This window comes from Halomonas sp. TG39a, assembly GCF_000744395.1.
Lineage (GTDB): Bacteria > Pseudomonadota > Gammaproteobacteria > Pseudomonadales > Halomonadaceae > Vreelandella > Vreelandella ventosae_B.
This window is the reverse complement of the sequence record NZ_JQLV01000001.1, coordinates 3,682,973-3,913,658: the sequence shown is the minus strand read 5'-3', so window position 1 is coordinate 3,913,658 and position 230,686 is coordinate 3,682,973. Positions and strand designations below refer to the sequence as shown.

Here is a 230,686-nt window from a genome sequence, read left to right as displayed (position 1 = left end):
GCGGGGTCTTCAACCGGCGTGTAGGCAAACACCAAGGTATCCGGGTCAACCCACTGTGACTCGTCGCTGGGGACATCGGCGACCATATCGCCATCGTTATCCACATAGCGCGATGAAAGGTCCGCAGAGGCGCTCACCGCGGCTAAGGCGAAGGCACTGGCAACGGCGGCGCTAATTAACGTGCGGGAAAAAGATAATGTCTGCATGGGTCACCTGTAGCGTTCTGTAGAGTTATTAAAAGATGACAACATCCTGACGACCCCAGATGACAAAAATGGGACACTTATATGACCGCTTCGTGACGTTTTGGCGAAGGACAGTTAATCTGCAGTTTGAAAAGCCTCGTGGCCGCGGCGCTCTACAAACAGGCTGTTACCGGGCATTTTTTTGGCCTGGTGCTTCAGCTCAGAAAGCTCGCCTGCGATATCCAGCGATTGGCAGGTAGTCGTATCGTGGATGGGTTTTACCGCAATCGAGACGCTCACAAAGGGAAAAAACGTCATTCTATTTTGACGGTTTTCGATGTGAATCCCGCCCTGAAGGCGATCAGCCTCTTCATAGAAGCCCGGCGCCATCACCTCGAATGAGTGCAGAATTTGCTGACAAACACTTTCCCAGTGCTCAAGCGGCAGCAACATCATAAAATCATCGCCGCCAATATGGCCAATAAAGCCCCCGGCATTCTCTACCTGTGCTTGCAGCAGCCGCGATAGCGAAATGATGATGTGGTCACCTCGGGCGTAGCCATAGGCATCGTTAAAGGCTTTAAAGTTATCCAAGTCAACATAGGCCGCGGCAAACCCATGCCCGGAGGCCAAATAAGCCGCCAGGGTTTCATTGATCAGGATATTACCCGGCAGGCCGGTGAGCGGGTTGGCATGCCGCGCTTGGCGCACCTGAATCGCGGTAATCTCACGCAAAAGGTCAACGATATTGCCCATCCCCAGGTAGTCACCGTTAGCGTTAACGATGACAAAGTCCTCTTGCTCAATATCCCGGCTGTCGGTCAACTTCTGACTCAAAATCTCAAGCGGAGTATCCGCTTCGGCCACCAGCATGCGTGCATCAGCAACGTCCAGCACGCGGCGCTTGGCATAAAGGGAATGGCTATAGGGGTTGGTAAATAGAGTTAAAAACGAGTTGCGTCGCACCACCGCCACGGGCTTACCATTCTCCAGCACGGCCACGCAGCGCAAGCTGGGTTGTTGGCGAAATCGCTCGGAGATATACGGCACTGCGCAATCCGTCGTTATGGCATCGGTAGCCCGTAAAATCGAGCGCGTGGTACGACCCGCAGGGCTTTTTAATTGGGTGCTCGCCGGCAGCACCATATTGAGTTCTAAAGGCGGCTGCTGGTTGGGTCGGGCGAAATAGAAGCCTTGTAGTAGTGCGAGCCCACGGTCGAGTTCCCACAAGCAAAGATGCTCAGCAGCGGTCTCCACCCCTTCGGCGATCACTTGGCAGTCCAGGCTACGGGCCACGTCGAGAATCGAGCGCAGGAATTCTCGCTTGGCAGGATCCTGATCGATGCCGGAGATAAAGTGACGGTCGAGCTTAACGAAATCCGGGCGCAGCTCAGACCAGTGGCGTAGGCTTGAGTGCCCTGCACCTAGATCATCCAGCGCGACTTGAAAGCCCATAGTGCGGTAGTGATCCACCGCTTGGCGCATTAGCTCGTAGTCGTGGATTGGCACGTGTTCAGTGAGCTCGATCACCACCCGCTCTGGGGGCAAGCCGCTGTCACGAATAAAGCCAAGCGTTAAGCCTTCGCGAAAATCACGCTCTACGATCGTCAACGGCATAACGTTAAGAAACAGCAGGCCCGGCAGATCAAGCTCTGCAAAGCGGTAGATGGCTAACCGTCGGCAGAGTATATCTAATTCCACCAGCTTTCCGGCCTGAGTGGCTACTTCAAACAGTCGTAACGGCGAGTGAAGCGGCGATGTTTTAGGCCCACGAATCAGTGCTTCGTAGCCATAAATCGCCTGCTGGCTGGCATCCACAATGGGCTGAAAGAGCACGTGCAACTCTTCTGTTGCAATAATCTTTTGCAACCACTGCGATTCTTGTGCGGTCATTTGCCTGCTGCCCTATTCTGCCACCCTAATAACCAGCGGTGGTTCCTATGATGTGTCACCTTCCCTGGAGTTGGTTGATAAGCTGCAAGCAAGCGTGCGTCATTTTTGTGACGCTATAATGACAATCATCAAGGACATCAGTCAGTTGACGCTACACTGACGTTAAATGAGCGGTTTTTCCCGCGCCGGAAAGACCACCTCGCTACCGTCGGCGTCGAGCTGTCGGATATCGATAGGGTGGCCCTTCTCATCCAGCGTTACTAAGCCAATGCCGCTGGCGTTCCACAGCCGTTCACCAGCGCTGGCGCGGTCAGGATCGCGGGGGTGAACGCTTAGCTTGCGGCGCTTGGTGAACCAATTAAGCGGCGACCACGGCGCGTAGAGCCAGCGATTGAGCCGGTCAAAGGTATTGAGCAGGTTTTTGGGAAAGGTGTTTTTGATCCCGCTTGAGGTGATCTGCCACAGATGGGGAGAACGGCGCTGATGGCGCACCACAATGTCGTAGACAAACGAGTAGTGCACGTCGCCAGATAGAATCACGTAGTTGCCTGGGGTTTTGGAGTGCTGCCAAATTTGCAGCAGCGTATTGGCCGCTCCGCGGTGAGCCATCCAGTTTTCGGCATCCACCACCAGCGGCTTACCGGCAAGGGTAAACAGCTTTTGGATTCCCTCTATCAACTTGACGCCGAACATTGGTGCGGGAGAAACAATCACCGCACTTTTGGCCCCCATTAGCGCCTGCTGCATTTCCATTAGCGCCTCCCAGTCCATCAAGCCCGAAGGGCGGTGCGGGCTGCGCTCGCTGCGCCAGCGGCGGGTGCGGGTATCGAGCACAATCAGCGCGGGAGTGCCGGGCACCTGAAACTCCCAGCCCTGAAAACGCAGCAGCCGCTCAATCAACCCATCCTGCTCGGCGCATACTAGCGGCTGGTCGCCATCGCCCAGCAGGGTCGAGGCGTGATGGACTAACGGGTTCATTTTATCCGGGTCGTTACCCCAGGCTTGGCAAAGCAGATAGGCCACCAGGGCGTTACCGATAATACGCTTAGAGAACGGATGACCGTAGGCGGCGCGCTCCCAATCGGCGGTCAGGTTCCAGTCGTCGGTGACGTCGTGATCGTCGAAAATCATCAGGCTGGGCAAATGCGCCATCAGCCGCGCGCACTGGGGCAAACCCGCAACAAAGTCATCGATCACCGCCTGCTCCTGACGATACAGCTCGGCATCTTTGTCATCTAACTCAGGCGGCGTTGGCGCAATCACCTGCCAGGGCGTCGGCGACCACACCAGGCAGTACATGGAGAGCATTTCGGCCAGCGTCATCAAATGGTTATGGGCATTCGCCGAGGTAAACACGGGCTTTTTGACACCGCCGAAGAAGCGCTCGCGCAGCGCCACGTTGCTAGTCACATCGGGCAGTAGCTCTGCACGGCGATAGTAGCTATCCGGCGAGCGGTAGAGCGCCTGGCTATCATCGACCGTCGCCCCTTCCAACCACTCATCCACCAGCCCTAGCCGTTCAATCAGCGCATGCACGGCACGTAGCATCGGCCCGGCCACATCGTCGGCGTACACCTGATCACCGGTCATCAAGAGCCAGGCGGGCCATTCGGTGGGCGCTGACTGCTGTTCGGCAAGCCAGCTGTCGGCACGCACCAAGCCATCCGCACTGTCGTGATGGGGCTTACGGCAGGAGCCGTGCATTAAGCGGTGATGCCGCGAGGCAATCACAAAAGCAGGGTAAGCGGCACCGTCATAGCACAGCCACGGCGCCCATTCGGGCAGCGAGCGCCACTCGCCCTGCTGGGTTTCCACCTGCAGGTCGTACTCGATGCGCTCGTCGCAGGGCAGTGCTGACTCAAGCTCACAATCGATTAGGTAGATAAAAGCGCGCTCACCGATAGCGATGCACTGCTGATGGTGCGCTAAACCAATCGACTGGCTATCGGTGCGCCCTGGGCGCAGTACCAAGGTCATGTTCAGCGGCCGGATAGCAACAAGCCAAAGTACCAGACGGGTAGTGCTGATGCGTCTTAACAGGGGGCCGGCGACTATATCGGGCAGCGTATCTGTGCGATTCATTCGGTGCGGTCTCCATTAGTTACGCGCGGCGATTACGCGCGATGACGGGTAGTTCCACCACCACTTTCAATCCGCTAGTGCTAGGACGGCTCAGCTGCATATGGCCGCTGTAGAGAGCAACAAGGTCGGTCACAATGGCCAAACCCAGACCGCTACCCGAGCGTTGTTCGTCCAACCGTTTACCGCGCTGTACCGCCTGCTGACACTCGGCTTCGGACATACCAGGGCCATCATCGCTAACGGTTAAGGTTAACTGCTGCTCGTCGATCGCTACCTGTAGCTGCACATCGCTGTGTGCCCAGCGCAGCGCGTTATCCATCAAGTTGCCCACCAGCTCTTGGATATCCTGCTCATCCATATGCACCTTAACGTCACGCGGCCAGATTTGGCGTAGCGCAATGCCGCGCCGCTGGGCAAGCCTGGCTAGCCCGTTGAGCAGCGGCGCTAGGGTGGCGTGCAAATCAATCGGCGCAAAGCGTACGCCCTCGCCCGCTGCCGATGCCCGCGCCAGATGGTGACGTACCGCGCTATCCACGCGTTCTAGCTCAACTTCCCAGGCGGCACGGTTCGTTTCTGGTAGTTGGCGTAGCTGCAGGCGCATCACACTCAGCGGGGTTTTCAGCGCATGGGCCAGGTTGCCAGCGGTATGGCGGCCGCGCTCGATCAAGCGCTGGTCGCGGGCCAGTACCGCATTCATCGAGGCCGCTAGCGTCGCTAGCTCGTCAGGCAAGCGGGTATCCAGCTGTTCGGCGCGCCCCTGTTCCACATCGTGTAGATTGGCATGCATACGCCGAAGCGGTGCTAGCCCCCAGCGTACTTGCAGCGCCAATACGCCGAGCAACAGCACGCCCAAGCCTACTAAACCGCCCCATAGCAGGCGTTGAAATTCGCCAATATCGCGGGCTAACACATCGTCCCGAGCGGCCACGCTAATGTGCAGCGGCGCTTCTAACGGCGCCAGATAGATATCGCGCTCCACCACGCGCAGCGACTGGCCCCGGGGACCAGGTATCGAGCGGGCGCTAAGGGTGTCATTGTCGATGACCGGTAGGCGCTGATCCCACAGCGAACGCGAGGCCAGGGTGTTTTCCTCGCCATCGGTAATTTGCCAGTACCAGCCGGAATAGACAGTCTCAAAACGTGGGTCACCCAGCGCCCGGTCGTGGACGAGCTGCTGCTCAATGGGGTCATAGGTAACGCCCGCGATAATGACGTTGAGGGTGGCCCCCAGGCGCTCGTCAAAGGCCTGCGTGGCGGAGGTCCGGTAATGATGAGACAGCAGCGTACCCGCGATGGGCAGCGCCAGCCCGACCATCACCAATACGGCCAGCAGTAGCCGCACGCTGATAGAGCGTTTTGCCCAGCGGTCTTTCCATGCGGTGGTGTCTTGACTCATTCGCTAGCAGGCTCTTCAGCTAATAGCCGATAGCCCTGGCCACGCAGGGTAGCAATCCGCCAGCTGCCCAATTTGCGGCGCAGACGGCTAACCTGAACATCGATCACGTTGGAGTCTGGCTCGTGGTCGCGGTCGTAAACGTGCTCTGAAAGCTCGGTACGGCTGACAACCCGTGGTGCGGCGTGCATCAAATAACCCAGCAGACGGGTCTCCTGGGCGGTTAATCCCACCGGGCGACCGGCAAGCGAAACGTGCTGGGTGTGGGTATCCAAACTCAGCTCGCCCACTTTCAGCACCGGGTGGGCATGGCCATGGCTGCGGCGCACCAGCGCACGTAGGCGAAAGAGGACTTCCGCCGATTCGAACGGCTTGGTGACGTAGTCATCCGCGCCGGCGGTAAATCCTGCGGCCTTATCGGCCCAGCGCTCACGGGCGGTAAGGATCAGCACCGGCAGGTCGATACCATCTTCCCGCCATGCTGCCAACCAGCGGGTGCCATCGCCATCGGGTAGCCCGACATCCAAAATCAGCGTGTCGTAGGCTTCCGTGCGCACCAGAAAATCGGCGTCCTGACCAGTGGCCGCATGCTCGACTAGCCAATCTCCGTCGCGCAGCGCCTGGCTTAGCTCACGAGCCAGCGCCTGGTCATCTTCTACCAACAAACACTTCATTGGCTAACTACCCTTCTTTTTGTATGGCAAATGATAGCAACAGGCTAGTGGCTCCTAGCGGCGCATATCGTTGATACGTACGCCTTCTATCGACATCAACTGGCCGTTATGGCCATCAAATTCAAACTCGACGACTTGCCCTTGCGGGCCAAGCAGCTTGATTTCATACTCGACATACCCTCCTTCACGTTCCACCTCAACCTCGAGCACTTCGCCTATATAGTGGTCTTCCAACCAATCCAAAATAGAGTCAAGAGGCACAACCTCACCGCGGCGTACCTCGCCGTGCAGCGATTCCCAGTGCTGGTCACCCACAGCACTGCCCACCAGCAGTAGCATGAGAGCTAAGCCAGTGACGTTGCGACGAGTGCCTCGTTGGAAGCTGCGCAGCGGTTTCATAGGGTGGCGGAGGAATTTACGCATGATGCAAGCATGCCAAAAGCAACATGAACGCTAGATGAACAGTTTTGTCAGCTTAAGGAAAGTATCGCGGTGGTATAAATTCCCTGTCGCATTCGCTGAATGCCGTTTATTCACTGTCGTATAGACATTCACGTTTAAATACGTAAAGAAGGAATTTGCCATGAACACCATGAAAAAAATGCTGCTGATCCCGACCTCTGCTCTGCTACTTGCCGCAGCTGCCGGTAGTGCCCAGGCCGACGATTCACTGCCGATGGATCGCATTGATGACGTATTGACCCACGCCAATGACTACGGTTTCAGCCACTACGAAGAAATTAGCATTGAAAGCCGTGGCCGCGCAGAAGTAGAAGGCTGGTTGGACGATGAGTGGTACGCTGACGTGGAATTTTCACTCGATAACGGTGAAACACTGCAAGAGCAACGTGAGCGCCTGATTACCGGTGCTTGGGGCATGAGCGAAGATGATATCCGCCAAGCGTTAGACGTAGCCAGCCAGGAAGGTATGGTCGAATTTGAATCTCTCGATATTGGTAAAAGCGGCATCATCGATATCGAAGGCCGTGGCGAAAATGGCCGCGAACTAGAAATCAGCGTGCGTCAGGGCTCTTCCGAAGTTACCCAAATTGACCACGATTAATATTTTTAGCTAATCGCTTTGCGGGCTCCCTACGGGGAGCCCGCTGCGTTTATGGTAGGCTGCCAAATCATGTAGCTAATTTTCTAGTGCCAACCTTACCAAGGTGCTGAGGAGACATCCGTGCTGAACGAAAGCCTTCATGGCGTGCTGGAGGATGGAGCACTCGGCAACACGGTGTCAGCACTGAGAGACTTAGCTTGGCTGGTCGCCACGCCTGACCTGGTGGAGCTGCCGCCCCCCATCCCCTGCGCTGGGCGCCCTACACTGCAAGAACTAGGCTTGGAGCATACCCTGCTGCCCTGGCTGCGCCAGTTACAGCCATTAGCCGCTTTAAACGGCAGCCGCGCGACGCGCATGGGCCATTATCACGAACGCCTGTGGCACACGCTGTTAGACCACGCACCCAATACACGGCTGCTCGCCAGCAACGTACGCATCACGCGAAAGCGCAATACCCTGGGCGAGCTGGATATGCTCTATCGCACCCGCGAGAAGCCGGCGCCGGTGCATTTGGAAGTAGCGATTAAGTTCTATCTGGGACTGCCCGAAGGCCCTGGCGCGCCCACCAGCCAAAGCCGCTGGATTGGCCCCGGTGGGCTGGATAGCCTGGCGCTCAAGTGCACTCATCTACAGCGTCATCAACTGCCACTCTCCAACACACTACCCGCGCTGGAAACGCTCGCCCATTGGTTAACGCCACGAGATCTGGGTGTATCGAGCGTCAGTTTAAGCGAACAGTTAACCCAGCGGCTGGCAATACCGGGCGTGTTGTATTACCCCTGGCACGCTGAGATGCCAGCCCCGGAGGGTGCAACGGCTGATCACCGCCGGGGGACTTGGTGCTATTTGCGCGATTGGCCTGAGATGGCCGCCAGCCTTCCCGCCATTCCAAGGATGGTATGGCTGGAAAAACCCCACTGGCTGGCACCACCGCCGCGCAGCGCTTTTCGCCCTGCGGCGGAGGTACTGCCCAGCATTATCGATAGAGTGACAACGTGGCGTTCACCGCAGCAGGTTATGCTCTGGTATTCAGAGAGTGAGCACGATGATCAGCGCTATGAGCGGCTATTTTTGGTACCCGATGACTGGCCGCGGCAAGTACCCCTACCGCCCCGCGCTAGGGGTTAAATAACCACCAGGTTATCGCGGTGAATCAGCTCATGGGCTTCCACGTAGCCGAGGATCGCTTCAATCTGGTGGCTGGGCTGGCCCGCCAGCAGACGCGCTTCCTCCACGCCGTAATTGACCAAGCCTTTAGCCACAGACGCGCCCTGCTCATCCACGCAGACCACCATATCGCCGCGCTTAAAGCTGCCCTGCACATCGCGCACACCGACTGCCAACAGGCTAGAGCCTTTATCGCGCAGCACTTTGACCGCTCCGGCATCCAGCACCAGCGTGCCACGTACCTGCAGTTGCCCCGCCAGCCAGCGCTTGCGCGCCGCCATGGGTACTTGGTCAGGCCGCAGCAGCGTGCCCAGCGCTTCGCCCGCCATGATCCGGTTGATAACGTCAGGCTGGCGGCCGCTGGCGATGACCGTCACCGCGCCGGAGCGCGCCGCTAATTGCGCCGCGCGCACTTTGGTGCTCATACCACCGCGCCCCAGTGCCCCGCCGCTACCTGCGACGGCGGCTAAGCGCGGGTCGTCGGCGCGCCCTTCGGCAATCATCTGGGCATTGGGATTGTGGCGTGGATCGGCGTCAAACAAGCCTTCCTGGTCGGTCAGCAACAGCAGCGCGTCCGCTTCCAGTAGATTGGCGACCAGCGCGCCGAGGGTGTCGTTATCGCCAAAGCGAATCTCATCGGTGACCACGGTGTCGTTTTCATTAATCACCGGCACCACGCGCATTTCTACCAGGGTGCGTAGTGCTGAAAGGGCATTCAGGTAGCGCTTGCGGTTGGAAAGGTCGTCATGGGTAAGCAGAATCTGCGCGGTGAGCATTCCGTGACGAGCGAAGTGCTGCTCGTAGCACTGGGTTAGGCCATTTTGACCTACCGCCGCCGCCGCCTGGAGCTCATGCACGGCACTGGGGCGCACCTGCCAGCCAAGCCGTACCATGCCCGCCGCCACAGCGCCGGAAGAGACCAGCACCACCTCAACCCCCTGCTGGTGCAAGGCGGCGATCTGATCTACCCAGCCGCCAATGGCGGGTTCGTCCAGGCCGCGGCCATCGTTGGTGAGCAGCGCACTGCCGATTTTGACCACCACCCGCCGCGCACGGCTGAGCGCGCTACGCCCTAGGATTTGCTCGTTACTATCCATGCCATTCCGCCTCAATCAGACACTTACAAAAGGGGCCGCGCGAACGCAGCCCCCTTTTAGCTTATAACCTTAAGCTTACTACCGAATGCGCCCTCTCAATACCACTAAGGGGCGTATTCGACTTCAACATCGTAATCATCGTCGTCAAAGTCTTCGTCGTCTTCATCGTCACGCTTACGCCGACGACCCAAACGATCTTCGGTACGCGCAACCGACTCTTCTTCCATGCGGCGGCGCATCTCTTCTTCACGGGCCAGCGCCTCTTCATCTTCGTTCTCAAGGCGACGCTGCTCGGTCAACCAGCGGTAAGCAGCCTGCACCAGCTTATCGGTGCCGTCGCTGCTAATCGCCGAAATGCGGAACACCGGGCCTTCCCAGTTGAGCGCCTGGATAATCTTCTGGGCGCGCTCTTCACGCTCATCTTCCGGCAGCAGGTCAAACTTATTCAGCACCAACCAGCGCGGCCGCTCAGAAAGCGCCGGAGAGAACTGCCCCAACTCATGGACAATCGCCTTGGCCGCTTCCACCGGATCAGACTCATCAAACGGTGCCACGTCGACCACATGGAACAGCAGCCGGGTGCGGGTTAGGTGCTTCAAAAAACGTAGCCCTAAACCGGCACCTTCAGAGGCCCCTTCGATCAAGCCCGGTACGTCGGCCATGACGAAGTGCTCGTGCATACCCAGTTTTACCACGCCTAAGTTGGGCACTAAGGTCGTAAACGGGTAGTTGGCAACCTTGGGTTTGGCAGCCGACACCGAGCGAATCAACGTCGATTTGCCCGCGTTGGGCATACCCAGCAGGCCTACATCGGCCATCACCTTCATTTCCAAACGCAGGTTGCGGCGGTCGCCGTCGGTGCCTGGCGTGGTACGGCGCGGCGCGCGGTTGGTCGAGGACTTAAAGTGGATATTACCCAACCCACGCCGACCACCTTCGCCTACCAGTACCACCTGACCGATTTCGGTGACATCGGCGATGACTTCCAGGGTGTCTTCATCGATCACCGTGGTGCCCACCGGCACTTTGACGTGCAGGTCTTCACCGGCCTTACCGCTCATTTGACGGCCCATACCGCCCTGGCCGTTCTGAGCTTTATAGAAGCGCTGGAATTTGAAATCGATCAGGGTGTTAAGGGCATCGTCACCAATCAGGTAAACGCTACCACCATGACCGCCATCACCCCCATCGGGGCCGCCCCTGGGCACATATTTTTCGCGGCGAAAGCTCAGACAGCCATTGCCGCCTTTGCCCGCCTCAACAATAATCGAGGCTTCATCGACGAACTGCATTGGATTCTCCCGGCCGCTTCCGCCGCCCTAATATGCACTACTGTTTTCCCAAACCCGTTCCCAGCCCTTTATTGCCACCAGCATACTGATAAAGGCATGGTGGTAAAAACATCGTGGTAACCGTATTGGAAAAGAGATTTAACCGACAAAAAAGCCCCGCCATAGCGGGGCCTTTTTTCTCGCAACCGCGAGCATAGCACTAGCCGTTTAGGCAGAAACGATGCTTACGAACTTGCGGTTTTTCGGACCTTTGGTCTCAAACTTCACAAAACCGTCGCTCAGTGCGAACAGCGTGTGGTCACGACCAAGGCCTACGCCTGTGCCCGCGTGGAAACGCGTGCCGCGCTGACGCACGATGATGTTACCCGCAGTCGCCGCTTGGCCACCGAAGAGTTTCACACCTAAGCGTTTGGACTCGGAATCGCGACCGTTGCGCGTGGAGCCAGCTGCCTTTTTATGTGCCATTGCAAAATCCTCCTAAGGGAATTGACCGCTTACGCAGAAATTCCGGTAATTTTGACTTCAGTGAACCACTGGCGGTGGCCCTGACGCTTCATGTGGTGCTTACGACGACGGAACTTGATGATGGTGACTTTATCGCCACGTCCGTGGGAAACCACTTCGGCAGAGACTTTAGCACCACTGAGCATCGGCGCACCGATGTTGAAGTCATCGCCGTCTGCGACCATCAGCACTTCGTCAAACTCAATCGTTTCGCCGGTAGCGACTTCGATTTTCTCAAGCTTGAGGGTTTGACCTTCTTGAACGCGGTACTGCTTACCACCGCTTTTGATAACTGCGTACATGTCGCTCTCCGGACTGTCGTTAGTGCCGTTTGTTCAACCGTTAAACAGCGCTCATCGGGAATCGCTCTTATCGACCTGCTGCGAGTGGCGCCCCTTTTGGAGCCATCTGACAGGGAGCATGATGAGTGGGTCGCGGATTATAACGACTATCTTCTCTTATCACAAGACTATCGACAAATGTCAATTGCCAATGATGACGAATGCGATACCGTAACCGCTGTGCGTATCTTGACGCCCAACAGGCAGCCCCATAGCATGGCCCCAACCTATGACCACAACTACGTGGCCACAATTACGGGCGACACTTACCGCCTCCATCTGCCGCGATGAACGAATCCCATGACCGCTAACGTCTCCTCAGCCCAGCCCGTCAGCCCAACGCCTTCACCGCTGCACGCCGTGGTGGCCGATGATTTCGCAGCCGTCAACCGGACGATTGTCGAACAGCTTAACTCCAAAGTACCGCTGGTCGAAACCATCGGCCAGTACATCACCGAAAGCGGTGGCAAGCGTTTGCGCCCTTTATTGGCGCTACTCGCCGCCCGTTCCCTCAATTACACCGGCGACAAGCATATCCCGCTGGCCACGCTGATTGAGTTTATGCACACCTCCACCCTGCTCCACGATGATGTGGTGGATGAATCACATATGCGCCGGGGCAAGAAAACCGCCAACGACGCCTGGGGCAATGCGCCTTCGGTACTGGTCGGTGACTTCCTTTATGCCCGCTCGTTTCAGATGATGGTCGATGTAGGCTCCATGCGCATTATGGCGATTCTCTCCGGCGCCACCTGCATCATCGCGGAAGGGGAAGTGCTGCAGTTGACCAACATCGGCAATCCCAGCATCTCCGAAGAGGACTACTTCGAGACCATTTTGGGTAAAACCGCCAAATTATTTGAAGCGGCCTCCCACAGTGGTGCCGTGTTGGCGGAAGCAACACCGGAACAGGAGCAGGCGCTCCAGTATTACGGCCGCTACCTGGGTCTCGCCTTCCAGCTGATTGACGACCTGTTGGATTACCAGGGCGACGCCGATGCCATGGGCAAAAACGTCGGCGACGACCTGGCCGAAGGCAAACCCACGCTCCCGCTGATCTACGCTATGGAGCAAGGCACGCCGGAGCAGGCCAAGTTGATTCGCCAGGTAATTCGCGATGGCGGGCTTGAGCAACTCGACGCCGTACTGGAAATCATCCACGCCACTGGCGCACTCGACTACACCCGCCAGCGGGCCGAAGAGATGGCCGATAAAGCCCTGCAGCAGTTGGATGCCCTGCCGCCCAGCGCCTACCGAGACAGCATGGCCCAGCTAGCCCGCTTAGCGGTTGATCGCCAAGCATAAAAATTGCGGCCTGACGACACCGAGGACTTGAAAAAATACCTCTGGCTAAGTATTATCCACCTCCGTTGTTGAGAGCGAACACTTAAGCCTCAGCAACCTATTCGGAATATAGCTCAGCTTGGTAGAGCGCTGCCTTCGGGAGGCAGAGGTCGTAGGTTCGAATCCTGCTATTCCGACCAAAAATTTCAGAAAAAACGGCCACTTAGCTAACTCAGCAAGTGGCCGTTTTTTGTTGGCAGCACACTAGGTTCCATATAGGTAGCACGCGCCAAAACGAACGACTGCTAACATAGCTCAGCTATGCTGACTCAGGTAGTCAATAAAGTATTATTCGTCGTCACCAGCCGCTATCCACCCATCAATCAAGTCACGATTCTCATCGATCCAAGTCTGGGCACCTTCTACTGGGTCACCGGCTTGCTCGATTTCGGCCATCAGGCCGCCCAATGTATCGTCGTCCATGTACCAATCATTGAGCACGGACGTTAGCCAGGGATCATCGTCACCGAAACCTTTGCGCGAGAACCAGTGAATATCGTCACTTTCGCCATAAACGCCCTCAGTATCCTCCAGATATTTGAGGTCGTACTCAGCAAAAGCCCAATGCGGGCTCCACAGTGTCACGACGATCGGCTCTTCGCGCTGATAAGCATCATCTAGCGCCGCCATCATCGCCGGCCCAGAGCTATTGATTTGCTTAAGTGGCAATTCATACACGTCTATCGCATCGTCGGTAGAGCCTGCAATTGCCGAACCTGAGTCAATACCAAGAATAGTCGGGCTACCCTGGTACTCATAAGCCTCGGCGTTTTCGCCAAGCTCAGGGATGGTGTCGATATCCACGTAGCTCGGCACCACCAGGCCCAGCCCAGTGCCTTCGTACCAAACATCGTGCACGTCAATCGCATCCTTGTGAGGCTCAAGGAAAGAGGCATCAGTGGTAGGTAACCAGATTTCCAGGGAAAGGTCGAAATCCTCGTTGGCTAACCCACTGTAAAGCACACTCTTGCCGACATCGGAAAGTTCAATGTCGTAGCCATGCTCTTCTTCAAGGATGATCTTCCACATGTTGGCAACTGCAATGTTTTCGGCCCAATTATTGGTACCGATCACCAATGACTTGTGATTGTCCGCCTGAACGGCAGTTGTCGTTGCGAGCAGCCCTACCACCAAGAACGATGATGAGATTTTATTCATATTAAGCTCCCTTCTAATAATTCAGCCATGCTAAAAAGTCAATCGTAGCAGGTTATTACCGAATAACGATCGACATTACTGAATAGCTATCATGAGAAAAAAGAATGTAGCACCCTTTCACTAGGTATATCCCAGCAACCTGGAATCGAAGGGATAATCGGACAGTAACTCCACTTTTCCGTCGTCGCGTACGTAGAGTTGCTCCTCCAACTTGACGCCCTCTCCACCCTTTTCGTGGCCGATAAAGCTCTCCACGCAAAGCGTCATTCCCGGCTCAATAATTCCGTCGTAGCCCTTGTCGTCGATATCCTCACGATGAACGATGTAGGGATACTCGCCATTCATGCCAACGCCATGCGCCAAAGCGAAGTAACGGCGCGCCTTGTAGGCTTCTGGCAGTTGCCAGGCACGCTCGGCGTATTCCTTAAAACTGATGCCGGGCCGGATGTTTTGCATATTGGTACGTATCTGTTCGTAGGCCATGGCGTAGAGATCCTTCTGTGCCTGGCTTGCCTGGCCATCACCACACAGGAAAGTGCGGGAGAAGTCGGCATAATACCCGTAGCGCCCTACCACGTCGGTATCCAGCGCCACCAGTTCGCCATCTTGGATGATTCGGTCTGAACACTCCTGGAACCATGGATTGGTGCGCGGCCCCGAGTTCATCAAGCGTGTCTCAACAAAGTCAGCGTCAGTTTCGATGATGTGCTGGTGCAGCCGTGACCACACAGCGTTCTCGCTCATGCCCGGCTTGATCGCCATTTCGAGCTTATGTACACCCTCTTCCACCGCACGCAGAGACGAACGGATCATTTTGATCTCATTGGGTACCTTGATGGCGCGTGCCAACTCTAGTGGCGCCTGTGCATCCAATACCTCTAAGCCGCTCCTCTGCAGCATGAATGCCGCTTCCGGCGTGGCGCTTTCGATGCCGATACGCTTGCCGCCGCCACATTGACGAACAAGGTCGATGATCTCGTCCGCCCAGGCGCGGGTCACCGCCTCGGTGTTCTTCTCATTGAAGTAATAGGAAATTGCCTTCGCCGGGCGAATCTCATCCACCGTAGGTAGGTGCTTGGCCAAGTGCTCGCAGCCGGAAAACTCGAACAACACCACTGGCCCTTCAGCGGGGACGAACGCATAGCGCGCCGGGTTTCGCGAGCTATAGACCTGCATGTTGCGCGAGCCTGTGGCATAACGTACGTGTGCCGGGTCAAAGAGCACGACCGCGGCCAGGTCATGTTTGACGAGTTCATGCCGAACACGGCCAAGACGGTCGAGCAGTACCTGTTCAATCTCGGCGTGCGTCGGCTCGCAATCGCTAGGCTCATGAGTCGGCGGAAGTATACCGAGGGTATCGAGATCCATCTTCATGGTCTCTCCTCTTCAGTAAAGCTACAGGGATGGGTGCTCAGTCGATCAGGCCGTCATTACGCTCGGCATCGCTGGCTTCAGCCTGGATATGCTGTTCGGCGACACGCCCGTACAGTTGGCGTGTGCGTTCGAGCTTGCCGACCACGCCGGGCTGCTGCGAATAGGCGAAAATGGCCGTCAGTCTTGGCGTATCACCTTGCACCTCTGAGACGCGGTGCAGACTGAAGCGCCCTTTGAAAATCTGTAAATCACCTGGACGCAGATCCAGACGCTTTATCGGTGCTGAATCATCCTCACGAATCACTGCGCTGACACCGGCATAGTTTTCGTCCTGCGGTGTACGAATACCCGGGCAATACTCGAAAACGCCGCCCGCTTCGGGCTGCTGCGTCATCATGGTGACGATGAATTCGTTGGTGTCGTAGTGCCACGGCTGCTGAGTACCATCGGGCAGTACGTTGAGCACGAGGCCAGCGAAAGGGTCGGCATACTCATAAATTTGCTCTTCGCCAAGACAGCGTGCCACCAGCGACTTCATTGCCCTGGAGACATAGAGTCTATGAATCAGGCTATCCGCCGTGATCATGTCCCGAGTGACGAAACCGCTGGTGCGTGTCATGAATATCCGACGTGGGTCATCATCCGGTAGCGAGGGGTCATCAGCCGTAAAATAGGCGTTGACCTGGCGCGTGTTGAAGAAACTTTTCTCGGCCATGCGCGCGCTCTCTGTCCGTGCTTGCTCAAGCACAGTCGGGTGCAGAAAGCCTCGCAGCACCGCACAGCCCTCACGGTCAAGATCACGCCGTGCAGACTCAATGACCTCAATAAGCGGCGGGCTATCTGGGTCATCGAGCGGATAGCGCTGGGTATCGACAAAGGCAGACAAATCTAGGCGCTCAGCATCCGCCAACTGATCAGCGTTCAGCATTGGATTATCCTCCAGAAAGAAATATGAACCGGGCTTGGCACCTCGGCGTATCTGGAGGCATAGTGGATAAACCAGCTCTATTGAGGAAACAATTCCTTGTGATCGATTCCATCGGCTATACCGATAGTTCGCCTCGCACGCCGTCGCTCGACAATGAACTGCTGAGTGCTTTCGTTGCCGTGGTGGACAACAATGGGTTTACCGCTGCCGCCAACCAGCTGCATAAGACGCAGTCGACCATTAGTCTGCGCATACGCACCCTGGAAGAACGGCTCGGCACGCGTCTCTTGCAGCGCACGAGCCGTCAACTGACACTCACTCAAGATGGAGAAACGTTTCTGGTCTATGCCCGCCGCCTGTTGCAATTGCAGCGCGAGGCGTTGAGCGTGCTTGGTCACGGCGACCACGACGGCATCATTCGTTTCAGCCTACCAGAAAATTATGCCGAAGCCTGGCTACCGGCACTATTGGCGCGCCTTGCCGAGCTACATCCTCGCATTCGGCCGCATATTCATTGCCGCATGTCGAGTGAGCTCATCGAGTCTTTGGAAGCGGGAGAGCTTGATCTCGTACTGACCATTCAACACAAGAGCCAACGGCATGGGGTATCAATGGGTCATGAGGAAGTGGTTTGGGCAGCGCATCAAGATTATTGTGTCGCCCCCAATGCGCCGCTTGCACTGGCGCTTTTCCCTGACCACTGCCCTTATCGAGAGCGCGCCCTGGAAGCCCTTACGCGCCTAGGCAGACAATGGTCGCTGGAGTATACGACCCAAAGCCCCACCGGGCTGCGCGTTGCCGTTAATCAGGGCAAGGCCGTCACGGTCACTGATCGACGCGCCATGCCCGAGAACTGGCGCATCCTTGATGAAGCAGACGGGTTCCCAGCGTTGCCCCCTGCCGAGCTGGCGGTTCGAAAATCGCCGAGTTTCCAGCATCCCGCGGGTGATACGCTCGTCGACCTACTGCGTGAACAACTTCTCTCCGATAACAGCCTCCACGACGCCTCATAGCCCTGCGGTCACCTGCCCGTAACTGCTTATAAACCGACAGGCGGATCTTCGATCTCCTGCGCCAGCCATTGGCGGAAAAGCTTGAGGTTGGCCGACTCCACTTGATGCGGCCGGGTTGCCAACCAGTAAGAGCGATGCCCAGTGACCTCGACATCAAGCCATGATACGAGCTCCCCTCTATCCAGCTCACGAGTAACCATGTGCCGGTCAGCGATGGTCACCCCTACCGCGTTGACGGCAGCATGAATCGCCAATTCCAGTAGATCAAACGCGATACCACCGCTGGTCTTCACGCCTTCGATCCCGGCCGCTGACAGCCAATGATCCCAGGTATGAAAGCGATCTTCGCCCCAAAGAACATGAAGCAGCACCTGGTGATTGAGGTCGAGCGCATCACGACGCATAGACCCTCTGAGCTTGGGTGCGCAGACGGCGATATGACTTTCTTGCATCAAGTGCACAAGCTCGGCATCCGACCATTCACCGGTTCCAAAACGAATCGCTGCATCCAGGTTTTCGTCTCCTACAAGGTCATCATCGGCACGCGTTGTCAGGGACAGCTCCAGATCAGGGTGCAATGATTTCAAGCGCCCCAGTCGCGGGATTAACCATCGATTGGCAAAGGTAGGCGGCGCATTCAGACGCAGGTGGGGGACAGCATCTGGCTCTTGCAGCCCTCTTACGGTCCAGGCAATGCGATCAAAGGACTGGCGCAGCACTGGCTGCAACCGCCGCCCCGCGTCGGTCAATCGCAGGTGGCCCGAACCACGTTGAAATAGCGGCACCCCCAACTGCTCCTCCAGTAACTTTACCTGACGGCTAACCGCGCTCTGGGTCACACAGAGCCGCTGCGCCGCCAGGGTAAAACTCGCACACTCGGCGGCTGCCTCGAAGGCCTTGAGAGAATTGAGTGGAGGTAAAGTGCGTGACATGCGCCAGGGCCTCATTGGGTGATTTTTTCGCAGAAACTAAGCAGATAATGTCAGTAATTGCCTGCCTAATACCAGCCTTGCATGAGTTATTAGAATACCCGGAGTTCACTTTCCTCGTTTGTGGGGCCACACCTGAGCGCCTAATATCACGACGACATGCCAACTCACCGCCGAGGTTATTTGATGACGGACCGTTCCCACGCCGACTGGCAGAAACGTGCGAGCACGCTCCCGCTGCCCCAACTGGCCTATATCGACGGACAATTCGTCCCGGCTCGCAGCGGCGCTACCTTTTCTGCAGAGAATCCTGCCACTGGTCAAGTGCTCACCGATGTGGCGGCTTGCGACGCTGCCGACGTCGACCTCGCTGTCACCAGTGCTCGCCGCAGTTTCGAGAGTGGTGAATGGCGAGACTTGGCGCCCACCGAGCGCAAATCGCGCATGCTTGCCTGGGCGGATGCCATTGAGGCACAGCTGGACGATATTGCGTTACTTGAGACCTTGGAAACCGGCAAGCCGATTGGCCAGACCACAACCGTGGATGTGCCCGGCCTGGTCGGAGGGCTGCGCTGGTATGCCGAGTCACTCGACAAGCTTTACGGCGAGACGGCACCTAACGGGGCAAGCAGCGTCTGCATGGTTGACCGTGAGCCGATGGGCGTGGTCGCCGCCGTGGTGCCCTGGAACTACCCGTTGATTATCGCGAGTTGGAAGATCGGCCCGGCACTGGGCGCTGGCAACTCGGTGATACTCAAGCCCGCGGAGCAGTCCAGCCTGGCAACGCTCAAGGTGGCCGAGCTTGCCCAAGGGGCTGGCATTCCCGCGGGCGCCTTTCAGGTGGTCACAGGCCTGGGCCACATAGCGGGTAAGGCATTGGGCCTGCATGACGGCGTCGATGCTGTCGGTTTTACCGGCTCCACTGAGGTCGGAAAAGCCTTTCTTGAGTATTCCGCGCACTCCAATATGAAGCGCATCGGTCTGGAGTGCGGTGGCAAGAGCCCCCACATCGTCACACGCGATGTGGAAGACCTGGACACCATCGCCATGTCGGTCGCCTATGGTGTCTGGTACAACCAGGGCGAGACCTGCCACGCGGGAACCCGCTTGATCGTCGATCGAGCGGTCAAGGAAGCGCTGCTTACCAAACTTCGCGATTGGGCCGAGGCACTACAGCCCGGTGACCCACTCGACCCAGCCGTCCAGATGGGGGCGATGATTGAACAGGCACATATGGAAAAGGTGCAAGGATATCTCGAGCAGGGCCAGCGCGAAGGGGCACGACTCCTGTTCGGCGGCGAGCAGGTACGCAGCGAGAGCGGCGGGTACTACCTGACCCCGGCAGTACTCGACGATGTCACCAACGATATGCGGGTGGCGCGCGAGGAAATATTCGGGCCCGTTCTGGTGGTGATTACCGTAGACGATCTGGATGAGGCGCTGACCATCGCCAATGACACTGACTATGGCCTAGGCGCGGCGATCTGGACTGATCGACTCCGCGACGGCCACCGCGCCGCCCGCGCGCTTCGAGCAGGCACCGTTTGGGTCAACTGTTACGACCACACATCGATCAATGCGCCGTTTGGTGGCTATAAGCAATCCGGCCAGGGCCGCGACAAATCGCTCCACGCCTTTGATAAGTACACAGAACTCAAGACCACCTGGATCGAGATTTGAGCCCTATGCCCCTGAACCATTTTCACACCGGACGTCAGACACAGATCATAGCGGGGCCTGACAGTCTTAAGCAGCTACCCGAGCTTCGCTGCCGCCTGGGCGCCAGCCGTTATATGGTCATCAGTGATCAAGGTCTTGCCGCGACTGGCCTAGTCGATGCACTGGTCGACGATCTGGCGGTTGATGCCGAGGTAGATACCTTCCTGGCACCGGCGGGCGAACCCAGCGTGGCTAGCACCGATGCGGCCGCAGCGGCGGTACGTGCCCTGACCGGCCGCCCCTTGGTAATAGGGCTGGGCGGCGGCACCGCGTTAGACATCGCCAAGCTAGTCGCAGCCCTAGCAGAAAGCCCTGGTGACATGGAGAACTACCTGCTGGCCGTGACCCCTTGGGCAGGGCGTGTACCCGCCGTGATGGTGCCAACTACCTCGGGCACCGGCTCCGAAGTTACGCGCACGTCGATCCTCACCGATACGCAGGGGCGCAAGCTTTGGGCCTGGGGCGACGAGCTGTTACCCGACGCCGTCCTCCTCGACCCGGCATTAACGCGTGAACTGCCCTCTCCACTCACCGCCACCACCGGCCTAGATGCCTTCGTCCACGCGCTGGAGGCCACTACCGGCCAGGGGCGACACGCGTTTATTGAGGCCCCGGCGCTGCAGGCCATCCGCCAGGTAGGCGAGGCGCTGCCCATTGCAGTGGCTACCCCGCATGATCTGGAGGCCCGCCAGCGCATGCAGGAGGCTGCTTGCCTAGCGGGCCAGGCCATCGATAATGGTGGCACCGGCATCGCACACAACATCGGCCATGCCCTGGGTAGCTGTTACCACTTACCGCACGGTGTTGCCGTAACGCTGGCTCTGGAAGCGTCATTGGCTTGGTCAGTGACAGGTAATGAAGCACGCTTCACGCCAGCAGCCCATGCCCTGAAAGCCGGCAGCAAAGCCCAAGACTTGCCCAGGCTATTCCGTGAGCTCGCTGATCAGGCCGATTTTAATCAAGCCCTTGCCCCCTTCGCTGAGCTGACGCTAAACGCTGAGGCGCTAGCCTTGACCATGCAAAAAGAAGAGAACGCGCCCATGGCCCGCAACGCTGCTCGCCGTCCCACTGGCGATGACTGGCAATGGCTCGCTGAAGCCACTGTGACCGTGTTCGTTCGTCGCGTCGCCGAGCTTGCCACCCAGAACAGGGAGGTCAGCGCATGAACGTGATCGAGCGCATCGAGATCAGCCAGCACCAGTGCGAACTCGACCCACCTTTCCCAGCAGCCTGGGATAGCCAACCCAGGCGCAAGTTTCCGGCTGCCATCGTTCGCGTGATCGACAGCGAAGGCCGTGAGGGCATCGGCTCGGGTGATGCCATGTATGGCTTCAACGACTTCCGGTCGCTTTTTATTGGTCAGGACCCCTTAGCCATCGAGCGTCACAGCGCAGTCATTGACAACATCGGTTTTCATGCCGGGCGCTGCTGGCCATTGGAAGTTGCCCTCTGGGACTTGATCGGCAAGATCAAGGCCCAACCATTATGGCAATTGTTGGGCGGCACCTCGTCACGCCTAAAGGCTTACGCCTCCAGCGGCACCCATCGCCCTACCGAGCAGGTCGTCGCCCTCGCCGAGCAGGTTCGCGACGCGGGCATCCCCGCCCTGAAACTACGCTTTGGTCGCCAGCGGCTCGACGATGATCTGGCCGTACTCACCGCTGTGCGTGATGCCGTGGGACAAGAATTGGATCTGATGGTCGACTGCAACCAGGGCTGGCGGATGCCGTGGGATACCCAGGCACCCTGGGATTTGGCCAAGGCAAGCGAGGTGGCTGAGGAGTTGATTCGCCATAATGTGCTTTGGATGGAGGAGCCGCTCTATCGCGGGGACTACCCCGGCATGCGCGCCCTCAACGACCTGACCGGCGAGCGACTGAAAATCGCCGGTGGCGAGATGACCCGCGAACCCTATGAATTCCGCGAAATGCTGCGACAGCAGTGTCTCGACGTCTATCAACCGGACGCAGTGTGCTCAATAGGCCTTCTCGGCCTATCGCGTCTGGCGAAAGAGGTCACCACAGCGGGCAAATGGTTCACGCCGCATACTTGGGGCAATGGCATTGGTCTTGCCGCCAATCTGCATCTCACCGCTGGAGCGGTTGGCCCAACAGGCTGTCCTTATCTGGAGTACCCCTTCGATCCGCCGGAATGGACACCTGAGGTGCGCGACTTTCCGCTGACGACCGCTATCAAGCCCGACGCAGAGGGCTGGCTGGCACTCTCTGATGAGCCTGGCCTGGGCATCACACTTGATGAAGCACGCCTGGCGGCCACCCGCGCTGACCAAGCAACTTGGCAATAGCCATCATTGAGCCATTAAATTCTGCATAGAACAGCAAGGATTGACCCTGCGTGATTTAGAGCCTTACATCAGCAGTAGTGGCCGTGTGTCGGAGGTGCTCAATCGCCGCCGCAACGTGATTTATTGATGGCTCACTTGCCTTTTACCTGCCAGCATCTATCTCATTATGCCGCGACTAACGCGGCATAACCGTTTGTGACTGTGCAAAGCTAGTCAAAAATGGCTCAGTGAAAGAGTGCAAAACAAACTAGCATGCTAACAAACATGCTACGATATGTGTTTATGCTTTTCACTCTCCCTCCTTCTCTTGATATGGACAAGACCATTAGCCAATTAACACATATTAAGGCCGTACTGCTGTTTGCCAGCACCATGACCGTGATGTCGGGGGCAATTATCGCGCCTGCACTGCCGGGTATCAGCCGCCATTTTCCCGACCAGCCCCAGGTAGTGATCCAGCTGATTCTGACCCTGCCTGCGCTGATGATTACGCTGTTCAGTCCACTGATGGGCTATCTTGCTGACCGGTTTGGACGCAAGAAATTGCTGCTGATGATGCTGGGCATCTACGGTTTTGCGGGGGTCGCGGGCTTTTTCATTGATCGCGTGGATCTGCTATTAAGCTCCCGCGCACTGATGGGTATTGCGGTAGCCGGTATTCTGAGTATCAGCACCACGTTGGTAGGGGATTATTTCGATAGCGCCGAACGCGCCCGCTTTTTAGGGCTACAAAGTAGCTGTATGGCTTTGGGCGGGGTTATTTTTATTAATCTTGGCGGAATACTTTCTGACTGGAGCTGGCGGGGGCCGTTTTTACTCTACCTGACTGGCGTGCTGCTACTGCCCTATGCCTGGGCGATTCTTCAAGAGCCCAAAGCCAGCGATAGCGCTAGCCATGATACCCACGATGCGCCGGTGAAGGTGGATATCGGACGCACGGGCCTTGCTTACCTCATCGCCATGCTCAGCATGACCATGTTTTATATGTTCCCCGCCCAACTGCCCTTTTTGCTTTCTCAGCAGGGCCAAGTCAGCGGCATGGCGATTGGCATTGCGCTTTCCATGGCAGCCCTAACGGCCAGTATCGTGGCGTTTTGCTACGGCTACTACAAACCGTTTCTATCGGTAATGACCATCTACGTTTTAGGCTTCCTGCTGGCGGCCGCAGGCTTTTTGATCGTTGGGTTTACCCAGAGCTATGCCATGGCCATAGTGGGCGCGGCAATCTCGGGCTTGGGCCTTGGCGCCTTTATGCCCAACACCACCACATGGCTGATGCGCATCACACCACAGAGGGTACGTGGCCGGGTATTTGGCGGATTTACCTCAACCTTCTTTTTCGGCCAATTTATATCTCCAGTGGTGGTCGCCTCTGGGATGATTTGGCTTGATTCACTGCGCAGCGTCTTTATTGCCATGGCAGTGCTCTGCTGCCTGTTCGCCATCACGCTGACTATTTTAAGTAAAACGACGCTACAGGCCGACAGCCAGCTATAGACGGCGGCGGCAACTGGCTACCCGGGTGGGTGGATCAACCCCACCACGCTGACCACAATCAACACCGCGCCCAGCACACGAAAGAACAGCCCGGTATCCGCTTTTAACATATAGCGGTGGGCTCTCTCGCCGACTAAATGACCAATGAAAGCGCAGGGCAGCAGCCAAAGCTGGTGAATCAGTTGAAGGTCGACGCCCGCAATCAAGAACGACACCATTTTGATCACCACCAGGATAAACCACAGCACAAACATGGTATCCCGCAGCTGCTCTTTGGCGACGTGCGTGGCAAACACCGCCACAATCAGCGGCGCGCCAATCAGTGAGGTACCGCTGACATAGCCGCCTAGCGCCAGCAGCACGTAGTCCACGTATTTGTTTTTACTTTTGAACGGTTTGTTGAGCACATAGCCAATGGCATAGATGAATACAATGCCGAAAATGATGCTGGTCATGACCTGCGCAGGCAGCGTTAACAGCCCCACCACCCCAATTAGCTTGGGGATAATCATGATTTTTAAGGCTTTGGTTAGATAGCCCCAATCGATATTACTCTGCGACGAGGAGCCTCCTGCCCCCTGTTTCTGCAACTGCCGATGCCCGTTCCAAGCAATCCAGCTAGAGAAAATCAGCAGGTGAATGGCGATAATCGGCAGGAAAACCAATGGCTGATTGGTCACCAAGAGCAGGAAGGGCAACGCCAGCACGGCACCACCAAAGCCCAGGCTCGTCCTCACAAAGCCGCTCCAGGCAAAAATCAGCCCGATCAGCGCGTACTGGTACCAGAGTAAATCCGTCATTGGCTCGCCTAACCATCGTCGTTATTGAGTAAGAGTGTCCACCGTCCACCAGGAAGGTAGTAGCGCACGTACATTAGATTGTGCGAAACGATCATCCATTAATACCACAACCCCTTCATCTTCTGGACTGCGAATCACCCGCCCCGCCGCCTGCACCACTTTGATCATGCCAGGAATGCGGTAGGTGTAGTCGTCGCCCTGGCCAAAGCGCGCGCTTAAACGTGCCTTAAGCGCTTCGTTGAAGTCGTTAAACGGCGGCAGGCCCAGGGTGGCAATAAAGGCGCCGATTAGCCGGTCGCCGGGCAAGTCGATGCCTTCCGCAAAAGCGCCGCCCAGAACTGCAAAGCCAATGCCTTTGCCACCGGGGGTAAAGCGCGCCAGAAACGCCTCGCGATGCGCCTCCGGCATCCCGCGGGTTTGGCTGAACACGGGCACGTCTGGGTGCGCTTCGCGAAACCGCGCCAGCGCTGCCGCAAGGTAAGCAAAGCTGCTGAAGAACGCCAAGTAGTGGCCCGGCCTGCGCTGATACTGCTGAACCATGGTCGCTACGATGGGCTCAATGGAGGCATCCCGATCACGGAAACGGGTGGAAATATCGCGCCGTATACGCACCTCAAGCTGGCGGGCGGCAAACGGCGAGGCCACTTCGCGCCAGACCGTATTGTCCGGCAAACCGAGCAGATCCCGGTAGTAGTGAGCGGGCGTTAGCGTTGCCGAGAACAGCACCACAGAGTGCGCGGCGTTAAATCGCGCGGCCAGAAAATCGGCGGGTATCAGATTGCGGAGACCCAGCACCGCCCGGCCACGACCATGACGGGTAAGGTCGCATAGCGAGTGTTCGCCAAAGCGCTCCGCCAAGCGGCAAAAAGCCAGCGCTTCAAACAGCAGTTCCTGGAGCTCAAGCGTCGCATCCTCTGGGTGTTCACCCAAATGATCGGTAATCGACGCGCCCACCTGCTGAGCGGCGGCCACCAGCTTATCGGGCAGCGTCGTGATCAGCCGATAGCCTGGCTTACCCGGCTCACCTGCCTCCTCCAACCCTGCCTCTTTAATAACGGCCTGCCACTGCCTAGCTAAACGATTCAAAGGGCGGGAGAGCGATGTTGGGGCAGAGCGGCGCACCCGATTGAAACGCTGCTGATCAAGCTCAGCGCTGTACATGCCCCGCGCACGCTCCACCAGGTTATGGGCTTCATCGACCAGCACGCCTGCTCGCCAGTCGTTGGCCTGGGCCAGACCGTGCAGCAGCGCGTGGCTATCGAACCAGTGGTTAACGTCGCCGACGATTACGTCCGCCCAACGCGAAAGCTCCTGGCCTAAATAATACGGGCACACGTCATGGGCCAGCGCCACCTCGCGCAGCGCCTGGCGATCAAGCCACGCCTGCTCTACTGCCGCTTGGCGGGCGGCAGGCAGGCGGTCATAGAAACCTGCTGCCAATGGGCATGATTCGCCATGGCAGGCGCGGTCCGGGTATTCGCAGGCTTTGTCCCGCGCCACAAGCTCCAACACCCGCAGCGGCTGTGCTTCAGAGTTCAACGCGGCCAAAGCATCCAGCGCCAAACGGCGGCCGGGGGTTTTCATGGTCAGAAAGGCGATGCGATCGAGCTGCTGGCGCGGCATGGCTGAGAGCATGGGGAACAGCGTCGCCACGGTTTTGCCAATGCCCGTGGGTGCCTGGGCGAGCAGGCAGCGGCCAGTGCTGGTGGCTTTATAAACGTCTTCAGCGAGCTCACGTTGGCCGGGGCGGAACGTGGCGTGCGGGAAGCGTAGCGTTTGCAGTTGACTGTCGCGGCGTTGGCGATGCTCGGCCTCCTGCTCCGCCCAAGCCAGAAAGCGTTGGCACTGGTCGGTAAAGAACGCCTGCAACTCGGCCGCAGAGGCCTCTTGGCTAAGCACGGTCTCTTTACCGCTAGCAATCTCCAGATACACCAGCGCTAAGGTAATACATTCCAAGCCACGCTCGGCACACAGCAGCGCGCCATATACCTTTACCTGCGCCCAGTGAAGCGCGCGCTGGTTATCCGCCATGCGCTCCAAGCTGCCGCGGTGGGTTTTCACCTCTTCCAGGCGATTGGCCGATGGGTCAAAACCATCGGCACGGCCCGAGACCCTTAGCCCTTCAAAACGGCCTCCTTCATAGCTGCCAGAGAGTGGCAGCTCAGCAAGATAGCCTGCCCCGCGGCGGCTAGCCACCAACGTATGCCCTTGTATGCCCTCCTGAGCACTGGGGGCAGGGGTAAAGCGGTGATCAAGGTCGCCTTCACGAGCGGTGAAATCGCACAGCGCCCGCACTGCCAAGCGATAACGGCTCATTTGGCCTCTTCTGGTTGCCAGCGCACATAGCAAACCGCAACGGGCATAGCCTGTTGGTGAAAAAAAGCCAGCCAGCGGCGTTGATTATCCTGCAGTCGATCGCCGGGGCCTTTGACTTCGATCATCCGGTAGCGTGGCGTGCCCGCGGGTGCATCGGGCAACAACTGAATAAGATCCGGCAGCCCAGCCCGGTTGGCTTTTAGATCCCCCAGCAGCCGCTCAAAACAGGCCCGTAAATGCTCAGCGGGGATACACTCAAACGCCAGCTCAACCAGCGGCTCATCGACAATTGGCCAGTGGACAAAGGGGGAGGCAAGACCCTGCTTCTCCCGCCAGGCCGCTCGAATCACCTCCCGGTAACTGCCGTCTTCCAGGCGCGCTAAACAGCCATCAAAGGCATCACGCCGCCGCGCGACGAAATCGTCGCGGTATAAATCCGCCGGGCCGTTATGGAAAGGATGAAAGAAGGCGCCGGGCAACGGCGCAAATATCGCTGGCCAGCAGAGTAGGCCAAACAGCCCGGTGATCAGGCTGTTTTCCACATAGCAGACCGGCGCCTGGGGTTCGCTAAGGGCTGCAACCACCGCCCGCTCGACGCTTTGTGGCCCTGGCAGAGAGAGATCCCAACGCACATGGGCCGGCTCGGGGTCACTCGCCACCGCAGGCAATTTAAGCCGTCGCCGCAAGCGGGGCAGAATCCGCGTCAACGCCTGGTGCTCGGTTTCAGTGGGGCTGCTATCGAGCGCCTGGGCAGCCAACTCATAAGCTGTTTGATGCTCGCCCAAGCGCTCCAGCAGTCGCAGCTGCCGAATGCGCGCTTCGCTACTCCCAGCATCGCCATACAGCGCCAGCGCGAGCGCTGAATCACCGCTGCGCTCCGCCTCACGGCCCAGCTGTAGCAGTAACCGTGCGCGCCGGGTGGCCAACCAGCGGTTATCCGAGGGCGGCGGCACTTCACGGTGCAGGTCAACGGGCGATTCGCCCTCATCGAGGCGTTGGCGCAAATGATGGAGCGCTAAGTAGGTATCCACTTCCTGGCGCGTTTGAAAGGCGCGGGACTGCGGCGTGAACGGCACCACCTCAAACCGCTGCAGGCCAAGTTCAGTCAGCACAAATTCCGCCCAGTCCTGCCTCAGATTGCCAAAGAACATCAGACGCAAACGGTCGCAGATATTCATCACGGTGAGGCGCACCACCCGGTCAGGTGCCTCGGGCCACCAGGTCTGCAGCGGCGCGGCTTGCGTTAAGCGGCTAACCAGCGTGGCGTAGAGCACGGTTTTGGAACTCGATACGCTAAGCCCAGCGGCGCGTATCTCTTCCGCCAATATCTGGCGCAACTCGGCGAGGCGCAGCTGGTTAAACAGCTCATCGATACTCAGCGCGGGCGCATTATCGACCCAACCCAGCGTCATCAAGGGCGCCATCGCATCGCCGCTGTCACCGACCTCGGTATAGCTAAGTTTGCCAAGCCGGAACAGCTCGCCTTTGCGCATCACCATGCGCACCAGCAGCGCCTGGGAAGCGCGCGGCAAGTTATCGAATTGATTGAGGAATTCACGCTCGTCCGCCGAAAGCAGGTCAGCGTGGCGCTCCCCCACCCAGGCCAAAACGAAGCGAAAGTTCGTTAGGTAATAGAAGGGGTCATCAAGGGAGGCGGTAGACGTCGCGAAAGCACTGTTCATTTATCCATTGTAACAGTGCTCGCACGATCCCGTCATTGAGATTAACCAGGTAGCGCCAGCGTCTGAAAGGCGTTATAGGCTGCCACGACGGTGGCCATTTGCGCCGTATGCGCCTGTATGAAGGCGTCACCAGAGAGTGTTTCGTCAGGGTATTCGGTAATCAGCATCAGCGGCGTTAACTGGTCAGCATCTTGCGAAATTAGATAGGGGAAGCCATTCAGCACCGGGAAGGTTAACGCGCCCGCATGGGTCTCAAATAGTGCAATTTGCGTGTTATTAAATTCGACTAACTCAGGCACTTTAGCCAGTTCGTGGGTAACGGCTCCAGCTAGCTGCTCTGCCGCGGCTTCCCAGCCTGGTTGATGACGCAGAATCAAAAAGAAACCTTTGGGAATCGTCCACATTTCGAAGCCCCGGGGTACGTAACCGCTTAACGGCCGTGTCCACTCATGGGCGGGGTAGCCGTGCAGATTGATATGCAGTCCTGCATGACTCAGGGCGAATGCCTGCTCACGAATAGCGTGTTCAAAAGACTGGCCCAGGGGTTGGCTCTGCAGGTCATTGCCAAACGCGGTGTAGCGCGCCGCGTGATGCATATGACGCGGCTGGGTGGCGATTAGCCTGCCCTGCAACGCGTAGCCATCAGGGTTCTCTAGCGGCGAAATAACAAAGTGTGCGTCTGGCTGGCGGCTAAGTGCTTGGGCTGCGCGCAAAGCCCCCACCACACCGGAAGTTTCGTTGGCATGTTGGCCCGCACTAACCATGACGGCGCGGTCACTCCCGACGATATAACGTGCGCCTACTGACCGTCCTGCTCGCGTATTGCTTCGGAATGCTTGCCCCCCCAGTTCTGCCAATAACTGCCCTATTTGCGTAACGCCGATGGCCTGCTGCGCGGTGTCCAACTCGACTAGATCACGCTGCGGTTGGGAAGCATCCAAAGACCGCATGCTTACTTTCAAATAGGCGCGCTCTCCTTGGGTGAAGACTTCCGGCACAATCTGCCCCGGCTGAATTGAACGATCCCCCAGCGCCAACCCTGCGCGTCGCTGGAAATACTCCAGGCTAGAAAAATAGAGTTCTTCATGGAGCGCTTCGGCAAGGCTGATATGTTCATCATCCCAGGCTAAGCGGCGGTCACTGCTCGGCAAATGCACGGTGAAGTTAAGTTCTTCGAAGTAAGGCGATGCTGCCTGCCACTGGGCTGAGGCTAACGTCGCCATGGCCGCTTGAAACAGCGCCTCAACGTCGGTCTCAACAATTGTCTCGCTGATCTCGCCCTGAGGAGAGGTCAGCCGAAGCCAACCGCAGGGTGAGCACTGTGCCTCATCTACATGGTCTAGGTGTTGGCGATTAGGCGCTTCAACAGCATACGTTTCCAGCTCCCCGGTGCTTCGCTCCACACGAACACGGTATTGGAGAGGGAAAGTGATCGCGATGGGTTCTACTCCCTCCCACCTCAGGGTGACATCTTCTGGCACCAGCGCTGCCAGCGGGTAGGCTTCTAGCAGAAAGCGGCGCGGTGCGGGCGCTAACACTGGGTACTCAATCACCAGTGATTGCAGCGACTCCCAGGAGAATTCCTCTAAAAAGAAATGCACCAAGGGCTTATAGGCACTGCGCAGGCACGCGTTAATGCCAGCGGCCTTAAACGCCATTTCGGTCGCGTGGCGTTCGGCCTCGTCATCGAAAACCCACGCCTCCAACTGGTAGCCTTGATAGGCAGGTGTCGCGTACTCATCCAGCAAACTGCGCGTGGTGCGCGGGAAAGAGCACTCTAGCAACGCCTCAATTTGAGCACCGTTGGTCATAGGGAAGTACGTCCAGTGGGATCCAGGGCGTCGCGCAACCAGTCACCGAGCAGATTCAGCCCTAACACGGTTAACAAAATGGCCACACCAGGAAATACGCTAACCCACCACGCCGTTTGCAGGTAAGTGCGCCCTTCTGCCAGCATGCCGCCCCAACTGGGAATCACTGGATCGACGCCAAGCCCCAAGAAGGTAAGGCTACTCTCCAGCAGAATATTGTTGGCCACATTGAGCGTCATCAGCACGATCACCGGGCCGATCAAATTCGGCAGCAGATGCTGAAACAGAATGCGGATATCTTTTACTCCGATCGCTTTGGCCGCGAGGATAAATTCGCGGTCGCGTAAGGAGAGCACCGAGCCACGCACCAAGCGGGCATACTGCACCCACTGGGAGATAATCAGCAGAATAATCATATTGGTCAGCCCGCCACCAATCACGGCGATAAAGGTAATCGCCAGCAGGATAAAGGGCAGCGCAAGCTGCACATCGGCAAAGCGCATCACGATCATATCCAGAAACCCGCCGTAGTAGCCGGACACCAAGCCCATAATGATACCGATCACCACGGCACCAAGGGCTGAATAGACCCCGACTTTTAGCGAGATTTCTCCACCAATAATCACCCGCGCCAGCACATCCCTACCTAACGGATCCGTGCCTAAGGGAAAGCCAGGCTCCACCAACGGCGGCGTTAACCGATAGGCTAGATTTAGCTCTGAGCCACCGCCGGGGAATAGCCAGCCGGAGAAGATCACGGCAAAGCCAATCCCCCCGACGAGCAGCACACCGAGAATAAACTCCAGGTTCTTAAAGCGTTTCAATTTGTCGGTTTTGATAGCTGCCGTCATGGTTATTCCTTACGCACCCTGGGGTCGACCAAGCCATAAGCGATATCAACGAGAAGGTTGATAGAGATGATCATTAACGAGAGCACGGTGATAACGCCCTGCAAGACCGGATAGTCCCGGGCTGACACGGCTTCAAAGGCCAAGGTGCCAAGCCCCGGCCAGTTGAACACTCGCTCGACAACGACAATACCGCCCAGCAGGCCACCGAACTGCAAACCAAAATACGTAATCAGTGGGATAGAGCAGTTACGCAGCGCGTGCTTGTAGAGCACCACATTGTTGGAAAGACCTTTTGCCCGCGCCACCATAATGTACTGGGATCGAAGAGTATCCAGCATGGTGGTGCGTACTAGGCGCACGTTGGTCGCGGTTAGGATGATCCCCATGGTCGCGGCGGGCATAATGAAGCTGGAGAAGCCTTCCATGCCACTGGGCGGCAGCAGATTGAAGGTGATGGAAAGCAGTAGCACCAGCATGATGGCTAGCCAAAAGTTGGGAAAAGAGAGCCCAAGCAGTGAGAAAATTCTAATCATCTGGTCGGGCCACCTGCCTCGCGATACTGCCGCCTTAATACCTAGCGGTATCGACACCACGATAGAGACAAATAGCGAAGCGAAAGCTAGCGCCAAAGTGGCGGGTAAGGCCCGTCCAATTAGGTCGCTGACAGGTGTACCGCCCATAAAACTGCGACCAAAATCACCCACTACTAGACCTTGCAGGAAGCCTATGTACTGGGCCAGGAAAGATTGATTCAAGCCCAGCGCTTCACGAATCCTTTCCAGATCCGCCTCGGTGATACTGCCCGCACCTTGAGCTAGCATCACCGCTGGGTCGCCGGTTAACCGAATCGCAAAAGAGACAATCAGCGTTACGGCGATGACCACAAAGATGGCCTGCAGTATTCGGTAGAGAAGAAATTTTGCCACTATAACCTCTGCGCACTAAAGTCCATATCGCCGTGATAATAAGAGTCTGTCGTAACACCTACCGACCGCTCTCTCGAACGGCCGGTATTGGTCACAATCAGTCAGTAACATCGACGTCGGTCAAACGCATACGGTTATCTGGGGCGGGCTCAAAATTCTGCACCCGGTCGCGCACGCCATACAGTGCATTGATGCTATAGAGCGGCATTTCCAAGGCGCGATCCTGAGTATACTGGGCGATAGCCTGGAGCAGTTCTTCACGCTCTGCCTGATCAGTAATGCTGCGCTGGGCTTCGAGCATTTCATCTAACTCAGCGTCGCTGTCATAAGGATTCCAGCGTTCGCCAGTGTGGTACATCAGGTAAGCAGTATTGTCGAAGTCAAAGGTCCAGCCGCCCCATTTCTGCTGGAACATCTCACCTGTGCGGCCTGCCGGAATAATGTCGTTAAGTAGCACATTGGTCTCGTAAGGTTGGATCGAAGCGGTAATCCCCACCCCTTGTAGATAAGACGCCACCACCTGGGCCACCTCACCAAAGGTGGCGTCGTTACCGCGAACATCAATCTGTACCGTGGCGCCTTGCTCGACGCCCGCTTCATCCAGCAGTTCGCGAGCCTGCTGCGGATCATACGGCAGGGGCTCCATATCAGGGTCGTTACCGAAGGACTGAGCGCCCTGGAAGCTGGCGATCATTTCGCCCTCGCCAGCCAGGATGGAGTCGATAATCGCCTGGCGATCCACGGCCATAATCATGGCTTTACGCACGCGTTCATCGGCGGTAATACCTGATTGGGTGTTGAAGCGAATCGCTTCCACCGTCGGCGAAGCCACGCTGACGATGCTGGCCCCGTCATGGTTATTGATGGTGTCGATCATGCCAATAGGAATCGTCGGCGGAATGACGATATCTACTCGCCCAGCCTGTAGCTCAGCCACGGCGGTGGATGGCTCAGAGATAAAGCGGTAAGTCACTTCGTCAAGTTTCGGCGCGCCGCCCCAGTGGTCAGCAAAGGCCTCAAGCTGAACGTCTTCGCGAGGATTATATTCCACTACTTTGAAAGGGCCGGTGCCTACCGGATGGGTATTGAAGTGCTCATCACCATGCTCGGTCAGGTACTCCGGTGGCACAATCATCGCCCCGTAGCCTGCTAGCTTAGTGAGCAGTACTGGGTCGGGCTCATTCAGGTGGAAGTCGACTGTATAATCATCGATGACTTCCACGCTTTCAATCGCCGTGTAGTTAGAGCGCTGGGGCCCCTGCCCCCCTTCCTCACCTAATAAGCGATCAAAGGTAAACTTTACCGCTTCAGCATTGAAGGGCTCGCCATTATGGAAGGTGACGCCTTCACGCAGAGTGAAACGGATACGGGTACCATCATCCAGTTCCTCCCACTCGGTTGCTAGACCGGGCACTAGATCTAAATCAGGGCCTCGATAAGTCAAACCATCGAAAATATTGGTGGCAACCGAGGCCCAATTCACCAAAAAAGTGTCGATTGGATCCCAGCTACCGGGATCTTGCGGCGAAGCAACCGTTAGTGAACCTGCTTGAGCGGAGGCAGAGAAGGCAACGCTCAGTGCTATTCCTGCGATTGCGCCATTGAGAACGCGTTTGTTTTTCTTCATGGGATTACTCCTGTTTTTGTATCAGCTGGGAACCAACTATGACGCCAACCGCTCGACACTGCCCTCTTCCTGAGCAACGAAATGACCCGCAGCCACCTGCACTAAGGGTAGATGTCGGGGCTCGTCTCCCACTTTGCGGATGGGACTGAGAATATCGCCCTGTAGCAAAGCACGCGCCTGCCGCTGAGTAGGGTCCGCCACGGGCACAGCGCTCAAGAGCTTGCGGGTATAGGAATGCTGAGGTGAATCAAACACCGCTCGGCGCTCGCCTAACTCAACGACTTGGCCAAGGTGCAATACCGCCACGCGATGGCTCATTTTTTCTACTACGGCCATATCGTGGCTAATAAACAAATAGGCTAATCCTTCATCTTGCTGTAACTCCATCAGCAGATGAATGATTTGCGCCTGGATGGAAACATCCAAGGCGGACAACGCCTCATCGGCGATGATTAACTTCGGCTTGGAGGCTAGGGCACGAGCGATACAGATTCTTTGGCGCTGGCCTCCAGAGAACTCGTGGGGGTAACGTTCAGCTTGGTCGGCACTTAGGCCAACGCGCTCCAGCAACTGCTCGACTCGTTGTCGAATGGCCTTCGAACCGTGCAGCAAGCTATGGGTACGGATAGGCTCGGCAATCGAAAAGCCGACGGTCTTGCGTGGATCGAGGGATGCAAACGGGTCTTGAAAAATATACTGCACTTCCTGGCGTAGACGCATTTTCTCTGCTCGCGACATATCCGCCACGGCCTTACCGCCAAAACGTAGCGTGCCACTGGTGCTTTCCTGCAACTGCTGGATGGTGCGCCCGATGGTCGACTTGCCGGAACCCGACTCCCCTACTAGCGCCAGCGTCTCTCCAGGGAAAATAGTAAAGCTGACATTTTCCACCGCATGCACACGATGACTGACACCACCAAAGAACCCTTTGCGAATGTCGAAGCGTGTGACTAAATTTTCTACTTCCACGACAGGAGCGGCATCAGTTCTTGCGGTATCCTGCTTGCGGCTTACACCACGCGTACGCGCAATATCACCTTCCAGTTCGACCAGTGGATCCATACGCGGTAAGTCTTCGCCCTGCATGCTTCCCAGTTTAGGGACTGCCGCCAGCAATGCTTGGGTGTAAGGGTGTTGGGGGCGGGCGAATATCTCCTCCACTGAGGCTTCCTCAACCTTTTCGCCATGGCGCATGACCACCACCTGATCAGCCATTTCGGCCACCACTCCCATATCGTGAGTAATGAAAATGACCGCCATTCCCAGTTCCTGCTGCAGGTCGCGCATGATGGTTAAAATCTGCGCTTGAATGGTGACGTCCAGTGCGGTTGTAGGCTCGTCCGCCACCAGTACCTTAGGCCGACACGCCAGCGCCATGGCGATCATCACCCGTTGTCGCATGCCGCCGGATAACTGGTGAGGGTAGCGTTTTAACAGTGCTTCGGCATCGGCTAACCGAACTAGCTTTAACAGTTTTACCGCTTCAGCGCGTGCCGAAGCCTGGGTGTGCTTTTCATGCAATACCAGCACTTCGGTAATCTGATCGCCAATGGTGTAAACAGGATTCAGCGACGTCATTGGTTCCTGAAAGATCATGGCGATTTCCTTGCCACGTATCTTGCGCATCGCTTTATCGGAAAGCTGGGTAAGATCCAGTGGCTGAGAGCCGTTGGCATCGCGATGAAACATTATCGAGCCACTGGTAATCTCGGCGTTCATGTACTCTACCAAGCGCATGATAGCCAGAGAAGTCACCGATTTTCCCGAGCCAGATTCACCAACGATCGCCGTTGTTTTACCTGGATAAACGTCAAAACTCAGATTTCTAACAACCGGATTGGAGCCAAAATTAACGCTCAAGGAGCGAACCGATAGCGCTGGTACCGTTGTCACAAGATGTATTGCCCCCTGCACCTAGATAGCGTTTTTGTGGATAGAATAGCGTTTATATAGATCGGACACTCAATACCGACTGCTTTTGAAACCACCGGCAAGCTTCGAGCCTTCATACAACGTTAGTCGTGTATACAGGCCACTTCAAACTACTCATCTTGTTAAACTTTTGTCAACACATCATTATTAAGTGCCCACTAATCCACCTACGCTTAAAAACGCTGCTAACCGCTGAGGAAGACGCTTAGCGCACAAAAAAGCTCCCACGAGGAGAGCTTTTGGTACCGTTGATGTTGATTAGCACTACTTATTTTAACATCACCCCACCCGGTGCTGCTTAAGCACGGTGAGGCTTCTCTCTTCTTCACTTTGCGGTTGGGAAGGCGCTTGGCGGGTACCGGCCAGCACGTACCACTCCGCCTCACTCAGATAACTTTCGCACCAGCGGCCAAGGGCGACGGCGCTCTCTTCGCGGCTAGAGTCGCCGCAGCGGTAGTCGTTAGCCAGATGGAGGAGATCTTGACGGGCGGTACGCGCACGGGCGTTGCCACCGTGTACTTTTACCAGCGGGCAGCGTCGGTCGTAGGCGGCGTTGGTTAACGCATTAAGCCAACGCTCCAGTTCATGTGCCTGAATTCCACCATACACTGCCACGCTTGAGCTCCCTGCCCCGTTGAAAGGGCAATAGCCTGCCCGATTTAGGGGCCGCTGTCACGGTTAACCTTTACCCTTGTGTAGATGCTGTTCCAGACCTTGTTAAAGGGCCTGCTCAAAACCTTGTAACACGTTGACTACATTGACACCTATTTCATCTACCGCATAGCCCCCTTCCATCAGAAATACGCTGGGTAAGCCTGCTTGGGCCAGGCGTTCACCTAAAACGGTGAAATCTGCGCTGGTAAAGGTGAAGGCACTGATCGGATCATCCTCAAAAATATCGACCCCTAGCGATACAATCAGTAACTCGCACTCTGCCGCGTTAATCTGCGCCAATGCTTGATCCAATGTCGCCATCCAAGTGGTAACGCTGGTGCCCGGCGGTAACGGGTAGTTAACGTTAAAGCCCTTACCTTTACCCTCGCCGTTTTCATCAGCGTAGCCCAAATAGTAAGGAAAAGTGACCTCGGGGTCGCCGTGTAACGAAATGAACAGCACATCGTCGCGGCCGTAGAATATCTGCTGGGTGCCGTTGCCGTGGTGGAAATCGACGTCAAGAATCGCCACTCGGCGCTTGCCTGTATCTAAGGCTCGCTGGGCGGCAATGGCGGCATTATTGAAGAAGCAGTAACCGCCAAACTGATCATAGGCAGCGTGGTGGCCCGGCGGCCGACACAGTCCAAAACTGGGTTTACCCGTTTGCAGCGTATGTTCTACCGCGCCTAACGCCACATCCTTGCTCGCCATGGCAGCTTCAAAGGTGCCTTCTGAGATCGAGGTTTCCGCCGCCAAAGCGTAGTAGCCTAACTGGCCGCCGATGGAGCGCGGGATGCGGTCACTACGCATGCTTCGCGCAGGCCAAATATTGGGAATTGCCTCACCCTCATGCCCGGCGGCGCCCCACGCTTGCCAGCAGTTGGCTAAAAACGACACGTAGTCTTTGTCGTGCACCGCCAGTACCGGTGCTAACCCATAAGCGCTAGGGGAATGGATCTCGCCAAGCCCGGACTGACGAAGATGCTTCAGCACTAGATCAAGGCGTTCAGGACACTCAAACGGGGTCACCAGCGCGCCGTCATGTAACTCCGTGCGCGCTTGGCGCAAACGGCTATCCTCTGAGTAAAATGTCAGCATTGCGGCTCCTTAATCGGCCTCTAACTGGATAGGCCACTGCTTGGCCCAGCGACGTTTTTGGCTGGCTGTTTGTTGCTTCAACTGGTATTCAGCACGGCTTGCAGCGGCGCGATCATTAAAAGGTTCGGCACCCAGTAGCGCAACGGGCGGATTCGCACGGGTATAACGCGCCCCTTTGCCGGTGCAGTGTGCTTGATAGCGCTTCGCCAGATTATTGGTAATGCCCGTATAGGTACCGCGCTGGCACTCCAGCAAATAGAGATACCACTGTGGTTCGGTATTCAGCGGCTGGGTCATACGCCTATCCACCGCAACAACGCTTTAATTTACGCCCACTACCACATAAGCACGGATCGTTTCGGCCGGGCTTTAAGCGGCTAAGCGTGGGTGTCCCATCAATATACCACCAGCGCTGCTGCTCTTTAACAAAGCGAGATACCTCTTCTAACACATGCCAGCGTTTTTTTGCCCCGCCCTGTTCACGCCCGCGTTCATAAAAACAGGCTTTAAAATGGACATAACCGGTATCTTCGCGCGGCGGTTCTGCGGCAACAATAGAGAGGGACTTCCACTCGGCTTCAGGGTCAGGCGTAAGCTCTCCAGGCCGAGTGGAGGGGTGCCATGTTGCCAACAGGTAATCGGTAAGCCCTAACACAAAGGCCGCATAGCGCGAGCGCATCAAGGCTTCAGGCGTAGGCGCAAGTTCGCCTTGATGATAACGGCCGCAGCATTGTTCAAGCGTTAAATGGCTGCCACAGGGGCAACTTAGATCAGTCGTAGGGGTCATAAACCAGCTCGTTAGTCACATCTTTTATAGCCTAACCGATACGTCCTATGCGCGTCGCCCGGCGTGTATGACTATTGTTTCGATATTTGTGCGGTGTTAGGTATATAGTGGTAGGGCAATACATTCAGACGATGGGGTACGAATCACGATCGATCATTCTTTCCAAAATTTTTGGAGGTTCTCCTATGAAGGTCTTTAAACCGGAATGGCAGTGCACGTTTAGCGTAAACGAAGGCGCGGAAGAATCAGCAACTTGGAAAGAGAAAATCGCGTGGCGACTCAGGGGAGTTGCGGATCGGCTGGAAGGTGGCGGGCGCACGGTAAAAATCGATTACCGAGTGACGCCAGCGGTTAGCCAACAGGAAGTCGACACTTGCTTAGGCAAGGGCTTCGAAGTAACTCAACGCCTGCTAACGCAGTTAGCCCAACAGCAGGCGTGCGAAGATGTGATGCGCCATGCCAAAGCTGAGCTGTTCGAACAACACCCTCAGCACTGAAAGAGCGACATGGTATGAAAGCACTACAAAAAATCCCACCCCATTAACCGGGTGGGATTTTTTTGGGGCAGTTATTAGCTAGTTAGACAGTCTTCTCTAACGCTCTACCCATCTTCGTTAGAAAACCCTCGCACGCTTCAAGCTGCTCAATATCAATATATTCATCGGGTTGGTGTGCCTGGGCAATACTGCCGGGGCCAAGAATAATGGTTTGCAGGCCCTGCCCCTGGAACTGCCCGGCCTCGGTGGCATAGGCCACCGCGTGGTCGCAGCACCCTGCGGGCAAATGATCTTTGGCCAGGCGCAGCACCTGATCATTATCGAGATCTGCTAGCCCCGGCACGGTAACGTTAAGGGGCTCGGTGATGATTTCAACGTGCTTGCCTTTGGCCTGCAGCTCAGCGCTTAGCTGGGCGCAATAGGCCTCAAAGCGCGCGTATATTTCGTCGAAGGTGTCCGTGGGCAGATGGCGAATCTCCCACTCGAACTGGCACTCCCGGGCCATAATATTGATCGCCGTACCACCTTTGATTTTACCGACGTGCAGGCTGGTGTGCGGCACGTTAAAGGCTTCATCAACGCGGCCCTCTTCTACCAGCGCCGCCATGATGTCCTCTATAAAGGTGACTAGCCTTGCCGCCACATGAATCGCCGAGGTGCCCTGATTAACCTGACTGCTGTGGGCTTCGCGGCCAATCACCGTGGTGCGTAAATTGGTTGCGCCTTTCTGCGCCACCACCGGCTGCATGCTAGTGGGCTCGCCGACAATCACATGGGCGGTGGTGGAGTAGTGCTCGTAGAAGCGCTTAATCAGGCTCGGCGCACCCACGCAGCCAATCTCTTCGTCATAGGAGAAACCCAGATAAATCGGCTGCTGCAGAGGCGCTTTCGTCCAAGTGGGCACCATCGACAATACGCAGGCGATAAAGCCTTTCATATCGCAGGTACCGCGCCCGTATAAGCGGCCATCGCCACCATCGCGCAGGGTGAACGGGTCGCTCGACCAGGGCTGACCCGCCACCGGCACCACATCGGTATGCCCGGAAAGCATCACACCGCCCGGCGCCTCTGGGCCAATTCTTGCGATCAGGTTGGCTTTGGTACCGCAGGGGCTCATCACCCGCTCGGCGCTAACGCCATACTCTGCCAAATAGCCTTCCACATACTCAATCAGCGCCAGATTGGATTCACTGGAAGTGGTATCGAATGACACCAGCTTCATCAGTAAAGTGGTCACGTCAGTCATACTGCTCTCGTTAGTTGGACTCTTCCTATCACACTATCACCGCCCTCTTCCTTTTCCTACTCAGTAGGCCTGCTGGCAGCGCAATGTTGACTGTCACGGCAGGTTCATCGTGCATTCACTAAAACGTCATCTACACTTCTTACTGTTCAGTGCATCTAAAAATCTCAACAAACGCATTGCACGCCTGACTAAGTTCAGGCCCATAAGGAGCTTGTTATGTCTCGTTTCACACTGCACGCGCTTGCCGTAGGGGTGGCGACGGCCAGCCTAAGCCTGTCTGCTCAGGCGGCAACAGAGATTAGCTGGTGGCACGCCATGGGCGGCCAACTGGGCGAAATTCTCGAAGAGATGACCCAAGACTTCAACGAGTCTCAGGACGACTACCACGTTACCCCCAGCTATCGCGGCACCTATACCGAAACGATGACCGGCGCGATCGCCGCCTTCCGTGCCAATGAGCAGCCGCATATCCTGCAGGTGTTTGAAGTCGGCACTGGCACCATGATGAACGCCAAAGGCGCCATCTACCCAGTGTACGAGCTGATGGAAGAGCATGGCCGCGCTTTCGATAAAGAAGCCTTCCTGCCCGCCGTCGTGGGTTATTACACCGACACCAACGGCAATATGCTTTCTTTCCCGTTTAACTCCTCTACGCCAATCATGTACTACAACAGGGATATGTTTGAAGAAGCGGGCCTGGACCCCGAGCAGCCCCCACAAACATGGGACGAAGTGGCCGATTTTTCACGCCAAATCGTCGACTCTGGTGCGGCCAGCTGTGGCTTTACCACCTCCTGGCCTAGCTGGGTCATGCTGGAAAACTTCTCCGCTTGGCATAACGTGCCGTTAGGTACGCTGGAAAACGGCTTTGGCGGTATGGAAACCGAGTTCACCTTCAACAATGAGCTAGTCGCTCGCCACTGGGACAACCTCCACGACTGGCAGGAAGAAGGTGTCTTTAAATGGGGTGGCCCCGGGTCCGGCCCCGACTCTGAGCCGATGTTCTACTCCCAGGACTGCGCGATTTTCTTCGGCTCTTCTGCTTCACGTGCGGATGTCGCCGCCAATTCAGAATTTGAAGTTGGCTTTGGCATGCAGCCCTACTACGACGACGTAGATGGCGCACCGCAAAACTCGATTATCGGTGGCGCCACCCTGTGGGCACTGCAGGGCCATAGCGACGAAGAGTACGAAGCCGTTGCAGCGTTCTTTGAGTACCTCTCCCAGCCCGAAGTACAGGCGCAGTGGCATCAGCAAACCGGCTACCTGCCCATCACTCAGGCCGCTTGGGATCTGAGCAAAGAGCAGGGCTACTACGAAGAGAATCCAGGCGCGGATATTTCGCTGAAACAGATGACGCTCAACGAGCCGACCGAGAACTCCAAAGGCCTACGCTTTGGTAACTTCGTGCAGATTCGCGACATCATCTCCGAAGAGATGGAAGCGGTGATGACCGGTGACAAATCGGGTCAGGAAGCAGCGGATGAAGCAGTAGCACGCGGCAATGATCTGCTCCGTGATTTTGAAGCTGCCAACCAGTAAATAAGCACTCACTTCGCCGCCTACCCTTCTGGGTAGGCGGCGATTTCGTTTGTTGATGCTTATTTTTGCTAACAATTTGCAGAGCTGCCCATGCAAACCAAACGCATGACCTACCCTGGTCGCTTTTTGCCCTACGCGCTGCTGGCGCCCCAGGTGATTGTGACACTGATTTTCTTTATCTGGCCTGCGGGCCAGGCGCTGTATCAGTCGCTACTGCGCGAAGACGCCTTTGGGCTGCGCTCAACGTTTGTGGGTCTTGAGAACTTTGCCCGTCTATTTCGTGACGGCAGTTATGTCAATTCGCTATCGGTGACGGTGGTATTCGCCTTGGGCACTACCCTGCTATCGATGACAGTGGCGCTTTTATTGGCCAGTACCGTCAACCGGATGATTCGCTCACGCAGCACCTACACCACGCTACTGGTGTGGCCCTACGCCATCGCCCCCGCGCTTGCGGGCGTGTTGTGGTGGTTTATCTTCAACCCCTCTATCGGCATTGTGCCCTATATGCTGGAAATGGTGGGTTACCAGTGGAACCACCGTAACTCAGGCAGTGACGCCATGCTGCTGGTGATTTTTGCCGCCGCCTGGAAGCAGATATCCTATAACTTTTTGTTTTTCCTGGCGGGCTTACAGTCAATCCCGCAATCGCTGATTGAAGCCGCCTCCATTGACGGCGCCAGCCCGACTAAGCGCTTCTGGACGATTATTTTCCCGCTGCTCACGCCGACCACTTTCTTCTTGCTGGTGGTTAATGTGGTGTATGCCATGTTCGACACCTTCGCGATCATTCACGCCACCACCGCAGGCGGCCCAGCTCAGGCGACCAATATTTTAGTGTACAAGGTCTACGCCGATGGTTTTGTGGGCCTCAACCTCGGTTCCTCGGCAGCTCAGTCGGTGATTCTGATGGTGATTGTGGTGGCATTAACGATGATTCAATTCCGCTTTATTGAGCGCCGAGTCAATTACTAAGCCTTAGGGAGAACGTTAATGGTTGAAAACCGCCCTTGGGCTAACCTGATAGCCCATATTGTTTTGATCTCTGGTGTCGCGCTGGTGGTTTTTCCGGTGTATGTCGCGATCATCGCCTCTACCCACTCCCTGTCGGGTTTGCTGCAGGGTACGCTGCCACTGCTCCCCGGTGGCCACGGGATCGAAAACTACACGCGCATGTGGCAGTCGGGCGTCTCCAATGCCGGCGCACCACCCGCCGCCTTAATGCTCTGGAACAGTTTTATCATGGCCATGGCGATCACGGTGGGTAAGCTGTCTATTTCGCTGCTTTCCGCCTTTGCCATCGTCTACTTCCGTTTCCGCTTTCGGATGTTCTTCTTCTGGGTGATCTTTGTCACGTTGATGCTGCCCGTAGAAGTGCGCATTATTCCGACTTTTCAGGTCGTTGCGGATCTTAAAATGCTCAATAGCTTTGCCGGGCTATCGATCCCGCTGATTGCCTCGGCTACCGCAACCTTCTTGTTCCGCCAGTTCTTTATGACCATTCCCGAAGAGATGCTCGAAGCCGCCCGGGTCGATGGCGCCGGGCCACTGAAGTTTTTTAAAGACATTTTAATGCCGCTGTCGGTGACCAATATCGCCGCGCTGTTTGTGATCATGTTTATCTACGGCTGGAACCAGTACCTCTGGCCGTTAATTATCACTACCGACCCTGATTATTACACCATCGTAATGGGCATTCAGCGCATGACCTCGGAAGAGAACCCACAGTGGCAACTGGTGATGGCCGCGGTGGTCATGGCAGCGCTGCCGCCAGTGTTAGTGATTCTGTTTATGCAACGCCTATTTGTGAAAGGCCTGACCGAGACGGAGAAATAAGATGGCCAGCATTACCTTGGAAGGGCTAAAGAAAACCTATAGCGGCGATGTTCATGCCGTCAAAGGCATCGACTTACAGATTGAAGATGGCGAGTTTGTGGTGCTGGTGGGGCCTTCCGGCTGCGGCAAATCTACCCTACTGCGCATGGTGGCGGGGCTTGAAACCATTACCGAAGGCACGCTCAAAATCGGTGACCGGGTGGTCAATAAGCTAGAGCCCGCCGAGCGCGATATCGCCATGGTGTTCCAGAACTACGCGCTCTACCCGCATATGACGGTGTACAACAACCTAGCTTACGGCCTCAAGAACCGCGGGTTTAACAAAGAAGACATTGAAAAGCGCGTGCGAATTGCCGCCAAAATGCTCGAGATCGAAGAGTTTCTGGAGCGCAAACCGCGCAAGCTCTCTGGTGGTCAGCGCCAGCGCGTCGCCATGGGCCGCGCGTTGGTGCGCGACCCGGCAGCCTTTCTATTCGATGAGCCGCTTTCCAACCTGGATGCCAAGCTGCGCGTGCAGATGCGCGTGGAGATCAAACAGCTGCAGCGGCGCCTGAAGACTACCAGCCTGTATGTGACCCACGACCAGCTGGAAGCTATGACACTGGGTGACCGTTTAGTGGTTCTTAACGCCGGGCAGATTGAGCAAGTGGGCACACCCATGGAAATCTACGCCCGCCCCGCCAGCATGTTTGTCGCCGGGTTTATCGGCTCCCCCGCTATGAACATGCTGCCGGTGGATTACTTGAACGAACAAGGCGCCAACGGCCTGCTGGACAACCTGCCCGACGGCACCGATGTCGTCGGCATTCGCCCGGATGATATGCACTTAGCCCCGCCTGCCGCGCCTCACCTAATTGTCGATTCAACGCTGGCGCTGTTTGAAGCCGCGGGGGCCGAAAGCCACCTATATGTGACCCTCGCCGATAGCGACCAGCCTACAGTCATCCGCGTTTCAGGGCAGCCGCCCGTTGCCGAAGGCGAAACCCTGCGATTTTTTGTGACCCGCGACGCCCTGCATCCTTTCAACAGCGCCACGGGAAAACGCACCGGGGATTGAATACCTATCCCCCGAAAGACAAAACAAGAAAAACAAGTCAACGGAGAAACCATGCGCTACGTTTGAGATAAAGCTTACGGATCTCCCTTGATGAGTACTGAACCTTCATACGTCGATGACCTGTATCGTGAGCACTCCCGGCGCGTGCAGGCGACGCTGATACGCCTGCTGGGGGATTTTGAACTAGCCGAAGAAGCCATACAGGATGCCTTTGTGGCGGCGGTTCAACAGTGGCCGGTTAACGGCAAACCTGACAACCCCACGGCATGGCTAATTCGCACCGGCTACCACTGCGGAATAGACCAAATTCGCCAACGCAGTACTGCTCGCCGTCGGGCTCACTTGCTATTACCCACAGATGAAGCGCTGGATCTTGAGCCCACCACCATCGAAGATGACGCCTTGCGGCTGCTATTCACCTGCTGCCACCCAAGTTTGAGCATGGAAGCACGGATTGCCCTGACGCTTCGCGAGATGTGCGGTTTGACCACTGAGCAAGTAGCCAGCGCGCTACTGATGAAGCCTACGACGCTGGCACAGCGTATCGTACGAGCCAAACGCAAAATTCGCGATGCGCATATCCCTTATGCAGTCCCTACCCAGAAAGAACTGCCCGAGCGCCTACCCGATGTGCTCCAAGTCATCTATCTGGTCTTCAACGAAGGCTACTCACGCAGCACGGGCGCCAGCGTGGTCGATATCAGCCTGACCCAAGAAGCCATGCGGCTGGGCAATGAGCTGGCACAGTTACTACCCAAGGGTGAGGTATTTGGGCTGATGGCCTTGATGCTGCTTAACGATGCCCGCCGGGATGCGCGCCAGGATAACGACGGAGAACTGGTAACCCTGGATGCTCAAGACAGACGCCTATGGCGCCAAGAGGATATCCAGACCGGCATTGCATGGCTGGAACAGGCGCTGGCGCTCACCCCCGCCGGGTACTACACCCTGCAGGCGTCGATTGCCGCCGTACACGCCCAGGCTAGCCACGCCGAGCAAACAGACTGGGGGCGCATCGTCAGGCTCTACGATGCTCTCTGCCGACGCTTTCCATCCCCCATCCTGGCGCTGAATCGTGCGGTCGCCATTGCCATGAACGGTGCCCCCGACACCGGCCTGAAGTTACTCGATGACATCGCTCATCACCCGCAAATCAGCCGCTATCATCTGTTCTATGCCGCTAAAGCGGATTTACTGCGGCGCCAAGGTCAGCATGAGGCCGCGCGCAGTGCCTATCACCAGGCGCTGCAATTGGCCACCCTGACGCCCGAAAAACGCTTTTTGCTAAAGCGGTTAAACGAACTAGAGCCAGCTCCATAAACATTCATTAGCCCCGCATAGAGATCGACATATCGCCATAGATATTTGCCTGAACCGCCGGGCGCCGCAGGTACTCATGGGGAAATCCTAGAGGCACTGCGCTGACCTCGTCGAGCCGTGCCAATTGGTCACCTGTCAGTTCCAGTTCGAGTGCGGCCAGATTGGCTTCAAGCTGACTTATCGATCGCGCTCCAATGAGCGGTGCAGCCATACCAGGACGGGTGAGCAGCCATGCTAAAGCCACCGTGGCAGGTGATGTATTTTGTTCCGTAGCGACCTGTTTCACTTCGTCAATAATGCGAAAGCTGCGTTCGGGGACGGGCCCCGCCTCGGTCACGATGGCGGCACGGCTGCCGCTGACCACGTTTTCGGGTGCGAGTTCGGCACGCTTGTACTTCCCCGTCAGCAGTCCACTCGCCAGCGGTGACCAGGGTATGATACCCATCCCCATTTCACGCGCCATCGGAACCAAGTCACCTTCCACGCTGCGCTCAATCAGATTGTATTCCAGCTGCATTGCAACCATTGGCGACCAGCCCCGGAGATCGGCGATAGCCTGCATCCGTGAAGCCTGCCAAGCAGGGATATCCGACAGCCCCAGATAAACGACCTTTCCTGCTGCCACCAAATCATCCATGGCGCGCAGAATCTCTTCCACGGGAGTGGTGAAATCCCAGGCGTGCAGATACAGCAGGTCGATATAGTCGCTGCCCAGGCGCGTCAGGCTGTCTTCTACCGAACGAACCATACTACGTCGACTGTTGCCTCCAGAGTTGGGGTCATCACTGTGCATCGGCAAGGTGTATTTTGTGGCAATGACCAGGCGATCCCGTTTCCCCTGGGCGAAACGGCCGACAAAGGACTCGGAAGTGCCATCCGTATAGTAATTCGCCGTATCAATGAAGTTGCCGCCATGATCGACGTAGCGATCAAAGAGCGCGCGGGAGGTCGACTCGTCGGCGCCGAAGCTCCATTCCGTGCCGAAAGTCATGGTGCCTAGCGCCATCGGCGATATTTTCAGGCCCGAACGGCCCAGCAAGCGGTAGTGGTCGAGCTGCATGGGATTCTCCCTAAGCTGTTGGTTTCCGCAATGGTAGGCTTGTTCTTAAACTGACAGAATACACCGATATATTCATGGACTATGAAGCTGAAATGAACAATGAAAGGTAGCGATGTGGCGGAATTGGGTGCCTTCGTGGCAATCGTTGAACATGGCAATTTCGCACGAGCGGCGGGATGGCTCGGTGTTTCGCCCTCGGCACTCAGTCAGACGATCCAGCGGTTAGAGGCACGCTTAGGACAGCGCCTTTTGAACCGAACCACCCGAACCACGCGGCCAACGGAGGCGGGCCAACAGTTGTATGAGCGAGTTCGGCCCGCTCTGAAGGAGATTTCAGCGGCTCAAGCGCAGTTGCTGGAGCAACAGGACGAGCTTGGCGGACGGTTGCGGATCAATGCGTCACGCGCTGGGGCTGCTTATGCGCTGGCACCACATCTGGCTAGCTTTGCCGAGACTTACCCTGGAATTGAAGTCGAAATCGTCATCTCTGATCGTTTAGAAAATGTGGTGGCTAGTGAGTGTGATGCCGGGCTGCGGCTCGGTGAGAGCCTGGAACAGGATATGGTGGGAGTGCCAATGAGCGAGCCGCTACGTTGGATTGCGGTGGCATCGCCGCTCTATCTGGCTCGGGCGGGGACACCGGAGCATCCCGCTGCTTTGAAGGAACACACCTGTATCAATATGCGCTGGCCCAGCGGAGGACACCTATTCCATTGGGAATTCGAGCGCGAAGGTCAGTCCGTTCGGGTGGCTGTGACCGGCCCGCTGTGTACCAACGATGTGGCAACGCGACTGCGTGCGGTCAAGGATGGACTTGGTATTGGTTATTTCCTTGAGCCGGAGGTGAGGGGCTTGCTATCGGCCGGCGATGCCGTTGAGGTGCTGGCGTCTTGGTGTCCAAGGGAGCCAGGGTTCTACCTCTACTACCCAGGCAACCGACTGGTCACTCCGCAACTTCGGGCGTTCCTCGATCATGTCATGGCGTGCAGTCGGAAAGTCGTTGCTACGTAATAAGATCATTTAACCTGCATCCGATGGCAGAAGGAAATCAACCAGATATTCCGATTACCAAAAATAATATCTAGGCTGTGTCGATTCGTGAGCACGTCAAACGACTACAGAGAGTCACTACCCTGACCAACCAGGAGGCTCTCAATGAAATTCATGCTGATACGCCGTGCCGATGCCAATACCGAGAATGGCGCTATGCCATCCCAGGAAATGTTTGCCGCCATGGCTGCTTATAACCAGCGCATGACCGAGGCTGGCGTGTTTTTGAGCGGCGATGGCTTACATCCGACCAGTGACGGATGTCTGATCCGTTTCAAAAACGGTGAGCCCACCATCATCCCCGGGCCTTTGTCGCCAGCCAGTGAGCGTATTGCCGGTTACAGCGTGCTGGAAGCCCCTTCTCTGCAGGCGGCCATTGAGTGGGCCCAGCAATGGCCTACTCAGGATGCCGATGGCAACGTGACCCTTGAATTACGGCGCTACTTTTCACTGGAGGATTTTGAGCCCGGTGCCGGAATTGAGCAGCACCGTAACCTTGCTCGTGTACCCGATGCCATGAACGTGCACGTTGCCTTTCCCGGCACCTGCCGGGAGGCCATGCAGTTCTATGCTGATGTAACCGGAGGGCATTTGGAGTGCCTGTTAACCTATGCTGACACACCCGCCGCTGAACACACGCCGCCCGCCCTTCATGACCGCATCATCCATGCCTCACTGAATCTACGGGGACGCCGCTTGATGGGCGCGGATCTGGCAGCTGACTGCTATACACCACCGCAAGGGATAGAGGTTCAATTGGAGTATCAGGATATCGAGCAGGCCGCCCGAACCTTTGCTCAGCTAGCGGAGGGTGGAAAGATTATCATGCCGTTCGAAGCGACCTTCTGGTCACCAGGGTTCGGCATGACGGTAGATCGTTTTGGCGTCGGCTGGATGGTAAACGTTCCATCAGACAACTGCCCCTTGGCCACAGAAGGAGACTCCCCATGAAGTACGTTGCGCTGGTCTATTACCAGGAACAGATTATCAACGCCATGAGCGAACAGGAGTGGCACGACCTCAACCAGGAATGCATTGCTGGGGTTGAGCGCCTGAGCGCCAGCGGCCACTACCTGGCCGGACAGCCGTTACAACCGACGGAGACCGCCACCACCGTGCGCGTGCGCGATGGCGAAACGCTGATCTCCGATGGCCCCTTCGCGGAAACCAAGGAGCAATTGGCTGGCTTCTATCTGCTGGAAGCCCACGACCTGAACGAGGCACTGCAGCTGGCTAGCCGCATTCCGCCCGCCCGGTTGGGCAGCATTGAAGTCCGCCCGGTTCGAGAACTGCCACCTAAAGCAGCACCCAAAACAGAAATAGGAGAACAATCATGAATACTGCCGCCTACCCCTATGTGGATGGTTTCGTCGCTGCCGTGCCTAGCGCTAATAAAGCTGAGTTTATTGAACATGCCCGTGCCGCGGCCGTTGTGTTCAAGGAGCACGGGGCGCTCCGCGTGGTGGAGTGCTGGGGCGATGATGTGCCCGATGGGGAAGTGACCTCCTTCACCATGGCGGTTAAGCGCAAGGATGACGAGACGGTTATTTTTTCATGGATAGAGTGGCCATCCCGCGCCGTGCGCGATGAAGCCATGCCCAAAGCCATGCAGGACCCTCGCCTGCAGATGGACGTTAACCCGATGCCATTTGATGGTAAGAGACTCATTTATGGAGGCTTTGCAAGCATCATCAATGAGTAAGCGTGAACAAGTGGCCCAGAGATTTAATCCGAATCGTCCTGGGCCCCATTCTCTTCAACTACATCTTGTTGAGTTACATCAGTGATCCGCCCTTCAACCTGGTAGAACACTTCTTTGCGTTCCACCATATAGTCGCGCAGCATTTCCCAATCGGTATTGCCGACAATGGTGTTACGGCCATCGGCGTAGGCTTCACCGAGTACCGTATGGCTGTCGCCACCGGCGGCGGTGAAGTTGTTGGTGGCGATGGTATAAGTACGCTCTGGATCAATCGCCTGCATCGCACCTTCCTGGACAACGTTTAGGCTGATCACCCGTTCACCTGGCGGCTCGCTGCTGTCATACATCAACTCAACGCCTGCTGACACCTGCAGAAAACCGCCGTCTTCGCCGGGAGCATTAGCCAGGGCGATCTCGAAGGTTTCCAGCAGCTCGGCGCCGGTAACGTCGACCAACGTCAGGCGATTGCCAAACGGCTGTACGGCGATTAGATCGCCTACGGACACATCGCCCCTCTCAATCGCTTCGCGGATACCACCGCTATTTTGGATCGCCATGACCGTGTCGGGCGCTACCTGCTGCGCGGCATGCAGCTGGGCATCGGTGATTAAATTGCCCAGCGCTGTTTCATTGGCACGCACGCTGTGTTCATCGCCGCTGCCGTGGCGGGGGTTGGGCAACTCTGAGATCGCCTTGGCGCCGATCAAGGTATCCCGCAGTGTTTCAATCTCAGCGGTGTAGGGTTCAAGCCGCTGAGCCGCGTCGGAATCCGCCTCACGATCGTCGGCGGCGAGCAGCTCGCCACTAGTATCCACCACCACGCCTTCCTCGTCGAAGGTGACCTGCATAACCCCAAGGTGCTGACCATACTCGCCTGCCTGGCCAATCACCGTCGGCGATGGGAGCCCCTCACCAGCGTGGCTCTCGCTTAGCAGCCTGGGGGGCGAAACCTGGCTATGGCTGTGTCCGCCAATAATAATGTCGATACCTTCGACGTGCTCCGCTAGCAGCAAGTCGTTACCCACGCTGGGGTCGCTGTCGTAACCAAGATGGGTAAGGGCAATAATTTTGTTAACGCCCTGCTCTTCAAACGCTGCCACCATGGCTTCAGCCGCTTCACGATAATCGCTGATGGCTATTTGGCCGGGGCTTGAGATCGTTTCGCTATCCTGGGTGCTTAACCCAAAAATGCCGATCTGTTCGCCATTGTGCTCAACCACAATGCCGTCATAGAGCTGCCCGGCTTGCGGATCTACGCTGACAGACTCACCCAGCATGTCAGCAAACTCAGGGCCTGCTGAAAAGTCTAGATTGGCCCCTAATATGGGAAACTCGGCGCCTGCAAAAAATGCCGCTAACGCCTGATGCCCCTGTTCCGGGTCACCCAAGTCAAACTCATGATTACCCGGCACAAAGGCGTCGTAGCCCATCAAATTCATGAATTCGAGAGCATCCTGGCCCTGAAACTCAGTGAAATAGAGCGTGCCCGAAAAGATATCACCGGCTTCCAGCAGTAATCCTTCACCGTAAGTCTCCCGCGCTTCATTCAGCGTGGTGATCAAATAGGGATACTGATCGGTACGCCCGTGTAGATCATTGGTGTGAAACAGCGTCAAGGTGAAGTTATCAGCCAAGGCGGGAGGAACGGTGACGAATAACGCTGTCCCTAGCGCCATGCCATAGCGGTGAAAACGCATTTAAATGACTCCTTTCATATCGGTGTTTAGACACCTTAGCAGTAAAGCAAGCCAATGGCGGAGCTGTCATTAATCCGTGACGAGATCGTCATCTTCATTACATGTTCCCGTCATCGTCGGCTGCCACCCTGGCTAGCACTTCAATGTAGCCTTCTTTCGCCGACAGGATAACGACTAATGCATAAAGCCTATGTCCATAAAAACAGTGCCCGTAAAAACCTCGCCCGTAAAACTAGCGCTAAGCCTCGCGATCGCAGGGATTTCTCTCGCTGCGTCATCGAGCGTGTTCGCCAATGATGATTTGAGCAATGTCTGCCCTAATCCGATTCGCATGGCGGATACCGGCATTGAAGGCATGGGGCCGCTAGAAGACGCTTTCGGCCCCTTCGCCGAAGCGTTTACAACAACTACTGGTCTTGAATTGGAAATGTTTAGCCTAAGCAACCGCACGGCCGCAGGCACGGCGCTTCAGTACGACGATGTAGACCTGGTTTTCGCTGGCCCCTCTGAGTTTGTGCTGTTCGATCGTGAAAGCGATATCGAAATCCTGTTTGCCATTGAGCGCCCGCATTACGGCAGCAGCTTTTTTGTACCCGCCGACAGCGATATCGAAACCCTAGCTGACCTAGAAGGCCACCGCGTAGCGCTGAAAGATGTGGGCTCCACCAGCGGGCATATCTTCCCCAGCCAGATGTTGGTAGACGCCGGCCTGGATATCGATCGTGATCTAGAAATCATTATGGCCGGTGATGCACGCATTGCGGCACTCGTTAATGGTGATGTAGACGCCATGGGCGGTGGCAACCGGGATATCGACGAAATTCAGGCGATGGATCCCGATGGCGAATACCGCGTAATCGCCAAAAGCGATGTACTGCCCGGCGATCCGGTGGTGATGCGCGGCTCTCTGGATGACGCCTGCAAAACCGCCCTACGCGAGTCGCTCAAAGCTAATGCCGACAAGCTATGGAACGCATTGGTTGCAACGGATCGCAACGAAGATAAGTTCTTAAACCGGGACTCTTCGCTAGGCTTTGAGCGCACCAACGCAGATTACGACGTAGTACGCCGCGCCTACGAAGCAGCGGGTATCGATCTGTAAACATTTCCCTCTTTTCGCTCCACAACGGCACAGGGATGTGCTGCTAATAAGCAGGTCTGTCCATGAACATTCAATTTATCCACCTCCTGCCGCTAACGCAGGAGGTTTTTTTATGAAGGCTATCAGCGTTCACAATCTGCATAAACACTACGGGCAGTTGCACGTACTGCGTGGCTTAACGCTGGAGATTACTCGAGGCGAGTGCGTCATTTTGTTGGGTGCGAACGGCTGCGGTAAATCGACGTTAATGCGCTGCCTAAATGGTCTAACATCCCATGATCAAGGGGAGATCACTATTTTGGGCGACTCCCTCACTCACCTTTCTAAACCACAATTACGCCAGCTACGACGCAAAGTGGGTGTGGTTTTCCAGCAATTTAATCTGGTGCAGAACGTCAGCGTGTTTCAAAACGTGCTGTATGGCGCTATGGGTCAGCAACGTTTTGGCTTGCTCTCCTCGCTCGCTTGCTTTGCCACTAATGAGTTACGCGAGCGCGCCATGGCCTCGCTTGAACGCGTAGGGTTAGCGCATAAGGCCCACGCGGATTGCCGTGAGCTCTCCGGCGGTCAACAGCAGCGCGTGGCAATTGCCCGCACACTGATGCAAGACGCCGAGATCATTATTGCCGATGAGCCAGTGGCCAGCCTTGACCCGAAAGCCGGTAAGGAAATCATGGATCTGCTGCTGGACGTGGTGTCGGAGCGACGTTTAACCGTGCTGTGCACGCTGCACCAGTTGGAGTTAGCCCAACAGTACGGCGACCGTATTATCGGTATGAAAGCGGGGCAAATAGTCCTTGATACGCCACGGCCAGAAGTCGCGCTAGCTACTATGCAGCAGCTCTACCAGGGCGATGTCCGGGTTGACCAAGCCTCCACCCCTGCTGTTGATGACGCCGCCCTACCCACTGCCTGATACGTTAACGAGGAAACTATGTCGAATCTCCGCCGAACCACAACGCCTTTACCGCCGCGTTTCGCCAATCCTTCCCCGTTTACCTGGGGCGTGGTGGTGATTTTTTTAGCGCTCTTTGTACAAGGGATAATGGCCACCAACTTAACCGTGGAACGCTTGCTCCGTGGTGCCGTCAATTTGGTGCACTTTATAGGACGCGCCTTTCCCCCTGATCTTTCCGATCTCGACGTCCTGGCGTGGTCAATGTACGAAACCCTCAACATTGCCATTGTTGGCGTTACCATCGGGGTTATTTTAAGCCTGCCGTTTGCCCTACTGGCGGCTCGCAACACCTCGCCAGCCCCCTGGGTTCGCTCCATCACGCGCTTGATGATTGCCACCATGCGCACCATCCCCGACCTGATTTGGGCGCTTATTTTTGTAGTGGCCGTTGGCTTAGGACCAATCGCCGGGGTGCTGGCGATTGTAATGGACACCATCGGCTTTGCGGCCCGCTTCTTTTCGGAACGTATTGAAGAGGTTCACCCAGGCCCTTCCGAGGCGCTTAGCGCCACTGGCGCAGGCAGATTATCGGTGATTGGCGGTGCCATTTTGCCGGAAACCTTGGCATCCATGACGGCAACAAGCCTTTATAGCGTTGAAAAAGCGCTGCGCTCAGCGGTTACGCTCGGCCTAGTGGGCGCAGGGGGTATCGGGGTTGAACTGGCTGCCGCTATGCGCCTATTTAACTATGACCGCGCGTTAACCATTATTCTGGTAATTCTGATTGTGGTGATTGGCTTTGAGCAACTCTCATCGCAAATTAGAAAACGCGTCATTTAAATATTAACGTATAAATACGCTAAAAACCGGTGTGGAATTATCCACACCGGTAAAGATCGAAACATGCGAGCTAACTAAAAGCTAAAGAACTAATACAAAAACTAATGCAACACTACCGCTAACATCACTCTATTAATTAGAAGTGATAGCGAGCGCCTAATGCGTAGTACATATCTTCTTCGAAGTCATTAACAGCATCCAGGTTACGATCGTTCAGCTCAAGGAACATATCGAAATTGCTAGACAGCTTGTACATTGACCCTAGCGCCCAAGCGTTACGCTCATCGCTAGCGCCGTCTACGTCGATGTTGTAGTAATCGGCGAAGAACTTCCAGGAATCGATGGCGTACGTAGCACCAACGCCGATTTTATCGAAACCACCACCGTTAACATCGTCATCACCGCGGGTTTCATAACCTACACGAGCAGCGAAAGCGTCTGTAACAGCAAACTCGCCCGTAGCGCCATAACGCACTTCACCGTTACCGCCACCACGTACCGTATCTTCCACATAGCCAAGCGCTAAACGAGCTGGGCCTGTTTCGTAGACAACACCACCCTGAGTGGCGATAACGGATCCTTCAGAAGTCTGCTCGGCTTCAGTCAAACCACGCTCAGAGAAGTGCTTGGCAGAAATAACCGCCTGAAAACCACTCATTTCAGGCGTTTTATAGCCAATAGAGTCGCCGCGTGCCTGGGTACCACCACCCGCAAACTCGTAGCCGCGCTCAACGTAGACATCGAACGGCGTCATAACGTAGTTATCGTAAAAACTGTTGTAATTACCGGCCATGAAAGTACCGAACTGCTGGCTTTCCAGACCCAGGTAGCTGTTACGCACCTCATCGAAACCAGAAGATGTATTACGCTCATCACCCGTAAAGCGCCACTCTACCCGGGCGAATGCACGCAGGTCAGAGGAGATCTGATGGCCGGCGGTAATCCGCAGACGGGAGCCGAAATTACGGAACTCTTCGCCGTTATCAACACCGTCATCAACACCGCCGCCATCAATCCCCATAGCGATGCGGCCATAGATTTCCAGATCGGTACCGTCTTGGTCATAAACAGTGGCAGCTTGTGCTGCAGAGGCGGCCAATAAACCGCTAACGGCTAATGCCAGAGTCGTTTTTTTAAACATGATCGTTCCCATTGAAGTAGTTAATACTTGCGCTTTGCGAAGGCACAATGAAGGACGAATAACGCCTCAACGCAGCAAACCTTAAAGGAGTTATATTTCATTTACTTTAAAGTTTTAATTTTTTGGGAACTTATTTTTCATAGGCAGTTTAAATAAAACTGCCATCCAATTTTAACATTAAACTGATATTAGAATAGGTAGCTTCAGCACGTTATCGCTTAGCCTATTTGTTTAAGCGTGTCATCACTTATTCACCTGTTTGTCTCGGCAGTGTCATTCGCCCCACCCACACTGTTCGAAAACGTGATAAAGGGATGAATCGCTCATGCGGCTCTGCATCGTTAGTGAAACATGGTCACCGGATATCAATGGCGTAGCCCATACACTGAGCCGGTTAAGCTGTGAACTTAACCGGCAAGGAGTGCCGGTTGATGTGATTCGCCCACGTCCCAGGGGCGCGGGTAATGCAACCGGTATTAACCGCGAGCTACAGGTGCAACGCTTTGCCTTACCCGGTTACACCGATGTCCAGGTGGGGCTGGTTAGGCCCGCTACCCTGCGCCGCTTTTGGCGTAAGCACCGACCAAACATCATCTACGTCGCCACCCAAGGTCCTCTCGGTTGGGCGGCCCGCCAAGCGGCGCGGCAGCTCAATATTCCCTTGGTAGCGGGCTGGCACACCAACTTCGACCACTACTGTGAAGATTACGGCGTCAACTGGCTGGCCTCGACCACACGCCGCTACCTACGCTACTTCCATAACGGCTGCGACCTGACCTTAGTGCCTACCCACCAGCAAGCAAAAGCGCTGCAGCGTCAGGGGATACGCGATGTCCATGTGCTGTCACGGGGGTTGGATGGTGAGCGCTTCTCACCCGCCCACCGGGACCCTTCATTACGCACAAGCTGGGGGGTTGGCGAGCATCAGCCGGTGGCGCTTTATGTTGGACGATTAGCCGCTGAAAAAAACCTCACCTTGCTACATGAAAGCTTTCAAGCCATGCGCGAGGTGCGCCCCGATATCGCTCAGGTGATCGTAGGCGATGGTCCCGCACGGGCACAGCTGGAGAAGGCGCTGCCCGATGCGCATTTTACCGGCTTTGTGGGGCAAGAATCGCTTGCTCGCCACTATGCCAGCGCCGATATGTTTATTTTCCCCTCGCTTTCCGAAACCTGGGGGAATGTGGTGGCAGAAGCCATGGCCAGCGGCTTGGCCGTGGTGGCCTATGATCATGCGGCCAGCGCCGAACTCATTAACAGCGGCCACAACGGTGTCACCGTACCCGCTGGCAATAGCGCCGCGTTTCAACAAGCCGCGGTGGAGTTGTGCCAGCACCCCGCTGACTACGCTCGTTTAGGTCGGGTGGCGCGCTTACGCGCACTTGAGCAGAGCTGGACGGGTATTGCCGAGCAATTTTTGCGTTATCTACACCAAGCCCAGGAGGCTCATCATGCGCCCGCGTCCGCTTGTCGTATTCGACCGTCTTGACCTGATTGAGTGGCAGTTCTGCCAGCGCATATCGCGGCTATCGATCTACCGCCCCTGGCGCATCACACTTCAGGCCGCCAGCCGCTTAGGTGATTGGCCGGTTTGGGTGCTGCTGATTCTCGCCCAGCCCTGGCTCCAGCCTAATGGCGCCTGGCGTGTCTTGCAGTACAGCGTCATCGCTTTGTTTGCCGTGGCCGTTTATCGGCTGGTGAAAACCCGCTTATGCCGTGAGCGTCCCTTTATCACTTACGGTGAAGGCATCGAGTGCTGCGAACCGGCCCGCGACCGTTACAGCTTTCCCAGTGGCCATACCATGCACGCGGTGATGTTTAGCGTATTAGTCGCCGCCCACACCCCCTGGCTGCTACCGGTGGTGTTGCCATTAACGCTACTGATAGCGATCTCACGGGTAGGGTTAGGGCTGCACTATGTAAGCGATGTACTGGCAGGCGCCGCAATGGGCTACGCTTTTGCCTTGGCCAGCCTGTATTGGATGGGGTAACGCCCCTGTTTTCGCGAAATTGGTCACTAGGCGCTATGGTTAATTCAACCCTGTCTTTTTGAACCGCCCGCTTAGCATTAAGAGCGGCGCGTCAGCATCAAGGAGTGATGTGATGACCATGACGGTTGGTGAATTATTTATAGCGCTCGTCGCCATTGCGTTAGTCCTGTTAGCCAGCAATGCTCTGCGACTATGGCTTCCCTGGTTAAGACGACTCTTCCTACCTAGCTCCGTTATTGGCGGCTTACTGCTCTTACTGATGGGCCCCGATGTGCTGGGCCATGCCCTGCCTACTTTTTTCGAAGAAAGCCCTGGGCTGTTTCCTGCCTATGTGCAGGAGAGCTGGGCAGCGCTGCCAGGGCTGTTGATTAATGTTGTCTTCGCGGCGCTGTTTATTGGTAAAGCGATACCTGGACTAAGAACTATTTGGTTGCGCGCGGGGCCGCAAGTCGTCGTCGGGCAAACCATGGCATGGGGCCAATATGTTGTTGGGTTGAGCTTGGCGCTGCTGGTGTTGGTACCGGTGTTTAATATGAACCCCATGGTCGGGGCGTTAATCGAAATCGGCTTTGAGGGTGGCCACGGCACCGCAGCGGGCATGGCCGACACCTTTGAAGAGCTAGGTTTCGAAGAAGGCGCCGACTTAGCCCTAGGGCTCGCAACGGTAGGTATCGTCTCAGGGGTGTTGATTGGCACAGTGTTGATCAATATTGCCGCGCGCCGTGGGATTATCAAGCTCAACGATGAGAGCAACCAGCCGGATGATCCCGATGAATTAATGCGTGAAGATGAGCGCCCTTCGACCGCGGAATTCAGCGAATTTAAAAAAGACTTGGCGCAAGAGGCGGGGACCACCGATCCGCTTAGCCTGCATATCGGCTTAGTCGGCATCGCCATTGTGATCGGCTGGCTAATTCTGTCGGGTCTGCAATGGATTGAGCAAGTCACCTGGGCGCGCGATGGTGGCTTGGAAATCCTCGCCCATGTTCCGCTTTTCCCTATTGCCATGATTGGTGGGGTAATTGTGCAGCTGATTGTGATGCGGTTTGGACTAGAACGCCATGTATCTAGCCGAACCATGTCGCGCATTGCAGGCACTGCGCTGGACTTTACCATCGTGGCAGCGCTTGCCACCCTCTCGCTGACTACCTTAGGCGAGTACTTTCTGCCCTTTTTGCTGCTCGCTGTGGCGGGTATTGCCTGGGGTCTTTTCGTGCTGATTGTTATAGCCCCCCGAGTGATTCCAGAAAACTGGTTTGAACGTGGGGTGGGCGATTTTGGTCAATCGATGGGGGTTACCGTTACCGGCCTACTGTTGATGCGCATGGCAGACCCCAAAAACGAGTCTGGCGCGCTAGAGAGCTTTGGGTATAAACAGCTTATGTTTGAACCGATTGTGGGTGGTGGGCTTTTTACAGCCGCTGCCTTACCACTGATTGCCGAATTTGGCGCCTTAGCCGTGCTGATCTTTGCCGCCCTGCTAACAGTAGGGTGGCTAGCATTTGGCTTGCTTTATTTCGGGCGCATGGTGCCTGATCGCGGTAAAGGCCGCTGGAAGAGCTAACACAACCCAAAAGTTTCATCCCAAAATAGCAACACCCGCATCAGCGGGCGTTGCTATTTTTCTTTAAAAACATAACTTTAAACATCTGGCGGCATATCATCACGCTCATCAATTCTAGCCATGAATGATGTCTTAAACATCATATACACGCCCAGCCCTGAGAACCCTAAGAACAAAACAAACATGCATAACATCAATGCCATCGCCATAATCTTGTCCCTGGTAGTGCGCGGTCGTTACGTTGACGTTTTCTAACCGCTGCCTTTTGATTTCACCGAAGGATAGACCATAACAACGCATTAATCTGTGGGGTTGCACACAATGCAAGTAGCCCAATCAACAAAAAAACATAAAAATCAACCGCTTATATTATTTTTCCCACGCGAAAAAACCACCTCATTTTCATGAGATGGTCGTTTCGCATCAGTCCACTCCTTGGTGTGATGGACAGCGCCTCCCTGCGCTGTAACCAGTGAGTGGGCTGATTGTCCTTTAACGTCCTGTTAATTCATTGGCTCCCTGCCGTCCTTCTGCCCGTCAGCCCACTCACTCAGTTTTTGCTGACACTTGATCTGTACGTTTGACTCTCAACAACTGACACGCTAAACAACTGAATCATTAATACATTTCTTTGTAGCTCACATCTATGTAGCTACATAGTACCTGCAGGCGCTGCGCCAACTCGTGCCAATAAACAACTAAATCTTTTAAAAACAATTACTTAAAAACAAACCCATGTGTCAAAAAACACTCTCCCAGCAACCACTTTCATGTATAGAACTGGCACATGCGACATAAGCACACCGGTTTGGGACACAAAGCGTAGCGAATCGTCATCGCAGGGGTTATTTTGCTATCTACCCACTCATTTCTAGCCGGATACTTTCAAGGGGACCACTATGAAACCTACTATCGCGAAACGTACTATCGCGCTTGGCATTGTCATGATGGTGACACTGCTGCTGATCAGTGGCTGTAATACTATTCGCGGTGCGGGTGAAGACCTTCAACAGGGTGGCGAAGCCATCCAGCGCGCAGCGAGCTAAACGTTATGATGACTGTGTATCTATCCCATGGCCTTGAGAGCGGGCCAGGAGCGCTCAAAACCCAGGCGCTGAAAGGCGTTGCGGAAAAACTGGATGACTGTGAGCCGGTGGTCATGGACTACCGAGGCATCGCAGCGCCACAGCTGCGCCTTCAACACCTATTAGGGGTGTTAGCCGAGCGCGGTGACGACCCTGCCCGGTGTGTACTGGCAGGCTCAAGTTTGGGGGGCTGGCTAAGCGCGGCGGTTAGCGCTCAACAGCCGGTATTGGGTTGCTTTCTGCTAGCACCCGCGCTGGGGTTAGACGACTATCCAGAAACGTCACCGACTATTCAGGCCCGGCACACCCATATCATTCACGGCTGGCGGGATGAAGTCATCGCCCCGGAACCGGTGATTGAACGTGCCCGCCTACAGCGCTTATCGCTGCGGATGGTAGACGACGATCATCGCCTGCACGCCAGCCTGGATACGATTTTATGCGATTTTGAGCGCTTTTTACGCCAGTGCGGCGCACCTACTCAATACGCTTAGCCAGCCTAGCTAAAACAAACATTCGACAAGAGCCTTCTAAACCTATACAAATAGTGTACACAAGCACATTGATAGCACGGAGATTGCTCATGTTAGGTATGTTTAAGCGCGACCCCAAAAAGAAGCTACAGCAAGAGTATGAACGCAAACTTCAAGCCGCAATGGAGGCTTCACGCAATGGCGATATGCGCGCCAATGCCACGCTTACCGAAGAAGCAGAAGCGCTACTTGCCGAGATCAGACGTATTGAATCGACACCATAACCGCAATAGACAACGCTTTGAACTACTCGCGGCTTTAGCGCTGGCTAGCCTGCTGCCCAACGTAGCTCTGGCGGTTTGCCCAAGCCCAGGGCAGTGGTGGCAGGAAGGACAGCCATTCACCAGTAGTGAGCTGCTGCCGACTGCAGCCCAGCAACAAGTGGTATTGCTGGGTGAACAGCACGATGAAATAGCTCACCACCGCTGGCAGCTGCATACCCTAGCGGGTCTGCATGCGTTACGTGACGATATAGTGATTGGCCTGGAAATGCTGCCGCGCAGCGCTCAGCCTGCCCTGGATGCCTGGGTGGCTGATGAGTTAGATGTGGCCACACTGCTTGAACAAACTCAGTGGGACGAGACTTGGGGATTTGATTCAGCGCTTTATATGCCGATTTTAGAGTTTGCCCGGATGGCACAAATACCGCTAATCGCGCTTAATATCACCCCCGACCTACGCCAGCGGCTGGTCAATGATGGCTGGAGCAGCGTACCCGCTGAAGAGCGTCATACAATTTCGCCCCCCAAGCCCGCCAGTGCCGCCTATCGCTTACTGCTCACCGAGGTGTTCAATCAGCACGCCGTGGGCGATGCTCCCGATGCACTTGAGCATTTTATTCAGGCACAGCTCACCTGGGATACCGCCATGGCCCAGCGCCTAGCCGAGGCCACGGAGGGCGGCGCCCTGGCAGTGGGCTTAATGGGTCTTGGCCACGTCACGTATAACGAGGGAGTGGCCTACCAGCTAAACGCCTTGGGCGTTAACGACACCGTTAGCCTGCTGCCCTGGCAAATGAGCGACTGCACTCTGCCCGACCCTACGCTAGCTGATGCGGTGTATATACTCGCTGATGACTAGCGATTACTCGTCAGCCAGTGCCGGTAACAATGTTTTCAGTTTACGCGTGAGCGTATTGCGCCCCCAGCCCAGCAGCTCGGCGGCCTCGCCTTTGCGCCCGCCGGTATGTTTTAGCGCCGTCTCAATCAGGATCCGCTCAAAATCAGGCACCGCTTCTTCCAGCAGGTGGGTATGGCCTTCGGCCAGGGCATGATCCGCCCAGTCGCGAAACGCCGTGCGCCAATCACCGTGGGCACTACTTTCGGAAGCGCTGGGTGAACGCAGCTCAGGCGGTAGGTCTTCAACCAGAATTTCACGCCCCGATGCCATCACGGTCAGCCAGCGGCAGATATTCTCTAACTGGCGTACGTTGCCGGGCCACGGCAAGCGTGTCAGATGAGCCTCGGCTTCGCTGGTCAGCACCTTGATATCGGTGGTCAGCTCTTTCGCCGCTTCGGCTAAAAAGTGCCGCGTTAAGCGGGGAATATCTTCCCGCCGCTCGGCAAGCTTGGGCAGATGGATGCGGATCACGTTCAGGCGGTGGAACAGATCCTCCCGAAAGCGACCGTCATCCACCAGCACTTCTAGATTTTGGTGGGTAGCGGCGATGATACGTACGTCCACTTTGACCGGCGTATGCCCACCAACGCGATAGAACTCGCCATCGGCCAATACACGCAGTAAGCGCGTTTGGGTTTCAGACGGCATATCGCCAATTTCATCTAAAAACAGCGTGCCGCCATTGGCCTGCTCAAAGCGCCCCTGGCGCTGCTGGGCCGCCCCCGTAAAGGCGCCTTTCTCGTGACCAAACAGCTCAGACTCAATCAAATCGCGGGGAATGGCCGCCATATTGAGCGCGATAAAGGGCTTACCCGCCCGCGGGCTATGCTGGTGAAGCGCCTGGGCAACGCGCTCTTTACCGGTACCCGACTCGCCGTTAATCAACACCGTGATGTGAGAGTGGGAAAGGCGACCAATCGCGCGAAACACCTCCTGCATTGCCGGCGCTTCGCCGATAATTTCGGCGTTCAAGCCTTCCGGCACGGTGACCGGACGCTGGCGTTCACGGGCGTGGGCCACGGCGCGGCGCACCAGTGCCAGGGCCTCGTCAACGTCAAACGGCTTGGGTAGGTACTCAAAGGCCCCACCCTGGTAAGAGGCCACGGCGCTGTCCAGGTCGGAGTGCGCAGTCATCACGATCACCGGCAGGTCGGGATGCGCCTCGCGCACGCGCGCCATCAGATCAAGCCCATCGATACCCGGCATACGGATATCGGTGACCAGCACGTCTGGGGGGCTTTCCAGCAAACGCGTCAGGGCAACGTCGGCGCGTTCAATACACTCAACGTCCAGGTCGGGTTGCGCTAATGCGCGCTCTAGCACCCAGCGGATAGCGCGGTCATCATCGACAATGACCACCCGCGCAACATCATTACGTGCAGCCTCAGTCATGACGCTTCTCCGGTGAAATTAATAACCATGGGAATCAATAAACGAAATTCGGTGTGTCCAGGACGTGAGTCGCATTCGATCAATCCTTGATGCTGGTGCAAAATCGACTGGGCGATAGAGAGCCCAAGACCGCTGCCTTCCGCGCGCCCCGACACCATGGGGTAAAACAGCGTTTCCTGCAGCGCAACGGGAATGCCGGGCCCGTTATCGATCACCGCGACTTCACTGACCAGCCGGTGACGCTCCGCACCGAGGGTAAATTGGCGACGGGCGCGGGTGCGTAGTATTAGCGTAGGTTCAGACGTTTGCGCATCGCTCATGGCCTGTACCGCGTTGCGGGCCACATTGAGCACCGCCTGAATCATTTGTGACTCATCGCCGGAAAGGTCGGGCAGGCTGGGGTCGTAATCACGGCTGATCGTCACGCAAGGGTGCTCGGCAATCAGCAGCGCCCGTACCCGTTCTAGCACTTTGTGAATATTGACCGGCTCGTGCTTAAGAATACGGTTAGGGCCGAGCATGGAGTCGACCAAATCGCGCAGCCTATCCACCTCTTCCACAATGATATGGGTATATTCGCGCAGCGCCGGGTCGTCTAGATCCCGCTCTAATAGCTGCGCCGCACCGCGGATGCCGCCCAGGGGATTTTTGACTTCATGGGCAAGCCCGCGGGCAAGCACCTTGATCGTCTCCTGACGGGTAGTGAGCGCCTCTTCCCGGGAAATCTGCATCAACCTATCCCGCGGCTCCACTTCCAACAGCAGCTCATCGTCGGATAACGGCGTGACCGTGTAGTCAACCGTGAGCGGTTCACTGTTCAGCGGGGTAATGCGCGCTTCACGCTGGGTATAAGGGTGAAAGGCATCCCGGGCCTTGGCCAATACATCGTCAATGCTTTCATCCCCGCCGAGCAGCGTGTCCAGGCTGATCCCGTGAACACGGCTAAGACTGACCGCTAACAACGCTTCAGCGGCAGGGTTCATCCAGCGCACACGCAGCTCGCCATCTAGCAGCAATACCGCCGTGGTGAGATGTTCAAGCAAACGCTGATGCATGGTGGTGTCCTGAAAAATCGCGTCTTCCATCGCCGATACAGACCTACAGGTGGATGATCAATGAGGGAACTGCAAAAAGCGCGCCAATTACGCACTTATGCCCATTTGCACGGCTTGCGGGCATCGTAAGGAGCGCGGGCGAATCGTTTTAGCGCACCCACGACGGCAAATGCACCTACCCACGCACCACTTTAGTGCACGCACGCGTCGGAAGGGAATGCTTAGTCGCGAGCTTTACGTATAAACGCTTTTAAGGAACCGTAATCGTCACGGCTGCCGAACGGTGCTGCAAACGCTGACGACTATCCAGTAGCTCTGCCTGAAGCTCGTGGCGCCCCGGTGGAAGCCCCGTTAGCCAGAAGACATCGCTGTGCAGCGCGGACTGGCTGATGTCGCCATTCACTAGCAGCCGCACCTGGTGATCGTCGCGCAGCGGAGGCGCAAGGGCCACCTCCACCGCCGTCATGCCACCTTCCACCCGTGCGCCTTGCTGGGGCAGGGCAATCGAGAAATGGTCATAAGGCATAAAGGGCTGCCCCGGCTTGTCCCGCGGCCGCTGTGGCGCTGATGGGGCCGCATTCGTGCCAGAATTGACGAGCGCCGCGCTTAATGCAGGCGGCAGGCTTGGCAACGGCGACAACTCTAAGGCCTCACCACCGCGACCAGGGTCATCGGTAAAGGTCACGTTGCCGTCCTCATCGGTAACTCGATATACCGTCTGCCCGAATGCCAAAACGGCTGCGCCAGCAAGCGTCGCGCCCAAAAGAGTCACCAGCACGCCGCGCATCGCGACTGTATTGATCCTACTCATCGCACCCCTTGCACTGCTTATAAGCCCCAATAATAAAAAACCCCGCCGAAGCGAGGTTCTATTAATAATCACCGTTTCCGCCGCCTGGCTGATAAACAGCCAGGGGTTAAAAACGCTGATTAGCAGCTGTAGTACATATCAAACTCAATCGGGTGCGTAGTCATGCGAATACGCTCAACTTCTTCCATTTTGAGTTCGATGTAGGCATCGATCATCTCGTCGGTGAACACGCCACCTTCGGTCAAGAACGCACGGTCAGCGTCGAGTGCTTCCAGTGCTTGATCCAGGCTATGCGCCACGGTCGGTACTGACTTGCCTTCTTCTGGCGGCAGGTCGTACAGGTTTTTGTCCATGGCATCGCCAGGATGGATCTTGTTTTTGATGCCGTCGATACCCGCCATCAACATGGCAGAGAACGCCAGGTAGGGGTTAGCGGTCGGGTCAGGGAAACGTGCTTCTACACGCTTACCTTTCGGGCTAGCGGTGTAAGGAATGCGGATTGAAGCAGAACGGTTGCGGGCGCTGTAAGCCAGCATTACCGGGGCTTCAAAACCAGGTACCAGACGCTTGTACGAGTTGGTAGACGCGTTAGTAAAGGCGTTCAGAGCACGAGCGTGCTTGATGATACCGCCAATGTAGAACAGCGCCATTTCAGACAGACCAGCATACTCGTCACCGGCGAACTGGTTCTCACCGCCTTTCCAGAACGACTGGTGCACGTGCATACCTGAACCGTTGTCACCTACCAGCGGCTTCGGCATAAAGGTGGCGGTTTTGCCATACGCGTGGGCCACGTTGTGGATCACGTATTTCATTTCCTGCACTTCGTCAGCTTTCTTCACCAGCGTGTTGAATTTCACGCCAATTTCGTTCTGACCTGCGTTGGAAACTTCGTGGTGGTGAACTTCCACGGTCTGACCAATCGCTTCCAGGGTGTTACACATGGCACCACGAATATCGTGGAAGCTATCCACCGGGGGAACCGGGAAGTAGCCGCCTTTAACGCGCGGACGGTGCCCCAGGTTGCCGCCTTCAACGACACTGTCGGTTGCCCAAGCGCCTTCGTCGGAAGTGATTTTATACATGGAGCCCTGGATATCAGACTTCCAGTGCACTTCGTCAAAGATGAAGAATTCAGGCTCAGGACCAAAGAAAGCGGTGTCGCCCAGGCCAGTAGACTGAAGGTAAGCCTCTGCACGCTTAGCAATGGAGCGCGGGTCACGGTCGTAGCCCTGCATGGTGGCCGGCTCGATGATGTCGCAGCGTAGAACCAGCGTGGCATCTTCAGTGAAGGGGTCCAGGTAACCAGTACCATCTTCCGGGCGCAGAATCATGTCGGATTCGTTGATGCCCTTCCAGCCTTCAATAGAAGAGCCATCAAACATTTGGCCATTCTCGAAGAATTCTTCGTCCACATCGCGAGCAGGCACGGTAACGTGCTGCTCTTTACCGCGAGTGTCGGTAAAACGCAGGTCTACCCATTTAACATCATGTTCTTCAATTAGCGCGAGGGTCTTGGCTGACATAGTGTCCTCCGGTATGAGCGTGGCTTAAAGCTAACGACAGTAAGCTACCGATAAAAGTGTTGTTCGACAAACTACGTGCTAAACCGCACGTTTGTCATTCTTGTTCGCTCAACGTTTGCCTGACATTTTTAACAAATCGCTCAGCGAGCATTTCAGACCGGCTATCGTTTTAGCATGCCGCAGGGCTTATGCCTACGGCCACTAGCCGCTTCAAAACTTACTACACAGTCAAAGCACATTTCATGCCAACACTGCACCAATATGGCGTAAAAAAACAATAAATGATTGTTTTGTATATCATAAAAAATAAAGCTAAATGCCTCTTGATGACGCATAACGGCTAAACAAGGTGTCTCAAGCCAGCTAAAAACCCCTCAATGCACCAAAATAGAACAAAAATAATGCTTTATGCGCCATTAAAGAGCACTAAATATACTGAACCCTCTTTTTTAGCTCGCAAGTTTTTTTACTTGCTACCCAAATAAACCAGATACTACAATAAATTACAAATTGATAGATTAGCTCACAATTGGAGTCGGCAAATGGGATCGGTCTGCTTTATCGTTGATGCCATGGTGACGGGTGAGATGTTGCCACGCCATTTAAAATCCATACGTGAGTCAGGTGTTGCCGACCACTTGCTGCCCATTTTAGTGACAGCCACTCAAGCTCAAGCGCGCCTGAGTGCTATTGAACAGCGCTACCACACCCACTCGCTGATTACCCCAACGCGAACGCTAGGGGCTCGCCTTAATAAAGCCGCGTTTGCCAGTCAAGCCGAATGGCTCATCATTGCGCTGCAAAAAAAACCGCTGCCTGCCGCACTTTGGGGCGCGCTCTATCCACAGCTCAACACTTACACCCTGGACGCGTTAATTATCGGCCTCACCCGGCCATCGCTGTCGGAACGCATTCTGCGGCGCCTGTTGGCAAGTGCGTTAATTTTGCCGCCCTACATCGCCGTTAGGCGCGTCTGGCTTGAACGCTTGGGTGGGTTTGACCCTGAGTTGGGCGATGACAGCACGATAGTCGATTTTTTGCAGCGCTTACACGCCTGCCCCACCCGCTTGAAAACCTACAGCGGCCACCTGCTTAGCCAAATGGATGATCCAGACGATTGTTCGCTACCTACCCCGCCCGGTGCGGCTTGCACTACGCGCCCTTGACACGGGCCCTATCACTATCTCTTACCGTCACTGCTTTTTTTGCTGCTGCCTAGCTGACCTTCAACTGCTTACCAAATAGCATGGCGCCGAGTGTGGTGGTATTGGCCAGCTTATTAAGGCCCACAGACCCCACTGCGCCCACCACTATGAGCACCAGCGCATACACCCCAACCGGTAACGACAAAGGCTCAATCGCCAGATCGGTGAGCACAAAGAACATAGGGTGCGCCAAGTAAATACCGAACGAATACGCATTGATGTGGCGCACCCATAAAGGCGCAGGACGCCTGGCCAAGTAGCGCATGGCGCACAGCGTAAACAGCACGAAGAAAGGAATTACCCATACCTCTTTGGAAGAGAAGGCCAGCCAGCCAGCGAAGGTCGCAGCAATAATCAGTGCCACCATTAGCGCTAACCAGAACGGGCGGGCCATTTGTTGCATCCAGACAGGCCGCGCCAACATAACGCTCTCAGGGGCTAGCGGGTAGTAGCGCACCAGCACCAGAGCAAGAAAAAACACATAGATCCAGCCCAGTGGAGCAATCCAGAGCAGATAACCGGGCAGGTCAACGTCAAACCAGTAAGCCAGCCCCCAATACGCCATGCTGATCACACAGGCGCCCCACAGCCACGGCACCGGGTTCAAGCGCCACAGCTGCCAACGGGTAAACAACCAATAAGCCACATAAAACTGCATCGCGATGATCAAAAAATAGCCATGCCAGCCCGCGTAGACATAATACTCAATGGTATTGGCCACAAACCCCACCGGCTCATCTGAGGCCTGCAGCCTTACCCATTCAGCCGTCGAATAGATAAAGCCATACACAAAGTACGGCACCATCACATACTTAACGCGCTGGGCTAGAAAACCTTCCGGCACGGCCTTGTCGTAGCGAACGGCAAATACAAAGACCGCAATAAACAGGAAAATCGGCGTACCCAAAACCAGCGGTATGCGCATCAAATCGGTGGCAACGTTATCGAGGCGTTGATTGACGTGATCTAATAAGTGAAACAAAAAAACGGCTATACAGCCGTAAGCACGTAACCAATAGATCTCTTCAATTTTCCGCATTGGGCCTCCCGCCGCTACCTATTCCTACCCTGGCATTTTGAATGGCGATGATGAATGACTATGCTAACTGACTGTCTTATATGGCTATGATGAACAATGAGGGCCTTCACGCTGTCCGACCCTATTGAACAGTTTTAATTCCCGGAGGAAACGTGTTCATCCCCAAACTACCGCTACTCTCGTACCGATGTAACGCCCTACTCACCGCGTTTATTGGCTGGCTAACGTTTAGCGGCCACAGTTTAGCCAGCGAGGTTGAACACCATCAGTTTTTCTCACCCACGCTTGGGTACGACTACCCCTATAGCGTTTATTTACCCGACCATTATGACGACCAAATGACCGACGCTTATCCGGTCGTTTATATGCTGCACGGCTCGTTTGGCACCGACCGCGACTGGGTTTCCCGCGGCAACTTACAGCAGGTGGCAGATAGGTTAATTCGCGCCGGGCATATTCCTCCGGCGGTGTTCGTTATGCCCGGCAGCCGCAGTTGGTGGGTGGATGGCCACAATGAGCCCGCCCGCAGCGCATTTTTTAACGACCTAATGCCCCACATAGAAGCGACCTACCGTGTGGGACAAGAGCGCCACTTGCGTGGCGTGGCAGGGCTCTCCGCTGGCGGCTACGGCGCGCTCAATTTTGCCCTGGAACGGCCTGAACTGTTTGCCGCAGTGGCCGCGTTAAGCCCCGCAAGCTATGCTCCCCTGCCACCGCGTAACTCCTCCGCCTGGCGCCACCCGGCCTTTCGCAATGACCAGGGGCAATTTGATCGCGAGCTATGGAAATCCCTTAACTACGTTGAACATTTGGAAGAGTACCGCCTGCGCGTGACACCCCGCGGCACTGAAGAAGAGGGCGACCTCTCCCCCGTACCGCTGTATATCAGCGCCGGGCGTAGCGACGTTTACGACGCTGAATTTCACGCCCGCATCCTGCGCCAAGCCATGGAACGCATTCAGCCCAACGATGTGCGCCTTGATCTCTACCCCGGCGGCCACACATGGCAGGTATGGCGCGCCAGCCTACCGGCAGCGCTCAACTTTCTATTTCAGTACGTGGGCCAGCCGGTCGTTGAAGCACAGGCTGAAGAAGACTAGGAGGAAGTAAGCGGTTGAGCGCACTACACTAAAGCAATACCCTTCAAAGCACTTTCCAACACAAGGAAGACAGCGATGCACCAGCATATCGAATGGGACGAACCCGGCAGCGCCAGCGTAGCTGAGTACTTTAAAAACGACCCTGATCACAACGCCCCCGACCCAGGCGACATTATTTCCGCCCGCTATCAAGGCGCCATGGTGCGCGTCAAAGTAGAAGCCTACCGAGAAGATGACGCCGTCAGCATCGGCGAAGTCGCCGCCATCATCGACACCAAAGGCGGCCGCCACCAAAGCCATCACAAGCTCGAAGTCGGCCACATCGTCCGCGTACCCGACGACAAACGCGCCATGGAAACACCCACACAAGAAGATTAAAGATTAGCATTTTCTAAACTAACCACACCAGCCACTAACACGGTGGCTTTTCCGCGCAAAGCTAAACAACCAAGCAACACATCGAGTATCGTCAGCGCACCCGCACAGCGGTGCCAGGTGCACATACCTTAAGTCTATAGCCATACTGGCTGGGCGGCAGCGAACTCTGAGGTGGGAGCTAACGCCGCTGGCAAAGCTTTATGAACTGCCTATATGGCAACACCGACTTTGCCACACATGACGGATCATGCACTTTCGAGTAGCGCGTGGTAAGCCTAAGGCGCACCCGCGAAAGCACCGCGCAGCGGTGCCACGGGCACATATCTCAGGTCTAACCACGACCATCTATCTCAATGAGGTTCTTTCGCCACATGAGCAGCTCATCCCTATAAGCGCGGGGATCGGATTGCCTGCTAATTCAGCCATTACGAACACCTCGGTTCATCCCCGCTCGTGCGGGGAGCGGATAATCGCGATGCACTTTCTCGAAAGCAATCTCGGTTCATCCCCGCCCGTGCAGGGATCGGAAGTTGTCACCTATCGCCTCATAGCCATGGATCGGCTCATCCCCACAGGCACGGGGATCGGTCTTCCTGAATGATTTGCGGCGTGATGATCGGCGGTTCATCCCCGCAGGCGCGAGGATCGGCGTCGGTGGCAACTGGCAAACCAACCCATTATCAGTTCATCCCCGCAGGCGCGGGGATCGGGCCAGATACACGTAGGCGGCGGGCGTTTCTGCCGGTTCATCCCCGCAGGCGCGGGGATCGGTGACACCCATATTCCATGGGCACGGCTAGATGCGGTTCATCCCCGCAGGCGCGGGGATCGGCCAGGCTCGACGCTAAAGCACTTTGCTCATCGCGGTTCATCCCCGCAGGCGCGGGGATCGGATCAACCGCTGAACCCAGCACCCCCATGGCGCCGGTTCATCCCCGCAGGCGCGGGGATCGGATACCCTCGGGCCCAGAAGGCGGCCGCCCATCCGGTTCATCCCCGCAGGCGCGGGGATCGGAAGCACTCACCCGTACGCGACCTGTTCGCCATCGGTTCATCTCCGCAGGCGCGGGGATCGGAGCTGTCTTACTGACACGCTCCAATGGTCAGGCGGTTCATCCCCGCAGGCGCGGGGATCGGTTTGACCCGGCATACTGGAAATAAACACATTGCGGTTCATCCCCGCAGGCGCGGGGATCGGGTGCGCATCCTCAATACGTCCTACTCCAAAGACGGTTCATCCCCGCAGGCGCGGGGATCGGTCGTTTTCATCGGTAATGATAATGACCATATACGGTTCATCCCCGCAGGCGCGGGGATCGGTCAACACCCAGTTTCTGAACACCGAGCGCCCACGGTTCATCCCCGCAGGCGCGGGGATCGGCCATTAGACCAGCGTGAGAAAGTGTAAGAATACGGTTCATCCCCGCAGGCGCGGGGATCGGGTCGACTTCGATGGGGCCGTCCATGCCGCCACCGGTTCATCCCCGCAGGCGCGGGGATCGGGCGAACTGGTACTGCTCAATGCGATAGTGATGCGGTTCATCCCCGCAGGCGCGGGGATCGGGGCGGCAGAATCTGCGGCGATGGCGGTGGCGACGGTTCATCCCCGCAGGCGCGGGGATCGGGGTGGCGGTGAAGCCGATTTGGGTGATGGTGACGGTTCATCCCCGCAGGCGCGGGGATCGGAGCCGGTCGCTGCGCCCGTTGGCCTGGTTACGCGGTTCATCCCCGCAGGCGCGGGGATCGGCCAATGCGGGCCAATGGGATCAGTTCCTCCGCCGGTTCATCCCCGCAGGCGCGGGGATCGGTTCCAGATAGTGGATGCCGCCCGGCGTGAACTCGGTTCATCCCCGCAGGCGCGGGGATCGGGGCCATGATTGCCATAGCTCGGGCGGCAACAGCGGTTCATCCCCGCAGGCGCGGGGATCGGTCTGGAATGTGCCTTGTGCTGCCGGGCTAACGCGGTTCATCCCCGCAGGCGCGGGGATCGGGATCACAAAATCACCCTTATTGATCACCTCGCCGGTTCATCCCCGCAGGCGCGGGGATCGGAACGCCTAGGCCTCGCGGAAGAAGCACCACCGCGGTTCATCCCCGCAGGCGCGGGGATCGGTGAAAGCCCAAATCACTAATGAGCAAGAGCTGCGGTTCATCCCCGCAGGCGCGGGGATCGGAGCTAGACAGCGGTTCACCGGCAGCGGTCACTCGGTTCATCCCCGCAGGCGCGGGGATCGGCGCCGAGGTAGTTCTCGGGCAGGCCGTTCAGTACGGTTCATCCCCGCAGGCGCGGGGATCGGCCGCTAGCAGGGTGACGCAGCCACGTAACGCGCGGTTCATCCCCGCAGGCGCGGGGATCGGCGTTATCAGCTTTCTTTCACGTGCCCACTTGCCGGTTCATCCCCGCAGGCGCGGGGATCGGTTTCTACAAAGGCATTTCCCCACAGGCAGATGCGGTTCATCCCCGCAGGCGCGGGGATCGGCTTTTTAACCATATCCAGCGCGGGCTGAAATACGGTTCATCCCCGCAGGCGCGGGGATCGGCGCTTCATGAAGATGCGGCGCTCAACAATTTGCGGTTCATCCCCGCAGGCGCGGGGATCGGTTTATGGCGGCTCGTTGCTGCTATTGCTGGCGCGGTTCATCCCCGCAGGCGCGGGGATCGGGATCATCGGGGGTTCGATGGACTCATCGCGCACGGTTCATCCCCGCAGGCGCGGGGATCGGACACCAGACCATCAAGGTCATTAGCACGTCGTCGGTTCATCCCCGCAGGCGCGGGGATCGGTCGACCAACACACCATCAAAACGCTACGCACCCGGTTCATCCCCGCAGGCGCGGGGATCGGATGATAGACGCCCGCACCCAACACGACACAACCGGTTCATCCCCGCAGGCGCGGGGATCGGAGGCATCATCATTTTCATGGCTGCAGCGGCGGCGGTTCATCCCCGCAGGCGCGGGGATCGGGTCGCTAAACACCGCGTAGCGGCGCATTCCGTCGGTTCATCCCCGCAGGCGCGGGGATCGGGAATTCATCGTTAACGGCAGCGTTAAATAACGCGGTTCATCCCCGCAGGCGCGGGGATCGGTTGAAACGCTTGCGCGCTGTGCCTTCTGGCCGCGGTTCATCCCCGCAGGCGCGGGGATCGGGTGAAATCACTAGCAAGCGCCAGTAATTCTATCGGTTCATCCCCGCAGGCGCGGGGATCGGGAAATAAACGGTATAGCGATAGGCGCGGCAACCGGTTCATCCCCGCAGGCGCGGGGATCGGCTCAAAGTTAGTGATCTCTGGCATCAGTTAGCCGGTTCATCCCCGCAGGCGCGGGGATCGGGCCCGTGATGGCGGCATTGCTGAAATTGCCATCGGTTCATCCCCGCAGGCGCGGGGATCGGGCGCTGAGCGCTTCCATGGGCAGTGTGTGCAGTGGTTCATCCCCGCAGGCGCGGGGATCGGGCGCGAATACTGGACGCTGGAAACCCCTAACGCGGTTCATCCCCGCAGGCGCGGGGATCGGTAACCCGCAACGGCGTCGGTCACGTTGTTTCGCGGTTCATCCCCGCAGGCGCGGGGATCGGAAAGCGGCCCGTTATAATCGCGGCTTCCAGTTCGGTTCATCCCCGCAGGCGCGGGGATCGGCTGCAGACGTCGCCTGCAGGTCGCCCTTCAAACGGTTCATCCCCGCAGGCGCGGGGATCGGTTCACTTCGCCTTCCTGGATCCGCGCGAACAGCGGTTCATCCCCGCAGGCGCGGGGATCGGAACTGCTGCAGGCGTTCAGGCTCATGGGCAGGCGGTTCATCCCCGCAGGCGCGGGGATCGGACTTGTCGTAGACAGTTGATCTACAAGAAGAAAATAGCAGATAAAAATTCTACCAGCTATTTTGCTTACTTTTTAACCATCTTAAATTTTTAAAGATCCAATAAAATCAGCTAGTTAACTTGTGGCGGTAAAAAGCGCACCAAACGTAACCCGTCATGGTCGACGGGTTCGCGGCGGTTTTCTCCATAGGTTTGGAATTCAAAACCGGATTCATGGTTGCTGGCCCAGGCCATTGCCACGTTGCCATCTTCGGCTAGGGCCTCGACCTGTTCCCAAATCATTTCACGAATACGCCTGCTAACATCGCCAACGTAGACACCTGCTCTGATTTCTAATAGCCATACCGCTAACCTGCCACGCAGGCGCGGCGGCACAGCTTCTGTAATTACCACGAGCATCGCCATTTATCCGCTCCTGTGCCCGGCATTGCCGACCGATGGTGGTTCTGGAATGGCAGGTGGAACCGCGTCGGGTGCTGGCGGTGGCGGCTGTATATCGCCTGCGGCCAGCACATCTTCGATCATAGGAATTAAGCGCTGGAGTATGCGCGACTGCTTGAACGCATCGCGGCAGGCGATACGAACCTCCCTTTCCGGCATGGGCGGATTGCGCGCAGCGACTCTAAAGGCCGCTGGTACTACGGTTTCAAACTTCACGATGTCGGCAATATCGTACACAAAACTCAACGGCTTGCCGGTGTGCAGATACCCAATCGCTGGGGCGTAGCCAGCTGCCAAAATAGCGGCTTCGGTTATTCCGTATAGGCAGGCGGTTGCCGATGATAGGCATTGGTTGGCAACATCGGAAGCATCCCACTGCTTAGGGTCATAACGGCGTCCGTTCCATTTAACGCCATACTGTTTAGCTAACAGTTGATATGTTTTGCGCACCCTTGCGCCCTCCATACCACGCAGTTGCTCGATGCTGCGACGCGAAGGCGGCTCTTCACCAAAACGCAGTTCAAACATCTTTCGCACTACTTTAAGGCGTAGCTTTTCATCCAACGCCAGCTGCGCCTGATAGAGCAATTTATCTGACCGCGCGCCACCCGGTTGGCCAGCGCTATAAAGCCGTACGCCAGCATCCCCTACCCAAATCAGTAATGTTCCTACCGTAGCCGCCAGCTTTATAGCGGCATGTGAAACCCGCGTACCCGGTTCAAGCAACAGACAAGCCACCGAACCCACCGGGATATGCATGCGCTCGCCATTCACTTCATCTATGACGACAAAAGCACCGTCGCGTACATCTATCTGCCCCATCCCGATAAAAATCATCGACATTCGGTCTTTTTCGGGAATGGGCTTTAGCGGAATAAAGCCCATGTTGGTCTCCTAAGGTCGGCGCAGTAGTAGCAAACCACCACCAAATGCCTTGGCCCGCCCAATGCCGTGGGCCATTGTTTCGACTAGCTTTCCTGGATTGGTAACTTCCAGCAGGCCTTCGTAATCCACCGTTGAGAACTGAACCGGCTTGCCGCTCCCTTTATTCAGCACATGCTGGCGGTAGGCACCCAACTCTGGCGTAACCGGCAAGCTAAAGCCCCATGTTTCAGCGCGGTTTTCGAGCCACTCACGGGCTTTGCCATTCATCGCATCAACACAGGCTTGGCTGGTGCGCTGCCCCGGAGGGAATGGCTTTTTGGCCGCCATCAACACATCGGCACGCTGGCCACGTTGTCCAGGCACGGAAATCGCCATTGTGGGGTTAGCGCGTAGGCGAAATGCTAGCGTATCGCCCGCTTTGAGTTCTGGCGCGTAGGGTTTGCTCTCTGCAGTCAGTAAGCCTGCCACTGATGCAGGTTCACGATCTGAAAGAACGTAAAATAGTGGTAGTCCTTTAGGGCCTTTACTCTCTTCGACTTCTTCCAGCTCTTGCCGAAAAATAAAGGGTCGCGGCCCTTCGTAGTCGGGGAATAGCTGCCATAAAAGCTGGTGAGCCGTATAGGCTTCAGCATTCATAACATCAAACAGCTTTTCTCGGGAGAGCCCGTTCAGGTCAACACGTACGCGTGAGAGATACATTAGCGCGCCTCCTCTGCTGCTATGGCCCGGCGAAACTCTAACCGGGGGCCAAACTGCCAGCGGCGTCGATTTAGCGGCAAATCCCACACATCGTTGTACTCTGCCGTTTGATCATTACCATCTAACCTACCGGCTTCACCTTCCCAGGCATATAAGGCTTCATCAGGAAAGCGAAGTACCGTTTTGTCTTCTCGACCGTTGAACGCCAGTGCAGGAAATGCCATATCAAGCGCTTCTTTAAGCGTGCTGCACTGCCGCCGCTGAGGGGCAAGCGGCGCAGCGGGCGGGCAGGATTTGCGCCCTAGATAAAGTGGGTAATAGGGTGTTTTGAGCGCTTGCTCAAGCTCAGAAAGCGTTAGGGTTGCCGCTGGCGTTAACCAGACGGCCACTGTCCATAGACCATCACAGCGATAGTCCCGGCTGGATAGTATAGTTTTCAGCGCATCACGCGGCGCGCTCAGCTCTTCTTTTCGAGTGCGATAGCTCACTTTTGCCTGCGAGGCGGGCATCTGCACCGTGTGGTAGTCCCGCATCAGTAAGCCAGGCGTGTACTGCTTTACTCCCATGGCAATACTGTCACGCAGCTGCGCCTGGCCTGCATCATCGTCTCGGCGAATTCCCAGCGCTGCGCCGAGCAAACCAAGCACGGCGCCTTTGCCAGGATAAGTTGCCGTGGGGCGCGTTTCACCAACGGCAGCCTCCCCCCAACTGGCAAGCGGCGCATAGAGCCGAAAAATAAGATAGTCGGTCATGCCGCCCCCTTACTGGTCGGTTTTTAAGAAAGCGATCAGTTCAGCAAGATTCCCTTTCTTAATGTCGCCTTTCAACTGCGGTTTTTCATAGTCAGGTTCGGCACTGATTACAAAGCGGCTGTCAGCGCCTGCTTCATAAGCATCATCAAAGGCTTGAGCTTGGCGCTCCAGGCTCTTGATCGCATCAAGCGTTTGATCCTGGCCTGTCACGGGCCGCAGGTAAGCAGTAGAAAGTGAACGCGGCTGCTGGTAGCCCTTTTCCGCCAGTACATAGCTCGCGTGGGCGCGGGAACCAAAGCTGTTTTGTTTGCCCTTGGGAGACGTTTTAACCGCAGCCTCCACCAATGCCGCAATCGCTTGGTCGGCTAATTCACTATTTCCCTGCAGATTCTCAACCAGTTGCTGGCGGTCAATGCAGATATACAGATAGAACAATCCGGCCCCAAAGCCAGATTCACCAATATGTGCCGCGCCGCGGTCTTTATCACCCGTGTTTAAGTCGTCAACAGCGGTAAAGTAATCGTCTTCCACTTCGGCAGCATGCACAGTAATCGCGTGGGCGACTTGGCAGGCGGCATCGACGTTATATTTAGGCTTAGAGGCTAACATTCGGCCAAATAGAGCCACATCGGCAGCAGCGGGATTATGGCGTAGAAGATCCAGCTCGTCCTCGTTGGGCTCACGATTCTCTTTCGCCAACGTCGTCACTAGATCGCTGATCGCTTGACGTTCCTCTCGGCCAACATGCACCAACTGCTCAATTTCAAACTCTTTTGCTTGGCCTTTTTCTATTTTGCGCAAACTGCCAAACACGCTGGCTATTTTTTCTGCACTGGCCGCTGCGATTTTTTCATCCAGACCTTTATCTGTCATTTCTTTATAGGCTTCTGAACCTAAACGCTTGGTACGCGTACCCACATGCCCAGCCAATACTTCTTCAAAGAGCGTAGAGGTACGCCACGTGCGCTTGAGGCTTTGTGACGAAACGCGTAGGCGCTTTGCCCCACCCATCAAAGCAGTTTTGGGGCGGCCTAAATCATCGCGGTTCAGGTTGGCTGGCGGATAAGAAGTCAGCAGGTGCAGTTGAATAAAGTGGCTCATAGATAACTCCGTTCGTGATGTCTATATGAAGCTAGAAAGGGTGATAGTCAGTCGTAAAAATCAGTCATTGCGATGGCTATAGCGAGACGTTGCGGCGAAATAGTCATTTGCCAGTACAAATCCAAGCCGGTGAGTAGGCTTGGCAGATAAACGTCCACGATGCTCGCGCCACCAGAGCGCGATAACACTCGCCAGCAGTACGACACTGATATCTTTCTTATCCGCAAGCGCCAGCGCTCGGCGTAAGCGCTGAATAAATTCTTCCGGCGTTCGGCAGGAAAGTAGCTGTTGAAAACGCAGCTCGCTCATCAAGGGCTTAACGGTTTGCTCTTTTTGCTGGCCAAGACGCGAGGCTAACGATGCGCCCTTCTTTTCTTCACGCAACTCCGCAGCTATTAACGCAATACATGACCACACTTGTAGCTTTTCATCGCGATAATCCGTTTGCTTCGTCGTCTCAGGCAGCATCGCCCATAGCTCACGAAAACCCTGGGTTAGCATGGCGGCCTCGGCGGTATCACAGCGGCGCAGTACCGCTCGTACACCACGGGGCAGTGATGGCTGAGGGGTCAATGCTTTCAAAGTCTGTGGGGTTAGCGTCAACCGCTGCCACCAACGGCGTAAGGCAACGGCTTCATCCAACTTCAAAGCAACTAGCGCTTTTTTCTCCGCCTCGGACAAAATATCTTCTTTTTCGATTGTTTCCGGCGTCTCCACATCACTCATCAGGCGTCTCCTGTCGTTGTTGCAGCAGAGGCCGTATTAATCTTGGCCTTAGCGGAGGGGTCAAAATCACCCTGTTGGATAAAGTCACTCACCACTTTGCTACCTTTGCTCTTGCCACTAAGAAAGCTTTGCAACTGCCGATGGGCAGCAGTAGCGCGTTCAAGGTTCATGCTTTCCTGGGAACCGCTTAGAGCTAGGTCTTCGAATACACGCATGGCTTCACGCTTAAGGGCTAAGTACCAACGCTCAGCAATGTCGGAAGGGATATGCGGTGGTGGCGAGTCTTGTTGCAGCATCTGCTGAAGGGCTAGCAACGCTTTAAAAAATTCAGGCTCGGTTGCATCGTAAAATTGGTTATCAATAGCGCTCATATCGCCCTTGGCATCCGATGGCCGTGAGAACCAAGCGTTTTTAACCTGAGTACGCACCATCCAGGCGACATTGCGCGACAGCTCGTTCAGTTGGTGAACCCAGGCACGTAGCCTTTCTTGCTGACCCTGTGGAATGTCTACCAGGGGCATTTCGACGCTGTACCAACCACGCGGCTTCATGTTGTCCATGTCGTAGCCAAACACCCATAGACGCGCCTCTCTTAGCAGCGCCTGGATGTCCTCATCGAAACGTCGCTCTTGTGTCACTAGCGGTTGCTTGCCATCGATATAGCTTTTCAACACTGCTGCCGCTATAGCACCACTGTTATCTTCGTCATTGAGCACGAAGCCGGACCAATGCCGATAACCCAGGCCACCAGGCTGGCCTTTGCTGGAAAGCGGCAACTCATTAGGTCTCTTGGGGTCACGTCGGTAAGGTGTCAGCGGGTGCAGCCAAGGGCCATCGTAGTTGGCTCCCTGTTTTTTAGCGCGGAGCTCACGCACCACTCGCTGCGTTTTCCGCCCGCATATATCGCACGGGCAACCGTCCACTTCTTCAAATAGAAGCCGGAAACGACGCGGCATTGACCAGTAAGAGTGCAGTGGGTGGGTATTTTCAGGCAGCACTTCGGTGCCTTTTTTGTCACTTACCCGAGTATTAGCCATCCAGAAAAATAGCGAAGGCTCTTCAGGATGTGGCGCTGTCCACTGCTGTCCCTTCTGGGTAGTTTCTTTCACCGTAATGACGTTTAGCCACAACCTTTCCCACAAGCTAGCTGTGGATAACTCCGGCATGACCAGTGTGGTCAGCGGGCCACCGCCCCGAAGCCCTACCCGAATACCGGCACCGCCCGCAGGAGCATTAATCTGCATGGTGTAAAGCGCTATGGCCGCGCAAGACTCGCACATCACATCAACGCGGCCCCGTTTCACGAAGAAATCGGTATTATTCTTGATACCATTGGCACCAGGGGCATCAATCAATAGACCGCTTATAGTGGCGTTTTTGACATCGTCCAGCGGATCAAGGTCCTGCATAAAGCGAGGGCCATCGCCGTCCATTTCAAAAGCGCTACTGAAAGGCGTGAATGCTTTATCCAACGCATTCACACTGGGTGGCTCCATTAACCAATCAAGCCAGTCGTCATGAGTTTTCGGCGGCAGTGCGGTTTGCAACAGGCCTATCAGGAACTGGTAGGCCGCCCCCTGGAAGTCTGCTCGCGGAAGAGCAAGATTGATGACGTCAGGATCCGCTATCGCCGAAGGCGGGTGATACTCCACCTCCCCATTGCTCAGTAGAAAGGGCAACCACGGGTCATTAAGTAGATTCATTAGTACCTCAGAAATGCTCAAAATTAAAAAAGCTGATCTCATTGCTGAGACCAGCCGATACAATCAACTATTTCTTTGGTTTTTTACCTTTTCGTGCTGGCCGAGGGGTAATTGGCCATGCTTGATATCCGTAGTCATGAGCATCTAGAACTTTTCCGCTTTTTGTCTTCCGGTAGCGTCGAAAAATCATTTCTGTCTCCCTTCGAAGGAGTTAAGTCCGAATTAAGCGACACCTGCTTGCGTAGCAGCACCGAAAACCGTAACTTGTTGGTGCGAGTAACAATGCATGGTTCGGTGATATGTCGCCGCTCTATGCATTCATAAAAATAAGGTTCTATCCAGATTCGATGGATTGAAACTCTGAATGCTTGAGCAGTATGTTCTCCCCATGCGGAAACTGTCAACTTTGATATAAGATGCTCATTCTCTGCGCCAGCGGAGATCAACCGGTTCTGTCCAGAGTCGAAGCACGTTCCCCGCACCTGCGGGGATTACTTAGAAGAATTAAAGGAGCCTGTGCCTTTAACCAAAAAGCACTGAACGCCTCAAGGCGCCTGCTCCTTATTGCCAAGCCTAACCCCCCATTCGGCATCGTAGCTGCAATCAGGATCATCACTGGCAAGCCAGGGTTGGCTATATTTCAATGCTTTATAACGCTCTTGAATGGCTACCCACTGGCCTTCATATCGGCCCGGCAGCGGTGCTAACTTGGAGGCTTGGCTTTGGCGAAGCTTCACTTGGCTGAGCATATCGGCATGGCTACTCCCTCTCGCCCATAGCGCCAGCTCGTTATCACCGGTGAGTAACAGCAGCACGACATTAACCGTGGGCTCATCCATCAGCCGTGTTCCTATCTCTTGCTCTTCCTGCCACTGATCACTTTTTGTGTAACCTTCAGCAAGATCGAGTGCGTTATAAGTGGCGAGTGAACCAGACGCTCTCTGTATGCTGCTTTGCTCAATGCGGCCTTGTTGCAATGTATCGGGAATATCGTCTATGCCTTGGCCGTAAACGCCTTCAATAAGATCTCTCGCCTCTTCGGGCATACGGATTGCTCCCAAACGACGCAGCATTCGCTGGGTTAACCAGCTTAACGATGTGTCGCGATAAACCGCCTGGGTGCCTGGCAGCGTGCGCTTGAGCCAATGTTCATCGGGATCATCCGCCCATGGCGGCGCTAGTACCAGCAGGCGTGGCTTACAGCGCTCCCCACGCTGGTGGCGCTGTAAGCGGCCTGCACGCTGGATAAGCAGATCAATGGGTGCAATATCGCTGATCATCACATCGACATCGCAGTCGAGAGACTCCTGAAATACCTGGGTACTGATCAACACTTGACCCTTACGTATTTCAGGCGTTGAGTCTTTGCCTAAACGCTCAATGACCTGGGACTCAATGCGTTGCCTATCCACCATGGCAAAGCGGCTGTGGAACAGCAGGCAGCGTTCAGGATCAGGGTGGCGGGCAGCGATAGCTTCGAATGCGCGAATAGCGTCATCAACAGTATTGCGCACCCAAGCGATACACTCACCTGCCTCCACTGCTTCTATCACCGCTTCTATCGTCTGCTCCTCTTCGGTTAGCCAAGCGACTTCAACGCTTCTGGACACCTCTTTGCGCGATCCTAGCGGCAGCTCCAATGGTTGCCCTTCGCTCACATGGGTCAGTAACGGAAAGTCATCTTTTTGTGGTTTCGTTGCTGGCTGCCCAAGCCCTGATTGCCAAGCAGCCATTAAGGCACTGCGCATGGCACGGGGGAGCGTGGCAGTCAGCAAAATAGCGCTACCGCCCTGGCGGGCATGGTAGGCCAGTAGTTGGCTGAGTAGTGTTTGCATGTAATTGTCGTAGGCGTGAACTTCGTCAATCACCAATACCTTGCGCGCCAGCCCATACAAACGCAGCGACTGGTGGCGAAACGGTAAAATGGCCATTAAGGCTTGGTCGATGGTGCCTACGCCCACCTCCGCCAGTAGCGCCTTTTTACGCGAATCCGCTAGCCATTGATTGCAACGACTGGTGGCAGACAGCTCGCTAGCGATGTAATCCAAATCAGCAGGCTGAGGCGCGGCAACGGCGGCGATAAAATCGTCGTTTAAATCCCGCGCACCGTGGGCAAGGACAAAAGAGGGGGAGGAGTCAGCGGTATAAAATCGGCGATGCAAATTTCCCAGCCGTGAATACATGGCGTTAGAAGTCGCCATGGTAGGCAGTGCAAAATAGAGGCCATCGCCGAGGCCTGCCGCTAATAGGCGCTGAGTCAAAATACAGGCGGCCTCGGTTTTTCCTGACCCGGTGACGTCTTCCAAGATAAACAGCTGCGGCCCATCCGTGAGTTCTACTGTCTCGGCAGCCTGCTGCAAGGGCGTTGGTGTGATGGATTGCGTGCCAAACCAATATGACATGCCAGCGTAAAGCAACGGCTGGGAAACCTTGTTAAACCCTGTTTCTTCCAATGCTTTCTCAGCATTGTGTAATGCAATTTGCCAATAATCGGCAAGCGGCATTCTCTTTTGACAGTAGGGAAAGTGATCTTGGTTAGAGCCTAGCCAGTCGCTTAAGGTTGCCCAGCCTGCGATTGACCAGCTTAGCGTCTGCAGGGCATACACCCACTGTTCAGAAGACAGCTGCTCAATTGGCCACGCTGGCGGAGCGATGTGAGCCCAATCGGCAATAAACTGCCGCGCTGCCTCTACATCATCAGCGTGTTCGTCACTACCAAAAAACTCATCTAATCTATGCTTTCCTGCCGCTACGGGTTTCCCGTGATGGCCAAAAAACGGAGCGGATAGCACAGAGAACACTTGAGATTCACGCAAAGCTCTTCGTTCATTGCGACCAAAGGGATGCTGCCATTTTAATGTACCATCCATAAACCAGTCGTCAGACTTAGCTTGCCACAACACTTCTCCCAAGCAGTCATGCTTCACTTTATAAATATATTGCGAAATGGGAGGAACAAGATGCGCGGACGAAGATTGAAAAAGCCCCTGAAAAGTGCGGGAGAATTTACCAATATCATGCAGACCCAACCAAAAAACCAATAGCTGACGTAGCGCTTCAGGTTCAAGACTCAGTTGCGCTGCCAGACGTTGTGTCAGCGGTCTATCCGGCGAAAGCAGCAACCAGCCCACCGCAGCAACATCTAGGTTGTGATACGGCAATAGATGACACTCTACACTCTGCCCCTTAGCTTGCGCTTTTCCCCAGTAGTGATAGTAAATCACCGCCTCCCCTCCACCGTTTTACCAATACCCCATCTAACCATTCTTCACCCCACCACGCCATTGACCTTAGTCATACTTCGCCAACCCTGAATCCACCCTCGTCTGATTTGATTTGCGTGCTACGCTTAGCGCTACTGCTCCCCTATATAGGCACCTCTTCATGCATGCTTTTCGTCTTCTCGCCGCGTTGGTGACCACCCTGGTGGTCGTTATGCCTGTCTCTCTACAAGCCCAGGCACAAACAGATGGGCAGTGGAGTGAGTACGATGAGGTATTTGAGAACGGCGCCAGCCACGCCAACGTTTGGCAGTGGGGCTGGACAGGCATTTATGGCACCAGCCTGGCGGTGAATGCGTACCAATCGAGTGAGGCAAGCGATCCGGATGACCGCTTTGATGCCCGGGTGGGCGTGGTGAAATCAGCCCTGGCCGTGGCCGGTATGCTGACGGATCGCCAGCCACACCCGGCGGCATTGGCCGAGTATGAGCGTTTGAAAGCCAGCGGCGATTTAAGCGGTGTGCAGGCGCTGGGCTTGCAGCTCGCCCAAGCCGAACGCGAACGGCGCGGCTGGGGTGCCCGGGTGAGCTCGTTGGTGGTCAATGGCGTGGCGGGTGCGGTGATTGCCGCCGATGGCCGGGAAAGTGACGGCGCTATCAACTTTGCCACCGGCATGCTGGTTAACGAGCTGCAAATTTGGTCGCAGCCCAATCAGGCGTCTTCGGCGATTAATCGCTTCCAGCCCGCTAACCTCTCGCTAGGGCCGATTACCATCCCCGGTGAATATGCGTTCAACGTGGGGCCACAGCAGCTGGGTGCTACCTGGCGCTACTGATTCTCTCTGCTTGTTACTCCTCTAAAGCGCTGGCGCGATTTTCCGCCAGCGCTTTATCTTTGCCAGTGCGGCGTGAACGCGTAAAATACACAGCAATTTTTTGGCTTTGCCAAACGTTATGTTATAACCTATTCGTCTTTATACGAGGCCGCTTGATGAGTGAGCATACGCACCGCCATAACAAGGAGGGCCCCTGCCATTTCTCCTTGATGTCGCTATCGGCTGTTAAACGGCTGCTGTTTGTTGCCGTGCCGCTGTTGGCGCTTTGGGGGTTGGTGGTTTGGGCTGGCGGGTGGTTAGGATGAGTCAGCGCTCTTTATCACGCTTGCAGCTGCACAATCTGCACCTGGCCCAGGCGCGCCGCACGGTGCTGGAGCACCTTGAGGGTGACTTTAAGCCGGGGGCCATTACCGCGCTGATCGGTGCTAACGGCGCCGGTAAAAGCACGCTGATTCAGGCCATTATGGGTGAACTTCGGCCTATTAGCGGCGAAGTGGTGTGCACCGTCGCGAAAGAGCGCCGGGCGTGGCTACCCCAGCAGCTGGCGTTAGACCTGACCTTCCCGATGAGCGTGGAAGAGCTGGTGATGACCGGCAGTTGGCCTAGCCACGGTGCGTTAACCGGCTACTGCGCAGCGCACTACCGCAAGGGCCGCGAGATTATGGCGCGGCTGGGTATTTCCCACCTGGCCCACCGCCCACTGGGCGAGCTTTCCGGCGGCCAGCGCCAGCGCGCTTTAATTGGCCGCACGCTGATGCAGGAAGCCGAGCTGTTACTGCTCGATGAGCCGTTTGCCAATGTGGATAGCGAAACCGTGGATATTTTGATCCGCATCCTGCGCCAGATGGCGGACGATGGCGCGACGATCATTGTCGTGCTGCACGATATGGATCACCTGCGCCGCCTGGCCGATGAAGTGCTGATGCTAAACGGCGGCCATGGCCGCTGGGTCGCGCCCAGTGCGCTTAATCATCAACATGCGCCTGCCCAGGTAGTGCCACTTACCCTGCTGGGAGGACACCATGCTGGATCTGCTTAACGCCTGGTTTGTCAGCCCCTTCGACTACGGCTTTATGCGCCGTGCGGTGGTAGGTGGTTTGGCACTTTCCCTGGCTGCCCCACCGCTAGGGGTATTTTTGGTGCTGCGCGGGATGAGCCTGATTGGCGACGCTATGGCCCACGCCATTTTGCCCGGTGTGGCGCTGGGCTTCCTGCTGGCAGGGTTTTCGCTGCCGATTATGAGCATTGGCGGGGTGCTGTTTGGCTTGATGGTGGCGCTGCTGGCGGGGGCGGTCTCGAAAATGGGCGGCCAGCGGGAAGATGCCGCCATGGCGAGCTTTTTTATTATCTCGCTGGCTGCCGGTGTGATGCTGATTTCGCTGGGCGGTAGCAGCGTTGATCTTACCCACGTGCTGTTTGGCTCGATCTTGGCGATCAACTCGACCGCGCTGCTGCTGATTGCGGGTATCAGTACGCTGATTGTCGTCACCCTGGCGGTGGTATTTCGTGCCTTGGTAGTGGAGTGCTTGGATCCGCTGTTTTTGCGTGGACAGAGCCGCCGCAGCGGTTGGGTACACAGCGTGTTTTTAGGGCTGCTGGTGCTGAACCTAACCGCTGGTTTTCAAACCCTGGGTACGCTGATGGCGGTGGGGCTGATGATGCTTCCCGCCACCTCAGCGCGCTTTTGGAGCAAACGCTTAGAGGGCTTAATCGGCATCGCCATTGTGCTGGCGATGGTGGCGAGCACCGGCGGCCTGCTGCTTTCGTTTCACCTGGATATACCTTCGGGCCCAAGCATTATTTTGCTGGCCGGGTTCGGTTATCTTTTTTCGGCCCTGTTTGGTCGCTACCACAGCTTGGCCGCCAAGCTACGGCGTAAAACCACGCCGCTTGAAGTGGAGCAAGGGGCTTAATTATCAGTCTTCATGCTTATCGTAAGGAGTGTTGTATGTCGCTTGCCTATTTATCACATCGGTCGTCGCGTTGGTTAGTGGGGGTGTCCGCTATGCTGGCGCTGCCTGCGGCCATGGCTAATGAGCGCGTTCAGGTGGTGACCAGTTTCTCTATCCTGGCGGATATGGTGGAAAACGTAGGCGGCGACCACGTTGACGTGACCTCCCTGGTCGCTGCTGATGGCGATGCCCACGTTTACTCCCCCAGCCCCGGCGATGCCCGCTCCCTGGCGAACGCTGACTTGGTGGTCTTCAACGGCCTGCTGTTTGAGGGCTGGATGGAGCGTTTGATTAGCGCCAGCGACTACTCTGGTGGCTTGGTCACCGCGACAGATGGTATCGAGCCACACTCTTTCGCTGAGCATGAAGAGCACGGTCATGAAGAACACGGTCATGAAAAGCATGGCCAGGACGACCATGCCGATGAGCATGCGGGTCACGAACATGGCAATCAAGATCCCCACGCCTGGCAGGATATGCACCAAGCCGAGGTGTATATTGCCAATATCCGCGATGGCTTAATCGCTGCAGATGCCGACAACGCGGACGAATACCGCGCCAATGCGGAGCAATATCTACACGAAATGGCTGAAGTAGACGCCGAGATCCGTGCGCTGATTGACGAGATCCCGTCCTCCACCAGCATCATTACCGGCCACGACTCCTTTGGCTACTTCTCAAGCGCTTATGGCGTGACCTTCCTCTCGCCGGTGGGACTTTCTACGGAAGCTGACCCCAGTGGCGCCAGCATGGCGGCGCTAGTGGATGTGATTGAGCAGGAGAACGTGAAGGCGCTGTTCCATGAGAACATGACCAATCAGTCGATCATCACCCAGCTCGCCGAAGAGACCGGCCTGCCGATTGCGGGCACGCTCTACGCGGATGCGCTGGCAACAGAAGGCGAAGCCAGCACCTACCTGGGGATGATGCGCCACAATGCCCAGGTGCTGCACGATGCGTTGGCCCAGCCTGGCAATCATGAAGAGCATGGCCATGAAGAGATCGGTCATGACGATCATGAACACAGTCACGAGCACGATGACCATGACCATGACGAGCATAGCCACTAAGCGGGCCGGATAACCAAGCGCTGCTCAGGCGTTAATCGCGGTGAGTAGCCACTCCCGGAAAGAGGCCATAGCGCGGGTTTCCGGGCGTGTCTGCAGGCGAGTCAACCAGTACCCTCCCAGGCTGACAGCGGTGTCGAAAGGCTGTACCAGCGCGCCGCTGTTCAGTTGACGGGGGAACATCAGCGGTGGCGCCAGCGCCACGCCTGCCCCTTGTATCGCGGCTTCCACCATGGCGATGGAAGAGTCGAACACAATGCTGTTAGTCATCGCAAAGCTGCGCGGCAGCCCCGCCGCTAATAGCCACTCTGTCCACTCATCGGCACGGTAAGAGCGCAGCCAGGTCTCGCCTAATAGATCGGCTGGCGTGTTAAGCCGGGCAGCAATGGTCGGCGTGCACATGACCGAAAGTGACGCCGGTAGCAGCGGCTGCGCCGCGGTAGCGTGCCAGGCCCCGGTGCCAAAGCGGATAGCAAAATCGAGCCCTTCACCCGCAATATCCGCCCGGTTGTTATGGGTGGAAAGGCGCAAATCGACAAACGGGTATTGGTCCTTAAAATCTGCCAGCCTTGGCAGCAGCCAGCCGACAGCGAAGGTCCCGACCACTCCAACATTTAACACTTCCCGGTAGCTGCTCTCGCCCACCCGTTCCAGTGTGTGGGAGATCTGATCAAATGAACTCTTCAATACCGGCAGCAGCAGCTCACCCTCCTGAGTCAGCATTAGCCCTCTAGGCAAGCGCTTGAACAGCGGCACCTTCAACTGCGTTTCGAGCAGCTTCACCTGATGGCTAACCGCGGCCTGGGTGACGTAAAGCTCTTCAGATGCTCGGGTAAAGCTTAAATGCCTGGCCGACGCTTCAAAGGCGCGCAGTGCTTTTAACGGTAGGTAGGGACGCACCACCTTGACCCCCAAATTTTTCTAATGGCTCGGGCAAAATATCGCTGTTTGTTAATCTACACAGCACGCCGTAAATTAACCACTGTCACGCTCTTTACGGCGGGTGAGACCACCCAGCTTTCACTCAATGCTAATCACAACAGGATACTGGTATGGGTAAGATGTTAGCAGCAAACTCCGGGCTTATCATGACGGGTTCTCTTCTCATCGGCAGCTTTGCCTGGGCATCTGATGCGACTGAAAACGCAGACATCGAGGCGCTGGTAAACGACACTATTGCGCCTTTGATGGCGGAGCACCGTATTCCAGGCATGGCGGTCGCTGTGAGTATCGGTGGCCAACAGCATTACTTTAATTATGGAGAAGCCGACCAAGAAGCGGGTACTCCGGTCACCGATGAGACACTGTTCGAACTTGGCTCGATCAGCAAGATCTTCACGGCGGCGTTAACGGGCTATGCCCAGTCCAGCGGTGTGCTTTCGCTTTCCGACCCGGCCAGCCAGTACCTGCCCGCCCTTGAAGGCAGTGCCTTCGATGAGATCACGCTGCTGGAACTGGGCACCTATACGGCAGGTGAGCTTCCGCTGCAGTTCCCCGATGCGGTACAAAACGAAGAGCAAATGCTCGACTACTATCGCCAGTGGCAGCCTGAATCTCCCCCCGGCAGCCATCGGCTCTACTCCAACCCGAGCATAGGCCTGATGGGCTATTTAACTGCCCAACGCCTTGGTCAACCGTTCGAGATGCTGATGGAAGAAGCGCTGTTCGCCCCGTTGGGGCTTGAGCATAGCTATTACCAGGTACCGGAATCGCAGCAGGATCACTACGCCTACGGTTACTCAAAAGAGGATAAGCCCATTCGGGTCAACCCAGGCATGATGGATGCCCAAGCTTACGGTTTGAAATCCACAGCCGCCGACGTGTTGACGTTTGTGGAGGCGCACATGGAGGCGCCAGGGCTCGACGACGAGCCACTCCGCCAAGCCTTGGCAGCCACGCGCACAGGCTACTTTGAGTTCGGCGATATGACCCAAGGGCTGGGCTGGGAAAGCTACGCCTACCCGGTGACGCTTGAGCAGTTACTGGCGGGCAACTCCCTTGAGATGATTTTGGAGCCCAACGCCGCCAACCGCTTAACCCCGCCGCTCGCCCCCAGGCAGGAGGCGTTCTACAACAAAACCGGCGCCACCAACGGTTTTGGCGGCTATGTGGCCTTTGTGCCCAGCGAACAAATCGGCATTGTACTACTGGCCAACCGCAACTACCCCAACCAGGCGCGTATCGAAGCTGCCCACCATATCCTGACCGCATTAACTGAAACCCCATAACCGGCGCCGCCTTCGGGCGGCTTTTTTGTTGCAATTTTCGCTGTCGATAAGGAGACTATCACCCCTCCCCGTTACTAACCTTCACTGCGAAGAGCCCTTTCCCATGCGTTTAAACGCCGATTTTAGCCACTTTGCCTGTGTTACCCCGGAAGAGTATCAGTGGGTTGCCTCCCCCAGTGCGGGGGTAGAGCGCATGATGTTTGACCGCATTGGCGATGAAGTTGCCCGCGCCACCAGCCTTGTTCGCTATGCCCCTAACACCCAGTTTGAGCGGCACACCCACGGCGGTGGCGAAGAGATTCTGGTACTGGAAGGCGTGTTCGCCGATGAACATGGGCGCTACGCGGCGGGCAGCTACCTCAGAAACCCCATCGGCACCGGCCATACGCCAAACATTGGCGAGGAAGGCGCGCTGATTTTTGTCAAACTGCACCAGTTTGACCCCAACGACACGCTCCAACTGGCGGTACCTGCCCACCGGTTGCCCTGGCAGCCAGACCGGCGCCCGCGCATCGCCTACAAAATGCTGCACACTTACAAGCAGGAACGTACCAGCCTGGAACGCTGGTCGGCGGGCACTTCCATTGCCTACCCCACGCTGCTGGGCGGTCTGGAGTTTTTGGTTCTGGAAGGCACGCTGAGCGATGGAGAGCAAAGCTACACGGCGGGCACCTGGTGCCGCTACCCCAGCGGTGCGGCACCGGCATTAACCGCCGGTGATGATGGTGTGATGATGTACCTCAAGCGCGGCCACCTGCCAGCAGCTTAGGCCCGCGACAGCCCCAGGAACGGCAAAAGCGTGAGGGCGACAATCAGCGTCACCGCTAATAGCACCAGCACTACCTGCAGGGGGTGGGCTGCTAGGCGTTTCCATAGCGTCATCTGCTCGCCCCGCTCAACCACCGCCTGATGTTCCCGTTGGACACGCTCCAGGCGCTCCGCCTGATAGGCCTCTAACGCCGCGATGGCTGCGTCGTGCTGATGCGGGTTGCGCAGCCAAATAGCATCGACCCCCAGGCGGAAAAACCCCGCCTGGGTTTCGTAGGTATCAAAGCCATGGGCGGCCAGCAGGTCACGCACCTCCATGGCTTCTTCGTCGGTAACGTGGCGCAGCCGGAACAGTAGTTCAGCCATTGGCGTGCCTCAAGAGTCGCTCTTCCCCACCATCAGGTCTGCCTGAATCACTTCGATCCAGTAGCCGTCCGGGTCTTTAACGAAGATAACATCTTTCATCTTGCCCTGATCGGCGCGTTTCACAAAGGTGACATCATGCTGGTCAAACCACGCTTGAGCCGCCGCTAAATCCGGCACGTTAAAGCAGATATGCCCGAAGCCTTGGGGTTCGGCGTTACCATCGTGGTAGGCAAAGTCATCCTTGTCTTCGGTGCCCCAATTGTGGGTCAGCTCCAGCAGCCCTTTCTGGCTGAAGGTCCAGGCGGTACGCGCTTGCGCATCTTCCGGCACGCTGTCGCTGGGCTCCAAGCTAGCCAGGAAATACAGCGAGAACTGCATCTCTTCAAAATCCAGCCGCCGCATTACCTGCATGCCAAACACGTTTGAGTAGAATGCCAACGCGCGCTCAGGGTCTTTCACCCGCAGCATGGTGTGGTTTAAGCGAAACCCTTGGGTTTGGGGTGGGGTGGCGACGACGCCGGGGTGCTGCTCGCCTTGAAAACTCATTTCGCCCTCCTGTCGTTGATGTCGATCATTGCACCTTACATACCGCTTACCATGGGGTCTTTAGGGTCATAATACCAGCCCTTACAAGTACATAGGCAGCGTCGTATTACGCTATCCATAAGCGTACTGGCAATCATAAACAAAACCCCTACACTTATTATTCATAAGCTTTACAAAAAGCAGTTCCTGCCACATGAGCGACGCTTCACATTGACGGCGCCGTCCAGGAGTTTTCCATGAGTTCGATTGATATGACGCTGGGTGACCAGTTGACGCTAAAGCAACTTTCTAATGCCTTGCACAACGGCTTTTCGCCGATTGTGGAGGTTGAATCCATGGATGGCATCTACAAAGTGCGTTTTCATCACGCCAACGGCGTGTCTGACCTGAGCGACAACAAGGGCCATGTCAGCACTTTTTTGGGCACGGGCGAGATACGCGACACCCTAGGTCAACTGGGCCTGACCCACGGCGTACTGACCTTCGCTGACCAGTGCGGCGACGAGATGATCGGGGTAGAGGGGAAAGCCATAACGCCTGACGAAATGCTCACCTACGGTACACGTATTTCGTTTCGCTAGAGGGCCATCGTCCGCATTCGGGGCTTTACAGGGCTACTCCAGGCAAGGATAGTAATCATTCGACAGGGGCGCCCTCCGTTACCGGCGGGCTGAGAAGCACCCTTTGAACCTGAACCGGATAACACCGGCGTAGGGAGTCGTGGTAACGCTTACCACCTCCCTGCCGGGAGGATGCTATGACCCTACGCCCGCTTGGCGATTACCTAGAGACGCTGCGCGCAGTGACACCTCTGGTTCACTGCATAACCAACTATGTGGCCATGAACAGCACTGCCAACCTGCTGCTCGCCACCGGCGCGTCGCCCGCCATGCTGCATGCGCCTGAAGAAGTCGCCGAGTTTACGGCTATTTCCGCGGGGCTTTCGATCAATATTGGCACGATCTCCTCCCACTGGGCCGATGCGATGCTGACCGCCACAGCGACTGCCGATCAACACGCAATTCCTTGGGTATTGGATCCCGTCGCCGTTGGCGCCACGCGCTATCGCCAAACGCTGTGCGCGAAACTGCTCGCCGCTAAACCCAGCGTGATTCGTGGCAACGCGTCAGAAATTCTTACCCTTAACGGTTTAGCCAGCCAAGGGCGCGGCGTGGATGCTACCGCCGCCACCGACCAAGCCGTAGATGCAGCGGTAGCATTAGCGCAAAAACACGGCTGTATTGTCGCGATGACCGGCGAAAGTGATTGGGTAACGGACGGTGCGCAACACTACCGTATTAACGGTGGTCACCCGTTGATGCCCCGTGTAACAACGCTGGGCTGTGGGCTGAGCGCACTAGTGGCGGGATTTGTGGCTGCCAATCGCGATGCCCTACTGGGCGCAACGGCAGCCGCGCTGGCCTGCTTTGCCGTCGCTGGTGAGCGGGCGGGCAGCAGCGCCCAGGGGCCTGGAAGCTTCCAGGTCGCACTGTTGGATGCGCTCTATCAACTCACCCCTGACGACCTCACCACCCATGCCCAGTTGGAGGCTATCCATGCCGTTTGATCTATCGCTTTATTTAGTCACCGACGCTGCGCTGTGCGACGCCATTGGCTTGGAGCAGACGGTTGAGGCAGCGGTACGAGGCGGCGTCACCATCGTGCAGCTGCGTGATAAGCACGCCAGCGATGAACAGATGATAGCCCAAGCCAAACGGCTTAAAGCGGTGCTGGCGGGTACCGGTGTGCCGCTGATCATTAATGACCGTTTACAGGTGGCGCTGGAAAGCCAAGCGGATGGCCTGCATGTTGGCCAGAGCGACGCTGCCGTTCAAGAGGCGCGTCGGTTGTTAGGTGAGCAGGCGATTATTGGCCTGTCGATCAACACCCTCGCCCAGCTAGAAGCTGCACCGGTGGAGTTACTCGATTATGTGGGTATTGGCCCGGTGTTTGCTACCGTGAGTAAGCAGGATCATGCCCAGCCCATCGGCTTTGGCGGCCTGGCGTCGTTGGTCAAGGCGTGCCCGCTGCCCAGCGTGGCCATTGGCGGGCTGAAAGCCAACCATGCGATTAGCGTGCAGCGCGCGGGAGCGAACGGCCTAGCGGTGATCTCGGCCATTTGTGGCCAACCCGACCCCTACCAGGCGGCACGGACATTTCAGGTTTTCCAAGCTGTTTCGGCGTCATGAACCAGTTAGAGCACATCGTCGCTTTTGTGCGGGTAGCCGAGCTGGGTAGCTATACCCGGGCTGCCGAAGCGCTGGATATTTCGCGCACCCGCGTATCCCGCCAGGTCATGGCGCTGGAAGAGACACTGGGTGCGCGACTGATACAGCGCACTACGCGACGGCTGCATCTCACGGAAGCCGGGGAGCGCTATTTAGCCCGCGCCCAAGGGGTGCTGCAAGCGCTCGATGAAGCCGCCGCCGAAGTAGGCCAAGGCACCAGCGATGTGCGTGGACGGCTACGCGTGAATGGGCCAATGAGTTTTGGCACTCGCTACCTGGCGCCTCTCGTTGCCCAATTTATGCAGACCCATCCAGCGCTTGAAGTGCGATTGGATCTGAACGACCGCCGCGTTGATCTGTTGGAAGAGGGGTATGATGTCGCCATTCGTATCGGCAGCTTGCCTGATTCAAGTTTAGTGGCACGCCGCCTAACCCGTTGCCGCCTGCTGTTTTGCGCATCACCTGAATACCTTGCCATCCACGGTGAACCCCGCAGCGTTAAGGCCCTTGCCGACCACCACTGCCTACGCTATCGCAGCGGCCAGCACAGCGCTGACTGGCAGATTGCCACACAGTCATTGACGGTCAGTGGCCCGCTGGAAAGCAATAACGGCGATGTACTCACCCACGCCGCAGAAGCGGGCTTAGGCATCGCTCAGCAGCCCAGCTTTCTGGTCACGGAGAGTATCGCCAGCGGGCGTTTAGTGCCCATTTTGACCCATGAGCCAACGGTGCGGCTCGATGTTCACGCGCTCTACCCCGCCCGGCGCTACCTGCCTGCCAAGGTGGAGCGCTTTATCGACCTGCTCACCGAGGCGTGGGGCGATCCACCGGTTTGGGAGCAGAACATCGGATTGTCGCCAATTACGCAATAGTGATGTGCAAAATATGCTGATTATCTCGATATGATCCGGCGGTAAAGTAGCGCCATCAACCACTCGATGGAAGCTACTTCTATGACAACCCTTACTCACGCCACTCCTTCTCTACAGCCCTCTTTACAGCCCCATGCTATCTCGCTACTGCGTATTGCCTTGGGGGTAATGGCCCTCGCTCACGGTTTGCTCAAGGTGTTTGTGTTTACCCTGCCGGGCACCGTCGGCTATTTTGAATCACTGGGTTTACCTGGATTTCTGGCCTACTTGACCATTGCTGCCGAAGTCGGCGGCGGCATCGCCCTGCTGCTTGGCGTATATACCCGCTGGGTGAGCCTGGCGCTGGTGCCAGTGCTGCTTGGCGCTGCCTGGGTGCATCTTGGCAACGGCTGGATGTTTTCAAATGCCGGCGGCGGTTGGGAATTCCCGGTGTTCTGGGCGCTGGCGTTAATCGTGCAAGCGGGCCTGGGCAGCGGCCCCTGGGTGTTAAGCCGCCGCTTCGCCTAACACCTAACACCTAACACCTAACACCTAACACCTAACACCTAACACCTAACACCTAACACCTAACACCTAACACCTAACACCTAACACCTAACACCTAACACCTAACACCTAACACCTAACACCCAATCCTATCGCCAGCGCTTGCCTCACCGCCAGCGCTGGCAATGCTGCTGAGGAGACTCACCCATGTTACCTAGCCTGTTTATTTCCCATGGCTCGCCCATGCTGGCGCTTAATAAAACCCCGGCTCACGCCTTTCTACGCGAACTGGGCAAACGGCTTTCACCCAAGGCGGTGATCGTGGTGTCGGCACACTGGGAGAGCCTGTCGCTCAAGGTCAGTACCAGCGCCAAGCCAGAGACCATACACGATTTTGGCGGCTTTCCACAGGCGCTGTTCGAGTGCCAGTATCCCGCCCCCGGCGAGCCTGAACTGGCGGAACGGCTAGCCGAGTTACTGGACGCCGAACGGGTAGAGCGCGGTTTTGATCACGGCGCCTGGGTGCCCCTTTCGCTGATGTTTCCTGACGCCAAGGTGCCGGTTGTATCCCTGTCGCTACCGGTGCGCTGGAGCAATCAAGAGCTGGTCGCGCTGGGCGAGCGCCTGTCGGCACTGCGGGGAGAAGGCATGCTCATTATCGGCTCGGGCAGCCTGACCCATAACCTGCATGAACTCATGCCCCAGGATAGCCCCATGCCCGCCTGGGTAGATACGTTTGCCAATTGGGTCAGCGAACGCCTTATCGCCAATGAGCGTGAGGCTCTACTTAACTGGGAGCACGCGCCAAATGCCCGGGAGAACCACCCGACCCCAGAGCACTTCCTGCCGCTGTTAGTGGCAATGGGGGCAGGAGGAGAAGCTAGCCAGCTGCACCACAGCGTGGAGCACGGCGTGCTTGCCATGGACGTTTATCAGTTCGCTTAAGCGGTGGGACGGCGCTTAAGTGTGGTTCTACGGTCGTGATACGCCACCGCTAATCCGCTGCCCATGATCAAGGCGCTGCCTACCCAGACCCAGAGATCCGGCATTTCGCCCCAGAACCACCAGCCCAACAGCACCGCCCACAGCATGGCGGTGTAATCAAACGGCGCGGCGATAGCCGCAGGCGCAAACCGAAAAGCCAGGGTGATAAAAGCAGTGGCCGCGACACCAAGCACACCAGACGCGAAAAACCCCACCCAGTGCCACGGTAACGGCGTTTGCCACACCCACGGCAGCGTTAATCCAGTGACGATTAATGGCACAAAGGTCATGTAAAACAGCATTGCCCATAAGTGCTCGCGGGCGCCGTAGCGGCGCGCGGTAATCATCATCAGCGCATAAAATAGCGCGGCGGCCACAAGCACTAATGCGCCCACCTGAAAGGCATCGCCGTTGGGGCGAACCACAATCAGTACCCCCGCAAACCCCACTAACGATGCGATGAGTACCGGCGGATCAATTCGCTCACCCAACAAGGGCACCGAAAGTAGCGTTACGAACAGCGGTGCCACAAAAGCGATTGCCGTGGCTTCCGCCAGGGGTAGCAGCGTTAAGCCCCATACGAAACAGACCATGGTGGCGGTATAAATTAACCCGCGTAAAAAATGCACGCCCGGCCGTTTAGTCCGCAGCTTACGCAAGCCACCGGCAAAATGGGCCAGCAGCGCAATCATCGGTAGCGAGACTAACGCACGGAAGAAAATAATCTGCAGCGGGGAATGCACTTCGCCTAACCATTTGGAAACGGCGTCGCCTAGGGCTAAAAACAGAACGCCCAGACACATGCAGAGTATGCCTTTGAGTGACGTTGTCACCACAGTCTCCTTTTTTGTTAGCCGCTAAAAGCAAAAAACCCCGCCAACTTGCATTGGCGGGGTTATTGCCGCACACCGCCTTACAGGCTAGCGTTAACCACCATGCAGTCCATACCCTGAGAGTGTAGCTCTCGACATGCTTGGCGGGCACGCTGTTCATCTAGCGCCATTAGCCGGGCGCGATAAACCGGGTTCTGGCCCTCTACGGTGTCCACGGCGACACGCCCACCTAAGTTCTGGGCGAGGCGCTGTGCCGCCTGTTGGGCCAACTGCCGCGCTTGGGCTTCTTGACTGAAGGCACCTACCTGCACACCCCAGGCACCGCCAGTTTGGTTGGCAGAAGCTAGCTGCCGCTCGCGCTCAATAAAGGCCTGCAGTGGGTCGGGCTGTGAGGCCTCGTTTTCGGCAGCGGGACGCTGAATGGCGGCAATACCTGCAAGCTGCTCTTCAAGGTCTACAGCAGGCGCGGTAGGCGCCGCGTTCGCTGATGGTGACAAGGTGGTGGTTTCGACAACGGCAAGTAAGGGTTGGCGTGGCGCAGGCTGCTGTGGCGCAACAGGCTGAGCAGGTGGCGCGAAGGCCATAAATTCGCGCGAGAAATCAGTGTCGCCCATCCAGTTTTGCTGGTCGCGCAGCGAGGCACGCAGAAAGCTGCGATCTAGCAGGTTGGCCATATGGGTATCCCGGGACTGGGAGGAAAAACCACCCATCACAACACCCACCAACCGCCGATCACCGCGCATCGCGGTGGTCGCTACGTTAAACCCAGAGGCGCGAATAAAGCCGGTTTTTAAGCCATCGGCCCCCGGATAATCGCGCACCAACCGATTATGACTGGTATGCCGGGTCCCACGGTAGGTGAACTCCTGCAGACCAAAATAGTGGTAGTACTGGGGGAAGTCCTGCATCACTCTGACCGAGAGCGTTAGCATATCCCGTGCGGTGGTAATTTGACCCTCATCCGGCAAGCCGGAGGCATTGCGAAAGGTGGTGGCGTGCATGCCCAACTCGCGCGCCTTGGTGGTCATCATTTGCGCAAAGTGCGCTTCACTGCCACCCAGCGCTTCGGCGACCACGGCAGCAACATCATTGGCAGAACGAACCGCGAGCGCACGAATAGCAGTATCCACCGGGATAGAGCTGCCTGCAGCCAACCACAGTTTGACGGCAGGCTTGGCGGCCGCATAAGGGGAAACAGGCAGGGGCTGATCTAAACGTAGCGCCCCCTCTTCTAACGCTTCAAACGTCAGATAGAGCGTCATCATCTTAGTAAGCGACGCAGGGTAGCGCTGATCGTCAATATTCTCGGCGTAGAGCACTTCGCCATTATCCAAATCGACCACAATACCCGCATAGCGTGGATTGTCGGCATGCGCGCTGGTCGTCATCGCCAGTACAAGCAGCACTAGCATACTCAATATCGTGGCCGCTCCTGCCGCAGCGCTGTTTAACCTTGCATACATACCTACCCCTTGCTTGTTATCAATGCGCTAGACGATCAACGACTTAACTACCATGCCACACTCTGGGTGCAACGCAAGGCTTCCTATCGGCTCACCACAGGCCAACGCTGAATAGTTATGATGATAAGTAGAGTATATACACAGTTAAGCTTAGAAAAGAGAAGATAAATGCGCATATAAAAAAACCGACCCACTGGGGGTCGGTTTTCATTCGCTACCAAAGAGGCCTAGCGCAGAGGATTACTCTTCTGCCGCTGCTTCTTCAACAACCGGACGGTCAACTAACTCAACGAACGCCATAGGCGCGTTGTCGCCGGTGCGGAAGCCGCACTTAAGGATACGGACGTAACCGCCCGGACGCTCGGCATAACGCGGACCTAGTTCGTTGAACAGTTTGCCGACGGCTTCTTTAGAGCGCGTGCGGGCAAACGCCAAACGACGGTTTGCAACGCTATCCTGCTTAGACAAGGTGATCAGCGGCTCGATAACGCGACGCAGCTCCTTGGCTTTGGGCAGGGTTGTCTTAATGACTTCATGTTCGACCAGCGAGACAGACATGTTCTTGAACATGGCCTGACGATGCGAGCTGGTGCGATTCAGATGACGACCACTCTTACGATGACGCATGGTTGTAATTCCTTACCAAACTGGGACTCAAGTCGACGCTCACGCGGAGGCTTTGTCGTCCTTCAGGCTTGCCGGTGGCCAATTTTCCAACCGCATGCCAAGGGACAAGCCGCGAGCCGCCAATACGTCTTTAATTTCATTCAAAGACTTTTTACCGAGATTCGGTGTCTTCAACAGCTCAACTTCTGTGCGCTGAATCAGATCACCGATGTAGTAAATATTCTCGGCTTTTAGGCAGTTCGCGCTGCGAACGGTCAACTCAAGATCGTCTACGGGGCGCAATAGAATTGGATCAACATGATCCTCTTCCTCTTCGACTTCCTGTTCTTTATCAGCTTCCAGGTCGACGAAGGCGGCCAGCTGCTCTTGCAGGATGGTCGCACTGCGACGGATAGCCTCTTCCGGATCCAGGGTACCGTCGGTTTCCAGATCGATAATTAGCTTATCGAGATCGGTGCGCTGCTCGACACGAGCGGCTTCAACCGAGTAGGAAACACGGCGGACAGGGCTGAAGGTGGCATCCAGCTGCAGGCGGCCAATGGCACGCGTCTCTTCATCAGAGCCACGCGCGTCAGCCGGCTCGTAGCCACGACCCAGCGCTACCTTAAGCTGAATTTTCAGCTCGGCACCTTCATTGACGTGCGCAATGATGTGATCCGGGTTGACGATTTCGACGCTATGATCAAGCGCAATGTCGCCAGCGGTGACGACGGCTGGGCCCTGCTTGTTCAGCGTGAGCACCGCCTCATCGCGGCTGTGCATCTTGATCGCAACATCTTTCAAGTTCAGGAGGATTTCAATGACATCTTCCTGCACCCCTTCGAGCGCACTGTATTCATGCTCGACGCCGGCAATTTCAGCTTCTACCACGGCACAGCCGGGCATAGATGAAAGCAGAATGCGACGAAGTGCATTCCCCAGGGTGTGACCAAAGCCACGCTCGAACGGTTCGAGCACGATTCTGGCGTGATGTGCGCTGATTTCTTCGACCTTGATGTCGCGAGGACGGAGAAACTCTGTCACTGAACGCTGCATATGAACACCTTTCAGGCTGCCAAACGGATACTTGATACTCGGTACGACCTGGTGCGGGCGTTAAACCGGCACCAGATCGACAAGAAACAGAAAACTGCTTACTTGGAGTACAGCTCGACGATCAGGTTTTCGTTGATGTCGGCAGACAGGTCACCGCGTTCAGGCAGAGCCTTGAAAGTGCCTTCCATCTTCTTGGCGTCGATTTCGATCCAAGCGATATCGCCACGGTTTGCCGCAATGGACAACGCGCTTTGAATACGTGCTTGGTTTTTCGCCTTTTCGCGAATGGAAACAACGTCACCCGGCTTCACTTGATAAGAAGCTACGTTAACGGTGCGGCCGTTCACGGAAATCGCTTTGTGGCTGACCAGCTGACGCGCTTCAGAGCGAGTCGAGCCGAAGCCCATGCGGTAGACGACGTTATCCAGTCGGGATTCTAGCAACTGCAACAATACTTCACCGGTCGCGCCTTTCAGGCGAGCGGCTTCTTTGTAGTAGTTACGGAACTGTTTTTCGAGTACGCCGTACATGCGACGTACTTTTTGCTTCTCACGAAGCTGCAAGCCGTAGTCTGAAAGACGTTGACGACGCTGGCCGTGTACACCCGGAATCTGCTCGGATTTACACTTTTTCTCGAAGGGAGTCACACCACTCTTCAAAAAGAGATCGGTGCCTTCACGACGAGACAGTTTGCACTTCGGTCCAATATAACGAGCCATGAATCTGTCTCCTTAAACGCGGCGTTTCTTCGGCGGACGGCAGCCATTATGGGGAATGGGCGTCGCGTCTACGATGCTTTGCACGCGGAAGCCGGCGGCATTCAGTGCGCGCACGGCGGATTCACGACCGGGACCTGGGCCTTTAACCAGTACGTCTACGTTTTTCACACCATACTCGGCTGCAGCAGTTGCTGCACGTTCGCTTGCCACTTGAGCAGCGAACGGGGTGCTCTTGCGAGAACCACGAAAACCCGAACCACCGGCAGTTGCCCAAGAAAGAGCATTGCCCTGGCGGTCTGTGATCGTCACGATCGTGTTGTTAAAAGAGGCATGGATATGTGCAATCGCATCCACTACCTGCTTTTTAACCTTTTTACGGTTACTACGCGGGTTAGCCATGTTGATGTCTATTCCTGTCTTTACGCCAGAACGTGCGTGTTATTTGCGGATCGGCTTACGCGGGCCCTTACGGGTGCGCGCGTTAGTCTTAGTCCGCTGACCACGCAGCGGAAGACTACGACGATGACGCAGACCACGGTAGCAGCCTAAGTCCATGAGACGCTTAATGTTAAGCGTAACATCACGACGAAGGTCGCCTTCTACGGTGTACTTGCCAACTTCAGAACGCAGGGTGTCGACTTCTTCAGAAGACAGGTCCTGGATCTTGGCATTCATGGCAATACCGGCTGCTGCACAGATGTGCTCAGCACGGGTACGGCCAATCCCGAAGATATAGGTCAGCGAGATCGCCGCATGCTTGTTGTCCGGGATATTGACGCCTGCAATACGGGCCATCAGCTTACTCCGAAATTTGAGCGGCTTGCTCGTTTATTCATCTACAAAAGGCGCAACAGCATACCCCTTTTAGTGCCCTAAGGCAAGGGGTATGCTGGCACCCGCTTAATACAACCCAGGGGTATTAGCCCTGGCGCTGTTTGTGCCGTGGTTCGCTGCAGATGACGCGGACAGCGCCATTGCGACGAATGATCTTACAGTTACGGCACATTTTCTTTACGGAAGCTCGAACTTTCATCGATCTTTCTCCAAAAACCGGCTCGCGGCGCGCCCTTCTAACTTAATAGGGTGGACGGCGCCTCAGCGCATGATACCGCCGCTACCGTAGCCTTTCAGGTTGGACTTCTTCATCACTGAGTCATACTGATGCGACATGAGATGCGACTGCACCTGGGCCATGAAGTCCATGATGACCACGACTACGATTAACAACGAGGTACCGCCGAAGAAAAACGGCACGTTCCACGCCACAATCAAGAACTGGGGCATCAAGGAAACCGCAGTGATATACAAGGCACCGAACAGGGTCAGACGTGTCATGACCTTGTCGATATAGCGAGCGGTCTGCTCGCCGGGGCGAATGCCCGGCAGGAAAGCGCCTGACTTTTTAAGATTGTCAGCCACATCCTTGGGGTTGAAGACCAGCGCTGTGTAAAAGAAGCAGAAGAATACCACTGCCGCCGCGAAAAGCAAGATGTAAAGCGGTTGACCTGGACCTAATGCCTGAGATGCACGCTGCAACCACTCCATACCTTCACCGGCACCTACCCACTGACCAATAGAGGCCGGGAAGAGTAGGATACTGGAGGCGAAAATCGCCGGAATAACGCCGGCCATATTAACCTTCAAAGGCAGGTAGCTACTTTGCCCTGCATACATCTTATTGCCCACTTGTCGCCTTGGGTAGTTAACCTTGAGGCGGCGTTGGCCGCGCTCAATGAAGACCACAAAGGCGACAGTCGCAATACCTAACACTGACAGCGCTAACAGCGGCAGAACATTCCAGGCCCCTTCATTACGGGCAAGCTCGAAGGCTTGGCCCACGGCACTGGGCAGTCCAGCGACAATACCGGCGAAAATCAGCAGCGAAATACCGTTGCCGATCCCCTTCTCGGTAATCTGCTCACCTAGCCACATCATAAACACCGCACCCGACACAAACGTAATCACGGCGGTGAAATAGAAGCTGAAGTCAGCAGTGTACGCGATGCCTTGGCTAGCCAGACCGACGGACATGCCGGTAGCCTGGACAAACGCCAGTATCACCGTGCCGTAGCGGGTGTACTGACTAATCTTGCGGCGGCCAGCCTCACCCTCTTTCTTGAGCTGCTCAAGATGAGGGGAGACCGCAGTCATGAGCTGCATGATAATCGACGCCGATATATAGGGCATGATACCCAGGGCGAGAACGCTCATGCGCTCCAGGGCGCCACCCGAGAACATGTTAAACATGCCCAGGATGGTGCCCTGTTGCTCCCTAAACAAGGCAGCAAGCTGGTCAGGATTGATACCGGGAACGGGAATGTGGGCACCAATACGGTACACCACGATGGCGAGGAGCACGAAGCGCAAACGCGCCCACAGTTCACTCAGACCGCTGCCCATCGCCGGCATGTTTCCTGACTTGGCCATTTAGTCCTCTACCTTGCCGCCAGCAGCTTCGATCGCTTCACGGGCACCTTTGGTGACCTTGATTCCGCGAACGGTAACTGCTGTTTTCAGTTCGCCAGAAAGGATGATCTTCGCGTGTAGCGTAGAGTCCTTCAGCACGTTGGCTTCTTTCAAAGACGCCAGGGTAACTTCACCACCGGCAACCTTGGCCAGCTCAGCCAGGCGTACTTCTTCAGAGACCAGAGATTTTGCAGACGTAAAACCGAATTTCGGCAAACGACGCTGCAAAGGCATCTGACCGCCTTCGAAACCGGGCTTAACACTGCCACCACTACGTGCTTTCTGACCTTTGTGACCACGGCCACCGGTCTTACCAAGACCGGAACCGATGCCACGACCAACGCGCTTTGCAGCGTGTTTGGAGCCCGGAGCCGGGCTTAGGGTATTAAGCTTCATGGATTACTCTCCCTCAACGCGCACAAGGTAAGTTACCTTGTGGATCATGCCGCGTACGGCGGGGGTGTCTTCCAGTTCAACCGTATGACCGATGCGACGCAGGCCCAAGCCTTTCATAGTAGCCTTGTGCTTGGGCATGATGCCGATGGTGCTGCGGATCTGGGTAACCTTGATCGTTGCTGCCATGGTGTCTTACCCCGTGATCGCTTCGACAGACAGACCGCGCTTGGCGGCAATGTCTTCCGGTGCTTGCATGGAAGAGAGACCTTTAACAGTCGCTCGCACCACGTTAACCGGGTTGGTGGAACCGTAGCACTTGGCCAGTACATCGTGGACACCGGCGAGCTCTAGTACAGAGCGCATGGCGCCACCGGCGATAATACCGGTACCTTCTGAAGCCGGCTGCATGTACACCTTGGAAGCACCGTGACGGGCTTTAATGGGGTACTGCAGCGTATGGCCAGCAAGGTTCACCTTGACCATGTTGCGACGAGCTTGATCCATCGCTTTCTGGATTGCGACAGGCACTTCACGCGCCTTGCCACGTCCGAAACCGACACGACCTTTACCATCACCAACGACGGTCAGTGCGGTGAAGCCGAAAATACGACCACCCTTGACCACCTTGGCGACGCGGTTGACCTGCACTAACTTCTCTTGCAGATCACCGCTTTGCTGTTCGTTCTTCGCCATCGTAAAACCCTTTAGAATTCCAGGCCGCCTTCACGTGCGGCGTCGGCCAGCGCCTTGACGCGGCCGTGATACTTAAAGCCAGCACGGTCGAAGGCCACCTGGGTGATGCCTGCTTCTTTAGCGCGTTCAGCAATCAGAGCACCTACTTTAGAGGCCGCATCTGAGTTGCCGGTCGCACCCTCGCGCAGTGCTTTGTCCAGCGTAGAAGCACTGGCTAGCACTTTGCCACCATCCGGCGAGATAATCTGCGCATAGATGTGACGCGGGGTACGGTTGACGCACAGGCGATACACGCCCAGCTCGCGGATCTTTGCGCGAGCGCGGCGGGCACGACGGAGACGAGATTCTTTCTTCGCGTTCATAACCCTGCCTTACTTCTTCTTGGCTTCTTTGCGACGCACCTGCTCGTCGGCGTACCGAACACCCTTGCCTTTATACGGCTCGGGGGGACGGAAGGCGCGGATTTCCGCGGCGCACTGGCCGAGCATCTGCTTATCCGCGCTTTTCAGCACGATAACGGTGTTCTTCGGCGTTTCCGCTGAGACACCTTTAGGCAGTTCATAGTCGACCGGGTGCGAGAAGCCCAGTGAAAGATTGAGCGTCTGGCCCTTAGCTTGGGCACGATAACCGACGCCAACAATTTCGAGAGTCCGTGTAAAACCCTCGGATACGCCCGTTACCAGGTTCTGAACTAAGGCGCGGGTAGTACCGGCCATTGCCCAGCTCTTGGCAGATTCGCTCGGGGCGAAGGTCAGCTGGCCATCTTCCTGACCGACCACTACATCAGAGTGGATGGTCATAGATAGCGTGCCCTGGCCGCCTTTGGCGGTCAGCTGGTCAGCATTGATTTTAATCTCAACGCCGGCAGGCACTTTAACCGGATATTTCGCTATGCGGGACATTCCAGCCTCCTAGAATACGGTGCAGATGACTTCGCCACCGACACCCGCTTGGCGCGCGGCACGATCGGTCATGACACCATTAGATGTGGTGACAATCGCGATACCCAGGCCATCGGCAACCTTAGGCAAGTTGTCCTTGCCCATGTAGCGGCGCAGGGACGGCTTGGAAACCCGCTGAATGTGCTCAATGACCGGCTTACCCTCAAAGTACTTGAGAGTTACGGTTAGCTCGGGCTTAACACCCTCCGCTACCGCAAAGTCGGCAATGTAGCCTTCTTCCTTTAGCACTCGGGCCACTTGCACTTTCAGCTTGGAGGACGGCATGGTTGCCGTCTCCTTGGTGGCCATCTGCGCATTGCGGATACGGGTAAACATATCCGCCAGAGTGTCTTGCATGCTCATTTAATGTGCGCTCCTGATAATTCTACGTGGCGTTACCAACTGGACTTTTTCAGTCCTGGAACGTCGCCACGCATGGCGGCTTCACGCAGCTTGTTACGGCCGAGGCCGAACTTGTTGTAAAAACCGTGCGGACGACCGGTAATACGGCAGCGGTTACGCTGACGCACCGGGCTTGAGTCGCGCGGCAGTTGCTGCAGCTTCAGCGTCGCCTCGAAGCGGTCTTCCTCAGACGTATTCACGTCTGAGATGATCTTCTTGAGTTCAGCGCGCTTGGTCGCATACTTCGCGACCAGCTGAGTACGCTTAAGCTCACGCTCTACCATACTTTTCTTAGCCATGATCCCAGCCCTATTTCTTGAACGGGAAGTTCAGCGCGGTTAACAGCGCACGACCTTCCTCGTCAGTGTTGGCGGTCGTCGTGATAGTGACATCCAACCCCCGGATACGATCGATCTTATCATACTCGATCTCCGGGAAGATGATCTGCTCACGCACACCCATGGAGTAATTACCACGACCGTCGAAAGACTTCGGGTTGAGACCACGGAAGTCACGCACGCGGGGAATCGCGATGTACACCAAACGGTCCAAGAAGTCCCACATACGCTCAGCGCGTAGTGTTACCTTGATGCCGATTGGCCAACCTTCGCGCACCTTAAAGCCCGCGATGGACTTACGTGCTTTGGTCACCAGCGGTTTTTGACCAGAGAGCTTCTCTAGGTCGCCGATGGCATTGTCAATCAACTTTTTATCGTTGACTGCTTCGCCGATACCCATGTTCAGAGTCACTTTCGTGATCCGTGGTACCTGCATAACGTTGGCATAGCTGAACTCTTCTTTGAGTTGAGCTGCTACCTCGTTTTGATAACGTTCTTTCAAGTTCGCCATTTTGCTACCCGACTCGCGTTAGGCGTCGATCTGCGTCTGCGTCGACTTGTAGATACGTACCTTGGTACCGTCTTCCTTCACTTGGAAGCCGACGCGATCCGCCTTACCGGTCTCCGAATTGAAGATGGCTACGTTGGACGCGTGAATCGGAGCCTCACGCTCGACGATACCGCCCTGATTACCCGCCATGGGATTTGGCTTGGTGTGACGTTTAATCATGTTCACACCGGACACCAAAAAGCGGTTTTCTAATACCCGCTTAACGGTGCCACGCTTGCCTTTATCCTTCCCGGCGATGACGATGACTTCATCGTCACGTTTGATCTTTTGCATATCCGCCTCGCTCCTTACAGCACTTCAGGCGCTAAGGAAATGATCTTCATGAACTTTTCATTACGAAGTTCACGAGTCACCGGCCCAAAAATACGGGTACCGATGGGCTGTTCGTTGGTGTTATTCAACAAAACTGCCGCATTTCCATCGAAACGGATGAGCGAACCGTCGGGACGACGGACGCCACTACGGGTCCGGACCACGACCGCTTTTAGCACCTGGCCTTTTTTGACCTTGCCACGCGGAATCGCTTCCTTAACCGTGACCTTGATGATATCACCAACGCGAGCGTAACGACGGTGTGAACCGCCTAACACCTTGATGCATTGCACCCGGCGCGCTCCGCTGTTGTCGGCGACATCCAGCATTGTCTGAGTCTGAATCATCGGTTTTCTCCAAACCTAATCTGACTGCACTGATTGACAAGCCAGGGATTAACCCTTGGCGTGTTCAACCACCTCGACCAGCGTCCAAGCTTTTTTCTTGGAAAGCGGACGGCACTCTTGAATAGAGACCGTATCGCCTGCCTTAGCCTGGTTCGCCTCATCATGGGCGTGCAGCTTGGTGGAGCGCTTAACGTATTTTCCGTAGATCGGGTGACGCTCGCGCCGCTCGATCATGACGACGATGGACTTGTCCATCTTATCGCTCACCACTTTACCGGTAAGCGTACGCTTTGTGTTTTCTTCGGCCATCTCAATCACCTGCCTTCTCGTTGAGCAAAGTCTTAACGCGGGCGATATCCCGGCGGACCTGCTTGAGCAGATGAGTCTGGCTCAGTTGGCCAGTGGCCTTCTGCATGCGCAGGTTAAACTGCTCGCGGAGGAGTTCGAGGAGTTGCTCCTGGAGCTCTCCTGCGGACTTTTCACGAATTTCCTGGGCTTTCATCACATCACCGTCCGTTTCGCAAAGGTGGTGGATAAGGGCATTTTCTGTGCGGCAAGCTCAAACGCTTCACGAGCGAGCTCTTCCGACACGCCTTCAATTTCATACAGGACCCGACCCGGTTGGATCTGGGCAACCCAGTACTCAACAGAACCTTTACCTTTACCCATACGAACTTCGAGCGGCTTCTTGGAGATCGGCTTATCAGGGAAGACGCGGATCCAGATTTTACCGCCACGCTTAACGTGACGTGTGATCGCACGACGGCCTGCTTCGATCTGACGCGCAGTAATGCGGCCGCGACCGGTAGCTTTTAGGCCGTATTCCCCGAAGCTGATCTTGCTTCCGCGATGCGCCAGGCCACGGTTGCGGCCTTTCATCATCTTGCGGAATTTCATACGCTTGGGCTGTAACATCGACTCGCTCTCCCCTTACCTGGAACCTTTCTTCTTGGGCGCGTTGCCGGCAGGCTGTTGTTTCGCCTTGGCACGTACTTCCTCGATACCGCCGAGGATTTCACCCTTGAAGATCCACACTTTGACGCCGATAACGCCATAGGTGGTGTGAGCTTCGTAAGTGGCGTAGTCGATATCCGCACGCAACGTGTGCAGCGGAACGCGACCCTCGCGGTACCATTCGGTACGTGCGATTTCAGCGCCACCAAGACGACCTGACAGCTGAATCTTGATGCCACCAGCGCCAAGACGCATTGCGTTCTGTACCGCGCGCTTCATAGCACGACGGAACATCACGCGACGCTCAAGCTGACCCGCTACGTTAGCAGCGACTAGCTTGGCATCCAGCTCCGGCTTGCGAACTTCTTCGATGTTCACATGCACGGGAACACCCATCATCTGGGTGAGATCGCGACGTAAACGGTCGACATCTTCACCTTTCTTACCAATCACGATACCCGGACGGGCAGTGTGAATGGTGATGCGGGCATTGTTCGCCGGACGCTCGATGTGGATGCGGCTAACAGAGGCGCTTTTAAGACGCTCTTCCAGGAAGCTACGCACTTCGAGATCGTTATTGAGCTTATCGGCGTAAGCGCCGCGCTCAGCATACCAGACAGAAGCATGGTCTTTGACGATGCCCAGTCGAATGCCTGTTGGATTGACTTTCTGACCCATCGGTCGACTCCTACTTCTCGGCTACCTTGACGGTGATGTGGCACGTGCGCTTCAAGATACGATCCGCACGCCCCTTGGCACGCGGCTTGATACGCTTGAGCGTCATGCCCTCATCGACGCAGATGGTCGAGACACGCAGCTCGTCAATATCCATGCCGTTATTTTCTTCCGCATTCGCAATCGCGGATTGCAGCACCTTCTTAACCAGCTTGGCAGCCTTCTTCGGTGAGAAGGTCAGCAGGTCGAGTGCCTCGGCGACAGGTTTACCGCGCACCTGGTCAGCCACCAAACGGGCCTTCTGGGCGGATAAACGAGCGCCAAGCAGCTTAGCTGTGACTTCCATCTCTCAATCCTCTCTGGCTTACCGTTTGGCTTTTTTATCCGCCGCATGCCCACGATAAGTGCGGGTAGCAGCGAATTCGCCCAATTTGTGGCCAACCATTTCCTCGGATACGTGCACCGGGACGTGTTGGCGACCATTATGGACCGCGATAGTGAGGCCTACCATATTGGGCAGGATCATAGAACGACGCGACCAAGTCTTGATCGGTTTGCGATCGTTCTTCTCCACTGCAGCCTCTACCTTCTTCAAAAGATGAAGGTCAATGAAGGGACCTTTCTTTAGTGAACGTGGCACAGCCGTTACCTCTTAATGTCTTGGCAATTTAGATCAACGCGTCTTATTACGACGACGAATGATCAGCTTGTCGGTGCGCTTGTTCTTACGCGTCTTGTGACCCTTAGTCGGCACGCCCCATGGGGATACCGGGTGACGACCACCACTGGTGCGGCCTTCGCCACCACCGTGCGGGTGATCGACTGGGTTCATCGCGACACCGCGAACAGTCGGACGCACGCCTCTCCAGCGCTTCGCACCGGCCTTGCCAAGTTGACGCAGGCTGTGCTCAGAGTTGCTCACTTCACCCAATGTCGCGCGGCACTCGGCCAACACTTTACGCATTTCGCCAGAGCGAAGACGCAGGGTGGCATAGTTACCTTCACGAGCAACCAGCTGGGCGCTTGTACCGGCACTGCGAGCAATCTGCGCACCTTTACCCGGCTTGAGTTCGATGCAGTGCACCGTAGAACCCAACGGGACGTTACGCAGCGGCAAGGCATTGCCTTTTTTGATTGACGCGTTAACACCAGATTCCAGCACGTCACCCGCGCTGACACCTTTCGGTGCAATGATGTAACGACGCTCACCATCGGCATACTTCAGCAGCGCAATGTGCGCACTGCGATTGGGATCGTGCTCCAGGCGCTCAACGGTGGCAGGAATGCCATCTTTGGTGCGCTTGAAATCGATCAACCGATAGTGGTGACGATGACCACCGCCCACGTGGCGGGTGGTGATACGACCGTAGTTATTCCGGCCGCCGGACTTGGACTGTTTTTCTAAAAGCGGTGCGTAAGCACGGCCTTTAAACAGTTCCTCGCCAACGATCTTGACGACGTGGCGACGACCGGCGGAAGTGGGTTTGGTCTTGACGATTGCCATTATCCGTACTCCTGCCCTTATTCGGCGCCAGAGAAGTCTTCGAGCGTTTCACCCGCAGCCAGGGTCACATACGCTTTGCGGTAACCCTTACGCAGGCCAACGCCGTTCGCAGTACGCTTTGTTTTACCCTTCATGTTCAGAACCTGAACACTACCGACCTTTTTGCCGAAGAGTGCTTCAACGGCCTTTTTGATCTCGGGCTTGGTAGCATCAGATGCTACCTTGAAAACGTACTGGTTGCGCTCGGCTGCCATTGCGGCCTTTTCGGTCACGTGCGGCCCAAGCAGAACCTTAAATACGCGTTCCTGGTTCATGCCAGCTTCTCCTCGAATTTACGCAGGGCGGAGACGGTAATCAGCACCTTATCAAAGGCTACCAGGCTTACCGGGTCAGCTGCCGCGACATCCACCACGTCAACGTGGGGAAGGTTGCGCGCGGCCAAATAGAGCTTCTCGTCAACTTCTTCAGTGACGATCAACACTTTTTCAAGGTTGAGCTCTTTTAGCTTGGCAGCTACCTGCTTGGTCTTAGGCGCATCGACGACGAACTCTTCAATCGCGACTAAACGCTCTTGACGTACCAGCTCTGACAAGATGGAGCGCATCGCTGCACGGTACATCTTGCGGTTAACCTTCTGGGTGTAGTCTTGCGGACGCGCCGCGAAGGTTACGCCACCACTACGCCATAGCGGAGAGCGGATGGTACCGGCACGTGCACGACCGGTGCCTTTCTGACGCCACGGCTTCTTACCACCGCCACGAACGTCGGAACGACTCTTTTGTGCGCGAGTTCCCTGACGACCAGCCGCCAAATAGGCAGTGACCACTTGGTGAACGAGCGCTTCGTTGAATTCTTTGCCAAAAGTGGCGTCGGCTACTTCAACGGTACCCGCGCCTGCAGCAAGATTCAGATTCATTGGTAATTATCCCCTTCAGCCTGCTTTCACGGCGCTGCGAACGATAACGTCACTACCGGGAGCACCCGGTACGGCGCCTTTAATCAGCAGCAGGTTACGCTCGGCGTCGACACGGACGATCTCAAGGCTCTGCACGGTGCAACGGGCGTTACCCATTTGACCGGCCATCTTTTTGCCTTTGAAAACGCGACCCGGAGTCTGACACATGCCGATAGAACCCGGCGCGCGATGCGACAGAGAGTTACCGTGAGTCATATCTTGGGTACGGAAGTTCCAGCGCTTAACAGCACCCTGGAAGCCTTTACCCTTAGAGGTGCCAGTCACGTCAACCATTTGACCAGCTTCGAAGAGGGATACGGTGATTTCGCCGCCCACTTCAGGAATCTCCTCGCCTTCTGCAAGACGAAATTCCATCAGTGCACGACCAGCTTCAACACCCGCCTTGGCAAACTGACCAGCTTGCGCTTTGGTGAGGTGCTTAGCTTTGCGAGAGCCAGATGTGACCTGAATCGCTGCGTAACCGTCAGATTCGACAGATTTAACGCGTGTAACACGATTAGGATCAACTTCAATAACGGTTACGGGCACAGACGCGCCGTCTTCGGTAAAGACACGGGTCATCCCGGCCTTTTTACCGACTAAACCGATAGTCATACTCAGTCTCCTATAGTGTACGGGGCTATCACCCGCTATGGCTGCCCTTTCCAGAGCATTCCACTAGCACATTGTGTGGCGCCTCACGGCGCGGCGGCTGCTGCTTATGCCAACTCTTTACAAAGAGCGATGAGCGCTGGGCCGCAAAGTGACTAGTGTAATTAGTTGAGTTTGATTTGCACGTCTACGCCTGCGGCGAGATCAAGCTTCATCAAAGCGTCAACAGTTTTCTCGGTCGGCTCAACAATGTCGAGCACACGCTTGTGCGTACGAATCTCATACTGGTCACGCGCATCTTTGTTGACGTGCGGCGAGATCAGAATGGTGTAACGCTCGCGGTTGGTCGGCAGCGGAATCGGTCCACGAACCTGAGCACCAGTACGCTTAGCGGTTTCAACAATCTCCGCTGTAGACTGGTCGATCAGGCGATGGTCGAAAGCTTTCAACCGAATGCGAATCTTTTGGTTCTGCATTTGCCCTAAACTCCAATGGATGTCGACGGCGCGAGCCGTCTACCCACGCATTCAAAGGATGCGCATTATAGGCACGCCAAAAGCCCATGTCAAACATTTGCTGTTGGTGCGCAGAAAAGGGGGCTCATCAGAGCCCCCTTCATCATTCAAGCATGTTGCTTACTTGACGATCTTGGCCACAACGCCAGCACCGACAGTACGGCCGCCTTCACGAATAGCGAAGCGCAAGCCTTCGTCCATTGCGATCGGAGCGATCAAGGTAACAACCATTTGCACGTTGTCACCCGGCATGACCATTTCAACGCCTTCCGGCAGTTCACAAGTACCGGTTACGTCGGTGGTACGGAAGTAGAACTGCGGACGGTAGCCCTTGAAGAAAGGCGTGTGACGACCACCCTCTTCTTTGGACAGTACGTAAACTTCTGCTTCGAAGGTAGTGTGCGGGTTGATGGTGCCCGGCTTGGCCAGTACCTGGCCACGCTCGACGTCATCACGCTTAGTACCACGCAGCAGGGCGCCAACGTTCTCACCAGCACGACCTTCGTCGAGCAGCTTACGGAACATTTCAACACCGGTAACGATCGTTTTGGTGGTGTCGCGGATACCCACGATTTCCACTTCTTCGCCCGCTTTAACGATGCCGCGCTCTACACGACCAGTCACAACAGTACCGCGACCAGAGATGGAGAACACGTCTTCGATCGGCATCAGGAACGGCTGATCAATAGCACGCTCCGGCTCAGGGATGTAAGCATCCAGAGCTTTGATCAGATTAGCAACGGCGGTAGTACCCATGCCGTTCTCATCTTCACCGTTCAACGCCATCAGCGCAGAGCCAGTGATGATCGGTGTGTCGTCACCCGGGAAGTCGTACTGGTCGAGAAGTTCGCGAACTTCCATTTCTACCAGTTCAAGCAGCTCTTCGTCATCGACCATGTCCGCTTTATTCAGGAACACAACGATGTACGGTACGCCAACCTGACGAGACAGCAGGATGTGCTCGCGAGTTTGCGGCATCGGGCCATCTGCGGCAGAACATACCAGGATCGCGCCGTCCATCTGCGCAGCACCGGTAATCATGTTCTTGACGTAGTCAGCGTGCCCTGGGCAGTCAACGTGCGCGTAGTGACGATCTTCAGACTGATATTCAACGTGTGAAGTAGCGATCGTGATACCGCGCTCGCGCTCTTCAGGAGCGTTATCGATGGTATCAAACTCACGCCAGTCGCCGCCGAAAACCTCAGCAGACACGCGGGTTAGGGCCGCAGTCAGAGTCGTTTTACCGTGGTCGACGTGACCAATGGTGCCGACGTTGACGTGCGGTTTGGAACGTTCAAATTTTTCCTTAGCCACTGCTATAACCTCTTTACGTTAGCTAACGGTTAACCGTTTTGATTGATGACGGCTTCAACGACGCTGGAGGGCGCCTCGTCGTACTTCGAGAACTCCATAGAGTAGCTCGCACGGCCCTGGGTTTGTGAGCGCAGATCGGTTGCATAACCGAACATCTCGCCCAGTGGCACCGTCGCACGAATGACTTTACCAGAAGAGGAGTCATCCATACCCTGCACCAGGCCGCGACGACGGCTCAGGTCACCCATGACGTCACCCATAAATTCTTCGGGGGTCACGATTTCGACCTTCATCACCGGCTCCAGCAGCACGGCCTTGGCCTTCCTGGCACCTTCTTTTACTGCCATAGAAGAAGCAATCTTAAACGCAGTCTCGTTGGAGTCCACGTCGTGGAAGGAGCCGTCGAACAGCGATACTTTAACGTCAATCATCGGGTAACCCGCGATGACGCCGTTTTTGAGCTGCTCGTAAGCACCCTTCTCAACCGCAGGGACGTATTCCTTAGGAACCGCGCCGCCTACGATTTCAGAGGTAAATTTGAAGAAGATTTCTTCGTCGCCTTCACCCTTCTCTTCAGCTGTCAGCGGCTCGATACGCAGCCAAACGTGACCGTACTGACCACGACCGCCAGACTGACGTACGAACTTGCCTTCCTGCTCAATGCTGCCGCGAATGGTTTCGCGGTAAGCAACCTGAGGCTTACCGATATTGGCTTCAACCTTGAACTCGCGACGCATACGGTCAACAAGGATATCCAGGTGAAGCTCACCCATACCAGAAATAATCGTCTGGCCGGTTTCTTCGTCGGTTTTGACCTGGAAGGAGGGGTCTTCTTGAGCAAGCTTGCCCAGGGCAACGCCCATCTTCTCTTGGTCGGCCTTAGACTTAGGCTCTACGGCAACCGAGATAACCGGATCCGGGAATTCCATGCGCTCGAGAACAATCTTGTTATCGATATCGCAAAGAGTATCACCGGTGGTGACGTCTTTCAGGCCGATACAGGCAGCGATGTCGCCCGCCAGAACCTCTTTGATCTCTTCACGAGAGTTGGCGTGCATCTGAACGATACGGCCAACACGCTCTTTCTTCTGCTTAACGGAGTTATACACGCCGTCACCAGATTTCAGAACGCCCGAGTAGACGCGGATAAAGGTCAGCGTACCAACAAAGGGGTCGGTGGCAATTTTAAACGCCAACGCCGCAAACGGTGCACTGTCATCAGCCTCACGGGTATCGACGGTGCCGTCTTTATCGTCAAGCTCACCTTCGATCGCCTTAACTTCTGTCGGCGAAGGCATGTATTCGATAACGCCATCCAGCACTGCCTGAACGCCTTTGTTCTTAAAGGCAGAACCACAGGTAACCAGAACGATATCGTTAGCCAGGGTGCGCGCACGCAGGCCAGCCTTGATCTCTTCAATCGTTAGCTCACCGCCTTCAAGGTACTTTTCCATCAGCTCATCAGAGCCTTCGGCAGCGGCCTCAACCATCTCTTCGCGATACTTCTCGGCTGTTTCTTGCAATTCAGCCGGAATATCAACGAGCTCATAATTCATACCCAGGCTTTCCTCATCCCACAGGATAGCCTTCATCTGAATCAGGTCGATAACGCCTTTAAAGTCTTCTTCTGTGCCCCAGTTAATCTGGATCGGCACAGCGTTGGCACCCAAGCGCTCTTTCAGCTGCTCGACAACCATGAAGAAGTCAGCGCCGGTACGGTCCATCTTGTTGACGAAAACCATACGCGGAACTTCGTACTTGTTGGCTTGGCGCCATACTGTTTCGGTCTGCGGCTGAACGCCGGAAGAGCCACACAGTACAACCACCGCGCCATCCAGTACGCGCAGAGAACGCTCAACTTCGATAGTGAAGTCAACGTGCCCCGGGGTGTCGATAATATTGATACGGTGCTCAGGAAACTGCTTGCTCATGCCCTGCCAGAAACAGGTAGTCGCAGCTGAGGTGATAGTGATACCACGCTCCTGCTCCTGCTCCATCCAGTCCATGGTCGCAGCACCGTCGTGGACTTCGCCCACTTTGTGGGAGAGACCGGTGTAGAACAGTACACGCTCAGTCGTCGTGGTTTTACCCGCGTCGACGTGAGCGACGATACCGATATTACGGTAGCGATTTAGTGGAGTCTTGCGTGCCACGGTGAAACTCCCGTTTGTTGGCGATGCTCGTTAATTTAGCGGCGTATGCAAGCGAGGCTTATGCGACCGCCGCTACCCCTTGAGGGTAGCGGTTAGGTATTACAACAGAGCGACTCAGCAAACACTTCGCCATGCTGAACAACGTGCATATTGAAACCCTAAAGCCATACTTAAAAACGCCGTACTTAGAAACGCCGATTTTAGAAACACTGACCTTAGATACGCGTACCTTAGAAACGGTAGTGCGAGAAGGCCTTGTTGGCTTCTGCCATACGATGCACGTCTTCGCGCTTCTTAACGGCAGAACCTTTACCTTCAGCGGCATCAAGCATTTCACCAGCCAGACGCTGCACCATGGTTTTCTCACCGCGACGACGCGCCGCGTCTACCAGCCAGCGCATGGCTAGCGCTTGACGGCGTGACGGACGTACTTCAACCGGCACCTGATAGGTCGCACCACCCACGCGGCGCGACTTCACTTCGACCATCGGCTGGATGGCTTCCAGCGCTTTGTCGAAGATCTCCAGCGGATCTTCTTTACTACGCTCGGCAACCTTGTCCAACGCACCGTAGACGATACGCTCAGCTATGGACTTCTTGCCGCTGACCATCAGGTGGTTCATGAACTTCGCCAGACGCTCACTTCCGAACTTAGGATCCGGCAGAATCTCGCGTTTAGCTACTACTCTTCTTCTAGGCATGATAAGCCCTCAATTAAGGATCTTTCAGGTAAACCCGGAACTCGTGCTACTTGTGTACGCTATGTAAATACAACAAGCGCCGCCCGACCTTACTCTTATCAGACCGTCAAATTCGTGATAATCGTTACTCAACAAGCCCGTTTAACAGGGCAGTGCTGCACAGCAGCCCAACCCCTTAGGACTTAGGACGCTTAGTACCGTATTTAGAACGACCCTGACGACGATTCTGAACGCCGGAGGTGTCAAGGGCGCCACGTACGGTGTGATAACGCACACCTGGCAAATCCTTTACACGGCCGCCGCGAATCAAAACGACAGAGTGTTCTTGAAGGTTGTGACCTTCACCACCGATATAAGAAGACACTTCAAAGCCGTTGGTAAGGCGCACACGGCAAACCTTACGCAGGGCCGAGTTAGGCTTCTTCGGGGTGGTGGTGTAAACGCGCGTACATACGCCGCGTTTTTGCGGACAAGCCTGCAGCGCTGGCACGTCACTTTTGGTGACGGGGCGCTTGCGCGGCTTGCGCACTAGCTGATTAATCGTTGCCATGGTGTTTAGCTGACTCCAATGGTTGCCTTGCCTTTCAACAAGTACGGGCAGCGGATGCGGGCGCACCCACCCCACTGTTAAAGGCTGCGCATTCTAAAGGCTGACCCTAGGTCACGTCAAGCCTTGCCGGCGGTTTTACCGACAAGGCGACGCTTTTCAGGTCAGCTACTCGTTTTACGTACCACTTACTGTCGTGCCATGGGCCCGTTTACAGCTCATCGTCAGAATCGAGAGCGGTCAACTGAGCACCCAGCTCCTGCTCAACTTCGGTCGCCGAAGGATTGAACAGTTGCTCAACGTCTTCGCGCTTGCGACGACGTTCCGCGTGGTGAGTCAGACCGGTACCTGCCGGAATCAGACGACCCACTACGACGTTCTCTTTCAGGCCGCGCAGATAATCGCGCTTGCCGGTCACCGCCGCTTCGGTCAGTACGCGGGTTGTCTCCTGGAAGGAGGCCGCGGAAATGAACGACTCGGTGGCCAGGCTGGCCTTGGTGATACCCAGCAGCATACGCTGATACTTGGCCGGGAATTTCTTCTCTTTTTCCAGACGTTCGTTCTGTTCCAGCACGCGAACCAGTTCTGCCTGGTCGCCGGTGATGAAGTCAGAATCGCCCGAATCGGTTAGCTCTACCTTGCGCAGCATCTGGCGCACAATGACTTCGATGTGCTTATCGTTAATGCCTACGCCCTGTAGACGGTAAACGTCCTGCACTTCGGCAGTGATGTACTTGGCAAGTTCCTCAACACCCAGCAGACGCAGGATATCGTGGGGATTGCTCGGCCCATCGGAAATCACCTCGCCCTTCTCGACGGTCTCGCCTTCGAAGACGGCAATTTGACGCCATTTCGGAATCAGCGCCTCAAACGGGTCACCAGATTCCGGAGTAATCGTCAGACGGCGCTTACCTTTGGTCTCTTTACCGAAGCTGATCACACCGCTGATTTCCGCCAGGATAGACGACTCTTTCGGCTTACGTGCTTCGAACAAGTCAGCCACCCGCGGCAGACCACCGGTGATATCTTTGTTCGCCGACGCTTCTACCGGGATACGGGCAACCACTTCACCCACACCGATAGTGACACCATCGTCGACCGAAATAATCGAGTTACCCGGCAGCAAGTACTGTACCGGCGTGTTTGAACCAGAAACCGATACGTATTCACCCGCAGCGTCTTGCAGCATAACCATGGGGCGCTTATCACGGCCGGCCATAGGACGTGCGGCTGACTCGATAACCTCAATAGACGACAGGCCGGTCATCTCATCGACACTGCGGTGCATGGTGACACCTTCGTCGAGATCGATGAACTGCGCCTTACCTTCTACTTCGGCAACGATCGGGTGAGTGTGCGGATCCCACTTGGCAACCGTCGCGCCAGCGTCGACCACGTCGCCGTCACGTACAGACAGCTCAGCACCGTAGGGAAGCTTGTAGTACTCACGCTCACGGCCATGGTCATCAGCAACGGCCAGGGCGCTAGAACGGGATACCACTACCAGCTTACCGTCGGCACGCTCAACGTGCTTGATGTTGTGCAGACGAACTTTACCGCCGTGCTTCACCTGTACGCTATCTACCGCAGAGGAGCGCGATGCCGCGCCACCGATGTGGAAGGTACGCATGGTCAGCTGGGTACCCGGCTCACCGATGGACTGTGCGGCGATAACGCCGACCGCTTCACCGATGTTGACCTGGTGACCACGTGCCAAGTCACGGCCGTAACAGGAGGCACACACGCCGTGTGCGGTCTCACAGGTAATTGTGGAACGCACGATGATCTCGTCGACACCCATGGTGTCGAGCTCGGCACACCACTTCTCGTCGAGCAGGGTACCTTTAGCAATCAGCACGTCGCCGCTGCCAGGATGGACAACATCCTGGGCCACGACGCGACCTAGCACTCGCTGGGAAAGCGGTACGATAATGTCGCCGCCTTCGATAATCGGGTGCAGGGTCAAGCCGTTTTCGGTACCACAGTCAACCTCGGTGATCACCAAATCCTGCGCCACGTCGACCAGACGACGGGTCAGGTAACCGGAGTTGGCCGTTTTCAGTGCCGTATCCGCAAGACCTTTACGCGCGCCGTGGGTCGAGATGAAGTACTGCAGTACGTTCAGACCTTCACGGAAGTTGGCGACGATCGGTGTTTCGATGATCGAGCCATCCGGCTTAGCCATCAGGCCACGCATACCGGCAAGCTGACGAATCTGGGCAGCACTACCACGAGCACCGGAGTCAGCCATGATGAAGACGCTGTTGAACGAGTCCTGCTCAACTTCGTTTCCATCACGATCGATAACGGTCTCTTTGGAGATGCCCACCATCATCGCCTTGGCGACTTTATCGTTGGCCTTGGACCAGATATCGATAACCTTGTTGTACTTCTCACCCGCTGTTACCAGGCCAGAAGAGAACTGGTCTTCGATCTCTTTAACTTCCGCTTCCGCGGCGTCAACGATCTCGGTTTTGGCTTCGGGAATAACGAAGTCATTTACACCGATAGAGGCGCCTGACCAGGTCGCCAGACGGAAACCGGTATACATCAGCTGGTCAGCGAAGATGACGGTCGGCTTGAGGCCAGCACGACGATAAACTTCGTTGATCAGGCTGGAGATCGCCTTCTTCTTCATCGGCTGATCGATCAGCTTGAACGGCACCCCTTCCGGCAGAATGCGGAACAGCAGCGCACGGCCGACGGTGGTGTCGTAAATACGCCGGTGGAAGCTACGCTCGCCGGTCTCTTCTTCAATGTCGATCTCGTCTAAACGCACTTTAACCCGTGCGTGGAGCGATACTGACTGGGTACCGAAAGCGCGCTCGACCTCATTAAGGTCAGAGAACACCATGCCCTCGCCTTTGGCGTTGATCTTTTCGCGGGTCATGTAGTAAAGACCCAGTACAACGTCCTGGGACGGCACGATGATCGGCTCGCCGTTAGCGGGCGAAAGCACGTTGTTGGTGGCCATCATCAGCGCACGCGCTTCGAGCTGGGCTTCCAGGGTCAGCGGTACGTGTACCGCCATCTGGTCACCGTCAAAGTCGGCGTTGTAGGCGGCACATACCAGCGGGTGCAGCTGAATCGCTTTACCTTCGATCAGCAGCGGCTCAAACGCCTGGATACCCAGACGGTGAAGCGTGGGGGCGCGGTTAAGCAGTACCGGGTGCTCGCGGATAACATCGGCAAGGATGTCCCACACTTCCGGCAGCTCGCGCTCGACCATCTTCTTGGCGGCTTTGATCGTTGAGGCGTAGCCCAGCGACTGCAGCTTGGAGTAGATAAACGGCTTGAACAGCTCAAGCGCCATTTTCTTGGGCAGACCACACTGGTGCAGACGCAGCGTCGGACCTACGGTAATTACCGAACGGCCCGAGTAGTCGACGCGCTTACCCAGCAAGTTCTGACGGAAACGGCCCTGCTTACCTTTGATCATGTCAGCGAGCGATTTCAGCGGACGCTTGTTAGAGCCCGTGATCGCACGGCCACGACGGCCGTTATCCAGCAGTGCATCGACCGCTTCCTGGAGCATGCGCTTCTCATTGCGCACGATAATATCCGGCGCATTGAGATCGAGCAGACGCTTCAGGCGGTTGTTACGGTTGATCACACGACGGTAAAGGTCGTTGAGATCGGAGGTCGCGAAGCGGCCACCGTCCAGCGGTACCAGCGGACGCAGATCCGGTGGCAGCACGGGCAGCACTTCCATGACCATCCACGCCGGCGCGTTGCCGGAGTGGTAGAAGGCTTCAAGCAGCTTGAGGCGCTTGGAGAGCTTCTTGATCTTGGTTTCTGAGTTAGTCTGCGGAATTTCTTCACGCAGATGGTTAATCTCTTCTTCCAGATCGATGTCTTTGAGCAGCTCTTGAACGGCTTCGGCACCCATACGAGCGTCAAAGTCGTCGCCAAACTCTTCCAGCGCTTCAAAGTACTGCTCGTCGTTCATCAGCTGACCACGCTCAAGCGTGGTCATACCGGGGTCGATAACGACAAAGCTTTCGAAGTACAGCACGCGCTCGATATCACGCAGGGTCATATCAAGGAACATGCCGATACGCGACGGCAGTGACTTCAAAAACCAAATGTGGGCGACCGGCGAGGCGAGCTCAATGTGCCCCATGCGCTCACGGCGCACGGCGGCTTTGGTCACTTCGACGCCACACTTCTCGCAGATAATGCCGCGGTGCTTCATGCGCTTATACTTGCCGCACAGGCACTCGTAGTCTTTGACCGGACCAAAGATCTTGGCGCAGAACAGACCATCCCGCTCCGGCTTAAAGGTACGGTAGTTGATGGTCTCGGGCTTCTTCACCTCGCCAAACGACCAGGAGCGAATCATGTCCGGCGACGCCAGGGTAATCTTGATCGCGTCAAACTCTTCGGACTGAGACTGCGATTTGAGTACTTTCACCAAATCTTTCATGGGACGGCTCCTAGCTCTCTAACTCGATATCGATGCCCAGCGAGCGGATTTCCTTAACGAGTACGTTAAAGGATTCCGGCATGCCTGCCTGCATGGTGTGGTCGCCATCCACGATGTTTTTATACATCTTGGTGCGGCCTTCGACGTCGTCCGACTTGACGGTGAGCATCTCTTGTAGCGTGTAAGCGGCGCCGTATGCTTCCAACGCCCACACTTCCATCTCACCGAAGCGCTGACCACCGAATTGCGCCTTACCACCCAAGGGCTGCTGAGTAACCAGCGAGTAAGAACCGGTAGAACGCGCGTGCATCTTGTCGTCTACCAAGTGGTTAAGCTTCAACATATACATGTAGCCGACGGTGACCGGACGGTCAAAAGCGTCACCGGTACGGCCATCGAACAGGGCCATCTGACCCGATTCAGGAATGTCCGCCAGCTTCAGCAGGTGCTTGATTTCGTGCTCTTTAGCACCGTCAAACACCGGCGTTGCCATGGGCACACCGCCTTTTAGGTTCTTCGCCAGGGCGATAATTTCATCGTCGGTCAGGGAATCGAGATCTTCAATACGCGTACCCTGGGTATTGTAGATCTGCCCCAGGAAGTCACGAATTTCAGCGACCTGCTGACCGCGTGCATCGCGCAGCATGGCTTCGATCTTGACGCCCAAGCCACGCGCCGCCATGCCCAGGTGCGTCTCAAGGATCTGACCAACGTTCATCCGCGACGGTACGCCCAGCGGGTTTAGCACCACGTCAACCGACTCGCCCTTCTCGTCAAACGGCATGTCTTCGATGGGCATAATCGCCGAGATAACACCTTTGTTACCGTGACGACCGGCCATCTTGTCGCCTGGCTGGATGCGACGCTTCACGGCCATGTAGACCTTGACGATCTTCAGTACGCCCGGCGCGAGGTCATCGCCCTGGGTCAGCTTGCGCTTCTTATCTTCAAAGCGCTCATCCATCTCTTTACGACGAATTTCCAGCTGTTCGTCAGCCTGAGCCAGTAGCTCATTAAACGACTCATCCTGCAGACGCAGCTTGAACCACTGCTGACGCGGCAGTTCGTCGAGGTAATCCTCGTCCAGCACATCGCCTTTCTTGAGGTTCGGGCCACCGTTAACGGCCTGACCGTCAAGGGTACGCTTGAGACGCTCAAAGGTGGCATCTTCGGCGATACGGTAAGTCTCTTGGAGATCCTTACGTACCTCATCAAGCTGGGTGCGCTCGATCGACAGGGCGCGGGAGTCTTTCTCAACGCCGTCACGGGTAAACACCTGAACGTCGATGACCGTGCCTTTCATGCCTGTCGGGGCACGCAGCGAGGTATCTTTAACGTCAGACGCTTTCTCGCCGAAGATAGCACGTAGCAGCTTCTCTTCAGGCGTCAGCTGGGTTTCACCCTTCGGTGTCACTTTACCGACCAGAATATCGCCCGGGCCGACTTCGGCACCGATGTAGACAACGCCCGCCTCATCCAGCTTGGAGAGCGCAGACTCGCCCACGTTCGGAATATCAGAAGTGATTTCTTCTGAGCCCAACTTGGTGTCACGAGACACACAGGTCAGTTCCTGAATGTGAATGGTGGTGAAACGGTCTTCTTGAACAACCCGCTCGGAAAGCAGAATCGAGTCCTCGAAGTTGTAGCCGTTCCAGGGCATAAAGGCGATGCGCATGTTCTGGCCCAGCGCCAAGTCACCCATATCCACCGACGGGCCGTCGGCGAGAATATCGCCACGCGCCACGTTATCGCCAGGCCGCACGATGGGGCGCTGGTTCATACAAGTGTTCTGGTTCGAGCGGGTGTATTTGGTCAGGTTGTAGATATCAACCCCGGCTTCACCGCCGATGATCTCATCTTCGTTAACCCGTACCACCACACGACGCGCGTCAACGGAATCAATCACGCCACCACGATTCGCCACCGCACAGACACCGGAGTCACGGGCAACAAAGCGCTCCATGCCGGTACCTACCAGCGGCTTGTCGGCACGCAGGGTAGGAACCGCCTGACGCTGCATGTTCGAGCCCATCAAGGCGCGGTTGGCGTCATCGTGCTCCAGGAACGGAATCAATGCCGCTGCGACCGAGACGACCTGACGGGGTGATACATCCATCAGCGTCACTTGCTCGGGACGCATAAAGGTGGTCTCACCGCGGTGACGCACCTGAACCAGATCATCGCTTAGCTTGTTGGACTCATCTACCGCCGCTGACGCCTGGGCGATAACGAAATCGCCCTCTTCGATCGCCGAGAGATGGACGATGTCGTCGGTCAACTGACGATCAACCACTTTACGGTACGGCGTTTCAAGGAAACCGTAGCTGTTGGTGTGGCTGTAGGTCGCCAGCGAGTTGATCAGACCGATGTTCGGGCCTTCCGGCGTTTCGATCGGGCATAGGCGCCCATAGTGCGTGGCGTGTACGTCACGTACTTCGAAGCCAGCACGCTCACGGGTCAAACCACCGGGGCCGAGTGCTGACACACGACGCTTGTGGGTAACCTCTGAGAGCGGGTTGTTCTGATCCATAAACTGGGAAAGCTGGCTGGAACCGAAGAACTCTTTCACCGCCGCCGCGACCGGCTTGGCGTTGATCAAGTCTTGGGGCATCAGGCCTTCGCTTTCGGCCATGGAGAGACGCTCTTTCACCGCGCGCTCTACACGCACCAAGCCAACGCGGAACTGGTTTTCAGCCATCTCGCCAACGCAGCGAATACGGCGGTTACCCAGGTGATCGATATCGTCAACGTCACCGAAGCCGTTGCGAATATTGATCAGCTCGCGCAGCACATCCAGGATGTCTTTACGATCCAGTACGCCGGAGCCGGTGTCAGTATCACGACGCAGGCGACGGTTGAACTTCATGCGGCCAACGCCCGACAGGTCGTAGCGGTCCTCAGAGAAGAACAGGTTGTTAAACAGCGTCTCGGCAGACTCTTTAGTGGGCGGCTCGCCGGGGCGCATCATGCGGTAGATTTCCACCAAGGCTTCAAGCGCGGAGTTAGTCGCGTCCAGCTTCAAGGTGTCGGAAATGAATGAACCGCAGTCAAGATCGTTAGTGTAGAGCGTTTCCACCAGAGTGATGCCACCCTGAGCCATACGCTCGAGCACTTCGGGAGTGATTTCGGTATTACATGGGCAGATCAGCTCGCCGGTCTTGGAATCGATCTGATCTTTGGCCAGGGTTTTGCCGAACAGGTACTCCATCGGCACATCCAGACGCTCAAGGCCGGCTTTTTCAAGCTGACGAATGTGCTTCTGGGTAATCCGACGCCCCTCTTCAACGATCACATTACCTTCGCCATCTTTGATGTCGAAAGTGGCCGTTTCGCCGCGCAGGCGTGACGGCACCAGCTCCACAGAGAAACCGGATTTCTCAATGTGGAAGACGCTGGTTTCAAAGAACTCGGCGAGGATCTCTTCGGTGTTCATACCCAGCGCACGCATCAATACCGAGGCCGGCAGTTTGCGGCGACGGTCAATACGTACGAAGACGTTGTCTTTGGGGTCAAACTCGAAGTCTAACCAGGAGCCACGGTAAGGAATCACTCGGGCAGAGTAGAGCAGCTTGCCGGAAGAGTGGCTCTTACCTTTGTCGTGATCAAAGAACACACCGGGCGAGCGGTGGAGCTGGGATACGATAACCCGCTCAGTACCGTTGATAACAAAGGTACCGTTCTCCGTCATCAGGGGGATTTCCCCCATGTAGACTTCTTGCTCTTTAATATCTTTAATGGCTTTGTTCGAGGAGTCGCGATCATAAATGATCAAGCGAACCTTGACGCGCAGCGGGGCGGAGTAAGTCACACCGCGCAGCTGGCACTCCTTAACATCGAACGCCGGCGTACCAAAGCGGTAGCTGACATACTCAAGCGCTGCATTGCCGGAGAAGCTCTCAATCGGAAACACGGACTTGAATGCCGCGTGCAGACCGATCTCGTGACGCTCGTCGGGCGAACGATCTTGCTGGAGGAAGTCGTAATAGGAATCAAGCTGGATCGCCAGCAAGTAAGGCACATCCATTACTTGGGGCAGTTTGCCGAAATCCTTGCGGATGCGTTTTTTCTCAGTATATGAGTAAGCCATCTGTATTCCCCAGCTTGTTCACCATGGGTGACCGATGCGTGGTCATCTGCCCTACGGGCGTGTCAGACGCAGACAGCAAGCTCCTAAATCGGTAGCTCGCCGTCGAAAATCTAGTTCGATAACTCAGTCGTCGATAACACTGTCGTCGTTAACACTATCTTCAATAGCGCTTCAATAACGCTTTTACGCTTCTGTCGCTCTGCTATTTACCAACAGCAATGCTGCTATTAAACACCAGTTGCAACAGAAAAAGGCCGGCAGCGGGATATCCCGCCGCCAGCCGTGGAAGCTTACGCAGCGCGTAAAGCCGTCCGCACAAGGCTTACTTGAGCTCGACGGTTGCGCCCGCTTCTTCCAGCTTAGCTTTAGCTGCTTCAGCGTCGTCTTTCGACAGACCTTCTTTGATGGTCGCCGGAGCGCCGTCAACAGCACCTTTAGCTTCTTTCAAGCCAAGGCCGGTGATCTCACGAACTGCTTTGATCACGTTAACTTTCTTGTCGCCAGCAGCGGTCAGAACGACGTCAAATTCAGTCTGCTCTTCAGCTACTTCGCCGCCAGCAGCCGGGCCAGCCATTACGGCAGCCGCGGCAGAAACGCCGAACTTCTCTTCCATTGCTTCGATCAGCTCGACAACTTCCATCACGGTCATGTCGGCTACAGCATTGATGATATCGTCTTTAGACAGTGCCATTGTTTCATTCCTAACTTTGCGGGAGTCTCGGTCAGCCGATGACTCAGGATTCATTGCTCGGTTCAGGCAGCGTTCTGGTTCAACCATTCACGCCACCAGCAAAAAGAACTGCTTATGCAGCTTCTTGCTTCTGGTCGCGCAGCGCGGCCAGAGTACGAACCAGCTTGCCAGCGGAGGCTTCTTTCATTACCGACATCAACTTGGCAATTGCTTCGTCGTGAGTCGGTAGGGTTGCCAGACGGTCGATGTCAGCAGCCGGAATCAGCTCACCTTCGTAGGCCAACGCTTTTACTTCGAAGTCCTTGTTCGTTTTAGCAAACTCTTTGAACAAACGAGCGGCAGCGCCCGGATGGTCAGTAGAGAAGGCCAACAACGTAGGACCAACAAAGCTATCGTTCAGGCACTCCCACTGAGTGCCCTCGAGAGCGCGGCGAGCCAGCGTATTACGTACAACACGCAGCTCTACACCATTCTCACGCGCCTGCTTGCGCAGATCGGTCATTTTACCAACCGTAACGCCGCGAGAATCAGCAACTACGACGGAGAGTGCGCCCTTGGCCGCTTCACTGACCTCGGCAACAATCGCTTTCTTGCCTTCAAGTGCTAGTGGCACAGTGATCACTCCTTCGTGCCGGAACCCAGAAAGGTTCCGGTGGTTACCATCTCTCCCCGCTCTACTTGCAAAAGCGTTGCAAAGCGGAAAGCCTTGGGGATGGTGCTCACCAGAAAGCCGTTAAGCTAAACCAACTGGCGGCCACACCATCTGCGCAGGCGCTTATGGGGCAATTAAGCCGCCCTTGTCAGTACAAACAACGTACGAGCTAAGGACGGCACCTGCGGTCTTTGACGATGCCCCGGCCAGTGATAGTCACCAAACGGGGGACCGCAAAGTTCTTGCTCAGTTCTTACTACAAATCTACCGATCGTATGCTTTAAACAAAAGCAGAGTGATCGATGGTCAAACCCGGGCCCATGGTAGTGGACAGAGTCATTTTCTTAAAGTAAATACCTTTAGACGCGCTCGGCTTGAGGCGCTTCAGGTCAGCAACCAATGCTTCCAGGTTGCCGTTAAGTGCTGCTGCGTCAAAATCCACTTTACCCAGGGTAGTGTGGATAATACCGTTTTTGTCGGTACGGAAACGCACCTGACCCGCCTTGGCATTTTTAACCGCTGTCGCCACATCAGGCGTTACGGTGCCAACTTTGGGGTTAGGCATCAGGCCACGCGGACCTAGGATCTGACCTAACTGGCCAACAACGCGCATAGCGTCGGGCGAAGCGATAACGACGTCAAAATCCATCACGCCTTTTTTCACTTGCTCAGCCAAGTCGTCCATACCTACGATGTCGGCACCGGCTTCTTTAGCGGCATCGGCATTAGCACCTTGGGTGAAGACCGCAACGCGTACGTCTTTACCGGTACCGTTAGGCATGACGGTAGCGCCACGCACAACCTGGTCGGATTTACGTGGGTCAACGCCCAGGTTGATGGCGACATCAACGGACTCTTTGAATTTAACCGTAGACAGCTCAGCAAGCAGCGCTACTGCTTCTTCAATAGAGTAGGCTTTGGTAGCGTCTACTTTTTCGCGAATGATTTTCGCACGCTTAGACAGTTTAGCCATGATCAGAGACCCTCCACGTTTAGGCCCATGCTGCGAGCACTGCCAGCAATGGTGCGTACAGCGGCATCGAGATTCGCAGCCGTCAGGTCAGGCTCTTTGGTCTTGGCGATCTCTTCAAGCTGCTCACGGGTCACGGTGCCGACCTTCTTCTTGTTCGGCTCACCAGAGCCGGACTTGATACCGGCGGCTTTTTTCAGCAGCACGGCAGCAGGCGGCGTCTTGGTGACGAACGTGAAGCTACGATCAGAGTAGACAGTGATCACGACTGGCGTCGGCAGGCCCGGCTCAATTTCTTGAGTCGCGGCGTTGAACGCCTTACAGAATTCCATGATGTTCACGCCGTGCTGACCCAGCGCTGGGCCTACCGGCGGACTTGGATTGGCTTTACCTGCAGCAACCTGCAGTTTGATGTAAGCCTGTACTTTCTTGGCCATCTTTAACACTCCAGTTGGGTAATAGCGCCCGAAGGCTCCCCGGCACCAGTGAAACAGCTGAACCAGCCATTTCACACGAATTAAAACTTACCGCTTACTTACTATTCACTACTAACTATTTACTACTCACCCGCTACTCTTTCTCAACCTGAGAAAATTCTAACTCAACAGGCGTAGAGCGCCCAAAGATCAGCACGCTGACATGCAGACGACTCTTTTCATAATTGACTTCTTCGACGACACCGTTGAAATCGGCAAACGGCCCATCAACAACACGCACCGACTGACCCGGCTCAAACATCGTTTTGGGCCGCGGCTTATCGGTACCGTCTTTAACGCGCAGCAGAATTGCATCCGCTTCGCGTGATGTAATTGGCGCGGGCTTCTCTTTGGTGCCACCGATAAAGCCCATAACACGCGGCGTCTCATTGACGAGGTGCCATGTTTCGTCGGCCATCTCCATCTCGACCAGTACATAGCCAGGATAGAATTTACGCTCGCTCTTGCGTCGCTTGCCGTCGCGCATTTCAACGACTTCTTCGGTTGGCACCAGAATTTCGCCAAAGCGATCTTCCATACCATACATTTTCACGCGCTCAATCAGCGAGCGCATGACATGCTTTTCAAAGCCAGAATAAGCGTGGACGACGTACCAACGTTTGGACATGAAAGCTCCTAACCAATGACGCCGGACATCGCCCAGCCAAGAAGAGTGTCGATCAACCACAGCAATAGCCCGACCACCAGAACAGCCACCAGCACAATGGCGGTGGTCTGAATGGTTTCGGGACGGGTCGGCCATACAACGCGCTGAATCTCTTTCTTGGCGCTTCTGGCAAGCTCTACTAAATCACGACCTTTGGTAGTGGTTAGCACGATCAAACCGGCAATCACACACAACACTACTACACCAAGTACGCGGTAGAGCAGGCCAATATCGGCGAAATAGGTATTACCAACAACAGCAACGACAAGCAGCGCTACGACCGCCGCCCACTTGAGCCCGTCATGGCGCGTCTGTTGCACCTCGGCGCCATGTTTTACAGAACCAGGCTTCATAAAAACGAGACTCCTCAGGGTACGGCGAACGATAAAATAATTTCGGAAAAAAGACATACCAACCTGGGGAAGGTTGGCAGGCCAGGAGGGAATCGAACCCCCAACCTGCGGTTTTGGAGACCGCTGCTCTGCCAATTGAGCTACTGGCCTGTATCGTCGTACTGACTTTCTACATTTGCTTCTACTTCTGCCGACAAGCGTTTTTTTCAACCGCCTATACAACAGCGGGCGCCATGGTAGCGAAGAAACCCACCACTGACAACCCCTTCTTTACGCCTAGGCGTTACAAAACACCACCTAAACGCAGAGACAAAAAAAGCGAGCTTTGCTCGCTTATTTCGCAATATGGAGCTCATGGACGGAATTGAACCGTCGACCTCACCCTTACCAAGGGTGTGCTCTACCCCTGAGCTACATGAGCCAAACACATCAACTGGAGCGGGCGGCGGGAATCGAACCCGCACCATCAGCTTGGAAGGCTGAGGTTCTACCATTGAACTACGCCCGCAGAACCTGTCTTAGAATGACGATCCGCTGCACGAGGAACAGTAGCTAATGCCCGCTTACCGGCTTTTCATTCCCAAGCGATGAACAACTCAGCGCTTGATAAATCTGGTGGAGAGGGAAGGATTCGAACCTTCGAAGCTTTCGCGGCAGATTTACAGTCTGCTCCCTTTGGCCACTCGGGAACCTCTCCAACTGTGGCGGCACATTATGCCAGCCTTCAAAACAGTGTCAAGCGAGATATTTACTTAATTTATCGTAGCTTGCGATGCTTGCACATCTGCTGACTGCCTTGGAACGCGCTGCATTTTGTCAAAGCAGCATAGAGAATGCAAGCCCAGCGCGAATCTTTTCTAGCGCCACTGGCTCAGGCACCCGCGGCGCGCCCGACATTTTACCAGCCCGCTCCGCGAGGGTCATCGGAAAGCACGCCTCTAAGCCGCCGTAGACCATATCGGGCCACACCGCGTGGGGCACCTGCACCCCTCTTGAGACAACCCGCGCATCGCCCCCCGTCAACAGCATCGGCAACGCCACACCCTCTTGGTCGCACACTTCACTATAAATACGGTTGATGGCACTGACGGCCGCCATATAAATACCGTGGTTCACGGCATCGACTGTGCGCCGCCCCGGCTCTAGCAACTCATCGGCCTCACTCTCCGGGTCGATAGCGACATTGCGAGTACCTAGCTTCAGGCTCTCTTTCATCAGGCGCAGACCGGGGATAATAAAGCCGCCAAGATGACTTCCGCCCGGCAAAACAAAGTCAATGGTAATCGCGCTACCGCAATCCACCGCACAACAGCCACCTGCTAGCTGATACCCCGCCAGCGCCCCCATCCAACGATCAACGCCCAAGCGCCCCGGCTCTTCGTAACCGTTAACCACGCCTAGCGCCTCATGGGTGGAGCGCGCCACGTGCACATGGCGCACCCGGCGGCGCAGCAAGGCGACCGTCTCCTCCAGCACGGCCGCCCTGGCGACACTGGATATACGCACCGCCTCGACGACATCAAGATCGGGGATATCGGCCCCTGGGCGCCACTCTTCCCGGGTCCACACCGCTCCACGGGAACGTATCTCGCTACTCTCGGCATCCTTTAGCCGCCACTTAGACAGCGTGTTGCCGATATCAAGATCCAGAATCATAAACGCCTGCGTACGCTAATCTCACCGCCAGCTAGGCGTCGCGAGTGACCATTTTCGGTAACCCATAGGTTACCACTCTCATCCACTTCCCCCGCGACGGCCTCGCTGGTCTGCTGCCCCTGAATTACCCGAATGGGCAGCCCTGCATAGGCGTGGCGTTCATTCCAGGCATCACGCCAGGCACTAAAACCCTCCTGTTCAAAGTTAGCCAGCATGGCCAATAGGCCTGCCACCTCCTCTGAGGCCAACTGGTTGCGTGAGATATTCGGCAGCCGCTCGAAAAGCGCGGCCACGGGCTGATCGATGGCGGCTCGCTGCGCCTCGGGCAGCCATAAATTCATACCAATGCCGATAACCACCTCACAGGGGCCTGCCGCATCGCCGGTCACTTCAATAAGAATGCCGGCCAGCTTGCCTAGCTCATCGTCAGGCTCATCCCCCTGCTCGGAGAGCAGGATATCGTTTGGCCACTTGAGCTTCGGCGCCACGCCGTGCTGCTCAAGCACCTGGGCAACGACAACGCCCACCGCCAAACTCAAGCCTTCCAACACGGCAATACCCGACTCGAAGCGCCAGCCCACCGAGAGCATTAGGCTCTGCCCCCAGGGCGTCGACCAGACACGCCCGCGCCGCCCACGCCCCGCCGTCTGCAGCTCAACCAGACAGACCTCTCCATGTCCGGCGCCCTGTTCAAAGCGTTGACGCAGATATTCGTTGCTGGAGGGTAACTGATCTTCAACAAACAGACGCGCCAGATGGTGGCGCGCCTGAGCGGGCAGCTGCTCAACGATTTTGGCGCCCTCCAAGGGCTCCAGCCGCTGCGACAGCTGGTAGCCACGGCCTTTCACCGCGACGACTTCTACCCCGAGCGCTTCGAGTTTTTTTAACTGCTTCCACACCGCCGCACGAGAAATTCCCAGCGTTTCACCCAGCTGCTCGCCAGAGTGAACCTCGCCATCGCTTAACAAACGCATCAGGTTGCCGATGGTCATGCTCCTGCCCCAGTGGGAAAAGCGCTATTCTAGCGGATGAAGGTTCGCGGCGAAAACTTTCCGGGGGGCGACCAAGGTCGATAAGCGCTCCAGTAATATCAGCGAAGCCTTCGACATGGTAGAATAGTTATTGGACGCAAGCCCTGAGCCAAGATGGTCGGCAAATTGCCAGCCCTTGCGACCCGCATTTTCCGACCCGTGGACAAACGGGTGTTCACAAGAGTTCTCTCTCAGCATGCAAAACCAGCAAAACTCCAGCGCGGTTAATAACCTGCGCAACGTCGCGATCATAGCCCACGTTGACCATGGTAAAACCACACTGGTCGACAAACTCCTGAGCCAGTCCGGCACCCTTGACCGTAAAGCAGAAGGTCAAGAGCGCATCATGGACTCAAACGACCAGGAGAAAGAGCGTGGCATTACCATTTTGGCCAAGAACACGGCCATTCAGTGGCAAGACAGCCACGGTAACGGCTACCACATCAACATCGTGGATACGCCTGGGCACGCCGATTTCGGCGGCGAGGTTGAGCGCGTCATGTCAATGGTCGATTCGGTGCTACTGCTAGTAGACGCCGTTGATGGCCCGATGCCGCAAACTCGCTTCGTGACCCAGAAAGCCTTCGCCCAGGGCCTCAAGCCGATTGTGGTAGTCAACAAAATTGACCGCCCCGGCGCACGCCCTGACTGGGTTATCGACCAGATTTTTGATCTGTTCGATAACCTGGGCGCGTCTGATGAACAGCTCGATTTCCCGATCATCTACTGCTCTGCCCTAAACGGCATTGCTGGTATGGATCCTGAAGAGTTGGCTGACAACATGGACCCCATGTTCCAGGCCATCGTCGATATCGTTGATCCACCTCAGGTGGAGCTCAATGGCCCGTTCCAGATGCAGATCTCCGCGCTGGATTACAACAGCTATGTGGGCGTTATCGGCCTGGGTCGCATCAAGCGTGGCGCGGTGAAACCGAACCAGCAGGTGTCGATCATCGGCGTTGACGGCAATGTGCGTAAAGGCAAAATCGGTCAGGTCATGACCCATATGGGCCTGGAGCGCGTGCAGACCAACGAAGCCACCGCGGGCGATATCGTCTGTGTTACCGGCATCGACGATCTGTCGATCTCGGATACGCTATGCGATCCGGCCAAGGTCGAAGCACTGCCGCCGCTGTCTGTCGACGAACCGACCGTTTCAATGACCTTCCAGGTCAACGATTCACCGTTCGCCGGTAAAGATGGCAAGTTTGTGACCAGCCGTAATATCAAGGATCGCCTTGATCAAGAGCTGATTCACAACGTGGCACTGCGCGTTGAACAGGGCGAAACCCCTGAGAAGTTCAAGGTTTCCGGCCGTGGCGAACTGCACCTCTCGGTGCTGATCGAAACCATGCGTCGTGAAGGCTTTGAGCTAGCCGTAGGCCGCCCCGAAGTGATCATCAAAGAGATCGACGGTGAGAAGCAGGAGCCCTACGAAGAGGTCATCATCGACTGTGAAGAGCAGCACCAGGGCTCTATCATGGAAGAGCTGGGCTACCGTAAAGGTGAGATGACCAACATGCTGCCGGATGGCAAAGGACGGGTTCGCCTGGACTTCATCATTCCTGCCCGCGGCTTGATCGGTTTCCGTGGCCAGTTTTTGACCCTGACTTCCGGCACCGGCATCCTGACCAGCCGCTTTGATCACTACGGCCCGCTGAAGCCTGATGCCTCTATCGAGCGTCGTAACGGCGTATTGGTCTCGATGGTTGACGGTAAAGCCCTTGCCTATGCGCTGTATGCGCTGCAAGAGCGCGGTAAGCTGATTATCGATCACGCCACGGAAGTCTACGAAGGCATGCTGATCGGCATCAACAACCGCGCTAATGACATGGTGGTTAACCCCACCAAAGGCAAGAAGCTCGACAACATGCGCTCCACCGGTAACGATGAAAACATCGTATTAACCCCACCGGTTAAGTTCTCCCTGGAGCAGGCCATCGAGTTCCTCGACTCCGACGAGCTCGTCGAAGTCACGCCGGTGCACATCCGCCTGCGTAAAAAGCTGTTGAAAGAGACCGAGCGTAAGCGTTACAGCAAGAAGTAATCCGCTCCAAGCAGTAAGTACCCAAAAACCCGCGAAAGCGGGTTTTTTTATGTCCTCGCCCTTCTGCGCTAACATCAGCTCCCAGCGTTCACCCCTTTGCCACTACCTTTGCCAAGATAGCTCCCTAAACGCAGCCTAAACGCTAATACGCTGGAAAGGCGGCGCGTTCTATCGCACAGTAACGCTAAATTCAGCGCGTCCAAGGCACGCTGACATCGCTATATTCATACAGGCGTTTGGATACCACCCCATTCTGACGCCCAACTACGGACACTCTTACCCATGAGCGGTCATAACGTCTGGACGCATAAAGGCACTTTTCTTCTCGCCGCAGTTGGCTCCGCGGTCGGTCTGGGCAACCTGTGGCGCTTCCCCTACCTGACCGGTGAAAACGGTGGCGGTGCCTTTATATTGGTCTACGCCTTGACGATCTTTGCCGTCGGCATTCCCATTCTGATTGCCGAGATCATGCTCGGCCGCACCAGCCGCCAGAGCCCGATTATGGGCATGCGTCACCTAACCAAAACCCACGGCACTTCCCGCGCCTGGGAAACTATTGGTTGGCTGGGCGCCGCCTCGGCGTTTTTGATTTTAAGCTTCTATTCGGTAATTGCCGGCTGGGCGATTCACTACACTTGGCTAATGCTGACCGGCTCGCTGGTGGGCGCCGATGCGCAAACCATTGGCACTGGCTTTGACGCCCTGCTGGCCTCCCCCGGCCTAATGACGCTCTATCACACCCTTTTCATTGCGGCGTCCGCGCTAATTGTGGGTATGGGCATTCACAAAGGAATCGAATCAGGCCTGCGCATTATGATGCCCGCGCTGTTTGTGATTTTGTTGGTGGTGCTGGCCTACGGCGTGGTGAATGGCGATATAGGCGCCGCCGCCAGCTTTCTATTTACCTTTAATATCGCCGACCTTAGCCTTGAGGGCTGGCTACAGGCCATGGGGCAGTCATTCTTCACCCTGAGCCTGGGAATGGGGGCCATCATGGCTTACGGCGCCTACATGCCCAGCGATGTCTCACTGACCCGCACCGCCTTTGCTGTCGCCATCGTCGATACCGCCGTGGCGATGGTGGCGGGCCTGGCTATTTTTGCGCTGGTGTTTGGCGCCGGGTTAGAGACCGGGCAAGGGCCTGGACTGATGTTTGTCACCCTTCCGCTGGCGTTTGCCGAGATGCCTTTTGGCGCGTTGGTCGGCGGCGTATTCTTTATTCTGGTGCTCGGCGCCGCGATCAGCTCCTCTATTTCGCTGATCGAACCCGTCGCCGCCTTCCTGGTGGAGCGCTTTGACATGACCCGGCCACAGGCGGTCACGATCATGGTTATCGCCGCCTGGGCAATGGGTTTGCTGACCGTGGTTAGCTTCAACATTTGGGCCGAGGGGACGATATTCCATAGCCTGTTTGGGCGCAGTGCGTTTGAGTTTATCGAGCTACTCACCAATATCTTTATGCCGGTGGGCGGTCTGCTGATAGCGCTGTTTGCCGGCTGGGCGCTAACCCAGAGTGAAGTGATGAAAGAACTGGGCAGCAGCGTCACCTGGTTTAAGCTATGGCGTTTTCTGGTGCGCTTTGTGGCGCCTGCTGCGGTGGCCTTTGTGTTTTTACGCACCATTCCTCAGGTGGATGGCTATTTGATCCCCACCCTCGGTGCGCTGCTCATGATTGGGGCCTTTGCAGCCAGCCAGCGTTGGCTAAAAAAACCACAACAAACAACTTAATAACAGTGCGCAGGCGGCTTTTTAGCCGCCTGTATCGCGTGGAGACACCATGAACCCTCTTATTGATGTACAGCGAGTCAACAAAGCGTTCGGCGGCTTACAGGTGATTAACGACTGCTCCATTCAGGTGGAGAAGGGTTCCATTACCGGCATGATCGGCCCTAACGGCGCAGGCAAATCTACCCTGTTTAATCTGATTGCCGGCGCTTTAGCCCCGAATAGCGGCCGCGTTCTGCTCGATGGTGAAGACATTACCGCGCTTAGTGCCGACCAGCGTTTCCACAAAGGCCTGCTGCGTACCTTCCAGATTGCCCACGAGTTCAGCCAGATGAGCGCGCTGGAGAACCTCATGATGGTGCCACCCAAACAGGCGGGAGAAAGCCTTTTTAGCGCTTGGTTAAAGCCAGGCATAGTGCGCCAAGAAGAAGCCGAGGTGCGCCGCCGCGCGCTGGAGGTGATTGATTTCGTCGGCCTGCACCACGTGCGTAATGAGCTAGCGGGCAACTTGTCCGGCGGCCAGAAGAAGCTGCTGGAGCTTGGCCGCACCATGATGACCAATGCCAAGGTGGTACTCCTTGATGAGATCGCTGCCGGGGTAAACCGCACCCTGCTGGGCGACTTGATCGGCAATATTGAGCGGCTCAACCGCGAAATGGGTTACACCTTCCTGGTCATTGAGCACGATATGGAGATGATTGCCCGCCTTTGCGATCCGGTTATCGTGCTGGCTCAAGGCAGCGTGATGGTGGAGGGGCATATCAACGATATCCAGAATAATCCTGAGGTCATTGAGGCCTACTTCGGTACCGATGCCGCTTAAGCGTGACGTTTTCTCCCATTAGCCAATTAATATAATGATGTCGCTGCCAAGCGACCTTGCTGGAATACTTTGCTTATGTCATCAACAACCAGGCCATTAATCGACGCACGCGATGTGCACGGCGGCTATGGCGGCATGAATATCCTTAACGGGGTAAACATGACGCTGGAAGCCGATGAGGTCGGTGTGATCGTCGGCCCTAACGGGGCGGGCAAATCCACCATGCTGAAAGCCGTCTTTGGCCTGCTGCATGTTAATCAGGGCGAGATACTGCTTAACGGCCAGCCGATCCAAAATCTACCGCCTAACCAGCTGGTGCAGCGCGGTATGGGCTTTGTGCCCCAGGAGAAGAACGTTTTCCCCAGCCTTTCGGTGCAGGAAAACCTGGAGATGGGCGCCTTTTTAAAGCCGCAAAACGTCAAGCGCATGCTCGCTCAGATCTATGAGTTTTTCCCACCGCTGTACGAAAAGCGCCGCCAGCCTGCCGGTGAGCTTTCCGGTGGACAGCGCCAAATGGTCGCCATGGGCCGCGCCTTGATGGCCGAGCCGAGCCTGCTGTTGCTGGACGAACCCACCGCGGGGCTGTCGCCGCTGTATATGAATGAGATTTTCGACCGCGTCAAACAGATCAACGCCGCTGGCGTGGGTATTTTGATGGTGGAACAGAACGCCAAACAGGCACTCGCGATAGCCGATAAAGGCTTTGTGCTGGCCGCTGGCCAAAACCGCTTTACCGACACTGGGGCAGCACTGCTTGCCGACCCCGATGTCGCCAAAAGCTTTTTGGGCGGCTAGCCCCAGGGAGATACACGTGAACGAACTGGTTTTTTTCATCAATAATGTGGTGATTTCGGGCAGTGTAAGCGGCTCCATTTATGCCATCGGGGCCATTGGGGTAACGCTGATTTTCAGCATTATGCGCTTTGCCCACTTTGCCCATGCCGATATGATGACCTTCGGCGCCTTTATGGTGCTGCTGCTTACCACACTGTTCCCAGCAGCGGGCGCCAGCATCGGCGTGCCAACGGCGGTTTTAATGCTGCCGCTGGCGATGCTGCTTACTGCCGCCTTAGCGGTGGGGATCGACAAAACCTTCTATAAGCCGCTACGCGCCCATGGGGTAAAGCCAATCGTGTTAGTGATTGGCTCACTGGGTGTCACGTTAATTTTGCAGGGTTTGATTCGCCTGTTTTCCGGTACCGGCGGGCAGAGCCTCTATGTAGATGATCGCAAGGAGATCTTTCGCCTGGCACTACCCTTTGAGGGCGCCCGGGCGCCGATTGTGGTAACCGAACCGCAAATCTACCTGTTTGTGATTACCCTCGTCGCTGTTGTGGCGCTGCACCTTTTTCTTAACCGTTCGCGGCTAGGCAAGGCAATGCGCGCCATGTCGGATAATCCTGAGCTAGCCCAGGCATCGGGGATCAATACCAATACCATTGTGGCGGTAACCTGGATCATTGCGGGTGCCCTGGCCGCCATTGCAGGGACGCTGCTCTCCCTGGATGTCACTTTCAAGCCCGACTTAAGCTTCTTCCTGCTACTGCCTATTTTTGCTGCTGCCATCGTGGGCGGTGTGGGCCACCCTTATGGGGCGATTGTCGGTGGCTTTGTGGTCGGCTTTGCCGAGACACTGGCGGTGTTTAACTGGAACGTGCTGCTGCGCCCCTTCCGCGACAGTCTGCCCACCTGGTTAGAGCTCCCCTCAAACCTGGCCTTTGTGGGTACCGAGTACAAAATTGTGGTGCCGTTTTTCATTCTGGTAGCCATTCTGGTGTGGCGCCCCACCGGACTGTTTAAAGGCAAGGTGATCTAATGAGCCATTCAGAAAAAACGCGCAACCCTGCCTACACGCCCCAAGACGCCACCCAACAGCGCCGCTTTCCACTGCGCGAACTGGTCCTGTTCGGTGCACTGCTGGTCGCAGTGTTAGCGGTCTATGCCATCATGGGCGCCGCCTATAGCACACGCATGCTGGTAGAAGCAGCTTGTTACGCCATTCTTGCCTTAGGGTTAACCATTCAGTGGGGCTACGCTGGGCAGTTTAACGCTGGTGTGATGGGCTTTGTTGCTCTGGGCGGCTTCTGCGCGATGTTCTTTAGCGTGCCGGTCAATGATGCCTTCTGGGGCACTGCGCTACCCGGCGAATTTGGCCGCGTGCTGCTATACGGTGCCGCCGCTACCCTACTGATCGTGGGCGCCAGCAAACTAGATCGCCTGGGTGTGCCCAAGCCCCTGCGTACCTTTATCGCGGTGGTACTGGGCGTCGTGCTTTACCTGGTGGTTATTAGCCAGTTACGCGAGGTCACTGATGCGATTGAAAGCCAGGCAGGCTTCGTCGGTGGGCTAGGCTTACCGCCCTGGATCGGCTGGATTGTCGGGGGCGCCTTGGCAGGTGGCGTCGGCTACTTTATTGGCCATATCTGTTTGGGCTTACGCAGCGATTACTTGGCTATTGCCACCCTGGGCATTGCCGAGATCATCAAGGCGTTTTTGAAAAACTCTGACTGGCTAACCCGCGGCACCGCCACGGTTTCCCCGCTACCCTGGCCAACACCGGGGCCAGCTGAGCTGGGCTTTACACTGTCGCGTGCCATCTACCTTTCGTTTACCGCGGTGATCATTGCGGTAATCTTCTTTCTGCTCAATCGTGCCTACAACGCCCCCTGGGGACGAATGATTCGGGCCATTCGCGATAACGAAGTGTCTGCGGCGGCGATGGGTAAGGACATCAACAAACGGCGTCTGGAAATCTTCGTGCTGGGCTGCATTCTGATGGGTCTGGGCGGCGGCATACTGGGCACCTTCAACAGCCTCTTCGACCCACAAGGCTACCTGCCGCTGAACCATACCTTCCTAGTGCTGGTGATGGTGATTCTGGGCGGGCCGGGCAATAACCTGGGCACCATTTTTGGCGCCGTGGCGGTGTATATCATCTGGATTATGTCCGAGCCCCTGGCGCTGTTCTTAATGCAGTTAGCGGTGGCCTTTGGCGAAGGTGCGTTCGGCTGGGATGCACCGGGCAATATGGATAGCCGCGCCCTACAGGCACGGGTGCTGGTGATTGGCTTACTGATCACCATGGTGCTGCGCTTTGCGCCCAAAGGGCTACTACCCGAGAAGATCAAAAGCCACAGTTGATCCTCTCAGCTGCTGACTCATAAAAAAATGCCCGGCTGGTAACAGCCGGGCATTTATTTTAACGCTCAGCGGGAAGCTTAAAGATCAACCTGACCTTTGCTGGTAAAGGTGCCGTCTTCCACAGCCATCTCGACCACCACGCCAGGCACGTCGCCGTTGTCATCAAACTCATGCGAACCAGAGGCGCCTTCATAGTTGATGTCGGTGCCCGCGGCAATCAGCTCAACCGCTTTTTCCCACTCGCCGGGCAGAATGACCTCGCCGGGGGCACTGGAAACACTGCGCAGCGCTTCTGAAAGGCCTTCACGCTCAGCGCTGCCGTTCTGCTCAATCGCCAATGCGATCAGGAAAGCGGCATCATAGGCCTGGGCGGCAAATACTGCGCTTGGATCCAGTTCAGCAGCTTCGGCGGCTTCGATAAAGATATCGGTACCGGGCAGATCAGGGCTGCCGGGGCGCGTGGCGATCATGCCATCCAGCACGTCTGCACCGATAGCTTCGATAAGGCTATCACCGACCATGCCGTCAGCACCTACGTACTGGGTAAACATGCCACTTTCGTAGGCTTGACGCAGTACCGTCTGCCCCGAAGTGTCGGCGTAGGCCAGCACGACGAGGGTATCAACGCCGCTCACCGAGAGCGAGCCTAGCTCAGAGCGATAGTCGGCGCGGTTATCTTCGTGGGCCAGGTTCTCGGCAATCTCGCCGCCACCGGCCTCAAACGCGGCGCTGAAGGCGTCAGAAAGGCCCTGACCGTAATCATTATTGACGTAGGTCACCGCCACTGCGTCAATGCCTTTTTCAAGCAGTAGCTTAGCCAGCATTTCCCCCTGGAAGGCGTCTGACGGCACGGTACGGAACACCAGGTCGTTGTCATCAAGCTCCGATACCGCAGGGGCGGTAGACGCAGGCGAAACCATCAATACGCCACCGGGAATAGCAGCGTTGTTAGCCGCGGCAATGGTCGCACCAGTACACAGCGCACCGACGATCGCGGTGACATTTTCAGAGTTCACCATGCGATCGGCGGCGTTAGAGGCAGCCGATGCATCGGAACAGGTCGTATCGCCGGACGGCATCACCAATGTTTGGCCGTCTAAAATACCGCCCTGCTCATTGATCTGCTCAACGGCTAGCTGCGCCCCTTCAAAAATGGGTGGCGTTAAACTTTCAATTCCCCCGGTAAAGCCGCCCAAGAAGCCAACTTTGACCTCTGCCTGGGCTAATCCGGTCATTGCCAGAGTTGAAGCCGCCACAGCGGTGGCTAATGCGCGCTTGTTGATCATGTTATTTGTCGCTCCCAGTGAGATAAAAATGTATGCATTTTTTTAGTATGCCCCAGCGGACAATCGTTAAGGCTGCTATTAATCTGGAACTGGAACGCCAAAAACACAAGCCTCGGTTTCTAACGCTACTTCGCAACAGGTACTACAGCCAGCGTTCAAACTTGAGCGTGTGGCTTAACCAGGCGTTGAAATCGCGCCAAAAACTACCCGGCTCAGCGGTTAAAACTTCCATTTCACCATCGCGCTCTAGGTGCCAGTTCAGCTCTCTTTCTGGCGTGAGATCGACGCGGTAGCTCAGCGAAGGCTCTTGACCGATGGCAACCAGATCATTAAATGCCTGCATCAGCGATTCGCTGCGCGCCAGCACGCCAATTTCCGTATTCCAGTAGATTGATCTAGGGTCAGCGTTAAATGACCCCACGAACAGCTGATCGTCAAAGCTCAAGGCCTTGATATGCAGCGCCGAGGCAGAGGCCCCAGGCACCGCCATATCTTCATCGGTACCCGCTTCTTGTTCGGGGCGCAGCTCAAAAAGAGTGACACCATGGGCTAGCAGCGTTTCACGCCAGGGTGCGTAGGCGCCATGCACCACGGCAGCGTCTGTGGACTCCAGTGAATTGGTAATAATTTCGACGGCCACGCCCCGGTCAGCAAGCTCGGTTAGGTTTTTCACCCCCCACTCAGTGGGTACAAAGTACGCCGAAATAATCACCAGCCGCTCGTTCAGCTCAATACCCTCGGTTAAATCACCGAGCAAGGTCTCTCGCCATTCGGGCGTTGCCGATGAAAGCTTGCCGGGAATATCCCACATCGCCCGACCTTCGCCCCAGTGCAGCGTCTCCCAGGGCGGTGAGTCGCGCGGCTGACGGCGCAGCTCGGTGAAATATTGCGAGTCGGCATTATCGTCTAACCACTCCTCCAGCTCAGTTTTGAGCGTTAGCCAAGCGTTATCCGCTACTCGGTGGTAGCGTTCAATGGGCTGTGCCAGGCCGTGGTTCCAATACATATCAAAGCTGCGCGAAAGCTCGGGCACCACATCGCCAATGGTCGCAAAGTCCAAATCGGCAAAGTTGCGCGAGTCGTTGGCATCAAAATACTCGTCGCCCAGGTTACGCCCGCCCACAATGGCAACGCTGCTATCAGCCACCCACAGCTTGTTATGCATGCGCCGATGTTGCTGAGCCGGATTAACGACAGACGCCAAAACCCGCGTGAACATATGTCCACGACCAACCGGCAGCGGGTTATAGACCCGCACATAGATACCAGGATGACTCGCCAGTGCCGCTAAGCGATCCCCTTGGCCAACCGCGCCTATATCGTCGACCAGCAAGCGCACCCGAACTCCCTCTTCCGCCGCTTTAATCAGCTGCGCCAGGATCAAGCGCGTGGTTTGGCCATCGCCCAATAGGTAGGTTTGAATATCTAACTCACGCTGCGCTTGGCGAATCAGCCTCACTCTGGCGGCAAACGCTTCTTTGCCATCGGCCAGGAGCGCAAAGCCATCCGGAGCTGACTGTTCCGCTAGTGCCTGATGCGCCTGACCGCCCAACCATGTATTACGTGCGTCTGATGGAGCAAGCGCGGTGTGATGCTCGCGTACCACCGCGTGGGTACAACCCGCCAACAGACCACTTAGCACCAGCAGGCCCAGCCAGAGAAGCCAACGATAGGGGCTAGGCATCATCATGATCGTTGTCATGAGCACCGTCTTCAAGGCGCTCGGCCCAACGCTTGCGAGCTAAATTACGGCGATAAAGCCGCACCAGCGCAATCGTTAACGCGGTGACCAGCATGGCGGCCAGCACCACACCCTGCCAAGGGCGTGCGGCGTTCCCCATGACAGTTTCCAGGGTAATAATCAGTATTAAGCCAATCGCTTGGGAGCCGATCGCTAGTGCGCGCAGCTTATCGAAAGCGGGTGGGGGCATAACGTCTCCGTAATTTTCAGCTCGCATGATATGGTCTGCAAGTGTACCTGCTTCGCGGCATGCTTAACGGGAAACCTAAGTTAAAAAATCTAAGTTAAAACCTGAACTGGAAATCCATGAACGCCATTGCTCTCGGCCCGCTACTGATTTCACTGCCCCGCCTTTACGCGGTTGGCTGCGCGCTGCTACTGCTACTCTGTGCGCGGCTTTTATTAGGGCTGCCCCGCCCGGCTCAACAGCGTTGGTTTACCGGACTTATTATTGTTTGGCTAGTCGGCGCGCGGGTGGGCCATATTCTGCTCAACCTGGAGAGCTATAGCGCCGCCCCGCTGGAAGCTTTCAAGGTCTGGCAACCCGGCTACCACGGCCTATGGGGCATGGCCGCTGGCTTGGTATGGACGGCCTGGACGCTGCGCACGCGGTTACTGGCTATGGGCGGTGCGATGGCCATGCTAATCGCCGCCTCCAGCCTATGGCTGGTGCTGGTCACCCTGGCGCCCCTGGGCAGTGACTTTGCGGTTGATGCCTTACCGGAGGTCACCCTTGAGGATGTAGAAGGCAATGACGTGCATCTACCCTCACTGACCGACAACGCTGACCTGATTATCGTCAACCTGTGGGCCACCTGGTGCCCGCCCTGCCTGCGTGAAATGCCGCTACTTGAGGAGGCCGCCCAGCGCGATGGCGTCAGCGTGGTGGTTGCTAACCAAGGCGAAGACCTGCTGCCCATGGTGCGCTACCTGGATGAGCAGCAGCTTGAGTTTCGCTACGCCCTGCGTGACCCCAGCCAGCAACTGATGGCGCTTTTTCAAGCACCGGGATTACCCACCACCGTGCTGTTTGACGGCCAGGGGAACACCCTGGATGTCCACGTTGGCGAGCTTACCCGAGCCCATTTGGATCGCTGGTTACAAGATTGATGCCGATACACCTTAATCCCCCCGCTGCTTTGCGTTAGAATCCCCCGCCCTGTTGTCGCCGGTGCTCACGACCGGCGGCATACGACCCGTTTTGCAGACTCCCCCGAGGCATCATGAGCGATTTTTCTCCCGGCCAACGCTGGATTAGCGACGGCGAAGCTGAGCTTGGGCTCGGCACCGTGCTTAACTGCGACGCCCGTAGCGTTACCATTTTGTTCAGTGCCAGTCAGGAAACCCGTACTTACAATACCCGCCAGGCCCCGCTTACCCGCGTTATGTTCGGCAGTGGCGACCGCGTGCTGTCCGCCGACGGCTGGCAGATCGTCGTCGATGACAGTAAAGAGTCCGGTGGTCTAATCACCTATATCGGTGAAGACAAGGAGGGCAATCTGCGCGAACTGCCCGAGGCCAAACTCGCCGACACCATGCAGTTCGATCAGGCTCGCGACCGCCTGCTGACCGGCCAGGTCGATCGCAACGATTGGTTTGACTTGCGCTTTCGCACCTTGCACCACTATCAGCGTATCGAGCAACACAGCGCGCTGGGCTTCTCCGGGCCGCGCATCGATCTCATTCCTCACCAGCTCTACATTGCCAATGAAGTTGCTAATCGCCACGCCCCACGCGTGCTGCTAGCAGATGAAGTCGGCTTGGGGAAAACCATCGAAGCCGGGCTGATTCTGCACCGCCTGCTGCTCAATGGCCGCGTTGAGCGGGCGCTGATTCTGGTGCCCGACAGCCTCACCCACCAGTGGCTGGTCGAGCTGCTGCGGCGCTTCTCGCTTAACGTTTCGCTGCTGGATGAAACCCAGAGCCAGGCTCACGGCAGCGAAAACCCCTTTGAGAGCGCTCAGCTGGTGTTAGCCAGCCAGGGCTGGCTATTTGCCAACCCGCAACGTCAGGAGCAGGCACTGGCCAGCCAGTTCGACCTGCTAATTGTGGACGAAGCGCACCACCTCGACTGGAGTGAAGAAGGCAGCGGCCCCGGCTACCGGTGCGTCGAACAGCTTTCGGCGGTGATACCCGGCCTGCTGCTGCTCACCGCCACTCCCGAACAGATGGGTATCAAGAGCCACTTTGCCCGCCTGCGGTTGCTGGATAGCGAGCGCTACCACGATCTTGAGCGCTTCAAAGCCGAAGAGAGCCACTACACCGAAGTGGCCCGCGCCATCGACGCCTTGGAAGCGCTACCTAACGACCCTAGCGCCCGTACCGACGTCTCCGCGGTAGCCGATGACCGCGACAGCCAAGCGCTGCTGGCTATCCTGTGTAACGAAGAAGCAGGCAAAGCGCAGCAGGACGCCGCTCGCGCCCAATTGAGTGAAGCGCTGCTGGATCGCCACGGCACCGGCCGAGTGATGTTCCGCAACAGCCGCCGCCACGTAGGTGGCTTCCCGGAGCGACGCCTCAATCTAGTGCCCTTAGCGCTGCCTTCGGCCTACCGTCGCGTCGTGCGCCGCTTAGAGCGTGATGATGATTACCTCGACGAACTGTTGATCGAGACCGGCATGGATCATCCCGATGTGTTGATCTATCCCGACGCGGCCTATCGCGAGCTCAGCAATGATCCGCTCAACGGCGAAGACTGGTGGCACATCGACCCGCGGGTTAACTGGCTGCTGGAGAAGCTCAGCGACGACAGTGAGAACGGCTTCGCTAACGAAAAAGTCCTGGTCATTGCCCACCACCGGGAAACCGCCGAAGGGCTTGCCGAAGGGCTGCGGGTGCTGGGCGGCTACCATGCGCCGGTGTTCCACGAAGACCTCTCGCTGATCGAGCGTGACCGCGCGGCGGCAGCCTTTGCCGATGAAGACGAAGGCGTACAGGTACTGGTGTGCTCGGAAATTGGCTCAGAGGGGCGCAACTTCCAGTTCTGCCGCCACCTGGTGATGTTCGATATGCCCCAGCACCCGGATCAACTCGAACAGCGCATCGGCCGCTTGGATCGCATCGGTCAGCGCCATGCCATTGAGCTGCATATTCCCACCTTTGAAGGTAGCCCCGGCGAGCGCCTGCTGCGCTGGTACCACGAAGGTATGGATGCGTTCAGCGCCCCTCATGGGGTTGGCAACGACCTGTTTGATGCCTTTGGGGACGCCCTGGCTGACGCCCTGCTGGATGATGAGGCACTGGACGAGATCATCGCCGAAACCCGTACGATGTTTAGCGCCAAACTGGCCGAACACGATGCGGGCCGCAACCGGCTGCTGGAGCTCAACGCCTGCCGCCCCGCTCGCGCTCAACAGGTGATCGACGCGGTGCAAGAGCTTGATGATGATACCGCCCTGCCGCGCTACCTTGAGCGGGCGTTGGATATTTTCGGCGTGGATAGCCAGGAGATTGGCAAGGGCTTAATGCACCTGCAGCCCAGCCAACATATGCTCGACGGCCTGCCTGGACTGGTCAAAGGCGAAGAGGGCTTTACCGCCACCTACAGCCGCTCCCAGGCGCTGGCCCGTGACGACATCCAGCGGCTCTCCTGGGAGCACCCACTGCTGCGCGAAATGATGGGCCGCGTGCTGGATGGCACCATGGGCAACTCGGCGCTCGCCCTGCTGCGCCACGACGCCATTCCCAGCGGCCGATTGATGGCCGAGCTGGTTTTCCGCACCCACTGCCCGGCACCCAAGAAGCTGCACCTTAACCGCTTCCTGCCGCCCACCGCGGTGCGCCTGTTGCTGGATGAATCGGGCGCCAACCTGACCAGCAAGATCTCCTTTACCGGCTTGGGCAAGAACCTGCAGAAGGTTAACAAGTCGCTGGCGCGGGATTTGATTAAGAGCCGTCACGACCAGCTGCGCGAGCTGCTAACCCAGGGTGAAGGCGAAGCCGAGCGCCAGCTGCCCAGCATTGTCGAAAACGCCGAAGCGCGCATGCGCGCCCAGCTGGATGCCGAGATTGCCCGCTTAACGGCACTTGCCGAGCACAACCCGGCGGTACGCAGCGCCGAAATCGACGCGTTAAAAGATGAGCGCCAGGCGCTTAGTGAAGCGATTGAGAACACCCGCCTGCGGCTTGACTCAGTGCGGGTGATTATCACCGTTGATGCTGACCGCTAAGCTATTGTTGCTTAAAGTATGGCCTCAAGCGCCTTGTCGAGAGTGGGGTACTGGAAGGTAAACCCTGCCTCTTCAAGGCGTGCGGGGCGCATATCGGCGCCGGTCAGCAGCAGCCGCGACATTTCTCCAAAGCCCGCTTTCAGTACAAAGGCGGGTACTGGGAAAATCGCTGGACGGTTAAGCTGCTTGGCCAAGGTTTTAGTAAAGGTGGCATTGGTCACCGGGTGCGGAGCGCTGCCATTGAAGGCGCCGCTCAAGCCCTCTTGATCGATGAGAAACAGGATCGCCGCGACTAAGTCATCGCGGTGAATCCAGGGCATAAACTGCTCACCGCTACCAAAACGGCCACCTAAACCCAACTTAAACGGCGGCAGCATCTTCTCCAGGCTGCCTCCCCCCGCCTCTAGCACCAAGCCAATGCGCACAATCGCCAGCCGCACGCCCATGGCCTCAATCGGCCGGGCGGCAGCCTCCCACTGCTTGCATAGCCGATGGGCGAACTCGTCGTTGGGCATTGTCTCTTCGCTCACCACCCGCTTACCCTGATCGCCGTAGTAGCCCATCGCTGAACCCGACACCATTACCTTGGGCAGCGGCTGGCCGTTGGCTTTCAGCTGCTCGCACAGCGCCACCACTTGTTCGGTCGCCGCCACCCGGGAGTTAATCAGCTTGGCTTTCTGCTCATCGCTCCAGCGCTTGGCGGCAATCGGCTCACCGGCCAGGTTAACCAAGGCATCCGGCGGCGACTCAATAAACGCCTGGGCGCTATCGCGAATGTCGCAATTGTTCGGCAAACGATCACGCACTTGGTGAGGCGAGCGGGAGACCACCTGCACCTCGTGGCCTAATTCGACTAACTGACGACATAGCCGCTGACCGACAAAGCCACTGCCTCCGGTGATTAATACGCGCATAGGAGTTGCTCCTGTTAGGTGACATCGTTGAAAGCCTTCATGGCTGTGCGAACAGCGTCGCAGCTTAATCAAGAAAACGATGACTAAATTGTACGGAATTTATACACAACTGCTACAATGCACCTCTACAACGCTTAATTCGACCTTTATTACCCGCTGCGAGGGCTCATGGCCAAACCGCTATCGTCGCTTCCCGCCCATCACTCGGTCGCTATCATCGGCGCAGGCATCGCAGGTCTTGCCTGCGGGCAGGTACTGGCAAGTAATGGCGCCAGCGTCACCCTATTTGATAAAGCCCGCGGCCCCGGTGGGCGTATGTCGAGTAAACGCAGACCCAGCGCGACGCTTGATTTAGGCGCCCAGGCATTTAGCGTGCGCGACGCGGATTTTCAACGCGCCGTCGATGAGTGGCTAACCGCAAGCTGCCTAGCGGCCTGGCCCACATGTACCTATCAGGCTAGTTCACGCGGCTGGCAGGCGCACGACGATGGCCAAAAACGCTACACCGGCGCGCCCAGAATGAGCTCTTTGACGCGGCATATGGCGGATTCGCTAACGGCCATGCCCAATGCCGAGCTGCATACCGGCACACCCATCGTGGCGCTTGAGCACTCGCCCAACGGCTGGCGGCTATTAGCTGCTGACGAGACTCGCCACGGGCCTTATGACCAGATCGTGATTAGCGCCCCGCCGCCACAGGCCCATCCGCTGGTCAAACCATGGGACGATGCGTTGGCAGCGGCGTGTCTCACCCAAGAACAGCGGGCGTGTTGGGCGGGATGGGCGATTTTTGACGGGCCGCTTCCGGCAATACCCGGCGTTGACCCGCAATGGCAGATGGCGCGTCTCGCCGATCCACTCCTTAATCTGACCCTTAATATCGTATCTCGTAATCAAACCAAACCTGGCCGCAACGCTCAGCCTGAAGGCGTCAGTCTGCTAGCCCAGCTTGATTGGAGCGAGGCCCATTTAGAGCAGTCTGCAGACGCAGTGGCTCAGCAACTCTTAAGTGCATTTAAACGCATTTTGCCTTCGTCAGCAGAGCTACCCCCATTAGTTGAAATAGGCGCGCACCGCTGGCGCTATGCGCAGCCATCAACCCGCTGCGAGCATGATTACTTATACAGTACGAACGGGTTAGCTCTGTGCGGCGACAGCTTTCGCGACGGACGCGTTGAGGATGCCTGGTTATCCGGTCACCGTTTAGGCGAGGCACTAATAGGTCGGTCGGTTCAATAAGCACGGAGCTTTAATGATTAAGAAGGATTCTTATAAAGGTTGTACCGGGTAGCGACAAGTTGTACAAATGGGCATACAGTATCATGCTAATGTTCAGCTCTTTAATCAGGCAAACCTTCACATGGAACATGAATCACCTTCGCCGCGGCGAACACTGACACGCCCCCGCAGCGCCACGCTGCCGCTAACAACGAGGTACTGGCGCCCATGAGTCTTAAGGCGACCCACCCACCCGATACCCCACTCTATCCGATACGCGAGGTTTCTCGCTTAACAGGAGTCAATTCGGTCACCCTGCGCGCCTGGGAGCGACGCTACGGGCTAATTCGCCCCCAGCGCACGCCGAAAGGCCATCGTTTATATGCCCAGGACGACATCACCCGCATCGAACGCATTCTGCAGTGGCTCAATCGTGGTGTGCCGGTCAGTCAAGTCGCCGACTTGCTTGACCAGCCAGAAACAATTGAGACGCCGACGCCGGATGCCGGTGATTGGGCGAGCCAGCGCCAGCAGCTGCAGGCCATCATCGAAGCCTTGGATCTTGCCAAACTGGAGGCATTTTATCACCAGAGTTTGGCCCTCTACCCGCTGAGCATTGCGATCAACGAGCTCTGGCAGCCGGTTATTTTAACCTTAGAGGCCAAGTGGGCCATTCAGGCGGATCAGCTAGTTCGCCGTACCTTGGAAGCGTTCCTGCGCAGCCAGGTGGGCATTCGTTTGCACTACGCCAATCAGGCTACTCGGGGCCCGCTGATTCTGCTCAATGCCATGCCCGATGACCCTGGCCCGCTGTGGGTGTTGATGTCGGCGCTGATGGCTAGCGAACAGGGCTACCGGGTGCAGATGCTTGACCACTCACTGCCGCTGGAAGATCTTCCCCAGGCAGTGGCGCGACTGCACTCATCGATGGTGCTGCTCTCTAGCGGCCAGCGCGAGAGCGACAGCTATATTCACCAAGCGCTGCCTAAAGCGGCCGAGGCGCTTAACGTGCCCATCGGCGTATGCGGCGAGGTGGCGCGTCTGCGTGAAAGCGACCTGCGCGATAGCCCAGTGCATATGTTGGGCGATGATTTGCCCCAGGCCATTGCCCGTTTGCGCCCGCTATTACGCGAGTCGGGCGTACTCTAGCCAGCACGCTTTTATCCTGGCCGTTCGCCCATGTGGCGACCGGCCATTTTTTTGTGCCGCAGGAGCCCCCTATGACAGGTGAGCGTATGAAACATCAGTTGATATGGCTGCGCAGTGACCTGCGTATTGACGACAACAGTGCCCTCGCCGCCGCCGCGGCTAAGGGCCCTGTGATAGCGGTGTTTTTGCGCAGCAATGCCCAGTGGCAACAACATGGCCACGGCGCTAATAAGCTGGACTTTTGGGCACGCGGCGTTGCGAGCGTAAAAGCGGCGCTCAACGGCTTGAATATCCCGCTACTGCATCGCGATATTGAACGCTATGACCAAGCGCCCGAGGTACTGCTCGACATCGCTCGTGAATATGCCGTTGAACAGCTGCACTTTAACTATGAGTACGCGCTCAATGAGCGGCACCGTGACCAGGCAGTGCAGGACGCCTTTAAGCAGGCCGGTATTGCCGCCCATGGTTACCACGACGCCGTCGCCTTTGCCCCTGGCAGCCTGCTAACCGGCAAAGGCGACTACTACGGGGTATTTACACCGTTTTCCAAAGCGTGGCACAAGCAGGTCAGCGCCGACCAGCTGGCGCTGCGCGAGACACCAAAGGTGCAAGCGGCGCTGGCTCTTAAAAGCGATCCGCTGCCTGAACTGCCCCAACTTGATAGCGCCCCTATCGATGGGCGGCTGTGGCCTGCCGGTGAAAATGCCGCGGCGGATAACCTGGCCCGCTTTCTGCGTTTTCGGGGCCGCCACTACAACGCCCAGCGCGACCTACCCAAGGTGCGCGGCACCAGCGAACTATCGCCCTATCTGGCACTAGGCATGATCTCCCATCGCCAGTGTCTGCAAGCGGTGATGGCTGAAAATGGCGGCCATGTGGCGGATGGCGATATCGGCCTTACCACCTGGGTCAACGAACTGGTGTGGCGGGAGTTTTATCAACACGTAGCGGTTGGCTTTCCCCGAGTGTGCCGCTACCAACCCTTTCAGGAACACACTAAGCAATTAGCCTGGCGCGACGATGAGGAGGGTTTTCAAGCTTGGTGCGAGGGGCGAACAGGCTACCCGATTGTCGATGCCGCTATGCGCCAGCTAGTGACGACCGGCTGGATGCACAACCGGCTGCGCATGATCACGGCGATGTTTTTAAGCAAGCACCTACTGATTGATTGGCGGCGCGGCGAGGCTTTCTTTATGAAGCATTTGGTGGATGGTGAATTCTGCGCCAACAACGGCGGCTGGCAGTGGGCAGCCTCAACGGGTACCGATGCCGCCCCTTACTTTCGTATTTTCAACCCTACCACCCAGTCCACTCGCTTTGACGCTGAGGGTGAGTTTATTGCCCACTGGATTCCTGAGCTTGCTAAGCTGCCTGCCAAGGCGCGCCATGCGCCACCACAAGACCTACTCAGCGATATCGAATACCCGGCCCCCATTGTCGACCACAAAGCGGCACGCCAGCGCGCCTTAGAGGCGTTTAAATCACTGTCTAAATAAACCTCTGGTTAGCGACTGCCTTACGGCATAGAAAAAGGAGACACGTCATGGCTGAGCCTGCGGCGTTAGAGGCGTTCTGCGCCTTTTTCAATAAACTAGACAATACCTGTACAGAAAAACTATACGAGGTATATACTGATGATATTGTTTTTAGCGATCCGCTGCACAAGATCAAAGGCCGCGAAGCGTTAGAGCGCTATTTTTCAACCATGTATGAAAATGTTGAGCAGTGCCAGTTCCATTATCACGCTCGGCAGTTACAGGGTCAGCAAGCGTTCGTTACCTGGACCATGACGTTTATCCATCCGCGCTTGGCAGGTGGCAAACCGGTAGAGGTTGAAGGCTGTAGTGCGCTTACTTTTGCTGATGACGGGCGCGTTCAGCGCCATCGCGACTACTTTGATGCGGGCGCCATGCTCTACGAGCAGTTACCGCTGATGGGCAGCGCCATTCGCTGGTTAAAAAAACGCCTCGCCTAGGTTTTAACATCACGGCGGGGCGCACTAGGAGGCTTGATGAGTACATGGGAAACGCCCCAACGCATTTGGTTAACCGGTGCCACATCAGGTATTGGTGAGGCACTGGCGCGCAAACTTATCGCCCAAGGCCACCAGGTGGTGCTTAGCGCACGCAACGCTGAAGCTCTCGAAGGGCTGTGCCATGGCCACCCCAATGCCCACCCTTTGCCGCTGGATATCAGCGACCGGCAAGCAGTACTCAAGGCGGGTAACGACATTCGCGACCAGCTCGGGGTGTTAAACTTGGCGTTCTTCAATGCTGGCACCTGCGAATACCTGAATGCCCAGCAGTTCGATATGGATTTAGTCGAGCGCGTTTTCAAACCTAACCTATTCGGCACTTTATACGGCGTCGAAGCCGCACTGCCGCTGCTGCGCGCAGCACGCAAAGAGGGCCTCCCAGCTCGGTTAGCCGCCACCTCCAGCGCTTCGGCCTATTTACCGCTACCGCGTGCGGAAGCCTATGGGGCGTCTAAAGCCGCGGTAAGTTACTTTTTAGAGTCACTGCGCTTAGACCTCGATCAGGAGGGCATTGAGGTCAGCCTGATCCATCCCGGCTTTGTGAAAACGCCGCTCACAGAACGTAACGACTTCCCTATGCCGATGCAGGTAACGGCAGAGCAAGCAGCCGATGCCATTATCGCTGGGCTGGTAAAGGGGCGGCTGGATATCCACTTCCCACGTCGGTTTACCTATTTGGTTAAATTGCTGGGCATTTTGCCCCCCGCCCTGCGCCGCCAGATTGGCCTGCGCATGACTCGCAGCCAAAAGGAGGCGTCATGAGCGCCATGGCATCGCAAAGGTCATTACAAAGCTCTGGAGCATCCCAGCGTATTGCCATTGTTGGCAGCGGTATCAGCGGCATGGCAGCCGGCTGGTACCTTTCCGCCCAGCATGAAGTCACCCTGTTTGAGGCGGACTCGCGCCTGGGGGGGCACACCGCCACCATGGATGTGAACGTTGAGGGGCGCGCCTACGCTATCGATACTGGCTTTATTGTCTTTAACGACTGGACCTATCCGCATTTTCAGCGCCTGATGGCCACTCTGGGTGTCGCCTCACAAGCCACCGAAATGAGCTTCTCGGTACACGAGACAGCGCGGGACTTTGAGTACAACGGGCACACCTTGGGCTCGCTGTTTGCCCAACGACGCAATTTGTTTAATCCCTCTTTTTACCGCCTGCTGGGCGACATTCTGCGCTTTAACAAGCAGACCACCAAAGCGCTGGAGAGCCAACAGCTCCCCGAACATATGACTCTGGGTGAATACCTGGACCTCAACCACTACAACCGTGATTTTCAGCAGCGCTACTTACTGCCCATGGGGGCCGCCATCTGGTCAGCCAGCATCAGTGATTTACGCGCCTTCCCGCTGGCGTTTTTTGTGCGTTTTTTCCGTAATCATGGCCTGCTATCGGTCAACCACCGCCCCCAGTGGCACACCCTGGTTGGCGGTTCGAAAAGCTATATCCCCAGCCTGACGGCGCCCTATGCATCGCGCATTCATCTCAATACACCGGTCACCCGGATTATCCGCAGCAGCACCGGCGTCAGTGTTACCACGCCCTCCGGCACTCAGCGCTTTGACCAAGTTGTGCTCGCCTGCCACGCCGACCAGGCACTGGCCATGCTGGGCGACGCCAGCAGCGACGAGCAAGCGATCCTCAGCGCCATGCCCTACCAGGATAACGAGGTGGTGCTACATACCGACACCGCCCTGCTGCCGCGGCGCAAGCGTGCCTGGGCGAGCTGGAATTACCGCCTCGATCAGCGCGATAGCGAAGCACGGGTATCGGTCACTTACGCTATGAATATCCTTCAACGGATAGAGAGCGACACCACTTTTTGTGTGACCCTGAACGACAGCGCCAGCATCGATCCCAGCAAGGTGCTGGGCCGCTACACTTACGCACACCCCCAGTTCACCCTGGCTGGCCAAGCGGCTCAGGCACGACACGCCGACATTTCGTCTACGGCCCATCGCACCCACTTTTGCGGCGCCTATTGGCGTAACGGCTTCCACGAAGACGGCGTGTGGAGTGCGCTACGGGTGGCGCAGGCATTAGGCTGTGATGAAGCTGCCCCGCCGCCTGCACAACCTTCCGCGCTGCCTGCCCATGAGTTGCTATCACCGCAAGGTGTCGAGGGGCTGGGTTGATGGCTAGCATGCTGACTGAAATGACAGCTGGGATAACCACCCAGCCACGCTCGCGTATTTATCGTGGCACCCTACGCCACCGGCGCTTTACGCCCAAATCCCACGCCTTTAGTTACCAGCTATGGATGGCCTGGCTGGACCTGGATGAACTGCCCGACTTGTTCGATAAGGTGCCCGGCTTTAGCGCTCGCCGCCCTGCGCTGGCGCGTTTTCGTCGCGAAGACTATCTGGGGCCGGTTGATCGTCCACTGAAAACCGCCGTGCGCGAAGAACTTATTCGTCAACTGGGCAGCGCGCCTAATGGCCGTATCTGCGTGCTTACCCAGCTACGCACGCTGGGCTGCATGTTTAATCCTATTTCCGTCTACTACGCCTACGACCACCTGGGGCGACTGACAGCCGTATTAAGTGAGGTCACCAATATGCCCTGGCGTGAGCGTACACGCTATGCCAGCGCTGTGGATCCCTCACGCCATAGTCACCAAGCGCATTTCGATAAAGACCTCCACGTCTCGCCGTTTAACCCCATGGAGATGACTTACCGTTGGAAGTTTAATGCCCCCGGCGAAAAGCTCTTTCTGCATATGGAAAATTGGCAGGATCAGCAGTGCCATTTTGATGCCACGTTGACCCTTGACGCCTCTCCCGCCACCCGTGGCGCGTTGCTTAGAACCTTGGCCCGCCAGCCATGGATAAGCCTGAAAACCATTGCGGGTATTCATTTTGAAGCGCTTCGCCTGTGGCTTAAGCGCGTCCCCGTTTATAACCACCCCAAGCGCAAGGAGACTTCAAAGTGACGACCCTGCGTTCCACGCCCCCTAACCTTCAACCGGTTGCCGAAAGCCGCTTAACCAAGTGGCTAAAGCCACGCCTAAGGGCCCAACTGGACACCTTTCGCGGCGGACGTATCACCCTGATTGAGGGCAATCAGTGTCATCACTTGGGTCAGCAAGGCCCGCTGCAGGTGACCGTGGTGATACGCCACTCCCGCGCTTGGAAACGTCTCGCCTTTGGCGGTACGGTAGGAGCTGCCGAGTCGTATATGGACGGCGATTGGGACGCCGACGATCTGGTCGCCCTGGTACGGCTGTTCGCTGCCAACCTTGAGCATGTGAATGGGAAAATGGAGAACGGCAGCGCTCGCATTGCCCGCTGGCTGCTGGGTGCCGCCTACCGCTTTCAGCGCAACAGCCTAACTGGCTCGAAACGCAATATTGCCGCCCACTACGATATTGGCAACGATCTGTTTTCGACGTTTTTAGATCGCCACCACTGGATGTATTCAAGCGCCGTGTTTCCCTATCCCGAAGCCAGCTTGGAAGAGGCCTCTACCTACAAGCTCGACTTGATGCTGGAAAAGCTCGATGTGCAGCCCGAGCATCACCTGCTAGAGATTGGCACTGGCTGGGGAGGGCTGGCGATTCATGCAGCCAAAACCCGTGGCTGCCGAGTCACCACCACCACTATTTCCGATGAGCAGCACGCCCATACAGCAAAACGCATCATGGAAGAGGGGCTGGAGGACAGAATCACCCTGCTTAAGCAGGATTACCGGGAATTGACCGGCCGCTATGACCGGCTAATTTCGGTGGAAATGATTGAGGCGGTGGGACACCAGTATCTCGATACCTACCTCAACAAACTGGATAGCCTACTGACCGATGATGGCCAGGCTATGCTCCAGGCCATCACCATTCGTGATCAGCGCTTTGAAGAGGCTAAGCGCGACATGGATTTTATCAAGCGCTACATTTTTCCAGGCGGCTTTCTGCCCTCGCACCACGCTATGTTAACCAGCGTTATGCGTAAAACATCGCTGAACATCGTCGCACTGGATGAAATTGGCCCGCATTACGCGCGCACATTACGCGAGTGGCGCCACCGCTTTGAGGCCAGCCTGGAGCAGGTGCGAACACTAGGCTACGACGAGCGTTTTATCCGCATGTGGCGCTACTACCTGTGCTACTGCGAGGGCGGCTTTATCGAGCGCTCCATTGGCACCTGCCACTTACTGCTGGCTAAGCCGGCGGCTAAGCCCATTCCGCTCACCGGCGCTCTCTAAATGGCATCACCCAAGTGGCGGGCGCTGGTGTTGAATGCCCTGCGCTTTGAGGCTGGCTGGCTCCTGTGCGTGCTCGGCGGCTCATGGGTTGCCGCCATAGCAGGGGGCAGCCTGTTGGTCTGGCACCTGTGGCGCTGCGCGCGGCCTGGGGAGTGGCAATTTATTGCCGGATTTGCCCTGCTGGGGCTGGTGATTGATGGCGGTTTGCAGCTGCTGGGTGGGTTCGATTTTAACGATCAAACGCTGGTGTTAGGGCTTCTACCGCTGTGGCTATGGATGCTTTGGCCGCTGTTTGCCACCCTGGTTCATCACTCACTGGCGTGGCTGTGGCGCTATCCACTGCTAGCCGCGCTGTGTGGCGCCATTAGTGGCCCACTCTCTTATTATGGCGGCGCACTACTGGCAGAGGTAACCATGGCGGCTTGGTTGCTCCCCATTCAGGCGCTCGTTTGGGCGGTGCTATGTCTGGGTATTAGCCGTTTCTACAAGCCTTAAGAGGCAGAGGGTGCGGCAACTGCCGTGGGCACCAGGCGTTTTTCCAATTCAGCTGCGGCTAGCGGCCGGGCAAAGTAGAACCCCTGTACGGATGTGCACCCGGCATTAACCAAGAACTGACACTGCTCTTTGGTTTCAACTCCTTCGGCAATCACTCCTAACCCCATGCCTTCCGCCATCGCTAAGACGGCCTTAACGATTGAGGCATCCGCCTGATCGTGCGGCAACTCTTTAATAAATGCGCGATCAAGTTTGATTTTGTCCACCGGTAAGCGCTTCAAGTAGCCAAGTGATGAATAGCCGGTACCGAAATCGTCGATGGCAATCGCAAATCCCTGGTCGCGCAGCGCCTGCAGACGTGGCCCCATATCTCCCGCACGCTCGTCGAGTAGCACCGACTCCGTCAGCTCTAAGCCAATTTGCGAAGGCTTCAGCTGGTAACGCTTTAGGCAGGTCGTCAGTTGGCTTTCCAGATCGCCTTGAAACAGCTGCAGGGCCGAAATATTGACCCAAATCGTCAGTTTGGGCATAGCGCTATTACGCCAGTGCGCCTGCTGGGCACAGGCTTTTTCGATCACCCAGGCGCCCAGCTGACTCATTAGACCGTGCCGCTCGGCCAAGGGAATAAAGTCGCCAGGGGAAATCATACCGTCTTTAGGGTGACGCCAGCGCAGTAGCGCCTCCATCCCGACCAGTTCACCGCTGCCAGGCTCATGCTGGGTTTGATAATGCAGTTCCAGTTGGTCACCGGAAATAAGCGCAGCACGGAGATCACTGACCAGCGCCAGTTGAGGGTTATCCTGCTTATCCAGCGCCGGGCGAAAGCGCTGGCTTAAGTTACGCCCCAGCCGTTTGGCGCTGTAAAGCGCCGACTCTAAGCGCTGGAAGAGCACACCTGAGTCGTTACCATCTTCGGGCACGCGACAGCTGCCAATCGTCAGCCCTAAGCGCAGCGAGTGGTCATTAATTTCAAATGGCCGACTCATATGTTCGCGCAGCGTTGCCACCCACTGGTCGTGATCGTCAAAGGTGGTGGTGCGGATCACCATAAACTCGTCACCGCCCAGCCGCCCGACTACGCTTCCTGCTACGTAGCCGGTAAGCCGCTGGGCAAAGCGCGCTAACAGGCGATCACCCTGCTCAACCCCCAGGCTATCGTTGACTGATTTCAACCCATCAATATCCACCAGCGCCATATCCAGACTCTCCCCGGCACGTAAATGGCGCAGCCGGGAGGCCAGCAGGTCGTGAAGGCGGCGACGATTAGGCAGCCCGGTGAGAGGGTCTTCGTAGCCGATCCGGCGCAAATCGCGCTCACGGGCTTTTTGCGCCGAAATATCGGTAAACAGATGAATAAAATGGGTAATGTTGCCGCGCTTGTCGGTCACTGCGCGGACTTTTAGCCACTCGGGGTACTCGTCGCCGTGTTTACGGCGGCTCCACATTTCACCTTCCCAGCGGCCGGTGCTTTTCAGCGTGCTCCAAAACGTTTGATAGAAGGCTTTGTCATGGCGCTGGGCGGCCAGCGTCTCCAGTTTCAGCCCCTGTATCTCTTGGCTGGCGTAGCCGGTAATTTCGGTAAACGCTGGATTAACCGCCATCACGCGGTTCTGGGCATCGGTAATCACCATGGCGTCGCTAGCGAGCCTGAGCGTATCTTGCGAAAGTCGCAGCCGAAGCCGCTGTTGACGCACTTGCTTCCAGGCATCCCAAAGCCCAAGCGCGACCAGCGTAGCTGCTACTAGGCGTAGCATCGCATCGGGGATCCAGACACAGGCGGGAAGCGCCGTCAGTGCGACCCAAACTAACGGACGATTGAGAGAAACAGGAAGCCACATGGCGATTCGCTATACCCTATACAAATTAACCTAGATAAAAATTAGCGTTAGGTGCCATGCTGATCATGCCGCCTAAGAAGAAATTTGAATACTCTATATTACGGCAATAGGACATTTATTGTGCATAATCGGCAGCTATTGACACATGCCGCCCACTTTAGTGCTATCGGCCAAACCGCTAAAATCTCCAGTTATGGGCGTTAAAAAGTCAGTTACGTGCATTCAGCGGTTTCGGGAAGTAGACTAGCCCAACAACCTATTTGATATTCGGAACGATTCAGTGACCAAGCAACACTCCTTTGATCGCGAAGAACTGCTGGCCTGCTCCCGCGGCGAGCTATTCGGCCCCGGCAATGCACAGCTCCCGGCCCCCAACATGCTAATGCTTGATCGCATCAGGCACATCCATAAGGAAGGCGGTGAGCATGGCAAAGGCGAGCTGATCGCCGAGCTGGATATCACGCCGGACCTGTGGTTCTTTGACTGCCATTTTCCCGGCGACCCCGTTATGCCTGGCTGTTTAGGACTAGATGCTATGTGGCAGCTAGTCGGGTTTTATTTGGGCTGGCTGGGCCATCCAGGTCGCGGACGTGCGCTTGGCTGCGGTGAAGTTAAATTCAGCGGCCAGATTCTGCCAGATGCACAAAAAGTGACCTATAGCATTAATATTAAGCGTATTATTACCCGACGTCTTATCTTGGGTATCGCCGACGGCACGGTAACCGTTGACGGGCGCGACATCTATCAGGCTAATGATCTGCGCGTTGGCCTATTTACCTCCACTGCGAATTTCTGAACAGGAGGCTCCCATGCGACGAGTGGTAGTCACCGGCCTTGGCATCGTATCGTGCCTTGGCAACGACCAACGACAGGTCCTGGACGCGCTCAAAACTGGGCGTAGTGGTATTCGTTTTAAGGAAGAGTATGCCGAGCGTGGCTTCCGTAGCCATGTGGCAGGCAGCGTCGATATTGATCTTGACGCACTCATCGACCGCAAACTGCGCCGTTTTATGGGCGATGCAGCGGCCTATGCCTATGTCTCTATGGCCCAAGCCATCGAAGACGCGGGGCTGAGCGAAGAACAAGTATCCAACCAACGTACTGGCCTGATCGCCGGCTCCGGCGGTGCTTCAAGCGCTAACCAGGTTGAAGCTGCCGATGTACTGCGTGACAAAGGCCTGCGCCGCGTTGGCCCTTACCGCGTTACCCGGACAATGGGCAGCACCGTTTCCGCCTGTTTGGCTACGCCGTTTAAAATCAAAGGCGTCAATTACTCTATCTCTTCTGCCTGTGCGACATCTGCGCACTGTATTGGCAGCGCGATGGAGCAAATTCAGCTTAACAAGCAGGATGTGGTGTTTGCCGGTGGCGGTGAAGAGGAGCACTGGACGCTCTCTTGCCTATTTGATGCCATGGGCGCGCTCTCTACCCACTACAACGACACACCTGAGCAGGCTTCACGTCCTTACGACCAGGCCCGCGACGGTTTTGTTATCGCCGGTGGCGGTGGCATGCTGGTGTTAGAAGAGCTTGAACACGCTAAAGCCCGCGGCGCCAAGATCTACGGCGAACTGGTGGGTTACGGCGCGACCTCTGACGGCCATGATATGGTCGCTCCTTCGGGCGAAGGGGCCATGCGCTGTATGCGCCAAGCGATGGCAACGGTCGATGGCAGCATTGATTACATCAATACCCATGGCACTTCGACCCCCGTCGGCGATGTTGCCGAGCTGAAGGCGATACGCGAAGTGTTTGGGAATACAACACCCGCCATGAGCTCGACCAAATCGCTCACCGGCCACTCCTTGGGAGCTACCGGTGTACAGGAAGCGATCTACTCGCTGCTGATGATGCAACACAACTTTGTTGCCGCCTCAGCGAATATCACCGATTTGGATGAGCAGGCCGACGGCTTTGATATTGTCACCGAACGCCGCGATGACGTGACGATAGAACGTGCCTTGTCTAATAGCTTCGGCTTTGGCGGTACCAATGCGTGTTTAGTCTTCCAGCGTTTCAACGACTAACGAACGACTAACGCTAGTACGGCTACTCGCATGATAAGCATAAAAACGGCGCCCATTGGGCGCCGTTTTTATGCTCAGGCTTTTATGTACAGGCGTAACGTATACGCAAAAGACGGTTACCGAGAGGTAGGCCGTGGCACGTCTGAAATTTCCTGTAACTGCGCTTCAATCCACGCTTCGACGTCTGCGAGCACTTCATCGGGCATACGCCCGGCTGTTTCAATCGGCTTACCAATGCGCACACGCAGTACGCCTGGCCGCTTAACCCAGTGGCGGCCTGGCCAGCGTTCACCCGCATTATGAGCCACCGGCAACACCGGCACCCCTGCCCGACACGCCACCACGCTGCCACTTTTGTTATAGCGTTTGCGGATGCCTGGATCTACCCGTGTCCCTTCAGGAAAAATCAGTACTGAAAGCCCCGTTCCCAAACGCTCGACGCCTTGAGTAAGCACTTGCTTCATCGCCCGTGCTGGTTTCGAGCGGTCCAGACTAATCGGGCGAAGCAGGCGCAACCCCCAGCCGAAGATCGGCAGGCGCAGTAATTCGCGCTTTAACACGGTACATACCGGTGGCTTCATCACCTGTAGAAACACGGTTTCCCACTCACACTGATGATTAGCTTGAATCACACACGGGCCGCTAGGCAGGTTTTCCCGCCCCTGGATGTCGTAACGCACACCGCAGGCGATACGAAACCACACCATCAAAAAGTAGTTATACAAATTGAGTAAGCGGTAGCGGCCAGACAGCGGGAGAAACGGCGCAATGGGGAGAAACAGGATGCCGATCATTAGCATGGCCAAAAAGTAGCCGGCATAAAAAACCAAACTGCGAACCACATTTATCAAGCCGACGCTCCTGTATCGCTGACACGATTATTTTCACGGATCAAACACCACGCATCCAGCATACGCCCAGCCTCTAACCGCCACGGCTTCTGATGAACGCCAAACACGTCCAGCACTCGGCGGCAGTTTAAGACGCGCCGCAGCTTGGCATCATGGTGGTGTTTAAGCGGCTGAACCTCGCCGAGAGCAATCTGCTCGCCGCGCCCCTCAAGGTGCGTTAACAGCTGGGTGCGCACCATGGAGGTAAAGGTAAAGGCGCTGACGGGTTCGGTGCCCGCAAGATGGTAGGCCCCCCAAGCCTCAGCGCCGCTGACCTGCTGCTGTAGCATGCCAATCAACGCCATGGCGACGGCGTCCGCGGAAGTCGGGCAAAAAATCACATCCTCTGCGGCACGCACCGCCTTCCCGAGCACCAAGCTATCGATGATCTCATTGAGCCACGCATGACTGCCTTCCAGCGCAAACAGCGGGCCTAGGCGCACAATCAAATGGCGCTGAAACCCCGCACGGATACGATCACCGGTTTGTACCAGACGGCGCAAGCTGTCATCTCGCGGCGCAGGCACCACATGCTCATCAATGGGGACTTCCAAACCGTCTTCGTAAAGCTGATCAGAGACACACCATACCAACGCCACGTCTTGCGATTGGCAGGCATCCAGGCAGCTATCTACCGCATCGGCATGGGCCGTCACATCCGCTGGCGCCATGTTCAGTGGGTGTGCCAATGGTGGAATAATCACGGCGTCAGGGGCGATCGCCTCAAGGCGCGACGGCGTGATGGTCGTCCCTTGCTCTATGACTAACTCTGTATCGGCGCGACGGTTTGCTTCCCGGGCCAGTGCCAAGCTTAAGCAGTGTCCGGCATCCAATATCAAAAGTTTCACAACCATCCTCTGCACAATTTACAAACATCAGAGCCACCCACCAGGGTCTCGACACCGTCTTACAAGATATGGCTCATGGGCTGTCGCTCAGCGACAGGAGCGGTACACTTTACTGGTTCTCGCCCCCTGTAGGAAGCCTCCACGCAGCTCTCCCCAGCGAATTAGCCAACGTTGATCGCAATGAAAAACAGCCCAAATGGCTAATTTAAAATAGCACAATAGGGAATCCTTACGCTTTAAGCGCTTTAGCGACGATAAAGCTCATTAGTAGAGAGCCACCAACCATGACTAAGAAAGTTAAAAAACACCAACACTCAGACTGATCAATGGGGTTTTTAAAGCATTGCAAACAACATAAAAAAACAAACTCATATGATGAAAAAAACACTGCTAAAAAATTATTTTCTTAATCACGATATCGACCATTTCAAGTGCCACTCGAAAGACTCATACATAACCACCTATTTTTTAAAAAAATCTTAAAAAAAATAATACAACAGCCTATTAGCACTAGATATTTAGTTCTTGTGGGCTGTGCCAAAACAGCTAAGGTAAAAAATTGTAATGATGAGTGACGAGGCGTAGCCATGCGTAACTCATAGAGATCAGATGCGCAGCACCTTTTCTACACCAAAAAAACCTAATTTGTCAGTCGTTGCTTGCAATTAGCACATACATCGCGGGGGTGTCCTATGTTCTCTATTACTTGGATCAATGCAACAACGGGTGAAATCCAGCGTGGCTTAAACAACGCACAAACAGTTACTACAGATGAAATAGAAAACGGTGCTATCCGCATTATTCCTATTATTAATGGCTCCCTTGATCCACTTTATCTTACTAATACAATAGAACTAACCATTATTTATAATGATGGAGAGCCAATAACCCTAACGAGCACGGCACCTCCTTTTATCTTTGACGGCCTCCCCAATTTTACCGGTGGTACTGTCCAGCTACTCATCACCGCACTAGATGATGCTGGTAATACCATTGAGACTGGGAACGATACAGTGGTTTTTGAAGTTACTGATAGTATCCCCGTAACGCCCGTTTTCACGCCTATCCGCATTCAGGCAGAAGATACTGATAATACAGATGGTGAGGGCAATTATGCTGTTATGACGGGCGGAGTGACCACGTCCGCCGTCGGCGAACCCAATGCCGTTAATGCTGATGGCAATGCCTATGCCGATTTTGTCGGCCCGAGTGGTGAAACTCTTACCTTCAATGTCGATGTCCCGGAGGCGGGTGAATATGAACTGGCGGTAAGCTATGCCTTAAGCCGTAACAACGATGCTGTCGCCAGCGAACGTAACCGCCCTCTGCGTCTAGAAGTGAATGATCAGTTGGTTGATCGCATGTTTGACCTACGCAGTACCAGCCCCGAAGGCAATAATAATGCAAGCGACTTCACTACCTTTGCTGAGCGAACCATTATCGTGCAGCTTCAGGAGGGCGCAAACAGTGTTAGCTTTACTTCCAATGGCATCAGCGGCCCCAATGTAGATTATCTCGAGATCCGCAAACCCGCGCTAGGCACTCAGGTGATCCAAGGCGAAGAGCTTTTTTTGTCACCAGAACCCGACCTAACCCCAGATGGCGCCGATACCAATCGCCCGGTGACTACCGCCAATATCGTAAGCCTCAACGACACCTTCCGAGTAGGTGCCGAAGAGGCTAGCTACCTGGATTGGGCATTTGGCAATGTAGATGCTTATGGGGAATTTGTTTATCAAGCCCCCGTCGCGGGCACCTATTCCATGACCGTTACTTATGCTAGTCAAAATAACAGGCCGCTTGACCTGTCTCTGGTCGAAGGCAGTAACTTAACGACTATTGGCACCTTTGCGTTTATAAATACGACCCCCGCCCTTTATATGCCCGATGATCTCGATGATCTGCCCAGCGGCGTAACTACCAGTACGCCCGATGCTACGCAATGGGAAGGTTGGACGACAGAAACACTCGAATTCACGCTAGCCGCTGGCGAAAACTTACTGCGGCTGGGCGGCCGCGCCAACGGCCCCAATATCGATAAAATTGAGATGGCGTTGGTGGCGGCAGAGCCTTCCGCACCCACCGCCCTGCTGCTAGATAACAACAGCGTGCTGGAAAACCAGGAAGGCGCCGTTATTGGTCAGCTCATTGTGGAAGACCAGGATGACGACACCCATAGTTTTACTGTCAGCGACGAACGTTTCGAAGTAGATGCCAGCGGCGTATTGCGTCTAAAAAGTGGCAATAGCCTTGATTTTGAAACGGCAACTTCGGTCAGCGTTGAGGTCACTGCTACCGACCCGGCGGGGGCGAGTGTCAGCGAAACATTCTTAATTGCCGTTGGTAATGTTGAAGATAGCGTTACACCTCCTTCCGAGCCCGCCGATCCCATCCGTTTACAGGCGGAAGCGTTCGATACTGCCACAATCTTCACCATCGAGAACATCGCCGCCGCCGATGGCGGCCAAGCTATTCGCTTACCCGGCAGCAGCGAAGGCACGGCCAGCTATGCACTCGATGGCAAAGTAGCCGCCGGTACCTATACCGTCATCGTCGGCTATATCGACGAGAGCGATGGCGAAAGCACTGCTCAACTGAGCATCAGCAACGCCGAAGGCGAAAGCTTCAGCGGCGATTGGACGTTTGACGACGACGCCGACAGCGGCAACGGTGTTCAGCCGCAAAACTTCCGCACCACCACCTTTACCGACGTGACCGTGGGCGATGGCGCTACGCTGTCGCTCAGCGCCAGCTCAACGGCGCTGGAGTACGCGCGCATCGACTATATCGAGTTTGTGCCCACGGGCAGCGTGGAGCCGGAGCCGACTATTCTACTGGGCATCGCCGATGCCGACCCGATGGTAGAGAGTGGCGATGAGGGCGTCACTACGCTGAGCTTTGCGTTGAGCGCCTCAAACGCTTTTAGCGGTGACGTGGAGCTTACCCTGGAAATTGATGGCGTTGCCGACACCCGCACGGTCAGCTTTATCGACGGTGCCGCCACCCTAGCCGTTGATGTCGCCAACGACGACGAAGATAACGGTAGCGAAACCGTCACGGTTGCCCTTATCGGCGCAACCGGTGACAGCTTCGCCATCGACAGCGCCGCCGCGACGGCCAGCGGTAGCGTCAGTGAAGATGACGAAGCGGTAGTGCCTGCCGATCCCATCCGCCTCCAGGCGGAAGCGTTCGACACTGCTACGACCTTCACCATCGAGAACATCGCCGCCGCCGATGGCGGCCAGGCCATTCGCCTGCCCGCCAACAGCGAAGGTACCGCCAATTACGCTCTTGATGGCAAGGTGGCTGCCGGTACCTATACCGTCATCGTCGGTTATGTCGACGAGAGCGACGGCGAAAGCACTGCCCAACTGAGCATCAGTGACGCCACCGGCGAGAGCTTCAGCGGCAGTTGGACATTTGATGACGACGCCGACAGCGGCAACGGTGTCCAGCCGCAAAATTTCCGCACCGCCACCTTTACCGACGTGACCGTGGGCGATGACGCTACGCTGTCGCTCAGCGCCAGCTCGACGGCGTTGGAGTACGCGCGCATCGACTATATCGAGTTTGTGCCCACGGGCAGTGTAGACCCGGAGCCGACTATTCTACTGGGCATCGCCGATGCCGACCCGATGGTGGAGAGTGGCGATGAGGGCGTCACCACGCTGAGCTTTGCGTTGAGCGCCTCAAACGCTTTTAGCGGTGATGTGGAGCTAGCCCTGGAAATTGATGGCGTTGCCGACACCCGCACGGTCACCTTCACTGACGGGGTCGCCACCCTAGCGATTGATGTCGCCAACGACGACGAAGATAACGGTAGCGAAACCGTCACTGTCGCGCTTATCGGCGCCACCGGTGACAGCTTCGCCATCGACAGCACCGCCGCGACGGCCAGCGGTAGCGTAAGCGAAGATGACGAAGGAGAGCCCCCCGTTGAATCAATTCGCCTACAGGCGGAAGCGTTTGACACTGCTACGACCTTCACCATCGAGAACATCGCTGCCGCTGATGGCGGCCAAGCTATTCGCCTGCCCGGCAACAGCGAAGGTACCGCCAGCTACGCCCTGGAGGGTAAAGTGGCCGCCGGTACCTATACCGTCATCGTCGGTTATGTCGACGAGAACGACGGCGAAAGTACTGCCCAGCTAAGTATTGGTAACGCCGATGGCGAGAGCTTCAGCGGCAGTTGGACATTCGATGACGACGCCGACAGCGGCAACGGCGTTCAGCCGCAAAACTTCCGCACCGCCACCTTTACCGACGTGACCGTGGGCGATGGCGCTACGCTGTCGCTCAGCGCCAGCTCAACGGCGCTGGAGTACGCGCGCATCGACTATATCGAGTTTATGCCCACGGGCAGCGTGGAGCCGGAGCCGACTATTCTACTGGGCATCGCCGATGCCGACCCGATGGTAGAGAGTGGCGATGAGGGCGTCACTACTCTGAGCTTTGCGTTGAGCGCCTCAAACGCTTTTAGCGGCGACGTGGAGCTTGCCCTGGAAATTAATGGCGTTGCCGACACCCGCACGGTCACCTTCACTGACGGGGTCGCCACCCTAGCGCTTGATGTCGCCAACGACGACGAAGATAACGGTAGCGAAACCGTCACGGTCGCCCTTATCGGCGCCACCGGTGACAGCTTCGCCATCGACAGCGCCGCCGCAACAGCCAGCGGTAGCGTAAGCGAGGATGATGCCGTTCCAGACACTGTCGCACCCATCGTTATCCAGGCAGAGGATGCTGCCCTGGTCACCGTCAATGATAGTGGCGTGCCCTCCAATGCCGATTTCACTCGGGTGGTAGATCCTAATAACAATGATGCCTTCGGTAATTACCGCGAAGGCGCCGTCGGTGGTGCCTATATGGACTTTGGCACAAACCCCGGCGACGAGGTTATCTTCAACGTTGAAACCGAGGTAGCCGGCACCTACACCGCGGTCATTCGTTACGCCAACGGTAGCGCAGGGCCCCGCCCCCTTGACCTAATGATCAATGGAACGCCTGCTCCCCAAGCGGCTTTCCCGCCGGCAGTCAATGATGGCGTCAACGACCCATGGGATAGCTGGCTAGAGCTTGAAGTGGAGATGGAGCTTCAAGCTGGCCCCAACAGCGTCTCATTTGCCATACCGGCAGTGGCCGATGGCGGTGTCAACAACGGCCCCAATATCGATCAGATTATCTTCAACTACCAGCAGGACGACGGCGGTGAAACACCCACCGAGCCCTTCCTGTTTGAGATTCAAGGTGAAGCGCTCACCATCGATGATGATGAGCCCACCCCCGATACAGTGGTTCGCGACGCTAGCAATCCAGAAACCAATGCAGCCGCTGGCCCGGACGGCCTATGGGATGGTTTTACCGGCAGCGGCTACCTCGATATGGGCAACGAAGCCGGTGATGCGGCCTTCTTTGAGGTAGCCGTCGAAGAAGCGGGCACTTATACCCTGAATGTGCGCTATGCCAACGGTGATGGCGCCGGGGCTAGCCGACCGATGACTCTCCTGGTAGGTGGCGCCCCCCAGGGCGAACTGGCCTTCCCCACCACTGGCGCAGGCAACGACGGCTGGGTGAATTGGCAAGACGCCACCATTGAGCTGGAACTGATGGCGGGCAACAACACCATACGACTTGAGAATATAGGTAATGCTGGCCCCAATATCGATAGTCTGAGTGTTAGCCGCGAGGGAGAAGAGGAGCCCCCCTTCGTTGAACCGGGGGAGCGCTTTGCCGTCAAGATCAATTTCGAGCCCGATGGCTTTGCCACCCCGGAAGGCTATATCGCCGATACCGGCTTAGCGTTTGGCGATCAATCCGTCGAGATCGATGGCCAAGTTTACCAGTACGGCTGGGTTACCGAGGCCTCCATCGCCGATGGCACCGAAAATGGCACTATACCGATGGCGATCAATACCCTCTCCAGTGTCGCCGTTAACGATCGTACCGACGACATCGCCGGTCTTGACCCCCGCCAGGGCACCTACGCCCACTTTGACCAGCCTGCGGAAGGCTATGTCCGCGCCGGATGGGAAATGGAACTGGACGACGGCTATTATGAGGTCACGATTTCTATCGGCGATACCTCAGGGCCTTACGACAGCGTCAATCTGATCAACGCCGAAGGTGAGCAATTCAGCACCCCCTTTACGCCGTTCCGGCCCGATGATTTTCCAGCCGACAATAGCCCCAGCAACGACACCGAAGGCTTCCGCTCCGACTTGGTTACCCGCGTGGTACAGGTTACCGATGGCCGCTTGACCCTGGATTCGATTGGCCTTGGTGATAATACCGAGATTCAGTATATCGAGATCCAGTCGATTCCCGACCTGACACCGGAGGATGACCGTGAGGCACCGGAAGATTACGCCTTCTTCACCGACCCGCGTGCTATCGCCGGAGTGGGCGAGAACGAGATTCGGGTCGAGTTAGACGCCGAAGACGGCACGCCCCCCACCGGCGTCGATCCCGATTCGGATATTTTCGTGGGCATCTCGGTCGTCGATGGCCGTGGCGGTGCCCTGCTGGAAAGCTTAGGTGACGGCTCCGTACGGCTCTTCGAAACTGTCAGCGGCGAAGAGGTAGCTCTCAACGTCAACACTACCGGCGGCTTCGATTCGTTGACGATTTCTCCCAACAGCATGCTCAAAGAGTTCACCAGCTACACCCTGGTCATCGAAGGCTTTCAGGATCGTGGCGCCAATGACAACCCTGACGCTCCAACTCGGGAGTTCCAAAAATTCACCAACACCTTCATCACCGGTGAAGCCTCTGAAATTGTGCCAAGAGAAGTAGCATTCAACGATGTCATTGAGCTCAACGGCGCTGCCGACAACGCCTACCAGTTCACCTCGCTGGAGCTATCCCCTGATGGCAGCAAGATGTACATCTCGAATATGCTGGGCGAGATCAAGCGTTACGACGTTAACCCGCAAACCGGTGCGCTCTCCAATGAGCAAGTGTTGGCACTCGACTACTTTGCGGGGGACTCTGCAGGGCCGCGGGGCATTATCGGCCTAACCTTCGACCCTACTGACCCCAATGTCTTGTGGGTAAGCGATAACTATCCAATTCCACTTGAAGGGCGTGATAATGGCGTCCCCGATTTCAGTGGACGCATTTCCAAGATTACCCTGGAAGAAGGTGACGCTTTCAACGCCAGCGCAGAAGCCTATATCACCGGGCTGCCGCGCTCCAACGGCGACCACGTTACCAATAGCCTCGAATTCCGCGCCAACCCCGAATTCGATGCCAACACCAACCCAGACGTACCAAGCCACTTGCTGTATCTACTTCAGGGATCGAACTCGGCAATGGGGGCACCCGATAGCGCTTGGGGTAACCGCCCTGAGCGACTGCTCAGTGCGGCTGTCATGGAAATAGATCCGACCCGTGAAGCGCCAGCAGGTGGCTTTGATGTGACTACCGAGCCCTTGCCTGAAGATGGTTTCAACCGCCGCTTTACCGACGATGACGGCGTTGATTTCAAGGCAGACCCGATTGCTATGGGTAATGACCGTTTCCTGGTCTTCGCGGCCAACGGTACTGCAACCGTAGAGGATTCCGATGGTAATCTAATCGAAAGTTATTATGACCCCTTCGCCGATGACGCCGTGGTTAAAATTTTCGCCACCGGCGTACGCAATGCCTACGACCTGGTCTGGCACTCCAATGGCAACCTCTATGTCCCGACCAACGGTTCGGCGGCTGGCGGCAACGTACCGGATGACCCTTCGACGCCGCAAAATGAATACGCAGGTAACGTCGAAAAACAGGACGACTACCTGTTTACGGTTAAGGAAGGGGGCTATTACGGCCATCCCAATCCCCTGCGCGATGAATTTATCCTCAATGGCGGTAACCCAACCGCAGGCAACGATACTAACCAGGTGGGCAACTACCCGGTCGGCCAGCAGCCTGATCCCAATTACGATATTGAGGGCGTCTATTCGCTAGGCGAGAACCGTTCTCCCAACGGCGTCACTGAGTACTCCAGCGGAGTATTCGGCGGCAACTTACAAGGTAGTGTGCTGTTCACCGAATACTCCGGCGGTGACGACATACGCTCTATCACTCTCGACGCCGCGGGCAACGTCATCGGTGATGAAGTGCTACGCGATGTTGACGGCAACGTCATCACCTATATAGATCCGCTGGATATTATCGAGAACCCGGCCACCGGCCAGCTCTACCTGCTGACGTTGAACCGCAATAATGGCCAGAGCCAAATCATTCGTCTCGACCCCGCACCGGGGGGTGTGATCGTCGACCCAGAGGAGCCTGAAGAACCTGGTGAAGAGTTGGTATCGCTACTCACTATTCAGGCCGAAGACAATACCCCCGACGACGGCACCAGTGTATCGGTTGCCCAAGGAGGTGGCGCGGAGATTCAGGTTCGAACCACCGCCAATCCTGAGCCCAATCAGCCAACCGGTGTGCGCCCTGGTGCCTTCGGTCTGGATGGCAACAACAATGATAGCGACGGCGTTCTCGGAGGATATGCCGATTTTGGCAGCACGAATAGCGACTTTATCACCTTCAGCTTCGAGCTCTCAGGCGCCGATGCGGGTGATTCAGTACTGCGGGTTCGCTACGGTAACGGCGACACAGTGGACCGACCATTGGAAGTGTTCGTTAATAACGTTAGCGTCGGCACCTTCGGTTTCAGCCCCCCTGCTGGCGTCACTGGCGATGCCGCCTGGAACGAGTGGCTCACGCTGGATATCCCTGCGGCGCTGGTATCAGGGCTTAATACGGTGCGCTTCCAAGCCGTCAATAATACGGGCCCCAATATCGACCAGTTGGAGATTCTCCAGGCCCCCGAAGACACAACGCCCGGCTACACCGACTACGAGGCCGAAAACGCTCAACTCGATGGCCCGGTAATCGTCACCAACAGTGTGGATGACCGCAACGCCTCCGGCGAAGGCTTCGTCGATTTCAATGGCACCAGCGACCAGAGTATTACCTGGACAGTAGAGGTCGATGAGGCTGGCACCTACGACGTTGGCTTCCGCTATGCCCTGGCAGCCTCCAAGGCCGACCGCCCCATGGTCGTCGCAGTCAATGGGGTAGCGATCGGGACACTTAATTTCCCAGGCCAGAGTAACGACGCTGAGAATAACTGGTTCTTCCAATCCGCTTCGTTAACTCTAGGTGCAGGCAGCAATACGATTACCGTCACGGCGCCGGACGCCAATGGCCCCAACGTCGACCTGCTACGCATCGCGGATACCCCGTTGGATACCTTCGAGCCCATCTACGCCGACATTGATGGCAGTGGCCGTATTGAGTTGGAAGGCGGCGATAGCGCCCGAGCCGTTAATGAGCGTACCGCTGACTTCTACTTCACAGTCAATCAAGATGGCGCCTACAAACTCGATCTGGCAGCCAATGCTGGGGCGCCGGATGGCGGCGGATTGACGCTACTGCTCAATGGCCAACCAATTGACCAAATGAGCTTCCCTGGTGTTGGTGAGGCCGGTGAGCAATCTGCTTATATCGAACTACAGGCAGGGGTTACCTATAACCTGAGGGTTGTGTCCAGCGCGGACGGTGTCAATGAAATCGACTATCTTGATATCTCGCCTGCCCCCGGCGACCCCGATGCGGATATCGCTATTCAAAGTAATGATGCGGCCTACTTCTCTGACCGCCTGCACTTTAGCTACCTGGAGAACGACAGCGCCTCCAACCCGAACCGCGACTACAAAGAGGATGCCACGGTCACCATCAGTAATACTGGCACCAATGCATTGACCTTTATTGACGCCGATCTTGACGGCCCCTTCACACTCGTCGCCCCCGATATTTTCGATGGACTGACCTTGGCAGCGGGTGAATCGATTGACGTGCAGGTGCTGTTTGACCGCGCGGCCTATACGCCGCCAACTAACGATGCTGGTGATGGGGTATTTGAGGGTACGCTGCGCCTGATTACCAACGACGCAGATACCCCTGTGGCCGAGGTGCACTTGGCCGGTTTCTGGCAGGCGCGTGATGAAGGCGGCTGGGAGCCCAACGTTAATGAGGTCTGGGAAGTCTTCGGTTTCGGCAACGTGATCGAGGGGCTCACCACGGTGGGCGGCGGCGAGAACTCGGTGCTCAACGACTTCGACCTCTACCGTCCCATCAACGATGACGAGGTTATGTCACGCTACTGGAAGATCGCCGATGGCTTTGAATCGGCCACCATTACCCAGCTGGCGGCCTACCATGGCGACGGGGGGGCTACGTTGGGGATTCATAATCCCGGCAATAAAAATCAGGACATTATACTTTCCAACCACGCGGGCAATAACAACCAGTCGCTACTGCCGATCAAGTCTAACGGCCAGTTCGCGACCGCCACCTTCACCCGCGACCAGATACCCGACGGTTGGATCGGCAACGACATCTTTGGCATTGAAGTCGCCAATCTCTCCACCGACCCATCGCTCAATCCGGCAGGGGGAGGAACAGTCCCAGCGGATGCAGAAGGCATCGAGCGCGGCTATACCGTGCGGGTATTCCAGGCGCTGAATGCTAACGGCAGCGTGATCCCCAATACCTACCTGGGGATCATGGATTACACCGGCATTAACTACGATTACAACGATAATATGTTTGTCATCGAAGGGATCTCACCGGTTTCCGGCGGCGAGATATCGATCACCAACCTGGATGGGGTACCGTCGGATGACCGCCTGGTGATGAGCCGGATACAGAATCCAGCTAATGCCAATCAGGTATTCCATGACGAATCGACCTTTACCATCACCAACGATGGCTTCGCCAATCTGGAGATCAGCAGCCTGGCAATTGCTGACCCCACGCTGTTTGAAATCGTGGGAGCGACAGAGAACCTGGTGATTCCTGTCGGTGGCACGTTGAATGTCACGGTTCGCTTTATCGCCGAGGATTTCAACGACGCCACGCTGTATGAGTCAACGCTGATCATTAACTCCAACGACGGAGACGAGGGGCAGAAAGTGATCCAGCTGGCAGGGCTTGCCCAGGGCCAGTCTGAGAGCGGCCAGGAGCCGCTAGTGCAAGAGATCGTCGACGCCTTTGGTTTCTCGACCAATGTGGCTGAGGGTCAGATGAACAAAGGCGGGCTGGTGGAGGCCAACGGGGATGAAATCCTCTCACCCTACTTCCAGCGCGCCGATGGCAGCACGCCAATCAAAATCACCCAGTTGGCGGCCTATCACACCCAAGGCGACGTAGCTCGACTGTTTATCCACGACGTGGATAGCCGTGACCGTGACGAGATATTGGCCCACGACGAGCAGGATGGGCAGACGCTACTGCCACGCACGCTCAACAACGGAGACCTGCTGACCACTACCACGCTTGATCGCGACGCTCCCTTCGGCTTCTTCGCGGATATTACCGGCCGCCAGGGCTACATCTCCTGGTCCGACCCGGACGCCAATCTCTACGAGGACACGATTGATGCCATCGGCAGCCCAGGCACCAATCTCAATTGGGACGAAAATGACGGCCACCTGATTCGTGTTTACATAGCTAAAGACGCCGAAGGCAACGTGATCCCTAATACCTATATCGTGATTCAGGACTACGCGGGGGTTAACTACGACTACAACGACAATATCTTTTTGGTCGAGAATGTTCAGACCTACGACCCCACCGGGGCCGAGGATGCCAACGGTAACGGCCGTGTCGATATCTATGATGACGATGATGGCGATGGCATCCCCAACTTTCTGGATGGGGACGCACCTGCGGAGCCGGATGAGCAGACCGCCTACAATGCCACCGAAACACCGTGGGCGCTGGGAGCAGATGGGTTAACGCTGGAAGCCAAGCTGTTCGATAACGGCGGCCAGGGGGTGGCCTATAACGACACAACTACAGCTCATCAAGGCGCGCCTTTCCGCTCTGACGAAGCTGTGGATATCTCCAACGGCACAGAGGCGCTGGGCTATATCGCCGATGGCGAGTGGGTGGAGTACACCCTAAATGTGGAAACGGCAGGCACTTACGCACTGAGTTTCCTCACCTCGGCGGTGTCAGACGGTAAATCCATCACTGCCGCGTTTGAGCAAGGCGGCAGTTTCCAAGGCAGCTCCTCCGTCAATTTGCCTAACACCGGCAGCTTCACCAGCTTTCAGACCGTGGGCCCACTGGCGTTCGATCTCGCAGCGGGCGAGCAGGTATTGCGGCTAACCTTCAACGGCGGCCAGCTTGATCTGCAGTCGTTCAGTTTCGAGGCCATTGACCTGGGAGAGGAAAATGAGCAACAGCCCTTTAACACCAACCAAACACCCTGGCTGGTGGAGAACGACGGACTCGTGCTGGATGCAGTCAACTACGATACTGGCGGCCAGGGCATTGCCTACAACGACAGCAGCGAAAATCAGGAGGGCAGCAATTTCCGCGGCGACGGCGTGGATATTGTCGGTAATGGTACGGCCATCGGCTGGATCGAAAACAATGAGTGGGTCGAGTACACGATTAATGTTGCCCAGTCAGGCACCTACGAGCTTGCGTTTCTCTCGGCGCTAGGCACAACCGGTGGCGCTGCACGCTCCATCACCGCGTCATTTGCCCAAGGGGATAGCTCTTACACCACCACCTCCCCGGTCAGCGTGGGCTTTAGCGGCAGTTGGACGACCTTTGTGCCTACTGACAGCGTGCAGGTGAATCTGGAAGCTGGAGAACAGGTGCTGCGCTTAACCTTCAATGGCGGCTCCCAGGATCTGGCCTCGCTCTCACTCGTCCCTATCACTACTACTGACAACCAAACACCGTTCAATGACAGTGAAACCCCCTGGTTGATTGATGACGGCGGTCTGTTTCTCGACGCCATCAACTACGACCAGGGAGGCGCGGGCATTGCCTATAGCGATAGCAGCGAAGCGCAACTGGGTGACGCCAGCATTCGCGGCGAAGGCGTGGATATCGTTGGCGGCGGTGAGGCCATAGGTTGGATCGCCAATAATGAATGGGTAGAGTACACCGTCGATGTCGTTGAAGCTGGCGAACACACCTTCTCGTTTATTACCGCGACACCTTGGTCTGGCCGCAGCATAACGGTCGCCGCTGAGAAAGATGGCGTGTTCTACGCACAAGCCTCCCCGCTTAGCGTTCCCAATAGCGGCGACTGGGGAAACTATGTCCAAGGGCCGGAGGTGACGCTCAACTTGCAGGAAGGCGAGCAAGTGGTACGGCTAACCTTTAATGGTGGCTCAATGGATCTTCAATCACTCATCATTGAACAAGAGGATAGCCAGCCCGCAGCGCTCAACGTTGATGCTGGGGACGATGCCCTAGGCGTCATGGGGGTTCAAGAGCCATCAACCAGTGAACAGCTGTTCTAATCGCTGTGGCTAGACCGCTAGTGCAATATAGCCCGCTTATAGCGGGCTATATTGGTAGCTAGTTACGCGTTTTGGCACTTTGCTACTTAGAACGGAATCTCATCGTCAAAGTCGTCGAAGTTACCCGGATCCGGGGCGCCGTAGCTGCTGTTCTGCTGGTTGGGCGGGGGCGGTTGATTGCCCTGCTGCGGCGCTGGCTGGGCAGGACGAGGCGGCTGTGGGCTCTGCCCGCCGGGGTAATTATTACCGCCTTGGGGCGCGCCACCCTGCGGAGGATAGCCGCCTTGGTGATTAGCGGCAGGACTATTTTGAGCTGGTGCGTTCTGAGGAGCATTCTGGGGATAGTTATTCTGCGGGGCGCCGCCGCCCTGGAAGTCACCGCTGCGACCATCAAGCATCTGCATGTCGTTGGCGACAATTTCTGTCGAGTAGCGATCCTGGCCGTTCTGATCCTGCCACTTACGGGTTTGCAGACGCCCTTCAATATAGACTTTAGAGCCTTTTTTCAGGTACTGCTGGGCGATTTCGGCGGTTTTATTGAACATCACCACACGGTGCCATTCGGTGCGCTCCTGACGCTGTCCACTCTGGCGGTCCATCCAGGTATCGGTGGTGGCCAGGTTTAGGTTGGCCACGGCGGTGCCGCTGGGGGTGAAACGCACCTCTGGATCCTGCCCGAGGTTGCCAATCAAAATGACCTTGTTAATGCCGCGAGCCATAAGACGCTCCTTTAATAGCTGCCTAGTAGAGTTTATTGCCAACCGCCGTCACACTTTATCGCCACGGCTGGATTAAGATTTTGGAGGTGCCATCAGCCTGTTCAAGGCCGCCTGGTCAAGCTGCTTTCGATTGACCTTTAAATAGACCAAACGCTCTTCCGGCACCACCATTACGTCTTCGACGCCGACCACATCGGCTAAGTGCTCCATCAACAGGTCGAGCGCGTCTGCCTGAGTCTCGTGCAGCGCCACCACTTCGCTGGAGAGCGGCGGCGGTGAGGGCATCCGCCACATGGCAATCCACCAGCATAGCGCAAGCCCAGCACAGCCAATAAAGACCGCGTTGAGGCCGCCATAATGCGCCAGCAAACCACCTAATGTACCGCCTAAAAAAGCGCCTAAAAACTGGCTGGTGGAGTAGACCCCCATGGCGGTACCCTTCGCCCCCGCCGGGGCCAGCTTGCTGAGCATGGAAGGTAGCGTCGCTTCCAGCAAGTTAAAGCCGGTGAAGAACACAAACAGCCATACAAACAGCCAGTAGCTTGGCGAGAGTGGCAACCCTAGCCCTGCCAGACTAATCACAATAGCGCCGATCGCCATTAGACACATCAAGCGCATGCGCTGCTGCTTCTCGGCGACAATAATCAACGGCACCATGGCCACAAACGATAGCGCCATAATGCCAAGATACGCCAGCCCGTGATACTCAATTGCCACACCGACGTTTAGCAAGCGAAAAGGAACCGCCACAAATATTGCCATCAGCACTAAGTGCAGGGCAAAAATCGACAGATCCAGCCGCCATAAATCAGGCCGGGTGATGACGCTTTTAAATTGCTGGCGATCCATACCCACATCGCGGTGGCGCCGCCGCCGCGGCGCAGCAGGCACCCAGCGCCATAGCACCAAAAGGCCTACTAGCGTGAGCAGTGCGGTACACCAAAACACGCCGGCAAGCCCCGCCCAGGCGGCAAGCCATGGCCCCAGCACCATGGCAATGGCAAACGACACGCCAATAGAGAGGCCAATGGTCGCCATGGCGGCAGTACGGATTTCCTCACGGGTTTGATCCGCCAGCAGCGCCATAATGGCCGCGGCCACAGCACCGCCGCCCTGCAGCGCCCGTCCGGCAATAATGCCCATAATGGTATCAGAGAGCGCGGCAACCACACTGCCGAGAGCAAATATCACCAGCCCCATGGCAATCACCTGCTTACGACCAATGCGGTCAGAGAGTAAGCCAAACGGGATTTGCAGCGTTGCCTGGGTTAAGCCATAAATACCCAGCGCCACGCCAACCAATAGTGGGGTTGAGCCCTCAAGGGTGTCGGCATACAGAGCTAACACCGGCAGCACCATAAACAGGCCCAGCATGCGCGACGCATATAGCCCGGCCAAACCACTGATCGCACGGCGTTCAGAGGCCAGCAATAGTGCGGAAACCTTACGCATAATGCCCTTTTCTATGGTGGTTAAACATGGAGTGAATCAGCTTGGATTGCGCCAATTCCCTATTCTAGCGGTTTGGACTGGCACTGGAAACGTCGCGAGTTGACGCAGGTTATCAAAGCGGTTTTGCCGGGAGGGTGCAGACAAACGTATAATCACGCTTTTGCCGCGCGATTCGAGGTGTTGATGGACAGCATTCTGGTCAGGGGTGCCCGCACCCACAACCTCAAGCAGATCGATGTGGAACTGCCCCGTAACAAGCTGATTGTGATTACCGGCCTCTCCGGCTCGGGTAAATCGTCGTTAGCGTTCGACACCCTTTACGCCGAGGGGCAGCGCCGCTACGTGGAATCGCTCTCCACCTATGCGCGCCAGTTCCTGTCGATGATGGAAAAGCCCGATGTGGATCACATCGAAGGGCTGTCACCTGCGATCTCCATTGAGCAGAAGTCCACTTCCCACAACCCGCGCTCGACCGTGGGCACCATTACCGAAATTTACGACTACCTGCGCCTACTGTTTGCCCGTGCCGGGACGCCCCGCTGTCCAGAACATGGCGAGGACTTGGAAGCCCAGACCATTTCGCAGATGGTCGATCAGGTCATGAACCTCGCCGAAGGCACCAAGTTAATGCTGCTGGCGCCGGTGGTCAAAGGCCGTAAAGGTGAACATTTACAGCTATTGGCAGAGCTACGCGCCCAGGGCTTTGTGCGCGCCTTGATCGATGGTCAGGTGCTGGAACTGGATGACATCGCACCACTGGATAAGCGCAAAAAGCACGATATCAGCGTCGTCGTTGACCGCTTCAAAGTGCGCGACGACCTTGCCCAACGTTTGGCGGAGTCCTTTGAAACCGCGCTGAACCTCGCCGACGGCACCGCCATGATTCACTTTATGGACGGTGAACGCGACGATATTGCCTTTTCATCGCGCTTTGCCTGCCCGGTGTGCGGCTACTCGCTGGCGGAACTTGAGCCACGCATGTTCTCGTTCAACAATCCTGCGGGCGCCTGCCCTACCTGCGACGGGCTAGGCGTACAGCAGTACTTCGACCCCGACAAGCTCATCAGCCACCCGGAACTCTCGCTAGCCGAAGGCGTGATAAAAGGCTGGGATCGGCGCAATATTTACTACTTTACTCAGCTCCAGGCGCTGGCCAAGCACTACGGATTTGAGCTTGAAACGCCCTGGCAAGAGCTCGCCCACCACCAGCAGGAGGTTATCCTCAACGGTAGCGGCGATGAGCAGATTCCGTTTGTCTATGTGGGCGACCGGGGCCGTAAAGTGACGCGCGAGCACGCCTTCGAGGGCGTGCTGCCCAACATGCAGCGCCGTTATCGGGAAACCGAATCCAACATGGTCCGCGATGACCTGGTCAAATACATCGCGGTGCAGCCTTGTGCCACTTGTAACGGCTCACGACTGCGTAAAGAGTCGCGCCATGTCTATGTGGACGATCACAACATCGCCGAAATTGTGCGCTTCCCCATTGGTGAAGCGTGGCGCTATTTTGCCGATCTAAGCCTGCCCGGCCGCAAGGGTGAGATCGCCGATAAAATCGTCCACGAGATCCATGCCCGACTAGAGTTTCTGGTCAATGTGGGGCTCGATTATCTCAATCTGGAGCGCAGCGCCGATACCCTTTCTGGCGGTGAAGCCCAGCGTATCCGCTTAGCCAGCCAGATTGGCGCAGGCCTGGTTGGGGTGATGTATATTCTTGATGAGCCCTCAATTGGCTTGCACCAGCGCGACAATGACCGGCTGCTGAAAACCCTGGAGCGACTGCGCGACTTGGGCAATACCGTGATCGTGGTCGAGCACGACGAAGACGCCATTCGCGCCGCCGATCACGTGCTGGATATCGGCCCCGGTGCCGGCGTTCACGGTGGAGAGATTGTCGCTCAAGGCACGCCCCAGGACGTGATGGACAACCCCAACTCGCTGACCGGTCAATATCTTTCGGGTACCCGGGAAATTGCGGTGCCCCCCTACCGCATTCCCGGCAATCCAGAAAAGCAGCTGATTGTGCGTGGCGCTACCGGCAACAACCTGCAAAACGTAACGCTAAGCCTGCCGCTGGGGCTGTTTATCGCCATTACCGGGGTTTCGGGCTCGGGTAAATCGACGCTGATCAACGGCACCTTGATGCCGATTGCCGCGCGCGAATTAAACCGCGCCACCACGCTGACCGCCGCACCCTATGAGAAGATAGAAGGGCTCGACCAGCTCGATAAAGTCATCGATATTGATCAGAGCCCGATTGGCCGCACGCCGCGCTCCAACCCGGCCACCTACACAGGCATTTTCACCCCCATTCGCGAGCTGTTTGCAGGCACCCAAGAAGCGCGTTCGCGGGGCTATAAGCCGGGCCGTTTCAGCTTCAACGTCAAGGGCGGGCGCTGCGAGGCGTGCCAGGGCGAAGGCATGATCAAGGTAGAGATGCACTTTCTACCGGATATCTACGTGCCCTGTGACGTGTGTAAAGGCAAGCGCTATAACCGCGAAACCCTGGATATCCATTACAAGGGTAAAACGATCCACGAAGTGCTGGCCATGACGGTGGAAGATGCGCTGGAATTTTTCAGTCCGGTACCGGCTATTGCCCGCCGCTTGCAAACGTTGCTCGATGTAGGTCTTTCCTATATTCGCTTGGGCCAGAGCGCCACCACCCTATCCGGTGGCGAAGCGCAGCGGGTTAAACTCGCCCGTGAATTGGCCAAGCGTGATACCGGCAAAACGCTGTATATCTTGGATGAGCCCACCACCGGCCTGCACTTTGAGGATATTCGCCAACTGCTGACGGTACTTCACCGTCTGCGCGATCACGGCAATACCATCGTGGTGATTGAGCACAACCTGGATGTGATCAAAACCGCCGACTGGATTGTCGACCTTGGCCCCGAAGGGGGTTCAGGTGGCGGACAGATCATCGCCGAGGGCACGCCGGAACAGCTCGCCAAACAGGACGTTTCGCATACCGGCCGCTTCTTAGCGCCGCTGCTCGCGCGAGGCAAGCGTGCAACGAAGCGCTGACGCTGGTTTTCGAGGGGTGAGCAGCGCTCACCCCAGGCTAAATAGGTACGCTAGTTAGCCTATTTGGGCGACGCAGTAGATGGCCACATCGTTTATAGTGGCGGGCAGATAATCGTTAGCAGTATTATCCAATCCTGTGCTGGAGGGATACGTCGTGGGTCAGGAAAACAGCTGTATTATTAAGCACTTCAATCATTACTGTTCATTAAGCGATGATGAGAAGGGATTGCTCATGGCGCTAGAGGAGAGCCCAACCAATATTAAGTCGGGCACGCTACTCTGGGAGATGGGCGATGCGGCCAATGAGTTTTGCACACTAAAAAGTGGTTGGGCCTACTCCTACCGTCACTTAGAGAATGGTGACCGACAGATTCTCGAAGTGTTTTTGCCGGGCGATATCATCGGGTTGCGCGAGTTTGCCTTCTCGCAGCGGCTTGAAAATGTGCGCATGATTGATGATGGCGTGATTTGTCATTTCCCGCATAAACGTATGCTGGAAATATTTCGCCAGTCGCTGCCCCTCACCTCGGTGATGTTTGCCATTGGCAGCCGTCAGCAGGCGCTGCTCACTGAGCGCCTCGTCACTCTGGCCAGACGCAGTGCACGTAAGAAAATGGCGCATTTTCTGTATGAAATGTATTTAAGGCTGCGCCAAACCAACCCGGATATTAGCAACCAGTTCCGCCTGCCGCTCTCCCAGGAGCAGTTAGCCGATGTGCTCGGGCTAAGCCCGGTACACGTTAGCCGCACCTTTACGGCGCTTAGTGAAGACGGCCTGGTATTTCGCGACCGCCACCATGTCACCATTCCAGACTTATCCGCGCTATGCACCGAAGGTGAATTTGACGATTGCTACCTCACCGACAATGTCCGGCCGCTGTTAGGCGATTCCACCTGAGAAAACTAACCACACTTTGACCAGCCACAGCCAGCATAGCAGGTCGGGCAGCCATCCATCATGATCAGCTCACCGCGGCACTCGGGGCAGTTACCCACTATGGCGGGGCCACTGCCTTCAGACTTTTTTCCCGTGGCTCCTGCTCCACCAATTGGCTCAACCGCCCCCTGTTCGACTGAATCCGCTTCTGCGCTCTCTTCCGGCTGCCAGGCATGGCCATGCTGCATACGGTGAGCATAGCGCTCCACTAGCTGTTCAACCGGCACTTGGTTACCGTCCCTATCCAGAAAGCCGCGGCGGTAGAGAATCTGCTGAATCGACCAGGCAATCGCCGCCACTTCCGAATCGTGGAACATCGGCTTGTTCCAGCGATTCATGCCACAGCGCACCAAACCTTTGTCCCAGGCTACTTTGCGTAGATCCGCCACCGCCTGGGTAACGTAACCACCGCGCGCCGCCAGCGACAGGCTTCGCATGGTCGCGGTGATCCACTGGTGCTCGCTGGAGAGCTGCCCTGAGGGGAAAAAGAACTCTACTGGCCGCTCAATCACCACGCGCTTGCCACCAATCACACCTTCCACCGGCATAAACGATACTAGCAGATAGACTTTCTTGCGCCCCTCCGCGCCTACGTATGAAATCTTTTCCGACACTGCCTCTAAGGTGCCTTCCGGACGGGAAGGAATACGCACCGTTAGCGGATCTTCATCCAGGAGTTCAGGAGCGGGCGCGGCCTGTTCCTGCTGCTTGATACGGTAACCAACAATTTTCGAGGTAATTTCAACAGCCATTGGGATATATCTCCGTTTAGCAAAGGTGTGCGTTAGTGAATAGAGCCGCTTAGCGCGGCATCACCATTTGCCGTAGGTGCCCTCTTTTAAGCCATCAAACAAGTTGGCAGCGTTATGCTCTTCACCGTCATAAATCACCGTCTCGTTGCCATTTAGCTCTAGCGTTTCACCGTTTTCCAGCTCAAACACGTAGGTGGTGTTTTTAAGGTCATCTTCACGCACCAGCACACCCTGGAAGGCCTCAGGATTAAAGCGGAAGGTTGTGCAGCCTTTCAAGCGGCTTTCATAGGCCTGTAAATAGAGCCCCTGGAACTGCTCAAAGGCAAAGTCTGTCGGCACATTGACCGTTTTCGAGATCGCCGAATCCACCCAGTGCTGGGCAGCGGCCTGAACAGCGACGTGCTGCTCAGGCGAGATCGCGTCAGCAGTGACAAAATAGTCAGGTAAGTCGCTTTCTACTGCGTCTGCGGCGATAAAGTGACGGTAGGCGGCCAGCTCAAACGACACCACCTCGACCTGCTCTTTGGTCTTTTTACCCGACTGAATAATATTGCGGAAGTAGCGGTGCGAGAACGACGGCTCAATGCCGTTGGAGGCATTGTTACCCATCGACAGGCTGATGGTGCCGGTCGGCGCAATCGAGCTGTGGTGGGTAAAGCGCGCGCCGTGCTCGGCCAGTTGCGCCACCAACTCCGGCTCATGCTCGGCCACTTGGGCCATATATTGGCTGTAACGGGCGTGCAGAATGCGCCCTGGCACTTGATCACCCACTTCGTAGCCATCTTTAGCCAACTGTGGCCGCTCACGCAGCATTTTGGGGGTAATGGTGTGCTCCTGTTCGAGCACCGGCGCCATGCCCTTCTCTTGAGAAAGCTCCAGCGCCTGTTTCCAGCCCTCAATGGCTAAATGACGGCTGACTTCATCGGTGAATACCAGTGACTGCTTAGAGCCGTAGGGAATCTTTAACATAGTAAGCGTCGACCCTAAGCCTAGAAAACCCATGCCGTGGCGACGCTTGGCTTCAATCTCACGCTGCTGCTGAGGCAGCGGTAGACCAGCAATTTCCACCACGTTGTCAAGCATACGGGTGAAGATCGCCACCACTTTGCGATAGCGTTCCCAATCAAAGCGCGGCTCGGCGCCAAAGGGGTCAATCACAAACTTGGTCAGGTTCACTGAACCCAGTAAGCAGGCACCCTCAGGTGGCAACGGCTGCTCGCCACAGGGGTTGGTAGCGCGGATATCCTCACAGAACCAGTTGTTGTTCATGCGGTTCACTTGGTCGATCAGGATAAAGCCGGGTTCGGCGTAGTCGTAGGTAGAGGACATGATGGTGTCCCACAACTCCCGCGCTTTGATCACTTCAACAATGCGGCAGGCAACGCGGCCTTCGGCATCTACCGTGTAGCCCTCTTCAACCACCGGCCAGTCGCGGTAGATCAGGTCTTGCGCTTTAACGTCCTCTTTCTCACCAGGATGTAGCGGAAAGGCCAGCGGCCAGTCGGTATTGTTTTTGACCGCTTCCATAAACTCGTCAGTGATCAGCAGGCTAAGGTTAAACTGCCGCAGGCGACCGGCTTCACGCTTAGCCTGGATAAACTCGCGCACGTCCGGGTGGCCCACATCAAAGGTGCCCATCTGGGCGCCACGGCGGCCACCGGCAGAGGCGACGGTGAAACACATCTTGTCGTAGATATCCATAAACGCCAGCGGGCCGTTAGTGCCCGCGCCAGCGCCAAACACAAAGGCACCCTTATGGCGCAGCGTCGAGAAGTCGTAGCCGATACCGGCCCCGGATTTCAGCGTCATGCCCGCATCGACCACCGAGTCGAGAATATCGCGCATGGAATCACGAATGGTGCGCGAAACGGTGCAGTTTATCAGGCTCACCGCCGGCTTGTAGGCCTCAGCGCCTGCGTTGGAAAGAATACGCCCGGCAGGAATGGCGCCATTTTCCAGCGCCCAACGAAATTTCGGCAGCCACTCTTCGGCTTTATCACCTTCCACCGCAGCAAGAGCACGTGCAACCCGTTCAAACGTCGCCCCGACGTCCTGATCGACGGGCTGGCTATGACGATCCTTAAGACGGTATTTGGCATCCCAGATCTCCCGCGAGGGGGCCTGCATCGGGACGTCATTAGAGGTCTTGATAGCCTTAGCAGCGGTGCTCATGTCGCAAAACTCCTTCACAGCGGGGTGAATATAGCGCTCAAATGGGACGATTATAGATGGTATCGAGGTGAAGTATAGACACGACTTAACACCATATGAGGCACTTTTTTTAAATTTTTCTACCATATATAGAAAAATCAGCACCTTACACTTTTGTCCCTCACCTACACGCTATAGACTGGTTTTTCGGTTAATAGTCTAAGGATTTTGGTTAGATGGCTCAGATCATGACGGCAACTACCTTAATAACGACAGCAATGGCCGTCTCATTGCTGATCGCAACGCCCATGGCTAACGCAGCCACATTTAATACCGACGACGTCAGTACCCATGATCATTGGCACTCCATGACGCTCTCACTGGGAAACGAGCGCCACTACCGGGCGGTGGAAGCCCACAGCTACTCAGACGCGACGCTGAGCCTGAACGCCACGCCGGGAGTATGCGATTTACCCTGGCTGGAGATGCGCGTCACCCTTGAGCAGCAGCAGGGGGAGAGCCGGGCGGTTAATCTGGTGCCTACTCGACTACGCGTCGATGAGCAGCCCGTCATCGACACCATGGCCGAATTTATCACCGAGCGCGGCGATGACGGGTTTTATGCCCACTTTTATTTAAGCGACTTGGAATCCCTGATGGCCGATATGCGCCAGGGCGAACAACTGTTTCTCGGCTTTGACCAGGAAGAGCGCGAGCCTTGGTATATGACCTTTAGCCTGCAAGGCGCTGACGCCGCGATTAACCGAATGATGACGCAGTGTGAAAGCCACGGGGCGGCCACTCAATAATTCAATAAAGTATGAATTATTAAATTGACATCACGGGCTCTAGCGCCATTTCGACGCGGTTGCGTCCGCCATGCTTAGCGCGATACATAGCGTCGTCGGCCCGTGAGATAATGGTTTTGCAGCTGTCCCCCGTCTGCCAAACGGCAACCCCAATACTCACCGTAATCCTTTGTTCAAGCCCTTCTATACGCAGCTCTGCGACCAGCGAGCGCAGTCGTTCGGCCAGGCCAATAGCGGCGTCAATATCCGAGTGGGTCGCCAACACAATAAACTCTTCACCGCCCCAGCGGCCCAGGTGGTCGCAGCCACGCAGCGCGTTTTCAACTAAGCGTGCAAGGGCCACCAGCACATCGTCACCCACGCTATGGCCGTGGGCATCGTTGATCTGCTTAAAGTTATCCACATCAAACAACAAGAGGGCGAAGGCGGCCGCGTAGCGCTTGGCGGCCACTAGCTCGGCATTGATCGCCTCTTCAATGCGGTACCGGTTCCACACCTTGGTGAGGGGATCAAAATGGGCTAATTGCTCCAACCGCTGGTTGGCCTCGGCAAGAGCTTTACGCTCGTGCTCCAGGTGCATATTCAGCGAGCTAATTTCATAGGCTGAAATGGCCAGCGTCAGGTCTTCACCCAGGTCGACCGCCGCTAAGCGCTCTACCCGCTGCCAGGCTTCGCTCTTACCCACCACTTCCTCATGCCAAGCAACCGACGGGGTCACGAGCGCCACCGGTTGAGGATGGGTTGCAGGCTGCATCGCCCAATACAGCGTTTCCACCTGCTCGGGGCGAAAAAATATCAGCCAGGCGCGCTGAGTTGAGCTCATTGGCAGCGGCACCGCCAAGGCTCCGCACTGCTCGGGCATGGCCAGCGAAGCGGTTAACGTCTCTTTGGCGATTTCGCGCGTGCACCAAGGCCCGCTATGCACGTGGGCTCTTTCCAGACGTAGCACAAACTGGCTAATGGCTTCTGGGGTCGGCGTCATGCCTGCTTGATAAGCGCCGCCATTCACCCATAGCACTACACCATGGGCGCGAAACAGCTTCATCCAGGTAGCCGCCTGCTCCTGGAGTAGCTGCTGGGGGCTTTGTGGCTCGCTACGCGCTCGGGTACTCAGTGCCAAGCTATCCTGAACCCGCTGCAGGTAGCGGGCTTCTTGTCGCGCCCGGAGCAGCAGTAAGCGCTGGGTGGCCATCTGCACCAAGGTACGAACGGCATCACGTGCCGACGGCTCAACCGAGTGCGGCGCGGCCGAGTGGCAAAACACTAGCCCCCATAAGCCGGTATCACCCTGCATTGCCAAACTGAGTGAGCCGCGTACCCCCAGCCGGTTTAAATAGCGCTGCCGTTCCGGGGCAGGCGCGCGTAAAAAGCTGCCACTAAGGCTTGCTCCCGAGTAGGCGGGCGTCAGCGTTTCAGGCGGCGCATCGACGTCTTCAATTAACCGTACAGGGTAGTGTTGGTAACTTTTGCGCAAGGCAGCTGGGAAGTCGCTGGCGGGAAAGCGCTGCCCCAACAGCGAGGGCAGCTGTTTTCCTAGCGCTTCGGCAACCATCAAACCATGCCAATCGCTATCAAAATGGCACACCGTCACGCGATCATGGCCGGTAAGCTGTTGAATCGCGTTAACCAAGGAGTCGAGCAGCTCTTCCTGATGGGTGGCTTCCGCTAAGCGCATCAGCCGCTCATTGACGGTGCAGAGCAAGCGGCGCTTACCCTGGGGATTTAGTGGTTCAATCTCGACGATAACCTGCTCGCCTACCCGGTAAGCATGGAGCTGAAAACGCACGTTGCTATGCTTGGAACGAATAAACACTAGCGGGCCGGAAAGCCGCTGCTGCCCGTGCATTTCGCGACGCACCCGCTGGCTTAGCCGTTTCCCCAACACACAGCCAAGGGTGAGCTGCCCATTTTCAGGGCGCTCAACACCGGTTAAGCGGGTTAAGTTAGTGCTACTGGCTTGGATGCGTCGACAATCAGCATCTAATACCAGCAGGGCACCAAACGACTGCAATCGCGGGTGGTACATGGACACAAACGTGGCCTCGCAATCTATTCACCCTCGACCTGCTGTCTTAGCAGCAGCTCTACGCGCCGGTTGGCAGCTCGCCCATCCGCGGTTGCGTTCGGTTCCATGGGTTGGGTATCGGCATATCCGACGGCCCGCATACGTGAAATATTGAACCCTTGGCGCTCTAAGTGCCTCACCACGGCGATTGCCCGCGCTGATGAAAGCTCCCAGTTCGAGGGGAAGCGAGCCGTTGAAATCGGCACGCTGTCGGTATGCCCCTCCACCGATATCTGGCCATCAAAATTCGTCAGCACACCGATAAGGCTTTCAACCACGCCTCGCCCTTGGGGGGTTAGTACCGCTTGGCCGCTGGGGAATAGCAGGCTGGTATCAATCCGCAGCGTCACCCCTTCGCGGCCTTGCGAAACGCTGACTCCAGGAATATCAAGCCCGTCAAACTGCGGCTGCACCCCAGCGTGGCGGGGCTGAATCCCGGTGGCTAGAGACGCCAGCGGCAATGATGATACCGCGCTGGCCGAACGCATGAAAGCAGTATCAGCCGCTTCACCGCCGCCCGGCGGCGTCAGTGAAAGCAGCAGTACAAAGAGCGTGATCAGCAGCGTCAATACATCCAGATAGCTGGTTAACCAGCCCTCTTCACCATCGCCTGGCGACGGCGTCATTTCCAGCGCGTGGCGTGTATCGCGGTCTAGCATCGGGCCTACCCCTTGGCCGCCGAACTCACCGACGAGTCAGGCCTGGGTTTGACGCTGTTATCACGAATTTCATCGTGGTAGTTAGCCACAAAGGAGTTGAGTGTCTCTTCGATAAACGACGGCAGGCGACGCTTGGTAATCAGCGAAATACCTTCCAGCACCATGTTCATGGTAATCAGTCGCTCTTCGGTGCGGCGCTCTAACTTCACCGCAATCGGTTTAAACACTAAGTTGGCGAGTAAAATGCCATAGAAGGTAGTCAGCAGGGCCACCGCCATGCGCGGCCCAATCACCTGCAAGTCGCCTGCATCCATGACTTCCAGCATATTGACCAGCCCTACCAGGGTACCGATCATGCCAAACGCAGGCGCATAGGTGGCCATGGTGCGAAATATTTGTGCCTCGGCATGCTCACGCGCTTTAAGGCGGGCGATGCGCCAGCGCAACATGTCAAAAATTTCGTCCTCTTTGGTGTTGGCGATCACCAGTTGGATCCCGGTGCGCAGAAACGGATTGCGGGTATGCTCCAACTCGCGCTCGACCGCGCGCACATCGCCTTTAAACCACAGCCGTGACATATCGACCAATTCGCGGATATCGTCACGCATATAGGTATTTTCGCGCCGAAATACCAAGCCCACCAGCCGTACGACACGCAGCACCTCTTTCAGCGGATAGCTGATAAAGGTCGCCGCCAGGGTACCGGTCACCACGATGGCCAGACCCGGAAAATTGATAAAGCTTTCAGGGGACTCTGCGGTTAAAAACAGCACGCTCACCAACAGCAGTATGCTGGCAAATATGCCTATCAGCGTCGAAGGATTCATCCACGGCTCCTTGCCGGTCACAAGTGAGTAAAAAGAGGTGTTATGCCGAGTCGTGTAAGCGAGCGCGTAAACGACTTACGGCCTGGCTGTGTAGTTGAGAAACGCGTGACTCCGTTACGCCCAACACAGCCCCTACTTCCTTGAGGTTGAGTTCTTCTTGGTAGTACAGCGCCATAAGCAACTTTTCACGCTCTGGCAGCGCTTCAATCGCATCAATCAGCGTTTGCCGCTGCTGTCCATCCAGCAACTGCTCGAACGGTGAATTGCCCAGTTCATGACTGATAGGCTCGCCGCCATCGGCGACTAGCTCTTCAAACGGCAATAGCTGGCCGCTGTTGGTGTCGTTAAGGAGCTGCTGATAGTCGCTCAGCGGCATCTCTAGGTGGTGAGCAATTTCGTGCTCTTCCGGCGCTCGCCCGAGCTGCTGCTCTAATTGGCGAACGGCGCGGTCAACCGCCCGCGCTGAGCGGCGTACGCTGCGCGGCAGCCAGTCGCGGGTGCGCAACTCGTCCATCATCGCACCGCGAATACGTTGACTGGCAAAGGTCGCGAAGGTGGCTCCCTGGGTAGCGTCGAAGCGCCCCAGCGCTTCCAGCAGCCCCACCATCCCGGCTTGAATAAGGTCGTCGAGCTCAATACTCGCTGGCAATCGAACCTGTAGCGTCAAGGCCTGACGTCGCACTAATGGCATGTATTGAGTCAACAGCTCATTTTGTTTAATTCTGCCCTGTGCTGTGTACATATTCTCGCCTCGCGGCTATCCAGCCTTCACTGATAATTCACAATCATTTGCAATCCCTGCACCCGAACAGGCCGCTGACCTGGACGTAAGGCGAAGCGAAAATGCAACGGCGCATCGGCGTCTCGTCCCGCTAGCGCGGTAGTAGAACCCCGCATACCCGTTAACGCAACGCACTGCTCAGGATGGCACAGCCAAGCGTTTAAGTGCGCACTGGGGGGGTAGTGAAACTGCCACTGTATACGCCCAAGCTGGCCTGACTGCAGGCTGGCGACGTCGGGTGGGGTGGCCGCCTGACTACTGCTTGCCCGATCACTCATCGCCACCATCAGTCCCGGTATCTGAGTGCTCCAGCTACCGGGCGCTGCCTGGGCGCTCCCCGTTAAACCTGCCCATAGACACCCTGTCAGCAGCGCCGCGATCAACGGCAGCCGCCCTGTTAACGGCCAGCTTAGCATGCTTGGTCTCCTTGGCAGAGTGCGCTCATCGTGCAAGTACCAGTAACTCCATATTTAAGTAGTAATCAGCAGCCTCACGCAAGTTATCGAGTAGCCCCTGGCGCGGCAAGTGCGGCTCATGGAGTGCCAGCAAACGACGCGGCCCACCACCCTCATGCAACTGGCGCAACGTACGGAACATGGTCGCAAACGCATCGGCATCGCTACTAATCCACAGCGCCCAGCGGCTGTATTGGTCGCTCAGTTGCGCAAGCTCAGACGTTTCCGCCATGACGATGCGAATATCCCAGTCATCAGGCTCACCGGCCCAGTTTCGACCTAGCGTTGACCACTGCCCCAGACGTGCTTTGACCTTACTCACCTGAACTACGCCGCGACCGGGCAGCCCAACTACTATAAGCGGAATTTTGGGCCTGGGCGGCGCCACCGTCCTGGGCTCTTCCAGCGCCGCTCGCGTCGGCGTTGATAGGGGTGAAACGTGTTCGGCCACAGGTTCTGCCGCCGCAACATCAACCGCCCCCTCAGCCTGCTGCTGTTGGCGCTGCAGGTTTGCCCACTTGCGCAGTCCCGAGGCTTGATCTTGTTCGCTCACGCCACACCCTCTCGACTCACACTGCCCATTTGACGAATCGCATCCCGCGCCATAAAGGCGTAGACCAGCGCATCAAGCATACCGGTATCGCGGCGGCGACGGCTGGCGCCTAGTAGGTTGAGCAGATCGCCGCGCAGCGTCTGCGCCTCCTCATCATCGGCAACATCGAGATGCCCAGCGACCGACGCCACACCGCTGGCCATTAACAGCCGTACTTCGGCATTGAGATCACCGCTATCGGCCTCTTTTAACTGCTGCCACGCGCGCCGCGTCAAGGCGGCCAAGCCTTCACTTTGCAGCTGTGTTAACAGTAGCGAGAGCACCTCAGCCCCCAGCCGTGCAGGGGTTAGCCAGTAGCGGCGCGCTACCACTTTGGCACTTTCCGGGTCGCGCACTTCCCCGTACCAGGCGAGCAGCGCAGTGCCACTGGCGTCCTCAACCTCGGCGTAGACCGTCCAAAGTTGCACCGATTGGCCACGAAAACGCACGCCTACATGATGCGTTAGCACACTGTCATCAAACAACTGACGGAGGGTCTGGCGCTCATGGTGAAAGAGTACCCTATGACTGGGGGCTACTTGGCTGACCCAGGTCAAATGCTCGGCTTCCAGCCAGACGAGCGCCTCCGGTTCGGGAAAGCGCGGCAGTAGGTGTACCGCGACGCCGGTTGACTCTGACAGCGCGGCTAAGCGCGGCTGCCATCCCGCGACGTGGCGATGCTGCAGCCAGGGTAGCGCCAGCCAGGCGCCATCTGTGTCCAGCCCTATGTCCGGCATTGCCCAGTCGCAGCCGCGCTCATTGCGCCGCGCCGACCACGCCATCCCTAAGGTGGTTTCCGCCGCGGGATAGCCGGCGAGCAGTGCGTCCAAACGCTGTTCCTGCACACGGCTCGGCAGCGAGGCTAGGTTCCAGGTCTCTTCTAGTTCTGCAAAACCGGTGACGCGTTGGCGCAGCCTCGCCAGTAGTGATGACAAGCGACGCCCTTGGCCCAGTACATCCCGGGACCAGCGCGGCATTGCCATCGGGGCTTCAGCACTGTGGGCCCGTTCACGCTGCGGCGTTGCCGTGCTTAGCGCCTGATCGACTAAAGCGTCGGGAGTGGCAATGGCCATATCTTCGGGCACCTGCTGGCCATTGGAACCAAACAGCACACGCATCCCGTGACGCATAATAATATCTAGCACTGGCGCCAGCCGCCCCGCTTCATCCTGCTTGGTAATAATACAGTCATCGAGCTCTGCGCCCGCCGCTCGCGCGGCTTGGCGATAGCGCAGCACGACTTCTTCGAGGGTTTCTGGCTGGCTGGCAGCATTCAGCAGCAATACCAAGCGCACTCGCGAGCGTCCGCCCTGGAGGTGGGCGATCTGTTCAATCACCCGCTGGTCACGCTGACTCATGCCCACGGTGTCGATAATCACCCACTGCTTGCCCTGCAAGCGGCCCAGCAAATCGTCGATGGGCTGCTCGGCATCCAGCGCGTACATCGGCGTATCCAGCAAGCGCGCATAGATGCGCAGCTGCTCGTGGGCACCAATCCGGAAGCTGTCGGTGGTCACCAGCGCCACCGGGCGCGTACCGTGACGCATCACAAAACGTGCCGCCAGCTTGGCGGTGGTGGTGGTTTTCCCTACCCCGGTCGGCCCCACCAGAGCGACAATGCCGGTTTGATCAAAGAAACTAGGCTCATCGCTCAGCACGCAGAGGCGATCCATTAACTGCTGACGCAGCCACTGCAGCGGTGCTTCGCTATCGCTGTCTAACCGGGCTAATGGTTCGGGCAACCCTGCCAGCAGTTCATCGGCAAGCTCGCTGCCGAAACCGACGTTCCATAGCAGTTGGCGCAGTCGCGCGGCCGTTCCGGTGGGCGTTGCTGGCATTGGTGAAGCAGCAGGGGCTGGCTGGCTATTTGCTAGCAGCGCGCGCATATCCTGCATTTCGCGCAGTAAGCGCTCACTCATCGCCTGCATGGGGTCTTGCGGCGGAGGTGCTGTCGGCGTTTCGAGAGGTGCGGGTTCCGGTGAAGGTTCAAAGTGGTCGATGGCTTCATCCGCCATGGCCAAAATTTCAACGCCCCCTTCGGTACGCCGATTAGCCACAATCAAGGCGTCTTCACCGAGCGTTTCGCGCACTTGGCGCATCACATCACGACTGTTGGCTCCCACGAAACGTCTAACGCTCATGATTTACCTTTTGTCTGTTCTGGAAATGGTCGACGCTAGCCTATCACGGCGGGCCATCATTAACGTCCGCCGACTATTGTGGTCACTCTTAATGTGCGGTCATCGGGAATTTCAGCCTGCGACAACACTGACATATGGCGTAAACGGCGGCGCAAAAAGCGTGATAGTACCGCGCGCAGCGAATGCTGCACGACCAGCACCGGCGGTTCGCCGGAACTTTCGTGACGCTCCAGCGCTTGCTGCGCCTGGGTCATCAGCGTCTCTGCCAAGCCAGGCTCCATGGCGCCGTTGCCGTTCATCGCCTGCACCAGCACCTGTTCCAGTTGGGCATCCAGTCCCATCACATTGAGCGTCTCCTGCCCTGCAAACCACTGCTGGACAATCGCACGCCCCAGTGAGACTCGCACCAGCGCTGTCAGCTCGTTAGGATCTTTTTGCTGGGCGGCGTACTCCGCCAGGGTATCCAGAATAGTGCGCATATCGCGAATAGAGACATCTTCGTCAAGCAGGTTTTGCAAGATACGCTGCAACACCGTCAGCGAAATAGCCTTGGGAATCACCTCTTCGACCAATGCTTTTTGATCATCGCCCATTTTATCCAGCAGTTTCTGCACTTCCTGACGCCCCAGCATTTCGGGTGAGTGGCGGTGCAACAGGTGGTTCAAGTGGGTTGCTATGACGGTGCTGGCGTCCACCACGGTGTAGCCATACACCTGAGCGTGTTCGCGCTGGTTGCTATCAATCCAAATGGCGGGTAAACCAAAGGCGGGATCCTGGGTATGGGTGCCCTGCAGCTCGCCGGAGACCTGCCCCGGATTGATCGCCAGCCACTTGCCGGGCTGCGCCTCGGCGCGACCAATTTCGGCGCCTTTCATTGAAAGCACATAGGCGTTAGGCGGCAGCTCCAAATTATCGCGGATATGCACCACTGGCGGCAGGAAGCCCACTTCCTGGGCAAACTTCTTCCGCACGCTCTTAATGCGCCCCAGCAGCTCACCTTTTTGGCGTGAGTCGACCAGCGGGATTAAGCGATGGCCCACTTCCAGGCCAAGGGTATCGACCAGTTGCACGTCTTCCCAACTCGCTTCGGGGGTCTCTTGTAACGGTACAGGCGCAGTCGCAATTTCCTCCTTGACCAACAACTGCTCTTTTTGGCGCATAATAAACCATGCCAAACCCGCCAGCAGCGCGGTAAAGAGTAGAAACACTAAATTGGGCATACCGGGCACCATGCCCAGTAGCCCCATCACGATGGCGGCCAATATCAGTACCTGGGGATTAACGAATAGTTGGCTGAGCATTTGCTGGCCAATATCCTCGTCCGTGTCGGTACTCACCCGGGATACCGTGACACCCGCCGCGGTGGAAATCACCAAGGCGGGAATTTGCGCCACCAGGCCATCGCCGATCGCCAGCAACATATAGGTCTGACCAGCAGCGCCAAAGCTCATATCGTGCTGCAGCATGCCAATCATCAGCCCGCCGATGATATTGACCACCATAATCACCAAACCGGCAATGGCATCACCCCGGACAAACTTACTGGCACCATCCATCGAGCCAAAGAAATCAGCCTCTTGAGCGACTTCAGCACGGCGCTTTTTGGCGTCTTCCTCGCCGATTAAACCAGCGTTCAGGTCGGCATCGATGGCCATCTGCTTTCCGGGCATCGCATCCAGGGTGAAGCGCGCACCGACTTCGGCAATACGGCCAGCACCTTTGGTGATAACCATAAAGTTGATGATGACCAGAATCAGGAAGACCACTAGACCCACAGCAAAATTACCGCCGACCAGGAACGCCCCGAATGCTTCAATGACCTTACCCGCAGAGGCGCCGCCTTGGTGACCTTCCATTAACACCACACGGGTAGAGGCGACGTTGAGCGACAGGCGCAACAGCGTGGTAAACAGCAACACAGCGGGAAATGCCGCAAAATCCAGCGGCTTCTGGGTAAACATGCTGACCATTAACACCATAATGGCCAGGGCAATATTGAAGGTGAAGAGTAAATCGAGCGCGAAAGGGGGCAAGGGCACAATCATCATGCCCAAGATCATGAGGATGAGCAGCGGCCCGACCAGCAGCTTCATGCGCACATCACTCATCCAGTCGCGCCGCCCTACTAGCTGACTCAAGCCTTTCATGGTTGCGCCTCATTACCACCGGCGTCATGCCCGGGGCTTTCCATCTCCGGCGGAACCGGCAGGTTATCGGGGGTTGGGGGCACCTCGCCTCCTTGTTGTGATACTTGCTTGAGGCGGTAGGCCCAGGCCATTACTTCCGCCACCGCGGTATACAGTTCGGCAGGTACTTCTGCATCTAGATCGACGTGATGATACAGGGCCCGCGCCAATGGTGCTGCCTGCAAGCGAGGCACGCCTGCCTCTTCAGCGATTTCGCGAATGCGTGCAGCCACTGCGTCGGCGCCTTTTGCCACCAGCCGCGGGGCGCCCATACTGCCTTCCTGATAAGTCAGTGCTATCGCATAGTGCGTGGGGTTGGTAATGATAACGTCCGCCTCGGGTACCTTGCTCATCATCCTACCCCGCGCCATGGCCTGCTGCTGCTGGCGAATGCGCGCTTTCACATGCGGGTCACCTTCGGACTCTTTATGCTCACGCTTAATCTCTTCCTGGCTCATGCGCAATTTCTTGGCATTATCCCAGAGCTGGAAAGGGACATCGATCAAAATGACCACGATCAACACCAGCACCATTAGCCCAGCCGCCTGAGCGGCCATGCTTAAAGCGTTGGTAAGCGCTTGCTGGATAGGCTGATCCATTAGCGCCATAAATTTGCCGATGTTGAAATACAAAAACGTCGCGGCGACGCCACCCACCAGGACTGACTTGGCGATAGCTTTGGCCAACTCAATCAGCGCCTGGGTTGATAAAATTCGTTTTACGCCCTTAATGGGATTTAACTTGGAAAATTTGGGCTGCATCGATTTTCCCGATATCAGCCAGCCGCCCATCAGCCCTGGGGCGACTAACGCGATAACGGCTAACAGCAAAAATAACGGCATCATGGCAAATAGCGTGCGCTGACCAAGATCCAGCGCATTGGCCAGCATCGGTGTGCTTTCCATTGCTTGGCGACGCTCAAACAGAAAAGCCTGCTCCATCACCGCGCCCAACTGGTCATAGAGCATATTGCCCATGCTATACAGGCCAATCACCCCGCCCAGCAGAAGTAAGAAAGTGTTTAACTCGCGGGAACGGGCAACTTGGCCCTCTTCACGGGCTTTTTCCTTCCGCCTGGGCGTGGCCTCTTCGGTCTTTTCCTGGTCGCTATCGTTATCTGCCATACGGTTATCCGGCCAGGTGAAGCGAAGCGTATCACGTATTCAGCCGTCCATAGGGACGGCTGAATAGCGTGCTTGTGCGCCCAGAGGGCGTTTAATAACGCGCTTTAAAAGCCTAATTCATCCAACAAATCGTCTACTTGGTCTTGCCCAGAGACGGTATCGGGGACATTATCCTTCACTTGCGGCCCATTCAAAAGCTCTTCGTTGCGCCGTGCACTGTCGTTTTTCCACTGATCCTCGGCCTTGCGCTGCAGCGTTTCTCGTGCATGGGCGCCCGGCGCGTTATCAATAAGTACCTGCACCAGCTGATGTTCGATCTCATGGATCACGTCCATCATCTTCTTAATCACCTGGCCGGTCAGGTCTTGGAAATCCTGAGCCATCATGATTTCCATCAGCTCTTTATTGGTCGCTGATACCACATCGGGCACATCGCTGAGATAAGTGCGTGTCTCGACGACTAACGCCTTGGCCTCATCCAGCTCTTTCGGCGCCTCAAACCACTCGGCCCAGCGCTTATCCAGCGCTTCCGCTCGGTCTGACAATTGATCCTGCAGCGGCTGCGCACGGTCAACGGCATTGAGCGCTCGATCTGCAGCCTGCTCCGTCATGGTGGCGACATAGTGCAGGCGGTCGCGTGCATCAGGGATGGCTTCAGCCGCTTTTTCGATTTCTTTATCTAGCCCCAACTCGCGCATGTTTTCGCGCAACATGCGCGTTAACTTACCGATGCGATGAATTAGGTCTTCAGCGGCTTGTTCGGATTCGGACGATTGGGCAGAATCGGACTGCTCATTCTGGCTCATAATGTTGTCTCCTCGTTAACCAAGCACATGGGCTCAGTCACTCACATACCCAATTTATCGAAGATCTTATTGAGCTTCTCTTCCAGGGTAGCGGCAGTGAACGGCTTGACGACATAGCCGTTAGCACCCGCCTGAGCAGCCGCAATAATGTTCTCTTTCTTCGCTTCTGCGGTCACCATCAACACGGGCAGGTCTTTCAAGGCATCGTCTTGGCGAATCTCCTTGAGCATCTCCAGACCATCCAGGTTGGGCATGTTCCAATCGGAAACGACGAACTCGAATTTGCCAGCGCGCAGCTTATTAAGCGCATCCTGACCATCTTCTGCTTCATCCACATTGGTGAAGCCCAGCTCCTTAAGCAGACTGCGCACAATCCGACGCATGGTGGGAAAGTCGTCTACAACCAGAAAGCTCATATTCTTATCTGCCATGGGTCATCCTCTAATCAATCCGTATATGGCTCGGGGGTGACTGGAAAGTACAGTCAGGGGGTTAAAACTGTTCTGCAAAACCGTTCTTCAAAACTGTTCTTTAAAACTCTTCCCACTCTTCGTGGTCGCTACGCTTAGCGGCAGGTTGACTCGCTTGCTGCTGGGCGGCCCTGGGCGCAGGCATAGCATGGGTAGTTGGCGATGCGGCAGGAAGCACCTGACGCGACGCCTCCTGCATACCTAACAGTTTAAACACGGCGACAGCTTGCTCCAACCGGTTAGCTTGCTCCTCAAGCGAGGCGGCCGCCGCAGTGGCTTGCTGAACCAGCGCGGCGTTTTGCTGGGTGACTTGATCCATCTGGCCCACGGCCTGACTAACCTGCTCAATGCCGTCACTCTGCTCTTGGGAAGCGGCCGAAATTTCATCCATGATATCGGTGACTCGGCGCACCGCAGTGACCACATCCGACATTGTGGTACCGGCCTGCTCAACCAGGGTAGAGCCTTGCTGAATTTGCGTCACCGAGGCATCAATCAGGGTTTTAATCTCTTTGGCAGCATCCGCGCTACGGCTTGCCAGATTGCGTACTTCTCCTGCCACCACCGCAAAGCCTCGGCCTTGTTCGCCGGCACGCGCGGCTTCTACCGAGGCGTTAAGCGCTAAGATATTGGTTTGAAAAGCAATCGAATCAATCACGCTGGTGATATCAGCGACTTTTTTCGAGCTAGTGGAAATGCCGTGCATGGTCTGCACCACTTGCGCAACGACGTCCCCACCGCGCTCTGCCGTGGTAGAGGCATCTGCGGCCAAAGTGCTGGCCTGGCGGGCATTGTCGGCGTTTTGCTTTACCGTCGCGGTCATCTCTTCCATGCTGGCTGCGGTTTGTTGGATCGACGCCGCCTGCTGTTCAGTACGCGAGGAGAGATCCGCATTGCCGCTGGCAATTTCGCGGGTACCGTGGTGAATCTCGTTGCTACCTTCGCGCACCCGACTAACGATATTGGTGAGGTTCAGCTGCATGGTGCCCATGGCGCCAAACAAACGGCCTATCTCGTTTTTACCGGCTTCCGGTACGGGATCGGTTAAATCGGCATCGGCAATCGCATCCAGGCGCTGAATAGCGCCTCTGAGCGGCGCAATCACCGTACGGCGCAATCCGAAGTAAATAATCAGGGTCAACAATAGGGCAAAGACCACCACAGCCAAATTGATCATGGTAAACAACTTGCCCTGGGCCTGCGCGTCAGTACGAATGGTTGCTACCCGCTGGAAACCGTAAGTTACAAACGCAGTCATACTGGTAGCCATGCTACTTAAGGGCTCAACCAACTCATCGCGCAGGTTGTTATAGCTGGTTAAATCCATATATTCGAAGGTTTCATGCTGCTGTTTAACCAGCCCCATGACCGTATTAAAATCTTCAATCAGAGCGTTTGCCAATGCCTCACCTTGCGGAGAAAATGAATTTGCTGCAAAGCGCTCAAAACGCTCCTCCGCACGCGCAATGCGATCACCCGCGGTATCGACCTGCTCATTGGATTGCCGAGTCTGGCCCACCATTAGGTAGTTGGAGGCAGTTTCCATCGCCAGCATGGCCTGATTTAACAACGAATCGGCACGGTTAATCTCATTTAACTGCGCATCGCTGATGCTGCTCAGCGTCGCTAAATTATTTTGTGAGTTGCGATCTGAGACAACGGTCAAACCTGCAATCACTAAAATCAGGGCGACAAAGCAAACGAGCGCCACCACTACAGCGGCATGAATACTCAAATTGCGCAGTAAACGATTCATTGGAAATTCCTTTGTAAGCTTATTGAAGTTTTTATGTCTAGTTTTTAAGCTAAGCTCTGATGAATTGCACTACACACGCTGGGCGCGGCCAGAAGCGGCAATCAACGCCATCATCCGCGAGGGGATATCATCCAGTGACACCACTTCCACTGCCCCGCCCACAGCGATGGCTTCTCGCGGCATACCGAAAACCACACAGGACTGCTCATTTTGGGCAATGGTGGGGGCGCCCGCTTGACGCATCTCAAGCAGCCCTGCCGCGCCGTCCTTACCCATACCGGTCAGAATTACGCCGATGGAATTTTTACCGGCGTGCTGCGCCGCTGAGTGAAATAGCACGTCTACCGACGGCCGATGGCGATTGACCGGCGGGCCATCATCTAATCGCGCCACGTAGTTAGCTCCACTACGTGCCAACTTGAGGTGCTGATCACCTGGGGCAATGTAAGCGTGCCCCGGTAGAATCCGCTCGCCATCACTTGCTTCTTTAACGGTAATCCGACACAGCCGGTCTAAGCGCTCGGCAAATGAGCGGGTGAAGCCGCCGGGCATATGCTGGGTAATCAAAATCGCTGGAGCGTTAGCGGGTAACGGTTCCAGCACCGCCCGAATCGCTTCGGTGCCCCCCGTAGACGCGCCGATAATGATTAGCTTCTCACTCGATACTAACGGGGCTTTCAAGGCCGCAGGCGGTGGCGTATTTTTATGCCGTGCCTGGCGGGGCCGTGAGCGCGCCGCGGCGCGCAGCTTTTCGGCAATCTCGTCGGCGTATTCCATCATCCCATTGCGGATTCCCAGGCTTGGCTTGGCGACGAAATCCAGCGCGCCGAGCTCAAGGGCGCGCAGAGTGATCTCCGAGCCACTTTGGGTGAGCGACGATACCATCAGCACCGGCATAGGGCGCAGGCGCATTAAACGCTCAAGAAAATCCAAGCCGTCCATACGTGGCATTTCCACGTCGAGCGTTAACACATCAGGATTGTGCTGCTTGATCAAATCCCTGGCGGCAATGGGGTCAGGCGCGACTGCGACGACTTCCATGTCGGGCTGGGAGTTAATAATTTCTGTTAACAAATCGCGAATTAGTGCCGAATCATCGACACACAAAACTTTGATCTTGGCTGCGCTCAAAGCACGCCTCCTCTTGCTGTAGACGCCTGATGTGTGATTGCAACCGCCGGAGCCACAGCGCCTAAAGCGATCATAAAGACACGATAATTGTTCATTTCTTGGCCAGGTTATAGACGGTCTGACCACGCAGTTTGAAGGCGTCACTGATGTACGAGAAGTTTTCTGAGTGACCTGCAAACAGCAAGCCATCGGGTTTCATCAGTGGCGCAAACCGCTTAAGAATTTTTGATTGTGTATCTTTATCAAAATAAATCATGATGTTTCGACAGAACACCGCATCAAAAGGGCCTTTAATTGGCCATTGCGGCGCCAGTAAATTAAGTGGCAAAAACTCGACCAAGGCGGATACTTCCGGGCGCACCCGAGCAAAGCCCGCATGGTTACCGGTACCTTTTTGAAAAAACCGTTTTACCCGCGTCTCATCGAGCTTACGCACCTGCTCCAAGGGATAAACACCAGCGCGTGCTCTGGCTAAGGCATCGGTATCAATATCGGTGGCAATCACTTTGGCTTGCGACGCTTTAGCGCCCAGCGTTTCCAGCAACGTCATGGCCAGCGAGTAAGGCTCCTCACCAGTGGAGGCAGCCGAACACCAAATGGTGACCGGGTCTTGCTTGTTCTTTATGTGCTCTGCCAGCAGCGGAAAATGGTGCGCTTCACGAAAAAAGGCCGTGAGGTTAGTAGTCAGCGCATTGGTAAACGCCTCCCACTCTTTGGCCTCTGGCTGACGCTCCAGGCGTACCAAATAATCAGTAAAGCGCGTCATACCGTGGTGGCGTAGCCGCTTTGCTAAGCGGCTATAGACCATTTCACGCTTATGCTCAGCCAGCACGATACCGGCGCGCTGATAGATCAGCTCGCGGATGCGGGTAAAATCCGCATCCGTCAATACCAGATCGCGTTCGATCTGACTGCCCGATGTCCACTGTCCAGCATCTAAAGCCCGTTCACGTTGTTCGGTCAAAACTCTTCCCACTCCTCTGCTGAGGATACTTGCCGTTTAACGGGCGGATTTGGCGTGGTAGCGCTAGGCAGTTGGGCAGCGGGTTTAGATGCTGTTACCACCGGCGGACGTAACGCCCCCTGACTGTTTAATCGAAACGCTTCCACTGATAACGCTAATAGCCCCGCCTGCTTCTCCAGCGAGACCGCCGCACGTGCGGTTTCTTGAACCCGTACGGCATTGCGCTGGGTGCCTTGATCCATCTCTGCGACTGCCTGGTTAACCTGGGCAATGCCATGGCTCTGCTCTTCGGAGGCGGCCGAAATCTCGTGCATGATTTGCGTCACACTGCGCGCTGCTTCTGCCACTTCGCTAATCGCCGCTTCGGCTTTGGTCACCAAACTGGCACCCTCGCCAACTTCACGGTTAGAGCCATCAATCAGGCCGCGAATTTCTTGAGCGGCGCCAGCACTGCGGCCCGCTAGATTACGCACCTCTTCAGCCACCACGGCAAAACCACGCCCATGTTCACCTGCCCGCGCCGCTTCTACCGATGCATTCAAGGCCAGAATATTGGTCTGAAAGGCGATCGAATCGATCACATTGATAATATCAGCCATCTGTTGAGAGCTTTGCGTAATCCGCTGCATATTGTCGACCAACTGCGCCATCAACTCGCCGGTATTGGTTACCTGGATAGCATTGTTATCGGCTAGACGACGGGCTTCTTGAGCGTTTTCACTGTTTTGCCGCACGGTAGCGGTCATTTCTTCCATGCTGGAGGCGGTTTGTTGCAAAGAGGCCGCCTGCTGTTCAGTACGTGACGACAGCTCTTCGTTGCCGCTGGCAATGTCCTGGGCAGCCGGAGTGACCACATCAATACCGCTTTTTACATCGGCGATGATGCTGCTGAGGCTTTTGCGCATAGTATTCAGCGAGTCTATTAATTGACCCACTTCATCACGTCTCTGGGCGGGGACTTTAGCGGCCAAATTACCGCCAGCAATTTGCAGCGTAAAACCTGCGGCACTTTTTAGCGGCCTGGTAATCGCCCGCAGGGTAACCATGCCGATCAAGATAAGCAGCAGCAAACCAATTCCAAGTACTATGGCTTGAGCGCCCAGCATCGTGGTTTGACCTTGCCGAGCGTCAACGGCCATGGCCTCAGCCGCCTGCTGCTTCTGGGCAATCAGTTGATTAACCATGCCTGACAGGATGCGGCCATCGCTGGTCATGACGCTAATCACAGCATCGAGACCGGTAAAGGCTTGGTAGGTCTCTTCTGCCTGAAGCACGCTGGCCGCCTGGCCCATGCCGTTCTGCAGGAAGGTCTGTAGCTGCTGGTCAAACTCGGTGGCAAGCTCAGTCGCATTGACCTCACGGGAATAGTACTCCTGCCACACCTCAGCAACCTCTGCTGCGCTCTCCTCAATGCTTTCACCCATCTCGAAGCGTTGGTTTATCAGCTCCATACGCTCTGGCTCAATCATCGTTTGGCGGGTTTGGGCAATGGTTTGGTCGATTTGCTGCAGGCGAATAACGTCACGCAGGCCATCGTTGTTCAGTTGGCCCAAACGCTCGCCAGAGACATTCAGGCCATACAACCCTAGCCCACCGCTAATTAACAGCAGCAGTCCTGCCACAACAATCATGCCGACCAACTTGGCACGAATGGTATCCAGGCGTACCCGAGCCAAACGCTTGATCACCCCTTTCTGACGCAACCGACCTTTATCCAAATAGAACCGCTTATTGCGGCCTTCGCGTATTTCAGCGTACGCCTGCTCCGCCTGCGCAATGGCTTCGCGACTTGCCTGCACGCGCACCGAGGTGTAACCCACGACTTGGCCATCTTCGATAATCGGCGTCACACTGGCGTTAACCCAGTAATGGTCGCCATTTTTACAGCGGTTTTTAACCAGCCCGCGCCACGTCTCCCCCGTCTTAACGGTTTGCCAGAGGTTTTCAAAGGCTGCTGGCGGCATATCTGGGTGGCGTATCAGGTTATGCGGCGCGCCTATCAACTCCGCGTGTTCAAAGCCGCTAATATCGATAAACGCAGGGTTAGCATAGGTGATGCGCCCCGTGGTATCGGTACGCGAAACTAAAAAGTCGTCCTCTTTTAGCTCAATTTCACGCTGAGAGACTGGCTGGTTATTACGCATAATCTACCTTTTTATAATGTTTTATTTTTTAGAAAAAATTTGCCTGCCCTACCAAGCAAATCAAAACGACGCCCACTCTTCTGCCTCTTCCGCTGGTTGTTTATGCCTTGCCGGGAGACTCGGCGTTGTCGAAGATATTGCCGCCGCTGGCACCACAGCCGGTGAGCGCGGAGTTAAAGCTTCAGTGACCCGAAAACGCTCTACGGCCTCGCGTAAGCGGCCCGCTTCGCTTTCGAGCTCATTGGCACTTCGCGCGGCCTGCTGAACAAGCTGGGCATTTTGCTGCACCACTTGATCCATTTGCGCCACCGCCTGGTTTACCTGACCAATGCCACTACTTTGTTGCTCAGAAGCTGCGGCGATTTCATCCATAATATCGCTAACGCGCTGAACAGCGCCCACCAGGTCTTGCATCGTTTGACCGGCTTGATTGACGCGCTGGGTGCCGGTATCCACCTTACTGAGCGAGGTATCAATTAGCGTACGGATCTCTTTTGCAGCAGCGGCACTGCGACTGGCTAAACTGCGCACTTCCTGGGCCACCACGGCAAACCCCCGGCCATGCTCACCGGCACGCGCCGCTTCCACCGAAGCATTCAGCGCGAGAATATTGGTCTGAAACGCAATATTATCGATAACAGTAATAATATCAGCGACTTGGTGCGAGCTTGCACTAATATCCTGCATGGTGCTCACGATTTCACCGACTTCTTCACCGCTGCGACGGGCCGTCAGGGTCGCACTCCCGGCCAGTTGGCTGGCTTGGCGCGCATTTTCAGCGTTATGACCCACCGTGGAAGCTAGCTGCTCCATGCTGGAAGCCGTCTCTTCTAACGAGGTCGCCTGCTGCTCCGTGCGCGAAGAGAGGTCGTTATTGCCACTGGCAATTTGTTGTGAACGCTCATAAATCGACGTGCCGCTGGTGCGCACAGTGCCTACCGTCTGCGAGAGAGAGGACTGCATATGTGCCATAGCGCTATAAAGCCGCCCGATCTCATTGTTGCCTGGAGAGGTGATCGCCTGGCTTAAATCCCCCTGCGCCATGCGTTCAAAATAGCCCACCAAGCGGTCTAGCGGGCGCAGCACATTGGCCGTCACCCCCCAGATCACAACGATAACCGTAGCGATGGTCATCAACACAATGCCAAGCAGTGCCCAGCGAATCGTCGCGGCAAACGCGCTGAAAGCGGCTTGCTGCGCCTGGACATCGTCCGATGCCTGCACAATTGACGCCCCGTGATGCAGGGCATAAAGGCCGATACCACTGGCAATTAAGACAAGTACCGAAAGCGTCGCTAATACCAAGCCCCAACTTAAGCGCACTGTCATATTATTCATTAATTGCCGCATTCGCTGTGTCACGCCCTTTTCTCCACGCACAACCGACACTCGCAAGCACTTTCCATAGCGCACGAATGCATCATTAGGTGAAACGGATCTGGCACGCTCCCTGTGCCACGCTTGGATCGCCTTACTGGCTGCTGGTACTTTCTACTAGCGCCATCTCGTCGCTGGTGAGCAACTTATCGATATCCACTAGTACCAACATGCGGTCATCTAGACTACCCAGTCCGCTGAGGAAATCAGACGAGAGGGTGACGCCAAATTCCGGTGCTGGCTTAATCTGATCGGGAGTCAATGTCATTACGTCGGAAACGCCATCTACAACGATACCGACCACACGGTCAGCAACATTAACCACAATCACCACTGTCTGGCCGCCGTATTCGACCTTATCAAAGTGAAACTTAATGCGTAGATCAACGATCGGTACAATCACGCCACGTAGATTGGTGACCCCTTTGATAAAATCTGGCGCATTGGCAATTCGCGTTACGTTTTCATAACCACGAATCTCCTGCACTTTCAAAATATCAATGGCGTACTCTTCGTCGCCTAATGAGAACACTAGGAATTCGCGATTTTCGGCTTCTGCGGCTAGCACCGCACCACTGTTGGCTTGACTCATGACGGCTCAGCCTCCTTAAAAGATGAAAGGTTTTGATTGTTTACTACTTTTCTGCCTGCCTCTTTTTTATATCGGCTCAGGCGGTGTAAACCGGTAATATCCAGAATCAACGCAACGCTACCGTCGCCTAGAATGGTGGCGGCCGAGATTCCGGGTACTTTGCGGTAGTTGTCTTCCAAATTCTTGACCACCACTTGCTGCTGGCCGATTAACTCATCGACTAGCATGGCGTAGCGACGCCCTTCGCCCTGCACAATAACGGCGATGCTTTTGGTGGGATCGGTAATTGCATTCTCGACGTTCAGCACCTCGTGAATGGCGATCACTGGCAGATACTCGTCGCGCACCTTGATCACTACGTCGTCACCGGCCATTGCGTACATGTCTTCTTTAGCGGGCTGAAGCGACTCAAGCACGGTGGAAAGCGGCAGGATAAACGTCTCCCCGCCGACTTTAATCGACATACCATCCAAAATAGCCAGCGTGAGCGGCAGTACGATACGCGTATTGGTGCCTTCGCCCAGCTTCGACTGAATTTCAACGCGACCGCCCATGCTCTGAATGTTGCGCTTCACCACATCCATGCCCACGCCACGACCGGATACGTCAGTGACTTCGTTAGCGGTTGAGAAACCGGGGGCAAAAATGAGCTGGAACACCTCTTCGTCAGACATGGTGTCAGACACGTTAAGGCCGTTTTCGCGCGCTTTGGCCAGCAGGCGATCACGATCCATACCCGCACCGTCATCGCGCACTTCAATCAAAATATTGCCGCCCTGATGGCGCGCCGATAGCGTTAACTTACCAATACGCGGCTTACCAATGGCTTCGCGTACATCAGGCATCTCTACGCCGTGATCAAGGCTGTTACGCACCAAATGCGTTAACGGATCGGTGATCCGTTCAACCAGACTCTTATCCAGTTCAGTCGACTTGCCTTCGGTGATCAGCTCAATCTCTTTGCCCAACTTGCCAGCTGTGTCGCGCACAACCCGTGGGAAACGACTGAAAACGAACTCCATTGGGATCATGCGAATCGACATCACCGCTTCCTGGAGATCCCGTGCGTTACGCTGCAGCAGGCTCATGCCATTTTGCAATGAGGCATTGCCAACCGACTGATCCTCTAAATCGCTAACCGTTTGATCGAGCATCGATTGAGTGATGATGAGTTCACCCACCAAGTTGATAATTTGATCAACTTTATCGACAGATACGCGAATGGATGACGACTCGGCGGCTTTCTTAGGTTTTTCTTTGGCAACTTCTTTTGCCGGGCTCGCCTTAGAGGCGGTGCTTTGCGCAGGTGCTTGCGGCACTGGGGAAGCCGGCGCCGGAGCTTCTGCCTCGGGGGCGGCTGGTTCAGCAGCAACGCCCTCGACGACCGAAATTTCAATCTGATCTGGCTCGATAATAAAGCACATGACGGCTTCAATATCGTCAGCACTGTCGCTACTTTTGAGGATAACTTCGTAGCGCTTGGCGTCGCCGGATTGAGACTGTACTTCGCCAAGCTGCTCTAACTCTTCAACCAGCAAGACGCGGTCTTTATCTGCAACGTTAAGCAGTGCCACTAACAGATGGCCGCCTGCGCCACTCTTTGCTTCTGCGCTGTTGTCCGTACTGGCGTCAGGCGCAGGTGAAGTCTTGGGCTGAGCTGCGGGGGTAGCCGGACCATCTAGCTGCTGGCCGATTTCATCCAGGGCAATTTGTTGCAGCGTTTGGCAAATCCGCTCAAATGCCTCTTGGTTGGGCTCCTCTTCGCTGCGGTAGGCATCGAGTTGCTCATGCATGATGTCTTTAGCCTCTAAAAAGGTATCCACGAGGTCGGCTCGCAGCGTCAGTTCGCCTTTACGTGCGTAATCGAGGAGGTTTTCCAAAATATGAGTGGTTTTCTGTAGTACGGTAAAACCAAAGGTTCCCGCTCCCCCCTTAATCGAGTGGGCGGCACGGAAAATAGCATTGAGCTGCTCACTGTCAGGATCATCAACATCCAATTCCAACAAATGTTGTTCCATATCCGAAAGCAGCTCTTCAGCCTCTTCAAAAAAGGTGTCAAAAAAATCCGCTATATCCATGCACCGCTCCACCTTAACGTCGCTTTTATGTGAAAGGCTCTGACAGGCTCAGATCACTCTGGCGCTTGCACCTGAGGCTCGTCTTGTTGTGTTGATTCAATTTGCGCTTCGGCTGACGCTTCTACTGCTTCGATTGAAGCTTCCGGCGTTTCAGCCCCCGAATCCATCACGGCAGGATTGCGAATCGCCTCTGCAATTTCAGGAAAGAGCACCACCAGCTCTATGCGCCGATTGATCGGATTGGTTGGCTCAGTCTCGGGTAACAATACGCGATCCGCAAAGCCTGATACGCGCAATAGCTGATCTGGATCAAAACCACCCGCAATAAGCTCACGACGCGACGCATTCGCACGGTCATTAGAGAGCTCCCAGTTACTGTAACCGCGATAGCCACCCGCATAGGGAACGCTATCGGTATGCCCACTGATACTTAGCTCATTGGGAAGCTCATTTAACAGCGGTGCAATAGTACGTAGCAGGCTACGCATATAGGGGGCGACTTGGTCGCTACCTAACTCAAACATGGGCCGCTGGTCGGTATCCAAAAGCTGTATACGTAGCCCTTCGCGGGTTAAGTCAAAACGCATCTGACTGCGTAACTGGCGTAACTCGGGATCTTGCTCAATAGCCCGCTCAATACGCTCTTGCAAATTCCTGAAGAAGTTACGCTCCTGCATGCTTGGACGAGTACGCTGAAGGCTATCAATTCGCGCCCGCTCCCCATCACTATGGGTCGGATCCGGCCCACCACCAGGAATCGCGCTGGTGCTGCCCGAACGGTCTCCACCAGTGATCGCCGTTATCAGGGGGGTGCTAAAGTACTCAGCTACGCCCCTGCGCGTCTCTTCACTGGAAACACTCAAAAGCCATAGCACCAAAAAAAAGGCCATCAGAGCGGTCATAAAATCCGCTAGGGCAATTTTCCAAGCACCACCGTGATGGGCATGAACGACTTTTTTGCGCCGAATGACGATCGGGCGCTTGTCACCACCCTTACTCATGCGTTACCGGCCTTTTTTGCATCCCTCACGTACTCTTCAAGCTCCGTAAAGCTCGGGCGCTCGGCGGCAAATAGTGCTTTGCGACCAAACTCAACGGCCAACTGCGGCGCGTAACCATGCAAACTTGCCAGCAGGGTAATACGGATACACTGGAGCATTTTTTCGGCTTCTTTAGCCTGCCGGTCAATGTAGCTTGCCAGCGGGCTGACAAAGCCATAGCCAATTAAGATACCCAAAAAGGTACCCACTAGCGCCTGCCCGATCATAACGCCCATCTGGGCCGGCGTAGCGTCAGCATAGGTGAGTGTTTTAACTACCCCCATTACTGCCGCCACAATACCGAAGGCAGGCATCGCATCGCCAACTTTGGCGATGGCATCGATGGGGATATGAGCTTCCTGCTCAAAAACCTCAATCTCATGCAGCATCAGCTCATCGATTTCCATCGGCTCCATGCCGCCGCTTACCATTAAGCGTAGATAATCCGTAAGGAAATTCATGATATGGGGATCTGCCAGTACCGTAGGATGCTCCTGAAACATAGGGCTCTCTTGCGGGTTATCAATATCCCGTTCAATGCCTAACATTCCCTCACGGCGAATTTTGGACAGTAATTTGAACTGCAGTGCCATCAGCTCCATATAAAGGGCTTTGTTATATTTCTTTGCGCGCTTGAGGCGGGGCAGAATTTTAAATGTCGCTTTAATAGCCTTGCCATTGTTCGCGGCAATAAATGCGCCAACACCTGCGCCGCCAATAATCAGCAGCTCAAGCGGTTGGTACAGGGGGCCTAAGCTGCCACCTGCCAGCACATAGCCACCAAACACAGATAGCAATACGATTACATAGCCTAGAGGTATCAGCACAAGCAGGGTCCTTGCGGTATTCAGTATTAATGTAAGGGAACCAAAACTTAGCCACCTGTTCTGATGTATAAGAGTCGTTCCATCCCAAGCATTACTTATGCCCATCATACTAGGGCTAAGTTATTGTCTAATTAAAAAGCATCGCTGACTTTTGCAGCTATCTACGCCGATACGCTGAGATTTTATGACTAAGCACTCATCACTAAGTGTTATACCCTAATTCTGGCTATCAGTGACAAAGGAGCTGAAATTGTTACATTTTTTCACTATTCTCCTCCCTTGCTTTGCGCGTTTTGCCCGCCCGTGATGGGGGCTGACATATGCCACACACGTAGTGCTGAGCGGGGCTATGGGCGTGGGCCACAAACTGCCCCCCACAGCGTGTGCATTGATTGAGTTGAAGCAAATCACTCTCAAAAAATCGTACCAGGGTCCAAGCACGCGTCAGCCCAAGCACCGGCTCCACCTTTTCCAGCGACATTTGCTCGTCATAGAGGCGATAAGCTTTGACGAAGGCGTCAATTCGATCACAACCCGCCGCCTCTTTCAGGCTTAAATAAATATTGTAAAACAGTGACGAATGAACATTGGGAAGCCAGGTAATAAACCAGTCAGTGGAAAAAGGCAGCATCCCCTTTGGCGGCGACATGCCGCGCACTTCCTTATACAGCTTGATCAAACGCGTACGGCTTAATTCCGTTTCTGTTTCCAGTACCTGCAGACGCGCGCCCAGCTCAATCAATTCGATTGCCAACTGCACTTGGTGCATTTCGTCGATCAAGCTTTTCTGGCTCACTTCGTTTCCCCTGGCGGCATTGGCTCAAATGCTTCTCCGGCCAAAAGCAGTGAAGCGTGCAAACCAGCCAGTCCCTGATCGCGCGGGTTATCAGTGAGCTGACCAAGGCGCTCCGCGCTCATTTGACTAAACCGACACAACAACTGGCTTGTTCGCGCCAACTTGGTCAGCTGGCAAGCACTCAGTGACACAATCAGATCGGCGACATCGCTGTCTATTTTTAAGCGAAACATAGCAGCCTCACGATCTTCATCAAGTAAGCGCTGCGCCAGAAGCAAATAAGCTAAATTTATTTCCTGAATTTCATCGAGAAAGTTGGTTTGACTCATGATGTCCCATTAAACGACTCAGGCGCGATGTTGTGACCATTGTACTGGCGCCATTAATGACTTTTTATTACCTACCCTCATGGTTACATATAACGTCTGTAAATGGCTACTCAGGCATCTCACGATGAGTCAGTCCTTCTTCTGACAGTTCGAACACCCACACCAGGAGCTCCGCAACGATTTGGTAAAGGCCTGCCGGGATTTCTGCGTCCAAATCTAATTGCATCAAAAGCGCTACCAGTTCGGGCGCATCGTGCACATAAATACCCTGTCGCTGGGCTTCTGCCATAATGCGCTCGGCCAAGTCCCCATAGCCTTTAGCCACCACCCGGGGCGCACGATCGTTCTCTTGATAAGCCAAAGCAACTGCTTGGCGACGGCGCTCACCCGGCGTTGCCATAGGTGGCCTCCGCTTCGACATAGCGTGCGCGCAGCTGGACTTTGTGTAAGTCCAAAGCGCTCAGTCGTTTCTCTAATGCGGGCAGACCAGCGTCGATGCGCTGATAAGCCTGGGTACTTTCAGTAGTAAAATCGATACTTAACACATTTCGATAGAGCCACAGCGACGCGTTGAATGACCCTAAATTGGGAACGTCTAACTGCATATCAGAACGCCACCCACCATCCGGCTCGCCCTCTGGTTGCTGCCCCTCCTGCCCCTCACCGCGAGCAGGCAGATTGATCACTAAGGCCATAAAAATACCGGCCCAAACATCGCCCTCCCAACGAATAGTCGGCATTACCAGCATCTCGAGTTGCTGTCGCACGAGGCTCTGCAGGCTTTCGTGAACGACCTCGCGAGCGGGGCGATTCGCGATCAGCTCGGTGATCTCCCTAGCATGGCCTAACTCTGCACGAGCCTGAACACTGTCTCGCGCCTCGCCATGTGTGGAAAGCGGGGCAGGATTATTCAATATCTGCGCAGCACCCGCCTGGGCGGGAGTAGCAGCCGCTTGAGCGGGGGTAGCAGCCGTCGAGCCAGTTGCTAAAAAATGGGAAGCACCCGTCAGCCGAGCAGCTAAGCCTTGCTCATGAGTTACTGGCACTAGTGGGACGTTGGGCAAAATAGCCATGCCCCCCACCCCTAATTGCGCAGGCGCCTGCGCAATTAGGGGTGCCGTAGCAGAGGTTGCAGCTGGTGACGCAGCAGCCGCTAGGCCTGTCGGTAAAAGAGGAGCAAGTGGGCGAGGGCCAGGCTGCATTTGCGGTTGGTTCATTAGCTGCTGGCGAGTTCCCTCGCCCTGAAACCAACGTTTTAGATGCGACTCATAAAACAAACCACTATCGCGAATACTTGCCTCTAAACGCGTTGCGACTGTACTAGCCGCTGGCGTTTCTTGGCTGGTGATTAGCGGCGCTTCTGGTCGCATCACCGAGGGGGGCGCGGGAAACCGTAATAAAACATCAGCAATAGTCCTTGCTGCAGGACTAAAATGGGTCTGCGTTGACCCTGGCGGAGATGGCAGCGCATCACCACGGGGTAATGTGCGCCCCCCATCTGCGGGAAGAGGCAACCGTTTTAAATCGCTCAACGGTGAAGACGATGCTCGCCCATCCAAATTAGCATCGCCCATCACTGCACGCGGCCCTTGGCCCGGAGGAATAGGCTTTACGGGCTGATCCAGCGCCCGCTGCAAGGACAACTCTCCCTGCCGCCCCAGCACTTGGTGCAAGAGCGTATCAATAAGCGGGGTAATACCGCTCACGACGACCTCGTAGAATCAGCATCATCTGCTTCATAAGCGACCTCAGCGCCTTGATGGGGCGCATAAGCGCGATGCAGATCTCGCTGTCGTTGCGAAACCTCAATTAGCTTACCGAGCTCATCACGACGCGACACTAAGCGACGCCGAATATCCACATCGTGCTCAAGAATAAGCTCAAGCAGCTCTGCTTTACGCTGCTGCCCAGCGGCATCAAGTACAACGGTCGTATCCAGCTCACGCAACTGCTCCACCAGCAGTACATAGCTTGTACGCTGATCGATCAGCTCTGCCCACTGCTCGGCATTAGCAAGTTCGTGCATGTGTTCGACGCGACTTAATAGCGTTTCATAACTAGTAAGCAGCGCCTGTTGAGCACTTTTATTATGAGCAGATGTAGATGACATTATTGCCTCACGCGCTCTGCTGTTGGCCAATATCACGCCACGCTGAGGCGATATCTTCGAGCAGATGCTCGGCCTGGTTTAAGCTTTCTTCGTCGTTACGCAGATTCGCCGTCAATAGCAGGCGAGCAATATAGTCATAAAGCGATGCTAATCGCTCGGCAATCTCGCCACCTTTATCTTGATCCAGAGCAGCGGCAAGGCCATTATTAACAATATCCAGCGCTTTCGATATCGACTTACCTTTCTCGGCCGTATTGCCCGCCTGAATATGAATACGCGCAGCACGAATAGCAGCCTGAGCACCGTCAAACAGCATCACAATAAGCTGATGCGGGTCTGCCGACATCACTCCACTTTCTACGCCGACACGCGCATAAGCGTTAGCTCCCCGCCCATAGGCGGCGCCACCGCGAGAGTAAGTCATAAGCGGAACTCCTTTGCGTGGCTTTATGCTCACCCTAGAGAGGGAGAAACCACGAATATTAAAAGACAAAAACAAACTGCACTAACAGTATCTATCGGCGCGAGCCTGGGGGACTTTAATGGCTTACAACGCTTTTTTCTGCACTAGCGATGATATCCACTAGCGGCTTATCACGCATGAACATTTTGTCCATTAAGTAGACACGGCAATCTCGCTAACAGTTCGCCCAAGCCGTTCCGTAATATTATTCCGCACGACCACTCCCACATTGTCACGCATGGGCGGCTCTACCTGCGGCGCAAGCAGTACCTCCGTAGGGTTACCTTTAGCATCAATGCTTAAGACCCAACCCTGCTGCTGACTGGAAAAACGCGCCAACGAGCCCACTGGTAGGCCTTTAAAGTGCTCGATATAACGTTTAATCCAACGCATATCAAATTGGTGCGGATGCTGTAATAAATGGCGGTAAATTTGCTGTACGGTTTTAGCTGGACGATCAGCGCGATCGCGCCGCATTGCCTCGACCACGTCGACAATAGCACTGGCTTTGGCTAACTCATTAAGATCAGCCCCACTCAAGCCTCCAGGATAACCACTGCCATCCATGCGCTCATTAATCCCCCCAATCACTGCCTGCACAATACCCACCGACAGCCACTGACAGGCATGCAAGCGATCTAGCAACAGCTGGACATGCTCACCGACCGCCTCTCGATGCTTAACCTCAAAATGCGGCGCCTTAAACAGCACTTGAGGAACCAAGGCTTTGCCAAGATCGTGAATGAGGCCGCTGGCCACTATCGCTTTGCGCAGCTCGCGGGGCATGCTAGCTCCCACAAAATCGAGCAAATGAATGGCCACTGCAATACCGTGGCGCACAATCAAAGGCTCTGGAGATAAGCATCGCGAGGCAAATAGCAGCGCTTCTCGATCCTCCTCGTGAAGATCTAATACCCGATCAGCATAGCGGGAGAGTTGACGCCCATCGATATCGCTACCTTGCTGTAGCGAAAGCAGCTGCGCATCCAGATAAGCGGCCACTTTTACCAGCCGACGCGCCATGGGCGTCGCGTAGCGCTGTACATCACGCCGCCCAAGCAGCTCTCTGGCACCAGAACGCTTATTGACCAACGCGAATAGCGGAGAGGGCTGGCGCTCGCCCTGCTGCTCTTTTTTATAGCGGGCCGCTTCGCGCTCTATTTCACACACGAAATACCAAATTTGCCGCTCTTGCTCCGCACTACAATCGACAAAGCTAAAGCCGACGCGCAGTAGATGGCGCTCAGCGTCTGTTTTTTGATGGCGAGCCTCTCCTAGCACCTCAAAATAGGTGCCATCGGGAAAGGTAAATGCTAGCTTCAGAGAGATAGCGGCCTTCGCCAACAGACCACTGGCTGCCAACGGCAATTCAAGCTGGCAGCCGTCTTGGGATAAGTCTCTCAGCTCCCCCTCGATCTTGACATCGCCATCATACAAACTCGCCGATACCACCATCCCCATACGCAGCTCAGCGCGAAAAGACTCACGGCGCTGCAGCACTTCCAATGAAGCAGGGTAATCACTGCAACACAAAAAACGCCCTCCGGCCTGGCGCGTTTCCGTCAAGTGCAGCAGCGGCGTTTGCATCACCTTACCCTGCGCCTGCCCACGCAAGTAAAAATCAGCGCCGCCCTGAAGATGGTGGAGCAAATAATCAACAGATGAGAGATCCATCACTAATGCTTGCCCTGGATACTGCTCCATCAAGACGATAGGCTCAGGGCGCGCGCCAGCCGCGGCAAGGCAGAGTGACACTCCCCCCGTTTCGATCAAGGTATTCAGCAGAGACTCGATCACTGTTGTACTTGCTATTGTTTCAAACTCATCCTGCTCCGCCACAATTCTCGCCTCACTTACTCTTATGCGTTAATTAGTTAACCGCAAAGCGGGGAAGCATATCAGATGCCGGCAATGCGGCGTATGCTCAAAAAGCCATCATTCTCATGCTTATTAGGCGAGCTATAGCTTGCAGAGGCAGGAGGTTATATAGTCGGAGCTATCAATAACAAGCAAACACAACACCAAGCTGATCAATGTAAAGTTTTTCTGCGGCCTGCCGATATTAGTATAGAAACGCTTACTAAATTAGTTAAAATTCGAGCTATGGCTGCCGTTTCACGCTATTGCACCACTAACTGGCTGCCAAAGCTGACTTTAAAGAGGAACGTGCACCATGAGCTCACTACCCACCGACGCAATAACGCCGCCGTCGTCAGTCCTAACCCACTTAAACCCACGTCAGCGGTTAGAAAACACACTAGCCCAGCTAGCGACAACGAACACACAGCTTAAAAACACAGATTCCACCGAGCGTGAAATCTCTACCGAAGAACTCGTTGAGCCTATCCAGCGCATTAACGAGATAATGCGTCCACATGGCTTAGAGTTTGAGTTAAGTGAAAAAACCTCACGCGTGATTACGCGGGTCATAGACAGAGAGTCTGGAGAAATAATACGCCAGATCCCGGCAGAAGAAGTGCTCGCTATTGCTGAGCGACTAGAAGAAATGCAAGGACGTATAATCTCTATAGAAGCCTAAAGATCAACACAGCCCCCTACACCTGCATGTTCATAACATCACGATAGGCAGAAACTAAGCGGTTGCGAACCTGAAGCCCCATTTGAAACGCAACGCTTGCTTTCTGCATATCGACCATTACGTCATTGAGCTGTAGATTAGGATCACCCGCCTGAAAAGCCATGGCTTGGCTGTTAGCCGTTTGCTGAAGTCGGTTAATGCGTTGAATCGAGGCCTGAAGCTCACCCCCAAAACCTCCCTGTCCGACTACTGCTGACGCCTGGGCACCGCTAAGGGGCTGGGTGGATGCCGCCTGGGTTGCCATGCCTTGCATTTGCTGTAGCGCAGCCTGTATTGCGGGAGTACTCATACGCTCACCTCAATTCACAAAAAATATCTAATGCGAAAAGCCTAACACCAAAGCAACCCGCCTCATACGGACAAATGCGCATAAAAAGCGAAGCTTATCGTTCCTTTAGGCTCGACTAGTCACCGGATAATGGCCGTCATCACAATTCCGCCTCATCTTTTAGGCGGATAACCGCGATTGACGGATATAGCCTATGCCTTCTTTGGTGATGAGCCTGGGCCGACGCCAGCTTAGCCTGCCCCTCTGGAGGGTCGCATGAGCGAAACTGGTGCAACGGCAGGCCGTCAAAACAGTACGAATCAATCCACTCCCCGCAGTGGAAATATAAATAGTGGAAGCACAGGCAGTGGAAATGCTGAACGCGATACCGCCAACGGCTCGGCTTTTGATCGAACGCTGAAGCAGTTGCGTGGCAATCCGCTCGTCGCACTGCTTATCGCTGGTGCCGCCTCAATTGCTATTGTGGCGGCTCTATTTATGTGGGCCAGCAGCCCTGAGTACCGTGTGCTTTACAGCAACCTAAGTGAAGCTGATGGTGGCAGTATCATCAATGAACTAGATACCCGCGGCATTCCTTATCAGTTCAGTGAAGGTGGACAGGCGTTAATGGTGCCTAGCAACCAAGTCCACACCCTGCGCCTACAGCTTGCTGAGCAAGGCCTCCCCCGCGGCGGCAATCTTGGCCTGGAGCTAATGGATAGCCAAGCGTTTGGGATTAGCCAGTTTGCTGAGCAGGTCAATTACCAGCGGGGCTTGGAAGGTGAGCTTGCGCGCTCAATTGAATCGCTGGGACCGGTGGAAGGGGTGAGAGTTCACCTATCCATGGCCAAGCCATCGGTTTTTATTCGTGATCGTGAGCCAGCCAAAGCGTCCGTTGTGCTGACTCTTTTACCTGGCCGTGTTTTGGGTGAAGGGCAGGTCAGCGCGATTGTCCATATGGTTTCGGGTAGTGTGCCCGAGCTTGCCGCTGAAGATGTCACCGTGGTAAATCAGGATGGTCGTTTGCTGTCTGCCGAGACAAGTAATGGCAATGACCTGGATGGCTCGCAGCTTGAGTATATTGCTGAGGTTGAGCGTTCTTACCAGCAACGCATCGAGCATATTCTAACGCCCATTTTGGGTCGCGATAACGTGCGTGCCCAAGTTGCTGCACAGATCGATTTCTCGCGGCGAGAGCAAACCTCTGAGCGTTACGGGCCCAATCAGCCGCCTAACGAAGCCGCCGTACGTAGCCGTCAGCTAAGCCTTGCGTTTGACGGTGAAGACCCATTGGCCACAGGCATTCCAGGCGCGTTAAGCAATACACCACCGGGCACGATACCCTCCCCTATCAACCAGCCGGAAGGTGATGAAGAGGAAGCCGACCAGCAAGAAGATGTGCCCCCTGAAGCGTTGCGCAACTTGCGTCAAGACGACGTTATCAACTACGAAGTTGACCGTAGCATCGAGCATGTGCAGCACCGTCTTGGCCAGGTAGAGCGGCTATCCGCTGCGGTGGTTGTGAATTACCGCTCGGAAATGAACGACGACGGAGAATGGGTTGATGTCGCTCTAACAGAGGATGAGGTCGCTCAAATTGAACGCCTGGTTCGCCAAGCTATGGGCTTCTCACAGCTGCGCGGCGATGAAGTTGAAGTCGTCAATTCTCCCTTCGCCCGCAGTACCGAGGAAACCGAGGAGGTCGAGTGGTGGAAAGACCCCGACATCCTTTCAATGGCTGCCACTGCGGGTCGCTACCTGCTGGTTGCACTGGCAATTCTCTTGCTCTACCTGCTGATTTTGCGCCCCTTAATTAAGCGCTATACCCAAACGCCGGTTATGGCCACGGCTGCACCTGGCGGGACGCTGGCCGCTAGCGTCGGCGGCGAAGAAGACGAGGAAGGAGAAGAAGCGGGTGATGAGAGCGGTGAAACCTACGCCAAGCCGAAGCGGAAACGCAAAACATCACTTTACGAACATAACCTCAACGACCTGCGTGAAATGGCTCAGGAAGACCCACGCATGGTCGCGATGATCATTCGTAGCTGGATGAATGCTAATGAGTAGTTCAATTGCTGAAATGAGCGGTGCTCGCAAGAGCGCTGTCTTATTGCTTGCACTCGATGAAGACAGTGCCGCAGAGGTGTTTAAATACCTCGGCGCCGCTGAGGTACAAGAAATCAGTATGGAGATGGCCCGGCTGAACCAGGTCTCCCATGACGATATGAAGGCGGTACTCGAAGCATTCCATAAAGAGACCGAAGAGTTTGTAGCGTTGAATCTTAACTCCAGCGATCACATTCGCTCGGTGTTAACCAAAGCGCTGGGCAGTGAACGCGCGACCAGCCTGATTGAAGATATTCTTGAAACAACGGGTAACAACTCAGGTATCGATGCCCTCAACCTCATGGAAGCTTCCATGGTGTCTGAGCTCATTCGCGACGAACACCCGCAAATTATTGCGACGATCCTGGTTCACCTGGATCGCCATCAAGCGTCCGATATTCTAGAACTATTTGAAGAGAAACTGCGTAATGATGTGGTGCTGCGCATCGCTACGTTCAGCGGCGTTCAGCCTGCCGCGCTACAAGAGCTGACCGAAGTACTTACCAGCATGCTGGACGGTCAGAACCTTAAACGCAGCAAAATGGGCGGCGTAAGAACGGCTGCTGAGATTCTCAACTTGATGAACTCCTCCCAGGAGGAAACCGCCATTGAGACCGTGCGTGCGCATAGCGAAGATTTGGCCCAGAAAATTATCGACGAAATGTTCTTGTTCGAGAATCTGCTGGACCTCGACAACCGCGCCATTCAAATGGTGCTGCAAGAAGTCGAGACCAATTCTCTGGTGGTGGCTCTCAAAGGGGCGCAGGACGCCTTGGTGGACAAGTTCCTACGCAATATGTCACAGCGCGCTGCCGATTTAGTTCGCGAAGATATGGAAGCCCGCGGCCCTATCCGTGTCTCTCAAGTTGAAACCGAGCAGAAGGCTATCTTGCAGGTCGTAAGACGCTTAGCAGATTCAGGTGAAATCGTCCTGGCAGGTGGAGACGACGAGTATGTCTAATACTCACTCGCCTAAATTTGATCGCCATGGCGATTGGCGTCGCTGGCAAATGGAAGAGCTGGCAACCACGCAGAGCAACCACGCTGCGGATGGCGAAGTGCCTACGGCTCACCAGCGCAAAGTGCAGGCGGCACAAAAAGCTGCCGAGCAGGCGCGCCAGCGTGAAGAGAGTGAGCGCCAGGCACTGCACGAACGTATTCGTCAGCAAGCGGAAAAAGAGGGGTATAACGCAGGCTTTGAGAAGGGTCGTAAAGAGGGGCTTGAAAAGGGTTTAGAGGAAGCTGCCGAGCAGGCAAAAACCGAGCTAGAAGCGCAAATTCGCAAGACCGTCGCGCCGCTGGAAACACTGGGTAAACAGTTTGCGGATGCGCTTGAACACCTTGATGACACCATCGCCTACGACCTTGTTGAGTTAGCACTAGCCACAGGCAGGCAGCTTGCTAGCGATGCTTTGCAGGATACGCCTGAACAAATTTTGGTGATTGTCCGAGAACTTTTGCACACCGAGCCGCCCTTGGTGGGTCATCAGCGTCTCTGGCTCAACCCGGACGATCACACACTGGTAGAAGAGCACTTAGGCAATGAGCTAAGGGCCGCTAACTGGAAGCTGCAACCTGATGATCAGCTTGCCCGGGGTGGCTGTCGGGTAACCAGTGCCCAGGGTGAAATTGACGCGACCTTCGAAAGCCGATGGCATGCCATTCAAGCCCAATCGCGCAAACGCGGCCTTAATTCGCCCCCCTCTTCTAACGTTCCTTCATCCTAGGCGGATACGCTATGGCAGATACCACCTGTCCTCATCGACATCGCTGGAATAAGGCATTGCGACGCACGCAACAGCGTGTCAGTCACCTGCCGCGCTACCGCAATAGCGGCCGCGTCATTCGCGCGACGGGGATGGTGATTGAGGTGGTTGGCTTGCGCGTCGCCGTGGGCAGCGCCTGTCGTATTGAATTACCCGGCAGCGACGGACGCCTATCAGACAGCGATAAACATGCTGAAGCAGAGGTTGTCGGCTTTTCCGGTGACAAATTGTTCCTGATGCCACTGGAAGAGGTCATCGGACTAATGCCTGGTGCGCGCGTAGCACCTCTGGATGAAAGCGGTAGCAACAGTGCCCGTCGTTTCCCTATGGGCGACAGCCTGCTGGGCCGGGTGCTGGATGGCAACGGCAATCCGCTTGATGATCGTGAAAGCATTGAAGAGATACCTCGGGCAACACTCAACTCGCCGCCGCTCAACCCGCTTTCACGGGCACCGATCGATGCACAAATTGACGTCGGCATTCGTGCCATTAATGCACTGCTCTGCGTAGGTCGAGGTCAGCGAATGGGGCTGTTTGCCGGCTCGGGGGTAGGTAAATCAGTACTGCTAGGCATGATGGCGCGCTACACCAAAGCCGACGTGATTGTGGTTGGCTTGATAGGTGAGCGGGGCCGTGAAGTACAGGATTTTATCGATAATATTTTAGGCCCTGAGGGCCGACGGCGTGCTGTCGTCGTCGCCGCTCCCGCGGATACATCACCGCTGCAGCGCCTGCAGGGTGCCAGTTATGCGACACGCCTGGCAGAAGGCTTCCGTGATGAAGGTCGCGATGTTCTGCTGATTATGGACTCACTGACACGCTATGCCATGGCACAACGGGAAATTGCCCTAGCGATTGGAGAACCACCCGCTACGAAAGGCTATCCACCCTCCGTGTTTGCTAAACTGCCTGGCCTTGTGGAACGTGCAGGTAACGCCGAGCGTGGCGGAGGCTCCATTACGGCGTTTTATACCGTGCTAACAGAAGGCGATGACCAACAGGATCCTATTGCCGACTCTGCTCGCGCCATTCTAGATGGGCATATCGTGCTGTCGAGAACATTAGCAGAAGCAGGCCACTACCCGGCAATCGATATTGAAGCCTCGATTAGCCGTGCGATGACATCGATTGTCTCATCAGAGCAACTCCAGGAAGCGCGGGTCTTCAAGCAGCTGTTCTCTCGCTACCAGCGGAACCGGGACCTTATCAGCGTGGGGGCCTACAGCCCAGGTCATGATCCGCAGCTTGATGAGGCAGTGAAACGCTTTCCATCGTTAGAAAACTTCCTGCAACAGAATATTGATGAGTGTGCAACGCTTGCGGATGCACGCCAAGCGCTGTACACGCTAGTAGGGGGACGCGCATGAGCACTTCACAGCTCGAAATGTTAACCGACTTAGCCAGAGGCGCACGCGATCAAGCAGGCAAGATACTGGCTCAAGAGCGACAAACGGAGCAGCAAACGACCGCTCAGTTAAAATCACTATTGAGCTATCGGGCGGAGTACGCCGAGCGCTTGCAAAAAGCGATGAGTGACGGCATTGACCCTGCCACCATGTACAACTACCAACAGTTCCTGGCCTCTTTGGATGCGGCCCTAAGCCGCGCTCGCCAAGCGTTAGCTTCTCAACAGGCAAGCGTTGAGCAGAGTAAAAAGAACTGGCAACAAGAGCAGCGAAAGCTCTCTTCCTACGATACACTGACATCGCGTCGCCTGTTAGAAGAGCACCGCCGCAGTGAGCGTCAGGAACAAAAAACGAATGATGATCTAGTGACAAGCCGCTTGGCTCGTCAGCATAAAGACACTCCGCATTAGCGGTGCCAGGGAACTGAACATGAATATTCACCAGTTGCTTTCGGTAAGCCAAAGTTCACCTCAGACGCAGTCTCAAGGTGCTTTTAGCCGACAAAACTCAGCCAACGGTTTATTTCATCAGACGCTGCTACAAGCGTCTGATGCTCAGCGCTTGACCGCACCAGCGTTAAGTGATGCTAGTGCTTCCCAGGCATCCTTGCCACAATCACAGCTCAATGCGCTCAGCACTTTTTTGTCAGGCTCATTAGAAGTCGACGTTGACAATTTGAGCGCCGCCCTCGAAACACTGGGACTTGATGTCAGTGAGAGCGACTTATCTGAACTATTGGCTCAGCTGCAACTGCCGAACTCAGATATAAGCGTGGACACGCTAGGGCTAAATAGCGATAAGGCTTCCCCCCCCCTTGATGAAATAGCGAGTCGTCTGGCTCTAATGGCTTCCTTTACTGAAAGTTCTCATGACGCGCAATTGAAGTCTCCAATCGCTCCCGCGGCAATCAATGCGATCGCTGAACAGCTAAATATTAATCAAACGGAAGCAGCGCAACTTGTTTCCGCGCTCAATACCTTGGTAGGACAGCAACAAAATGCTCAGAGCCTGACTATCAATACGGCTAAGCCTGTTAATACAGTTAACCTAGCCAGCAGTGCCCATTCGCCTGCCCTCGAGCTCCAGACAGCCACAAGGCCACAGCCTGACAATTTCATTGCTCAAGTTAACACCACTACTGCAACTCCACAGATTAATCCCGTCGGAGCAGCACCCCAGATTAGCAGTGAGGCACTTATCGGTGCTTTACTGACTTCAGAGGCATCTTCTAAAGGTAATCCGACCAGTGAGCACTTGATCACAGGTTTCTCGTTAAGCAACAGCGGTTCATTGACACAATCCTCACAAGGTCAAAATTTTGCTCCGACTGTCACACCGACACCAGCGACCTTATCAACGCCCTTGACAAACCCCGCCTGGCCACAACAGCTAAGCCAACAGTTGGTGCAGATTTCTCAGCGCGGTGGCGAGCAGCATGTCCAGATGCAGCTTAATCCCGCGGAGTTAGGCCCGCTGTCTATCTCACTAAAATTTGGCGAGCAAGGGGCCCAGGCTCACTTTTTGTCAGCTCATGCACAGGTGAGGCAAGTACTTGAACAAGCGATTCCCCAGCTAAGGGAAGCGCTGGCTGAGCAAGGCATATCGCTTGGTGAGACATCGGTTGGCGAACAAGGTGACCCCAATGCTCAGGCATTTGCCCAATCAGGTGGCAAACAAGGTACTGGTAGCGGTAGTGACAACAGCGGTATCGATTCGGGTGAAGCACCCACTCAGAGCACCGAAAGCAGCTCGTTGATGCTGGACGGAAGAGTCGATCTTTATGCTTAGCGGTGGCGCCTGAATTTGTCTGATCATTCTGGCACTGCGATAGAACTAAGCACATAAATACGCATATAAGATAGCTAAACCAAAAGATAGGCTCGCCAAATGAGCCTGTTCATTTCATCACAAGCATGCGCTTTAGGCATAATACCTTGCTAGTGGTACGCATGGAGTTCACAGGAATCGCAAATGGCAGAAAAAAGTGGCGGGTCAAAAAAACTGCTCTGGATAATGATTATCCTGGTCTTGCTGTCGTCAGCAGGCGCAGCGGCAGCTATTTATATGGTAATGGATCAGCGTGATGACGGTTCAGAAGATGCAGAAATGCAGCAGACAATGGAGCGCGAACCGCCTATTTTCATGCGAATTGAACCCTTTACCGTCAACCTTGCCGATGACAGCTATGGCTCGCGATTACTCTACACCGGCGTGACCTTACGTGTGGGGAATGAGGAAAGCAAAGCGATTCTAGAAGAACACATGCCCCAAGTGCGTAGTCGTTTGCTGCTGCTGCTATCTGGAAAACAGGCTGATGAACTTACTTCCTCGGAAGGTAAGCAACAGCTTGCGCAGGCGATCGTTGATCGCCTTAGCGTACCGCTGACTGAAAATCAGCCGCCGCTTGATTTGCGTGAAGTTTTATTCACCGAATTTATTGTGCAATAACCCCGGGAACTGGAGCCGTTCATGTCACAGGACGATCTACTGTCCCAGGAAGAAATTGACGCCCTGCTTAAGGGCGTTAGCGGAGACGATGAACCATCGGCTTCATCTTCCCAAGCGCAAGATGAAGCGCGTATCCGTCCTTACGACCCGTCGACCCAACATCGCGTCATTCGTGAGCGTTTACACGCGCTAGATTTCATTAATGAGCGCTTTGCGCGCTATTTTCGTACTGGCCTGTTCAATCTATTAAGGCGTAGCGCGGACATTACCGTAGAATCCGTTCGTTATCAGAGCTTTAGCGAATTCTCTCGCAATGTGCCTGTACCCACTAACCTGAACATCGTGTCGATGAAGCCGCTACGCGGCTCCGCACTCGTGGTATTCCCGCCTAACCTCGTTTTTATGGTGGTTGATAACCTCTTCGGTGGTGACGGTCGCTTTGTCACCAAGTCAGATGGTCGAGAATTCACGAACACTGAACAGCGCATTATCCAGCGCCTGCTTAATCTCGCCATTGATGCTTACCAGGAAGCCTGGAAAGTCGTTTACCCGTTGGATGTCAGTTTTTTACGCTCAGAGGTGCAGTCAAAGTTCGCCAACATCACCAATTCGCCCAATGAAATTGTGGTGAATACCAAGTTCAATATCGAGGTTGGCAACCTATCAAGCAATTTTCAGATATGCATGCCTTACGCCATGATCGAACCGTTGCGTGATTTACTGGCCAACCCGATCAATGATAGCAACCATGACCAGGACGGCAGTTGGTCACGCCGTATGGCGAGTGAGCTACGTCAGTCGGAAGTTGAGTTAATCGCTGAATTTGCTCAAATACCTAGTCGTATCGCCCATGTAATGGGGTTAAAGAAAGGCGACGTGCTACCGTTAGACATTCCGAGTTCTATCACAGCAAGCGTTGACGGTGTGCCAGTCATGGAGTGTGAATACGGTAGTCAACGCCAGCAGCATGCACTGCGTGTGTTACACATGATTGACCATGCCGCTATGAATAACGCATCGTCCAAGGACTTTACTAAAGGGTCTACGCGACAGAAAGCCAAGGAATCCAAAGCATGACTGATCCCAACAAGCCTGATCATAATGTCTCTGACGATGATTCAGCGGATGCCATGTCTGAGCAGGAAGAAACTTCTTCAAGTGCCGATGCCGCTAGTGAAGAGGAAGATCCCTGGGCAGCCGCTATGGCGGAGCAAGAGGAGGCTTCTTCAGGTACTGATGCTAGCGAAGAGGAAGACCCCTGGGCATCTGCTATGGCCGAACAGGAGGCCGTTGAGGAAAGTGAACAACAGGCATCAGAGCCAGAGCGTAAAGCACCTGCCGCTAAAGCCGCGAGTGAAGATATCTTCCGGCCATTAAGCCCTGATAGCGGCTCTTCACAGGCTCGCGAACTAGAAATGATTATGGATATCCCGGTGAAACTCACCGTGGAGCTAGGTCGTACAAAGCTAACCATTAAGCAGTTACTGGAGTTAGCCCAAGGCTCTGTTATTGAGCTTGAAGGCCTCGCCGGCGAGCCGATGGACATATTAATTAATGGCTACTTGATTGCTCAAGGTGAAGTCGTCGTCATCGAGGATAAATACGGTATTCGTATTACTGAAATCATCACGCCCTCTGAACGTATTCATAAATTGAACCGATGAGCGTTGCAACCTCTTCGACGCAGAACGGTTCGCTCGATGCACTAAGTAACGGTGGTGAGGCGTTGATTGGCATGGCCGTTTTAGGCAAAACAGCCGCCGCTTTGGCTCTCGTTGTTGCGATTATTTTAATCTGCACAGCGCTTTTAAAGCGCTGGAGCAACCACACCACTCGCCATGGCGCCAACCTTCGCATTGTAGGCAGTACAGCCGTTGGCAATCGTGAGCGTGTCGTCATTGTTGAAGTGGAAGATACCTGGTTGGTAGTTGGCGTGGGTGGGGGGCGAATTACTAAATTGCACGAACGCCCAGCCCCCGAAAACCGCACGCCAACGACGCCGTTGCCCCCTTCATCGCGCTTTTCCCGGCATTTATCAAAAGCGCTGGCCGCTACCCGTCGCAGTGACTCATCCGCGCCCTCCGATCCACATCAGACGCCATGAGGCAACGGATGCACTTTTCTTGGCCCGTTTTTTTTAAAGCCTTTTTTTCTATGCACTATTTTTTTCCAGGCAGTGTTTTTAATAACAAGACGGCTGGCACGGATGGTCAGCGCTGGCTTTGGCTGGCATTGGCCCTTGGTGTTTGTTTAATTTTGGTGGCAGGCCCTGTCCATGCTCAGCAGATCCCCGGGATTACTTCGCAGCCACTAGAAGATGGTGGCCAGCAGTGGTCACTCTCGCTGCAAACACTGCTCTTCCTCAGCTCGCTAGCATTTTTACCCTCCATGCTACTGATGATGACGAGCTTTACGCGCATCATCATTGTGCTTAGCCTGTTGCGAACGGCAATGGGCACCCAGGCAACACCGCCCAATCAAGTACTCTTGGGAATAGCGCTTTTTCTGACTTTTTTTATTATGTCACCAGTATTGGCACAGGTGTATGACAACGCCTGGGTGCCATTGACGAATGAGACGATTAATTTTGAAGAGTTTTTGCTACTTGCTCAGGATCCATTTAGGGAATTTATGCTCGCCCAAACTCGCGAGCCCGATCTGGCGTTGTTCGTTCGCTTGGCAGACATAGGGCCGATGCAAGGCCCGGAAGAGTTACCGATGCGAGTGTTATTGCCTGCTTACGTTACGAGCGAGCTAAAGACGGCATTTCAAATTGGCTTTACAATCTTTATTCCGTTTTTGATCATTGACCTCGTGGTGGCCAGCACCTTGATGGCACTCGGGATGATGATGGTTCCACCCATCACGATCTCATTACCTTTTAAACTGATGCTGTTCATTCTGGTGGATGGCTGGCAGCTTATTATTGGCTCGATGGCAGAAAGCTTTTACATGATATAGCGCTTTACACAGCACATCGTTCATACAGCACAAAGGATCCCAGCTATGACACCCGAAATGGTGATGAGCATTGCTTATCAAGGTATGCGTGTAACGCTTCTCCTTGCTGGCCCCATGCTGCTGGCAGCCCTCTTCACTGGCCTTATCATCAGCCTATTCCAAGCCGCAACGCAAATTAACGAAATGACGTTGACGTTTATTCCTAAAATTCTTGCCGTGTTTACAGTACTGGTATTAGCTGGCCCCTGGTTGCTTGGATTGATTACCGACTTTACTCACCGCCTATTTACCAACATCCCAAGTATGGTGATGTAACGCTATGGTGGAAGTCACTTTCGCACAACTACAGGGGTGGTTGGTGGCTTTTTTATGGCCGTTTGCGCGCATTACTGCTTTCATGGCGGCGTCGCCTCTATGGGGCCACTCCAGTGTACCTAACCAGGCCAAAGTGGGCCTGGCTGCCCTAATTTCCATTGTCATTGCGCCAATTTTACCGGCCATGCCTGATATTGCCATCATGTCTTGGGCTGGGGTTGGGGTTATGATCGAACAGATCCTGATCGGCTTAGCGATGGGTCTCGTTATGCATATCATGTTTGCAGTTGTTCAAGCAGCGGGGGATTTTATCGGCCTGCAAATGGGCCTGGCATTTGCGAGCTTTTTTGATACGTCGAGCGGTACCAATATTATGGTGCTATCACGTATTCTTTATATGATCACTCTGCTGATGTTCTTGGCGATGAATGGTCACCTGATGGTGCTTGAAACCCTGATTATGAGCTTCCAAACGCTGCCCATCGGCATCGGAACCTTTAATCCGGATGCCTTTGTGCTGCTTGCTCGCTACGGGGGGACGATTTTTGCGTCGGGTATGTTATTAGCCCTGCCGCTGGTGGGCTCCCTACTCACCATTAACCTGGCTTTGGGCATACTAAACCGTTCAGCTCCACAGCTCACGGTGTTTAATATCGGTTTCCCGACCTCTCTAATTGTGGGGCTAATATTAATGATGGTGCTGATGACCGACATTAATCGGTTTTTACAGCGTTTATTTACCCAAGGATTGGGATTTATGCAGGAGCTAATCGAAACGTTGGCGCCTTTAAACTAAAATCCCCATGTTTTTCATGAACAAAATTTCACAAAAAACATGGGGATAATTAGAGGTGTGCTAGGGCTTGCGAGCAGCATTTAAGCCCCAGGCATAGCCCAAGCAGTTACATATAGTTGAATAGCGATAATCCTTTAATGTCTACGAACGCTTTTTGCGCTGCCTGCATACCTACTTGGCGCAAACTATACTCTGAAATCGCTTCGGTATAATCCAGATCGACTAGATCCGATAGCGTTTGATCGTAGTTCAGCATTCGGTTACTGCTTACGGAATCGATAACATCGAGCTCATTCAAACGAGCACCTGCGGAAGCGCGCACGGTCAGAACATTATCTAAACTATTGTCCAGGTCGCGCATGGCAGTGTTCAGAGTATTGCGCTGATCGGCTTTCTTGGTGTCATTGTCCGCAGGATTTTCTAATACTCGAATGGCTTCTTCCATAGTGCGAAACAGGTCAGCGCCACGAACATCCCCACCTGATTTAGCAACCAGTATTTCATCATTCGGCGCAGGTGTGCCCTCAAGGCTAATGGATAAGCCACCGAATTCTAATGAAAGAGACCCCTCTTCGCTAATATCATCTGCCCAGATGCCAGAGCTTAATGCTGTACCATCCGTGTCGTTGTCCACCCAAGTATCCGTTTCATTATCAAATCGTTGAACCTGATATGTAGGGTCAGCAGCAGTTCCGTCAAAACTAACACGATAATCATTGCCATAATCAGCATCATTGACGTCAAGGGTCTGGGGGCCTCGAAATGTCACATTACCTTCATTCAGGGTGCCATCTTCTTTCTTCGCTTCTGCTACATATCCAGCACCGCTGGGTACACTTTGGAAGATAGCCACGCCATTATCAGCTACTGGCATCAAGCGCGTAGAATCCACACGCTGTTCGCGTGTATTCGTATCGCCTCTATATTCCACACTACCGTTGGCAGACTTCACAAAGGGGGGATTATTATCTTTATAACCACCGAACAAGTAGCGCCCATTGCCATCAGTTGAATTGGCTTGGCCCAGCAGCGTTTCATAAACGCCTTTGAGCTCACTAGAAATGGACTCGCGGTTTTCGTCAGTTAGCGTGTCGCTAGACGCTTGAATCAACAATCCTTTCGCACTTGTTATCGCATCACTAACGCTATTAATGATGCTTTCAGTCTGCGACAGCGAATTACGCGCCGATACGCGTGAATCTGAAAATTGTTCAGTAACTGACTTGGCTTGGTCAACGCCAATCGCCCGTGAAGCGGCCTGTGGGTCGTCGGATGGGTTAACCACGCGTCGGCCGCTAGCTATCTGCTGACTCACTCTCATCAAGTCGCTCTGCTGGCGGTTCATAGACGCCGTGCTCTGCTCGAACATGGTAACGGTACTAATACGCATAACTTAAGCTCCCGAATTAACCGCGCAGGTTCAAGATGGTATCCATCAGCGTTCCTGCGGTGTCAATCACACGCGCATTGGCCTGATAGTACTGTTGGTAACGGATTAAATTAGCGGCTTCCTCGTCTAGATTAACTCCAGACTCTGATTGCTGTACGGCACTTAATTGATCGGTAAGGCCTTGACGAGCATCCAAATTCACCTCGGTGATATTAGTGCGGTTACCAACATCGCTAACCATGGATGCATAGGCACCGGTAACCGTTGCGCTAGCACCAACAATAGATTGGGACTGCAGGTCTTGCAGCGCTAAAGCATTACGGTTATCGCCACTGGCAAAAATAGTCTGGCTAACTGTCAATGACGACGTCTCACCCGCATCTGGAAGGTCGCCAACCGTAAAGCTGATACCATCAACTTCAATCTCATCGCCCGCTTCCAATTCAACGTCTGATAAGTCTGCTGCATCAACATTGGTACCGTTAACCGTTATATTCGCTGCCGGAGTCAGCGTCAGGCTACCATCCGAATCTACCTCAAATTGGTATTTTCTGTTATCCGCGAAAGCGTCTGAAGATATACCTAAATCGCTGACGTTTAAATCACCCTCACGTTCAAACGAGTTGCCCGTGTTATTTCCTACATTAATAAAACCTGCGTCACCTGCAGCAATTTTATCCACGTCAGCAATATTGGTTTCCATACCATTGGCGGCGCGCCGCACCGGCTGAATTTCATAGCGGTCACCATCTTGCGGCACACCGCTGAACTCAATGCTGACACCACCAAAATTTAATTCGCCATCATCATCCCAGGCATCCTGATCAAACTCGACTTCTTGGCCATTGTCGTTGCGCGTCACGACAGGAACCGAAGGCGCTGCACCTTCGAAACTGACGGTATAATCTACCGCCCTAAGGGCATCAATCTGCTCAGGGTCAAATTGAGCACTGGTAATATCAACGCCGCTATTTCCTTCATACCCATAGGTTTGCGGTGCGCGCACTGCAAAGAAGTCTTCGCCCTGGTCACCGTTAAGATCTACACCTTGCTTATGCTGCTCATTGAAAGCTGTCGCCAGCGACACAGCAAGTTGACCAATTTGGTTCTGGGTTTTATCTAAGGTTTCTGAACGAAAACTCATTAAACCGCCCAGCGCGCCGCCTTTGATGGTGGACTCATCTAGTTGAACGACATTACCAC

At 55.9% G+C, this 230,686-nt stretch carries 212 protein-coding genes, 5 tRNA genes, 1 CRISPR repeat array and 1 riboswitch (2 of these 219 cut by a window edge); of the genes, 82 read left to right on the top strand and 135 right to left on the bottom strand.

Annotated elements, in window-relative coordinates; all coding sequences use genetic code 11:
- From phnD (U738_RS17635) to U738_RS17610, 6 genes are all read right to left on the bottom strand, one after another.
- Positions 1-206: the start of a phosphate/phosphite/phosphonate ABC transporter substrate-binding protein gene (gene phnD, locus U738_RS17635; protein WP_035582842.1), read on the bottom strand. 760 nt of this gene lie to the left of the window's left edge; the window shows 206 of its 966 coding nt (coding positions 1-206); its start codon is at positions 204-206; its stop codon lies off the left edge, out of view.
- 114 nt (positions 207-320) lie between these two features.
- Positions 321-2,078 carry an EAL domain-containing protein gene (locus U738_RS17630; protein WP_035582841.1) on the bottom strand — a complete coding sequence of 586 codons (1,758 nt, stop codon included), beginning with the start codon at positions 2,076-2,078 and terminating at the stop codon, positions 321-323.
- Positions 2,079-2,240: 162 nt separating this feature from the next.
- Positions 2,241-4,160, bottom strand: coding sequence for an alkaline phosphatase D family protein (locus U738_RS17625; protein ID WP_035582840.1), 1,920 nt, complete (start codon positions 4,158-4,160; stop codon positions 2,241-2,243).
- 19 nt (positions 4,161-4,179) lie between these two features.
- Entirely contained in the window at positions 4,180-5,556 is a 1,377-nt protein-coding gene (locus U738_RS17620) for a sensor histidine kinase (RefSeq protein WP_050713994.1), read from the bottom strand.
- Positions 5,553-6,227, bottom strand: a complete 675-nt coding sequence (locus tag U738_RS17615; RefSeq protein WP_035582839.1) for a winged helix-turn-helix domain-containing protein — start codon at positions 6,225-6,227, stop codon at positions 5,553-5,555. The genes U738_RS17620 and U738_RS17615 overlap by 4 nt, the downstream gene beginning before the upstream one ends.
- A gap of 54 nt (positions 6,228-6,281) precedes the next feature.
- Positions 6,282-6,650 (bottom strand): PepSY domain-containing protein, encoded by a 369-nt coding sequence (locus U738_RS17610; RefSeq protein ID WP_035582838.1) that lies wholly within the window; start codon positions 6,648-6,650, stop codon positions 6,282-6,284.
- A gap of 160 nt (positions 6,651-6,810) precedes the next feature.
- On the opposite strand from U738_RS17610, the gene U738_RS17605 reads away from it, so the two are divergent.
- Positions 6,811-7,290 (top strand): hypothetical protein, encoded by a 480-nt coding sequence (locus U738_RS17605; RefSeq protein ID WP_035582837.1) that lies wholly within the window; start codon positions 6,811-6,813, stop codon positions 7,288-7,290.
- 120 nt (positions 7,291-7,410) lie between these two features.
- Positions 7,411-8,418 carry a DUF1853 family protein gene (locus U738_RS17600; protein ID WP_035582835.1) on the top strand — a complete coding sequence of 336 codons (1,008 nt, stop codon included), beginning with the start codon at positions 7,411-7,413 and terminating at the stop codon, positions 8,416-8,418.
- Here U738_RS17600 and proB read toward each other — a convergent pair.
- The 4 genes from proB to rplU form a co-directional block, all read right to left on the bottom strand.
- Complete coding sequence (gene proB, locus U738_RS17595) at positions 8,415-9,554, bottom strand: glutamate 5-kinase (protein ID WP_035582833.1); 1,140 nt, start codon at positions 9,552-9,554, stop codon at positions 8,415-8,417. The genes U738_RS17600 and proB overlap by 4 nt on opposite strands.
- A gap of 104 nt (positions 9,555-9,658) precedes the next feature.
- A complete protein-coding gene (gene cgtA / locus U738_RS17590; protein ID WP_035582832.1) occupies positions 9,659-10,846 on the bottom strand; it encodes an Obg family GTPase CgtA in 1,188 nt (395 codons plus the stop codon).
- Positions 10,847-11,053: 207 nt separating this feature from the next.
- A complete protein-coding gene (rpmA, locus tag U738_RS17585) occupies positions 11,054-11,311 on the bottom strand; it encodes a 50S ribosomal protein L27 (RefSeq protein WP_008957069.1) in 258 nt (85 codons plus the stop codon).
- A gap of 29 nt (positions 11,312-11,340) precedes the next feature.
- Entirely contained in the window at positions 11,341-11,652 is a 312-nt protein-coding gene (rplU, locus tag U738_RS17580) for a 50S ribosomal protein L21 (protein ID WP_035582831.1), read from the bottom strand.
- Between the two features lie 339 nt (positions 11,653-11,991).
- Here rplU and ispB point away from each other — a divergent pair, with 339 nt between their 5' ends.
- Together ispB and U738_RS17570 are read left to right on the top strand one after the other, a co-directional pair.
- A complete protein-coding gene (gene ispB, locus U738_RS17575) occupies positions 11,992-12,996 on the top strand; it encodes an octaprenyl diphosphate synthase (RefSeq protein ID WP_035582830.1) in 1,005 nt (334 codons plus the stop codon).
- Positions 12,997-13,098: 102 nt separating this feature from the next.
- A tRNA-Pro gene (locus tag U738_RS17570) sits at positions 13,099-13,175 on the top strand.
- Positions 13,176-13,323: 148 nt separating this feature from the next.
- Here the strand turns inward: U738_RS17570 and U738_RS17565 are convergent.
- From U738_RS17565 to U738_RS17555, 3 genes are all read right to left on the bottom strand, one after another.
- The gene (locus U738_RS17565; RefSeq protein ID WP_035582828.1) at positions 13,324-14,193 is read right to left on the bottom strand and encodes a glycine betaine ABC transporter substrate-binding protein; all 870 of its coding nucleotides are present in this window, start codon (positions 14,191-14,193) and stop codon (positions 13,324-13,326) included.
- Between the two features lie 120 nt (positions 14,194-14,313).
- Positions 14,314-15,567 carry a M24 family metallopeptidase gene (locus tag U738_RS17560; RefSeq protein ID WP_050713997.1) on the bottom strand — a complete coding sequence of 418 codons (1,254 nt, stop codon included), beginning with the start codon at positions 15,565-15,567 and terminating at the stop codon, positions 14,314-14,316.
- A 37-nt stretch (positions 15,568-15,604) separates the two neighbouring features.
- Complete coding sequence (locus U738_RS17555; protein WP_035582826.1) at positions 15,605-16,495, bottom strand: HalD/BesD family halogenase; 891 nt, start codon at positions 16,493-16,495, stop codon at positions 15,605-15,607.
- Positions 16,496-16,593: 98 nt separating this feature from the next.
- Here U738_RS17555 and U738_RS17550 point away from each other — a divergent pair, with 98 nt between their 5' ends.
- Positions 16,594-17,508, top strand: a complete 915-nt coding sequence (locus U738_RS17550; RefSeq protein ID WP_231896765.1) for a LysR substrate-binding domain-containing protein — start codon at positions 16,594-16,596, stop codon at positions 17,506-17,508.
- A gap of 26 nt (positions 17,509-17,534) precedes the next feature.
- Here U738_RS17550 and U738_RS17545 read toward each other — a convergent pair whose 3' ends face one another.
- Complete coding sequence (locus tag U738_RS17545; protein ID WP_035582824.1) at positions 17,535-18,440, bottom strand: LysR substrate-binding domain-containing protein; 906 nt, start codon at positions 18,438-18,440, stop codon at positions 17,535-17,537.
- Between the two features lie 183 nt (positions 18,441-18,623).
- On the opposite strand from U738_RS17545, the gene U738_RS17540 reads away from it, so the two are divergent.
- The 4 genes from U738_RS17540 (at position 18,624) to U738_RS17525 (ending at position 23,958) form a co-directional block, all read left to right on the top strand.
- Complete coding sequence (locus U738_RS17540; RefSeq protein ID WP_035582821.1) at positions 18,624-20,117, top strand: aldehyde dehydrogenase; 1,494 nt, start codon at positions 18,624-18,626, stop codon at positions 20,115-20,117.
- Positions 20,118-20,122: 5 nt separating this feature from the next.
- The gene (locus tag U738_RS17535) at positions 20,123-21,322 is read left to right on the top strand and encodes an iron-containing alcohol dehydrogenase (protein ID WP_035582819.1); all 1,200 of its coding nucleotides are present in this window, start codon (positions 20,123-20,125) and stop codon (positions 21,320-21,322) included.
- Positions 21,319-22,461: a mandelate racemase/muconate lactonizing enzyme family protein gene (locus U738_RS17530; RefSeq protein ID WP_035582817.1), complete on the top strand. Its 1,143-nt coding sequence runs from the start codon at positions 21,319-21,321 to the stop codon at positions 22,459-22,461. Before U738_RS17535 ends, U738_RS17530 begins: the two co-directional genes overlap by 4 nt.
- A 282-nt stretch (positions 22,462-22,743) precedes the next feature.
- Entirely contained in the window at positions 22,744-23,958 is a 1,215-nt protein-coding gene (locus tag U738_RS17525) for an MFS transporter (RefSeq protein WP_231896766.1), read from the top strand.
- A 17-nt stretch (positions 23,959-23,975) separates the two neighbouring features.
- Here U738_RS17525 and U738_RS17520 read toward each other — a convergent pair whose 3' ends face one another.
- The 12 genes from U738_RS17520 to U738_RS17465 form a co-directional block, all read right to left on the bottom strand.
- Positions 23,976-24,758 carry a sulfite exporter TauE/SafE family protein gene (locus U738_RS17520; protein ID WP_035582815.1) on the bottom strand — a complete coding sequence of 261 codons (783 nt, stop codon included), beginning with the start codon at positions 24,756-24,758 and terminating at the stop codon, positions 23,976-23,978.
- A 21-nt stretch (positions 24,759-24,779) separates the two neighbouring features.
- Positions 24,780-27,074 carry an ATP-dependent DNA helicase gene (locus tag U738_RS17515; RefSeq protein ID WP_035582813.1) on the bottom strand — a complete coding sequence of 765 codons (2,295 nt, stop codon included), beginning with the start codon at positions 27,072-27,074 and terminating at the stop codon, positions 24,780-24,782.
- Positions 27,071-28,756 (bottom strand): VRR-NUC domain-containing protein, encoded by a 1,686-nt coding sequence (locus U738_RS17510; RefSeq protein ID WP_035582810.1) that lies wholly within the window; start codon positions 28,754-28,756, stop codon positions 27,071-27,073. Before U738_RS17510 ends, U738_RS17515 begins: the two co-directional genes overlap by 4 nt.
- 41 nt (positions 28,757-28,797) lie before the next feature.
- The gene (locus tag U738_RS17505) at positions 28,798-30,567 is read right to left on the bottom strand and encodes a peptidase M14 (RefSeq protein WP_035582808.1); all 1,770 of its coding nucleotides are present in this window, start codon (positions 30,565-30,567) and stop codon (positions 28,798-28,800) included.
- Entirely contained in the window at positions 30,564-31,418 is an 855-nt protein-coding gene (locus U738_RS17500; RefSeq protein ID WP_035582806.1) for an ABC transporter permease, read from the bottom strand. The genes U738_RS17505 and U738_RS17500 overlap by 4 nt, the downstream gene beginning before the upstream one ends.
- Positions 31,419-31,420: 2 nt before the next feature.
- On the bottom strand, positions 31,421-32,344 hold the full coding sequence (locus U738_RS17495) for an ABC transporter permease (RefSeq protein ID WP_035582805.1): 924 nt from the start codon (positions 32,342-32,344) through the stop codon (positions 31,421-31,423).
- A gap of 97 nt (positions 32,345-32,441) precedes the next feature.
- Positions 32,442-33,971: an ABC transporter substrate-binding protein gene (locus tag U738_RS17490; protein ID WP_035582803.1), complete on the bottom strand. Its 1,530-nt coding sequence runs from the start codon at positions 33,969-33,971 to the stop codon at positions 32,442-32,444.
- 36 nt (positions 33,972-34,007) lie between these two features.
- A complete protein-coding gene (locus tag U738_RS17485) occupies positions 34,008-35,864 on the bottom strand; it encodes an ABC transporter ATP-binding protein (RefSeq protein ID WP_035582801.1) in 1,857 nt (618 codons plus the stop codon).
- 318 nt (positions 35,865-36,182) lie between these two features.
- Positions 36,183-36,518 carry a hypothetical protein gene (locus tag U738_RS17480; RefSeq protein ID WP_035582799.1) on the bottom strand — a complete coding sequence of 112 codons (336 nt, stop codon included), beginning with the start codon at positions 36,516-36,518 and terminating at the stop codon, positions 36,183-36,185.
- A 102-nt stretch (positions 36,519-36,620) separates the two neighbouring features.
- Positions 36,621-37,655, bottom strand: coding sequence for a histone deacetylase family protein (locus U738_RS17475; RefSeq protein WP_035582797.1), 1,035 nt, complete (start codon positions 37,653-37,655; stop codon positions 36,621-36,623).
- Between the two features lie 9 nt (positions 37,656-37,664).
- Positions 37,665-37,952, bottom strand: coding sequence for a GIY-YIG nuclease family protein (locus tag U738_RS17470; RefSeq protein WP_035539369.1), 288 nt, complete (start codon positions 37,950-37,952; stop codon positions 37,665-37,667).
- Positions 37,953-37,956: 4 nt separating this feature from the next.
- Positions 37,957-38,442: a YchJ family protein gene (locus U738_RS17465; protein ID WP_035582795.1), complete on the bottom strand. Its 486-nt coding sequence runs from the start codon at positions 38,440-38,442 to the stop codon at positions 37,957-37,959.
- Positions 38,443-38,627: 185 nt separating this feature from the next.
- On the opposite strand from U738_RS17465, the gene U738_RS17460 reads away from it, so the two are divergent.
- Positions 38,628-38,939 carry a hypothetical protein gene (locus tag U738_RS17460; protein ID WP_022520780.1) on the top strand — a complete coding sequence of 104 codons (312 nt, stop codon included), beginning with the start codon at positions 38,628-38,630 and terminating at the stop codon, positions 38,937-38,939.
- Positions 38,940-39,021: 82 nt separating this feature from the next.
- On the opposite strand, the gene argE is transcribed toward U738_RS17460, so the two are convergent.
- Positions 39,022-40,185: an acetylornithine deacetylase gene (gene argE, locus U738_RS17455; RefSeq protein WP_035582793.1), complete on the bottom strand. Its 1,164-nt coding sequence runs from the start codon at positions 40,183-40,185 to the stop codon at positions 39,022-39,024.
- 216 nt (positions 40,186-40,401) lie between these two features.
- On the opposite strand from argE, the gene ugpB reads away from it, so the two are divergent.
- From ugpB to U738_RS17430, 5 genes are all read left to right on the top strand, one after another.
- Positions 40,402-41,727: a sn-glycerol-3-phosphate ABC transporter substrate-binding protein UgpB gene (gene ugpB, locus U738_RS17450; protein ID WP_035582791.1), complete on the top strand. Its 1,326-nt coding sequence runs from the start codon at positions 40,402-40,404 to the stop codon at positions 41,725-41,727.
- A gap of 90 nt (positions 41,728-41,817) precedes the next feature.
- Complete coding sequence (ugpA, locus tag U738_RS17445; protein ID WP_035582789.1) at positions 41,818-42,702, top strand: sn-glycerol-3-phosphate ABC transporter permease UgpA; 885 nt, start codon at positions 41,818-41,820, stop codon at positions 42,700-42,702.
- Between the two features lie 18 nt (positions 42,703-42,720).
- A complete protein-coding gene (gene ugpE / locus U738_RS17440; protein WP_022520784.1) occupies positions 42,721-43,563 on the top strand; it encodes a sn-glycerol-3-phosphate ABC transporter permease UgpE in 843 nt (280 codons plus the stop codon).
- 1 nt (position 43,564) lies between these two features.
- Positions 43,565-44,620, top strand: coding sequence for a sn-glycerol-3-phosphate import ATP-binding protein UgpC (locus U738_RS17435; RefSeq protein ID WP_035582787.1), 1,056 nt, complete (start codon positions 43,565-43,567; stop codon positions 44,618-44,620).
- 90 nt (positions 44,621-44,710) lie between these two features.
- A complete protein-coding gene (locus U738_RS17430; RefSeq protein ID WP_035582785.1) occupies positions 44,711-45,940 on the top strand; it encodes an RNA polymerase sigma factor in 1,230 nt (409 codons plus the stop codon).
- A 7-nt stretch (positions 45,941-45,947) separates the two neighbouring features.
- Here U738_RS17430 and U738_RS17425 read toward each other — a convergent pair whose 3' ends face one another.
- A complete protein-coding gene (locus U738_RS17425; RefSeq protein ID WP_035582783.1) occupies positions 45,948-47,000 on the bottom strand; it encodes an aldo/keto reductase in 1,053 nt (350 codons plus the stop codon).
- Between the two features lie 99 nt (positions 47,001-47,099).
- On the opposite strand from U738_RS17425, the gene U738_RS17420 reads away from it, so the two are divergent.
- The 4 genes from U738_RS17420 to U738_RS17405 all read left to right on the top strand — a co-directional run bounded on the left by U738_RS17420 (position 47,100) and on the right by U738_RS17405 (position 49,752).
- Entirely contained in the window at positions 47,100-48,011 is a 912-nt protein-coding gene (locus tag U738_RS17420; RefSeq protein ID WP_035582781.1) for a LysR family transcriptional regulator, read from the top strand.
- Between the two features lie 144 nt (positions 48,012-48,155).
- A complete protein-coding gene (locus U738_RS17415) occupies positions 48,156-49,001 on the top strand; it encodes a YciI family protein (protein ID WP_035582780.1) in 846 nt (281 codons plus the stop codon).
- Complete coding sequence (locus U738_RS17410; protein ID WP_035582778.1) at positions 48,998-49,387, top strand: YciI family protein; 390 nt, start codon at positions 48,998-49,000, stop codon at positions 49,385-49,387. Before U738_RS17415 ends, U738_RS17410 begins: the two co-directional genes overlap by 4 nt.
- A complete protein-coding gene (locus U738_RS17405) occupies positions 49,384-49,752 on the top strand; it encodes a DUF1428 domain-containing protein (protein WP_035582777.1) in 369 nt (122 codons plus the stop codon). The genes U738_RS17410 and U738_RS17405 overlap by 4 nt, the downstream gene beginning before the upstream one ends.
- 23 nt (positions 49,753-49,775) lie before the next feature.
- Here U738_RS17405 and U738_RS17400 read toward each other — a convergent pair whose 3' ends face one another.
- Complete coding sequence (locus tag U738_RS17400) at positions 49,776-51,449, bottom strand: bifunctional metallophosphatase/5'-nucleotidase (RefSeq protein ID WP_035582776.1); 1,674 nt, start codon at positions 51,447-51,449, stop codon at positions 49,776-49,778.
- 190 nt (positions 51,450-51,639) lie between these two features.
- Between U738_RS17400 and phnD (U738_RS17395) the strand changes: the two genes are divergently transcribed.
- From phnD (U738_RS17395) to phnE, 3 genes are all read left to right on the top strand, one after another.
- The gene (gene phnD / locus U738_RS17395) at positions 51,640-52,551 is read left to right on the top strand and encodes a phosphate/phosphite/phosphonate ABC transporter substrate-binding protein (RefSeq protein ID WP_050714006.1); all 912 of its coding nucleotides are present in this window, start codon (positions 51,640-51,642) and stop codon (positions 52,549-52,551) included.
- 112 nt (positions 52,552-52,663) lie between these two features.
- Entirely contained in the window at positions 52,664-53,467 is an 804-nt protein-coding gene (gene phnC, locus U738_RS17390) for a phosphonate ABC transporter ATP-binding protein (protein ID WP_035582775.1), read from the top strand.
- 18 nt (positions 53,468-53,485) lie between these two features.
- Positions 53,486-54,289, top strand: a complete 804-nt coding sequence (gene phnE / locus U738_RS17385; protein WP_035582774.1) for a phosphonate ABC transporter, permease protein PhnE — start codon at positions 53,486-53,488, stop codon at positions 54,287-54,289.
- Between the two features lie 136 nt (positions 54,290-54,425).
- Here phnE and U738_RS17380 read toward each other — a convergent pair whose 3' ends face one another.
- The gene (locus U738_RS17380) at positions 54,426-55,430 is read right to left on the bottom strand and encodes a porin (protein ID WP_035582773.1); all 1,005 of its coding nucleotides are present in this window, start codon (positions 55,428-55,430) and stop codon (positions 54,426-54,428) included.
- Between the two features lie 325 nt (positions 55,431-55,755).
- Here U738_RS17380 and U738_RS17375 point away from each other — a divergent pair, with 325 nt between their 5' ends.
- The 7 genes from U738_RS17375 (at position 55,756) to U738_RS17350 (ending at position 61,683) form a co-directional block, all read left to right on the top strand.
- Entirely contained in the window at positions 55,756-56,919 is a 1,164-nt protein-coding gene (locus U738_RS17375; protein WP_035582772.1) for a glycosyltransferase family 4 protein, read from the top strand.
- Positions 56,882-57,421, top strand: coding sequence for a phosphatase PAP2 family protein (locus U738_RS17370; RefSeq protein ID WP_035582771.1), 540 nt, complete (start codon positions 56,882-56,884; stop codon positions 57,419-57,421). Before U738_RS17375 ends, U738_RS17370 begins: the two co-directional genes overlap by 38 nt.
- A 112-nt stretch (positions 57,422-57,533) precedes the next feature.
- Positions 57,534-58,985, top strand: a complete 1,452-nt coding sequence (locus tag U738_RS17365) for a sodium/glutamate symporter (protein WP_035582769.1) — start codon at positions 57,534-57,536, stop codon at positions 58,983-58,985.
- Between the two features lie 944 nt (positions 58,986-59,929).
- Positions 59,930-60,031 (top strand): entericidin A/B family lipoprotein, encoded by a 102-nt coding sequence (locus U738_RS17360; protein ID WP_440870505.1) that lies wholly within the window; start codon positions 59,930-59,932, stop codon positions 60,029-60,031.
- A 5-nt stretch (positions 60,032-60,036) separates the two neighbouring features.
- The gene (locus U738_RS17355; RefSeq protein ID WP_035582765.1) at positions 60,037-60,564 is read left to right on the top strand and encodes a YqiA/YcfP family alpha/beta fold hydrolase; all 528 of its coding nucleotides are present in this window, start codon (positions 60,037-60,039) and stop codon (positions 60,562-60,564) included.
- Between the two features lie 89 nt (positions 60,565-60,653).
- Positions 60,654-60,827, top strand: coding sequence for a DUF6435 family protein (locus U738_RS23255; protein ID WP_152561147.1), 174 nt, complete (start codon positions 60,654-60,656; stop codon positions 60,825-60,827).
- A complete protein-coding gene (locus U738_RS17350; RefSeq protein ID WP_050714010.1) occupies positions 60,811-61,683 on the top strand; it encodes a ChaN family lipoprotein in 873 nt (290 codons plus the stop codon). Before U738_RS23255 ends, U738_RS17350 begins: the two co-directional genes overlap by 17 nt.
- 3 nt (positions 61,684-61,686) lie before the next feature.
- Here the strand turns inward: U738_RS17350 and ntrC are convergent, their stop codons facing one another.
- The 4 genes from ntrC to glnA all read right to left on the bottom strand — a co-directional run bounded on the left by ntrC (position 61,687) and on the right by glnA (position 66,506).
- Positions 61,687-63,114: a nitrogen regulation protein NR(I) gene (gene ntrC, locus U738_RS17345; protein WP_035582763.1), complete on the bottom strand. Its 1,428-nt coding sequence runs from the start codon at positions 63,112-63,114 to the stop codon at positions 61,687-61,689.
- Positions 63,111-64,169 (bottom strand): nitrogen regulation protein NR(II), encoded by a 1,059-nt coding sequence (glnL, locus tag U738_RS17340; protein WP_035583715.1) that lies wholly within the window; start codon positions 64,167-64,169, stop codon positions 63,111-63,113. The genes ntrC and glnL overlap by 4 nt, the downstream gene beginning before the upstream one ends.
- Before the next feature lie 250 nt (positions 64,170-64,419).
- Positions 64,420-64,980 carry a DUF4124 domain-containing protein gene (locus U738_RS17335; RefSeq protein ID WP_035582761.1) on the bottom strand — a complete coding sequence of 187 codons (561 nt, stop codon included), beginning with the start codon at positions 64,978-64,980 and terminating at the stop codon, positions 64,420-64,422.
- Between the two features lie 119 nt (positions 64,981-65,099).
- Entirely contained in the window at positions 65,100-66,506 is a 1,407-nt protein-coding gene (gene glnA, locus U738_RS17330) for a glutamate--ammonia ligase (RefSeq protein ID WP_035582759.1), read from the bottom strand.
- Between the two features lie 542 nt (positions 66,507-67,048).
- On the opposite strand from glnA, the gene U738_RS17325 reads away from it, so the two are divergent.
- Entirely contained in the window at positions 67,049-67,672 is a 624-nt protein-coding gene (locus U738_RS17325) for a hypothetical protein (protein WP_035582757.1), read from the top strand.
- A gap of 49 nt (positions 67,673-67,721) precedes the next feature.
- Here the strand turns inward: U738_RS17325 and U738_RS17320 are convergent, their stop codons facing one another.
- Positions 67,722-68,750, bottom strand: a complete 1,029-nt coding sequence (locus U738_RS17320) for an acyltransferase family protein (protein ID WP_035582755.1) — start codon at positions 68,748-68,750, stop codon at positions 67,722-67,724.
- A 152-nt stretch (positions 68,751-68,902) separates the two neighbouring features.
- Here U738_RS17320 and U738_RS17315 point away from each other — a divergent pair, with 152 nt between their 5' ends.
- Positions 68,903-69,850, top strand: a complete 948-nt coding sequence (locus U738_RS17315) for an alpha/beta hydrolase (RefSeq protein WP_035582753.1) — start codon at positions 68,903-68,905, stop codon at positions 69,848-69,850.
- Positions 69,851-69,925: 75 nt separating this feature from the next.
- Positions 69,926-70,228: a hypothetical protein gene (locus U738_RS17310; protein WP_035582751.1), complete on the top strand. Its 303-nt coding sequence runs from the start codon at positions 69,926-69,928 to the stop codon at positions 70,226-70,228.
- Between the two features lie 437 nt (positions 70,229-70,665).
- Positions 70,666-74,050: direct repeats of the CRISPR family, unit length 29 nt; unit sequence CGGTTCATCCCCGCAGGCGCGGGGATCGG.
- A 110-nt stretch (positions 74,051-74,160) separates the two neighbouring features.
- Here U738_RS17310 and cas2e read toward each other — a convergent pair.
- From cas2e to U738_RS17270, 8 genes are all read right to left on the bottom strand, one after another.
- On the bottom strand, positions 74,161-74,454 hold the full coding sequence (gene cas2e, locus U738_RS17305; protein WP_035564117.1) for a type I-E CRISPR-associated endoribonuclease Cas2e: 294 nt from the start codon (positions 74,452-74,454) through the stop codon (positions 74,161-74,163).
- Positions 74,455-75,375, bottom strand: coding sequence for a type I-E CRISPR-associated endonuclease Cas1e (gene cas1e / locus U738_RS17300; protein ID WP_035582749.1), 921 nt, complete (start codon positions 75,373-75,375; stop codon positions 74,455-74,457).
- Between the two features lie 9 nt (positions 75,376-75,384).
- The gene (gene cas6e, locus U738_RS17295; RefSeq protein ID WP_035582746.1) at positions 75,385-76,074 is read right to left on the bottom strand and encodes a type I-E CRISPR-associated protein Cas6/Cse3/CasE; all 690 of its coding nucleotides are present in this window, start codon (positions 76,072-76,074) and stop codon (positions 75,385-75,387) included.
- Positions 76,074-76,826, bottom strand: coding sequence for a type I-E CRISPR-associated protein Cas5/CasD (cas5e, locus tag U738_RS17290; RefSeq protein WP_035582744.1), 753 nt, complete (start codon positions 76,824-76,826; stop codon positions 76,074-76,076). Before cas5e ends, cas6e begins: the two co-directional genes overlap by 1 nt.
- Positions 76,827-76,835: 9 nt before the next feature.
- Entirely contained in the window at positions 76,836-77,927 is a 1,092-nt protein-coding gene (gene cas7e / locus U738_RS17285; RefSeq protein WP_035582742.1) for a type I-E CRISPR-associated protein Cas7/Cse4/CasC, read from the bottom strand.
- A gap of 60 nt (positions 77,928-77,987) precedes the next feature.
- Positions 77,988-78,653 carry a type I-E CRISPR-associated protein Cse2/CasB gene (gene casB, locus U738_RS17280; protein WP_035582740.1) on the bottom strand — a complete coding sequence of 222 codons (666 nt, stop codon included), beginning with the start codon at positions 78,651-78,653 and terminating at the stop codon, positions 77,988-77,990.
- Positions 78,653-80,356, bottom strand: a complete 1,704-nt coding sequence (gene casA, locus U738_RS17275) for a type I-E CRISPR-associated protein Cse1/CasA (protein ID WP_035582738.1) — start codon at positions 80,354-80,356, stop codon at positions 78,653-78,655. The genes casB and casA overlap by 1 nt, the downstream gene beginning before the upstream one ends.
- A gap of 545 nt (positions 80,357-80,901) precedes the next feature.
- Positions 80,902-83,580 carry a CRISPR-associated helicase/endonuclease Cas3 gene (locus tag U738_RS17270; RefSeq protein ID WP_035582736.1) on the bottom strand — a complete coding sequence of 893 codons (2,679 nt, stop codon included), beginning with the start codon at positions 83,578-83,580 and terminating at the stop codon, positions 80,902-80,904.
- Between the two features lie 160 nt (positions 83,581-83,740).
- On the opposite strand from U738_RS17270, the gene U738_RS17265 reads away from it, so the two are divergent.
- From U738_RS17265 to U738_RS17250, 5 genes are all read left to right on the top strand, one after another.
- On the top strand, positions 83,741-84,412 hold the full coding sequence (locus tag U738_RS17265; protein WP_035582734.1) for a hypothetical protein: 672 nt from the start codon (positions 83,741-83,743) through the stop codon (positions 84,410-84,412).
- 155 nt (positions 84,413-84,567) lie between these two features.
- Positions 84,568-84,717: a hypothetical protein gene (locus U738_RS23490; RefSeq protein WP_166650368.1), complete on the top strand. Its 150-nt coding sequence runs from the start codon at positions 84,568-84,570 to the stop codon at positions 84,715-84,717.
- The gene (locus U738_RS17260) at positions 84,714-85,451 is read left to right on the top strand and encodes a metal ABC transporter ATP-binding protein (RefSeq protein ID WP_035582732.1); all 738 of its coding nucleotides are present in this window, start codon (positions 84,714-84,716) and stop codon (positions 85,449-85,451) included. The genes U738_RS23490 and U738_RS17260 overlap by 4 nt, the downstream gene beginning before the upstream one ends.
- On the top strand, positions 85,435-86,325 hold the full coding sequence (locus U738_RS17255; RefSeq protein WP_035582730.1) for a metal ABC transporter permease: 891 nt from the start codon (positions 85,435-85,437) through the stop codon (positions 86,323-86,325). Before U738_RS17260 ends, U738_RS17255 begins: the two co-directional genes overlap by 17 nt.
- A gap of 35 nt (positions 86,326-86,360) precedes the next feature.
- Complete coding sequence (locus U738_RS17250) at positions 86,361-87,434, top strand: metal ABC transporter solute-binding protein, Zn/Mn family (RefSeq protein ID WP_035582727.1); 1,074 nt, start codon at positions 86,361-86,363, stop codon at positions 87,432-87,434.
- 24 nt (positions 87,435-87,458) lie between these two features.
- Here U738_RS17250 and U738_RS17245 read toward each other — a convergent pair whose 3' ends face one another.
- Positions 87,459-88,331 (bottom strand): LysR family transcriptional regulator, encoded by an 873-nt coding sequence (locus U738_RS17245; protein WP_269449311.1) that lies wholly within the window; start codon positions 88,329-88,331, stop codon positions 87,459-87,461.
- Between the two features lie 161 nt (positions 88,332-88,492).
- On the opposite strand from U738_RS17245, the gene ampC reads away from it, so the two are divergent.
- The gene (gene ampC, locus U738_RS17240) at positions 88,493-89,659 is read left to right on the top strand and encodes a class C beta-lactamase (RefSeq protein ID WP_442905705.1); all 1,167 of its coding nucleotides are present in this window, start codon (positions 88,493-88,495) and stop codon (positions 89,657-89,659) included.
- Positions 89,660-89,762: 103 nt separating this feature from the next.
- A complete protein-coding gene (locus U738_RS17235; RefSeq protein WP_035582721.1) occupies positions 89,763-90,428 on the top strand; it encodes a cupin domain-containing protein in 666 nt (221 codons plus the stop codon).
- Here the strand turns inward: U738_RS17235 and U738_RS17230 are convergent.
- Together U738_RS17230 and gloA are read right to left on the bottom strand one after the other, a co-directional pair.
- The gene (locus U738_RS17230) at positions 90,425-90,793 is read right to left on the bottom strand and encodes a DUF6164 family protein (protein ID WP_035582719.1); all 369 of its coding nucleotides are present in this window, start codon (positions 90,791-90,793) and stop codon (positions 90,425-90,427) included. The genes U738_RS17235 and U738_RS17230 overlap by 4 nt on opposite strands.
- 9 nt (positions 90,794-90,802) lie before the next feature.
- On the bottom strand, positions 90,803-91,339 hold the full coding sequence (gene gloA, locus U738_RS17225) for a lactoylglutathione lyase (RefSeq protein WP_035582717.1): 537 nt from the start codon (positions 91,337-91,339) through the stop codon (positions 90,803-90,805).
- A gap of 236 nt (positions 91,340-91,575) precedes the next feature.
- Between gloA and U738_RS17220 the strand changes: the two genes are divergently transcribed.
- The 6 genes from U738_RS17220 to U738_RS17195 all read left to right on the top strand — a co-directional run bounded on the left by U738_RS17220 (position 91,576) and on the right by U738_RS17195 (position 95,873).
- Positions 91,576-91,920 (top strand): hypothetical protein, encoded by a 345-nt coding sequence (locus U738_RS17220; protein ID WP_035582714.1) that lies wholly within the window; start codon positions 91,576-91,578, stop codon positions 91,918-91,920.
- A gap of 54 nt (positions 91,921-91,974) precedes the next feature.
- A riboswitch (TPP riboswitch) is annotated at positions 91,975-92,073 on the top strand.
- 23 nt (positions 92,074-92,096) lie between these two features.
- Positions 92,097-92,906, top strand: coding sequence for a hydroxyethylthiazole kinase (thiM, locus tag U738_RS17215; protein ID WP_035582712.1), 810 nt, complete (start codon positions 92,097-92,099; stop codon positions 92,904-92,906).
- Positions 92,896-93,528 (top strand): thiamine phosphate synthase, encoded by a 633-nt coding sequence (gene thiE, locus U738_RS17210; protein WP_035582710.1) that lies wholly within the window; start codon positions 92,896-92,898, stop codon positions 93,526-93,528. The genes thiM and thiE overlap by 11 nt, the downstream gene beginning before the upstream one ends.
- On the top strand, positions 93,525-94,442 hold the full coding sequence (locus U738_RS17205) for a LysR family transcriptional regulator (RefSeq protein WP_035582708.1): 918 nt from the start codon (positions 93,525-93,527) through the stop codon (positions 94,440-94,442). The genes thiE and U738_RS17205 overlap by 4 nt, the downstream gene beginning before the upstream one ends.
- An 81-nt stretch (positions 94,443-94,523) precedes the next feature.
- Complete coding sequence (locus U738_RS17200) at positions 94,524-94,949, top strand: DoxX family protein (RefSeq protein WP_051912797.1); 426 nt, start codon at positions 94,524-94,526, stop codon at positions 94,947-94,949.
- Between the two features lie 186 nt (positions 94,950-95,135).
- Positions 95,136-95,873 carry a DODA-type extradiol aromatic ring-opening family dioxygenase gene (locus U738_RS17195; protein WP_035582704.1) on the top strand — a complete coding sequence of 246 codons (738 nt, stop codon included), beginning with the start codon at positions 95,136-95,138 and terminating at the stop codon, positions 95,871-95,873.
- Here the strand turns inward: U738_RS17195 and U738_RS17190 are convergent.
- From U738_RS17190 to U738_RS16960, 48 genes are all read right to left on the bottom strand, one after another.
- Entirely contained in the window at positions 95,870-96,745 is an 876-nt protein-coding gene (locus tag U738_RS17190; protein ID WP_035582702.1) for a DMT family transporter, read from the bottom strand. The two genes, U738_RS17195 and U738_RS17190, sit on opposite strands and share 4 nt — an antisense overlap.
- A gap of 80 nt (positions 96,746-96,825) precedes the next feature.
- Positions 96,826-98,208, bottom strand: coding sequence for a D-alanyl-D-alanine carboxypeptidase family protein (locus tag U738_RS17185; protein WP_231896768.1), 1,383 nt, complete (start codon positions 98,206-98,208; stop codon positions 96,826-96,828).
- Between the two features lie 240 nt (positions 98,209-98,448).
- Complete coding sequence (gene rplQ / locus U738_RS17180; RefSeq protein WP_008959150.1) at positions 98,449-98,835, bottom strand: 50S ribosomal protein L17; 387 nt, start codon at positions 98,833-98,835, stop codon at positions 98,449-98,451.
- 39 nt (positions 98,836-98,874) lie between these two features.
- Positions 98,875-99,870 carry a DNA-directed RNA polymerase subunit alpha gene (locus U738_RS17175; protein WP_035582698.1) on the bottom strand — a complete coding sequence of 332 codons (996 nt, stop codon included), beginning with the start codon at positions 99,868-99,870 and terminating at the stop codon, positions 98,875-98,877.
- Positions 99,871-99,968: 98 nt separating this feature from the next.
- Positions 99,969-100,589, bottom strand: coding sequence for a 30S ribosomal protein S4 (gene rpsD / locus U738_RS17170; RefSeq protein ID WP_008959152.1), 621 nt, complete (start codon positions 100,587-100,589; stop codon positions 99,969-99,971).
- Between the two features lie 12 nt (positions 100,590-100,601).
- On the bottom strand, positions 100,602-100,988 hold the full coding sequence (gene rpsK, locus U738_RS17165) for a 30S ribosomal protein S11 (protein WP_007111985.1): 387 nt from the start codon (positions 100,986-100,988) through the stop codon (positions 100,602-100,604).
- 39 nt (positions 100,989-101,027) lie between these two features.
- Positions 101,028-101,384: a 30S ribosomal protein S13 gene (gene rpsM / locus U738_RS17160; protein ID WP_007111986.1), complete on the bottom strand. Its 357-nt coding sequence runs from the start codon at positions 101,382-101,384 to the stop codon at positions 101,028-101,030.
- 124 nt (positions 101,385-101,508) lie between these two features.
- Complete coding sequence (gene rpmJ / locus U738_RS23025; protein ID WP_008959154.1) at positions 101,509-101,622, bottom strand: 50S ribosomal protein L36; 114 nt, start codon at positions 101,620-101,622, stop codon at positions 101,509-101,511.
- A 62-nt stretch (positions 101,623-101,684) separates the two neighbouring features.
- Positions 101,685-103,016 carry a preprotein translocase subunit SecY gene (gene secY / locus U738_RS17155; protein ID WP_035582695.1) on the bottom strand — a complete coding sequence of 444 codons (1,332 nt, stop codon included), beginning with the start codon at positions 103,014-103,016 and terminating at the stop codon, positions 101,685-101,687.
- Positions 103,017-103,451, bottom strand: a complete 435-nt coding sequence (gene rplO, locus U738_RS17150) for a 50S ribosomal protein L15 (protein WP_035582693.1) — start codon at positions 103,449-103,451, stop codon at positions 103,017-103,019.
- A 3-nt stretch (positions 103,452-103,454) separates the two neighbouring features.
- A complete protein-coding gene (gene rpmD / locus U738_RS17145; protein ID WP_008959157.1) occupies positions 103,455-103,637 on the bottom strand; it encodes a 50S ribosomal protein L30 in 183 nt (60 codons plus the stop codon).
- 6 nt (positions 103,638-103,643) lie between these two features.
- The gene (gene rpsE, locus U738_RS17140) at positions 103,644-104,144 is read right to left on the bottom strand and encodes a 30S ribosomal protein S5 (RefSeq protein ID WP_009723889.1); all 501 of its coding nucleotides are present in this window, start codon (positions 104,142-104,144) and stop codon (positions 103,644-103,646) included.
- 11 nt (positions 104,145-104,155) lie between these two features.
- Positions 104,156-104,506 (bottom strand): 50S ribosomal protein L18, encoded by a 351-nt coding sequence (gene rplR, locus U738_RS17135; RefSeq protein ID WP_008959159.1) that lies wholly within the window; start codon positions 104,504-104,506, stop codon positions 104,156-104,158.
- A 9-nt stretch (positions 104,507-104,515) separates the two neighbouring features.
- Positions 104,516-105,046, bottom strand: coding sequence for a 50S ribosomal protein L6 (gene rplF, locus U738_RS17130; protein WP_009288139.1), 531 nt, complete (start codon positions 105,044-105,046; stop codon positions 104,516-104,518).
- Positions 105,047-105,055: 9 nt separating this feature from the next.
- Positions 105,056-105,448 carry a 30S ribosomal protein S8 gene (rpsH, locus tag U738_RS17125; protein WP_035582690.1) on the bottom strand — a complete coding sequence of 131 codons (393 nt, stop codon included), beginning with the start codon at positions 105,446-105,448 and terminating at the stop codon, positions 105,056-105,058.
- A gap of 32 nt (positions 105,449-105,480) precedes the next feature.
- Positions 105,481-105,786 carry a 30S ribosomal protein S14 gene (gene rpsN / locus U738_RS17120; protein ID WP_022520866.1) on the bottom strand — a complete coding sequence of 102 codons (306 nt, stop codon included), beginning with the start codon at positions 105,784-105,786 and terminating at the stop codon, positions 105,481-105,483.
- A 10-nt stretch (positions 105,787-105,796) separates the two neighbouring features.
- Positions 105,797-106,336 (bottom strand): 50S ribosomal protein L5, encoded by a 540-nt coding sequence (gene rplE / locus U738_RS17115; protein ID WP_035582688.1) that lies wholly within the window; start codon positions 106,334-106,336, stop codon positions 105,797-105,799.
- 18 nt (positions 106,337-106,354) lie between these two features.
- On the bottom strand, positions 106,355-106,669 hold the full coding sequence (rplX, locus tag U738_RS17110; RefSeq protein WP_007111996.1) for a 50S ribosomal protein L24: 315 nt from the start codon (positions 106,667-106,669) through the stop codon (positions 106,355-106,357).
- A gap of 14 nt (positions 106,670-106,683) precedes the next feature.
- A complete protein-coding gene (gene rplN, locus U738_RS17105; protein ID WP_008959163.1) occupies positions 106,684-107,055 on the bottom strand; it encodes a 50S ribosomal protein L14 in 372 nt (123 codons plus the stop codon).
- A 48-nt stretch (positions 107,056-107,103) separates the two neighbouring features.
- Positions 107,104-107,364: a 30S ribosomal protein S17 gene (gene rpsQ, locus U738_RS17100; protein WP_007111998.1), complete on the bottom strand. Its 261-nt coding sequence runs from the start codon at positions 107,362-107,364 to the stop codon at positions 107,104-107,106.
- A gap of 1 nt (position 107,365) precedes the next feature.
- Positions 107,366-107,557: a 50S ribosomal protein L29 gene (gene rpmC, locus U738_RS17095; RefSeq protein WP_007111999.1), complete on the bottom strand. Its 192-nt coding sequence runs from the start codon at positions 107,555-107,557 to the stop codon at positions 107,366-107,368.
- Positions 107,557-107,970: a 50S ribosomal protein L16 gene (gene rplP / locus U738_RS17090; RefSeq protein ID WP_007112000.1), complete on the bottom strand. Its 414-nt coding sequence runs from the start codon at positions 107,968-107,970 to the stop codon at positions 107,557-107,559. Before rplP ends, rpmC begins: the two co-directional genes overlap by 1 nt.
- A gap of 15 nt (positions 107,971-107,985) precedes the next feature.
- Entirely contained in the window at positions 107,986-108,687 is a 702-nt protein-coding gene (gene rpsC, locus U738_RS17085; RefSeq protein WP_009288141.1) for a 30S ribosomal protein S3, read from the bottom strand.
- A gap of 10 nt (positions 108,688-108,697) precedes the next feature.
- Positions 108,698-109,030, bottom strand: coding sequence for a 50S ribosomal protein L22 (rplV, locus tag U738_RS17080; protein ID WP_007112002.1), 333 nt, complete (start codon positions 109,028-109,030; stop codon positions 108,698-108,700).
- Between the two features lie 18 nt (positions 109,031-109,048).
- On the bottom strand, positions 109,049-109,324 hold the full coding sequence (gene rpsS / locus U738_RS17075; protein WP_009098993.1) for a 30S ribosomal protein S19: 276 nt from the start codon (positions 109,322-109,324) through the stop codon (positions 109,049-109,051).
- Positions 109,325-109,357: 33 nt separating this feature from the next.
- The gene (rplB, locus tag U738_RS17070) at positions 109,358-110,188 is read right to left on the bottom strand and encodes a 50S ribosomal protein L2 (RefSeq protein WP_008959166.1); all 831 of its coding nucleotides are present in this window, start codon (positions 110,186-110,188) and stop codon (positions 109,358-109,360) included.
- 17 nt (positions 110,189-110,205) lie between these two features.
- Entirely contained in the window at positions 110,206-110,502 is a 297-nt protein-coding gene (gene rplW, locus U738_RS17065) for a 50S ribosomal protein L23 (RefSeq protein ID WP_008959167.1), read from the bottom strand.
- Positions 110,499-111,104, bottom strand: a complete 606-nt coding sequence (gene rplD / locus U738_RS17060; RefSeq protein ID WP_007112005.1) for a 50S ribosomal protein L4 — start codon at positions 111,102-111,104, stop codon at positions 110,499-110,501. Before rplD ends, rplW begins: the two co-directional genes overlap by 4 nt.
- A 15-nt stretch (positions 111,105-111,119) precedes the next feature.
- Complete coding sequence (gene rplC, locus U738_RS17055; RefSeq protein ID WP_035582685.1) at positions 111,120-111,758, bottom strand: 50S ribosomal protein L3; 639 nt, start codon at positions 111,756-111,758, stop codon at positions 111,120-111,122.
- Between the two features lie 161 nt (positions 111,759-111,919).
- Positions 111,920-112,231: a 30S ribosomal protein S10 gene (gene rpsJ, locus U738_RS17050; RefSeq protein WP_007112007.1), complete on the bottom strand. Its 312-nt coding sequence runs from the start codon at positions 112,229-112,231 to the stop codon at positions 111,920-111,922.
- A 159-nt stretch (positions 112,232-112,390) separates the two neighbouring features.
- On the bottom strand, positions 112,391-113,584 hold the full coding sequence (gene tuf / locus U738_RS17045) for an elongation factor Tu (RefSeq protein ID WP_007112008.1): 1,194 nt from the start codon (positions 113,582-113,584) through the stop codon (positions 112,391-112,393).
- A 29-nt stretch (positions 113,585-113,613) separates the two neighbouring features.
- On the bottom strand, positions 113,614-115,737 hold the full coding sequence (gene fusA, locus U738_RS17040; protein WP_035582682.1) for an elongation factor G: 2,124 nt from the start codon (positions 115,735-115,737) through the stop codon (positions 113,614-113,616).
- 230 nt (positions 115,738-115,967) lie between these two features.
- On the bottom strand, positions 115,968-116,438 hold the full coding sequence (gene rpsG / locus U738_RS17035) for a 30S ribosomal protein S7 (protein ID WP_009288145.1): 471 nt from the start codon (positions 116,436-116,438) through the stop codon (positions 115,968-115,970).
- 175 nt (positions 116,439-116,613) lie between these two features.
- A complete protein-coding gene (rpsL, locus tag U738_RS17030; RefSeq protein ID WP_008959173.1) occupies positions 116,614-116,988 on the bottom strand; it encodes a 30S ribosomal protein S12 in 375 nt (124 codons plus the stop codon).
- Positions 116,989-117,196: 208 nt separating this feature from the next.
- Positions 117,197-121,411, bottom strand: coding sequence for a DNA-directed RNA polymerase subunit beta' (gene rpoC, locus U738_RS17025; RefSeq protein ID WP_035582680.1), 4,215 nt, complete (start codon positions 121,409-121,411; stop codon positions 117,197-117,199).
- Positions 121,412-121,421: 10 nt separating this feature from the next.
- The gene (gene rpoB, locus U738_RS17020) at positions 121,422-125,498 is read right to left on the bottom strand and encodes a DNA-directed RNA polymerase subunit beta (protein WP_035582678.1); all 4,077 of its coding nucleotides are present in this window, start codon (positions 125,496-125,498) and stop codon (positions 121,422-121,424) included.
- Positions 125,499-125,820: 322 nt separating this feature from the next.
- Positions 125,821-126,189, bottom strand: a complete 369-nt coding sequence (gene rplL / locus U738_RS17015; protein ID WP_022520870.1) for a 50S ribosomal protein L7/L12 — start codon at positions 126,187-126,189, stop codon at positions 125,821-125,823.
- Positions 126,190-126,301: 112 nt separating this feature from the next.
- Positions 126,302-126,802, bottom strand: a complete 501-nt coding sequence (rplJ, locus tag U738_RS17010; RefSeq protein ID WP_035582676.1) for a 50S ribosomal protein L10 — start codon at positions 126,800-126,802, stop codon at positions 126,302-126,304.
- Between the two features lie 319 nt (positions 126,803-127,121).
- Positions 127,122-127,814: a 50S ribosomal protein L1 gene (gene rplA, locus U738_RS17005; protein ID WP_035582674.1), complete on the bottom strand. Its 693-nt coding sequence runs from the start codon at positions 127,812-127,814 to the stop codon at positions 127,122-127,124.
- A gap of 2 nt (positions 127,815-127,816) precedes the next feature.
- On the bottom strand, positions 127,817-128,248 hold the full coding sequence (gene rplK, locus U738_RS17000) for a 50S ribosomal protein L11 (RefSeq protein ID WP_007112017.1): 432 nt from the start codon (positions 128,246-128,248) through the stop codon (positions 127,817-127,819).
- A gap of 133 nt (positions 128,249-128,381) precedes the next feature.
- Positions 128,382-128,915: a transcription termination/antitermination protein NusG gene (nusG, locus tag U738_RS16995; RefSeq protein ID WP_008959178.1), complete on the bottom strand. Its 534-nt coding sequence runs from the start codon at positions 128,913-128,915 to the stop codon at positions 128,382-128,384.
- An 8-nt stretch (positions 128,916-128,923) separates the two neighbouring features.
- On the bottom strand, positions 128,924-129,307 hold the full coding sequence (secE, locus tag U738_RS16990; RefSeq protein ID WP_035582672.1) for a preprotein translocase subunit SecE: 384 nt from the start codon (positions 129,305-129,307) through the stop codon (positions 128,924-128,926).
- A 74-nt stretch (positions 129,308-129,381) separates the two neighbouring features.
- A tRNA-Trp gene (locus U738_RS16985) sits at positions 129,382-129,457 on the bottom strand.
- Between the two features lie 196 nt (positions 129,458-129,653).
- Positions 129,654-129,728, bottom strand: a tRNA-Thr gene (locus U738_RS16980).
- Between the two features lie 13 nt (positions 129,729-129,741).
- Positions 129,742-129,815 (bottom strand) — tRNA-Gly (locus U738_RS16975).
- A 105-nt stretch (positions 129,816-129,920) separates the two neighbouring features.
- A tRNA-Tyr gene (locus U738_RS16970) sits at positions 129,921-130,004 on the bottom strand.
- 119 nt (positions 130,005-130,123) lie between these two features.
- A complete protein-coding gene (locus U738_RS16965) occupies positions 130,124-130,963 on the bottom strand; it encodes a type III pantothenate kinase (RefSeq protein WP_035582671.1) in 840 nt (279 codons plus the stop codon).
- On the bottom strand, positions 130,960-131,955 hold the full coding sequence (locus tag U738_RS16960) for a biotin--[acetyl-CoA-carboxylase] ligase (RefSeq protein ID WP_035582670.1): 996 nt from the start codon (positions 131,953-131,955) through the stop codon (positions 130,960-130,962). Before U738_RS16960 ends, U738_RS16965 begins: the two co-directional genes overlap by 4 nt.
- A gap of 235 nt (positions 131,956-132,190) precedes the next feature.
- Between U738_RS16960 and typA the strand changes: the two genes are divergently transcribed.
- From typA to U738_RS16930, 6 genes are all read left to right on the top strand, one after another.
- Positions 132,191-134,041 (top strand): translational GTPase TypA, encoded by a 1,851-nt coding sequence (gene typA / locus U738_RS16955; protein WP_035564011.1) that lies wholly within the window; start codon positions 132,191-132,193, stop codon positions 134,039-134,041.
- 282 nt (positions 134,042-134,323) lie between these two features.
- On the top strand, positions 134,324-135,769 hold the full coding sequence (locus tag U738_RS16950; RefSeq protein WP_035564008.1) for a sodium-dependent transporter: 1,446 nt from the start codon (positions 134,324-134,326) through the stop codon (positions 135,767-135,769).
- 49 nt (positions 135,770-135,818) lie between these two features.
- Positions 135,819-136,589 carry an ABC transporter ATP-binding protein gene (locus U738_RS16945; RefSeq protein ID WP_035564006.1) on the top strand — a complete coding sequence of 257 codons (771 nt, stop codon included), beginning with the start codon at positions 135,819-135,821 and terminating at the stop codon, positions 136,587-136,589.
- A 75-nt stretch (positions 136,590-136,664) separates the two neighbouring features.
- Positions 136,665-137,384 carry an ABC transporter ATP-binding protein gene (locus tag U738_RS16940; protein ID WP_022520879.1) on the top strand — a complete coding sequence of 240 codons (720 nt, stop codon included), beginning with the start codon at positions 136,665-136,667 and terminating at the stop codon, positions 137,382-137,384.
- Positions 137,385-137,400: 16 nt separating this feature from the next.
- Entirely contained in the window at positions 137,401-138,405 is a 1,005-nt protein-coding gene (locus tag U738_RS16935; RefSeq protein WP_035564004.1) for a branched-chain amino acid ABC transporter permease, read from the top strand.
- The gene (locus tag U738_RS16930; RefSeq protein WP_035564002.1) at positions 138,405-139,730 is read left to right on the top strand and encodes a branched-chain amino acid ABC transporter permease; all 1,326 of its coding nucleotides are present in this window, start codon (positions 138,405-138,407) and stop codon (positions 139,728-139,730) included. Before U738_RS16935 ends, U738_RS16930 begins: the two co-directional genes overlap by 1 nt.
- Positions 139,731-139,807: 77 nt before the next feature.
- Here U738_RS16930 and U738_RS16925 read toward each other — a convergent pair whose 3' ends face one another.
- From U738_RS16925 to U738_RS16915, 3 genes are all read right to left on the bottom strand, one after another.
- Positions 139,808-141,016 carry an ABC transporter substrate-binding protein gene (locus U738_RS16925; protein WP_035563999.1) on the bottom strand — a complete coding sequence of 403 codons (1,209 nt, stop codon included), beginning with the start codon at positions 141,014-141,016 and terminating at the stop codon, positions 139,808-139,810.
- 142 nt (positions 141,017-141,158) lie between these two features.
- Positions 141,159-142,718: a phospholipase D family protein gene (locus U738_RS16920; RefSeq protein ID WP_231896769.1), complete on the bottom strand. Its 1,560-nt coding sequence runs from the start codon at positions 142,716-142,718 to the stop codon at positions 141,159-141,161.
- Entirely contained in the window at positions 142,693-142,947 is a 255-nt protein-coding gene (locus tag U738_RS16915) for a hypothetical protein (RefSeq protein ID WP_035582668.1), read from the bottom strand. Before U738_RS16915 ends, U738_RS16920 begins: the two co-directional genes overlap by 26 nt.
- Before the next feature lie 116 nt (positions 142,948-143,063).
- On the opposite strand from U738_RS16915, the gene U738_RS16910 reads away from it, so the two are divergent.
- Both U738_RS16910 and rapA read left to right on the top strand, forming a co-directional pair.
- On the top strand, positions 143,064-143,867 hold the full coding sequence (locus U738_RS16910) for a TlpA disulfide reductase family protein (protein ID WP_035582666.1): 804 nt from the start codon (positions 143,064-143,066) through the stop codon (positions 143,865-143,867).
- A gap of 113 nt (positions 143,868-143,980) precedes the next feature.
- Positions 143,981-146,926 carry an RNA polymerase-associated protein RapA gene (gene rapA / locus U738_RS16905; protein WP_035582664.1) on the top strand — a complete coding sequence of 982 codons (2,946 nt, stop codon included), beginning with the start codon at positions 143,981-143,983 and terminating at the stop codon, positions 146,924-146,926.
- An 11-nt stretch (positions 146,927-146,937) separates the two neighbouring features.
- Here the strand turns inward: rapA and U738_RS16900 are convergent, their stop codons facing one another.
- Complete coding sequence (locus U738_RS16900; RefSeq protein ID WP_035582662.1) at positions 146,938-147,840, bottom strand: TIGR01777 family oxidoreductase; 903 nt, start codon at positions 147,838-147,840, stop codon at positions 146,938-146,940.
- Positions 147,841-148,008: 168 nt separating this feature from the next.
- Between U738_RS16900 and U738_RS16895 the strand changes: the two genes are divergently transcribed.
- The 9 genes from U738_RS16895 (at position 148,009) to U738_RS16855 (ending at position 156,940) form a co-directional block, all read left to right on the top strand.
- Positions 148,009-149,079, top strand: a complete 1,071-nt coding sequence (locus U738_RS16895; protein ID WP_035582660.1) for an NAD(P)/FAD-dependent oxidoreductase — start codon at positions 148,009-148,011, stop codon at positions 149,077-149,079.
- Positions 149,080-149,286: 207 nt separating this feature from the next.
- Entirely contained in the window at positions 149,287-150,207 is a 921-nt protein-coding gene (locus U738_RS16890) for a MerR family transcriptional regulator (RefSeq protein ID WP_172821694.1), read from the top strand.
- A gap of 86 nt (positions 150,208-150,293) precedes the next feature.
- The gene (gene phrB, locus U738_RS16885) at positions 150,294-151,706 is read left to right on the top strand and encodes a deoxyribodipyrimidine photo-lyase (RefSeq protein WP_035583713.1); all 1,413 of its coding nucleotides are present in this window, start codon (positions 150,294-150,296) and stop codon (positions 151,704-151,706) included.
- Between the two features lie 47 nt (positions 151,707-151,753).
- Positions 151,754-152,185, top strand: coding sequence for a nuclear transport factor 2 family protein (locus tag U738_RS16880; RefSeq protein WP_035582656.1), 432 nt, complete (start codon positions 151,754-151,756; stop codon positions 152,183-152,185).
- Positions 152,186-152,221: 36 nt separating this feature from the next.
- A complete protein-coding gene (locus U738_RS16875; RefSeq protein WP_035582654.1) occupies positions 152,222-153,007 on the top strand; it encodes an SDR family NAD(P)-dependent oxidoreductase in 786 nt (261 codons plus the stop codon).
- On the top strand, positions 153,004-154,383 hold the full coding sequence (locus tag U738_RS16870; RefSeq protein WP_035582652.1) for an NAD(P)/FAD-dependent oxidoreductase: 1,380 nt from the start codon (positions 153,004-153,006) through the stop codon (positions 154,381-154,383). Before U738_RS16875 ends, U738_RS16870 begins: the two co-directional genes overlap by 4 nt.
- Complete coding sequence (locus U738_RS16865; protein ID WP_235208657.1) at positions 154,383-155,180, top strand: DUF1365 domain-containing protein; 798 nt, start codon at positions 154,383-154,385, stop codon at positions 155,178-155,180. Before U738_RS16870 ends, U738_RS16865 begins: the two co-directional genes overlap by 1 nt.
- Positions 155,177-156,445: an SAM-dependent methyltransferase gene (locus U738_RS16860; RefSeq protein ID WP_035582650.1), complete on the top strand. Its 1,269-nt coding sequence runs from the start codon at positions 155,177-155,179 to the stop codon at positions 156,443-156,445. The genes U738_RS16865 and U738_RS16860 overlap by 4 nt, the downstream gene beginning before the upstream one ends.
- A complete protein-coding gene (locus U738_RS16855) occupies positions 156,446-156,940 on the top strand; it encodes a DUF2878 domain-containing protein (protein WP_035582648.1) in 495 nt (164 codons plus the stop codon). It abuts the gene before it with no gap.
- Here the strand turns inward: U738_RS16855 and U738_RS16850 are convergent.
- On the bottom strand, positions 156,937-158,778 hold the full coding sequence (locus tag U738_RS16850; protein ID WP_035582646.1) for a putative bifunctional diguanylate cyclase/phosphodiesterase: 1,842 nt from the start codon (positions 158,776-158,778) through the stop codon (positions 156,937-156,939). The two genes, U738_RS16855 and U738_RS16850, sit on opposite strands and share 4 nt — an antisense overlap.
- A gap of 280 nt (positions 158,779-159,058) precedes the next feature.
- On the opposite strand from U738_RS16850, the gene fabA reads away from it, so the two are divergent.
- Together fabA and fabB are read left to right on the top strand one after the other, a co-directional pair.
- Positions 159,059-159,574, top strand: a complete 516-nt coding sequence (gene fabA / locus U738_RS16845) for a 3-hydroxyacyl-[acyl-carrier-protein] dehydratase FabA (RefSeq protein ID WP_035582644.1) — start codon at positions 159,059-159,061, stop codon at positions 159,572-159,574.
- 13 nt (positions 159,575-159,587) lie between these two features.
- Positions 159,588-160,805 (top strand): beta-ketoacyl-ACP synthase I, encoded by a 1,218-nt coding sequence (gene fabB / locus U738_RS16840; RefSeq protein WP_035582642.1) that lies wholly within the window; start codon positions 159,588-159,590, stop codon positions 160,803-160,805.
- A gap of 116 nt (positions 160,806-160,921) precedes the next feature.
- On the opposite strand, the gene U738_RS16835 is transcribed toward fabB, so the two are convergent.
- Together U738_RS16835 and U738_RS16830 are read right to left on the bottom strand one after the other, a co-directional pair.
- Entirely contained in the window at positions 160,922-161,656 is a 735-nt protein-coding gene (locus tag U738_RS16835; protein WP_022520897.1) for a lysophospholipid acyltransferase family protein, read from the bottom strand.
- Positions 161,653-162,543, bottom strand: a complete 891-nt coding sequence (locus U738_RS16830) for a sugar nucleotide-binding protein (protein WP_035583709.1) — start codon at positions 162,541-162,543, stop codon at positions 161,653-161,655. The genes U738_RS16835 and U738_RS16830 overlap by 4 nt, the downstream gene beginning before the upstream one ends.
- Positions 162,544-163,235: 692 nt before the next feature.
- Between U738_RS16830 and U738_RS16825 the strand changes: the two genes are divergently transcribed.
- Positions 163,236-175,865 carry a carbohydrate-binding protein gene (locus U738_RS16825; RefSeq protein WP_051912795.1) on the top strand — a complete coding sequence of 4,210 codons (12,630 nt, stop codon included), beginning with the start codon at positions 163,236-163,238 and terminating at the stop codon, positions 175,863-175,865.
- Between the two features lie 86 nt (positions 175,866-175,951).
- On the opposite strand, the gene ssb is transcribed toward U738_RS16825, so the two are convergent.
- Both ssb and U738_RS16815 read right to left on the bottom strand, forming a co-directional pair.
- Positions 175,952-176,584 carry a single-stranded DNA-binding protein gene (gene ssb, locus U738_RS16820; RefSeq protein WP_035582640.1) on the bottom strand — a complete coding sequence of 211 codons (633 nt, stop codon included), beginning with the start codon at positions 176,582-176,584 and terminating at the stop codon, positions 175,952-175,954.
- 72 nt (positions 176,585-176,656) lie between these two features.
- On the bottom strand, positions 176,657-178,036 hold the full coding sequence (locus U738_RS16815; RefSeq protein ID WP_035582638.1) for an MFS transporter: 1,380 nt from the start codon (positions 178,034-178,036) through the stop codon (positions 176,657-176,659).
- A 183-nt stretch (positions 178,037-178,219) separates the two neighbouring features.
- Here U738_RS16815 and uvrA point away from each other — a divergent pair, with 183 nt between their 5' ends.
- Positions 178,220-181,066: an excinuclease ABC subunit UvrA gene (uvrA, locus tag U738_RS16810; RefSeq protein ID WP_035582636.1), complete on the top strand. Its 2,847-nt coding sequence runs from the start codon at positions 178,220-178,222 to the stop codon at positions 181,064-181,066.
- Between the two features lie 154 nt (positions 181,067-181,220).
- Positions 181,221-181,964 carry a Crp/Fnr family transcriptional regulator gene (locus U738_RS16805; RefSeq protein ID WP_035582633.1) on the top strand — a complete coding sequence of 248 codons (744 nt, stop codon included), beginning with the start codon at positions 181,221-181,223 and terminating at the stop codon, positions 181,962-181,964.
- Between the two features lie 5 nt (positions 181,965-181,969).
- Here the strand turns inward: U738_RS16805 and U738_RS16800 are convergent, their stop codons facing one another.
- Together U738_RS16800 and U738_RS16795 are read right to left on the bottom strand one after the other, a co-directional pair.
- Positions 181,970-182,755 (bottom strand): hypothetical protein, encoded by a 786-nt coding sequence (locus U738_RS16800; protein ID WP_035582631.1) that lies wholly within the window; start codon positions 182,753-182,755, stop codon positions 181,970-181,972.
- A gap of 60 nt (positions 182,756-182,815) precedes the next feature.
- Positions 182,816-184,927, bottom strand: a complete 2,112-nt coding sequence (locus tag U738_RS16795; RefSeq protein WP_035582629.1) for an adenosylcobalamin-dependent ribonucleoside-diphosphate reductase — start codon at positions 184,925-184,927, stop codon at positions 182,816-182,818.
- A gap of 215 nt (positions 184,928-185,142) precedes the next feature.
- Between U738_RS16795 and U738_RS16790 the strand changes: the two genes are divergently transcribed.
- Positions 185,143-185,715, top strand: coding sequence for a hypothetical protein (locus tag U738_RS16790; protein WP_035582627.1), 573 nt, complete (start codon positions 185,143-185,145; stop codon positions 185,713-185,715).
- Between the two features lie 19 nt (positions 185,716-185,734).
- Here U738_RS16790 and U738_RS16785 read toward each other — a convergent pair whose 3' ends face one another.
- From U738_RS16785 to U738_RS16655, 27 genes are all read right to left on the bottom strand, one after another.
- Positions 185,735-187,741: a sensor domain-containing diguanylate cyclase gene (locus U738_RS16785; protein WP_081899123.1), complete on the bottom strand. Its 2,007-nt coding sequence runs from the start codon at positions 187,739-187,741 to the stop codon at positions 185,735-185,737.
- A gap of 23 nt (positions 187,742-187,764) precedes the next feature.
- Positions 187,765-188,439 (bottom strand): OmpA/MotB family protein, encoded by a 675-nt coding sequence (locus tag U738_RS16780; protein ID WP_035582622.1) that lies wholly within the window; start codon positions 188,437-188,439, stop codon positions 187,765-187,767.
- 5 nt (positions 188,440-188,444) lie between these two features.
- The gene (locus tag U738_RS16775) at positions 188,445-189,266 is read right to left on the bottom strand and encodes a motility protein A (protein WP_035582620.1); all 822 of its coding nucleotides are present in this window, start codon (positions 189,264-189,266) and stop codon (positions 188,445-188,447) included.
- A gap of 40 nt (positions 189,267-189,306) precedes the next feature.
- Complete coding sequence (locus U738_RS16770) at positions 189,307-190,008, bottom strand: RNA polymerase sigma factor FliA (protein ID WP_035582618.1); 702 nt, start codon at positions 190,006-190,008, stop codon at positions 189,307-189,309.
- Between the two features lie 26 nt (positions 190,009-190,034).
- Positions 190,035-190,463: a flagellar protein FlhE gene (locus U738_RS16765; protein WP_035582616.1), complete on the bottom strand. Its 429-nt coding sequence runs from the start codon at positions 190,461-190,463 to the stop codon at positions 190,035-190,037.
- Positions 190,464-190,488: 25 nt separating this feature from the next.
- On the bottom strand, positions 190,489-191,055 hold the full coding sequence (locus tag U738_RS16760; protein WP_035582614.1) for a hypothetical protein: 567 nt from the start codon (positions 191,053-191,055) through the stop codon (positions 190,489-190,491).
- Positions 191,052-193,235, bottom strand: coding sequence for a flagellar biosynthesis protein FlhF (flhF, locus tag U738_RS16755; RefSeq protein WP_035582612.1), 2,184 nt, complete (start codon positions 193,233-193,235; stop codon positions 191,052-191,054). Before flhF ends, U738_RS16760 begins: the two co-directional genes overlap by 4 nt.
- A 59-nt stretch (positions 193,236-193,294) precedes the next feature.
- Entirely contained in the window at positions 193,295-195,382 is a 2,088-nt protein-coding gene (gene flhA / locus U738_RS16750; RefSeq protein WP_035582610.1) for a flagellar biosynthesis protein FlhA, read from the bottom strand.
- Positions 195,379-196,545 carry a flagellar biosynthesis protein FlhB gene (gene flhB, locus U738_RS16745; RefSeq protein WP_035582609.1) on the bottom strand — a complete coding sequence of 389 codons (1,167 nt, stop codon included), beginning with the start codon at positions 196,543-196,545 and terminating at the stop codon, positions 195,379-195,381. Before flhB ends, flhA begins: the two co-directional genes overlap by 4 nt.
- Before the next feature lie 104 nt (positions 196,546-196,649).
- Positions 196,650-197,351 carry a protein phosphatase CheZ gene (cheZ, locus tag U738_RS16740; protein ID WP_035582607.1) on the bottom strand — a complete coding sequence of 234 codons (702 nt, stop codon included), beginning with the start codon at positions 197,349-197,351 and terminating at the stop codon, positions 196,650-196,652.
- Positions 197,352-197,392: 41 nt separating this feature from the next.
- Positions 197,393-197,782 (bottom strand): chemotaxis response regulator CheY, encoded by a 390-nt coding sequence (gene cheY / locus U738_RS16735; RefSeq protein WP_022520923.1) that lies wholly within the window; start codon positions 197,780-197,782, stop codon positions 197,393-197,395.
- Between the two features lie 100 nt (positions 197,783-197,882).
- Positions 197,883-199,577, bottom strand: coding sequence for a methyl-accepting chemotaxis protein (locus U738_RS16730; RefSeq protein ID WP_035582604.1), 1,695 nt, complete (start codon positions 199,575-199,577; stop codon positions 197,883-197,885).
- A gap of 69 nt (positions 199,578-199,646) precedes the next feature.
- Entirely contained in the window at positions 199,647-200,708 is a 1,062-nt protein-coding gene (locus U738_RS16725) for a protein-glutamate methylesterase/protein-glutamine glutaminase (protein ID WP_035582601.1), read from the bottom strand.
- Positions 200,709-200,799: 91 nt separating this feature from the next.
- The gene (locus U738_RS16720; protein WP_035582598.1) at positions 200,800-201,672 is read right to left on the bottom strand and encodes a CheR family methyltransferase; all 873 of its coding nucleotides are present in this window, start codon (positions 201,670-201,672) and stop codon (positions 200,800-200,802) included.
- Entirely contained in the window at positions 201,669-203,816 is a 2,148-nt protein-coding gene (locus tag U738_RS16715; protein WP_035582595.1) for a methyl-accepting chemotaxis protein, read from the bottom strand. The genes U738_RS16720 and U738_RS16715 overlap by 4 nt, the downstream gene beginning before the upstream one ends.
- Positions 203,817-203,876: 60 nt before the next feature.
- On the bottom strand, positions 203,877-205,154 hold the full coding sequence (locus tag U738_RS16710) for a methyl-accepting chemotaxis protein (protein WP_231896772.1): 1,278 nt from the start codon (positions 205,152-205,154) through the stop codon (positions 203,877-203,879).
- A gap of 133 nt (positions 205,155-205,287) precedes the next feature.
- Positions 205,288-205,785, bottom strand: coding sequence for a chemotaxis protein CheW (gene cheW, locus U738_RS16705; RefSeq protein WP_035582589.1), 498 nt, complete (start codon positions 205,783-205,785; stop codon positions 205,288-205,290).
- A complete protein-coding gene (cheA, locus tag U738_RS16700) occupies positions 205,782-207,863 on the bottom strand; it encodes a chemotaxis protein CheA (RefSeq protein WP_035582587.1) in 2,082 nt (693 codons plus the stop codon). The genes cheW and cheA overlap by 4 nt, the downstream gene beginning before the upstream one ends.
- Before the next feature lie 53 nt (positions 207,864-207,916).
- Positions 207,917-208,864 carry a flagellar motor protein MotB gene (motB, locus tag U738_RS16695; RefSeq protein ID WP_035582586.1) on the bottom strand — a complete coding sequence of 316 codons (948 nt, stop codon included), beginning with the start codon at positions 208,862-208,864 and terminating at the stop codon, positions 207,917-207,919.
- Positions 208,861-209,730 carry a flagellar motor stator protein MotA gene (gene motA, locus U738_RS16690; protein WP_035582583.1) on the bottom strand — a complete coding sequence of 290 codons (870 nt, stop codon included), beginning with the start codon at positions 209,728-209,730 and terminating at the stop codon, positions 208,861-208,863. Before motA ends, motB begins: the two co-directional genes overlap by 4 nt.
- Positions 209,731-209,983: 253 nt before the next feature.
- On the bottom strand, positions 209,984-210,526 hold the full coding sequence (flhC, locus tag U738_RS16685) for a flagellar transcriptional regulator FlhC (protein WP_035582580.1): 543 nt from the start codon (positions 210,524-210,526) through the stop codon (positions 209,984-209,986).
- Positions 210,523-210,855, bottom strand: a complete 333-nt coding sequence (gene flhD / locus U738_RS16680; protein WP_035582577.1) for a flagellar transcriptional regulator FlhD — start codon at positions 210,853-210,855, stop codon at positions 210,523-210,525. The genes flhC and flhD overlap by 4 nt, the downstream gene beginning before the upstream one ends.
- Before the next feature lie 106 nt (positions 210,856-210,961).
- Entirely contained in the window at positions 210,962-211,255 is a 294-nt protein-coding gene (locus U738_RS16675; protein ID WP_035582575.1) for an EscU/YscU/HrcU family type III secretion system export apparatus switch protein, read from the bottom strand.
- Positions 211,239-212,561, bottom strand: coding sequence for a flagellar hook-length control protein FliK (fliK, locus tag U738_RS16670; RefSeq protein WP_035582573.1), 1,323 nt, complete (start codon positions 212,559-212,561; stop codon positions 211,239-211,241). The genes U738_RS16675 and fliK overlap by 17 nt, the downstream gene beginning before the upstream one ends.
- On the bottom strand, positions 212,558-212,965 hold the full coding sequence (gene fliT / locus U738_RS16665; RefSeq protein WP_035582571.1) for a flagellar protein FliT: 408 nt from the start codon (positions 212,963-212,965) through the stop codon (positions 212,558-212,560). The genes fliK and fliT overlap by 4 nt, the downstream gene beginning before the upstream one ends.
- Before the next feature lie 7 nt (positions 212,966-212,972).
- Positions 212,973-213,389, bottom strand: a complete 417-nt coding sequence (gene fliS / locus U738_RS16660) for a flagellar export chaperone FliS (RefSeq protein WP_035582569.1) — start codon at positions 213,387-213,389, stop codon at positions 212,973-212,975.
- A 192-nt stretch (positions 213,390-213,581) separates the two neighbouring features.
- Entirely contained in the window at positions 213,582-215,267 is a 1,686-nt protein-coding gene (locus tag U738_RS16655) for an HD domain-containing phosphohydrolase (RefSeq protein WP_327050261.1), read from the bottom strand.
- A 334-nt stretch (positions 215,268-215,601) separates the two neighbouring features.
- Here U738_RS16655 and U738_RS16650 point away from each other — a divergent pair, with 334 nt between their 5' ends.
- Positions 215,602-215,967: a flagellar protein FlaG gene (locus U738_RS16650; RefSeq protein WP_035582562.1), complete on the top strand. Its 366-nt coding sequence runs from the start codon at positions 215,602-215,604 to the stop codon at positions 215,965-215,967.
- 16 nt (positions 215,968-215,983) lie between these two features.
- Here the strand turns inward: U738_RS16650 and fliE are convergent, their stop codons facing one another.
- Complete coding sequence (gene fliE / locus U738_RS16645; protein ID WP_035582559.1) at positions 215,984-216,316, bottom strand: flagellar hook-basal body complex protein FliE; 333 nt, start codon at positions 216,314-216,316, stop codon at positions 215,984-215,986.
- Between the two features lie 255 nt (positions 216,317-216,571).
- Here fliE and fliF point away from each other — a divergent pair, with 255 nt between their 5' ends.
- The 13 genes from fliF (at position 216,572) to fliR (ending at position 228,093) form a co-directional block, all read left to right on the top strand.
- Positions 216,572-218,362 carry a flagellar basal-body MS-ring/collar protein FliF gene (gene fliF, locus U738_RS16640; RefSeq protein ID WP_035582557.1) on the top strand — a complete coding sequence of 597 codons (1,791 nt, stop codon included), beginning with the start codon at positions 216,572-216,574 and terminating at the stop codon, positions 218,360-218,362.
- Positions 218,355-219,362: a flagellar motor switch protein FliG gene (gene fliG / locus U738_RS16635; protein ID WP_035582554.1), complete on the top strand. Its 1,008-nt coding sequence runs from the start codon at positions 218,355-218,357 to the stop codon at positions 219,360-219,362. Before fliF ends, fliG begins: the two co-directional genes overlap by 8 nt.
- On the top strand, positions 219,355-220,128 hold the full coding sequence (locus U738_RS16630) for a flagellar assembly protein FliH (RefSeq protein WP_035582552.1): 774 nt from the start codon (positions 219,355-219,357) through the stop codon (positions 220,126-220,128). The genes fliG and U738_RS16630 overlap by 8 nt, the downstream gene beginning before the upstream one ends.
- 11 nt (positions 220,129-220,139) lie before the next feature.
- Positions 220,140-221,534 carry a flagellar protein export ATPase FliI gene (gene fliI / locus U738_RS16625; protein WP_035582550.1) on the top strand — a complete coding sequence of 465 codons (1,395 nt, stop codon included), beginning with the start codon at positions 220,140-220,142 and terminating at the stop codon, positions 221,532-221,534.
- Entirely contained in the window at positions 221,531-221,983 is a 453-nt protein-coding gene (gene fliJ / locus U738_RS16620; protein WP_035582548.1) for a flagellar export protein FliJ, read from the top strand. Before fliI ends, fliJ begins: the two co-directional genes overlap by 4 nt.
- A 151-nt stretch (positions 221,984-222,134) precedes the next feature.
- Entirely contained in the window at positions 222,135-223,361 is a 1,227-nt protein-coding gene (locus U738_RS22715) for a flagellar hook-length control protein FliK (protein ID WP_197671953.1), read from the top strand.
- 183 nt (positions 223,362-223,544) lie between these two features.
- Entirely contained in the window at positions 223,545-224,021 is a 477-nt protein-coding gene (gene fliL, locus U738_RS16610; protein ID WP_035582546.1) for a flagellar basal body-associated protein FliL, read from the top strand.
- Between the two features lie 21 nt (positions 224,022-224,042).
- Entirely contained in the window at positions 224,043-225,098 is a 1,056-nt protein-coding gene (gene fliM / locus U738_RS16605) for a flagellar motor switch protein FliM (RefSeq protein ID WP_035582545.1), read from the top strand.
- Complete coding sequence (fliN, locus tag U738_RS16600) at positions 225,095-225,685, top strand: flagellar motor switch protein FliN (protein ID WP_035582543.1); 591 nt, start codon at positions 225,095-225,097, stop codon at positions 225,683-225,685. The genes fliM and fliN overlap by 4 nt, the downstream gene beginning before the upstream one ends.
- Entirely contained in the window at positions 225,682-226,125 is a 444-nt protein-coding gene (gene fliO, locus U738_RS16595) for a flagellar biosynthetic protein FliO (protein ID WP_035582541.1), read from the top strand. Before fliN ends, fliO begins: the two co-directional genes overlap by 4 nt.
- Positions 226,126-226,133: 8 nt before the next feature.
- Entirely contained in the window at positions 226,134-226,982 is an 849-nt protein-coding gene (fliP, locus tag U738_RS16590) for a flagellar type III secretion system pore protein FliP (RefSeq protein ID WP_269449312.1), read from the top strand.
- 45 nt (positions 226,983-227,027) lie between these two features.
- A complete protein-coding gene (gene fliQ / locus U738_RS16585) occupies positions 227,028-227,297 on the top strand; it encodes a flagellar biosynthesis protein FliQ (protein ID WP_035582531.1) in 270 nt (89 codons plus the stop codon).
- 4 nt (positions 227,298-227,301) lie between these two features.
- A complete protein-coding gene (fliR, locus tag U738_RS16580; RefSeq protein ID WP_035582529.1) occupies positions 227,302-228,093 on the top strand; it encodes a flagellar biosynthetic protein FliR in 792 nt (263 codons plus the stop codon).
- 106 nt (positions 228,094-228,199) lie between these two features.
- Here the strand turns inward: fliR and flgL are convergent, their stop codons facing one another.
- The gene (gene flgL / locus U738_RS16575; protein WP_035582528.1) at positions 228,200-229,483 is read right to left on the bottom strand and encodes a flagellar hook-associated protein FlgL; all 1,284 of its coding nucleotides are present in this window, start codon (positions 229,481-229,483) and stop codon (positions 228,200-228,202) included.
- A gap of 16 nt (positions 229,484-229,499) precedes the next feature.
- Positions 229,500-230,686, bottom strand: the 3' portion of a protein-coding gene (gene flgK / locus U738_RS16570) for a flagellar hook-associated protein FlgK (RefSeq protein ID WP_035582527.1). Its footprint extends 760 nt past the window's final position; only the last 1,187 of its 1,947 coding nucleotides appear in the window; the start codon falls outside the window, past its right edge; its stop codon occupies positions 229,500-229,502.

What these genes read in the sequence shown, in the direction of transcription:
- U738_RS17630 (WP_035582841.1), bottom strand. Translation starts at nt 2,078, where the DNA reads ATGACCGCACAAGAATCGCAGTGGTTGCAAAAGATTATTGCAACAGAA.
- U738_RS17625 (WP_035582840.1), bottom strand. Translation starts at nt 4,160, where the DNA reads ATGAATCGCACAGATACGCTGCCCGATATAGTCGCCGGCCCCCTGTTA.
- U738_RS17620 (WP_050713994.1), bottom strand. Translation starts at nt 5,556, where the DNA reads ATGAGTCAAGACACCACCGCATGGAAAGACCGCTGGGCAAAACGCTCT.
- U738_RS17615 (WP_035582839.1), bottom strand. Translation starts at nt 6,227, where the DNA reads ATGAAGTGTTTGTTGGTAGAAGATGACCAGGCGCTGGCTCGTGAGCTA.
- U738_RS17610 (WP_035582838.1), bottom strand. Translation starts at nt 6,650, where the DNA reads ATGCGTAAATTCCTCCGCCACCCTATGAAACCGCTGCGCAGCTTCCAA.
- U738_RS17605 (WP_035582837.1), top strand. Translation starts at nt 6,811, where the DNA reads ATGAACACCATGAAAAAAATGCTGCTGATCCCGACCTCTGCTCTGCTA.
- proB (WP_035582833.1), bottom strand. Translation starts at nt 9,554, where the DNA reads ATGGATAGTAACGAGCAAATCCTAGGGCGTAGCGCGCTCAGCCGTGCG.
- cgtA (WP_035582832.1), bottom strand. Translation starts at nt 10,846, where the DNA reads ATGCAGTTCGTCGATGAAGCCTCGATTATTGTTGAGGCGGGCAAAGGC.
- rpmA (WP_008957069.1), bottom strand. Translation starts at nt 11,311, where the DNA reads ATGGCACATAAAAAGGCAGCTGGCTCCACGCGCAACGGTCGCGATTCC.
- rplU (WP_035582831.1), bottom strand. Translation starts at nt 11,652, where the DNA reads ATGTACGCAGTTATCAAAAGCGGTGGTAAGCAGTACCGCGTTCAAGAA.
- ispB (WP_035582830.1), top strand. Translation starts at nt 11,992, where the DNA reads ATGACCGCTAACGTCTCCTCAGCCCAGCCCGTCAGCCCAACGCCTTCA.
- U738_RS17565 (WP_035582828.1), bottom strand. Translation starts at nt 14,193, where the DNA reads ATGAATAAAATCTCATCATCGTTCTTGGTGGTAGGGCTGCTCGCAACG.
- U738_RS17560 (WP_050713997.1), bottom strand. Translation starts at nt 15,567, where the DNA reads ATGAAGATGGATCTCGATACCCTCGGTATACTTCCGCCGACTCATGAG.
- U738_RS17555 (WP_035582826.1), bottom strand. Translation starts at nt 16,495, where the DNA reads ATGCTGAACGCTGATCAGTTGGCGGATGCTGAGCGCCTAGATTTGTCT.
- U738_RS17545 (WP_035582824.1), bottom strand. Translation starts at nt 18,440, where the DNA reads ATGTCACGCACTTTACCTCCACTCAATTCTCTCAAGGCCTTCGAGGCA.
- U738_RS17540 (WP_035582821.1), top strand. Translation starts at nt 18,624, where the DNA reads ATGACGGACCGTTCCCACGCCGACTGGCAGAAACGTGCGAGCACGCTC.
- U738_RS17535 (WP_035582819.1), top strand. Translation starts at nt 20,123, where the DNA reads ATGCCCCTGAACCATTTTCACACCGGACGTCAGACACAGATCATAGCG.
- U738_RS17530 (WP_035582817.1), top strand. Translation starts at nt 21,319, where the DNA reads ATGAACGTGATCGAGCGCATCGAGATCAGCCAGCACCAGTGCGAACTC.
- U738_RS17525 (WP_231896766.1), top strand. Translation starts at nt 22,744, where the DNA reads ATGCTTTTCACTCTCCCTCCTTCTCTTGATATGGACAAGACCATTAGC.
- U738_RS17520 (WP_035582815.1), bottom strand. Translation starts at nt 24,758, where the DNA reads ATGACGGATTTACTCTGGTACCAGTACGCGCTGATCGGGCTGATTTTT.
- U738_RS17515 (WP_035582813.1), bottom strand. Translation starts at nt 27,074, where the DNA reads ATGAGCCGTTATCGCTTGGCAGTGCGGGCGCTGTGCGATTTCACCGCT.
- U738_RS17510 (WP_035582810.1), bottom strand. Translation starts at nt 28,756, where the DNA reads ATGAACAGTGCTTTCGCGACGTCTACCGCCTCCCTTGATGACCCCTTC.
- U738_RS17505 (WP_035582808.1), bottom strand. Translation starts at nt 30,567, where the DNA reads ATGACCAACGGTGCTCAAATTGAGGCGTTGCTAGAGTGCTCTTTCCCG.
- U738_RS17500 (WP_035582806.1), bottom strand. Translation starts at nt 31,418, where the DNA reads ATGACGGCAGCTATCAAAACCGACAAATTGAAACGCTTTAAGAACCTG.
- U738_RS17490 (WP_035582803.1), bottom strand. Translation starts at nt 33,971, where the DNA reads ATGAAGAAAAACAAACGCGTTCTCAATGGCGCAATCGCAGGAATAGCA.
- U738_RS17475 (WP_035582797.1), bottom strand. Translation starts at nt 37,655, where the DNA reads ATGCTGACATTTTACTCAGAGGATAGCCGTTTGCGCCAAGCGCGCACG.
- U738_RS17470 (WP_035539369.1), bottom strand. Translation starts at nt 37,952, where the DNA reads ATGACCCAGCCGCTGAATACCGAACCACAGTGGTATCTCTATTTGCTG.
- U738_RS17465 (WP_035582795.1), bottom strand. Translation starts at nt 38,442, where the DNA reads ATGACCCCTACGACTGATCTAAGTTGCCCCTGTGGCAGCCATTTAACG.
- U738_RS17460 (WP_022520780.1), top strand. Translation starts at nt 38,628, where the DNA reads ATGAAGGTCTTTAAACCGGAATGGCAGTGCACGTTTAGCGTAAACGAA.
- argE (WP_035582793.1), bottom strand. Translation starts at nt 40,185, where the DNA reads ATGACTGACGTGACCACTTTACTGATGAAGCTGGTGTCATTCGATACC.
- ugpB (WP_035582791.1), top strand. Translation starts at nt 40,402, where the DNA reads ATGTCTCGTTTCACACTGCACGCGCTTGCCGTAGGGGTGGCGACGGCC.
- ugpA (WP_035582789.1), top strand. Translation starts at nt 41,818, where the DNA reads ATGCAAACCAAACGCATGACCTACCCTGGTCGCTTTTTGCCCTACGCG.
- ugpE (WP_022520784.1), top strand. Translation starts at nt 42,721, where the DNA reads ATGGTTGAAAACCGCCCTTGGGCTAACCTGATAGCCCATATTGTTTTG.
- U738_RS17435 (WP_035582787.1), top strand. Translation starts at nt 43,565, where the DNA reads ATGGCCAGCATTACCTTGGAAGGGCTAAAGAAAACCTATAGCGGCGAT.
- U738_RS17430 (WP_035582785.1), top strand. Translation starts at nt 44,711, where the DNA reads ATGAGTACTGAACCTTCATACGTCGATGACCTGTATCGTGAGCACTCC.
- U738_RS17425 (WP_035582783.1), bottom strand. Translation starts at nt 47,000, where the DNA reads ATGCAGCTCGACCACTACCGCTTGCTGGGCCGTTCGGGCCTGAAAATA.
- U738_RS17420 (WP_035582781.1), top strand. Translation starts at nt 47,100, where the DNA reads ATGAAAGGTAGCGATGTGGCGGAATTGGGTGCCTTCGTGGCAATCGTT.
- U738_RS17415 (WP_035582780.1), top strand. Translation starts at nt 48,156, where the DNA reads ATGAAATTCATGCTGATACGCCGTGCCGATGCCAATACCGAGAATGGC.
- U738_RS17410 (WP_035582778.1), top strand. Translation starts at nt 48,998, where the DNA reads ATGAAGTACGTTGCGCTGGTCTATTACCAGGAACAGATTATCAACGCC.
- U738_RS17405 (WP_035582777.1), top strand. Translation starts at nt 49,384, where the DNA reads ATGAATACTGCCGCCTACCCCTATGTGGATGGTTTCGTCGCTGCCGTG.
- U738_RS17400 (WP_035582776.1), bottom strand. Translation starts at nt 51,449, where the DNA reads ATGCGTTTTCACCGCTATGGCATGGCGCTAGGGACAGCGTTATTCGTC.
- phnD (WP_050714006.1), top strand. Translation starts at nt 51,640, where the DNA reads ATGTCCATAAAAACAGTGCCCGTAAAAACCTCGCCCGTAAAACTAGCG.
- phnC (WP_035582775.1), top strand. Translation starts at nt 52,664, where the DNA reads ATGAAGGCTATCAGCGTTCACAATCTGCATAAACACTACGGGCAGTTG.
- phnE (WP_035582774.1), top strand. Translation starts at nt 53,486, where the DNA reads ATGTCGAATCTCCGCCGAACCACAACGCCTTTACCGCCGCGTTTCGCC.
- U738_RS17380 (WP_035582773.1), bottom strand. Translation starts at nt 55,430, where the DNA reads ATGTTTAAAAAAACGACTCTGGCATTAGCCGTTAGCGGTTTATTGGCC.
- U738_RS17375 (WP_035582772.1), top strand. Translation starts at nt 55,756, where the DNA reads ATGCGGCTCTGCATCGTTAGTGAAACATGGTCACCGGATATCAATGGC.
- U738_RS17370 (WP_035582771.1), top strand. Translation starts at nt 56,882, where the DNA reads ATGCGCCCGCGTCCGCTTGTCGTATTCGACCGTCTTGACCTGATTGAG.
- U738_RS17365 (WP_035582769.1), top strand. Translation starts at nt 57,534, where the DNA reads ATGACCATGACGGTTGGTGAATTATTTATAGCGCTCGTCGCCATTGCG.
- U738_RS17360 (WP_440870505.1), top strand. Translation starts at nt 59,930, where the DNA reads ATGATGGTGACACTGCTGCTGATCAGTGGCTGTAATACTATTCGCGGT.
- U738_RS17355 (WP_035582765.1), top strand. Translation starts at nt 60,037, where the DNA reads ATGATGACTGTGTATCTATCCCATGGCCTTGAGAGCGGGCCAGGAGCG.
- U738_RS23255 (WP_152561147.1), top strand. Translation starts at nt 60,654, where the DNA reads ATGTTAGGTATGTTTAAGCGCGACCCCAAAAAGAAGCTACAGCAAGAG.
- ntrC (WP_035582763.1), bottom strand. Translation starts at nt 63,114, where the DNA reads ATGACTGAGGCTGCACGTAATGATGTTGCGCGGGTGGTCATTGTCGAT.
- glnL (WP_035583715.1), bottom strand. Translation starts at nt 64,169, where the DNA reads ATGCATCAGCGTTTGCTTGAACATCTCACCACGGCGGTATTGCTGCTA.
- U738_RS17335 (WP_035582761.1), bottom strand. Translation starts at nt 64,980, where the DNA reads ATGAGTAGGATCAATACAGTCGCGATGCGCGGCGTGCTGGTGACTCTT.
- glnA (WP_035582759.1), bottom strand. Translation starts at nt 66,506, where the DNA reads ATGTCAGCCAAGACCCTCGCGCTAATTGAAGAACATGATGTTAAATGG.
- U738_RS17325 (WP_035582757.1), top strand. Translation starts at nt 67,049, where the DNA reads ATGGGATCGGTCTGCTTTATCGTTGATGCCATGGTGACGGGTGAGATG.
- U738_RS17320 (WP_035582755.1), bottom strand. Translation starts at nt 68,750, where the DNA reads ATGCGGAAAATTGAAGAGATCTATTGGTTACGTGCTTACGGCTGTATA.
- U738_RS17310 (WP_035582751.1), top strand. Translation starts at nt 69,926, where the DNA reads ATGCACCAGCATATCGAATGGGACGAACCCGGCAGCGCCAGCGTAGCT.
- cas2e (WP_035564117.1), bottom strand. Translation starts at nt 74,454, where the DNA reads ATGGCGATGCTCGTGGTAATTACAGAAGCTGTGCCGCCGCGCCTGCGT.
- cas1e (WP_035582749.1), bottom strand. Translation starts at nt 75,375, where the DNA reads ATGGGCTTTATTCCGCTAAAGCCCATTCCCGAAAAAGACCGAATGTCG.
- cas6e (WP_035582746.1), bottom strand. Translation starts at nt 76,074, where the DNA reads ATGTATCTCTCACGCGTACGTGTTGACCTGAACGGGCTCTCCCGAGAA.
- cas5e (WP_035582744.1), bottom strand. Translation starts at nt 76,826, where the DNA reads ATGACCGACTATCTTATTTTTCGGCTCTATGCGCCGCTTGCCAGTTGG.
- cas7e (WP_035582742.1), bottom strand. Translation starts at nt 77,927, where the DNA reads ATGAGCCACTTTATTCAACTGCACCTGCTGACTTCTTATCCGCCAGCC.
- casB (WP_035582740.1), bottom strand. Translation starts at nt 78,653, where the DNA reads ATGAGTGATGTGGAGACGCCGGAAACAATCGAAAAAGAAGATATTTTG.
- casA (WP_035582738.1), bottom strand. Translation starts at nt 80,356, where the DNA reads ATGAATCTACTTAATGACCCGTGGTTGCCCTTTCTACTGAGCAATGGG.
- U738_RS17265 (WP_035582734.1), top strand. Translation starts at nt 83,741, where the DNA reads ATGCATGCTTTTCGTCTTCTCGCCGCGTTGGTGACCACCCTGGTGGTC.
- U738_RS23490 (WP_166650368.1), top strand. Translation starts at nt 84,568, where the DNA reads ATGAGTGAGCATACGCACCGCCATAACAAGGAGGGCCCCTGCCATTTC.
- U738_RS17260 (WP_035582732.1), top strand. Translation starts at nt 84,714, where the DNA reads ATGAGTCAGCGCTCTTTATCACGCTTGCAGCTGCACAATCTGCACCTG.
- U738_RS17255 (WP_035582730.1), top strand. Translation starts at nt 85,435, where the DNA reads ATGCTGGATCTGCTTAACGCCTGGTTTGTCAGCCCCTTCGACTACGGC.
- U738_RS17250 (WP_035582727.1), top strand. Translation starts at nt 86,361, where the DNA reads ATGTCGCTTGCCTATTTATCACATCGGTCGTCGCGTTGGTTAGTGGGG.
- ampC (WP_442905705.1), top strand. Translation starts at nt 88,493, where the DNA reads ATGTTAGCAGCAAACTCCGGGCTTATCATGACGGGTTCTCTTCTCATC.
- U738_RS17235 (WP_035582721.1), top strand. Translation starts at nt 89,763, where the DNA reads ATGCGTTTAAACGCCGATTTTAGCCACTTTGCCTGTGTTACCCCGGAA.
- U738_RS17230 (WP_035582719.1), bottom strand. Translation starts at nt 90,793, where the DNA reads ATGGCTGAACTACTGTTCCGGCTGCGCCACGTTACCGACGAAGAAGCC.
- gloA (WP_035582717.1), bottom strand. Translation starts at nt 91,339, where the DNA reads ATGAGTTTTCAAGGCGAGCAGCACCCCGGCGTCGTCGCCACCCCACCC.
- U738_RS17220 (WP_035582714.1), top strand. Translation starts at nt 91,576, where the DNA reads ATGAGTTCGATTGATATGACGCTGGGTGACCAGTTGACGCTAAAGCAA.
- thiM (WP_035582712.1), top strand. Translation starts at nt 92,097, where the DNA reads ATGACCCTACGCCCGCTTGGCGATTACCTAGAGACGCTGCGCGCAGTG.
- thiE (WP_035582710.1), top strand. Translation starts at nt 92,896, where the DNA reads ATGCCGTTTGATCTATCGCTTTATTTAGTCACCGACGCTGCGCTGTGC.
- U738_RS17205 (WP_035582708.1), top strand. Translation starts at nt 93,525, where the DNA reads ATGAACCAGTTAGAGCACATCGTCGCTTTTGTGCGGGTAGCCGAGCTG.
- U738_RS17200 (WP_051912797.1), top strand. Translation starts at nt 94,524, where the DNA reads ATGACAACCCTTACTCACGCCACTCCTTCTCTACAGCCCTCTTTACAG.
- U738_RS17195 (WP_035582704.1), top strand. Translation starts at nt 95,136, where the DNA reads ATGTTACCTAGCCTGTTTATTTCCCATGGCTCGCCCATGCTGGCGCTT.
- U738_RS17185 (WP_231896768.1), bottom strand. Translation starts at nt 98,208, where the DNA reads ATGTATGCAAGGTTAAACAGCGCTGCGGCAGGAGCGGCCACGATATTG.
- rplQ (WP_008959150.1), bottom strand. Translation starts at nt 98,835, where the DNA reads ATGCGTCATCGTAAGAGTGGTCGTCATCTGAATCGCACCAGCTCGCAT.
- U738_RS17175 (WP_035582698.1), bottom strand. Translation starts at nt 99,870, where the DNA reads ATGCAGCGTTCAGTGACAGAGTTTCTCCGTCCTCGCGACATCAAGGTC.
- rpsD (WP_008959152.1), bottom strand. Translation starts at nt 100,589, where the DNA reads ATGGCTCGTTATATTGGACCGAAGTGCAAACTGTCTCGTCGTGAAGGC.
- rpsK (WP_007111985.1), bottom strand. Translation starts at nt 100,988, where the DNA reads ATGGCTAACCCGCGTAGTAACCGTAAAAAGGTTAAAAAGCAGGTAGTG.
- rpsM (WP_007111986.1), bottom strand. Translation starts at nt 101,384, where the DNA reads ATGGCCCGTATTGCAGGCGTCAATATCCCGGACAACAAGCATGCGGCG.
- rpmJ (WP_008959154.1), bottom strand. Translation starts at nt 101,622, where the DNA reads ATGAAAGTTCGAGCTTCCGTAAAGAAAATGTGCCGTAACTGTAAGATC.
- secY (WP_035582695.1), bottom strand. Translation starts at nt 103,016, where the DNA reads ATGGCCAAGTCAGGAAACATGCCGGCGATGGGCAGCGGTCTGAGTGAA.
- rplO (WP_035582693.1), bottom strand. Translation starts at nt 103,451, where the DNA reads ATGAAGCTTAATACCCTAAGCCCGGCTCCGGGCTCCAAACACGCTGCA.
- rpmD (WP_008959157.1), bottom strand. Translation starts at nt 103,637, where the DNA reads ATGGCAGCAACGATCAAGGTTACCCAGATCCGCAGCACCATCGGCATC.
- rpsE (WP_009723889.1), bottom strand. Translation starts at nt 104,144, where the DNA reads ATGGCGAAGAACGAACAGCAAAGCGGTGATCTGCAAGAGAAGTTAGTG.
- rplR (WP_008959159.1), bottom strand. Translation starts at nt 104,506, where the DNA reads ATGAACGCGAAGAAAGAATCTCGTCTCCGTCGTGCCCGCCGCGCTCGC.
- rplF (WP_009288139.1), bottom strand. Translation starts at nt 105,046, where the DNA reads ATGTCCCGCATAGCGAAATATCCGGTTAAAGTGCCTGCCGGCGTTGAG.
- rpsH (WP_035582690.1), bottom strand. Translation starts at nt 105,448, where the DNA reads ATGAGCATGCAAGACACTCTGGCGGATATGTTTACCCGTATCCGCAAT.
- rpsN (WP_022520866.1), bottom strand. Translation starts at nt 105,786, where the DNA reads ATGGCTAAGAAAAGTATGGTAGAGCGTGAGCTTAAGCGTACTCAGCTG.
- rplE (WP_035582688.1), bottom strand. Translation starts at nt 106,336, where the DNA reads ATGGCGAACTTGAAAGAACGTTATCAAAACGAGGTAGCAGCTCAACTC.
- rplX (WP_007111996.1), bottom strand. Translation starts at nt 106,669, where the DNA reads ATGCAAAAGATCAAACGTGACGATGAAGTCATCGTCATCGCCGGGAAG.
- rplN (WP_008959163.1), bottom strand. Translation starts at nt 107,055, where the DNA reads ATGATTCAGACTCAGACAATGCTGGATGTCGCCGACAACAGCGGAGCG.
- rpsQ (WP_007111998.1), bottom strand. Translation starts at nt 107,364, where the DNA reads ATGGCCGAAGAAAACACAAAGCGTACGCTTACCGGTAAAGTGGTGAGC.
- rpmC (WP_007111999.1), bottom strand. Translation starts at nt 107,557, where the DNA reads ATGAAAGCCCAGGAAATTCGTGAAAAGTCCGCAGGAGAGCTCCAGGAG.
- rplP (WP_007112000.1), bottom strand. Translation starts at nt 107,970, where the DNA reads ATGTTACAGCCCAAGCGTATGAAATTCCGCAAGATGATGAAAGGCCGC.
- rpsC (WP_009288141.1), bottom strand. Translation starts at nt 108,687, where the DNA reads ATGGGTCAGAAAGTCAATCCAACAGGCATTCGACTGGGCATCGTCAAA.
- rplV (WP_007112002.1), bottom strand. Translation starts at nt 109,030, where the DNA reads ATGGAAGTCACAGCTAAGCTGCTTGGCGCTCGTTTATCCGCCCAGAAG.
- rplB (WP_008959166.1), bottom strand. Translation starts at nt 110,188, where the DNA reads ATGGCAATCGTCAAGACCAAACCCACTTCCGCCGGTCGTCGCCACGTC.
- rplW (WP_008959167.1), bottom strand. Translation starts at nt 110,502, where the DNA reads ATGAACCAGGAACGCGTATTTAAGGTTCTGCTTGGGCCGCACGTGACC.
- rplD (WP_007112005.1), bottom strand. Translation starts at nt 111,104, where the DNA reads ATGAATCTGAATCTTGCTGCAGGCGCGGGTACCGTTGAAGTAGCCGAC.
- rplC (WP_035582685.1), bottom strand. Translation starts at nt 111,758, where the DNA reads ATGACTATCGGTTTAGTCGGTAAAAAGGCCGGGATGACCCGTGTCTTT.
- rpsJ (WP_007112007.1), bottom strand. Translation starts at nt 112,231, where the DNA reads ATGCAGAACCAAAAGATTCGCATTCGGTTGAAAGCTTTCGACCATCGC.
- rpsG (WP_009288145.1), bottom strand. Translation starts at nt 116,438, where the DNA reads ATGCCTAGAAGAAGAGTAGTAGCTAAACGCGAGATTCTGCCGGATCCT.
- rpsL (WP_008959173.1), bottom strand. Translation starts at nt 116,988, where the DNA reads ATGGCAACGATTAATCAGCTAGTGCGCAAGCCGCGCAAGCGCCCCGTC.
- rpoC (WP_035582680.1), bottom strand. Translation starts at nt 121,411, where the DNA reads ATGAAAGATTTGGTGAAAGTACTCAAATCGCAGTCTCAGTCCGAAGAG.
- rpoB (WP_035582678.1), bottom strand. Translation starts at nt 125,498, where the DNA reads ATGGCTTACTCATATACTGAGAAAAAACGCATCCGCAAGGATTTCGGC.
- rplL (WP_022520870.1), bottom strand. Translation starts at nt 126,189, where the DNA reads ATGGCACTGTCTAAAGACGATATCATCAATGCTGTAGCCGACATGACC.
- rplA (WP_035582674.1), bottom strand. Translation starts at nt 127,814, where the DNA reads ATGGCTAAACTGTCTAAGCGTGCGAAAATCATTCGCGAAAAAGTAGAC.
- rplK (WP_007112017.1), bottom strand. Translation starts at nt 128,248, where the DNA reads ATGGCCAAGAAAGTACAGGCTTACATCAAACTGCAGGTTGCTGCAGGT.
- nusG (WP_008959178.1), bottom strand. Translation starts at nt 128,915, where the DNA reads ATGTCCAAACGTTGGTACGTCGTCCACGCTTATTCTGGCTTTGAAAAG.
- secE (WP_035582672.1), bottom strand. Translation starts at nt 129,307, where the DNA reads ATGAAGCCTGGTTCTGTAAAACATGGCGCCGAGGTGCAACAGACGCGC.
- U738_RS16965 (WP_035582671.1), bottom strand. Translation starts at nt 130,963, where the DNA reads ATGATTCTGGATCTTGATATCGGCAACACGCTGTCTAAGTGGCGGCTA.
- U738_RS16960 (WP_035582670.1), bottom strand. Translation starts at nt 131,955, where the DNA reads ATGACCATCGGCAACCTGATGCGTTTGTTAAGCGATGGCGAGGTTCAC.
- typA (WP_035564011.1), top strand. Translation starts at nt 132,191, where the DNA reads ATGCAAAACCAGCAAAACTCCAGCGCGGTTAATAACCTGCGCAACGTC.
- U738_RS16950 (WP_035564008.1), top strand. Translation starts at nt 134,324, where the DNA reads ATGAGCGGTCATAACGTCTGGACGCATAAAGGCACTTTTCTTCTCGCC.
- U738_RS16945 (WP_035564006.1), top strand. Translation starts at nt 135,819, where the DNA reads ATGAACCCTCTTATTGATGTACAGCGAGTCAACAAAGCGTTCGGCGGC.
- U738_RS16940 (WP_022520879.1), top strand. Translation starts at nt 136,665, where the DNA reads ATGTCATCAACAACCAGGCCATTAATCGACGCACGCGATGTGCACGGC.
- U738_RS16930 (WP_035564002.1), top strand. Translation starts at nt 138,405, where the DNA reads ATGAGCCATTCAGAAAAAACGCGCAACCCTGCCTACACGCCCCAAGAC.
- U738_RS16925 (WP_035563999.1), bottom strand. Translation starts at nt 141,016, where the DNA reads ATGATCAACAAGCGCGCATTAGCCACCGCTGTGGCGGCTTCAACTCTG.
- U738_RS16920 (WP_231896769.1), bottom strand. Translation starts at nt 142,718, where the DNA reads ATGACAACGATCATGATGATGCCTAGCCCCTATCGTTGGCTTCTCTGG.
- U738_RS16915 (WP_035582668.1), bottom strand. Translation starts at nt 142,947, where the DNA reads ATGCCCCCACCCGCTTTCGATAAGCTGCGCGCACTAGCGATCGGCTCC.
- U738_RS16910 (WP_035582666.1), top strand. Translation starts at nt 143,064, where the DNA reads ATGAACGCCATTGCTCTCGGCCCGCTACTGATTTCACTGCCCCGCCTT.
- rapA (WP_035582664.1), top strand. Translation starts at nt 143,981, where the DNA reads ATGAGCGATTTTTCTCCCGGCCAACGCTGGATTAGCGACGGCGAAGCT.
- U738_RS16900 (WP_035582662.1), bottom strand. Translation starts at nt 147,840, where the DNA reads ATGCGCGTATTAATCACCGGAGGCAGTGGCTTTGTCGGTCAGCGGCTA.
- U738_RS16895 (WP_035582660.1), top strand. Translation starts at nt 148,009, where the DNA reads ATGGCCAAACCGCTATCGTCGCTTCCCGCCCATCACTCGGTCGCTATC.
- U738_RS16890 (WP_172821694.1), top strand. Translation starts at nt 149,287, where the DNA reads ATGAGTCTTAAGGCGACCCACCCACCCGATACCCCACTCTATCCGATA.
- phrB (WP_035583713.1), top strand. Translation starts at nt 150,294, where the DNA reads ATGAAACATCAGTTGATATGGCTGCGCAGTGACCTGCGTATTGACGAC.
- U738_RS16880 (WP_035582656.1), top strand. Translation starts at nt 151,754, where the DNA reads ATGGCTGAGCCTGCGGCGTTAGAGGCGTTCTGCGCCTTTTTCAATAAA.
- U738_RS16875 (WP_035582654.1), top strand. Translation starts at nt 152,222, where the DNA reads ATGAGTACATGGGAAACGCCCCAACGCATTTGGTTAACCGGTGCCACA.
- U738_RS16870 (WP_035582652.1), top strand. Translation starts at nt 153,004, where the DNA reads ATGAGCGCCATGGCATCGCAAAGGTCATTACAAAGCTCTGGAGCATCC.
- U738_RS16865 (WP_235208657.1), top strand. Translation starts at nt 154,383, where the DNA reads ATGGCTAGCATGCTGACTGAAATGACAGCTGGGATAACCACCCAGCCA.
- U738_RS16855 (WP_035582648.1), top strand. Translation starts at nt 156,446, where the DNA reads ATGGCATCACCCAAGTGGCGGGCGCTGGTGTTGAATGCCCTGCGCTTT.
- U738_RS16850 (WP_035582646.1), bottom strand. Translation starts at nt 158,778, where the DNA reads ATGTGGCTTCCTGTTTCTCTCAATCGTCCGTTAGTTTGGGTCGCACTG.
- fabB (WP_035582642.1), top strand. Translation starts at nt 159,588, where the DNA reads ATGCGACGAGTGGTAGTCACCGGCCTTGGCATCGTATCGTGCCTTGGC.
- U738_RS16825 (WP_051912795.1), top strand. Translation starts at nt 163,236, where the DNA reads ATGTTCTCTATTACTTGGATCAATGCAACAACGGGTGAAATCCAGCGT.
- ssb (WP_035582640.1), bottom strand. Translation starts at nt 176,584, where the DNA reads ATGGCTCGCGGCATTAACAAGGTCATTTTGATTGGCAACCTCGGGCAG.
- U738_RS16815 (WP_035582638.1), bottom strand. Translation starts at nt 178,036, where the DNA reads ATGCGTAAGGTTTCCGCACTATTGCTGGCCTCTGAACGCCGTGCGATC.
- uvrA (WP_035582636.1), top strand. Translation starts at nt 178,220, where the DNA reads ATGGACAGCATTCTGGTCAGGGGTGCCCGCACCCACAACCTCAAGCAG.
- U738_RS16800 (WP_035582631.1), bottom strand. Translation starts at nt 182,755, where the DNA reads ATGGCTGTTGAAATTACCTCGAAAATTGTTGGTTACCGTATCAAGCAG.
- U738_RS16795 (WP_035582629.1), bottom strand. Translation starts at nt 184,927, where the DNA reads ATGAGCACCGCTGCTAAGGCTATCAAGACCTCTAATGACGTCCCGATG.
- U738_RS16790 (WP_035582627.1), top strand. Translation starts at nt 185,143, where the DNA reads ATGGCTCAGATCATGACGGCAACTACCTTAATAACGACAGCAATGGCC.
- U738_RS16785 (WP_081899123.1), bottom strand. Translation starts at nt 187,741, where the DNA reads ATGTACCACCCGCGATTGCAGTCGTTTGGTGCCCTGCTGGTATTAGAT.
- U738_RS16780 (WP_035582622.1), bottom strand. Translation starts at nt 188,439, where the DNA reads ATGCTAGACCGCGATACACGCCACGCGCTGGAAATGACGCCGTCGCCA.
- U738_RS16775 (WP_035582620.1), bottom strand. Translation starts at nt 189,266, where the DNA reads ATGAATCCTTCGACGCTGATAGGCATATTTGCCAGCATACTGCTGTTG.
- U738_RS16770 (WP_035582618.1), bottom strand. Translation starts at nt 190,008, where the DNA reads ATGTACACAGCACAGGGCAGAATTAAACAAAATGAGCTGTTGACTCAA.
- U738_RS16765 (WP_035582616.1), bottom strand. Translation starts at nt 190,463, where the DNA reads ATGCTAAGCTGGCCGTTAACAGGGCGGCTGCCGTTGATCGCGGCGCTG.
- flhF (WP_035582612.1), bottom strand. Translation starts at nt 193,235, where the DNA reads ATGAGCGTTAGACGTTTCGTGGGAGCCAACAGTCGTGATGTGATGCGC.
- flhA (WP_035582610.1), bottom strand. Translation starts at nt 195,382, where the DNA reads ATGAAAGGCTTGAGTCAGCTAGTAGGGCGGCGCGACTGGATGAGTGAT.
- flhB (WP_035582609.1), bottom strand. Translation starts at nt 196,545, where the DNA reads ATGGCAGATAACGATAGCGACCAGGAAAAGACCGAAGAGGCCACGCCC.
- cheZ (WP_035582607.1), bottom strand. Translation starts at nt 197,351, where the DNA reads ATGAGCCAGAATGAGCAGTCCGATTCTGCCCAATCGTCCGAATCCGAA.
- cheY (WP_022520923.1), bottom strand. Translation starts at nt 197,782, where the DNA reads ATGGCAGATAAGAATATGAGCTTTCTGGTTGTAGACGACTTTCCCACC.
- U738_RS16730 (WP_035582604.1), bottom strand. Translation starts at nt 199,577, where the DNA reads ATGAATCGTTTACTGCGCAATTTGAGTATTCATGCCGCTGTAGTGGTG.
- U738_RS16715 (WP_035582595.1), bottom strand. Translation starts at nt 203,816, where the DNA reads ATGCGTAATAACCAGCCAGTCTCTCAGCGTGAAATTGAGCTAAAAGAG.
- U738_RS16710 (WP_231896772.1), bottom strand. Translation starts at nt 205,154, where the DNA reads ATGAATAATATGACAGTGCGCTTAAGTTGGGGCTTGGTATTAGCGACG.
- cheW (WP_035582589.1), bottom strand. Translation starts at nt 205,785, where the DNA reads ATGAGTCAAGCCAACAGTGGTGCGGTGCTAGCCGCAGAAGCCGAAAAT.
- cheA (WP_035582587.1), bottom strand. Translation starts at nt 207,863, where the DNA reads ATGGATATAGCGGATTTTTTTGACACCTTTTTTGAAGAGGCTGAAGAG.
- motB (WP_035582586.1), bottom strand. Translation starts at nt 208,864, where the DNA reads ATGAGTAAGGGTGGTGACAAGCGCCCGATCGTCATTCGGCGCAAAAAA.
- flhD (WP_035582577.1), bottom strand. Translation starts at nt 210,855, where the DNA reads ATGAGTCAAACCAACTTTCTCGATGAAATTCAGGAAATAAATTTAGCT.
- U738_RS16675 (WP_035582575.1), bottom strand. Translation starts at nt 211,255, where the DNA reads ATGGCAACGCCGGGTGAGCGCCGTCGCCAAGCAGTTGCTTTGGCTTAT.
- fliT (WP_035582571.1), bottom strand. Translation starts at nt 212,965, where the DNA reads ATGTCATCTACATCTGCTCATAATAAAAGTGCTCAACAGGCGCTGCTT.
- fliS (WP_035582569.1), bottom strand. Translation starts at nt 213,389, where the DNA reads ATGACTTACTCTCGCGGTGGCGCCGCCTATGGGCGGGGAGCTAACGCT.
- U738_RS16650 (WP_035582562.1), top strand. Translation starts at nt 215,602, where the DNA reads ATGAGCTCACTACCCACCGACGCAATAACGCCGCCGTCGTCAGTCCTA.
- fliE (WP_035582559.1), bottom strand. Translation starts at nt 216,316, where the DNA reads ATGAGTACTCCCGCAATACAGGCTGCGCTACAGCAAATGCAAGGCATG.
- fliF (WP_035582557.1), top strand. Translation starts at nt 216,572, where the DNA reads ATGAGCGAAACTGGTGCAACGGCAGGCCGTCAAAACAGTACGAATCAA.
- fliG (WP_035582554.1), top strand. Translation starts at nt 218,355, where the DNA reads ATGAGTAGTTCAATTGCTGAAATGAGCGGTGCTCGCAAGAGCGCTGTC.
- U738_RS16630 (WP_035582552.1), top strand. Translation starts at nt 219,355, where the DNA reads ATGTCTAATACTCACTCGCCTAAATTTGATCGCCATGGCGATTGGCGT.
- fliI (WP_035582550.1), top strand. Translation starts at nt 220,140, where the DNA reads ATGGCAGATACCACCTGTCCTCATCGACATCGCTGGAATAAGGCATTG.
- fliJ (WP_035582548.1), top strand. Translation starts at nt 221,531, where the DNA reads ATGAGCACTTCACAGCTCGAAATGTTAACCGACTTAGCCAGAGGCGCA.
- fliL (WP_035582546.1), top strand. Translation starts at nt 223,545, where the DNA reads ATGGCAGAAAAAAGTGGCGGGTCAAAAAAACTGCTCTGGATAATGATT.
- fliM (WP_035582545.1), top strand. Translation starts at nt 224,043, where the DNA reads ATGTCACAGGACGATCTACTGTCCCAGGAAGAAATTGACGCCCTGCTT.
- fliN (WP_035582543.1), top strand. Translation starts at nt 225,095, where the DNA reads ATGACTGATCCCAACAAGCCTGATCATAATGTCTCTGACGATGATTCA.
- fliO (WP_035582541.1), top strand. Translation starts at nt 225,682, where the DNA reads ATGAGCGTTGCAACCTCTTCGACGCAGAACGGTTCGCTCGATGCACTA.
- fliP (WP_269449312.1), top strand. Translation starts at nt 226,134, where the DNA reads ATGCACTTTTCTTGGCCCGTTTTTTTTAAAGCCTTTTTTTCTATGCAC.
- fliQ (WP_035582531.1), top strand. Translation starts at nt 227,028, where the DNA reads ATGACACCCGAAATGGTGATGAGCATTGCTTATCAAGGTATGCGTGTA.
- fliR (WP_035582529.1), top strand. Translation starts at nt 227,302, where the DNA reads ATGGTGGAAGTCACTTTCGCACAACTACAGGGGTGGTTGGTGGCTTTT.
- flgL (WP_035582528.1), bottom strand. Translation starts at nt 229,483, where the DNA reads ATGCGTATTAGTACCGTTACCATGTTCGAGCAGAGCACGGCGTCTATG.